The organism is Veillonella atypica, assembly GCF_041431435.1.
GTDB lineage: Bacteria > Bacillota > Negativicutes > Veillonellales > Veillonellaceae > Veillonella > Veillonella atypica.
On sequence record NZ_JAPVXV010000001.1, the window covers coordinates 230686 to 461371 of the forward strand.

Below are 230686 nucleotides of genomic sequence, written 5' to 3' on the forward strand. Positions count from 1 at the left end.
CATAGCGTTCTTCGTCATAACTAATAGAATCTCGGTATCGATCAAGAGATTGAGCAGCCTCTTCTAATTGAAAGTATGCGGAATTAACGAGTTCAGAGATTTCTTTAACCTCATCATCATATTTTACAAGATCATTTACTTCTACCTTGATAGCATTAACTGTATCTAATAATGGATGCCTGCCTCCATAAAAAGCATCATAACATGAACCAAGTACCTTATCGATATGATCGAAGCTATCTAAACGTTTCAGTTCTTCAGCAATAGATTCATCCTCGCCTATTTGTAATCCAGCCTCTTCTATTTCATCGATTTGAAAACGAAGCATATCAAGTTCACGGGCTCGTTCAGCCATGTGCTCAGATAAATTATCTAGCGCTTGCTTGGCCTCTTTATATTCTTTATAGGCTGCTTTATATTCTTTATAAGCCTTACTACCAGCCTGGTTATAACCATCTAAATACTCATGATGTGAATCAGGATTTAATAATTTTTGATTGCTGTATTGACCATGAATATCGGCTAATAATAGACCAATCTCTTTAAGCGCCTTTAGAGGAATGGGTTGATCATTAGCCAATATAATAGATTTACCAGATGTATTAAAGGACCTAGATAGAATTAGTTGATTGTCCTCTACCAATATATTTTTTGATTGTAATAAATCTAATAAACTTTGGTGATTGGCAATATCGAATATGCCATCTATAACAAAACTATCTTTACCATGACGAATAAACTCGCTGCTAGCGCGTTCTCCTAATAGAATACTGAAAGCATCCATTAATATGGATTTACCTGCCCCAGTTTCGCCGGTAAAGATAGTTATGCCATCTTTAAATGAAATATTCATTTGCTCAATCAACGCAAAATTTCGAATGCTCATTTGCGTCAACATATAATTACTAATCCTTCATTAAATCTTGAATTCTAGAAAGAATTGCAGGTACCTCAGCCTCGGAGCGCGCGATAAGTAAAATTGTATCATCTCCTGCGAGTGTACCAATTAATTCAGACCATTTTGCATGATCAATAGAAAATGCTACAGATTGAGCAGAGCCAGGAATCGTATGTAGCACGACCTGATTTAAGCTATGATCAACCTTGATCAAGGAATCTTGGAATAAACGGTTAATACGACTACGTGATAATACTACATTTTCTTCTGGAGATAATGCGTATCGATAATGTCCATCGCCAGTTGGTATTTTAATTAACATTAATTCTTTGATGTCACGAGAGACAGTAGCCTGTGTTACTTCTATGCCTTCTTGTAATAAAGCCGCTGCTAACTCCTCTTGTGTTTCAATCGCCTTAGACTGAACAATTTCCTTAATTTTGTTATAGCGATAGCGTTTCATTTTTTGCTCCCTTTTTAAACTTGCACATAAAAGAGAATAGTATCTTTCTTACATTATTATACCATATATTCAAAATTAATATATGGTATATTCCGTATATACCATACGTGTTATGCATATTGTACTAATAATTAATAATTAGTTAATTTATGGAGTTTTCAACTCTTATAAACACACATAATATATGGTTCATCTATTTATAGCGAATTTATGATTAACAATTTTTACAGGTGTGTTGCATAAATAAAAGGCCCTTTAATGGGTCTTTTATTTCGTATTATGCATTTTTAGTATAGTAAAAGTATAGATTATTTACTATAAGTATAAGATGGCTGTTATGGGAATTATCGTTTTTGAATTAAATATAATTCAGGTGGATTGTTAGCTTGATTTATAGGATGCCAATGGCATACATTATACTTTGCTTGATCTAACTGTGAGATATACTTATGCAATGCTTCTTTCTCTTCCATACCCTCAGGTGTGCCAGGATATGCTACGATAGTAATGATTCCATCCTTAGCGAGTTTAGGAAATGCATTGTTTAGAGCTTCAATCGTATTATGAGGGCGTGTTATGATGCTATGATCTCCACCGGGTAAATACCCTAAATTAAATATAATTAAATCAATGGTATTTTCTTTGATTTCTTGATGAAGTGCAATGTCGTGAGAATTGTGTAAAAATGTAATTGTTACATTTGACTGCAATTTCTTGGATGCTAGTAATTCCCTGCTAGCACTGACAGCCTGTTCTTGAATGTCTATGCCATATAAATGACACTCAGATTGAGCTCGTTCTGCTAAATACAGTAAATCGTGGCCATTGCCACATGTTGCATCCACTACAACAGAGGCAGATTTCATAATGCGATCCCAAGTAAGATGTTGAAATTGAACTGCATTGTTGATATTAATCATATGCGTTCACACTCCTTATAATAACTCGTCCCTACGAGATGCTAATTTTTTAAATAATGTGCCAAAGAAGCATTGATCTTTAAATCGAACAAATAAACAATACACAGGATTCGATGAAATATGTAAAGCTTCTTTATTAGTAAATGAATAGTCAAATGTACCATCTATGCATATATGCAGTTGAGGTTCACGATCAGGCATTGTAATTTGAATGGTATCATGTTCTTCTAAGACCATAGAGATACCTTGAATTAAATGTGGCGCAACTGGAGTTATAATAATAGAACGATTATCTGGCTTCATAATAGGACCACCAGCGGATAAATTATATCCTGTAGACCCTGTAGCTGATGAAATAATCAGTCCATCAGAAGGATACATCTGCGTATGTTGTCCATTTACAGCTAAATTGATACGCGCCATTTTAGCTGGTTCAGAACGTGTAATAACGACTTCATTAATAATTGGGACTAAGTCTTCTCTTGTTCCGTCTTCCCTATCTATATAGGCATGAAGATGTCCTCGTTTTTCAATTGTATAGTCACCTTGAGCAATGCGTTTAATATGACTTTGTAATTGATGGACTTCAATTTGATTTAAGAAACCAAGTTCTCCTAAGTTAATACCACATACAGGTATATTATAAGAGAAAATTTGACGTGCTAAATGGATAATGGTGCCATCGCCACCAAAACTAAATGCTACATCAATATGTTTAAAAATCTCTGGTCTAGGAAGTACATTTTCCTTTGGTATTTGTAATACCTTGTAAGTATCAGGTCTTTCAAGATCATCTGGTAAATATACTTCTATTTGCTCTTCTCTACAGATATGAGCTGCCATTTTAAGAACGGCCATGATTGTACTTTTACCCATATTAGGGAAAAAACCAATACGCATATATCTATCTCCTATAGCATGTGAGCCTCATCTACAACTGCTGTAATTAATTCATCAGTTATAGATAATGCACCTTCTTCAGATTTAGTAAAATATCCTAAAAACTCAATATTGCCTTCCGTCCCTTTAATTGGTGAGAAGGTTAATCCGTGTAAATATAATTTGCAATCGTAAGCAACCTGTAATATACGTGAAAGTACCTCTTCATGTACTGCTCTCTCTCGAACAATACCTCCCTTTCCGACCTTTTCTTTACCGGCTTCAAACTGAGGCTTGATGAGAGCTACTAATGAACCTGTATTTTTTAATAGTGTAGTAGCTACAGGTAATACCTTATCGAGAGATATAAAAGCTACATCAATAGATATGAAATCTACAAGTTCACCCAATTGTTCTGCAGTAACCGCACGTATATTTTGCTTCTCCATATTGATTACGCGTTCATCTTGGCGAAGTTTCCAAGCTAGTTGGTTATATCCTACATCTATTGCAAACACCCTGGATGCACCATTTTGCAATGCACAATCTGTAAATCCACCCGTGCTAGCTCCAATATCAATCATGACTGCATCGGTTAAATCAATGGGATATATTTGAATAGCTTTTTCTAATTTTAAGCCTCCACGACTTACATATGGTAAGGTATTACCTTTCACTGTGAGATTTGCATCTACAGGAACCTTTGTACCAGCTTTATCGATTCGTGTTGTATCCATAAAGATTTGACCAGCCATAATAGCGGCTTTTGCTTTTTCGCGACTTTCAAATAAACCTCGGTTAACAAGGAGAATATCTAAACGTTCTTTATTACTCATATGACACCATTATACACATAGAAATATTGAATATAAGCTATTAGAATACCTAATACTAAACCACCAAATACTTCAACTGGCGTATGACCTAGTAATTCTTTTAATGCAATTTCTCGGTCTTTTAAAATAACAGGAATATTTCGTTTACTAAAATACTCCACAATTTGGTTTAATATTTGTGCTTGTCGACCAGCTTGACGACGTACACCAGACGCATCATACATGACTACAATAGAAAATACTAATGCTACCACAAATATATCAGTAATACCATTATTTTTAAAGTACAAAGCGGCAGTAGTAGAAATTACAAAGGATGTATGTGAACTAGGAAATCCTCCGGAACCTACTAAACGTTCAAAACGCAATGTACGATAACGGACAAGTTGCCATAAGAATTTAATGGCTTGTGCTGAAAACCAGCCCCAAAATGCGGCTTGCGCTATATAATTATGACAAATTTCCTCTAAAATATGGTACATATAACTTTATCCTCTAATGTTTAATGTGTACGATCCAATAAATAATCAATAATAGCACTTAGTATATGTGTATCATCATCTATTGTTGCTAAAGCAGCATGTGCCTTTTGTGCGACTACATGTGCTTCATTACGTGCCTCGTCAAGCCCTAACAATGAAACATAAGTAGATTTATCTTGTCGTATATCACTACCAGGTGTTTTGCCTAACTCTTCAATGGTTCCCGTTACATCAAGAATATCATCTGTAATCTGGAATAGCAAACCAAGACAATTGGCATATGTCATATAGGCGGCATATTTTGCTTGGTCAGCATTAGATAAGATGAGCCCTAACTCAATGGCCGCATTAAATAAAGCACCTGTTTTTCCACTATGTAAAACTTTTAATTCCTCAAGAGGGATATGTTTTCCTTCGGATAGTAAATCAAAAGCTTGTCCGCCAACCATGCCTTCAGGACCAGCTGCGGTCGCTAAACATTGGATAGCCTTGATTTTTTGCTCAGCTGATGCGGTTGTATTTTTACTACAAAGTTGAAATGCATAGGTCAATAAACCATCTCCTGCAAGAATGGCCATACCGTCTCCATATACCTTATGGTTGGTTAAATTACCTCGGCGATAATCATCATTATCCATAGCTGGTAAATCATCATGAATCAGTGAGTATGTATGAATACATTCCAATGCACATAGGAACTCTTTATATAATGATGCATCAACCTTCATTGCATCTAAAACAGCTTTGGTTAAAATAGGACGAATTCGTTTTCCCCCTTGTAATAAACTATAGTTCATAGATTCATATAAACGTTTATATTCTGGTATAGGGGAATTTAATACGGCACTTAACCAGTGTTCAATCGATTGTTTGCTAGTTTCTAAATATGTCTTTAACATAGCTTATTACTCTCCGATGCGTACCTCTTCGATAATCTGTTGAATTTCACCTTCTACAGAATCCAGCATATCTGCACATTCCTTGACTAAGGTTAAGCCTTTTTTATATTGATTTAACAGCTCTGACATAGATAATTCACCATCGTCGAGTTGACGAACGATATCTTCAAGAGCTTTATATTTTTTTTCATAACTTTTCAGTGATGTTGCCATCCTGTAATACCTCCTCTACAACTGCTTTTATAGAACCATCATGCAATGTAATTTTAAATACATCTCCTTTGGCCATATTTTGAATTGAACTTATGGTATGACCCTCTTTTTCTATTTTGGAATAGCCTTTCACCATTAAATGGATTGGATTTTGTAGTGATAATTCCTGTGTTATAAGTGAAAGTTTATGCTTTTCATATTGCCATCGTTGTGACGCTAAAGTTTGTAATTTCTCCTTATAGGATTGTAAGAGGAAATTTTGTTTATGCAGTAATTGTAATGCAGGAAACCCGAGGCGACGATTAAAAATTGTACTTAATTCAATACGTTTTTGCTGTAATGTTTGATCCATTACATACTGTAAATAATCAAGTTTTTGTTGTAAATGCTGTTGTAGTGTAGTCAATGGAAGCACTGCAATTTCTGCGGCATGACTAGGTGTAGCACCACGCATATCAGCAGCGTAATCAGCTAATGTATAATCTGTTTCATGACCTACTGCAGAAATAATAGGTGTAGATGCATTGTAAATAGCTTCGATAACAACTCTATCATTAAAGCACCATAAATCCTCCATTGAACCGCCGCCGCGACCGACGATAATGACATCAACATCTGGATCTTTATCTGCAGCTTCAATTCCTTTAGCTATGATTGGACCCGCTGTTGTTCCCTGAACTGGTACAGAGAATAATTTAAATTGCATAAGCGGATTTCTATGTTCACTAATATGTAATATATCGTGTAAAACAGCACCTGTAGAGGATGTGACAATACCGATACAACTTGATAGAACTGGTATTGGTTGTTTATGAGCATCATCAAAATAGCCCAATGCGGATAATTCTCTTTGTAGCGCATCGAATTCAAGCTGTAATGGGCTTTTAGAACCAACCTGCATATCCGATGCGATAAGATTTAAACGGCCCATTTTGTTATAGAAATTAACGGATGCCTTGATTGTTACTAATAATCCATTTTGGAATGCATTAGCGAGTCCTTTACTTTGAACCGTACTAGACCACATCGTTACATCTATAGATGATTCCTCATCCTTTAAGGAAAAATACACATGACCACTACTATGACGCTTAGCATTTGTTATGGTACCACTAACATAGACATTTTTTAGGAGATACTCTCTATCTATTGTTCGTTTTATTAAGTTATTTAATTGGGTAATACTCAATACATTCACGATATACCTACTTTTGTGTTGCTAAAAATGCCCCATAAGCGTTTCCCGTAGCATTGTCGACGGAGAATTTAGGATTTGCAAAATGAACAGTTACGTTATTCTTATGACAAAAACCATTTAGACGATTGCGTAGTATAGAATTACTCATTACACCACCAACGGCAATTAATGTTGATACTGGTGTATGTTTGAGATGATAGGTTAATAATTTTTCCAGAGAATTTCCTATACAACTAAATAGTGCCTTACTCATAGATGCAGGTGACGCCCCTTTTTCGATATTACGCAGTGCAGCACTACAAGGACCAGCAAAGCTAATCCATCCTTCTTTAACAGAGGAAGGTAGCGGATCATACGTATCTGTTTGTGAAGCAAGTAGTTCTAATTCTTTGCCACAAGGAAATTGAATACCTAATGCAACACCTACACGATCGACAAATTGTCCGCCTTGTAGATCCTTAGAACCACCGATAATAGAGCTTTCAAAAATCCCCTTACCTTTATATTCTGTTAAAACGAGTTCTGTAGTACCACCAGAAAGATGTAAGCTATAGAATGGAAACGTAGGGACATGTCCAACTTCCCTTAGGGCTGCTAAAATATGATTTTCTTGATGAGCAAATTTATACATTGGTACTTGCATCATATGACTTAGTGATCTAGCAAAACCATGACCAACAAGAAAGGCCGGCATATAAGAATCATCAGAGCGTCTAGGAAAAGCACTAACACCAATACCCGATAATGGAACTTGAGGTAATTCTTCGATAAGACGAGGCAATACCTTTGTATGTTGAAACACCATGTTAGATTGTTGAAGTCCCTTCATTCCTGGCTTTACATCTAATATTTTTCGAGCTTCTCCTACTATATTTAGTTCATCATCAATAATGGCACAGCTCGTCGTATAACAGCTTGTGTCAATTCCTAGAAAATATTGTTTCATTATTTACTCTTATTATAAGCATCTAGAATCGCATTGATTAATTTATAGGATGCATCAGAACCAAAGGATTTTGCTAATTGTACAGCCTCATTGATAACAATAGATGGAGATACATCTTCACTATTGTAGTTGAGCTCCCAAATCGCAAGACGTAAAATGGCGCGGTCTACTTTATCCATAAGTACAAATTTCCGTTTTGTGCAATATGGTTCAAGTATTGTGTCGATTTCTTCAAGATGAGATAACACACCATCTATTATTTGGTTTGCATAAGCAATATCCATAGACAACGAGATTTCTCCGTCTGGGAAAATCACATCATCATTAGAGGTATGAAATTCATTAGCGTATAGAACTTGGAATGCATATTGACGTGCTTCACGTCTATTTCTTTTTTTAGACATATTGTCTCCTTATTCTTTGATAATTCCTTCAATATGTACATCAACCTTTACGTGATCAAGGTCAAGCGTATTCTTTAGTGTTTGTTTAATTTCAGACTGCAATTGTTTTGCTATATCTATTACATTGTATCCGTATAGACAACGGATATACACATTAATTTCGATAAAGCCTTTTCTATGCTTTACATTAATGCCTGGTAAATTTTTTTGTCCAAAAGCGTTCGTTATACCATCAACAATTTCATCATATAAGCGTGGACTTAAAGAATGAATACCAGGAATTGTACTTAAGGGCTTAATAGCAACATCAATGATGACGGAATCTGCAATATCTACTGTTGCTGTATCTAAGCCATAGTTTAATTTATCGTCTTGACTCATAGGCCCTCCTATTATTCATTACGCTGAATTGGTTCAGGTGTAAAATCATCAAAAATAATATCTTGGACTACGATGTCAATTGTTTCAACTTCTATTTCAGTGTAATTGACGAGTGCAGTTTTAATCCGCTCTTGTAAGCGCAGTGCAATATCAGGTATGCGATACCCATAGGAGATACTTACATATAATGTAACTGAAATTGCTCCGTCATCGTTAAAGGAAATCTTTACACCTTCATGGGCATTTTTACGTCCAAAAAAGGTATTAACCCCATCATTAAAGGTAGAACTCATATGATGGATTCCTTTAGTATCCAATGCGGTCATACTAATAATAGTAGCATATACATTGTCTGCGATTTTAATTTTACCAGTTTCTAACTCAGTATTTTTCTTAGTCATATAGGCCTCTTTCAAAAAAGAGCACCTGTCCCTATATAATGACATAGACGACAAGTGCTCAGCTTAACAAAGATATATGGGGGACTATATTACATTTAAAAGATCTGGCCCACTATATCAATGAAATAGTTTTAGGCACGTTCGATGTATTGACCAGTACGAGTATCAATACGAAGTACATCATCTACTTCGATAAAGAGAGGTACTTTTACAGTGTAGCCTGTTTCCAATACAGCTGGTTTATTACCACCTGTTGCAGTATCGCCACGGATACCAGGATCAGTTTCAACTACGCGAAGTTCTACAGCTACAGGTAAGTCAATACCGATTACAATACCTTGGAAGAACATGATGGATACTTCCATGTTTTCAAGAAGGAAGTTTTTAGCATCACCTAGTTGTTCAACATTCAATTCCACTTGATCATATGTTTCGTTGTCCATGAATGTGTATGCGCCATCAGCTTCGTATAAGTATTGCATACGACGACGGTCAACATGTGCTTTTGGCACTTTTTCACCAGCGTTGAAAGTACGTTCTACTACGGAACCAGTTTGCAAGTTTTTCATTTTTGTACGCACGAATGCAGCACCTTTACCTGGTTTAACGTGTTGGAAATCAACTACTTGCCATACATTACCGTCGATCTCAACGGTTACACCTGGGCGGAAATCATTACTGGAAATCATCTAACTCTTCTCCTTCTAAATACCTATTTCGATTAACTCTTTTGGACTATGTGTTAATAATTCACAGCCATCAGCTTTAACAATAACACTATCCTCTATTCTCAATCCGATTTCACCAGAAAGATAAATACCTGGTTCTACCGTAATGATCATATTTTCGGAAAATACCGTATCGGACTTTGCATTGGCTACTGGTTCTTCGTGGATTTCTAGACCCACACCATGTCCCGTACCATGATTAAACTCCTTGGTATATCCTCGTTCTCGTATATAGTCACGACATACTGCGTCAAGTTCTTTGCCTGTAATTCCTGCACGAACTGCTGCAACACCTCGTTTTTGAGCTTCTAAAACTATACTATACAAATTCTTTTGTTGCTCTGATGCGGGGCCCATAACGACAGTTCGAGTCATATCTGAATGAAACCCTTTATACACGGCGCCAAAATCAAAGGTGATAAAATCACCGGCATCTATAATCTTATCACTAGCCACACCATGAGGCATACTAGAGCGATTACCGGATGCTACAATTGTTGCAAAAGAAGGTTCCTCTGAACCTCGTTTTAACATTTCTGATTCGAGTATGATACGCGCGTCATTCTCCGTCATACCCACCTTTAATTGCGGTAATAATGCTGCAAATGCATCGTCTCCAATTTTAGCAGCTTTACGCATTAATTCTAATTCATCTTCTCGTTTTACAGCACGTAATTTTGCAAAATTGATAGATGTAAAATTAAAGCGTTCATCTAAAGTATCACATAAGGTTTCATATGTATCAACAGGCATATATTTTCCTTCGATACCAAAGAGACCATCGTGGATGTGATTGTCATTAAAAATATCTACAAGAGTATCCATAACTGATGTTTCATATTGAATAACCTCATAGCCTTCACATTGTTTTGTAGCTTGCTCTGTATATCTAAAATCGGTAATCATGAAAGCTTTATCTTGTGTGACAATAGCAAATCCTGTGGTACCTGTAAAACCAGCAAAATAATGTAAATTTATAGGGTCAATTAAAACGACACCAGTTAATTCTTGTTCTTTAATATACTTTTGTAGCTGATTTAATCCGTTCATAATCATGCTCCTAGTCTATAAAGTACACCTTATAATACCATAAAATGCCTATATTGAATAGATTTTCATGCTATTTTTTAAAGTCTACTACATCTTGGTCATCTATTTCTGAATATGTATTAATAGCCTCAATGCCATTTAATGTAATATGACCTATGGACAATCTTTTTAAATAAGTAACTTCGCCTCCAGCGGCCCCAATCATACGTTTAACTTGATGGTACTTGCCTTCTTCAATGGTTATATGTAGAGACTGTTCAGAAAGAACGTCTATATTAGCCGGTTTACATTGGGTTCCATCCCCTAATACTATTCCTGTTTCTATACGTTCAAGACCATCTTTTGTGAGTTTACCATTAAATTCCACATAGTATACCTTCGGTACATGTTTGTGTCCATTAATGATAGAATGCGCCCAAATACCATCGTTTGTGAGTAATAATAGACCTTCTGTATCTTTATCTAGGCGTCCCACAGGAAATACACCCATTTTCTTAAACTCAGGTGGTAATAAATCCATCACTACAGGATGCGTAGGATCTTCTACAGCCGTAATATATCCAGCAGGTTTATGAAATTTAATATAATACTGTTGTTTTGTTGATATTTGTACGCCATCAACTGCAATGATATCATCATCTATATGTATAGATTGGTCTTTTTTTAAGATAACAGCACCATTTACAGTAACACGTCCATCCCTTATAATTTGGTGAACCTCTTTGCGACTACCAAAGGCTTTATTGGCTAATAGTTTATCTAATCGCATCTTAATTCCTCTTTCATAGCATTTGAAAGAATCAATTATACATGCCCTCTTAAATTATCTACGTGAGCAGTATCATTTAATAAGTTTAAAATATTATGGTCAGATGGTCCCATACCATTGTAAAATATGCGATTAATTGCTGTATTACCTTGGCTGAAATTCCAACAGTGACCAATGGGAATATCAAGCATTTTACATAAAAGTGTACGAATCGTCCCACCATGACAAGTTATTAAAATTGTTTCGTCATCATCATTTTGGCTTATAAATTCTGAAAGGCCATTCCATGCACGATTTTGTACTTCTTGAAAGCTTTCTCCATTTGGCAGCTTGACAATATCAGGTTGTCGATACATTTGATCAATAAGGCCTGGCCATCGTTCTTCGATTTCTGAGAACAATAATTTTTCCCAGTCACCAAAATCAATCTCTCGCAACCGAGAATCTACTGTAATATCGATATTTCGATTACCACGAATCGTTTCTGCTGTTACGAGGGCTCTAGATAGGTCACTTGATAAAATACGATCAAAATGTACATTCTTCAATGCATGAGCGCAAGCTTTTGCCTGTGCTATTCCATTGTCATTCAAAGGAACATCGGTTATGCCTTGATAGCGACCTATCTTATTCCATTCTGTTTCGCCATGTCTAATAATATATAATGTTTTCATGTTGTGTTCCTATTTCTCAAATATGGTACTTAATAAATGAATAAGTTCCACGTTGTGTGCATGATCTTTTATAGCAATCCGCATCCATTTTGGACCTAACCCTTTATAATTAGCACAGCTACGAATTAATAGATTATGTTTTTCTAATCTAGTTTGTACATCTGTAACTGAAATATCAGGATCATTAATTTCCATTAAGATATAATTTGCAGATGGCTTATAGACTACTAAATCTTTAATAGCAGATAATGATTCATACATATACTTTGCTTCATTAGCCAATACCATCTTACTATCGTTAATATACTTAGTATCGGTTAGTGCGGATTCAGTATAAGCTTGTGCCAATGTATTTACAGACCATGCAGGAATATATTGACGCAATTCTTGTATTAATGTTGGATTGGCAAACACTGCACCAATACGAAGTCCTGGTACAGCATAAAATTTTGTAAAAGAATGTACGATAATTACATTGTCATATTGATTAATGAGCTCGCGCATAGAGTGGCTATTGTCTCGTAACGATTCATTACCAATAAAATCAATGAACGATTCATCGATAACAAGTAAGCTATTAGCATCTTTTAACATTTGTGCTAATACTTTGATTGATTGTTTATCCAACAATGTTCCATCTGGATTATTAGGGTTACCTAAAAATACGATAATGCGTCCATCTTGACCTTTTAATTCAGCAGCAAATGTTTGTAATGCTAAATAAGGTACTTCAAAATATGGGGTGCCATCATCATTTTGTCGCTGCCGATAAAAAATTTCCCTTACCGGTATGTTCGCAGCATCCATAGAGGCTTGGTATTCAGAGAAGCCAGGCGCAGGAACAAAAGCCCCTGTAAATCCAGATAATCGTCCAACTGCATAGAGGAGCTCTGCAGCTCCGTTACCAAGAAGTATAGAATCTTTTTCTATACCATATACATCGGCAATAGTATTCATAACATCATCATTTGTAACATCTGGATAATGAGATATATATCGCAATCGTTCGTTTAGTGCTTCTAAACCTTTTGGACTAGGTCCTAATAGATTAATATTGGCACTAAAATCAGTTACTTCAGATAGATTTATTTTGTGGTCATGAGAAAATTTAAAGATATTTCCGCCATGTGTATCTGGCATAGGAGATCCTCCTTTATCGTTTTATATATGTTAGTCCTTCATTTGTTGTTTCCACAATATCAATATATTGTAAGGTAGGTAATTTTTTTTCGATGTATCGCTTACATTCATCGATAGCCGTATAATCACTTGGAAATAATAGACCCATTATTGTACCACTGTGAGCAATGATTGTACCAACGCTATGAAAAGCATTACCAATGTCATGAAATTCATATAAATTTGGTTTATATAAAATACGTTGATTAGCAAAGGCACTCAATGTAGCGGCCTGTCCTATCAACGTAATATCATGTGTTTCTAGACCTTTTTTGAAGAGCTCTAGTGATTCTCTAATGATAGGCTCTTTCTCCTGTATTTTATGGAATAAATCTTTTTGCTGATTAAAAGAGATGGTATCAATAGTACCACCTTCATCAAAAATTAGTATTTTTAAAGGCGGACACGTTCCTAAAAAATTACAGATGGACCCATTTATATAATCAAATTGTGTAATACCAGGATAAAAAGCAGCATCCGTCGGCTCTACTGATAAACAGATGGTTTCTAGCTCTTTTGGTGTTAATGCTCTATTACATGATAAAGCAGTGGCCATTGCGGCTACTGCTATATCCGCAGAGCTAGATGCCATTCCTTTTCCTTGAAGAATATCTGATCTTATATAGATAGCAGTATTGTCACAGCTGGGAATATGTAAAATATCCTTTACTAAGTTGCGAGCTTGACTAGACTTAGGTTGTAAGGAGCAATAATAGTGTGGCAATGGATGTGTTACCTGGCTCAGTGCATAGGAATAGCGGTTGATTGGACATGTCACAAGAAATGATTGTCCATCAATGGCCCCTTGGATAAATTCCCCACAAGTGCCTGGCGCACGAACATAATAAGTCACTAAATCCTCCTTACACAATAAAACAATCTATGTATAATTAAATAATTAAAGAATAGGAGCTTTCACAACAGAAGATAATAATGTCAACGTAATTATATATACTAATATCAACAAGACCTCTGTTACTTCAACAACGAAGCCATATGTATCACCAGTAGTTCCACCAAGTTGTTTAACAATATAGTGATTGATAATACGATTAATGATATAGCTCACGATCATTGAGAAAATATTAATTTCCATTAATCCAACCAAAGCATATGCTAAACCAAAGAGAGCTATACTATATGGTATAAATGGAATCGAAAGCATACTTGTTATACCTAAAGCGATTGCATATAGTAATGATAAAAGTAAACAAATAATAATAGGCATACAGAAAGTAGAAATCGTGCTCCATGTAATGACATGTTTTGGTGCATATACTGCAAAGGCCTGCCCCATACCCGATTTTCGAGCATATGGATAAGAGCGAATACTTAAAATCAATGTGTATCTACTCATGAGAGGCATCATTACAAGTATAATAGGTATAAATTCAGGTATAGGAATTGCAGTTAACAGTTGCCATTTTAACAATGTGATAAATACAAAAGCTACAACCCCAAAGGAACCAACACGGCTATCCTTCATTATTTCTAGTTTTTTCTCTCTTTCACGGCCAGAAAAAAGTCCATCACTTGTATCCATTAATCCATCAGCATGTAAGCCACCGGTGAACAAAAATTCACTGATAACGATAATAAGCATTAAAGGCATAGGTGACAAAAATTGAGAGAATATAAAATAAATTAGGGTTAAAAATATACCGATGATCAATCCTACAAAAGGAAATGTAGCAACAGACTTACCAAAATCTTCCATGGACCATTCTGTTTGATTTACTATTTTTAGTCTAGTTAGAAATTGTAAAGCTATAAAGAAAGGTGTCATCTATGTATTACTCCATAAATTGATAAGCGACTATGGTGGTGATGATTATCATAAGTATTGTTGACAAATACATCATATATATACATCGAGTAATATGTAGTCGATTTAGTGTTTCTAATGCATCACCCATATATTCACGAAATGTCATCTTTTTAAAGTACTGGTTATAGCCGCCTAGGCGAATGTGCAATGCCCCTGCTACAGGCGCTTCTGCATAGCCACCATTAGGGCTAGGATGTTTATAGGCATCGCGAAGACCAATACGAAATGCGGATTTGCCATCAAATCGTAATATAAAGGCAGAAATAACTAATAATAGGAATGTTAGTCGTGCTGGAATCCAATTTAATATATCATCTAAACGCGCAGCTACACGGCCAAAGAACATATATTTTTGGTTCTTATATCCCAACATGGAATCCATAGTATTAGCTGTGCGATATAATATAGCTCCTATAGGACCACCTAGTATAAAGAAAAATAGTGGTGAAATTATGCCATCAATAGTATTTTCTGCTATCGTTTCTACTGTGGCCCGAGTGATTTCACTTTCATCAAGGTCTTCTGTATCGCGCCCTACAATCCATGAAACGCGATGTCTTGCATCATCGATACGACCTTGTTTAAGCAATCTATTAACTTCAAATCCAGCCGCACCTAATGAACGAGGTGAGATTGTAATGTACACGATGAGAACTTGAATAAAATATTCTACCCATTCATTAATGAGACTACCAATCCATAGAATCAATGAGGCTATGATATAAATGGTTAACAATATAAATCCAACTGCAATACCACCATACCAAAGTTTTTTTGTATCATTATCTGTATCTTTATAAAATACAGCCTCATAAAATGATATGACACGACCAATTAGGGCAACAGGATGAAACTTACTATTGGGATCCCCAATAATCGTATCAATAATAAATGCCAAAATTGGAATACACACATAGTTGTAGTGTTTAAACCACTCTAAGAGAATGTTTAAATCCATTAATATCACCCATTATCCTTTAATAGAGTCATAATGTAATCCATATCCAAATGTTCTTCTACAATGTCTGCTAAACGATTATATGCATTGTTTTTATGTTCGAAATAATGGAAAACAACAGGCGTTTCATCTAATCCTTTACGTAAACGCAATTGATTTATAATAAAACGACGGAATTCATCATTATCAAAGACACCATGAATGTAGGTACCCATAACTTGATGACGACCATCGATAAAGCCATCTACGACCGTTATAGGAATTTCACTACGTTTAGTAATGGTAAAACAACGTTTTACAGTATCATCATTTGGTGTTGTATCCCCCATATGAATTTCATAGCCTACGAGTTCACTACCAGAAAATGTACCGTTAAGGAAATGTAAATTCTCAACATCAAATGTGACTTGATGTGTCGTTTTTTGATCCTTCATGGTTGTAGTAGAGTTAACTAAACCGAGACCTTCACTCTCCTCAATATCCCCTTCCATGTGATGCGGATCATATATAGCAGTACCAAGCATTTGGTTACCACCGCAAATACCGATTACAGGAGTTCCTTTTTCCGCGAGCTTTTTAATCTCATTAGCTAAGCCGGAGTTTTTTAAATATGTTAAGTCAGCCAATGTATTTTTAGAACCTGGTAAAATAATCAAATCAGGTGTACCAATAACATCTCCAGAACCGACAAAACGAACGGATACATCTGGTTCATAGTTCAATGCATCAAAGTCTGTAAAATTAGAGATTTTAGGTGTTTGGATTACAGCAATTTGAATGTCTTTAGAACCTACATTCTTTTTATTTTCCAAAGCTACAGAATCTTCTTCATCAATATCAAGGTTTTCTATGGCAGGAATAACACCAACTACTTTTTTACCTGTTTTTTCTTCGATGAAAGTCAATGCTGGTTCTAATAACTTAATATCGCCACGGAATTTATTAATTACGATTCCCTTTATTAAATCGCGTTCTTCTGGTTCGAGTAATTCTAATGTGCCCACAATAGAAGCAATAGCACCACCTCTATCTATATCGGCAATGAGAAATACAGGCGCTTGTGTCATTTTAGCAATACGCATGTTTACGATATCATTAGCTTTTAAATTAACCTCAGCAGGACTACCAGCCCCTTCGATAACAATCATTTCAAAATTTTCATCGAGAAAGGCAAGAGATTCTTTGACCTTATCAAGAGCTGTTAAGGAGTAATGGGTATGATATTCTTTAGCACTATACACACCAACGGGTTTACCCATTAATACGACTTGAGATGACTGATTTCCTGTAGGTTTAAGCAATACAGGGTTCATTTGTACAATAGGATCAATACCAGCTGCTTCAGCTTGGGCTACTTGAGCACGGCCTATTTCATCACCCCATTTGGTTACATAGGAGTTTAAAGCCATATTTTGTGCTTTAAATGGCACAGTTTTATAGCCCATTCGATAAAGAATGCGGCATAATGCAGTACATAAAATACTTTTGCCTACATTAGAGCTCGTTCCTTGGAACATGATTTTTTTAGCCATTTATATGAACCTCCTGAGATTTTAATTCTATGGTTACCCCACTAATCGTTAAATACATTTTATTGGCAGCACTAGCAACCTCTCGATTTACACGACCAGTTATATCGCGGAAATATCTTGCCAATTTATTCTCCGGTACAATACCTAATCCAATTTCATTGGTCACAAAAATAACAGTTTTATCATTACTGTTATTAATTTCCTGTAATAATAGTCGCAGCTCTTCTAAAATAATAGATTCAATACGATTAGAATCTTCCTGCGTATTGATATCCCCATGAGCGAAGACGTGATTTGATGTAAACATTGTAAGACAATCAATCAAGATGACATCACTTACATTCTTAATTTGTTCCCAATTTTTGTGTAAGTATAGTGGAATTTCGAAGGTAATCCACTCTTTACCACGGCGCAACTGATGCTTTTTAATACGATCTTTCATTTCGTCATCAAAAGCTTGCCCTGTAGCAACATATGCCTTTCGCCCTTTTAAGGATAAGGCTAATTGTTCTGCAAATTCACTTTTTCCACTACGAGCTCCTCCGGAGCATAGAATAATTGTAGATTTCATAAACCACCTATACAAGTATATATAATTTCTGTATCATTATTAGTATAACAAAAGGAGATACACTATGGAAATTATGAATATGAAATTAAAAATGATGTCTACCCTTTGGGAAAATACCTATCGTGTAGCTATTGAAGATGGTCAAGGTGGATATATTGGTACATGTCGTGTAGTTGTTAATGTACCGCTAGACCCTTCTGAATTACCTCCTAATGCACCTATTGTGGAACCACAAATGTTTGTATTAGTAGAGGATTTTTCTTTTGATGCATCTAAAATTATAAATTTTGAGACAACATTAGCAGATTTATTGCGTGAAAAATTTAGATATCAAATTCCTCATATCTTCTTTTTCTATCCAAGTCCACATGATGTATTGAATCAAGAAATTACACAATCTTAATAAAGAAAAAAGCTATGTGAAGACATAGCTTTTTTTGTTTATTCTTCTCCGATTTCTTCTTCTACACGACTTAATATGAAGCATAAATCAGATAGTCGATTTAAGTATCGCAAATTAGATTCATGTACGCTTTCACCAGCGTCTAATACACGCCATAAATCACGTTCTGCACGACGAGCAACTGTTCTAGATACATGTAAGTAGGCAGAAGATTTATTCTCACCAGGTAGAATAAATTCTGCAAGAGGTTCTAATTTTGCATCAAAACGGTCGATAACCTTTTCCAAATGTTTTACTTGTTGATCTGTTATTTGTGGTGCTTGATTCAAGCTAGCAATATCAGCCATTAACGTCCATAAGGAACGTTCTATATCGAGTAATTCAGCTTGTACTCTTACGTTCTTTGCATAAGCTCGAGCTAATCCCAAGAAGGCTTGAAGCTCATCAATTGTACCATAGGCTTCAACGCGAAGAGAAGATTTCTTTACACGTTCACCTGTATAAAGACCTGTTGTACCTTGATCACCTGTTTTTGTATAAACACTACTACTCATGGCCGTACCTCCTAATTAGATGTTATTTATATTCTGGGAACCATAAATGAATTTCACGTGCTGCTGAATCAACTGAATCAGATGCATGTACAACATTAGAATCCATAGTTAAGGCATAGTCACCGCGAATACTACCAGGTGTGGCATCTACAGGATTAGTTGCACCATTGATAGTACGTACAGAAGTAACGGCATTTTTACCAGCTAGTACAAAAGCTAGTACAGGTCCAGAAGTGATAAAATCAACCAATTCACCAAAGAATGGTTTGTCCTTATGCTCTGCATAATGTTCTTGTGCTAATTCTTTTGGAGTTTGAAGTAATTTCATAGCTTTAATGATTAAGCCTTTACGTTCATAACGTGTAAGAATTTCACCACAGATTTGACGTTTTACACCATCTGGTTTAATAAGAACTAAAGTTTCTTCCATCTTTAAACCTCCCTTTTATTAAAATCTATAATGTGGATTTAGAGATAGTTTTTTCAATCTAGCAATACGATCCTTAGTACTAGGATGTGTGCTAAAAAGATTCGACAAACTAGCACCAATACCCATCATAGGATTAATTATAAACATATGCGCTGTAGCATTATTGGCATTAGGTAATGTTCCATATTTAGAATATTCTTCAATTTTAGCCAATGCTGATGCAAGTCCTAATGGATTTTTGCTTAACATAGCCCCACCCTCATCCGCTAAATATTCACGGGTACGAGAAATACTCATTTGGATAATAGCAGCTGCTAAAGGTGCCAAAATAACCATACCAATCAATGCAAGTGGATTGACATTATCATCGCGATCAGCAGAGCGGCCACCAAAGAACATACCAAAATGGGCAATAGTAGATATAGCGCCTCCAATAATGGCAGCAATAGTACTGATTAGGGTATCACGATTTTTAACATGTGTTAATTCATGACCTAAAACGCCAGCTAATTCATCATCTGTTAATAAACGTTGAATTCCGGCTGTTACAGCTACCGCAGCATGTTCTGGATTACGACCAGTTGCAAATGCATTTGGTACGTCCGTAGGGATGATATATACCTTTGGCATCGGTAGTTTACCGTTTTTAGCCAATTGTTCAACCATACCATATAATTTAGGATTTGATTGAGCGGTAACTTGTTGTGCATTGTATTGTGCTAACACAATCTTATCGCTATACCAATACGATGATATTGACATGCCTGCAGATATGATGAACATTAACATCATTCCACGAGCGCCGCCAAAAGCATCGCCTAATAATACTAGTATCACTATTAAAGTGGCTAGTAACATTGTTGTTTTAAAATTATTCATAGAATCCTCCAACATAAGTTTTTGGACTATGCCTTAACTAGATTTATTATACCACATTTTGAATAGTTGTGGCCCCTATTGTATCTGCCTCTAACACATATACCTTGTTTTCGATGCCATGGAACTCAAAGATTTGTCCCATTGCTTCAGCTACTGTTTGTACATGAGCTTTATCTGTATATGCAATTAAGGTAGAACCAGATCCACTGATAGTTGCACCATAAGCGCCTGCGGCTTTTGCTGCAGAGAATACCTTATCACAATGAGGAATCAACGTTTTCCGATACGGTACATGGAGATTATCCTCCAGTGCAACTGCAAGATTATCCAATTGGTTCGTAATTAAACTAGTTACGAATAACGATGCATGACTCACATTTTGAACGGCCTCTTTAAAAGGCACATGATTTGGCAATACGGATCGTGCATATTCTGTGGAAACCAATACCTCTGGCACAACAACGGCAAAATGTAGTGACTCTGGTACAGGGATAACTGTATTCAACACTTTATCTTTTAGGCCTGTAGCACAACAAAGATTACCAAAAATGGCTGGTGCCACATTATCTGGATGGCCTTCCATACGATTGGCAATGATGAGTAACTCTTCTTTTGAAAGTGGTTTATTTACGAGATTATTTGCTAGTAAAAGCCCACCTACAATAGCAGTACTACTACTACCAAGGCCACGTGATGGCGGAATTAATGTTTCCGAAGTAATATGACCATATTGTATTGGTTCTTGTGCTTTAGCAAATACTTGTTCAATAGCTATTCCGATGAGATTTTTTTTAGGATCTTCTTTTTCTAATAAATCAGCGCCATACCCATGAAATGTATAGCTAAAAGATGTAGCATTTGCATCAGGTGTAAATTCAAAAATATTATATAGATTTAATGCTAGTCCAAGGCAATCAAAACCTGGTCCGCAATTGGCACTTGTAGCAGGCACTTGTACACGAATTGTTGTCATAATATTACGCTTCCATAATTCTGATTACACTACATACATCTTTCACAGATCGCAAGCTGTTAAAAGAATCAATTAAATTTAAAATATAGGAATGTGGACATTTAGAAGTCACAATAGCAAGTACTGCTGTTTCAGGATCTTTATTTCGTTGAACGATTGAAAGAACAGAGATTTTTTGCTCTGCTAATTTTGTAGCAATCTTTGCAAGAACACCAGTTTTATTATCAACAGCTAACCGCATATAGTAACTGGATTGTATTTTACCTGGGGAATAAATATTCTTTTGGTCAAAGTAGAATGGTTTAAAACGTCCTGTAGATTCAAAAGCTACGTTTTTAGCTACTTCCATAATATCGCTAACAACGGAGCTGCCTGTTGGTAAACTACCGGCGCCACGTCCATAGAACATGGCATCATCAATGCCATTACCCTTGATATAAATTGCATTGTACGAGCCGCGTACAGATGCAAGTGGATGTGTTAATGGTACGAAAGCAGGGTATACATTGAGAGATAAACCCTTTGACGATTCTTTTGCAATGCCAATAAGTTTAATATTGTATCCGAATTCCTTACCAAAGGAAATATCTTCTGTATCAATTTTAGTAATACCTTCTACAGTTACATCCTCGAAGAATATACGACGGTTAAAGCTAATGGATGCTAAAATAGCAAGTTTACGAGCTGCATCTAAACCTTCTACATCGGCAGTTGGATCAGCTTCTGCATAGCCTAAATCTTGAGCCTCTTTTAATACATCCCCGTAGCTTAATCCTTCATCTGTCATTTTAGATAAAATAAAGTTTGTAGTACCATTCATGATACCAACAAGTTCAGTAATGCGATTACCGCCAAGGGAATCGTATAATGTTCTAATAATTGGAATGCCACCTAATACAGAGGCTTCAAAACGTAAATCTACGTGGTTTTTATACGCTAAGTCAAATAAATATGGGCCTGCTTCTGCTAATAAATCCTTATTGGCTGTAACAACACTTTTTCCATGTTTTAAAGCTGCTTCAACACAATCTTTCGCAAATGTTGTGCCCCCCATTAATTCAACGACAATAGCAATCGATTCATCATTAAGAACATCATCAATGTTAGTCACGTATTGTGCAGTGCTTGGTAGTGTAATATTTGTGTATTTATCTGGTCTGCGAACAAATATTTTTGAAATCTCGATAGTTACACCGCTTCTGTTAGTAATCAAATCGACATTATCTTGTAATAAATTAAAAGTTCCTTGGGAAACAGTACCAAATCCTAATAAGGCTATTTTAACGGTCTTCATAATGGTCCTACTCTCTTCTGACTGGTCAATATAATATTTATATTATGCTTGACCTAAAATTTCTACTTTAATAATTCCTTTCATATTGCGAATATCATGTAATAATTCCTCTAAGGAACCTTGCAAGTTTTTGGTTTCGAAAGAAATACTACTATTAGCAATACCCTGTAATGGAATATCTTGATTTATGGTCAAGATACTTCCGTTTTTATCGGCTATTGCTTTTAAAACACTTGATAACATACCTGATTCATTGGACATTGAAACGGTAATGCTAACAATTTTTCCTTGAGCAATCTCAAAAAATGGAAATACATAATCTTTATATTTATAATAAGCAGATCGACTTAAATCCATTTTCTCAACAGCTTCATTTATGGTTTTTACTTCACCTAGTTTCAAAATCTCTTTTACTTTAATCGTTTTCTTAATCGCTTCTGGTAAAATATCTTCTTGAACTAAATAAAATTTGTCCTTTTTCGGTTTTGTCATACTAATTCTCCTTACATTAATTAGATGTTTCCTGAGCAACAAACTGACGTCCATATAAAGTTAATACTGCATACATACCTATAAAAAATGGTACATATTCTGCCATCACACGCCACGCCACAGCTATAATACCTACAGTGCCACTCGGTACGAATGGTGCAAAAAGTAAAATGAATAATCCTTCAGCAATACCTGTTCCCCCTGGAGTGGGTGCAAAATAAAGTATTAAATTTAACAATATCATTCTATCTAATATCGTAATAATTGGTACATCATTAGTAAAAGCAAACATCAATGCCGGTGCTATACAGTATAAGCATAATAAACTTAATCCTGATTCGATAAATACAATAAAGGATTGAGTAGGTTTTTTATACAATAATGCAAGCCCTTGATTTAGTGTTTCTAATTTCGCCAACCAATCTTTAGTCTTATGGGCCTTAAAACGTTGTGCTAAATTATATACGAATTTCCTCATATATACCGTTTGTAAAAGATATGTTCCTAATAAGGTAGCCAATACGGCAAAAAAAGAAAATAGTAATAACATATCTCTTGAAATATATGGTATTTCTATGGAGTCATATAAAAACACAATCGGTAACATGACGACTAAAAACATGATTGAAAAAACCGTACGTATCAATACGATTGGAGTTCCCTTACTTATCGGGACATCATAGCTTCTTAATACGAGTACTTGAGCCACAGCTCCACCACTGGCACCTGGTGTGAGCATAGCCATAAAATAGTTGCTAAATATAACCCGAAGTACAGCTTTTATTGATAAATGATAACCGCCAATTTTAACAAGGCGCTGCAATCTTAATCCATCAAAATACATCCCTAAAGCAAGTGCAATAATGGCAAGCAACAAAGATTCACCATTAAAAGTTGTTATTGTTTTTAGGGCTTCTAAATCGATAGTATAATAAATGATTCCTAAAGATACGGCAAAAAGTAGGACAAACATAAATATGCCGCGTCTCATCATCTTACTCATAACAAATCCCCATAATTAATGAGTTCTATATTATGTTGTGAAATATATCTACGTACATTTTCGGATGTCATAGCAGATAATTCAAATTGCCAATGATAACCCCAATTATATTGATTTCTTAAAATTTCATCACTAATGCCTGGATGCGTCATAATTTCATGGGCCCCAGATAGAGAGCTAACTTGTTTTAAAATCGATAATAATTCTGTTTCTCCTAAAGCACCACCATTAATCATGCCCCAGAAGTATTGTGTAAAGTAAATCCCCTTGTCGCGAATGCTAGGCAATGCTTGAGCAGCCACGGTGCTCAAACCACATTTCCCCATAATACGAACAGGATTATGCACGCCATTTAAAAATGTTATTTTTTCATTTGGCACCCGTATAGCTTTAATTTTATATCGCATAGCCTGTTCTAAAACTATAGGTAGAATACTAGGTAATACATGCATATGTTGGTGTCCATCAATATGAGTTACGTTTACACCAGATTCCATAATTTTAGAAACTTGCTTTGTAATCTCTGTTCTCACTTCATCATAATTAATAGAGCCACTATATATGCGCTTCATAAACTCTATATAATTATCAACAAAAACACCTTCGTTTGTTACAAGACTAGGAATTTCACTAGGATCACTTACAGGAGCGATTCCTCCCACCAAAGCAATGTGAATACCTATACCCAACTTTGGATATTCCTTTGCCATATCTACTGCTTCATTAAAAGCAGCACCACTTGCCAATATAGATGTGCTTGTAATAGCACCTTTAGTATGCCCTACGATAATACCTTCATTTATAGCTGAATGAAGGCCAAAATCGTCAGCATTTATAATTAATTTTGACATATGCGTGCCTCTTTATTCGTAAAAACGGAAAAACAATGTTCACTCAGAAAAGATATATGTTATTTTAACAAATACAGGTATATAAAATCAATACAAAATAGTAATACTTGTATACTGGAAACGGACTTTTTATATCGTTTTCACATAATTTATATACCCTTCTATCATAGATAATCATATTTTATACTACTATAGAAAATTATATACCCTGTCATCAAAAATGATCGATGACAGGGTATCGTTATAATATATATTAAATTTGTTCTCTTACTTTATACATACATAGGGCGGCCGCAATTGATACGTTTAAAGATTCTATATCACCATACATGGGAATTGTAATAGCCTGATCACACATTTCAATAATTTCTCTAGACACTCCATTTCCTTCATTACCGAGTATAATCATGGTTCGTTTAGGATATGAAATGGTATGATAAGGTTTTGCATTTTCTAGTGAGGTAACATAGGTTTTTATCGTATTATCCTTTATGAAATCATAAAATTCAGATAATGTGACATCTTCAAAAATCGGAATATTACAAAGCGCACTCATCGTACTACGTACGCATTTTTCGTTATAAGGATCTACGGTTCCTTTTAACAAGAATATACCTTTTGCACCAGCAGCCACCGCTGTACGAATTATGGTACCTAAGTTTCCCGGATCCTGTACACCATCTAGTGCGACATATAATCCATCCTCTACTATCAATGAATGCAAATCATTAACACATTTTTTCGCTATACCTAGTATACCCTGTCCGTTTACAGAGTGCTCAATTTTATCAAATATTGGATCTTGTACTACATAGACGGAAGAAACAGTAAAACCTTTTTGCACTAGCGGTTCCAATTCACTTCGCTTTGATTCTCTAATTAAAATAGAGCGCAAAAAGTCTTTTTTTCCTATATCCGTTACAGCACGAATTCCTTCCACCGTATATTCACCAAATTTTTGCCGATATTTTCGCTGTTGTAAACTGATAATATGTTTTATAGTCTTATTGTCTTTCGATTGAATATAATCTATTTTTGGTGATTCCATAACTCGTAAAAATCCCCCTTATGTTGCATAAGCTCATCAAATGTTCCATCTTCCACAATCTTACCATAAGAAAGAACTAGAATTCTATTTGCTTTTTGTACAGTTGATAAACGATGTGCTACATTTATAATTGTTTTTTCACCACGTATAGTTTCAATACTTTCTTGAATTTGTGATTCCGTATGACTATCGATATTTGCCGTTGCTTCATCAAGCAATAAAATCGGTCTATTTAAAATCAACGTTCTTGCAAAGGCTAATAATTGCTTTTGGCCATCTGATAATAGCGATCCCAAATATCCTACTGATGTTTGATATCCATCTGGCAAAGATTCAATCATATCGTGTAATTTGACCTTTTTAGTAGCGTCTATAATAGTGTCCATAGAGATAGAGGAATCATATAAATTAAGATTATCTTGAATCGCACCTTTAAATAAGTATGCATTTTGAAATACATAGCCCATAATATTTCTAATCATTGAAGAATCATATTGGCTAATATCATGACCATTAATATAAATGTTGCCTTTTGTAGGGCGCAATATGCCCATCAATAATGAAAGTAATGTTGATTTTCCACTACCAGATAGTCCTACAATACCAAGATACTCCCCTTTTTTTACTGTAAAAGAAATGTTATTCAAAGCATATACATCACTGTTATCATAGGAGTAATACACATCTTTTAATTCAATGGTATCAATCGTTTTAAATTCATTGGGAACAGTTGTTATCAACTCACGCTTTGGTTCATCTAAAATAGGAATCAATCGTTCTGCACCGGCCAATGCACTTTGCAAGGAATTATATTTATCAGCAATTTCTTTCATAGGTTGAAAGAATCGATCCATATATTGTATAAATGCAAATACCGTGCCTGCATCTGCTACGGATTCTAATAGATTTGTCATTGTAAAAATAACAATAAGTGCTACAAAGAACAAACCATCTACGAGAGGTCTAAAAATAGAAAATGTTGTGACCTCAAATATACCGGCTTTTAAAAACTCACGATTAACAGAATCGTACCGTTGTTCAATACTTCTTTCACCTAAATAAGTTTTTACAATTAATATGTAATTCAACAATTCTTTGATGCTCGAATTAGATGCTGCTACAGAAGAGCGAACTTGTCTAAAAGCTTTTCTGGAAAATTTTTGATACACCCAGATAATAAACCCCATTATAGGAATCAACAAGGTCATAACAATTGCTAAGGGCACATTAATAGCATACATAAAAGCTAATATGCCCAAAATCATCAATGCACTGCTTATGAGTTTTAGCAATACATCTGTATATAATGTACGCAATGATTCTACGTCATTGGTAATACGGGTCACCCAATTACCTATAGGCAAAGACTGAAAATCTTCGGCGGATTTATGAAGAATTTTTTCAAATACCGTACTGCGTATATGAAAAATAATTTTCTGCCCAAATGTAGATAATAAATAGTTTTGTAAGAGAATAAAGACAACGCTGCCAACTATAGTTAATGCATATAGTCCAGCATAATGCTGAATAGTATTCAAATCTTTCATAGCAAAGCCTAAATCGATAGCTTGTTTAGAAAGATATGGACGTATAAGCGAGCATAATAGATTACTAATAAGGGCTATACTAGCCAAAATGAGTAGCCATAAATAAGGCCTAATATATTTTGTTAAATATGTAAATAGGCGCCAATCATTATACTTTAGTTTCATTATTGGGCCTCCTTATTTTGAGCTGTATACATCTGAAAATATAAACCGTTTTTACACATTAACTCATCATGTGTTCCAACTTCGCAAATTCTACCTTCATCAAATACAATGATACGATCCGCATGCTTGATTACCTCTAGTCGTTGAGATATACATAAAATGGTTTTATCCTTTGTAGATTGCAATACTTGTAACATTTTATCTACAGTTATGGCATCTAAAGCAGAGAAGCAATTATCTAATAATAAGTAAGGTGCATTTTTGTAAAATCCACGTGCAATATTGATGCGCTGTTTTTGACCACCTGATAAATCGCGCCCTTCCTCTGCTAATACGCTTAATGGATTCTCCAAATCCTTTCCTAAGTCACGATATAATTGAGCTTTTTTGGCTGCTTCAGCAACGGTAGTATGATTTTTATTTTCATAACCGAAGCTAATATTGTCAGCAATTGTTGAACTTAGTAGATATGACTGGGTTGGTACATAAGAAATCGAATTTCTAACAGTACCAATGGGCAATGTCGTAATATCTTGATTATTAATATAAATAGTCTTTGATGGTGCTTTTTGAAGCCCTAATAACAATTTGAAGAGTGTACTTTTACCAGAGCCAGGCTTACCCACTATACCTACAAACTCTCCTTTTTTGAAGGTAATATTAATTTGACGTAATGCAGGTGATTTAGATTCATCATAGGTAAAATTTAAATATTTTATATCAATATCGCCTAAACCAAGTTGTTTACCATCAGTGTCATTACATTCTGCAGGTAGACTCATAAAATCAATAATTCGATCAAGGGAGGCCATCCCCTTTTGAACTATGGCTACTAATGAACCTAAAGAAATCAATGGGCCTATAATAAGCATAATAAAAGCATTGATTGTAACGAATTCACCGACAGTCATAAGGCCTTCTACGGCTAAAGTACCACATATATACATACTAATACTGATACATATAAATGGCGCAATCATAGTTAGAGGCGATAAAATAGCATCAAGAACAGCTACACTCATATTATCGGAATAGTTTTTCTTGTTAATACGATTAAACAATCCTCCTATAATCGATTCTTTATTAAAAGCTCGAATAACATCCATGCCCTGGAATAGTTCTTGCCCAAATTCTGTCATGTCACTATATGTGGTTTGAGCCTGACGTTGTTTCTTTCGTAAACGCCGGCCTAGTGTAAAAATTGAACCTAAAATAAAAATAACCGGTGTCATAATCTGTAAGGCTAACATAAAATCTATTTTTTGAATTAATATGATAGAGCCCAATATAGAATATAAAATAATATCAACAACGATCATAACACCTAAACCTAGGGCAACGCGTAATGATGTAACATCATTTGTCATTAAAGCCATTACCTTACCAGGTCCGTTAACATCATAATATGTAGTAGGAATTTCTAAAGCACGAGCACATAATTTTTGGCGGAATAAATACTCCATGCGTCGGATAGATCCTAATAATGTTCTACGTGATATAACTTTCAATACAGTAATAATGATTAATAAACCAATGAAATAAAATATATAAAGAGTTAAGCCCTCTTTATTATGACTCAATGTATCGATGGCACTACCAATTAATTGTGGTACGATTAAAAAAGCTACATCGATTGCGATTAGCATAGTTAATCCGATGAGATAATATATACCTTCACGACGAAAAAATTCCTTGAAAATTGCATATGGATTCATCGACTACCTCCTGTTTTCTTTCTATCGTACCATTTACTACATAATTCTTCTACCTAAAACATTAAACTGAACTATATCCAAAATTAATAACAAACTATATCGAAAAAATTAGTTTACTAAAATGGATAGAAATGGTATACTAACCATAGAAACATTGTTTAATCTATTTAGTATACAAACTCTTAGGAGGAATAAAACATGGAAAAACGTACTGGTGTTGTAACATTTGCAGGTAACTCTATTACATTGGTAGGCCCAGAAATTAAAGTAGGTCAACAAGCACCTGATTTCACAGTATTATCTAATGATTTACAACCTAAAACTTTGAAAGATTATGAAGGTAAAGTAAAGGTAATTTCCGTAGTACCTTCTCTTGATACTGGCGTATGTGATGCACAAACTCGTTGGTTCAACCAAGATGCAACAGGTTTATCTGATGATGTTGTAGTATTGACAATTTCTATGGACCTTCCATTTGCTCAAAAACGTTGGTGCGGTGCTGCAGGCGTAGATAAAGTAGAAACATTGTCTGACCACAAAGATGCTTCTTTCGGTACAAACTATGGTTTCTTAATCGAAGAATTACGTCTATTATCCCGTGGTGTTGTAGTTATCAATAAAGATAACAAAGTAACATATGTTGAATATGTTCCGGAAGTAACTCAAGCTGTTAATTTTGACGCAGCATTAGAAGCAATTAAAGCTGATATCTAATATTGCCTACTTATTAAGGTCGTACATCGTACGGCCTTTTTCTATTCATGGGAGTTATGTATGTGGATTAAATTTTCAAAACTATTATTAACTATAAAAAATATCGCCCTCCTCGGCGTTGGTATAGCCTTGTGTATCGCTTTAGTTAATTCACTAATTAATTTAGGTGTTATTACATGGGCCAATATTAATGATGAAAGCACATATTACAATCTTATTGAAGAATTAATTACCTTCTTCCTCTATTTCGAGTTTATTGCGTTAATTGTAAAGTACTTTAAAAATAACTTTCACTTTCCTTTAGACTTTTTCCTATATATTGGTATTACCGCCATTGTTCGATCAGTAATTATTGCCCATGATACAGCCTTTGACATCCTCATATGGGCTATCTCTATTTTTGTGCTCGTATGTAGTTTAGTATTGGTAAAAAAATATATTGGTCACGATGAATAATATAATTATTTATGATTCTATAATACTCAAAAAGGTCCTACCGATTTTCGGTAGGACCTTTTTTCATATCCAAAGGATTAGAAAATGTTTTTGCTGTAATTGGCGTATTTAGCTTCTAATTCTTCCATTTTGTCATTCATTTCGATTTGTAATGCAGATGCAGTATCATAATCTTCAGATTGTAAAGCTTCTACAATACGTGTGAATAAGGATTTGCGATCATCGCTATCTTTTGCAAGATAGAAACGTAAGTCATTAACTTCTGCAAAGCGTTTGTCATCAATGCTATTGCGGCTATCTGTGTGAATGGAAACCATTTTACGTACTGTATCCATATTATCAGGAATGATACGATGAGCCAATACGAGTTTCCAACGTTTCAAAATGGATGCAATGAAGGAATCCATTAAGTCATGAGCAAATGCATCACCTTGTGCCAATGTATTTACAAGTTCAGGATTATTTTTATAACCTTTAATGTTTTCCCATACTGTTGCAGGCGCTACGCCGAACATTTGATTACGTTCTTCTTGAGTGTAGTCTTCGAATACATCTTTTTCAGAACGGAATGCACGTTCTTTAGGTAAGTAATCTGCATCTTGACCAGCTTCTTTGGAAAGTTCTGCTTCCAATTGTGCTTGCGTTTTACCACTTGTAATGGCATATTTCATGCCATCAAATGCAGAGATGAAAATCAATGCTAATGCAGTGTATGTATTTGTATAAGGGTTTGGAGAACGCAATTCATAACGTGTAGCCATAGGATTGTCGATATCGCGAATCAAACCGCAAAGGATTGTACGGTTACGGCTAGGTTCAGAAGGATCATTACCTAAGGAAGTTACGATACAAACTGGAGCTTCGAATCCAGGTTTCAAACGATTCAAGGAATCTGTTGTAGAGCTGATGAATGGGTTAATAGCTTCATAGTGTTTCAATAGACCCATGATTGCACCAATACCTAATGAGCTAGCAGATTCTTTTTTCATATCTTCTGGGCTGAACAAGTTAACAAGTTTGCCAGATTTTAATTTTGCCATTACGCCAAAGTGAGTATGTTCACCAGAACCAGCAACACCGATAATTGGTTTTGCATTGAATGTTACATCAAGACCATTTTCACGGAATACTTCACGAACGATAATACGAGCTTGTAATTCGTTATCTGCTGTTTGTAATGGGTTACCAGAGAATTTCCAGTCGATTTCCAATTGTTCCAATACAACGGATTCATGACCATCTTCATCAAGTTTAGCTTTTACACCACCAACTTCTTTATGGCCCATTTCAGCTACCATACCGTATTTATCAAGACGTTCTACGGCTTGTTCTAATGCAGTACGAACAGTGCCGTGTGTACGTTGCCAGTATTGTTCTTGCAAACGTTGAGAAACGGATAATTCTTTTTTAGTAACTGTTTTAGAAGGTGTTTTTACCCAGAATTCTAATTCAGTAGCAGATGTGAAAACAATATCTACTACATCATCAGCTTTCACATGAGGCATACCAGGTACACCTTTTTCTTTGATCAAGGATAACAATTCTGCACGAACATAGTCACAGCTGCGTTTCAAAATAGAACGAGAATCTACATAGCGGTAATTATGCATCAAGAATGCAGGAATACGAAGTGTACCAGTTGGCAAACCTGTTGCTTCATCAATGTTTTCGTAGTTATAATCAACAAACCAGTTTACACTTGGGTCGCCCCACATATCAACACGAGCATTGTTCAATGTAGCGATATTTGTCAATACTACAGAGGAACCATCAGTTTGAACAGCACGGCCTTCAAAGAATGCTTCATAATCATCAAAGAATGCAGCCATTGGGATTTTTTCATCTGTATCATTACCAGCTAAGTCGATACCTACTAAAGATACGAATTTAATTTCTGGATGTTGTTCTAATAGAGATAAAACACCTTCTTTACCATATTGACCTGCAGGAATGTAATACAATAATTCTTTTGTAGCCATATTTGTTCCTCCTAAACTATAAAAAAAGACTCCAACAATATAGATATACAAACTGCATACCTATCCAGTGGAGTCTTCATTGACTAATTATTTTCTTGAGTACATATTACCATAGTGAGAAAATTCTTGTCAATAAATTTCTATAGAATTTTACCAGAATATTAACCTAGTAATTCTTTTACGATGGTATTTACTAATTTACCATCTGCACGGCCTTTAGTATGTGGCATAACATGTTTCATAACGTTACCCATATTTACATTATCTCCGCACTCAGCAATGGCTTTTTTTACAACATCGCGAATTTCACCTTCTGTCATTTGCGCTGGCATATATTTTTGAAGAATAGCTATTTCTTCCTTAACATGACTAATTAGATCTTCACGACCTGCCTTTTCAAATTCTGTAAGAGAATCTTGGCGTGTTTTCATTTCTTTAGCTAAAATGCCTAATACACCATTATCATCAAGTTCAATTTTATCATTTATTTCTGTATTTTTAATGGCACTATTGACCATACGAATAACAGATAAAGCTATTTTGCCTTCTTCTCGAGCCTTCATAGCAGCTTTCATATCTTCTTTTAATTGATCTTTTAAACTCATGGGAACCTCCTATATGACTCAATCATTAAATACATATTAGCACCTTAAAAACTAATATATAAAGAAACCCTAATTCTGGATTTCATGAAGCCATGAAAAGGCAGAATTAGGGTAATCATCTTATGCTCTGAATTTGCGTTTTCTTGCTGCTTCAGATTTTTTCTTTCTTTTTACGCTTGGTTTTTCGTAGTGTTCGCGTTTTCTTACTTCAGACAAAACACCTGCTTTTTGGCAGGAGCGTTTGAATCGACGAAGAGCACTTTCAAGCGTTTCGTTTTTACCGACTTTAATTTCAGACATCTATATCCCTCCCTCCAAAATTAATCTCAGGGAAGTGCTGATAATTTTATTTACGCACATATACATATTATATGTAGAACACTAGGTTCTGTCAATATATACCGCTACATTTTATAGGAATTTTATTACAAATCAATATTTTTTGATGTCTTACTACTTCAAAATTAATAATTTCCTATTACAAGCTATTACGCTTCAGGCCAACCCATTTCTTCGCCACCTAATAGATGAGCATGCATATGGAATACACTTTGACCAGCTTTTGCGCCAGTATTAAAAATCAATCGATAGCCATCCTTAGAAATACCAAGTTCTTTTGCCACATCACGAACAAATGGTAATAAACCTTCAACATAGTCTTCATTCTTCTCTGTAATATGAGCAATATTAGCAACATGATTTTTAGGAACAATAAGTACATGAACTTTTTTTACAGGTTCAATATCATAAAAAGCATAGAATTTATCGTTTTCTAATACTTTTTTTGATGGAATTTCGCCATTAATAATTTTACAAAAAATGCAGTCGCTCATGGGGACCTCCTCTATCTTATTCAATGATTACAAAATCTTTTTCAACAGCCACCACAGTACCGCCTATGAGATCACCTATAGAGTGTTGACCATCTGATTTAACTCTACCATGAATATATTCATTTGTTAAGCCTGTATAATATCCATTTTCCTCTTTTTCAATGAGGATTTCACCAGATTTACCTATACGAGATGTTGCATACGCATGTAAACCTTTTTCGCTTAAATCATTTAAAAGTGCTACGCGAGCCTTCTTAACGGCTTCTGGTACTTGATTTGGCATTGTTGCAGCCGGTGTACCTTCACGAATAGAATATGGAAATGCATGAATATGAGTAAAGCCAATTTCTTTTACCGTATTCATTGTTTCATCAAAGTCTTCATCCGTTTCTTGTGGAAATCCTGCAATGATATCAGTAGTAATTGATAAATCTGGGATGCGATTTCTTAAATTCTTAATCAAATCTTTATATTCTTGAAGCGTATAATGACGTTTCATCAATGTTAGAACATGATCTGACCCCGCTTGTAGAGGTAAATGTAAATGTGGACATACGCGCTTATCCGTAGCCATTAATTCTATGAGTTCATCCGATACTTCAACAGACTCAATAGATCCAAAACGTATGCGATGTAAATTTGGAATTTCTAAGAGGGCTTTTACCACATCTGCTAGCGTAGGTCTTCCTGGTAATTCAACGCCATAGTTTCCAAGGTGAATCCCGGTTAAAACGATCTCATGAAATCCATGTTCTACTAAACGTTTCGCTTCATTTACAATATCATCCACTTTACGGGACTTTAGTTTCCCACGCGTATAAGGAATGATACAAAATGCACAATAATTATTACAACCTTCTTGAATTTTCATGAAGGCTCTCGATTTATCAGATTCATTACCAAATAATGGCATCTCTTCAAAATTAGACTCTTTCATGATATCGCGAACAGCATTAATTTGACGTTCTGTTGTTTCGAGTTGTTCAACAAGTTCAACAATTTTTGAGCGATTGTTTGTGCCAATAACTAGATTAACGCCATCAATGGCAGCAATTGCATCAGGATCAAGTTGTGCATAACAACCTGTAACGATAACATAAGCATCTTGATTTTGACGTTTAGCTTTACGAATTAATTGACGAGACTTTTTCTCCCCCATATTCGTAACAGAACATGTATTAATAACGTAAATATCAGCCTTAGAATCAAAATCAACAGCTTCATAATCATGTTGTAAAAATAACCCCTTCATAGCATCCGTATCATACTGATTGACACGACACCCTAGAGTTGTAAAGGCAACGGTTTTCATTGCACCTCCCATTTCTTTATATAGATATCATATAGCATATGTATATAGTATTTTATAATTCTAATTCATAGTGAACCATCGATAATGCAGCAATCGCAGCCGTTTCGGCACGTAATATAGTATGACCTAATGTAACTGATTGTCCACCACATTCTATAATATCATTGATTTCTTTCTCTTGAAAGCCCCCTTCAGGGCCAATACAAATTAAGATATCCCTATTAGTTGAATCACTATTAATAGCCTTTAAAGCATCTTTTATGGTATAGCCCGCTTCATTTTCATAAGCAACTAATTTTAAACATTCAGATTCGATGTCTAATACATTAGAAAGGGGCTCATCCACAACAAGCGTAGGTAGCTGTGTGCGCCCGCATTGTTGAGAAGCTTCCAACATAATCTTTTCCCAACGACTATATTTTGACTGTAATTTTTTTGCATCGTACTTAGCAACACAGTTCGAAGTAGGTACAAGATATACGGTATCAACATTAAGCTCTGTAGCTTTTTGTAAAACCCATTCTAATTTTTCACCTTTTAAATAAGATTGTACTAATATGGTTCTATGCATAGATGTAGGAGAATCAATGTATTCTATAAGACTAGCTTGTGCTAAGCCATTTATCTCATCATTAATCTGATAGATACCACAACGGTTATCGCTACCTGTGACAGTAATTGGTTTCTCTATATTATGGCGAAATACATGTAATATATGATGAGTCACATCTTTAGGTAATACAATAGATTCATCTAATGGTGTAGGAATAAATATCTTTTTCATCGTTTTTCCAGCGCAAATGTATGCCAAGGTCCAGCAATGCGCTCCTCAATAATATGCCACTCTTTATTAATATAAGGCATAATCTCATCATACCGATCATCAATAATACCACTAATGATGAGAATACCTTTATCATCAAGTTTTCTACCAATTTGTGGCAATAAAATTTTTAAAGGATCTACTGTTAAATTCGCTAAAATCAATTGAGCGGTTCCCTTAAAATCAGTATCCAAATTACCACAAATGATATCAGCTACGACATGATTATTATCACAATTAATTCTTGCCTGTTTAGCTGCATATTCTTCTATATCGATACCTACAAGATGTTTTATACCCAAATGAGCAGCTACTAACAACAGAATACCTGTCCCAGTCCCAATATCTAAACAAGTAACAGAATCTAAATTCATGGATTTACTATAGGCCTGTAAAAGTTCTGCACAAGTTCTCGTAGTTTCATGAGAACCAGTACCAAATGATATATCTGAATCGATTTCGATAATAGTTTTATTCTGTTCATTATCATATTTTTGCCATGCAGGTTTGATTATTAAATTAGGTAGTATTTCTGTAGGTTCTATATACTGTTGCCAAGAATTGAGCCACGTAGATTCATCTAATATATGTGCATCTATTGATGTGATTTCGATATTGCTTTCGTTAAGACGCCCCTTTATATCAGACACAATCGTGTTAGGATCTAATGATGCATCAGCATAAAGCGTTAATTGTACTAAATTCGGTTGATTATCTACATCTTCTTCTATAATTCCATTGTCTGCATAATCGCCAAAAAGAGTAGTCACCTCATCGGTGGCTACTCTTTCGCAGACAATAGATATTTCTATCCATTGCATAAATGCTCCTTTACTATTGATGCGCAGGAACAAACCATTCACGCATCAGAGCTGTTCATTTAGTTAAACGATCCTTGATTTTCTCGAATAAACTCTTACTAACTTGTAAGTTATTCACATCTTCATTGCCTTCTTTGGCAAACCGAAGTAATAATTCACGTTGTGTTTCAGTTAATTTTTTAGGTGTTTGAACTGTAACGACTACGTGTTGATCACCACGTTGTTTTGGATTGCGTAAATAAGGAATACCTTTGCCCTTAAGTCTGAATGCAGTTCCCGTTTGAGTGCCTTCTGGGATTTTCAATTCTACTTTACCATCTAAGGTATTCACTTGTATAGTTGCTCCTAATGCAGCTTGTGCAAAGCTAATAGTAACACGACTGATAACATCATTGCCATTTCGTTCAAATTCTTTGTGAGGGCGTACGTAAATATAAACGTATAAGTCGCCTTTTGGGCCACCTAATATACCCGGTTCACCTTCATTGGAAACGCGTAGACGAGATCCGTTATCTACACCAGCTGGAATCTTAATATCGATTTTTCGTTTTGCTAAGATTTCACCAGATCCACGACATTTGGAACATGGTTTTTCAATGACCTTACCAGAGCCATGGCAACGAGAACAAGTACGAGCAGATTGCATACGACCAAATGGTGTATTTTGAATAACAACCTCTTGACCAGAGCCATGACAATTAGGACATGTATCAACTTTAGATCCAGGTTCACCGCCGGTACCGTGACAATGATTACATTCTTCATGACGTTGAATATTGATTGCCATTGATTTACCAAAGGCAGCATCCTCAAAGGATATATCTATGTCTTCACGAAGATCATTGCCTTTTTGAGGACCATGTTGTTGGTGTCCACCACCAAACATGCCACCAAAGAAATCACCAAAGATATCACTGAAGCCACCAGCTTGACCACCGAAACCGCCAAAGCCACTTTGGAAACCACCGGCGCCAGCGCCGCCTCCTTGTTTGAAGGCGTCGTGGCCGAATTGGTCATATTGAGCTTTTTTAGTTTCATCAGACAATACTTCGTAAGCTTCGTTAGCTTCTTTAAACTTTGCTTCTGCTTCCTTTGGATTATCTTTATTTACATCTGGATGGTATTGGCGAGCCTTTTTACGGAAGGCTTTTTTAATTTCATCTTGGGTTGCATTTTTGCTGACCCCTAAGATGTCATAATAATCTCGTGCCATTAGTTACCAACCCTTCTTATTTCTTATCGTCATCAACTACAGTGTAATCAGCATCCACTACATTATCGTCAGCTTTTGTTTGTTCACCTTGTTTAGCATCACCAGCAGCTTGTTGTGCTTGTTGAGCAGCAGCATACATTTGTTCAGCTAATTTGTGCAAAGGTTGTTCCAAAGCTTCACTATCTTTTTTAATATCTTCAATGTTGCCAGCTTCGATGGATTTTTTCAATTTATCCTTAGCTTCTTCAACTTCTTTCAACAATGCAGCATCGCCATTACCTTCAAGATCTTTCAAAGCTTTTTCAGCTTGGTATACTAAGGAATCTGCATTATTTTTAACATCTAATTCTTCTTTTCTAGCTTTATCTTCTGCTGCATGAGCTTCTGCTTCTTTAACCATGCGTTCAATTTCGTCTTCTTTCAAGCCGCTAGAAGAAGTAATTGTAATTTTTTGTTCTTTTTGAGTACCCAAATCTTTAGCTTTTACATGTACGATACCATTAGCATCGATGTCGAAAGTTACTTCGATTTGAGGAACCCCACGAGGAGCTGCTGGGATGCCATCCAAGTTGAAACGACCCAATGTTTTATTATCTGCTGCGAATTCACGTTCACCTTGCAATACATGGATATCTACAGATGGTTGGTTATCAGCTGCAGTGGAGAATACTTGAGATTTAGATGTAGGAATTGTAGTGTTACGATCAATGATACGAGTAAATACACCGCCCATTGTTTCGATACCAAGAGACAATGGAGTTACGTCAAGTAACAATACATCTTTAACTTCACCTACTAATACACCACCTTGAATAGCAGCACCGATAGCTACACATTCATCTGGGTTAACGTTTTTAGTTGGTTCTTTACCCAATACTTTTTTAATAGCTTCTTGTACAGCTGGGATACGGCTAGAACCACCAACTAACAACACTTTATCGATATCAGATGCAGATAAGCCAGCATCGTTCATAGCTTTACGAGTAGGTTCAATAGTAGCTTGTACCAAATCAGCAGTTAACTCTTCAAATTTAGCACGAGTCAATGTTACATCCAAATGTTTAGGACCAGTAGCATCAGCTGTGATGAATGGCAAATTGATGTTGGTGCTAGCTACGCCAGACAATTCAATTTTAGCTTTTTCAGCAGCTTCTTTTAAACGTTGGTCAGCCAATTTATCATTGGATAAATCGATACCAGTTTCTTTTTTGAATTCTTCAATAAGGTAGTTCATGATACGTTGGTCGAAATCATCGCCGCCAAGGTGGTTATTACCAGATGTTGCCAATACTTCGAATACGCCATCACCAAGTTCAAGAATGGAAACGTCGAATGTACCACCGCCAAGGTCAAATACAAGAACTTTACCATCTTCGTCTTTATCTACACCATATGCAAGAGCAGCAGCTGTAGGTTCATTGATGATACGAAGTACTTCAAGACCTGCAATAGAACCAGCATCTTTAGTAGCTTGACGTTGAGCATCTGTAAAGTATGCTGGAACAGTAATAACAGCTTGTTTTACAGGTTCGCCCAAATAAGCTTCTGCGTCAGCTTTAATTTTTTGAAGAATCATTGCAGAAATTTCTTGAGGTGTATAAGATTTACCTTCTACAGTTACTTTGTAGTCAGAACCCATATGACGTTTAATAGAAATAATTGTGTTTTCTGGATTGGATACAGCTTGACGTTTAGCCAATTGACCAACTAAACGTTCGCCATTTTTCGCAAAACCAACTACGGAAGGAGTTGTACGTGCACCTTCTTGGTTTGTAATAACCGTAGGTTCGCCACCTTCCATAACAGCAACACAAGAGTTTGTAGTCCCTAAATCAATACCAATTACCTTTGCCATAATATATGACCTCCTAATACTTATAATCTATTCAACAACCTTAACCATTGCTGGTCGAATACAACGACCATCCACAGTATAGCCAGTTTGCAGTACTTCACATACCGTATCAGATTCGTATTCATCTGATGGTACGCGCATAATTGCTTGATGGAAATTTGGATCAAATGGTTTACCAACTGCATCGATAACAGCTAAACCATGCTTAGACAACATAGCCATCAAGTTTTGATGAATCATGATAAATCCATCAAGGAATACCTTTGTATCCCCTTCTGAAGGAGCTTGTACAGCTCGCTCAAAATTATCTAATACAGGTAGCAAATCTTTTAGGACATCGCCCTTAACAAAGCCTGCCAACTGTTCTTTTTCTTGATTAGTACGGCGTTTAAAATTTTCAAAATCCGCTTGTAAGCGTTTATAACGATTATCAAAATCGGCTTTTAATTCTTCTAACACCTCACTTGCATCAACTACAGACTCTTCAGCATTTTGCGCTTCCGATTGTTCCTTCGTTGCTTCTGTATGCTCAGAAATTTCTTCGTCTACCACATCTTGTTTAATTTTTTCTTCAGACATGCCTTATCCTTTCTATGTTTGATTTCTTGCCATCGTTTCCATTAAATGTTTCATATAGGAAAGCATATTAATAATTCGACTATATTCCATTCGCGTAGGGCCCAATATAGCCAATGTACCAAGTTGATTATTATCTTGAGAAAAATCAGTTTGAATAAGACTCATATCACTTAATGCTTCCATTTGATTTTCTGAACCAATCTTAATCTTAATTGGTTTGTTTGAATTATCTTGCAATATGTGACCTAATTCTTGTTGTTCTTCTAATAATGAAAGTACAGGCTGTACCTTTTCAACCGTTTTAAATTCCGGTTGTCGTAACAACTCAGTAGTACCAACGGAATAAAATAAACGTCGCTTTGTGATGGCCCTTAATAAGGTTTCTCCGATTTGTAATGATACGGATTTTGAACCGTCTATGTGTGCGATAATTGCACTTATTTGAGCCGATGTAATATCACGTAAAAGCTTATTTTGAACGGCATTGCTAAATTGTATAGCTAATCGTTGTAATTCATCAGCTTTCACTGGTGATGTAAAATACATCAATTCATTATCAAGTGCACCGGTTGCAGTTATTACAACCATAACAGCTTGGTGAGCATCAAGAGGTAAAATATGTATATATTTTAACATTGCTTGATCATGTCCAGGGGCTAATAATAAGCTCATACTATGACTGATTTGAGAAACTAATCGAGCCATATGTAATAACATTTCATTGCCAGAAAGCTGCGTATCATTCCATATAGAATGGATTTGTTTCACATCCTCATTCTCCACTGGACCTTGATGCATCATAGAATCAACGTATAAGCGATAGCCTTTTGACGATGGTATTCTACCAGCTGATGTATGAGGTTTTTCTAAATAGCCTAAGTCCTCAAGATCAGCCATTTCGTTTCGCACCGTGGCAGGACTAATACCTAAGTTATAATTTTTAGCAATCGTCCTAGAACCAACAGGCTCAGCAGATTTTACATAATCCTCTATAATCGCTCGTAAGATGCGTTGTTTTCTTTCATCCATAATGACACCTCACTTGTTAGCACTCAAAATATTCGAGTGCTAATCGCATGTATAATATTACCATACCAAAATAAAATGTCAAGTAAATTTATCCTTAAAAACCTAATAAAATCAAGTTTAGTCAAAAAGACAATGTTATTTCACAGAATAATAGGTCAAAAAGACAACTAAATAGATATGGAAAAATAGTCAAAAAGACAAGGCCTATCTATATTTATAAGGTTTTATAGAAATATAAATAGCTCCCAGTCAATTTTGATATGTACCCCCTTTACTGGACACTCAGTAAAGGGGGTATTTTCATGAGATATAGTTATGAATTTAAAAAGAAAGCAATAGAATTATTCTATCAAGGTGAATGGCCAGAAACACCAAATGGAGTATCGCCTCATTCTTTTCATGAACAAATAAGGTATTGGGCTAAACAAGAGGAGTTGCATGGTCCAGATATTAATAAGTTTTATGGAGTAAAAAAGAATTGGTCTACAGAGGATAAATATGAGTTAGTATGTCAAGTATTAGCTGGGGAATCTTTACGTTCCGTAGCTATTGTTGCTGGAATTAATAGTGGTCTACTATATCAATGGGTTCATAAATACAAGACTTTGGGATACAATGGTCTTATCAATAAGCCTAAAGGGCGACGACCAAAGGATTCTGACATGAAAGTAACAAAGAATATTTCACCTAGACAACTCAATGAGAGTGAATACGAGGAACTCATTCGCTTACGAGCTGAAAATGCTTATATTAAAGCTGAAAATGAAGTCATAAAAAAAGAGATTGCCTTGAGAGAAGAAAAGGAAGCTGCGCGTCTCAAGGCGAAAAAGCAGCGATTATCAAAATACTCCGAAAGCAAGGATATCAACTAAAATATCTTTTAAAAGCTATGGGAATGGCTAAATCCACCTATTATTTTGAGCTCTCTAAAGTAGATCTTGTAGATGAAAGAAATATACAACTTAAAGAGGAAATTCAAAAGATTTTTACAGAGCATAAGGGACGTTATGGTGTGCGTCGTGTATATCAAGAACTTCTTAATCGAGGTTTTATAGTCAATCATAAACGAGTACAAAGACTTATGAAAATCATGGGGCTCGCAGGAAAGAGACCAAAAGAAAAATATCACTCTTATAAAGGTCAAGTAGGCAAAATAGCCGATAATATTATCAATAGAGACTTTAGTACAACAGCTCCATTTCAAAAATGGACTACTGATGTATCTCAATTTAACTTTCCATGGGGAAAGTGTTACTTATCACCTATCTTAGATATGAACACGAATGAGGTTATTTCCTATGACTTGGCATTAAGGCCTAATTTAGAACAGATTTCTCGTATGTTAGATAGAGCTTTCAAAAAGTATCCTAATCTTTCAGGATTGATTTTTCACTCTGATCAAGGATGGCAGTACCAACATAAATATTTTAGGAACGCACTTAAAGAACATGGAATTATTCAGTCTATGTCTAGAAAAGGAAACTGTTATGATAATTCTGTAATGGAGACATTTTTCGGTAGGTTGAAAACGGAAATATATTATGGCTGTGAAATGGAATATCCATCATTCAATGCTTTTGCGGGGGCAATTGAAGAATACATCAACTATTACAATGATAAAAGGATTCAGAAAAAAACAAAATGGATGCCCCCTGTAAAATACAGGGAAGCATCCATGTGTTTAGGCTAGTAAATAATATGTGTCCAGGAAAATGGGTACATATCATTTATCACTAGGAGCTATTGTTAAATTATAAAGTTTTATTTTCTAATGGATTGCCAAGACGTTCTAACAATTTCCCCATCCGTTCCTTTGGTTCCCCATTTTCTGCATACCAATCGATCAGTATATCAGCAGCCTTCTTTGCTTGTTCAACAGATAATTTACGCATTAGTATTTTCCCTGCTTCAGGGCGCATACCAGTATTACCACCTACGGCGAGCATAAATCCTTGAGATGTACCAATAAAGGCAATATCTTTAACCATAGAATCAGGACAATTACGACCACAACCACTAATTCCTATTTTACATTTGTGACTTGTTTTACGACCATAATGTTTACGTTCTATATAATCTGCTAATTCAGCAGTCTCCATCTGACCGTTTTTACATTTTCCTTTACCTACACAGGCAATTAATGAATTGACACCTCTATGAATAACCGTAGTAACCCCATCAGGTAACTCAGCAATCAAAGCCTCTTTATCATCCTTATCAATACCTGTAATTTGTATACCAGTCACCACATGTCTAAAGGAACCACCGTATTTTTCAGCTAATGATATACATGCTTTCATTTGGTCCAAAGAAAATTCATTATGTAATCCATGTATTATAACAGATGTCTTCATCTTTCCTCCTAAATAAGCATGCATATTCATCATCATCCTATTTATCCTAACATGTTACTTATTGAGAAACTATGAGAAATCTTACTCTTTTATGAATTGACTAAACACATAATTTCCATGCTTAGCACCTTCTGGCGTAAGATAATATAAGTCGCCATCTTGTATTATTAAATTCTTTTCAATTAAATTATCTAAAATAGAGCCATATATATCTTCTAATCGTATATTAAATCTGTTAGCAAAATCGACTGTATTGATTCCCCACTTAGTTCGCAAGCTTAAAAAACAATAATCTTCTCTAGCTCTTTTGGAATCGATAACTTCCTCATCTACAACAGGAAATTCAAAGCAGTCTATTTTTCTAGCATAAGGCATGACATTACGATTATTAGCTCTTCTTACACTATCAAAAAATGAATGAGCACCAGCACCAAAACCTAAATAATCACAATATTGCCAATATTTTAGATTATGTTTACTATAGGCCTTATCTTTCGCAAAATTGGATATTTCATAACGCTCAAATCCCAAATCTTGAATCCCTTGCATCATCATGTCATACATCGTATCCTCTGTTGATTCATCAGGTAAAGAAATGACTCCTTTATCAACCAAATGATATAATCGTGTTCCTGGTTCTACTTGTAAACCATAGGTAGAAATATGATTAATAGGCAATGTACTAACAATATCTAAATTTTTATTAATTTCATCAGTTGTTTGATTCGGTAATCCATATATTAAATCGATATTAATATCTTGAAATCCTTCCTTAAAAGCCCATTGAACTGCATGTATAGCATCCTCACGATTGTGACTTCTATGTAAACTTACTAGAGATTTATCATTAAAAGTTTGAACCCCAAAACTGATACGAGAGAATCCTAACTTATGCAGCCCCTTTAAATAAGCCCGATCTACCTCTCCAGGATTTGATTCAATGGTAAACTGACAATCAGGAGATACATTATAGGTAGTTTTAATGGTATTCAAAATTTGTTCTAACTGTAATAAGGATAATTCCGTCGGTGTACCGCCTCCCAAATAAACAGTATCTACAAGTTTAGTACGAGATTTAGGATATGCATCACCGAACATAGTCATTTCTTGAACCAAGGCATACAGATATGTATCGTAATATTCCTCTAAATTTTGATACGCTGGAAAGTCACAATATATACATTTTTGTTTGCAAAACGGGATATGGATGTATATCCCCATATCCCGCTGTACAAACAAATCGTTACGATTTGTTACCATATTAATCTTCTACCTTTAAAATTGCCATAAATGCTTCTTGTGGAATCTCTACAGAACCAACGGCTTTCATGCGTTTCTTACCGGCCTTTTGTTTTTCTAAGAGTTTACGTTTACGAGAAATATCGCCACCATAACATTTTGCTAAAACGTCTTTACGCCAAGCTTTTACAGTTTCACGAGCTACAATTTTTGTGCCTACTGCTGCTTGAATAGGAATTTCAAACATTTGACGAGGAATTAATTCTTTTAATTTCTCAGCTAATGCACGACCACGTGTAGCAGCGCGATCCTTATGAACGATGATAGATAATGCATCTACAGGTTCTCCATTTAACAAGATATCCATCTTAACCATTGGAGATTGTTTATAACCAATCAATTCATAATCAAGAGATGCATACCCCTTTGTAGCAGATTTTAATTTATCAAAGTAATCATAAATGATTTCGCTTAATGGTAAGTGATATACAACGGATACACGCGTTTCATCCAAGTATTCCATGGATTGATATTCGCCACGTTTATCTTGAGACAATTCCATAATAGTACCAACAAAATCCTTAGGTACAATGGTCGTAGCCTTAACATATGGTTCTTCAATATAATCGATTTCCGTTGGAGGTGGTAATTTAGCAGGATTATCCACTTCTAGCATTTCCCCATTTGTTTTATATACCTTGTAGTTAACAGATGGAGCCGTAGTGATAAGTGTTAGATTATATTCACGCTCTAAGCGCTCTTGAATAACATCCATATGTAGTAAGCCTAAGAAACCACAACGGAAACCAAAGCCGAGAGCCAAGGATGTTTCTGCTTCATATTCTAAGGCAGCATCATTAAGCTGCAATTTTTCTAATGCATCACGAAGATTTTCGTAGTCTTTAGACTCTGTAGGGTAGAGACCACAATATACCATAGATACAGCCTTGCGGTAACCTGGTAATGGTTCAGGTGCAGGATTATTAGCTAATGTTACCGTATCACCTACGTGACAGTCAGCTACATTCTTAATACTTGCTGCAATGCAACCTACAGAACCACATGGTAATTCTTGGACAGGCACAAGATTTGGTGTAAAGATACCGAGCTCAGTTACATCAAAATCCTTATTATCATGCATCATACGGATTGTATCTTTTGTTTTAATAGTACCTTCTTTTACGCGCACATAAGCAATAGCACCTTTATAAGCATCAAAGCGGCTATCAAAAATCAATGCTCTTGTTGGTTCATCAGATTTATCTGGTGGTGCAGGCACCTTATTTACAATAGCTTCTAAAATATCTGGAATGCCAATGCCAGATTTAGCAGAACATAATACTGCTTCTGATGCGTCTAAACCAATGATATCTTCAATTTCATGTTTAACCCGATCAGGATCGGCAGAAGGCAAATCTATTTTGTTGATAACAGGAATAATTTCAAGATCATGTTCTAAAGCGAGATACACATTCGCCAACGTTTGAGCCTCTACACCTTGTGCAGCATCTACAACGAGTAATGCCCCTTCACAAGCTGCAAGAGAACGAGATACTTCATAGCTGAAATCCACATGGCCCGGCGTATCAATAAGGTTCAAAATGTATTCTTCACCATCTTGAGCCTTATACAAAATACGAACGGATTGCGCTTTAATAGTAATACCACGTTCACGTTCTAAATCCATGGAATCCAATACTTGAGCTTCCATTTCCCGTTTTTGTAATGTACCAGTATATTCAATTAATCTATCAGCGATGGTAGATTTACCATGGTCGATATGAGCTATAATACAGAAGTTTCTAATCTTTTTCGTTGACATACTATATGAACAAGTTCAAGGAACTTGTATTCTCCTTTCTAACATACGCGATCGATAACAGCACCTCCTAATAATTGAGTGCCATTATAAAAGGCTACGGACTGACCTGGTGTAATAGCCCGTTGTGGTTCATCAAAGATAACCTCCATCGTATCGTCGTCTAAGATACGTGCCGTACAAGGCGATGGGTTGGCTGCGTAACGAATTTTACCTTCCGCCTTTAACTCTTTATGGATTGTATCATCTAAGAAATTATAGAACTTACAAATCATACGATTCGTAAAAAGTCGATCATTAGGTCCTACAATAACTTCATTGCGTTCACCATTAAAGCCAATAACATATAAAGGGTGTTTATAAGCAATGCCTAGTCCTTTACGCTGACCAATCGTGTAATTGAATAAACCCGTATGCTTTCCTAATATTTCACCATCTTCAGTAACAATATTACCAGATTTTGGTTTAGTTTTCATTTCTTCTACTACGAGTTTTTGATAATTACCATGCGGTAAGAAACAAATATCTACACTGTCTGGTTTCTTAGCTACTGGCAAATCATATTCAGCAGCTAATTTACGCGTTTCTGTTTTACATTGGCCACCCAATGGGAACATGAGGTGACTCAAAATACGTTGATTCATATTATACATAACATAGCTTTGATCTTTAGTTGGGTCAACACCTTTATGCAATTCATATAAACCAGTGCCTTCATTATAATTAACCTGTGCATAATGACCGGTTACCATATGTGTTGCACCAAGTTCAAGGGCTCGATTGAGCATCAAATCAAATTTGATATTTTTATTACAGAATACACAAGGATTTGGTGTACGACCATAAGCATATTCTTTTACGAAATAATCTACTACATTCTCGTAGAATACATCGCGAGCATCAATAACATGATGCTCAATACCTAGAAAATCACACATTTTCTTAGCATCTGTTACGGCAAGAGGCACCTCATCATACGGTGTCCCACTCACCCATAGCCATAGGGTAATACCAAATACTTTATAGCCTTGTTTTAGTAGCATTGCAGCAGTCAAAGAACTGTCTACGCCGCCACTCATAGCTACAGCGATAACTTTTTCCATACTTTCTCCTTTTAATGATCTCTTGATCATAAAACTAATCAGGGTGAAAGCCTGACGTGTAAAACACTAGTTCGGTGTAAAAGTCCGAGTAGTATTGCTATGAAATTATAGCAACTTATATTATAGCCTAGAACGAGGTATATTGAAAAGATTTGAAACAAAAGAATCTCTTTCCATCAAAGAAAGAGATTCTAATTATTATCTATGTTTTAATAATTCCTCTGCCGCCCCTAAAATGCCGAGCATAGAATGTTCGAATACAAGACCACCTTGCATGAAGATTGTATATGGAGAGCGCACAGGGCCATCGGCACTAAGCTCAATAGATGACCCTTGTACAAAGGTACCGCCAGCCATGATAATTTTATCTTCATAACCAGGCATATCCCCAGGAATTGGATGCACATGCGCATCTACAGGAGAGTAAGCTTGCATACCTACACAGAAATGCTCCATTTCCTCGCCATTTTTTAAATTAATGGCTTGAATCAAATCATAACGCGCTGCATCTACCTTAGGAAATACTTCATATCCAAGTAATTCACCTACTGCAGCTGTATACACAGCCCCTTTAAGAGCTTGTAATACTACATGAGGAGCCATAAACAAGCCTTGGAAGAATAAACGGTAACCAGGCGCATAAGAGCCCATATGATCACCAAGCCCTGGAGCCGTCAATTGATATGATGCATCTTCAACTAAATCCTCACGGCCCACGATATAGCCACCGGTTGGTGCTAAACCACCGCCAGCATTTTTGATGAGAGAACCTGCCATGATATCAGCACCGGCCTCTAATGGCTCTTGAAGCTCTGTAAATTCACCGTAGCAATTATCTACAAAGCAAATGGTTTCCGGATTCTTAGCTTTCACAACATCAACGATCGCTTTAATATCCGCAATCGACAATGGCTCACGAGTACTATACCCACGAGAACGTTGGATAACCACAGCACGTGTATTGGAATTAACAGCCTGTCCTATAGCGTCCAAATCATAGGTATTATTGTTAAGGGGCACTTCTGTATAGGTAAAACCTTTTTCAATCAATGAACCCTTAACAGGACGAGTATAGCCTATAACGGATTGCATTGTATCATAAGGAGCTCCAACGGCATAGATAAATTCAGTTCCTTTAGAGCCATTTCCCATAATAGCCATCAGTGTGGTGGCTAATGCGTGAGTACCCGATACAAAATGTGGGCGCACGAGAGCCTTTTCGCCTTTGAATACATAGGCAAATACTTCATCTAATTTTTCACGGCCTACATCGTTATAACCATAACCGGTTGTGCCTGTAAAATGATAGTCAGATACTTGACACTCTTTAAATGCTTCTAATACCTTTTTCGTATTTGCTAATGCAATAGGTTCAAACTTTTTAAATTGTGGTTCAGCCATTTCAAGGGCTTTACTACGTATTTCTTCTAATGTCATTCTCTATCCTTTATCTATTAAAAACTTGAGTCAATTATATTACAAGCCATACCATAAATTTCGGCTTCTGTTGTTTGTGAGTCTATGGTAATCCATTCTATGTACGGCATACGTTTATACCATGTAATTTGTCGTTTTGCAAAGTGACGCGTATTTTTCTGAATTAAATCTACACATGCGTCATAACTGATTAATCCTTCTAAATACTGAACAACCTCTTTATAGCCAATACCTTTAAAAGCCTGACAATTTGGGTTTACTCCACTTTTTAGTAATTGTTTAACTTCATCCACTAGACCTTTTTCAAACATAATTTCTACGCGGCGATTGATTCGATTATATAAATCACTACGTTCTCGTTGTAATCCAATAACTGGGCCTTTATAGGATAAACCCTCTTTTGTTTGCTTTATTAACGATTTATAATCACCAGCAGTCATCAATTCAATAGCACGGTACAACCGATGTTTATCGGTATATTTAATTTCTATGCCACCTTTTTCTGCCAAATTCTGAGCATACTCACGTAATCCATTTACGCCATATTCAGTATATAACTCATCTAATTCGATTCTTAATTTTGTATTAGGCTTTATATCATTAAAATTATAGTTTTCTAACAAAGACTGAACATATAAACCAGTTCCACCAGATAAGATTGGTACAACATGATTGTCATTTAATTGATTTATTAATGATTTAGCTTGTTGTTGAAAGATAGAAACACTGTAATCATCGTCAGGTTCTAAAATGTTTATGAGATAATGAGGTATAGTAGCTAATTCATCTGTTGTCGGCTTTGCAGTACCAATATTTAAATGTTTATACACCTGATACGCATCACCAGAAATCACTTCGCCATTATAGCCTTTAGCCAATGCTAATGTTAAGTCAGTCTTACCTACAGCTGTAGGACCTACAATTGTTATTAATTTTTCCATTGTAACCCCTTATTACTGTAAACACCATATCCTATACGACTATACTTGCCGCCCACCCATGTGGATGGTGGGAAATCTTTAAATACAGCACTAAACGGCCGTTCTTTAATAATAAAACCTAATCGACAAACGCGCCTAGCTTCCTGAATCACAGAATCTGTGATTCTACCTTCCGAAGTATGCCCACGCAACGGTTTAAATTGAGGACTTTCTTCAATAGGAACTTCAAACATAGGGTCAAAATATAATATATCTACACTATCGTTAGGTAGCCCTTTTAAAAAGCTTTCAAAATTATCATGACGAGCATCAACACGACGTAGTGCATTTGTTACAGTCATATCCTCATGAGTATAATGTTTCAATCCAAACCATGTAGATAGCCATATAGGATATGACGCCTCTAATCCTATAATATGTGCACTAGGGAATGCATAGGACATGATAATACTATCACTGCCAAGGCCTAGTGTACAATCAACTATAGATATGGAATTAGATGATTCAGTTGTTAACAATTCTATAGCATTTACAAGATGGTCATTATCTCCGCGTTGTAAGCGTAAAATACGCAATTGAGCCATGGATAAATGAAATCTATGCTCCTGTTCTTCGTTAAAATGAATTGTCAATTGATTCTTAGAAACAACCGCAATAGGTGTATCCTCTAATAATAGTTCAGAAATAGGCCTCTTTTGACGATTTAGATATACTAAATCTAATGATTTAGCTAATTCTTTTGTTTCTTCTTTTATCGCTGAAGACGCTTTTTGTGAAGTAGTAATAATCATATTAAGACCTTAAGAATAACTTACCCAATTCATCAGGTGTAAATTTAATAATTGTTGGGCGACCATGAGGACACACATAAGGTTTATCTGTATGGAATAAATCTTCAATAAGTGTTGTCATTTGGTACATATTAAGATTGTGTCCAGATTTAATGGCTCCCCTACAAGATGCATAAGCTAGCATTTCATGACGCAATTGAGCTTTAGTAGGCTGTTCATGGTCATGCAAAAAAGTAAATACATAAGATAAAATTTCCTGAGCTTTACTTTCTACTAGATCTACAGGTGCACCAACTAATTTGATTTGATTAGGACCGCCAAGCTCTACTTCAAAGCCTAAATCCAACAAAGCGTCCTGTTCATTCTCAACAAGATTCATTTCATCCTCTGTGGCATTGCTATATGTCGGTACAAGCAGGCTTTGCATTGGTATAGCTTCCGAAGATTTACACAAACGATCATAACGGACACGTTCGTGTGCTGCATGCTGATCTATAATATATAAATCATCACCTTTTTTGGCTAATATATAACAGGATGCAACCTGTCCCATTGGTAAAAAGCCTGATTTTTGTATATCTCTAGACTCATCTTCTATATGCTGTTCTTGTATTTGATGGAATTTCTCTTTATCTTCCGTCGTATAGCTAGTATAAGCTGTAGGAACTGATGTAAATGAAGATTCCTCAAATGCTTCCTGTTCATACGTCGCTTTTGGAGCTGGTGGTGTAAACCCTTTTTCTTTTAAGGCATCTACAAAATCGCGTGTATCCTGACGTAATACCTCATATCCCTTAGTGCGCCGTCCGCCAAAAACCTTATCATAGTCAATGGCTGTAGCAATATGTTCAGCCGTATCATTATGATCACTCAAAACTTGTGGAGCTTGGTACGAGTTATAGCCACTACCTTGTGATTCAGTTTCTAAAGGTTGAGTAAACGATGATGATTCACGTTCATACCGTTCATGAAGAGGGTTATTTAAGGCATTTAGAATTGCATGATAAACAGCTTTAAATATGATTTTATCATCTTCGAATTTAACTTCACTCTTCCGAGGATGTACATTGATATCCACCATACTAGCCGGTACAGTTATATGTAGTAAAACCAATGGATATCCAGATTTTGGTAATAATGCATGGTAAGCATTATCTATGGCTTTCAAAATTGTTTTATCTGATATAACTCGATTATTGACAATAATCGTCTGCCAAATACGCGTGCTTTTTAACAATGTTGGTTTTGATACAACACCTTCAATATAGATATGTTCACTTTCATAAGCGATAGGAAATATATCATTCTTGGTCTTATAACCGTATAATGCAGCCACTGTATCTTGTATTGAGCCAGTTCCTGGTGTAATGATAGCTACACGATCATCAATAGTTAATTTAAAAGCAATATGCGGATTACTTAATGCCAATTTACCAACAAAGTCTTGAATTTTAGATGATTCAGTTCGTTCAGTTTTAAGAAATTTACGACGAGCTGGTGTATTAAAAAATAATTCCTTCACTTCAATTGTCGTACCAGGTGCTGCACCATAAGGAATACAATCAGTAAAGGTTCCTCCATCGATGAGGATACGTGTACCAAGTTCTTGGTCTACAGTTCTAGTAGTCAAAATAAAATGAGAAACAGAAGCGATACTCGCCAAAGCCTCTCCCCTAAACCCTAAGGATGCAATATCGAATAAATCCTCTACATTTTGAATCTTAGAGGTAGCATGGCGCAAAACTGCAAGGCGGGCATCTTCTTCTGTCATCCCCTTGCCATTATCAGTAATGCGCATATATGCACTACCACCTTCGCCAATTTCCACTTCAATCGATGTAGCACCAGCATCAATAGAGTTTTCAATCAGTTCTTTTACAACTGATGCGGGACGTTCTACAACCTCACCAGCTGCTATTTTATTGATTGTAGTTTCATCCAAAACATGTATGGTTGCCATTATTTACCGCCTCCATTACGCGCCTCTGCTTGTAACTGATGAATTGCATTTAGCGCCTCTATAGGTGTCATCGTATTCACATCTATAGCCAACAAGGAATCCACAACAGAATGGGTGAATAAATTGCCAAAATCATCTTGTTCGATAGATGGTTTAGTATACTTAACAACAGAATCTGATGTTATAACGCGATTATTTAAATCATCGGTGTCGGTATTTTGTTCCTCTAAGGATTCAAGAATCACTTCCGCTCGTTTCAATACTTGAGCTGGTAAACCTGCTAATTTTGCTACGTGAATACCATAGCTCCTATCGGCACCACCTCTAATAATACGGCGTAAAAAGGCAATATCTTTTCCTTTCTCCTTTACAGCTACCGTGTAATTCTTCAAACGAGGGTATACGTCCTCCAAAGGTATCAATTCATGGTAATGTGTAGCAAACAATGTTTTTGCATGAATATGTTTACAAATATGTTCTACCACGGCTTGTGCGATACTTAAACCATCAAAGGTACTGGTACCACGACCGATTTCATCAAGAATAATTAAACTCTTAGAGGTAGCATTTTCAAGAATATAAGCAACCTCTTTCATTTCTACCATAAATGTACTTTGACCTGTAGAAATATCATCACTAGCACCTACACGTGTAAATACGCGATCTACAGGAGAAATAGTGGCCTCTCTAGCAGGAATGAATGACCCAATTTGAGCCATAATCATAAGTATCGCAACTTGTCTCATATAGGTAGATTTACCAGCCATATTAGGTCCAGTTATAAGCATAAATTCTTCATCATCATGGTTGAGTACTACATCATTAGGAACAAAAACCTCTCTTTTTAAGAATTTTTCTATCACCGGATGACGACCATCACGAATATTAATTTGACCATTCATAACGATATTCGGGCAAATATAGTTAGACTCATAGGCAACAGTCGCTAATGATGCAAGTACATCCAGTTCTGCCAAAGCTCTAGCTGTTTCCTGAACCTTTTTAATAACGCCTTTGATTTGATCGCGTAAATCTTGATAGAGCTGTTGTTCTAAGGAAACAATTTTTTCCTTGGCACTTAGAATTTTAATTTCAAATTCTTTTAAATCAGGTGTAATATAACGCTCTGCATTGACTGTGGTTTGTTTCCGAATAAAATAGGCCGGTACCTTATCAATTTGAGATTTACTTACTTCAAAGAAATATCCAAAAACCTTATTATATTTTGTTTTTAGTTTGAGGCCTGTTTCTTCTCTGGCCTTATCCTCTAACTTTTGAAGCCAAACCTCACTATTGGTGGCTAAGGATCGTAGTTCATCTAATTCTTCGTTATAGCCATCCCGAATTACGCGTCCATCTTTCAATGTTAATGCTGGTTGTTCTGCGATAGCTCGATTCAATAAATCATATATATCAGCATGATGATCAATGCGAGTATTAATAGATGACAATGAAAGGCCAGAAAATTCTTTAAGAAGATTCTTAATTTGCGGTAATACTTGGAGGGATTCACGAAGCGATGTAAAATCGCGAGGCGATACAGAACCTGTTTCAATACGACCTACGATACGCTCAAAATCATAAATACAATCTAAATAACCTTGAATTTCGCATCTTTCACCATTGCGAGATATGAGTTCCGCAACAGCAGCTTGACGTCGTTGAATAGTAGATATATCCGTAAGAGGGCTTTCCAACCATTGTTTTAATAAACGGGCCCCCATAGGTGTTAATGTTCTGTCGAGCACATCTAATAAAGTCCCCTTTACACCGCCATCCCGCAAGTTGTGTGTAATCTCAAGATGACGCAATGAGGACGTATCTAGAATCAAACGATTGCCTACATCCATCTGATGAACATAATTAATATGGGCTATTTCTGTTTTAATTACATCTTGTAAATATAAGAGCATAAAGCCTAATGCAGCTAATACATCTTCCTCCATAAGGCCCATATCTTGAAAGTGATTATTTGCAAGTTTACATGCAAAATCTACACTTTCAAAGGAAGTAAATGGAGACAATACTACATTATTAAATTGATTATGAATGAAATCAACGATAGATTGTGGCAAAATAGTTCCTTCAGGAACAATGATTTCAGCAGGTCTATACATGCTAAGAGAATCATATATTTGACTTATATTGTCTTGAGGTACACGATCCCAAATGACCTCACCCGTAGATACATCGGAGAATACAAGAATCCAAGCCTCTTTAACTAAATAGAATAGAGCTAAAAAGTTATTACTCCGTGCATCATTACCATTTTCTGTCATTACGGTTCCCGGTGTAATGACTTGGATAACATCCCGCTTAACGATGCCTTTTACGGCCTTAGGGTCCTCTAATTGTTCACAAATAGCGACCTTATACCCTTTTTTAACCAAAGTTTCTATGTAACTTTCAGCAGCATGAAAAGGAACGCCACACATAGGTGTTCGTTCCTCATTGCCTGTTGGTCTACCTGTTAAGGTAATATTCAATTCTCGAGATGCAATTAATGCATCTTCATTAAATAATTCATAAAAATCACCAAGTCGGAAAAATAGAAGCTCATCGCTATGTCGCGATTTAATATCTAAATATTGTTCCATCATTGGTGTTACTTTTTTTGCCATTCTTACCCCTTTTGAATGGTACCGTAGCAGACCCATGTTTGTGCTTTATCAATATAGGCTGGTACAGTATCACCGATAGTTAACTCATCATCTTTTGGGAATAGTACCATTTTATTCCCGGACGTACGACCGAACCACATGGTTTCATCTTTAGCACTTGGACCTTCTACAATAATATCAAATACTTTGCCTTCCATAGTTTTATTGAGTTCTAAAGAAATTTCATTTTGAATATCCATCAATTGTTGTAGACGAACGCGTTTTACTTCTTCTGGAACTTGCTCATCCATGGTAGCAGCAGGCGTACCAGACCGTTTAGAGTAAATAAAAGTATAAGCCATATCGTAGCGAACATCTTTTAATAATTGAAGCGTCTGTTCAAAATCTTCCTCAGTCTCCCCAGGAAAACCTACGATTATATCGGTTGTTACAACTACATTTTTAATTTTCTCTCTACAGTAGGATAATAATTCTTTATAATGTTCCACCGTATAATGACGATTCATCTTCTTTAAAATTCTATCAGAACCGGATTGAATTGGTAAATGTAAATGCGTAACGATATTACTAGAGCGCCCCAATGCATCAATCATTGATTTGGTCATATCTTGAGGATGACTCGTCATATAACGAATACGTTCGATGCCTGGGATATGATCAAGGGCATCTACTAATGTGCCAAAATCGGTACCATCTTTAAAATCTAAGCCATAGGAATTTACATTTTGTCCTAACAACGTAATTTCCTTAAACCCTTTTGCACCCAACTCTGTTACTTCTTTTACAATTGCTTCTACGGGACGGCTAATTTCGCGACCGCGCACATGAGGAACGATGCAATAAGTACAAAATTTATTACAACCATTCATAATCGGTACCCAAGCAAAAAATGTACCATTAGGTTTTGCCTGTAATTCTGGAAGTACTGTATTATCCATGTCAACATTGATTTGATGCTTATGGGTACGTTGAACCTCAGCAATCATTTCATTAATATGTTGAATATTATGAGTACCTAGGACAATATCGATATGAGGTGCGCGTTTAAACATTTCAGCTTGATTTTTTTGTGCCATACAACCTGTAATAGCAATGATCAAATTTTTATTTTTTTGTTTTAAACGTTTTAATTCACCGATACGACCAAATACTTTCGTTTCTGCCGTTTCACGTACTGCACAGGTATTCAATAATATTAAATCTGCCGATTCTACATCATCGGTCGGTATATAGCCTACTGTTTCAAGTTGATGTGAAAGACGCTCAGAATCAGCGGTATTCATTTGACAACCATAGGTATATATATAATATGACTTCATTCTATCTCCTAAATATGTTTTATAATCTTACGTTTTGTTTCTACAATATTTTTTACTTTTATAGACATCCGCTCTACAGACATGCCCGTAATATATTCTAATTCGTTGCGTACAGATTTTTGTACCTGTTGCATCATTGGTTTAACTGGATGACCTTGTTCAATAACAACTGACATATCTAATATTAAACCATTCTGCCCTTTAGAGCTCTTTTTGAAAGCGATGTCTGATGAGGCATCAACACCAGGAACCTTTTTTAGGCCATTTCTAATTAATTTAATGATGACATCATCATCAAATGTTAGACGACCATAATAACTAAAGGCTGGTCTAACAACGGAACGTTCAAAGCCTTCAGATCCAATTTGACCAATTTTATCAGGATCTTGTTTACGCAATGTACGTCGTCTCCAAATCGTCTTAATTGGATCGATAAGATATCCTTTAAAGTGAGGCTTTAATTCCATGGTTGGCACAGGAATAATATGCTTACCTTCCTTTAAACGAGCATACTGTGCTTTTTCAATTTCTTTAGGGGTTGCCACATCTTCGATGCGAATATATCGATCTGGTTCTTGAATCCCCAATGCCTTTGTAATTTTTTTGACCATATTATCGGATGTACCGATAATCATCAATCGATTCGGCTTGATAACATCTAATTGACTACGAACCTCTTTAACTTGAACCGGATCTTGAAATATAGCACGACGAACAGCCTTTAATCGGCTAGATTCTTTTTTGGCAGAAAATCCAGCTACAATTTTATTATCATGAATTAAAATACCATCATCAATAATGCATTCCACACTATTTTCATGAGCTAGTACGAGAGCCCGATGACTTTTACCGGTCCCACTACCACCTACAAAAGCAATAACTTCCATAGTACACCTCACATCTATAATTACGCAGATATACAACGTATGCGTTCAATAAATTGATTTACTAGATTACTATCTACAACATATTCACCTAAATGATAAGGGTATCGATTAGGTATTCCATGATAATCAGATCCACCTGTAACAAATAAATTTCGTTCTTTTGCCATGGTTAAATATTTTATTTCATCATCATAATCATGTTTAGAATGATATACTTCTACACCATCAAAACTATAGTTTAATAGTTCCGCGACATACTCATCATTACGGACTAATTTGGGATGCGCTAATACAGCTAGTCCATTTGCATTATGAATAATATCTAATATTTCTGGTACTTCTAATTTTACTTTAGGTATATAACACGGGCTTTTTGAATTTAATATACCATCAAATACATCTTGTACATCTTTGGCATAGCCATGATCTATTAATAATCTAGCAACATGTGGTCTACCATAGGACTTAGTATTTGGATATAAATTTTGTAATTCAGAAAAAGAAATGTCATAGCCATGAGCAATACATCGACTAATAATTTCTTTTATTCTTGATTCACGTTTTTCTTTGAAAAATTCAATGAATTTCCGTAATCCTTCATCATGATGATTAAATCCATAACCTAAGATATGAATATCCTTACCTTTATAGTGACCACTGAACTCACAACCTGTAATAATTTGAATAGAACTATTATTTTGTAACATTACATCTATACCAGCAATTTCATCGTGATCAGTTAATGCAATCATTTTCAAATCAGCTTCAATAGCATGCTGTAATAGCTGTTCTGGTGTTTCTACACCATCAGAAAATGTAGAATGCATATGAAAATCTACACGCATAATTACCTCCAAATTATTACATTACCCTATCATTTTATTATGACTTATTCCGCTTGTTTATTCAAGTTTTTACAAGGTATTAACTAAAAGTTTTCAATATGAAATTGAATGAATTCACATATATATAAATATAAAAATTGCGATTCCAATGAGCTTTCACTAGAATCGCAATTTAATTATAATTGGCTCAATAATTCTTGTACCTTGCTAGATACTTCATCGATTGGACAATTAATAGCTTCACCTGTTTTACGAACGCGGATTTCAACCTCATTGCTTTCCAACGTATTTTTACTTACTGTAATACGCAATGGATAGCCAATAAGATCAGCATCTTTAAACTTAACACCAGCCCGATCTTTACGGTCATCTAATAATACATCTACTTTATTGTTTAACAATGTATCGTAAATAGATGTACTTGTGGACATTAGAGCTTCATCTTTTGCGTTAATAGGAACAATAACTACTTCAAATGGAGCTATAGCACGAGGCCAAACAATACCATTTTCATCATGATATTGTTCAATAGCTGCAGCTAATGTACGGCTAACGCCAATACCATAACAGCCCATAACCATTGCATTAGGACGACCATTTTGATCAAGGTATGTAGCTTGTAAACTTTCAGAATATTTAGTACCTAACTTAAATACTTGGCCTACTTCGATACCTTTACTGTATTCTAAAGGACTATGGCATTCAGGGCACACATCGTCTTTAGTAATCAAACGAATAGGTGCTACGATAATATCTTCTGTATTAAAATCGCGTTTAGGATTGATATTAATGTAATGAGCATCAGCTTTATTGGCACCACCACAAACATTGTAAGTTTCCATAACAGATTCATCTACAACAATAGCAAAATCATCAGTTTGTTTAAGACCTACTGGGCTGATAAAACCAGCTGTCAATCCAACCTTATCCAATTGTTCAGGTGTTGCCATTTCAGGCTCTACAGAACCATTAACAGCATGTTGAACAGCCACTTCGTTCACATCATGATCACCGCGAACCATAGCTAGAATTACTTTATCTTCAATAGCATATACTACTGCTTTAATAGTTTTTTCCAAAGGTAAATTGAGCATTTCTGCAACAGCTTCAATAGTAGATGCATGAGGTGTATCTACTACTTCTAATTCTTTTAAAGCTTCTTCTGCTTGCTTCATAATGCCAGGTTTACCGATTTCAATATTCGCTGCATAGTCACAAGCGGAACAGTGAATAATATCTGCTTCACCAGCTTCAGCAATAGCCATAAATTCATGGGTATTGCTACCACCAATAGCACCGCTATCTGCTTCTACAGGTCTAAAAGTAAGACCGCAACGAGTAAAAATACGACTATATGCATCATACATATTTTTGTAAGATACATCTGCCGCTGCATCATCAATGTCAAAGGAGTAACCATCCTTCATGATAAATTCGCGGCTACGCATTAAACCATATCGTGGACGACGTTCATCGCGGAATTTACTTTGGATTTGATAAAGATTAACTGGTAATTGACGATATGAATTAATTTCATTTTTTACCAATGTTGTAATCATTTCTTCATGAGTTGGTCCTAAGCAGTACTCCACATCATGGCGGTCATTGATACGCATCATTTCAGCACCATACGCATTCCAACGACCAGATTCTTTCCAAATCTCTGCTGGTTGCAAAATAGGCATCATAATCTCTTGTGCACCAGAACGGTCCATTTCTTCGCGAATGATAGCTTCAATTTTTTTGATGCTTCGCCAGCCCAAAGGTAAAAAACTATATAAACCATTAGCAACCTTACGCATAAAACCTGCGCGCAACATAAGCTGTTGACTTACCACATCTGCATCAGATGGAACTTCCCGCAATGTTGGGGCATATAATTTACTGGCTAACATACAATTACTCCTTATCAATTGTTTCTAAATATTGATCTATTTCTCTAAATAAAGTATCTACTAGTTCAGATTCGGGTACGGTTTTTAAAACTTCCCCTTTTCTGAATACGATACCTTGACCTTTGCCACCGGCAATACCAAAATCGGCTTCCCTAGCTTCACCAGGTCCATTAACGACACATCCCATTACGGCAACCTTAATAGGTGCAGAAATGGATGCTAGACGTTCTTCTACAATGCTTGCCATATCAAATAAATTAACTTGGCAACGACCGCATGTTGGGCATGAAATCATGGTAGCTCCAAAGTTTCTAAGACCTAAATTGCTTAAAATACTTTTACCCACCTCAATTTCATGAATAGGGTCACCTGTTAAGGATACGCGCAAGGTATCACCGATACCATCTAATAGCAATGCACCAATACCCATTGCCGATTTAATCGTACCTTGTTTAATGGTACCGGCCTCAGTTACACCTAAATGCAATGGATATGGTATTTTATCTGAAAGCTTTCTATAAGCTTCTACCATAAGTGGTACTTCGGTAGCTTTAATAGAAATCTTCATTTGTTTATAGTCCAATTTCTCTAAAATACGTACGTGTTCCAATGCGGTCTCAACCATACCATCAGCTGTTGGATGACCTCCATAAGCGTCTAATATATGTTGTGGTAAAGAACCAGCATTGACACCAATACGAATTGGAATTTGCTTAGGTTTAGCCTTTTCAATAACGGCCAACACCTTATCCTCTCCACCGATATTGCCTGGATTGATTCGAAGGCCATCTACATTATTATCAATGGCTTCTAATGCTAATTTATAATCAAAATGAATATCTGCTATAAGAGGAATAGTTATTCCTGCACGTACTGCTTTTAATGCTTTTGCAGATTCCATTGTAGGAACTGCAACTCGAACTAATTCACAACCAGCATCAGCTAATCGATTGATTTCAGCAATTGCCTTTTCCGTATGTACAGGATCAGTAGTAATCATTGACTGAATACTAACAGGTGCATAGTCGCCAATTTTTACATTGCCTACATAGATACCATTTGTTGGTTTTCTAGTAATCATATATAACTCCTAACTATGACTTATTTATAGTAATTGTAGTATATCTTTTGCAGTAGCATATACAAATATTGTAACTAATAGCGCAATACCAATCATTTGAATATACATCAAAGCTTTAGGCGGTAATTTACGTCTTGTAATGGCCTCTATTAAAATGATGATGAGATGCCCACCATCAAGAACTGGTAACGGCAAAAGATTGATAACACCTAAATTAATACTTAGCAATGCAGCAAAACTCAATAGAGGTGCAAAGCCTTGTTGAGCTATAGAACCTGCCATATGTGAAATGCCAACCGGTCCAGATACTTCAGCCTGCTCTGTACCTACAACCATTTCACGTAGTCCATCTACCATAGCTACAATAATATATCCTGTTTTCTGAACCGCTAGTATGAAAGAATCCCCTATACTATGAGGTATTGTTTCATACGCTTGATATATACCTAACTTTGGTGTATCCTTTTCCATCTTTGGAATTACAGTAGTTTCAACTGTTTCACCATTACGATTTACTACAACGGTAACACCATGATTAGCTGTGCCTTTCAAACGTTCAGAAATCTCTGACCACTTGGAAATAGGTTGGTTATCAATGGAAAGTATAATGTCTCCACCCTGTAATTTTCCTAAATCTGCAGCACCACCTGTAATAACACTGCCAATTATAGGCTTATCAGTAGAAACCATTGTCCCCACTGTAGCATTTAGGCCGAAATAAATGACTATAGCCAATAAGAAATTAAAAATAGCACCAGCAGAAATAACAATAAGTTTTTTATAAGCTGGTTTTGTATAGAATGAACCATCATCTAATGGCTCATCAGGTGTCATTCCAGCGATGCGATTGAAACCACCTAACGGAATACAACGAACAGAGTATAAGGTCTCGCCATACTGTTTTTTTAGCAAAACAGGACCAAAACCAATAGCAAATTCATCAACACGCATGCCCGATAATTTTGCAGTTATAAAATGACCTAGTTCATGAATAAACACGATTAGACCAAATACAAATATTGTGGCTAAAGCCGTAATCATACTATCTCCTATTTATAAATTCTGAAGCTTTTATGCGAGCCCATTGATCGATAGCTAGTAAGTTATCGAGAGTAAAATCATCTTCTCTTCCCATGGATTCCAAAACAGCGGTAACGATTTTATAGATATCGCTAAATATGATTTTTCCATCTAAAAATGCATATACGGCAGTTTCATTAGCTGCATTAAATACGGCTGGCTTAAAACCACCAATTTTACCAACTTCATATGCTAAATTTAAAGCAGGAAAATCATCCACTCTAGGAGGCATAAACTCAAGAGTGTGTAATTCTTTAAAGTCCAAATGTTTCATATCAAGGTGCATCCGTTTAGGATATGTTAAAGCATATTGAATTGGTTCACGCATATCAGGATTACCCATTTGTGCAAGGATAGCACCATCATTTAAACGAATCATAGAATGAATAATACTTTGAGGGTGAACCACCACATCGATATGATCAAAATCAAAGTCGAATAACCAATGGGCTTCAATGACCTCTAGCCCTTTATTAAATAAAGAAGCAGAATCAATAGTAATTTTGCTCCCCATATTCCATGTAGGATGTTTTAAACAATCCTCTGCCGTAGCAGAAGCAATACGTTCACTAGGCCAGGTTCGAAGTGGCCCACCTGAAGCAGTTAATATCAATGAATCTACATTCGATTTAGTTTGTCCTTCCAAACATTGGAAAATAGCACTATGTTCACTGTCTATAGGTAAAATAGCAACATTATATTCCTTAGCAAGTGCCGTAATTAAAGGTCCACCTGCTACCAATGTTTCTTTATTGGCAAGGCCGATAGTCTTGCGGGCCTTAATGGCCTCTACAGTTGGCTCAATACCAACAGCACCAACAATTGCCGTAACCACCATAGTAGCTTCTTGAATTGTGGCTGCACTAATCAAAGCTTCTTTACCACCTATAATTTTAGTGGAACCATGATAACGTTCTTTAAGAAGCATATATGCTTGTTCATCAACTACACCAGCTATTAATGGATTAAATTCATTAATTTGTTGTTCTAATAAATCAATATTACGGTGAGCAACTAATGCAACGGCTTTAAATTGGTCAGGATGTTGCTTAATAACATCTAATGTTTGTGTACCAATTGAGCCAGTGCTTCCCAATATACTTACATACTTCATAAAAGCCTTCTTTTCTGTTTATGTTTATTATGCAAAACATAAAATTAATAATAATGTAACCGGTGCAGTAAACATTAAACTATCAAAACGATCTAAAACCCCACCATGACCAGGTAATAGTGTACCTGAGTCTTTTACATTACATAATCGTTTTAATTTAGATTCAAATAAATCACCTAAAGGTGCTAATACACCACAAATGATGCCAACATAGGCACCTATATAAACTGGTATATGACTGATTACAGCATACACAATACCAGTTACAACACAGCCGATAAAACCGCCAATAAAACCTTCTAATGTTTTATTAGGACTTATGGACGGTACAATTTTACGTTTACCAAATGCACGACCGGCAAAGTACGCAAAGGTATCGCTAGCCCATGTTGAAAACAATAATAACCATAGCATAACTACGCCCCAACTTTCACCAACAATAGGCATTGTTAATGAACTGTAGAGCCAGTCATGACGTATCAATAATAATGAGCCTAGTCCCATTACTATATATAGCAAACCAAATAAGCTATAAGAAACGCTACTCATAGAATATGTATTTTCACCAAATGTACACATTAGATAATTGGAAATGATGGCGAATACAAAGCAAGCCATACTTACTGTATAACTGCCAAACCACAAGGATATCATGATAGCGATAATTGAAAGGTATCCCCACAATACCGGTACACGAACATGTTTAGCCTTACTTAACAGTATAAATTCTCGCCATCCAATAAGTGCTAATAATGTAATGAGTATATCATATGTTAAGCCACCTAGTGTAATGGCACCTAATGCAATGATAAACCCGATAACTGCAGTGATAACACGTGTTTTAAGCATCGATTATTCCTCTTGCAAGCCACCAAAACGACGTTCTCGTTTTTGATAGGCTGCTATAGCTTCTAATAATGTTTCTTTTGTAAAATCTGGCCAATGTAAATCAGTAAACCAAAATTCGGCATATGCTAACTGCCATAATAAAAAGTTACTAATACGATAATCTTTGCTAGGACGTATTAGTAAATCGACATCACTAAACTCTTGCGTATACAAATGACTGCTAACATATTGTTCAGTAATATCTTGAACTGCAAGTTGTCCCTCTAACACAGAGTGTGCTATTCCTTGTACAGTCCGTACTATCTCATCACGCCCACCATAATTAATAGCTAATTGTAAGGTTAGGCCTGTATTATTCTTAGTTAATGCTTCGGAATCAGAAATAATCGTTTGTAATTCTTCTGAAAGTCCTTGAATATATCCAATGAAACGTATACGAACATTATGTTCATGCATATATTGTACGTTTTTTTGTAAATATTCTTTAATCAAGGCCATCAAAAGAGAAACCTCTTGCTCAGGCCGTTTCCAGTTCTCCGTTGAGAATCCATATACTGTTAATGCTTTAATACCGATTTCATCAGCAGCAATAACAATTTCTTTTAATACATCAGCACCTGCTCGATGTCCCATTGACCGAGGCATGCCACGACGCTTTGCCCAACGTCCATTGCCATCCATAATAATAGCTACGTGACGAGGCACATTGTGTTCATCTATATTAACTGTAGATGAGGTATGGCGTTTAAATAGTTTCCTCAGCATACATTACCTCCAGAGTATGTCCAAAATCACTTGCAACCATAGGTCTATATAGAATGATATGAAGCATATCCTCAGATTCAGTGATTCTTGCGACATAATAGCCTTCAGAGGCTATCTCAAAAAAGCGATTAAAATTATCGCCTATTATTACCTTAAAAGGAATATGGGCAGCCTGCAATTGAGACTTTGCAAGCTGCCAAGGCATTCCAATAAGACTACTAGAATTAGTCATTATACTTCTAATACGTCCTTTTCTTTAACGGCTTTCAATTCATCGATTTGTTTAATCTTTTTATCCGTTAATTTCTGAATTTGATCTAAACCATCTTTAGCATCATCTTCAGTAATCGTTTTAGCTTTTTCTTCTTTTTTCAATGCATCATTAGCATCACGACGAATGTTACGAACTGCTACCTTTGCATCTTCAGCTTTCTTATGAACTACTTTAACAATTTCTTTACGACGTTCTTCTGTTAATTGAGGAATTGTCAAACGAATAGCCGTACCATCATTACCTGGGTTTAATCCCAAATCTGATTGTAAAATAGCTTTTTCAATAGCACCAATCATGGATTTATCCCATGGTGCAATTAAAATCATACGAGGTTCTGGTACAGAAATATTAGCTACTTGATTAATTGGCGTAGGAGATCCGTAGTAATCAACCATCACCTTATCAAGTAATGCAGTACTAGCACGACCGGTACGAATAGAAGCAAATTCATGCTTTAAAGACTCGATGGACTTATTCATACGTTCTTCTTGTTGTTGCATTAATTCTTTTAATTCCATAGTGGTTTATTCTCCGCGAACGATAGTCCCTACTTCTTCACCTTTTGCAGCTTTGGTAATATTACCAGGAATATCCATGCTGAAAACGATAATAGGGATATTATTGTCTTTACATAATGTAGTGGATGTAGAATCCATTACTTTTAATTCTTTTGTAATAATGTCATTATATGTTAATTCATCAAATTTAACGGCATTAGGATTTGTTTTTGGATCAGAATCATATACACCATCAGCAAACTTTTTAGCCATCAAAATTGCATCAGCTTCAATTTCTGCAGCGCGCAATGCAGCTGTTGTATCAGTGGAGAAATAAGGTTTCCCAAGGCCTGCGCCAAAGATAACGATACGTTTTTTCTCCAAATGACGAATTGCACGACGACGAATATAAGGCTCTGCAATTTCCTGCATTTCAATAGCTGTTTGTACGCGAGTATCCACGCCAGCTTGTTCTAATGCATCTTGCAATGCTAAGGAGTTCATCACTGTTGCCAACATGCCCATATAGTCAGCTGTAGCACGATCCATACCTTGATTGCTACCAGCTAACCCTCTCCATAGGTTACCGCCACCAACAACAATAGCGATTTCTAAATCAGTGGATTTTGCCAAAGCTGCGATTTCTTGTGCAAACTTTTCAACTACATCAGGGTTAATACCAAAACCTTGATCACCCGCTAATGCTTCACCACTCAACTTCAAAACAATACGTTTAAAGTGTCTCTTTGCCATTTGTATACTCCTCTATTGCAAAATAAGAGAACACGGTACGGTGTTCTCTTATTATGTATTAATTATTTACCAACAGATGCCATTACTTCTGCTACGAAGTCATCTTGGCGTTTTTCAATGCCTTCGCCCAAACCGTAGCGAACAAAACGACGTACGTTGATGTTTTCACCGATTTTTGCAATATTTTCATTAATGATATCAGTAACTGTTTTGTCACCATCTTTAATGAACGCTTGTTCTAATAGGCAATTTTCTTTATAGAATTTTTCAATACGGCCATTCACCATTTTTTCCAAAACAGCTTCAGGTTTTGGTTTACGGCCTGCTTTAACGTCTTCTTCAGCTTCTGCTTTAGCTTGTTCCAACAATACTTGTTTTTCATGTTCGATTACTTCAGCAGGAACCTCTTCACGGTTTAAGTATGTAGGGTTAACAGCTGCGATTTGCATTGCGATGTCGCGTGCTAAGCTTTGGAAATCATCAGTTTTAGCAACGAAGTCAGTTTCGCAGTTAACTTCAACTAAAACGCCGATACGACCACCAGCATGAATGTAGGATTGTACTACACCTTCAGCTGCAATACGACCAGCTTTTTTAGCTGCAGCAGCCAAACCTTTTTCACGAAGAAGGTCAACCGCTTTATCGATATTACCGTCAGTTTCAACTAATGCTTTTTTTGCATCCATCATACCTGCGCCAGTCATGTCGCGCAATTCTTTTACCATAGCAGCAGTAATTGCCATTATTTGTTCCTCCTAGTACTAATTAAGGTAAGGATATAGTCCTTACCCTAATTATATATGTTATAGATTTATCTTTCAAATGCTAATCAATTATGATTAAGTGCTAACAGAATTATTCTGCAGCTTCAGCATTGCCTTCTTCGAAGGATTCGCCTTGACGGCCTTCAAGAACAGCGTCAGCCATTTTACCAGCCAATAATTTTACTGCACGGATAGCATCATCATTTGCTGGGATTGGGAATTCAACTTCGTCTGGATCACAGTTAGTGTCAACTGTTGCAACTACTGGAATACCCAATTTTTTAGCTTCTGCAATAGCGATTTTTTCTTTTTTAGGATCAACTACGAAAAGAGCACCTGGCATTTTAGGCATATCTTTGATACCGCCAAGATATTTTTCCAATTTTTCCATTTCATGACGAAGACCGATAACTTCTTTTTTAGGCAATACTTCGAAAGTACCATCTTCTGCCATAGCTTCCAATTGTTTTAAACGTTTAATACGAGTTTCAATTGTTTTGAAGTTAGTCAACATACCGCCCAACCAACGTTCGTTAACGAAGAACATGTTAGCACGGATAGCTTCTTCTTTAATAGCTTCTTGAGCTTGTTTTTTAGTACCTACGAACAAGATTACTTCGCCTTGGGAAGCAACTTCACGTAAGAAATTGTAAGCTTCTTCTACTTTTTTAACTGTTTTAGACAAGTCAATGATATAAATACCATTGCGTTCAGTGAAGATGAATTTCGCCATTTTAGGGTTCCATCTTCTAGTCTGATGACCAAAGTGTACACCAGCCTCTAATAATTGTTTCATTGATACAACTGCCATTGTGGCACCTCCTGTTAATTAACCTCCGCCGCTTCATCCTTCGGGTCACCCAAAATTAGGCACAGTACCGAAGTCCACTGACGTGCATATTTTTCATACTTAGTAATTTTAACAAAAAAACATTCTAAAAGCAAGTAAAGAGTCAGTAATTACAAAAGAATTACTGACTCTTTATAGCATAGTATATATCTACAATAAAAGACTTATGATTTTTACTCGAATCTAGATATATTTTATATTAGTTATTACGTATTGCTTCGATCATCTTCGCTCTATCAGGTGCACCAAATACAGCAGATCCAGCAACTAACATGGTAGCACCTGCATCCTTAATTGGTATACAAGTAATATCGTTAATACCACCATCAACCTCTATAACAGCATCATTATTACCAGCTGAATCCAATAAAAGTTTCGCTTGTTTTACTTTTTCTATAGCCCGTGGAATAAAGGATTGTCCTCCAAATCCTGGATTGACGGACATGATTAAAATCATATCCAAGTCTCCGGCCACATCTTCTAACATCGAAACTGGTGTCCCTGGGTTGAGCGCAACCCCTGCTTTCATACCAGCGGATTTAATCTTTTGTATCAATCGGTGCATGTGAGGAACTGTTTCTTGATGAAAGGTAAAGTACTCAACACCAATTTTTACATATTCTTCAACATAATCAGCCGGATTAGTGACCATCAAATGTACATCAAAAGGCAATGCAGTATGTGGGCGGATAGCTTTTACAATAGGTCCGCCAAATGTAAGATTAGGCACGAAATGTCCATCCATAACATCGATATGAAGATAATCAGCACCAGCAAGTTCAACACTTTTAATTTCATCACGCAATATTGAAAAATCTGCGGATAACATAGATGGAGCTATTTTAATCATTTTAAAACCTCTTTCTTTGGTTTTGTATATCTTTTCGAATATTCGTGTACGCATCATAGCGACTTTCAAAAATTTTATGATTTGCCAAAGCCTCCTTGATACCACAAATCGGTTCATGCTCATGATAACAAGGATTAAATTTACAAGCTTCTACATAATCAGAAAATTCAGGGAATAGTGTAGGTAATCGTTCTAATGTAATATCAGTAAATTCAATAGAACTAAAGCCAGGTGTATCCATGATAAATGAATCAGCATTTAAACTAAACAATGAGGCATGACGTGTTGTATGCTTCCCACGTTTAATCTTATCGCTTATCTCACCCGTCTGGAATGCAAATTTTTCATCCACTGCATTTAAGAGGCTACTTTTACCAACACCGGAAGGTCCTGCAAAAGCAGTAATCTTGTGTTGCAAATGATTGCGTAATTCATCAATACCGATATGATTTATGGCAGATGTAGTGATAACATGATATCCAATCGATTTGTACTTATCGATTAATACATCTGTCGATGCATCACCGACATCGTACTTATTTATGCACAAAATGACCGGTATATCAGCATGTTCAATCATTACTAACATTTTATCGAGTAATAACTCATTAATGTCAGGATTATGAGAAGCAACAACAAGGATAACTTGGTCGATATTAGCGACAGCAGGACGTATCATTGAATTGTGACGTGGCAAGATAGTCTCAACGAATCCATCTTCTGAAAACTCTACACGATCACCTACAAGCAAACTATATTTCGACTTTTTAATACGTCCCCGCACCTTACATTCATGAATGGTTCCAAATTCATCTTGAATATAAAAGTAACCATTCATATTTTTAATTACAATACCTGTACTCATACGGCCTCTACAACGCAGTATCTTGAACTAATGCACCATTTAGGTACACCTGTATTCGAACATTGCCCACACCAGATACATTTTTTACGATACGGTCACCAGGTTTATTTGTATCATCGTATATAACGGAAGATCCATCATCATCCTTTACGACAATTTTGACTTCTTGATTTTTAGAACCAGACGGTACAGTTATATCTACAGTCCCTTTCGTTCTATTAGAAGAGCTTTGCTTAGAGTCGTCTTTTTTGGAAGAATCTCCCTTTAATTCAGTAGCTAAGTTCAAGCTACTACCTTCAGAAACCTCTTCACCAGCTTTTATACTTTGTTCTGTAACAATTGATTTATCATCTACTGAACCAGCAATCTGATTAACACCAATATTGTTAGAGCTCAATACTTGGCGAGCATCTTTCAAGGTCATACCAACGAGATCTGGCATTTTAACCTTCTTAGCTTGTGCTTTATTTACAACTAAATCAACAGTAGTGCCTTTGGATACCTTGGAATCACCAGAAGGACTTTGTGCAACTATAACATTATCAGGTTTTCCTTCAACAGATCCTTGTGTGATTTTACCCACAACTAAGCCTAAATCTTTAAGACGTTGACGTGCTTGATCTACAGTCAAACCAGAAAGATCAGGAACTGTAATATCACCAACACCTTTAGATACGACTAAATGTATAGTACGCTGTTCCTTAACTTTTTCCCCAGCACCAGGGCTTTGAGAAATAACTTGTCCTGCTGGAACATCTGTATTAGTTACCTCACTTGTCGATACTCGTAAGTGTTTATCTTCCAAAATATTTTTGGCCACAGAGACTTGTTTACCTACTACATTTGGTACATCAACAGTGGTATTACTCCAAAAATTACCATAACTCAAGAATGCACCTAAAAATGCAATCAAGAAAATAACGGCAGCACCAAGAACTATATATTTTTGTGGTATAGATGCAATCTTACTAAGCATAGATTTCTTTTTTTCCTCATTAGGCGTAGGATCATCGATATCACTGAAATCATCTAATGTATCTGGATCTACAGCCGGAATCATTTGTGTCGCAAAATCGTATGGTTCATGACGTTGTGTTTTTCCCATTGTAAAGCCTTGAGATAAACGTAAGTCCCCCATCATTTCAGATATGGAATCAAATCGATCAGTAGGATTTTTAGCTAATGCTTTCATCACAACCGCTTCTAACAATGGTGGTATAGAAGGATTATATCTTGTAGGTGGAATGACCTTTTCTCGTACATGTTTTAATGCTACTGCAATTGGTGTTTCCCCTTCAAAAGGAACCTTGCCAGTTAACATTTCATATAAAACGACACCTAAGGAATAAATATCTGTATTTCCATCGACAGGTTTTCCACTAGCTTGTTCTGGTGAAAGATAATGAGCAGACCCCATTATAGAATTTGTGTACATAACAGTGTTAGTGGTATTCATAGCACGTGCAATACCAAAATCAGTCACCTTTACACGACCTGTATTTGTAATAATTACATTATGTGGTTTGATATCGCAATGAACAATTCCCATTGCATGGGCATGTTCTAAGCCCTCACCGATAGCAATAGTAATCTTAACAGCTTCGTCAATGGATAATCGATGATGACGGGTAATATATTCTTTAAGTGTTTCTCCGTCTACATATTCCATAATGATATAATGCATGCCTTGATCATAGCCTACATCATACATATTCACGATATTAGGGTGATTTAACTTGCCTGCAGCCTGCGCTTCTCGTTTAAATCGACTTACAAATTCATCGTCACTAGCAAAGTTTGAATGTAAAATTTTTATGGCTACTGGACGGCCTAATAAAGTATCTTCACCTTTATATACGTCGGCCATTCCGCCAACACCAATCTTGGTCAGGATACGATAGCGATTATCCAGCAATGTATCTTTAATCTTCATAATATTTATAACTCTCCATATCTAGATTAGATAGTTCCTACTATAATGGTAACATTATCACCGGCACCAGCATCATATACATCAGCAATCAATGTATTTAATACCTCTGTATTATCATCAATATGATGTAATACTTCTCGTATTCTTTCATCGCTAATATACCCAGATAATCCATCTGTACATAATAGAATTCGATCACCGGATTTTACAGGTAGTGTACCACTATCGACATGTAAATCTTCTTCAACACCGACGGCTCTAGTTAATAAATTACGTTGCGGGTGTACAATCATCTCTTCTTTTGTAATTTCACCAGCATCTAATAACTGTTGAACCATAGAGTGATCCGTGGTAATTTGCGTCAATTCATCATTTCTATAAATATAGAGTCTACTGTCGCCGACACTAGCCCAAAGTAGATTATCATCTACCTTAGCAACCACAACAGCAGTAGTTCCCATTCCACTAAGCCGTTCCTCTCGTGCCACACGATTAACTATGCGTGTATTCGCATGTAATATAGCATCAACTAAGGACGTTTCATTAATGGTAGGAGTAGATTGTAAATATTCTTTTATTTCATCAACAGCATAGGTGCTGGCGATTTCTCCGCCTCTATAGCCTCCCATGCCGTCAGTAACAGCACAAATATTATCACTAATAAAAAAGCGATCTTCATTCTGTTTTCTGACTAATCCAATTTTACTTAAACCTACGATATTATTCATGAATCTCCTCTTTCCGACCGTGGGCTACTTTTAATTGTCCACATGCGGCTTGAATAGCATCGCCCATTTCTTTACGAATTGTAACAGAAACACCATAAGAAGCGACAATATCCTTAAATATGTTCATATGTTTACTAGAAGGTTTATACAAATTAATATGTTCATTCCCATTTACAGGAATAAGATTGACATGACAATTAGGAAATGCCTTGCCAATGTTTCCTAACTCATGAGCTTCCTCTAACGATACATTAATTGAATCTATTAAAATATATTCAAATGTTATACGTCGCTGTGTTTTTTCATAATAATATTTTACAGCATCTAAAACCTCGTCTAATTTGTATCGAGATCCAACAGGCATAATCTTACGACGTGTTTCATCTGTTGTAGCATGTAAAGATAACGCTAATGTAATCGGAAGATCCTCATCTGCCAAGTTATAAATATTAGGAACCCAACCACAGGTAGAAATAGTCATTTTTCTATAACTAATATCAAATGTCATAGGGTCGTGAATAAGTTTTAACGCCTGCAATACATTGTCATAATTTTGTAATGGTTCACCAGCACCCATGACAACTAAAGAGTGAATATCTTCTTGTTTTAAGGCACTAAAGAGAACAACTTGACCTACAATTTCAGAAACCGATAAGTCTCTAAATAATCCCCCTTGTGTAGATGCGCAAAAAACACAGCCCATAGCGCATCCAACTTGGGAGGAAACACATACAGAATTGCCATAATGTTGCTCCATTAGAACGGCTTCAATTCTGCTGTGATCAATAAGTTCCAATAATAATTTCTGTGTTTTTCCGTCAGGTGATACAGATTGAGTAATCACTTTAGGAATCGATATTATGCAATTAGAATCCAACCAATCTCTCAAGGTCTTAGGGAATTGTGTCATATCTTGAAATACAAAAATATGACGATGATATATGTAATCAATCAATTGTTTTGCACGAAATTTTTGAATTTTATGTTCCTCAAATAACGCTTGCAATTCAACCAACGATTTACCCAACAATTCAATCATGAGTGCTCCCATTCAAAGCTAACAACTTAGTTAAGAAATACGTTGCATTTTAACCATAAAGAAACCATCCATATCATCTGTTGGTGGATATGTTGTAATCATACCACTATTTGACTTAAGTGGGAAATCATCCGCCACAGGAATAATAGAAAACTCCTTATGTTTCTGTAAAAATGATTCAACTACCTCTTCGTTTTCCTTGTAGTTTAATGTACAAGTGGAATATATTAAATATCCTTTTTCCTTAACAGTCATAGCAGCGCGTTCTAAAATCGCTAACTGTAATGGTGGTAATTCTCTAAGTATCGATTCCTGTTTTCGCCAACGCATATCTAGTTTCTTTTGAAGTATGCCTAACCCAGAGCAAGGTGCATCTACGAGCACACGATCAAAATACGAATTCCATGAATCTGGTAATTTTGTAGCATCCTGTACTTTTGTATGCACAATAGAAGCACCCAATCGGTCAGCATTTGAATTCATAAGTTCAATCTTATGTTCATGTATATCACAACTCATTAATGAACCTACATTATTCATTAAAGTTGCCATGTACATAGATTTACCACCTGGAGCAGCACAGCAATCTAATATACGCTCACCAGGTTGCGGATTTACGAGACGTGCTACTAGCATAGATGCCTTATCCATAAATGTAATATAACCTTTTATAAATGCCTCAGATTTTTCAAGGCTACCACGATGGCTATTAATATAAATAATATCCTCGTAATTAGAATCCTGTGTAACAGCCCAGCCTTGATCATTTAACATAGTTAAACATTGTGGAATATCAATAAGAATCGTGTTAATACGTGCCGTCAATTTAGGCTGTTCATTAAACCATGCACATAAATCTTCTGTTTTGTCACGACCAAACTCACTTATCCATAAATTGATAAGCCAAAGAGGAATATTGTAAATGAAAGAAATAGCTTCTATATCATTAGCTGCTAAGTCTTCAATACCAATACTATCTTGTTCTCGTATAACGGATCTCAATATGGCATTTACGAAGCCAGATAGACCTCGTGTTAATTTCTTCGCTAATTTAACTGATTCATTAACTGCTGCACTTTCCGGTACCTTATCCATATAGATAATCTGATATATACCTAGTCGTAAAATTTCTACCACCATAGAGGACAATTTTTTTATAGGACGTTTGGCAAAATGTACGATAATAGCATCTAAATAATTGCGTCTACGCACCACACCGTATACAAGTTCTGTAAAGAAGCGTCTGTCTAAGTCAGTTAGATTATATTTTGAGATATAGTCCTGTAAAACAATATTAGCATAGGCGCCCTTACGATTGATATCAGATAATGCCTTTACAGCCAATAATCGTATATTCTGTTTTTGTCCGTTTTTAGCAATTTCGTTCATAGTTATCCTTATCAATCAGTAACTCTACAGCATCTCGTACCTTGTTAATATCAACAGTCGTATTACAACAAGGTCCATTAGGGCGTTCATTTAATACTCCGATAACAGGAATAGGAAATACATCAGCCATGCCACTTGCAAGATCTCGTTCACAAGCTATAGCAATAATCGCTTTAGGTTTCGCTTCTTTAACCTTCATACGAGCCAATGTACCACCAGTGACAACTATAAATTGACAACCATATTCCTTTGCGATTTTCAATAACCCTCCTACCTGACAGCGACCACATTGCTTACAGTTGTATACATCATGTGTCACCTTATGAATACAAGTGTTCTCTTGAAGACAATGAGGTGTTAATAGAAGAATGCGTTCAGGAGGTACTTTATATAAATTCATAACCACTAGATGATTAATTAAATCAATCATAGCTTGACGTAATTCATCTTTTTGTATGCCTATGAAAGCCTTTCCTAGCCCTAATGATAATGGGAAAAGTAAATAAATAAATCGATTAGCTATTCGTAAAACTATAGGATGAATATATCTAAAACCTAGAGAGGCAATAGCTAGAACAAACCAAAGTCCCCAAATACCTAATATTAAGAGTCCACCGATACTTTCACTAATAAAAGCTAAGTTGTATGATATTCTTTCTAATCCAGGCCAAACTATATACATTGAGAAGCCGATGATTATTGAAATGAATAAACAGGATAGAGCCGATAATTTTAAATATAATGGGTATCTTTTGTAAGATATATTACACTTCGTCAAATGCAATACCACCTTTAATTTGATGACCATTAATAAAATCTTGAGCACTAATACGCTTTTTATTTTCTGGTTGTACCTCTATAAGGAGAATAAAACCTTGATCACCAGTCGATACAACAAGTCCCTTTGCTGAATGCACTATAGTTCCAGGAGGTGCAAATTCTACAGGAATCTCATTGTTATTTACAAAAATTGTGGCCATCTTATTGTTTACAGATGTAATCTCAACCATTTGAGCAGACCAAATCTTTAACCGTTTCCCCTGTAAGAAAGAATAACATCCAGGTGCAGGATTTAAACCACGAATCAAGTTGACAATCTTATGTGCCGGTTGATGCCAATCAATAAGCCCCATTTCTTTTGTAATCTTAGAAGTATGGCTTGCTAAAGCGTCATCTTGAGGAGTGGCTGTAATTTCACCTTTCACCCATTTATCTAATACAGGAGAAATAGTGCGAGCCCCTAATTCAGCAATGCGCTCAAATAAAGCGCCTGTTGTTTCGTTTGGAAGTATATCAATTTCTGCAATATCGATAATATCTCCTGTATCTAAACCATCATCCATATGCATAATGGTAACCCCTGTTTTAGTATCACCATTTAAAATAGCATAATGGATAGGTGCTGCCCCCCTATATTTTGGCAATATAGATGCATGGATATTAATACATCCATATTTAGGCAAACGAATAAGCCATGGTGGTAAAATCTTACCGTAAGCAATTACGACGATAACGTCTGGTGCAAGATCAATCAATTCCTTTTGAACAGCATCATCACGTAATGTTATAGGTTGATACACGGGCAAATCCAAAGATAACGCAGCTTCTTTAACTGGTGGCATTTGAATCTGCTTGCCACGTCCCTTTTGTTTATCGGGTTGGCAATATACACCTACTATAGAGTGACCAGCCTCAACTAATGCGCGTAACGTAGGAACAGAAAAATCTGGCGTGCCCATAAATACTATGCGTAATGGATTATTGTTAGACAATTTCCTTTTCCTCCGGATGATCTGCAATACGGCGTAAGTTTGTAGCTTTTTCAATAAATAAATGACCTTCTAAATGATCTATTTCATGTTGAAAAATTCTAGCCAAAAAACCTTCAGCTTTAATCATAACTTTTTTATTATGTGGATCGATACCTTTTACGGTAACCTTTTCAAAACGTTCCACATCTCCGAAATAACCTGGTACACTTAAACAGCCTTCTAGCCCAATTTGGCTTCCTTCACCATGAATAATTTCAGGGTTGATAAGCGCTATTAATCCACTACCAGCATGATCATCAACAACTATAATACGTTTGGATACATTAACCTGCGGTGCTGCCAATCCAACACCTTCCGTTTTATACATTGTGTCGGCCATATCTTCTATTAAAGCACGCATTTTTTTATTTACATGTTCTACAGGTTCTGCAACCTCTTTTAATATGGGATGTCCCGCTTTTACTACTTCAAGTACTGCCATATACTCCTCTTATCAAATAGGGTCTACATCGATAAGTAGACCTTCTTGTGTAAAAATCCAAGAATTATATATATAATCTTTTACGGCATCTAAATTTTCTCCGCGAATCATAATCGATAAACGATACATATCGCGAATCTTTTTAATGCCTGCTTCATAAGGACCATTAACATCAATCGATGGTGATTTAAAATTTGTTTCCAAATCATCTACAATTTTTTGAGCAATCGATTCAGCCATTTCTTCCTTCCCATGTCTTATAACCATATAAATCATTTCGCGAAATGGTGGATACCCTAAGTCCTTACGATTTACTATTTCTTCATTGTAAAAGCCCAAATAATCATGAGCCTTACTCTTTATTATAGCATAATTTAAAGGATTATATGTTTGTATAACAACACTGCCAACCTTATCACCACGACCCGCTCTTCCTGATGTTTGCGTTAGTAGATCAAATGCACGTTCAGATGCTGAATAAACAGGTATATTTAAGACAGAATCAGCTGTCAATATACCTACAGCTGTTACATCCTTAAAATCATGCCCTTTAGAAACCATTTGGGTCCCTAATAAAATATCATATTTATGGTTACCAAAATCTTGAAGAATTTCTTCGCCCATATCTTTATGCTTAGTTACATCTTGATCTAAACGCGCAATACGAGCGCCTTTAAAATGTCGGCGTAATTCTTCTTCAACTTTTTGTGTGCCAGAACCAAAGAATTTAATTCTTTTACTATGACATTTAGGGCATACTGAAGGAATTGGTTCATGGTGCTCACAATAGTGACACCGCAACTCTTCACCGGCTTGATGGTACACCATAGCAACCTCACAATGAGGACACATAATCGTTTCACCACAATCACGACACATGACAAATGTGCTGTAGCCACGACGATTTAAAAGAATAATCATCTGATTTCCATCCGCTAATGTACGCTCAATAAGATGTGTCATAGCATCGGAGAACACCGAGTAGTTGCCACGAATCATTTCTTCTTTCATATCTACAATTTGAACATTTGGCATCGGTTGATCAAAGATACGGGTTGGCAACTCTAAAAGCTTATATTGTCCTTGTAAAGCCTTGTAATACGATGTGATAGCAGGTGTAGCAGAGCCTAAAATAACAGGACAATCATGAGCCATACCTCTCCATAATGCAACATTTTTTGCATTATAACGAATCATATCTTCCTGTTTATAGGACGTATCATGTTCTTCATCTAATACAATAAGCCCAATATCTTCAGCAGGCGCGAAAACGGCAGAACGAGCGCCAATAATGATATGGCTATCCTTCCTTCGTATACGTTCCCAGTTATTATTTCGCTCACTAATGGTTAGTTTACTATGGAAAACAACAACTTCATCACCAAAGGTAGAAACAAAACGACGAACAATCTGATCGGTTAATATAATTTCAGGAACCAGAATAATGGCGGTTTTACCTTTTCCTATACAACGAGCAGCAGCTTTTAAATAAATTTGTGTTTTACCACTACCAGTTACACCATGCAAAAGGAATGTATTATACGATTCAAGGTCCATCATCTGCTTAATCGGTTCATATACAATTTGTTGTGCTTCAGTTAACGGAATTGTTTCTTCACCACTCAGCAATTCGGTAAAAGAAGTTTTTGTATCTTTAAAGCGTTCTTCAATATGAATGCCATGCTCTTCACTGACCTGTTTAATAACCATATAAGAATAGCCTTTGGCTCTTAATAAAGATTTAGGAGCCCCACCTACGTCGATGAGATAGTTAGCCAACTCACGCTGCTTGCGCTTCTTAGGACTTAATTGATCAATCTTAAACTCTGGCGTTACAACGAGCCATTCTTCTTTTGGTGCATCGTAAGATTTTAATGTTTTATGCACAGTAAAAAGACGTAAAGCATCTCCAAAGGAACACAAAAAATAACGACTAATTTTCTGTGCCGTATCCATCATTTCCCGAGTAAACCAAGGATCACTATCAAGAATATCTATTATAGAACGCAAAGTAAATGTTGGTTTCTCTAATAGTTCTTCATACCCAATAACGATGCCCTCTTCACGACTACCACCTAAGGGAACTAATACACGAGTCCCGGCTTTCACATCACCAAATTTCTCTGGTAACAAATAGCTTAACGGTTTATGTAATTGTTTGGCAGGTCTATTAATAATAATACTTGCTACGCGCATTAGTTCACCTCCTCTAATCTAATTATTATAACATATCCTAGAGGAGATAAAAAAAGACTTAGTAGACAAGTCTACTAAGTCTTTACTATTATAAGCCAGCTTCGTGACGTAAAATATCAGCTTTATCAGTACGTTCCCATGGAAGATCAACATCAGTTCTACCAAAATGACCATACGCAGCCGTCTTACGATAATGAGGCTTTAATAAATCAAGCATTTCAATGATACCTGCTGGGCGCAAGTCGAAATGTTTGCTTACTAATTCTTGAATTTTTTCTTCTGCAATCTTAGCAGTACCAAATGTATCAACTAAAATGGATACAGGTTTTGCAACACCAATCGCATACGCTACTTGTACTTCGCATTTATCTGCGAGACCTGCAGCTACAACATTTTTAGCTACGTAACGAGCTGCATATGCTGCGGAACGGTCAACCTTGGAAGGATCCTTACCAGAGAAAGCACCGCCACCATGACGAGCCATACCACCATACGTATCAACGATGATTTTACGACCTGTTAAACCAGCATCACCATGAGGACCGCCGATAACGAAACGACCTGTAGGATTAATGAAGAATTTAGTGTTTTCATCGATGAATTCTGCAGGAAGTGCTGCATCGATAACATAGCGTTTCAAATCATTTTTAATTTGCTCTTGTGTTACTTCTGGGCTATGTTGCGTAGAAATAACGATTGTATCAATACGTTTAGGTTGATTGTCAACATATTCTACAGTAACTTGTGTTTTACCATCTGGACGAAGATATGTTAATGTGCCGTTCTTACGAACTTCTGCTAAACGACGGGATAAACGATGTGCTAAAGAAATTGGCATAGGCATATATTCAGGTGTTTCGTTTGTTGCGTAACCAAACATCATGCCTTGGTCACCAGCGCCAATTTTATCATTGATTTCGCTATTACCATCTTTAGATTCTAATGCTTCGTCTACACCCATAGCGATATCTGCAGATTGTTCATCAATAGATACTAACACACCACAAGTGTCACAATCGAAACCATATTTTGCACGAGTATAACCAATTTCTCGAATTGTATCACGTACTACACGAGGAATATCAACATATATACTTGTAGAGATTTCCCCTACGACATGGACTAAACCTGTAGTCACAAGTGTTTCACAAGCTACACGAGCCTTTGGATCTTTTTCAATAATCGCATCCAAAACAGCATCAGAAATTTGGTCAGCTATTTTATCTGGATGGCCTTCCGTAACGGATTCAGAAGTAAAAAACATATGTTTTTCTGCCATTTTTGCCTCCTATAATAAAAAAATCCCTCATGGTCTCTCATGAGGGAGACCCATCTATCAGTCCATGACTGTTGGAATTAGCACCTTCTTTTAAAAAGGGTTGCTGTAGCTTCAACGGGCCTTTCCCTCCACTACTCTTGATGAGTTAAATTATGATATAAATTGTATACCATTTTTGTAGAAAAATCAAGTTAATCCACTTTATGTAACGCTAAATCCTGTTCAGCCTTATGTAATGCGCTTTCAAATTTTCGATATAAATGCAGTATATATACCAGCTTGCGGTGTAACACCACTAGCTATAGCAAACGCCATAGCCAATGGTAATGCGACTACACCTACAAACTATAGACAACATTACATAAGCTATTTTACAGCTAACAATTCAATAACTTCTCCAATAATGTATCTAGCTAATTCTGATTTTTGCATATTTGGCATTATTTTAGGCTCTTTATTAGGATATAAAAAATAGCCTTCATTCGTATCTACATTAAACCCAGCATTTGATTTGCTTACATCATTAGCTACTAACATATCAAGGTTTTTGCGACGTACTTTATCCATGCCGTAATCTACAACATGTTCTGTTTCTGCAGCAAAACCAACCAGTAATTGATGGGTTTTATGCTCTCCCAGTTCTTTAAGTATATCTGGATTCTTTACGAGCTCTAAAGTCATAGATTCCATTTTTTTGATTTTTTGAGGCGCTTTATTAGCCACCCTAAAATCTGAAACAGCAGCAGCCATTATAACCACATCTGTTGATTCGTAATAGGAATTAACAGCCTCCTGCATAGATTCCGCAGAATCTACAGGCACATATTCAACACCTTTAGGAATTTCTAATGATGTAGGGGCACTCACTAGAATTACGCGAGCCTTTTCCTTAACAGCAGCAGCCGCAATGGCATATCCCATCTTCCCACTAGATCTGTTACCTATATATCTAACAGGGTCAATATTTTCTTGTGTCCCACCAGCTGTAACAAGAATAGTCTTACCAGCTAATTTACCAGTCCCATCTAGAGAATGTAATTCTTCTGTCAACCAATTAACAATCTCTTCTGGTGCTGGTAGTCTACCCACACCTGTTACGCCACAAGCTAGCCAACCAGCATCGGGTTGCATAATATGGTATCCCAAAGATGATAAATCCTTTAAATTTCTCTGTACAATAGGATTATTGAACATCTCTGTATTCATGGCAGGACATAAAAATTTAGGTGCTGGCGTTGCCATAATTGTTGTAGTGAGCATATCATCGGCAATACCAGCTCGTATTTTACCAATTACATTAGCTGTAGCTGGTACCACAATATAGGCATCAGCCCAGGTTGCAAGAGCAATATGTTCTACATTCCAATCGTGGATTTCTTCCCACATATCAACAGCTACAGGATGACCACTAATTTCACCAAATGTCATAGGTGTCGCAATATGAGTAGCATTTTTCGTCATTACTACTTTGACCTCTGCCCCAGCTTTTCGCAAACGACTTACCACTTCAATTGCTTTATATGCAGCAATACCTGCTGAAACACCTACGATAATATGTTTCCCTTTCATAATTCTCCTTTTAAAAATTCCTTGTACAAAATGTACAAGGAATTTTGAGTAAAATTATTTAATACCTTCTTTAGTGCGTTTATATGTTACTTCACCTTCAGCAATCTCATAGAATGCTAAAGATACAGGTTTATCTGTATTATGAATATCTGTAGCAAGACATTCTTCACCATCGGTCAACTCGCGAGCGCGTTTAGCTGCTAGCGTTACCAATGTATATTTACTATCTACACGTTTTTCCAATGCTTTCAATGGAGGTTTTACCATCATACTATCACTTCTCCTTAGACTCTTGATATTGCTTATAAATATATTGAATTTGCTCTTTATTACGACTGATTTTACAAGCTTCAGCACGCAATATAGAAGCAACCTTTAAAGACGCATCCTCTAAATCATCATTGACCACAATATAATCATAACGATGAGCTAATGCTAACTCAGAACATGCCAATGATAAACGCTTATCGATAACCTCTTTTGCATCAGTTCCTCGATTATGAAGACGTTCAGATAATTCGGTTAAAGACGGTGGCACAATATAAATAAATACGGCATCACTAAATCGCTCTTTAACTTGCATAGCACCTTGAATATCGATTTCAAGAAGTACACTCTTCCCTTCATCCAACAAATTCATCACATGTTGTTTTGGCGTGCCATAATAATTATCATATACCTTAGCATACTCTAAAAATGCATCTTCTGACAATAATGATTCAAATTCTTCTTTTGTGCGGAAGAAATAATTAATTCCTTCCTTTTCTCCAACCCGCGGTTCACGTGTGGTCATAGATACAGAATATACAAGATTAGGCATTTCACCTCGTATATTAGAACAAATCGTTCCCTTGCCTGCACCAGATGGGCCGGAGATAACAATTAATAAACCTCGATCTGCCATATTAACTCCTAAGCTTCTACAGTATCTTCATCGACTTCGTGTTGCACAATTCGATGTGCCACCGTTTCAGGTTGAATAGCTGACAAAACGATTTGCCCACTATCCATAACGAGCACAGCCCGAGTTTTACGTCCATAGGTTGCATCTATGAGGAGACTTTTATCTCTTGCATCTTGAACCATGCGTTTAATAGGTGCAGATTCAGGACTAATAATAGCTATAACGCGATTAGCAGAAACCATATTACCAAAACCAATGTTTAGTAATTGGATACTCATAAATAGACCTCCTTACTCAATATTCTGTACTTGTTCTCTAACTTTTTCTAATTCACATTTCAATTGTACCACATGGTCTGTCAGTGTTATATCCATCGCTTTTGAGCCAATCGTATTAACCTCACGATTCATCTCTTGAATGATAAAATCTAACTTACGACCAATCGGTTCATCCATCTTAAGTGTATTTGTTAATTGTACCACATGAGACCTAAATCGGACAATCTCTTCCGTAATATCAGTTTTGTCAGCCATAATAGCAACTTCTTGTAGTAAACGATCTTCATTGGCAGTAATATCAAGACCTTCCACATAGTCCATCATTTTAGTTCGCAAATTTTCTTTATAAGCAATAACAGCATCGGCTTTATGACTGTTAATGTCTTCTATAATATTTGTCATTTGTGAAAGCCGGTGTAACAAATCTTGTTGAATATGGATTCCCTCAGATTGTCGCATACTGACTAATGCATTAAGTGCATTAGTTGTAGTATCAGTAACTAAAGACTGAAGTACATCTTCTGTAACTTCAGAATCTTGGATTTGTACCCAATCATTGGATATGGCCATCACTGCTGATAAAGGTACCTCTTGAGGCTCCCTATAAAATCCTTCTGATACCAGTAAGTCTTGAATTTGATGTTTTAAAGAACTATTTATTATGAACTGTTTTTCTCTATCCGCTATATCCTGCAATGTTACAAACACATCAACTTTACCTCGATGTATGGTTTTTTGTATACATTTACGGATACTATGCTCTACAGAATTAACTTGTTTAGGACTTCGTATGTTGAGATCTAAAAATCTAGAATTAACAGATTTAATTTCTATGATACATTGTAAACCATCTACAATTTGAGTTGCTCGCCCAAATCCCGTCATGCTATTCATGGAAGAACCTCCTTTTTATATATTGTATCACGAATTTTAAAGATATCTATTAATTATCTATGTTATACTAAACTATACATTGTGAGTTACCAAATGAAAGGATCACCATGAATTTAGATGGATTAACCATGTCTGTATTGGCAAGAGAATTAAATGAAAGCCTACAGAGTGGACAAATACAAAAACTTTATCAAGTAGATAAACACTCATTACTTTTTAAAGTACGTAATGCTAATCAAGACGTAAATCTGATGATAACTGTAGGTGCCAATCCCGCAATATATATATGTAAACCTATCCAAGATTTACCCAAAGAACCTAGTTCATTATGTATGTTTCTTCGCAAACATATAGAGGGCAGTCGTATTACATCTGTAGAACAAATTAACGGAGATCGTATCCTCTGTATCCATATTGATAAACTTGAAATGGATGGTTCCATCACCTCAACATCGATATATATTGAACTTATGGGGAAATATTCTAACTGTATCTTTGTGCAAAATGATATAATTTTAGAATCTATTATTCATGTATCACCATTAATGAACAGAGAACGTTCAGTAGGTCCTAAGATGGCATATGAATTACCACCTAATTCTAATCGTGTATCTTTACTAGATTTTAATGAGGAAGAAATAAAAAATCTTCTTACATCCTTTGGATCTGGTACAGTCACTAATACTATACGCTCTCTCTTTAATGGATTTGGTAAATCACTATTAGATTATGTTCTAACATTATCTAATTTAGATGGCACCGAAGAACTAAAAGCCTTATCAGATGATGCAATTCAAAAATTATCAGGGGCTCTAGAAACTTTAAAAGAAAAAATATTAAACGCTAATCAATTATATGTCTATAAAAATGAAAATGGTAAAAAAATATATATGCCATTTCCAATGGAAACGGATTGTACATTAATAGAAACGTATCCAACCATCTCAAAAGCAATAGAACAGTCTATCGCTGACACTGGTTCAATTCATACGACTGACAAGGAATTGGAACGTATTATAGCTAATGCTATAAAAAAAGAAGAGTTACGTCACAAAAAGATTAAAGATGAACTAGATGATACTAAAAAGATGGAAACCTATAAATTATATGGTGATCTTTTGATGATTAATAGTCATATACAAGCTCACTATCAATCTTCTATTGACGTACAAAATTTACTTTCAGAATCAGCAGAAACTATAACAATTCCCTTAAAACCTGAATTGACCATTGTGGAAAATGGACAATGGTATTACAAACTATATACAAAATTAAAGAATCGAATTATTAGTGGCCAATACCAACTAGACCAAAGTACGATAAAATTAGAATATTATAGAACAATCTTATACAGTTTATCTTTAGCCACAACTAGAGAATCACTAGAAGAAATACGCCATGAATGTATGGATGCAGGCATTATTAAGAAATCTAAAAAACCTCTCTCCTATAAATTGGGAAAATCGAATTACATTCATCTTGAAATCCCAGAAGGCGAACTTTATATCGGACGAAATAACCAGCAAAATGAATACTTAACTCATCGTTTTGCAAAACCAAATGATCTGTGGTTTCATACACAGGATATTCAAGGTTCCCATCTTATTTTACGTACGAATCATGAACCTGATGATATGCTCATTTCACAAGTAGCAAAATATGCTGCCTATTTTAGCAAGGCCCGTCATTCATCAAAGGTTCCTGTAGACTATACATATATAAAAAATATCAAAAAAGCACCTAAATCACCTTTAGGATTTGTGATTTTTAACACTCATCAAACAATGATTGTTGAACCAGAAAAACCACCTATGTATGAGGAATAACAAAGGGGCTGTAACAAAACAGCCCCTTAAATCTAAAAAGTTATTAGTTGATTATATGAAATCAACTAATAACTTTTTTGTATTTCTAAGCAAAAAGGGTCCCGAGGGACCCTTTTCGTTGGTATAATTAAATTATGAACAAAAACCATACCAATGAATCTAATTATACCAAACTAGTAATGCCTCGCCAACTAGTTTTACCATTGGATTATGGCATTTTGATAAAAGAAACAGCGCCTGTGCGGTTACTCGATGCTGTATTGGAGGAATTAGACTATAAAGAGTTACAGCATTTGTATTCTCCTAAAGGGAGAAAATCTAAAGTTCCACCGCATATTCTGTTCAAAATTTTTGTCTATGCTATGTCCAACGGCGTGTATTCTACACGTATGATACAACAACAATGCGAAGAAAATATTAATTATATGTGGCTTCTTCAAGGCTATTCAGCCCCAAGTCATATGACATTCCAACGATTTTTTGCACGTTGTACACTAGATATCTTAATGAATCTGTTTTCACAGATGATGGAAGCTATTAACAGACGTGATACCTTAACATTCAATGAAGTCTTTATTGATGGTACTAAACTAGAGGCTAATGCCAACAAGTATACCTTTGTCTGGCGAAAAGCAGTACAAAAAAGACTAGATACATTACCCTCTAAATTAGCTATATTAAAGCAAGACATCTGGAATGAATTAGGGCTAGATACCCATTGTATGAATGATGAATGTATATATACCTTCCTCGCTAAAGAAATTGAAGTACAACATATGGAATTAGTACAAGGAAAAGGCAAGCATAAAACACCATTGCAACGGTTGTATGAGCGATCTGAAGTTCTATATGAGAAACGCAAAGAATACGAACAGCAGTTGTATATTATGGGTGAACGCAATAGTTATTCTAAAACAGATCATGATGCTACCTTTATGCGTATGAAGGAAGACCATATGCGTAATGGACAGCTTAAACCTGCCTACAATGTACAATTAGCTGTTCATTCTGAATATATTATGGGAGTTGGTGTATTCCCTAAGCCCAACGATACGAATACGTTAATTCCATTTGTACAGCAATTAGAACAGATCCATAGTCGCCGATTCACATATGTGGTAGCTGATGCTGGATATGATAGCCATGAGAACTTAACTTGGTTAAAAAACAACCAGTACCTATCTTGTATAAAACCACAATATTATGAAAAGGCAAAAACTAGAGCTTGGGCTAAAGATATTAGTAAGGCTCGTAATATGGAATATATACCAGAAGAAGATGCATTTATATGTGCAAAAGGCCGTAAATTAAAATATGCTTTAACTCGTAATGCTAAAAACAAAACCGGATTTATATCTGAGCGAAAGGTATATGTCTGCGAATCTTGTAACCGATGTGGATACAAGAAGGAATGCCAACGGTATATGAAACCAACAACAGTAAATCCAGTAAAACGAATTGAAATTACACCTGCATATGATGCTGTATTGGCAGAAAACCAAGACAGACTGCTTAGTAATACAGGCATTCAATTACGAATTAACCGTTCCATTCAAGTTGAAGGCGCATTTGGTGTATTAAAACAAGATCTTGGGTTTAGACGATTTTTACACCGTGGCAGTGGAAAAGTGCATAAGATGTTATATCTACTGGCTATGGGATTCAATATTGAAAAATTACATAACAGAATACAAGCAGAACGCGTTAACACAACATTATTTACTGCAAAAGAAACTGCTTAAACTAAGAATTTTTAAATAGGCCTAAAGGTCTATTTAGGTGCGCCTAAAAACAAAAAATACCAAGAAAACATAGGATTTTACAAACCTAAATTTCTTGGTATTTCTTATATTTTAAAGGGACTGCAACTAGAATGCGGTAAAACCGCATTCTGTTACAGCCCCTTTCTCTGCAATCATTAGCATTATCTGTACTGATTACAATATATTATTGATTATCAGTTTTTTGTTCACTTTGTTGCAAGCTTTCGCGGTTTTGACGAAGGCTTTCCAACGTTTTTTCTAAATTGTTTTCTACATATTTCAATACATCACCAGCATATTGAATAGAGCTAGATTTTAACTCTTCAGAAGATTGGTTTGCAGCATTGATAATTTGATTAGCTTGTTCTTGTGCTTGCTTAACAAGTTCACTTTCAGCAGTCAATTTAGCAATGTAATCTTTGGCTTGATCGATTAATGTTTCAGCTTGACGTTGAGCATCAGCCAAAACTTTATCTTTTTCAGCCACAATACGACGAGATTCATCGAGCTCAAGTGGTAAAGATTCTTGAATTGCATCGATAATACGCATAATTTCATCTTCTTCTACCATGCGTTTTGTAGTCATAGGAATACGGCTGCTAGATTCAATAAGAACCTCTAAATCTTCAAGTAATTTTTCTGTTTTCATACAATTCACTCCTATTATTTATTACCATCGATGTTAAAACGTTTTTCTAATTTTATCTTTACATCGTCAGGAACAAGTCCATCTAACTTACCACCAAATTTAGCTAACTCACGAATCCCTGTTGAGCTTACAAAAGAATATTTATTATTGGTCATAATAAACACTGTTTCAATATCATCATCCAAGTATTTTGCAAATAGAGCACGTTGAAATTCATATTCGAAATCACTAAGAGCCCTAAGTCCACGAATAATAATACTTGCGTTTTTGGATTTAACATAATCGATGAGCAATCCACCTGTACAGTCGATTTCTACATTAGGAATATGCTTAACCGCATTGCGAATCATCTCAACACGTTCTTCCATAGTAAACAATGAATTCTTATTAGGATTTGAACTTACAGCGATAATCAACTTGTCTACTAGACGACTACCGCGCTCAAAAATGTCAACATGACCATTTGTAACGGGGTCAAAACTTCCTGGGCAAACTCCTATCCGCAAGGGTCTAACTCCTTTCACTATGTTTCACAAAATATGAAACAAGGGTGTAACCAAATTTTTGTTCCTTTATACATTCCCATTCTGGTGGCATGGTGAAAGCCTCATCTTTATGATGTTCTAAAACTAAAACACCATCATCAGCTAATGCATCATGAGCCACAACAAAATCAATAGTCTCCTGTATAAAGCCATTTTCATATGGTGGATCTGAAAAAATATAATCGAACTGCTGGTCACCTATAAAATGTTTTAGTTGTGAAAGCTTCTTAGGTACAATTTGAATTCGATTATCAACGAGACAATGTGTAGCATTTTCTCGAATTAACTTCCCTGTCCTAAAGTCTACAGCAATCGCTAACTCGGCTCCACGACTTAGTGCTTCTATAGCAACAGCCCCGGTACCAGAAAATAAATCTAATACACGGGCACCATATATACCACGATGCGCTAAGACGTTGAAGATACTTTCACGAACACGATCCAAGGTGGGACGTGTATCCATCCCCTTCGGAGCTTTTATAGTATGGCCCTTTGCAGTGCCTCCAATAATTCGCATACAATCCTCACTAGATTATACTCATTAATTATAGTATATAAATACCTAAAATAAAAGTATCTTTTACAATTATGATACTTCGATTTTGCTATCTCGTCCCATCAATTCTTGCAATGCTAATTGAGGTGACTTTTCCTCATATAAAACCTCATATAGTGATTGTGTTATAGGCATTTCTACGTGATGTTTTATGGCCATATCCCGAATAATCGATGTTGCAAAAAAACCTTCTACAACCATATTCGTATGATTCATAATATAGTCCATCGTCTTGCCATCCGCTAATTGTTGCCCAGCAGCACGGTTCCGACTATGTTGGCTCATACAAGTGGCGATTAAATCACCCATTCCCGCTAAGCCAGCATACGTTTCTTTTCGTGCACCAAGGGCTAAACCAAATCGAGTCATCTCATGTAGACCACGAGTTAATAATAAAGCCTTACAATTATCCCCAAGAGACAAGCCATCAACGATACCGGCAGCCAAGGCTATTACATTTTTTGTAGCCCCTGCTAATTCGACACCGATATAATCATCACTAGTATATATACGAAATTCTTTGCTGTGTAATGCTTGCTGTACCTTTTTTCCTATATCCATAGAAGTTGTACCAACCACAGCAGCGGCAGGTAAATTCCTACCAATTTCTTCTGCGTGATTAGGACCAGATAAAACAGTTAAATGACAACCAACGGAAGATAATTCCTCCTTCATGACTGTAGTCAATAATTTGCCACTTTCCCGTTCAACACCTTTAGAGCACAACACATATATTTGATCCTTGTGAGCATATTTTTTTAAATTTTGTAAAGCTGTACGCACATGAATGGATGGTGTAACAATCAATACAATATCAGCATGCTCAATAGATGTTTGTAGATCAGAACTAATGATGAGTTCATCAGGCAATATAACACCAGCTAAATATGACTTATTCTCCCTGTACTTAATAAGTTCATCCTTAAACTCTGAACGTCTGCAATATAAGGTTGTATTATTTCCGGCCACTACAGATTTAATAGCGAGAGCTGTTCCCCAACTACCAGATCCGACGATGCAAACTTTCATACTACTCTCCTTTTTTAACGCGTTCTACTTTTAATTCTTTACCGGCTAGTAAACGAGAAATATTTTCTCGATGACGTATGATGACAAACAATGCAGCTAGTGCACCAAATCCTACAAACCACCAGGACTCGCCCATTACATACATCAATACAGGAACAAGCGCAGCAGCTACAATAGAACCTAAAGAGACTAATTTAGTGAAATATACAATGACGCCCCAAATAGCAAAGCAAATAACTGCAACAATTGGAGATAATGCAATGAGTACCCCCAAACCAGTTGCAACACCACGGCCACCTTTAAAGCCAAGAAATACGGACCAATTGTGTCCAACCATGGCTAAAATGCCACCTAGAATCATGTACATGGGATTTAAATGGGAAAACAAAAATACCCCAATAGCACCCTTTAATGCATCACAGAAAAATACAGGAAGCGCTGCCTTTAAACCAATAACACGATATGTATTCGTAGCACCTATATTTTTTGATCCATATAGGCGGACATCTGTATTAAAAAATAATTTACCAATGATGAGTCCGCTAGGAATCGAACCGATTACATAGGCTAATAACGCATACCCTATAATAGGTATAAAATCATTCACAACTTTCACCCTTACCCTTTGTAATTATTACTCTTCATCTTCACGTTTTTTCCCGCGAAGAATTAATCGAATTGGAGTACCTTCGAAACCAAAACTTTCACGTAAACGATTTTCCAAGAAACGCATATACGAGAAATGAATTAATTCGGGTTCATTTACAAATAGGATAAATGTTGGAGGTTTAACACTGGCTTGTGTCATATAGTAAATTTTTGGAATTCTACCATTACGAGATGGAACCGGATTTACAGTTTGAGCATCTTGTAATAATTGATTCAATGTACCAGTAGAAACACGACGATATTGTTGTTCTGATACGAATTTAAGCATATCTGCTAAACGATGAATACGTTGTTTTGTCAATGCAGAAGCAAATAGAATCGGTGCAAATTGCAAGAACCCTAATTCATCGTAAATATCTTCTGTATATCTCAATGTAGTTTTATCATCTTTTTCTACAAGATCCCACTTATTAACTACAATGATGACGCCCTTGCCGGCTTCATAAGCATAACCAGCAATTTTTTTATCTTGCTCTGTAACGCCATCAACACCATCTAATACAAGTACAACAATATCTGAACGATCAACGGAACGAAGAGAACGAACAATACTGTACCGTTCAACTGCTTCATCGATTTTGGACTTACGTCTCATCCCTGCTGTGTCGATAAGTACAAATTTTTGATCCCCATGTGTCCAGTGCGTATCAATGGAGTCCCGAGTAGTGCCAGCTACATCGGAAACGATAACGCGATCTTGGCCTAACAATGCATTGGTCAAAGATGATTTACCTACATTAGGTCTACCGATGATAGCCACATGAATAGTGTCTTCTTCATCTACATTAGTTCTTACCGGTGGGAAATGTTTAACCGTATCATCTAATAAATCACCTAGATTCATTAAATTCTTTGCAGAAATACCAATTGGATCACCAAGTCCCAAATTATAAAACTCATAAATATTAGGTTCTTGATTTACACTGTCAATTTTATTCACTACAAGGACTACTGGTTTTCCACTAGTACGTAAAATATTGGCCACTTCTTCATCAGCCGGTACAATACCTTGCTTGCCATCAACCACAAAGAGGATCACATCAGCTTCTTCAATAGCGAGTTCAGCTTGTAAACGCATCATTTTAGGAATGACATGACTATTCTCTGTTACGAACTCGATACCACCTGTATCAATCATTGTAAACTCACGATTAAGCCATTCTGCATCGAAGTAAATTCTATCTCGTGTAACGCCAGGTATATCCTCGACGATAGAAATTCGTTTATTAACAATGGCATTAAATAATGTAGATTTACCTACATTTGGACGACCAACTACGGCCACTAATGGTTTTGCCATACTTTCACCTCTTTTATTATCTATATACATCACTTCATTTTATCATATTAAAGGGAATGTACGCAAAAAGGCTAATCAAGGAAAACCTTGATTAGCCTCATTAAAAGATTCTGAATTATTCAGCGTCTTCTTCTGTTTCTTTTGCTTCCATCAACTCAGTCAAAGCCAAGCCCAATTTCTTTTCATCTTTGTTAAGAGAAATGATTTTAACTTCAACTTCTTGACCACGGTTCAAGTAATCTTCAACTTTCGCATTACGTTGTTTTGTAATTTGAGAAATGTGAAGTAAACCTTGAATATCATCGTTAACAGCTACAAATGCACCGTAAGCTACCAAACGAACAACTTTACCAGTGATTACATCACCAACGTGTAAAGTTTCTTCAGCAACATCCCATGGGCTCTTAGTTAAAGCTTTTAAGGACAAGGATAATTTGTTGCTTTCAGGATCGAAGGATTGCAATTTAACTTCGATTTCTTGGCCAACGGAAAGAACATCTTCCACTTTTTTAATTTTTTGCCAAGAAATGTCGGAAATATGAAGTAAACCTTCAATACCACCGATATCTACGAATGCACCATAAGGCATGATTTTACGAACGATACCTTTATAGTTTTCACCAACGTTGATATTTTTCAATGCTTCAGCTAATTTTGCTTGACGTTCCACTTCAAGTACTGCACGGCGAGAAAGAACCAAACGGTTTTTCTTTTCGTCGATTTCAAGAACTTTTGCTTCGAATTCAGTACCAACCAAGTTGTCCAAAGATTTTACGAAATGCACATCACCTTGGGACAATGGAATGAAACCACGAAGGGATTTTACTGTTACCACCAAGCCAGCTGGGATAGCATCGATACCTTTACATACGATAGGTTCGTCTTTTTCTTGAGCTTCGATAACATATTGCCAATCTTCATCTTTAGCCAAACGAGTCATGGAAAGATAAATAGGATTATCTTCTTTGATGTGGTTCATGATAACTGCTTTAATTTCATCACCATTTTTCAACACATCTTTGGCAGAGTTTGGTGCTGGATAAGAAATTTCAGTTCTATTCAAAATTGCTTCAGTTTTGTAGCCAAAAGATACCCATGCGCGTTCATCTTCAACTTGTACTACTTGACCTTCTACAACGTTTCCTTTCTTAAATTCTTCTTGACCTTCTGCTGCTAATAATTCTGCAAAATCTTTCATTGTCTCAATGACCTCCTTAATAATCCAGTCGGGAGTCGATGCTCCTGCTGTTACTCCTACCGTCTGTACTCGGTTAAACCATTCCAGTTGTAATTCAGTAGAAGTTTCAATGTGATATGTTGTACATCCAACGTCTCGACAAACCTCTGCCAATCGATTCGTATTGCCGCTGTTCTTACCACCTATCACAATCATAAGATCTACGTTACGAGCTAATTCAACGGCAGAATTCTGACGCTCCTGAGTTGCATTGCATATCGTTTTGAAAATCTTAAGATTCTTAGATTTTTTCTCTAATATCTCTATTATACTGTTAAATTTGAATTGTGAAAAGGTCGTTTGAACAACTACACCCATTTTTTCAACAACTTGTAGATTTTTGGCGGATTCTTCATCTTCGATGATTATTCCTTTGTTATTCGCCCATAAATTAATACTTTTAACCTCAGGATGGTTTTTTTCGCCCAATATAACCAGTGTCATACCATCTTCGATAACCGATTTTGCATCTTGTTGAGCTTTTTTCACATGTGGACAAGTGGCATCCAAAATGTTTAAGCCTTTCTCTTCTGCTTCTTCGTAAATTGCAGGGCCCACACCATGAGACCGAATAATCATCGTTCCTTCATCAATATCCGACACCTCTTGAATCGGGCTAACACCTTTACTCTCTAAACGACCAACTACTTGTGGGTTATGAATGATAGGACCCAATGTATAGCTTTTTCCATCGCTATCAGCAGCTTCATTGGCCATTTCAACAGCTCGTTTTACGCCATAACAAAAGCCATGATTTTCAGCTAAAATTATTTCCATAACGTCTCCTCTATGCGATTTTCATGATAGGAATCAATCATGCGTTGAATTTCACCCTTTACGCGATCATTAACCTCTTTAATAGCCTCAGGTGTCGGTTTAGCTTTACTAACAGGTACCTGTTTACCAATGATGCAAGCAACTTGGTTTCTCTTCATATTATGAGAACCGATAATGGCAACTGGGGTAATACCAATTCCTGTACGCAACGCAATGGATGCGGCCCCATCGTGAAAGCGTCCTAATTTTCCATTCTTTTGACGATTACCTTCTGCAAAAATTCCTAATACTTTATTATTCTTTAATAGTCCTAAAGCATGACGAATTGCTATTTTATCTATAGCTCCACGGTTTAAAGGGAATGCACCAAGCCATGTACAAAAAAATCTTGAAATTGGATTTACAAATAATTCCTGTTTTGCCATAAAGTGTACGTGCCTAGGCAATGCATAGCCGCAAATAGGTGGATCGTTATTACTTAAATGATTTGGCACCACAATAACCGGACCTTCCATAGGGAAATTATCGCGACCATAAACCTTTAATCCATAGCCGACTTTATAGCGTAACCAAAAGGCAGTTCGCCAAAGCCATGTAGAAAATTTGTTCATTTAGATTCGCTCCTGTACTAGATGTAATATATGTTCTACAGTTTCATCAAATGTCATTTCGCTAGAATCGACCAATACAGCATCCTCTACCTGAATCAATGGAGATTCCTTTCGATTCTTATCCATATCATCACGTTGCATAACACTGTCTTTAATATCCTCTAAAGTTTGTTCGTTAACTGTCCCCTTCACTTCTAAGTAACGGCGCATAGCACGAGCCTCTACAGAAGCGGTTAGATATATTTTTAATTCCGCATTAGGTAATACAACGGAACCGACATCACGTCCATCCAATATAACGCCACCAGCTTCTGCCATAAGTCGTTGTCGTTCAACCAAATATTGACGCACACCTTTATATGAAGCCACTATAGATACAGCATTGTTCACTTGTGGCGTTCTGATAAAATCAGTCACATCTTGACCAGAAATAAAAACCTTACATGAATCATCACTGGCCTCCATAGTAAGCTCTAATTCTGGTAATAATGCTTCCACTGCCTTTTGATTATTTACATCAATATGATTATGCAATACAGCCCATGTAACAGAACGGTACATAGCACCTGTATCGATATAAAGATACCCCAGTTTTTTTGCCACTATTTTAGAAATAGATGATTTTCCAGCGCCTGCTGGGCCGTCAACCGCAACGGCAATTTTATGTGTATTCATAAGTCCCTGTATCACTTTCACAAATTATATAAAATATACTATTCAATCATACAACGTAAAATGTCTCTATTAAAACGCTTCAGGGTGAGTTATATGCATAGCTGCTACATATCCTGTAGAAAAGGCAGCCTGTAGATTATATCCACCTGTAAAAGCATCAATATCCAATACTTCACCTACACCATATAAACCTTTAACCAACTTAGATTCCATAGTTTTAGGATTAAATTCTTTTAAAGAAATGCCACCAGCAGTAACAATTGCCTCTTCTACTGGACGTAATCCTTTCACGGTAAGAGGCATATGTTGCAACATATAACCGATTTGTTGTCGTTCTTCCTTTGAAATCTGATTAATCGGTTTTTGTGGATCAATACCGGCCAATTCAATAATTAATGGTATTAATCGACTTGGTAACAAATCTTTCATCCCATTAATTAATTGTTTCTTAGAATAGAGATCAAAATCTTTTTGTAATCGTTTATCTAATGTCTCTGGAGATAATGCGGGTTTTAAATTGATATCTAAACCTATAGTGCCGATATTTTTTTTGCGCATCAATTTTCCCACCGTATGACTAAGAGATAAAACGATAGGACCGGTAATGCCAAAATGGGTAAACATCATTTCCCCAAACATCTTGGCTTGAACCTTATTCTTAGCAACTACAGACAATTCAATATTCCGTAGGCTAAGCCCCATTAAATCTTTTACCCATGGCTCTTCCGTTACAATCGGTACTAAAGATGGACGGATATCGGTAATCTTATGGCCTACTTGAGCCGCTAAAATATATCCATCACCAGTAGAACCGGTAGCAGGATATGATTTACCTCCCGTAGCAATAACCACAGCATCAGCGTGATAGGTTTCTTTGTCTGTCACAACACCGGTGACAACACCATCATCAGTCAAAAGTTTCTTAACTGGTTCCTCAAGATGAACATCTACACCATAGTGTTTCATAAGCTTCATAAAGGTATTTCGCACATCCAGCGCGGAATCTGAAGCTGGAAATACGCGGCCGCCTCGCTCTACCTTGGTTTCTAAACCAGCATCGTGTAATAACTGCAACAAATCTTCATTGGTAAAGCGCTCGTAAGCACCATATAAAAACTTACCATTGCCCGGTGTATTTTTAATAAAATCAGACATATCACAAGCATTCGTAATATTGCAGCGTCCTTTTCCGGTAATGCCCATCTTTTTACCAACATAATTCATTTTTTCGAGAAGCGTTACCTTTGCCCCTTCTCGACCAGCAATGACAGCAGCCATTAGCCCTGCTGCACCACCTCCGATTACTACGACGCGCTTCATTTAGAAGCTCCTAGCGCTTTAAGTGCACTTACTTCACGTTGTGTCAATTGACGAACACCACCGCGCTTAACACCACTTAATGTTAATCCACCATAAGCAATACGTTTTAAATTATGAATTCGGTAACCAAAATGTTCAAACATACGACGTACTTGTCGATTACGACCTTCATGAATAGTAATTTCTACTTCGTGAACCCCATTGTGGTCATCAAATCCTAAATCTACAAGTGTAGCAGGTGCTGTCACACCATCTTCAAGAGGCACACCATCGGCGATAACCTGTAAATCTGTATCATTTACACGCCCCTTAATACGAACTTCATATGTCTTTTCAACGCCTTTAGATGGATGTGTAAGATTCTGCGCTAGTTCTCCATCATTTGTTAAAAGCAATAAACCTTCCGTATGTAAATCAAGTCGTCCAATTGGATAGATACGGCGTTTTTCATTTTTAATATAATCCATTACAGTTTCCCGTCCTTGTGGGTCTGTAACAGATGTAATAACACCCTTCGGTTTATTCATTAAATAATACACAGGTTTTTCCACGGCTAATAATTGTCCATCAACCATGACCTTATCTTTCATAGGATCAACCTTAACACCCAGTTCCGTCACTTTACGTCCATTGACACGTACCTTACCAGACACAATTAATTCTTCTGCCTTACGACGAGAAGCTACACCACAGCTGGCGATAAATTTTTGTAATCGTTCCATATTATATCCTTTTCTATATGTTCTCTGTTCCATCCTCATTAGGAGATTCTATTAAGCTTTCGTCTTTCACACTGTCTATTGATACACCTGACATATCAGACTCTGCAGTATCTAGCTCTTTGTGCAAATCATCAATTGAAGTAACACCTGTACTTCGCAGAAATTCATCAGTTGTGCCATACAGAATAGGGCGACCTACCGTATCCTTATGGCCCAACTCAGCAATTAATGAGCGAGACAATAATTGTTTAATTACCTTGTCGCTATTAACACCGCGCATCTCTTCTATTTCAGCTTTTGTAATTGGTTGTTTATATGCAATAACCGCTAGTGTTTCCATAGCTGCATTAGATAATTTATCCTCTTTTTTACGTATATGACCAATATACATAGCCGATTCTGGTGCACTTACCAGTTCCACACCAGCAGCAGAGATTCGCACGCGGATACCGCGTTTATGGGATTCTAAATCAGATGCTAAGTGATCTATCAATGTCAAGCTATCTTGTTTTGAAAGCTTAAATATATCTTGAATGACATCAATAGAAATAGGTTTAGCCGCAGAAAACAATACCGCTTCTAAATCTGATATGCCCATGCTACTCCTCCTCTACTTGTACATCCCGTTCACCAATGATAGGTGCGGTAAAAATAATATCATCATTTTCGTAAAACATGACTAATTCTTGTTGTTTTAAAAGTTCTAGCACAGCCATGAATATAGTTACCATACCACTTTTAGATTCTATAGCAACAAGTAGCTCACGAAACGCCAATCGTTCACCACGCCTTGCACGACTCGCTAAGGATACGATCATATCCTCTAAGCGATATGCATCTTTCTCAACAGTTACTTGACGAACCTGTTGTTCATCTTCAGATTCAACGGTCTTATGTAATACAGAATAGAATATATCATATAATTTAGATAGTTCTAAATTATAATAACTATCTAAACCTAATACACTCGTTTCCTCAGGGCGACTAAACACATTCGACTCAACCGATGCTTTTTCCATTAATAGCTGAGTAAAATCTTTTATCTTTTTAAACTCTACTAACTTAGCCACTAATTCATCTCGTGGATCTTCGCTTTCATCTGGTTCCGGTTCAACCTTAGGTAATAGCATACGGGACTTAATTTGTAATAATGTAGATGCCATTACAAGGAATTCACTACTATAATGGATATCAAAATGATTCCAATTATCTAGGTATTCTAAATACTGACTTGTGATTTCAACGATTGGGATATCCGTGATTTCAATTTTATGTTTTTCAATTAAATGTAAAAGTAAATCGAGAGGTCCCTCGAATACATCCAATTTATAATTATAGTCCCCCATGAATCCCCATTCCTTAACGATACTATTTCATAACTATATAATTATATCGTAAATCGAAAATTTCTTCTACGTTCACCATATATAATTGTATTTTTTAGTATTCTTTGTTATCTTATAATGTAAAGAAAATTATATATTTGTTGTAATCTCCTTTAGAAAGGATACATTATGTTGTCATCAATGAAATCATTGATTCAAAATCCTATTTTGCGTTTTGGCATTATAGGCATAGTGCTCTACATTGCACTATTTTTTATTTATGAACCAGTTACATTAGGTCTAGATGTTGAGGATATTACAATCCTTGCGGTACCGACCATGGTTGGTATGTTTTTATTCCAATACTTTATGAGTTGTACCGTATTTCATCGTGCGTTCTTAGGATATGGTTTAGTAGGCTTACTATGGGGACTCACATTTCCATTATTATTTCATTGGTCTTATGTAAAACCTCTATATTTCTATGAGTTTGCCAATGATTTTCTATTCGGCTTACTTCTATTTATGGGGCTTTCAGGTATCCAATATTTGGTAACCCAAACGGGACGTCTACAGAAATTAACATCAGCTATACTAGCTTTATTCTCTTCGTTCCTTAGTCTTATTCCATTATTACAAATTGGTTATTATATAACCACCTGGCACTGTTTAACACCAGCAAGCCTATTGGCTGTATACATGACAAATCCTGAAGAAGCCTTTGGATTCTTAAAAAATGCTGCTGGTATTCCTGGCCTTATCGCTATCGTCATAGGCCTTATTTTATGGACACTCTTTCTATATTGGTGCAACCTAGGTATGAAACGAGTTGTCGATTTTAATACAACACGTCCTTTGCGATTAGGTGTACTCATCGCATCCATGGTAGCATTTATCGTATATGTACCATTCTTCTTATTTCCTCAAACATGCATCGTAGCCAATTGGACGGCTGCTGGTAATTATGTTAAAGAAATGCAACAATACAACGATAATCACCATCTTGTATTTGATTCATTCAATTTGGATACAAAGGATACGACACCTACTAAAACGCCTGGAACTATCATTCTCGTTATCGGCGAATCCAGTTCCCGTGATTATATGAAGGTCTATAATCCAAAATTCCAATACGATGACACACCTTGGCAAGAGGATATGCGCGATCACAATAAAGATTTTATCTTCTTTAATCATGCGTACTCTTCCTACGTACAAACAGTACCAACATTAGAACGTGCCCTTTCAGAGCGCAATCAGTATAACGACCGACCATTCTTAGATTCTGCTAATATTTTGGATGTAGCTAAAAAAGCAGGTTACACCACATCGTGGTTCAGTAACCAAGGCGTATTTGGCGAATACGATACAGCTATTTCTTTGATGGCTAAAACGGCGGATACTACAAAGTGGGCTCACGAATCCTATGGCTTCTCTGATTTATATGATGAAGCATTATTGCCATTGTTAAAAACAGCTGATCCAAGTAAAAATAATTTTATCGTAATTCATATTATGGGCAGTCATATTTATTATAATGACCGCTATCCGCATGAATTCAGTAAATGGAAAAAAGGTCCCAATCCTGAAGGTATCGAGGCTTATGCTAATAGTCAGCTCTATACAGATTGGTTGTTACAACAAATCTACACCTATGGTAAAGATAATTTAAATCTTCAAGCTATGGTTTACTTCTCTGATCATGGTGAAAGCGTTGACAAGTCCCACAATCCAGACACCTTTGATTTTGTGATGACTCACATTCCATTCTGGATGTACTTATCGCCTCAATATCGTGCAGCATATCCTCAAACGGTATCAGCACTCGATAGTCATGAACATCAATATTTCACAAATGATTTATTATACGATACATTAGTTGGTCTCATGCATGCACCAAACAGTCGTTACGATAAAACAAGAGACTTTAGTAATAGTGCTTATCGATTTAATTTACACAATTTAACAACACTATTAGGTGAACAGCCATTAACAAATGACCCAGTTAATGCAGGTCAATAACATACACTAATACAACAATAGCGACGATTGATACATATCAATCGTCGCTATTGTACTTTATAAGGTCCTGTACATTCTTTTCTGTATAGATTTGTATATTATGTTGTAATAAAAGCTCAGACGTAACACCAACCCCATTTACGAGGGTTCTAGTAAATGTACCATCATATATTTCACCATATCCACAGCTTGGACTCTTAGCCTTTAGTAAAGCACACAAACAATTTTTATCTATAGCAATTGCTAAAGCTAATTCTGCACCCCGTTTAAATTGTTCTGTAACATCTATACTATTTCTCGTTTGGACTCGATCACCTATCCGCTCCGCTGGGGGTCTTGGTGTTAAAAGTCCACCCAGTACCTCAGGACATACTGGTATAAGATTATAGAGGCTCTTAAGTTCTTCCAAACAGTCTATTTTGTTATGGTTACCATCATAACGGCAACAAACACCACAAAGACATTCACTAATCAACAGATTCGGTTTACTCACGTTATATACCCACTCGTAAATACAGTTAAAATTATATACAAAAAAAGACTAACCGAAGTTAGTCTAATGGTGCCGAGGACCGGAATCGAACCGGTACGGTTATTTCTAACCGACGGATTTTAAGTCCGTTGCGTCTGCCTGTTCCGCCACCCCGGCATGGGTAACGATTTTGTGGAGGCGGCACCCAGAATCGAACTGGGGAATAAAGGTTTTGCAGACCTCTGCCTTACCGCTTGGCTATGCCGCCATATAAAATTAGTGGAGCGGGAAACGAGATTCGAACTCGCGACCCCCGCCTTGGCAAGGCGGTGCTCTACCGCTGAGCTATTCCCGCATGTACATGGTGCCTCAGGACAGAATCGAACTGTCGACACACGGATTTTCAGTCCGTTGCTCTACCGACTGAGCTACCGAGGCATGAATGGCGACCCCGATCAGATTTGAACTGACGATCTTCGCCGTGACAGGGCGACATGTTAACCGCTACACCACGGGGCCGTATCCAAAGTACTTGCTTAGTATATCTGTTATCAGAGTTTTTGTCAACACTATATGTGTAAATTCTTGATGAAGTTTTTTTCATCTCCCAAAATAGTGCTCTCCCTATGTCCAGGTTCTACTAATAATGCATCATCTAACTCCATTATTTTACATAAGCTTTTACGTAAAGCTTCAGCATTGCCATTATAGTTATCACTATTCCCCACATTTTGTTTAAAAATAGTGTCACCTGTAAATAGATGACCTTCTATTTCAAAACATACTGAACCCGCACTATGACCCGGTGTATGATACACCCGTATATGAAATGGTCCGATATTTAGTATACCTTCTTGCAAAGGAATACATTGAGTGAACATTTTTTTCTTGTATACACTTGGTCGACGACGAATCAATTGCAATAATTCATGATCTCCATCATGTAGATATGCAGGTATATTATAATGTCCACAAATATCATCAAGAGCCGACACATGGTCACAATGACCATGTGTTAATAAAACCGCAATTGGTTTAGAATCTCCTACCATCTCAATTATATGTTTACTATGAAATCCAGGGTCAATTATGAGAGATTGATTGTCTTTTTTTAATACATAACAATTTGCCTTATACAAGCCTAATGGGCGTTTTATTATTTCCATTATACAATCCCTCCCCCATAACTAATGCAGTATACAATATAAACTTCTATAAAATTCTATATCGTTTTGTAGTATCTTTTTTAATAAAATACCCTTCCCAGAATTGTGGATGAAGCATGACTAGAATCGTAAATAATTCCAAACGACCTAATAGCATATCTACAATAGCCACACCTTTTGCACCTAATGGCAATAATGCAAAAGAATCAGTTGGTCCATAACCACCAAAGGCTAAACCTACATTACTTTGGAATGCGGTGACTATTTGGAGTGCATCACCTGTAGATAAACCAAAACATGTCATAAGAAATACGGATATAACATAAATCATTAAATATAGAAATATAAATTGTTGCGTCATATGCACCCATTTATCTGGTAATGGCTTTCCATTGATTCGTACAACTTGAACCATATCTGGATGTATGGCTTTTCTCAAATAAATGATACTACTCTTAATTAATATAATGAGACGAATAATCTTAACGCCACCGGTCGTAGATCCACTACACCCTCCAAAAAAACTGGCTATAAATAACATCATTTGAGCCGCAGCAGGCCATAAATCGTAATCAGATACAGCAAAACCACTGCCCGTTTGTATTGATACTAAGGTAAAGGCTGCATCTTGAAAAACTTGTCCTATATCCATAGAATTAGATTGAAAATATAAGGATATAAAGGTGATAAGAATACCAATAACTAATACAAGCCAATACATACGCGTTTCAAAATCAGAGAATAACGCTGAGAATCCTTTTTGAATTACATTATAATATACGGCAAAATTTCCACCTGCAATGACCATAAACAGTATAAATACAACACATATATATGTATTTTGACTATATAAAAAAGTACCTGCAGTAGTTGGTGTCAATCCACCAGTAGCAATAATAGAAAATGCATAATTCAATGCATCAAAAGGATCTATACCACCTAAACAAAGCATGATAAAACAGATGATTGTAAATATTACGTACAATGTCCATAATTTCGATGCTATAGATTGAATCCGTGGTAACACTACACCTGGTTTTGGCACAGATGCCTCAGCATTGAAAAAATGCGCAGCATCAGCACCAAGATTACGTAAGAATGATAGAATCAACACAATGATTCCCATACCGCCAATCCAATGCATTAATCCACGCCACAGTATGAAAGACTTAGGTATGCTATCAACATCAGAAATAACTGTAGCACCAGTAGCGGTAATACCTGACATAGATTCAAACAGCGCGTCCATCGGGTTAACTAATACACCAGATATTATAAAGGGAAACGCCCCCAATAACATTGTTAAAATCCATGTTGAGCTAACCACTAAAAAGCCATCTCTCAAGCTAAAGGTTTTACTCTTATTTCCACCAAGTACTAGTAGACCACCGAGCAGTATGGATAATATAGCTGTAATACAAAAGGACCAATATGCAGTTTCAAATAGAATACTATATATAAATGGTATAACAAGAAAAGCTCCAAAAATATAGAGTAATTTGCCTACCAAGGACATGACAATCTGTATACGCATATAACCCCTACGTTAAATAATTCAATAATTTAGTAACAGATTCAGGCAATGAGAATAGTACAATATGATCCCCCACTAACAGCTCTGTATTCCCCCGTGGAACAATCGCTTCATCACCGCGGAGTATAACACCAACTAAGGCTTTACCAGGTAGCCGAATATCTTTTAGTTGTTTACCTGCTACGGGAGATTGTTCTGTAATAAGAATCTCTATAGATTCAGCCTTGCCACCTTCAAAAGTAGATATGGAGACAACGCCTTCTCCACTTCGAACAAATCGTAATATTTGTCCTGCAGTCATTAGACGTGGTGAAAATACAATATCTATACCGACTTGTTCCATGAGCATAATATATTCAGGACGTCCCACACGAACAACGGTTTTAGGTATGCCCATATGTTTCCCTACTAAAGCAACTAAAAGATTTAATTTATCATCATCTGTTAAAACGATAATAACATCATTATCGGCTACTTCTTCGGCTTCTAATAAATCAAAATCCGTACCATCCCCATTGATGACAATGGTTTTATCCACTTGTGCAGCCAAGGCTTCACAACGCTCAATATCCTTCTCAATAACCTTAACAGTAAATCCTGCTTTTTCCAATAAGATAGCTAGATTACGACCTAATAAACCAGCGCCTACAATAACAGCCCGTTTATGGAAGGTTGCATGATTAGAAAACCATTCTTGTTCTACTTCATTAATACCATCTTTTAAACCTAAAAAGAAAACACTGTCATTAGGTAATAGTATGCTTTCACCATGAGGTATAATCATTTCACCTAATCGTAAAATGCCAACCAATAACACACCTTCTGGAAAAGTCAACTCTTTTAAAGGTTTATTTACGAGCGGGAATGTACTATTAATTTTAAATTCCATTAAACGTACAGCGCCTTGACCAAATTCTTCTACGTCCAAAGCGGATGGTGTTTCAATAATATGAAGTAATTCTTGCGCCGTAACCATTTCTGGATTAATGAATAAATCAACACCTAATCGTTCTTTCATATGATCGTCCATATGATCAACGATATTTGTATCCCTCACACGTGCTACAGTAGATGGAACACCTGCTATTTTAGCTACCGCACAAGATAACATATTAACTTCATCTGAATCGGTAACTGAGATAAACATCCCCACATCAGATAAGTCAATTTCATTCAATAACTGAATGTCACTACCATTACCGCATACTAAACTAACATCCAATGTATTTTCAAGATTATGGATACGCTCCTGTGAACGGTCTATAAGATATACGTCATGATCATCTTGCACCAGTCTTTCACATAAGGAATAACCGACCTTACCAGCACCTACTACAATAATTTTCATAGCTTAGTCCTCTTGTGAATTTGGGGTCCATTGTTTACCAGTTTCTGTCAACAATGTCCAACCATCTTCTTGTACTACAAGTCGGGATTTCATTAAATGACCTATAGCTCGTTTAAATGCAGCCTTGCTGATGTTAAATTTATCCTTAATCAACATGGCTGATGATTCATCACTATAAGGCATTTTACCGCCTCGTTGTAATAGGTATTCCATAATAATCTGGCCATCAGAGATTAACGCTTTTTCTTTAATTGGACGCATAGACACATTAATACGACCATCTTCACGTTTGAACGTAACACGAGCCTCTACCATTTCTCCAACATTTAATTTGCGTGTCATTTCTGAACGATGCAAAAAAGCAATCCATCGCTCAGGGGTAATAAAAAAGGCTCCATCACTAGTCAAATTGTAAATAGCACCACTTACTTGTTGTCCTACAACAGCATCGGTAGCAGCTTTAGAGGCGCGTCTCATCTCATCATCAACGTCCATAGAAACGGCCATACGACCAGATTTATCGGTATATAATTTTACCCATACCTTTTCCCCTACTTGAGGTCTGCCACGCATTTCAGCGTGAGGCATAAAAATCCCCCGTTCAGTACCAACCTCAACGAAACAACCAAAATTGGTTACATTAATAACCTCAACATAACCAATTTGACCGACCTTCATAGCAGGCAATCGCATGGAGGCTGTCAAACGGCCCTTAGGGTCACGATATAGAAATACCTCTACATCATCACCGATAGCAACTGGCGAAGTTTGTTGATCCTTATGTAGCAAGATATCATCATTTGTATTTCCCGTTTGACCGTCAAGGAAAGCGCCATGATCACTAGTGCGTAGAACACGCAGTGTAGCAATGGTATTTTCCAATAATTCGCTAGCCATAGATTATTCTCCTTCAAAAGGAACACGTCCAGCATCGTTCCATAAGGCTTCTAGTCCATAAAATTCACGAATTTCATCGTTACCAAACACGTGACAAATAATATCGCCAAAGTCCAATAATACCCATTCACCTTCGCGATATCCTTCACGATGGAGGACCGTCATACCTTGTTCTGCTGCTATATCCTCAATTTCATCTGCAATGCTTTGAGATTGTTTAATATTATTGGCGCTTACAATCATAAAATAATCGCCTAACATAGAAACACCTTCCAAATCAAGTATTTCAATATCATGACCTTTCTTATCATAAGCCGCTTGTGCAAGCGCTAAAACATGTTGTTTAATTTCTTCTTTTTGTTTCATTGTATCTCCTATTATTCTTTCTTCTCTGGTTCTGAACCTGGTTCTGATGGTTTTACACGTGTGCTTTGTTCTGATTCTACTGCAACAGGTGCTTTTTTAGTTTCAGGTGTAGAAACAAATTGACTTAAATCTTCTGGTGCCAATGTCCCCATTGTAATTCCCACTAAGCGCTGAGCTTCAGTTGGATTTACATGCCAATACACGACGTCATTAATTTTTTCTTTTTCACCAGGCAAAATATAAAAATGAATATGGTCTTTATCCATTTGACCGATAGAACGCATTAATTTAATAGCATCCCATGTAGATATATTACTTTCATAATGACTCCATAAACGCCATATATGCCAAGCTTTTGTAATAAACCAAGTATCTTGTTCCCGATCAACCCATAATTTCAAGAACCGTTCTTGTCGTTGAACACGTCCAAAATTATCATTATTTTCGTCTGTGTAGCGTAAATATGCTAATGCATTATCACTATCTAAATTTTGATAGCCTCTGCGTAAATCTATATCTTTACTACCAGTTTCAGCATCAACATGTTCCATATTCTTTTCTACGTAAAACTGTTGACTGCCTAAAACATCACTTGTTTTTTTGAAAGCTGCCTCATCAACGACAACATAATAAGGTATGCTGATATGGAATATATCCTCTACAACGGCTTTCGTTAGTTCAATATTACCTTCTGCATACATTTGATTTAACATAGATGCAGATTTTTGGTCTCTACTTTCAATTTTACTATTGCTAGGAATACCAATTATATCCATCGTATTAGTATTCATATTAATAGACATGAGGAATAATGAGTCAGCTTGACTCGGATTATTTTTATCTCGCCCTACAATTAATACATATACTGGCTTGTCCAATGCTTTCTGTTCTACATTAACCGTATCAGTATGCTTAGGTTCACTGGATTCTTCAATCTCACTTGCAGTATCAGTTTGTGTTACTCGATGATATACATAACTGATTCCACTATACATACCCCAACCGATGCCACAAATAACAGTAAGTGCTAACACGAATGCGATGATTAGACGGCCCCATTGGAGCTTATTTTTTTTCATCTGACGTTCTCGACGTCTTCTACGACGACGAGCTCGCGCTTTTTCACGTTCATCCATTCTAGGCACCTCCTTTTTTCATATGCTGTATAAGATCATTACGGCTAATAATAGTAAGAGGATAAATAGTATCATTACTATCTATTAAATGTCGAATGGTCATATCAAATCCACACAATACTCCGGCATCAAGAGACTGTTCTGCAGCTGCACGAATATCGTTTACGCCAGGAAAATTACGATTAGGCTCAATATAATCAGCTAAAAATATAACTTTATCCAATTTTGACATGCCCACTTTTCCAGTTGTATGAACACGTATTGCTTCTAATACTTGTCGATTAGTAATACCATAATGAGTATTCGCTAACACCATACCTGCTAAACCATGTAATAAAGCACCGCTATGTAACATATCAACATCACAGGCCAAATCTGCAACTAAATCTTGCATTTCTAATAATGGTAATTCTTTAGCACAGTCATGTAACATCGCTGCTAACCGAGCGTCTTCTACATTAGCCCCATATTTTTTAGCTAAATAAATCGCTGACTCTACAACACCTAAGGTGTGTATAAAACGCTTTTTACTTAATTTATTAGACAAGTCGGTTTCAATTTGTTGTATATCCACCTTTAATTATTCCTTCCGATAAATATCATATTTTTCAATATATTGAACTACACATTTTGGTAACATATATCTGACCGTCAAACCATGTCGCAGTCGGTCCCGTAAATAAGTAGCAGATAATTTCATTTCTGGTACATTCATTAAATGGATTCTATCCTTAGCTTTGGGACCTAATAAATCTAAAGTTGTATCAACAACCTGAGATCCATCAGGCCTCATAGCACCAATAAAATGACAATGCTCTAATAATTCATCAATAAATTTCCAATTAGGTAAATCTCGTATTGTATCTGTACCAGCAATAAAGTAAAAAGAAACAGAATCTCCATATATTTTTTTGAAATGATGAATAGTATCAATTGTATAGGAAGGCCCTTCACGACGCATTTCCACATCGGATATTTCAAAATACGGGTTATCTGCTACCGCCGCAGACGTCATGGCATAACGATGCTTAGCATCAATAACATCATTATGTTTATGAGGAGGTATTCTGGCAGGAACAAATATAACCTTTTCTAATTGAAAGCTTTCCCTTGCTACTTCTGCAATCATTAGATGTCCTAAGTGGATAGGGTTAAAAGTTCCGCCTATAATACCAATCCGCCGTTTCTCTACCATATATAAGTCACACCCTTTATGACTATAATACAAATCAAGATAAATAATGCTAATGCTTTTACATACGATACCCACTCATAACGACCTTTTGGGGTCTTAATATAACGATAATAGGCTCGTATCAAATAATATAAACGCATCACGAACGAATTTGTCCTGTACCAAATACAAAATATTTATAGGATGTTAATGCTTGTAATCCCATTGGTCCACGAGCATGGAGTTTTTGTGTACTAATGCCAATTTCAGCACCAAATCCAAATTCAAAACCATCTGTGAAACGTGTAGACGCATTATGATATACAGTAGAACAATCGATAAGATTCATAAAATGCTGAGCGGTTTTCATATTATCTGTTACAATCGCTTCAGAATGATGTGTCGTATATTGATTAATATGTGAAATAGCCTCATCCACAGATGATACAATAGCCACATTTAAATCAAGATCATTATATTCTGTACTAAATGAGTGCTCATCAACAGCAATCCCCTTGACAATCTGTAATACATCTGGTGTACCGTGAATCATTACATGATGGAGCTCTAATTTAGAGTCTAATGCCAACAGAAATTTGGGAGCAATAGATTTATGAACCAATAGGGTCTCCATAGAATTACATACAGATGGACGTTGTACCTTTGCATTCACAGCAATATCAACAGCCATGTCAATATTAGCTTCAGCATCAACATAGGTATGACAGACACCGCTTCCCGTCTCTATAACGGGTATCATACTATCACGTACAACCCGTTGTATTAATCCTGCACCGCCACGTGGAATCACTACATCTATATAACGGCGTTGTTGTAGCAATACACTTACAGCTTCACGATCTAATACTTCTACTAACTGGATAGCTGCTCTTGGTAAATCATTGGCTTCTAATACATCTTGCATAATGGATACGATGACGCGATTTGTACGGTATGCTTCCTTACCACCGCGCAGAATAGTGGCATTAGCGGTTTTAAAGCATAAGGCGCCAGCATCAACAGTTACATTTGGACGCGCTTCAAAAATGATACCTATAACACCAAATGGTACGGCACGCTTTTCAATGTGAAGTCCGTTAGGCCTATTAATAGTTTCAAGTATGGTTCCTACCGGTGATGGTAATAGACTAACTTGACGAATACCTTCTGCCATTTGATTAATGCGCTCTTTAGATAGTAGTAATCTATCCAACATCGTATCAGGTACCACGCCTCGAGCCGACTCCATATCCATGTGATTGGCTGTTAAAATTTGTTCACTGTGTTGAACTAACGCATCGGCTATAGCACATAATACCTCATTGATGCGTTTCTCTGGTAATTGCTGTAAAACAATAGATGCTGCTCGTGCAGATTCACCCATTTCTTTAAATATACTTTCATATGAATTCATACTGTACCTCATCAATGAATAATTACTAGATTATTTCTGTGAACAACCTCATCATATGTTGTATCAATTTCTAATACACGAGCTATATCTTGCGTATTGTGACCTCTAATCTTAAGTAAATCTGTAGAACTATAATTCACTAATCCTCTAGCGATTTCTTTTCCCTTAGCAATAATTGATACTGTATCACCAGGTTCAAAAGACCCATCCACTTCAATAATACCAGCTGGTAAAATACTAGCTCCATGATTTAATACGGCTTTCGTACATCCTTCATCTATAGTAATGCTTCCACTTAAGCGTTTCCCATAAGCTACCCAATGATGCTTTTGAGAAACACCTTGATCATTAGCGACAAATAATGTACCTATATTCTCACCTTTACATACTTTACGTAAAGAATTATCCGATTCACCACTGGCAATAATCATATGTATACCTGAATTAGTCGCCATATGGGCAGCCTTAATTTTTGTATACATTCCACCAGTACCCATACTAGAACCTGCACCACCAGCGATTTCATAAGTTTCATCTGTAATTACAGAAACTTCGTGGATTAAAGTAGCTGTAGAATCCGTAGCTGGATTAGCCGTATATAAACCATCAATATCAGATAAAATAATAAGCACATCGGCTTCTACAATCCCTGCTACAGTAGCCGATAATGTATCATTATCGCCTATTTTGTATTCTTCAATAGCTACTACATCATTTTCATTAATGATTGGAATGACATGTAATTGTAATAACGCATGTAATGTATTTCGTAGGTTCAAATAGCTATGACGAGAAGTGCTATCCTCCTTCGTCAATAATATTTGAGCAACCGTTCTACCGTACTCTCGAAACATGCGTTCATACATATGAATGAGTACACCTTGTCCTACCGCTGCTGATGCTTGACGTAACACAAGATCTCTTGGTTTTTCTTTAAAGCCTAACGGCGCAAGGCCTGCACCCGTAGCCCCCGAGGAAACAAGAATAACCTCTTTCCCTTGGTTGGCAAGATCTGATAATTGACGGACTAAATGTTCTATCCGTTCTAAATTTAAATGACCATTTGGGTAACATAATGTACTGCTCCCCACTTTTACAACAATGCGTTTAGCATTCTTAATGGCATCTCTCATACAATCATCTCCTATAAGGGAAAAAGGTTATAACTATTATTTCGGTAATATAATTTTTGGTTCTTTTTTAGCTTTATAAAGAACACCATTGAATCCAATAACTTGTACTAACTCGGCACCAAGCATATCTGCTAATTCTTGAAATATCGCTTTATCTTCTGGGCTATTATTAAGCAATTTAACCTTGATTAATTCACGTGCCATCAGTGCTGCTCGTGCACTATCAATCACGCTATCCTCAAGACCATTTTTACCAATTTGCACAACAGCTGGCATAGTTGCAGCTAATGAGCGTAAATACCGTTTCTGTTTTCCTGTCATTATAACTCCTAGTCTCTGAATGTGAATCGTTGTTCACCAATAACAACTTCATCGCCTTCTTGACATCCTTTTTCACGTAATTTATTATCCAATTCCATAAAACGCCAAATACGTTGGAATCGACGTAAGGATTGATCATCGTCAAGATTGGTCATTGCCACAAGTCGTTCGATACGTTTACCCGTAATATAGAAAGCAGCATCATCACCACGTGTAATAACAAACTCCGTATCTGGCTTTGCTTCATACATAACGGTATCATCAGTGGCTTCAACCTCTGGCTCATAATTTTCTACATAATAATACGCTCGTTCCATTAGCTCAGGTAAACCTTCACCACTCAATGCATTAATTAAGAAAACTTCATAACCCTTGTCTTCAAAATAAGATTTTGTATTTGGAATTGTTTCATCATCAAAGACAAGATCTATTTTATTAAGTGCCACGATTTGTTTCTTATTAGCTAATTTCTCTGAGTATTTACGCAACTCATCATTAATAGCATCAAAATCTACTTTAGGGTCACGACCTTCCATGCCAGATACATCTAGAACGTGAATCAGAATATTCGTGCGTTCTACATGGCGCAAGAAATTATGACCAAGGCCTACACCTTCACTAGCCCCTTCAATAAGACCAGGAATATCAGCCAATACAAAGCTACGATCACCAGGGAGCGTTACAACACCCAATACAGGAGTTAATGTTGTAAAATGATAAGCCGCCACTTCTGGTTGTGCTTTAGATACTTTGCGTAGAATACTTGATTTACCAACGCTTGGATAGCCAAGCAAGCCAACATCAGCCAATACCTTTAGCTCTAGTTGTAACCAGCGTTCTTCCCCTGGTTCCCCCTTTTCAGCAAAGGTAGGTGCACGATTAGAGCTAGATAAAAATCTCGCATTACCGCGTCCACCGCGACCGCCTTTAGCGATGATAAAGGTATCACCATCGTGAACTAAGTCACAGAACACCTTACCTGATTCTTCGTCCTTAACAACGGTACCTAATGGAACAGGAATAATTAAATTTTCTGCACCGCGACCATGTTTATTGGCACTTTCACCATTACCACCCTTTGGCGCTTTAAATTGGCGTTTATAACGAAAATCTACAAGAGTATTAATATTTTTATCTGCTTTTAAAATAACATCTGCCCCTTGGCCACCATCGCCACCGCTTGGTCCGCCATTAGGAACATATTTCTCTCGACGAAAACTAGACATACCGTCTCCGCCATCACCCGCTTTTACAAATACACGAGCGCGATCTATAAACATAATTACATCCTTTTCTGCAAAACTATTTTAATAGTTCTATTGCCTTTTGAATTTGAATATCTGACATATCACTAGATGGGGTAGTTCCCTTTGGTAATTCTAGAACTACATCTGGTTGAATACCAGTTCCATCAATAACACGATCATTAGGAGTATGGTATTTAGCTATAGTCACTTTAATACCTTCATCCTCTAGATTTGGATATACACTTTGAACAGTGCCTTTACCATAACTATTAGTGCCAACAATTGTACCTAATTTTCTATCTTGAATAGCGCCAGCAATGATTTCAGATGCACTAGCAGAACCTTTATTAATGAGAACTACCATAGGTAATGCAGGATTTTTTCCATCAGATACATAATTTTTGGTTTTTCCATCTCGTGTTGTGAAAGATACTAATGTACCTTCTGGCATAATAATGCTAGCAATATCTTGCGCACTATTAAGTAATCCACCAGGATTATCGCGTAAGTCTAGAACTAATGAAGTCATTCCTTCGGATAGAAGCTGCTCATATTGTGTTTTAAAATCACCCGCTGTATGCTCAGCGAATTGACTGATGCGAATATATCCAATGTGTTCTGATAACATCTTACTTTTTACTGTAGGTAATACGATTTCTTCTCTTGTAACGTTAAACGTTAATAATTGATTATCCCGTTCAACCACAATCGTTACATCGCTACCAGCTTCACCACGTATTTTTGAAGCTGCATCTTCAATCGTCATAGAATTAGTATCTACGCCATCAATGGATACGATGTGATCACCGCTTTTGATGCCAGCTTTATAAGCCGGCATATCATCAATCACGGATACTGCTTCTAACCCCTTTGAACCATGTCCAAGAACCATGCCCACACCTGCATAGGTGCCAGAGGTATGCTCTTTCATAGATTCAAAGTCATCCTTGTCTAAATAGACACTATGAGGTTCTCCTAAGGAAGCCACTAAACCTTTCAACATACCATCAAACAATGTGGCTTTACTTACAGGTGTCATAAATTTCTGAGTCGCTATGTAATAGGTTACGACAAATCGTGGTAAACCCATAGCTGATCCAGAAATATACCAAAATACGAGCCACAACATAATGATGGACGCAAGTATATATTTAATTAAGGCTAAACCAATTCTTTTAAAATTATTATTCATTCTATAAATAACCCATAGGATCTACTGGATCCCCGTTTACACGAACTTCAAAGTGAACATGAGGTCCTGTACTATTGCCAGTACTGCCGGCATAAGAAATAACTTGGCCCTTCGCAACGGATTGACCTTCATCTACAGCGAGCTCAGAGTTATGACCATACAGTGTAGAAAGTCCATTACCATGATCGATAACAACAGCATAACCATAGCCGCCCATCCATCCAGACCAAACTACGACGCCACCATCAGCAGCATGAACAGGTGTACCTTCATCAACGCCAATATCAATACCGGAGTGATAAATTGTAGTCCCCCAAATTGGATGAACACGATAGCCATAAGGGGAAGTAATTTCACCACTAACAGGCCAGCCAAGTTGTCCTGTACCTTGTACCCAATTATCTGATGCCCCTTGCCCACCAGAGGATTGAGCCGCGGCCGCAGCCGCAGCAGCAGCTGCGGCACGTGCAGCTTGTCGTTCTTTCAACATAGCACTTACTTGCGCTGAGGAAGCATTAAGTTCTTCAATTGCTTGCATTGCAGTTGCTCTATCATTTTGCGCTTTTTGAAGAACCACATTGCGTTCTGCTTTTTTCTGTTCAATTTCAGCCTGTTTAGCAAGTGCAGCTTTTTCTAATTCAACCAACTTAGCACGATCTGCTTCGAGTTTTTGTTTATGAGCTTCAATGTCAGCACGCTCTTTTTTAATTTCGTTAATCAAGGTGATATCAGAATCGATAATTCGTTTTAAAACCTCTAATCGATTAGCGAAATCACTAAAATCTTTAGACCCAATAACTACATCAAGATAACTAAGTCGTCCATTGATATAAATATCACGAACTCGTTTATAAAATACGGATTCTCGACCTTCTAATCGTTTTTGAGCTTCCGTCAATTGACGTTCATTAAGTGTAATATCATTTTCTACAGCTACACGCTGCTCTTTAATCGTACCTAACTCAGCAGTCGCTTGACGAAGTTGTTCTTCAATTTGTCGCAACTGTTCAGAAACGCTTCCAATCACAGTTTCCGCATCTGCTTTTGCAGCATTTTGCTGGTTAACTTGCTGTTGAATCGAATCTAATTGATTTGTTAAATCTTCATCTTCAGCCATAATATAGGCTGGTGTCCCGCATAATACCACTCCCGAAAGAAGGGCTGCTACGAGACGAGTTTTAAATGTATACTGTCTCATAATCCCTCTACTATACTTTCATATATTGTTTCAATGAAATGGTACTGCCAATAATACCTACGATAATCCCACCGCCAATTAAGCATGCTACTAATTGATAGAAGAATGGGAACATAGGAACTAATGGGAAGAATGCAAGTGAATCGGATACTTCTATGGTAATAAAATGATAGAACTCACCCACGCATAATACGGCAATAATGGACCCAATAAAGCCTAACAACATGCCTTCGATAACAAATGGCCAACGAATAAAGCCATTAGTAGCACCTACATATTTCATAATCGCAATCTCTTTGCGACGAGCAAATACAGTTAAACGAATAGTGTTAGAAATAATAAACAATGTAGCTGCTGCTAAGAAACCGATGAGTACGATACCACCAATACGGATAATTTGTGTAATTCGGAACAATTCCTCAATGATGTCTTGACCATAATGTGTACTTTCTACGCCTTGGAATGTAGTTACTAATTTAGCTGTAGATTTAACATCTTCAGGATTTTCAAAGGTAAGAACATAAGAGTTTGGCAATGGATTTACACCACCTAAGGCATTCACCAATTGTTGTTGATCCCCCAAGCGCTCCTTAAATTCTTTCATAGCTTGTTCTTTATTAACAAATTCTAAGTGTTTTAGATTTGGAATTGCTTTCACTTGCTTACCAACAGCCATAATTTGCTCTGTAGTAAGACCATCTTTCAAATACACACTTAACTGCACTTGATTCTCTAAGCTCGATGCCATGTTATTAAGATTGATAACGCCACAGAGAAATACACCAAGCATAAATAAAGATAATGCTACAGTGGAAATAGACGCTAATGTCATAAGGCCATTGCGTTTCATGGACTTTAAGGCTTCCTTAAAGAAATATTTCATTGTTCTAGGCTTCATTAAATTCTGCACCCCTCATATTATCACTAAGAACACGACCATCTTTTAATTCGATAACTCGCTTATTTAAATAGGTAACAATATCCATATTATGGGTAACCATAATTACAGTAGTGCCAAAATTATTGATATGCTTGAACAAATCTACAATGTCTTTACTCGTATTCGGATCAAGATTGCCAGTTGGTTCATCTGCAATTAATACAGATGGACGATTGACGATAGCCCGTGCAATCGCTACACGTTGCTGTTCACCACCAGATAAATCCTCTGGTAAATCATTCGCCTTATCAGATAAGCCAACTAATTCAAGAACGTGAGCTACCTTCTCTTTAATTACCTTAGGTTTCTCCTCGATAACCTCTAAAGCAAAAGCGATATTTTCAGCTACGCTTTTGTTAGGTAATAGTCGGAAATCTTGAAATACTACGCCTAATTTACGACGCAATTTTGGTATTTTACTACGTTTCAATTTTGTAACATCAAATTCATCGACTATAACAAATCCAGAATCTGGTGTAACTTCATGAGTTAATAATTTAAACAACGTAGATTTACCAGCCCCACTATGACCACAAATCAATACAAACTCACCATCATTAATGGTAATGCACACATTATCAAGTGCAGTAGATCCGTTTTCATATACTTTACTAACATTCTTAAATTCTATCATTGGTTCCCCTTTTATTTACGTGTCACCACTTTTTTAACTGCTTTTACAATATCTTCAGCTGTTAACCCATATTTCGCCATCAATTCTTTTGGTGTACCACTCTCCCCAAATGTATCTTGAACACCAACGAATTCCATAGGAACAGGTTTATGTGCCACAACAACTTCAGATACAGCAGAACCTAAACCGCCTAAAATATTATGTTCTTCAGCAGTCACAATAGCACCTGTTTCTTCAGCGGCTTTAATGATGGCATTAGCATCGATAGGTTTAATGGATGCCATATTAATAACGCGAGCAGAAATTTGTTCACCTTCTAGTTGTTTAGCTGCTTCAACTGCAGGGCCTACTAAAGCACCACAAGCGATAATTGTCACATCAGAACCATCTTTTAATTGATTGGATTTACCAGGTGTGAAAGTATATCCTTCTGCTGTTACATCATCAACACCAGCACGACCGAGACGTACATAAACTGGACCATTATAATCAGCAGCCCATTGAATGACAGATTCTGTTTCTTTTTCATCTGCTGGCACAATAACAGTCATGTTTGGTAAAACACGCATACATGCGATATCTTCTAAACTTTGATGAGTTGCACCATCTTCACCTACAGTAATACCTGCATGTGTAGCACATACTTTCACATTAAGTTTTGGATAGCATACAGCATTACGGATTTGTTCAAATGCACGACCAGTTGCAAACATAGCAAAGGAAGATACAAATGGAATCTTACCTGCTGCAGCTAAACCGGCACCTACAGAGATTAGATTTTGTTCAGCAATACCTACATTAAAGAAACGTTCTGGACACTCCTTCTTAAATGTATCAGTCTTAGTGGATTTTGATAAATCAGCATCAAGAACAATAATATTAGAATTTTCTTTACCAATTTTTGCTAGCGCATTACCGTACGCTTCACGTGTTGCTTTACCCATTATTGTACCCCCATGATTTCATTTACGAATGCCACACCTTGTTCTTCACTAGGTGCCTTACCATGCCAACCAGCTTGACCTTCCATTTCTGCAACACCTTTACCTTTTACAGTATGCATTACGATACATGTAGGACCATCTGTGAAAGCTTTCGCCTCTTCAATGGCTTGATGTAATTCGTCAATATCGTGACCATTTACTTCTATAACATTCCATTTGAAAGCTTTAAATTTATCTGGAATTGGCAATGGGGACATAACTTTTTCAATATCACCATCAATTTGTAGGCCATTATAATCTACAAAGGCAGTCAAATTATTTAATTTATAGTGGCCTGCAAACATAGCAGCTTCCCATACTTGACCTTCTTCAAGTTCTCCATCACCGAGAATAGAATATACACGATAATCAGCATTATCGATTTTACCTGCTAAAGCCATACCACAAGCTGCAGAAATCCCTTGGCCCAAAGAACCTGTAGACATATCTACACCAGGTGTATGCTTCATGTCAGGATGACCTTGAAGTAAATGATTAATTTTACGCAAATTGATTAATTCGGATTTAGGAAAATATCCCTTTTCAGCAAGTGTCGCATACAATGCTGGCGCTGCATGACCTTTTGATAACACAAAACGGTCACGATCTTGCTTTTTAGGATTACTTGGGTCTACATTCATTTCTACAAAATATAACAGAGACATTACATCAGCAATGGATAAAGAGCCACCTGGATGTCCAGATTTAGCTGCTGTAACAGACTGTACGATGCTTACGCGAATCGCTTTTGCTTTCTCTTGTACTAATTGTTTTTGATCTTGACTCAATGTAGCCATAAAGACCTCACTTTCTGGATAATCTCCAATTTATATTTAATACTCTTCTAAAAGTGAAATAGCAAATTCTGCATTGCGTTTCGATACCTTACGCAATGTTTGAATGCGATTGAATGAATGTTGATAGGATTCTGTAGATTGTAAAAGTTCTACACATCGATCATATAGAACCTTAGAATCTAATTCTGTCATAGTACCAATTGGTTCTTGTTCAATCATATGTAAAAAACTTGTAATTTTAGGGTCATAGGAAATACCAATAACTGGTTTTCCCATTAAGGAACTAAATACAAGTGCATGTAGGCGTATGCCAATCATTAAATCTACATTGCCAGATAAGGAAAGTTGCTCTTCTGTGGTAAAAGGTCCTTCTAATACGATTGGTTTTACCTTCATTAATGAAGCTATAATCTTTGCTTCCTTCGTATCATCAGGATGAGACATAGGTATGAATACTATTTCAGCATCTTGCTCTAAACTTAACCGGCTCAATACATCTGCTAAACTCTGTCTATACGCGGTATCATCCTTCCAACTACGCACAGCAATGCCGATGCGTTTCCTACCACTTTCAATAGGAGCACAATTATATTTGGTTAAAATATTAGCACCGATACTAGGATTGGCCTTATGCATAGCTAATACAGCATCCGCCGTAACCTCAACATCGTAAATTCCTAGAGCATTCAACTCATCTTTTGAAATGGAATCACGAACTGTAATTCCATCTACATATTTCAACATAAATTTAACAGCTCGTTTTGTAGATTTACGATATAAAGGACCAATACCTTGAGAGTACAGCATAACAGGTTTTCCGAGTAATTTTGCAAATCCCATGATACTTAGATAATAATAGGTATTTCGAATACTTGTAGCATCCTGTAATAAACTACCTCCACCGCTAATCACTAAATCAGCATTACGTATGGCATTCAAAATACCAAAGGCAGCAAATGTTCCAACAGCCTTAATATTATGTTTTCTACTAGTCTCTTGAGGATTGCCGGAAATAACCGTAATATGTGCATCGTCTTCTACATCACGAATAGCGTCGATAATGGCGCAAAGCATAGCTTCATCACCAGCATTACCAAAGCCATAGTAACCGGAAATAACGATATTACTCATGACTGTCCTCCCGATGCATAGCCCATTGCGAGATATAAATGAGGAAACGGACTGCAAGAATAAGAACAATACCTATAGCACAACCGAGCAACAAACCATCATATCCACGCATAATAGACATGAAGACAGGTGTTCTAATATGACAGAATGTTTCAACCATAGATGCTACGCCGATAACGCCAGCTATAGTTAATACAAAGTGAATAACCATAGGCCATTTACGTAGGAATGCAAATGTTGCGAGCATCAACAATGGATGACCAATCATAAATTCCTTTTCTCTTGGTCTAGCATATAGTGTATTCTCTAGGAATCTACGCAATACGAGTTCAAATGTTGGAACAGGCACACCTGCCGTATGACCACTACGGCCTACAAATACCCAAGCCGCAGCACCTATAGCAGCAAACACAAAGAACACATACATTTTTACATCTGTAGTTAGAAATTCTTTAATGAATTGCTTAGCTTCTGTTCCAGAGTTGATCATGCGACCTTTCCATAATGGAAAGCGTTGTAGATATGCAATCATAACAAGGATGATTGGTAATACGAAGGTAAGTTTTACACCTCTAAAGATTTCAAATTCCATAAAGAATTTTGTATTACCTAATAATGCCGCAATATACATGCCACCAATAGCGGCAAATAATGTTGCTATTACGAGATAGAGTAATGCGAGTAGCGTAGATTTCCACGCACCTATAGGACGTGTAGCATCTGATCTACGCCATTCTTCCATAAGAATCACCAAGGCTCCAACAGGTGCCATAATAGCTGCAGATAAAGCCCAAATTTGAACTAATAATGTACCGCTAGTTACAATAAATCCAACAATGGATAGTAGTGATAGTGCAAAAAATAGAACTAATTGTTTGTGTTGTGACATAGCTATAAACATTTGTCCTACATACACAAATAACGCAATACTACCAATCATTGTTAGAACAACTAATAAAGGATTAGGTGTATAGGCAGGATAAATATCTGCTGGCCCAAATTCATAGCCCTTAGCACTCAATTTATCTGTTGCACTATGTACATAGTTAATCGTTGTTTGTAACACAGTTTCATTATTTTGCCCTACTTCATACATAGGGAATAAATTAAATCGAATGTTGCGCTCAATATCGCTAATATAGAATCGTTGAGCCGCTTCTTCCGGAGTAATCTTCTTTAACTCATCTTTAGAAATTGTGTAAACACGACCTACACTGTAATTCTTCTTAGCCGCCATATCTAAGAATCCTAACTGAGGCTCATATTGCAACTGATTAACAGCTTCAATACCAACCAATGGAATATGAAGATTATTCATAGCCTCTAAGGTTTCATCAATATGATCTGGTGCACCTAATGCCTCTTTACCAGCAAATATAATGCCTGTTACATGAGGTACCCCATCTAGACGATTAAATACATATTTAATATCATCAGATGTAACATTGCGATAATTAGTAGGTCGAATAATTACATTAAATCCGCGATTGGCCACTTCCATGGCTTGAATCTTAGAGATGCCTAAGTTCATCTTCGCATAGCTATCTGAAGTAGCACCTTGTAATTCTAAAACGGGTCCTATACTAGTATTAAGTTCTTTAACCTTTTCTTTACTAATACGATGATATAGGTCTTCGCGAATTTCTTTATAATAGCCTTCTTTACCAGGAATAAGTGCAACATAAGTAGCGCCTGGTTTAATAGAACCACCATTGATACGAACATCGGACATATCTTGTGATGAAAGTAATTTAATTTCACCAGCGTCATTTGCCTTTTCTAATGTTCTATCATAAATGGCAAATGCCGTTATTCCCGCCTCTTTCAGTGCATCAAAAGCATCTTTTTGACTACGTTTTTCAAAGGCATTAGCTCGAAGTACAGCATCATAATCTACTATATTCTCAATATGATTTTGTGCCTTTTCAATTGTATTGCGCTCCATTACTAAATAGAGTGCTGAAATAAGTCCTACTATGATACATAGTATAAGAACTAATGAGTGCTTAGTTTTCTTAACAGTATGCACGATATTTCCTTTCTAATTGAGTACAGGTTTAATCTTAATATGAATTTCTCCATTTTCAACATTAACAGACTCAGCTTTAACCGGAACTGGGAAATTATTAAAATCATAGATAGCAATAGGATGCAATTGTTGTGATGTAATACCTGCAATAGTCAATCCACTAACTGTAAATCGACTAGGAGCAAATGATAAAACATTATCTTTCAACTGCAAGGCGCCTTCCAAACTAGCTGTTCCTTTCAAAGACCCCATAATGTTAACAGTCCCAGTTAATGCTATACGGTCATTATTAATTACTACATTAGCATCCTGTAGACCTTCTGTATTCTGAATCAGGAATTTCTTTAGATCATCCTCTAACACAATACCTTCTACATAGGATGGACCAAGACTTAGGACCTCAACCTCATGAGATGCAATGAGAGAAATAGGATTAATAACAATATTATTTGCCTCATAATGAAGACTAGAAAAATTCAACTTTCCTAATTGAACATTTTCCAATGTTCCTGCCGCGTGATCTGCTTGTCCGTAAACCAGTTTAAAGGCGGGTGTAGATTCAATAACAACAGTTTGGCTGGAAGGTTTAAGTGATTGATTTAACTCATCTTCTACAATAGATTCCATATATTTGGGAACTACAAATTGAGCACCCACCACACATACAATGATAAGCAAGACGATGAATATTAAAAATTTTTTCATTATAGCACCTATACTGTTAAATTAGCTTCTTTCTTTAAATAGCCTTCTATGAATTGGTCGATATTGCCATCCATAACAGCCTGTACATTACCAGTTTCAACCGATGTACGATGATCCTTTACCATATTATAAGGATGGAATACATAGGATCTAATTTGGCTTCCCCATTCAATAGCTTGGTATGTCCCACCAATTTGTTCTTTTAATTCAGCCTGCTTTTCAAGTTCTAATTCAAATAATTTTGCACGTAATAAACGAAGAGCTTGTTCTCTATTTTGCATTTGGGAACGCTGAGATTGACATTGAACTACAATGCCTGTTGGTTTATGCGTCATACGAACAGCAGAATCCGTTTTATTAATATGCTGCCCACCGGCACCACTTGCACGATATGTATCAACTTGGACATCTTTCATATCGATATTGATTTCCACAGTATCATCAATTTCTGGCATTACGTCAACAGCTGCAAATGAAGTATGACGACGTGCTGCAGCATCAAATGGCGATATACGAACGAGACGGTGAACACCTTTTTCAGATTTTAAATAGCCAAAGGCATTTTCGCCTTTAATAAGAAATGTTGCACTTTTGATTCCCGCTTCATCGCCAGGTTGTTCATCCATAAGTTCCACGGAAAACCCTGTCTTTTCTGCCCAACGCAAATACATTCGAATCAGCATAGAACACCAATCTTGTGCTTCTGTACCACCTGCACCAGCATGGAATGTAAGAATAGCATTATTCTGATCATATTCTCCACCGAGCAAAAGCAATACCTCTTGTTTTTCAACAGCCTCTTGAATGCCATTTACAAATTGTTTGATTTCCCCCTCCATAGAGGTATCTTCTTCTTCAATTGCCATATCCAACATGACACTAGCATCTTCGATATCAGACACTAACTGCTTATACCCCTCTACAGAGTTTTTTAATTGTGTTGCCTCTTGAGAAATCTCACGAGCCTTATCAGGATTATCCCAAAATGTAGGATCACTCATCTGTACATCAAGTGTGAAGATTCGTTCTTCTTTCTGAGCTATGTTAAAGTGAATCCCTCATTCCATAAATTCGCTCTTCTAAACCAGAGATAATTGGTTTTAAATCCTCTAACAATTTATGTTCACCACCTTTATAGAATTACTACATGTACATAGTAACGATTTACTGTATTTTTAAAATGAAAAATGGCCGTTGCCCAGAAGGTGTTTTCCCATTGAGCAACGTGCCATTCACAAATGTTAATCTATGTTTTGTGGCTCCAACACATCTTCATGATGGGGTTGTGCACCTTCTAAGTGATCAACTGGTTCTTCAATTTCTTGAATCAATTGTGCACGAATTTTGTACAATGCCATGATTGTTTCATCTTGAATAGATTCAATCATGTGCTGGAACATATCATAGGCCTCAAATTTATATTCAACCAAAGGATTTTTTTGGCCATATGCACGAAGGCCAATACCTTCACGAAGCATATCCATATTATCCAAATGTTCCATCCATTTACTATCGACAACACGTAGCATAATCGCTTTTTCAAGTTGGCCAAACATCGCTTCACCTAAAAGATCAACACGATCTTGATATTCGCTATGTGCGATTTCGTGTAAACGTTCATCCAATTCTTGACGTGTATATTCTTCCATTTCTTCTGTAGACATAAGTTCAGAAGTCAAGAAGTATTGACTCAAGTGTTTATGTAAACCTTCGTAATCCCACTCTTCAGGATACAATTTTTCATCAGCATATGTATCAACAGCTTCAGTTACAAGCTTGTCAATCATTTCATTAATGGTATCTCTTAAAGATTCATTTCCTAATATACGACGGCGTTGCTCATATAACACTTCACGTTGTTGATTCATAACATCGTCATATTCCAAGATATATTTACGAATATTGTAGTTATGATCTTCAACTTTCTTTTGAGCACGTTCGATAGATTTTGTGATTAAGGAATGTTCAATTGGTTCATCTTCTTCCATTCCTAGTTTATCCATGATGCCAGAAATATTATCAGCACCAAAGATACGCATCAAGTCGTCTTCCAAAGATAGGAAGAATTGTGAAGAACCTGGATCACCTTGACGGCCTGCACGACCGCGTAATTGGTTATCAATACGACGGCTTTCATGACGTTCAGTACCTAAGATAGCTAAACCACCAAGTTCAGGCACACCTTCACCTAATGTAATATCAGTACCACGACCAGCCATGTTTGTGGCGATTGTAACCATACCCATTTGACCAGCATTGGCAACAATTTCCGCTTCTTGTTCATGATGTTTAGCGTTCAATACCTTATGTGGTACACCAGCGCGCAATAACATATCTGAAAGTTCTTCGGATTGAGTGATAGATGTAGTACCAATCAAAATAGGTTGCCCCGTTTGGTGACGTTCTACAGCATTGCGTACAACAGCACGATATTTTGCTGCTTTAGATTTAAAGATAAGGTCAGGTAAATCCACACGAATTAAAGGACGATTTGGAGGAATAGGAATTACTTCCAACCCATAAATATCATTGAATTCCTTTTCTTCCGTCTTAGCAGTACCAGTCATACCAGACAATTTTTCATACATACGGAAATAGTTTTGGAATGTAATAGATGCTAATGTTTGGCTTTCACGTTCGACCTTAAGACCTTCTTTTGCTTCAATAGCTTGGTGCAAACCATCAGAATAACGACGGCCAAACATCAAACGACCTGTAAACTCATCGACAATAACAACTTCACCATCTTTTACTACATAGTCTGTATCGCGATGCATCATAGCATAAGCGCGTAAAGAGGCACCTAGTAAATGGTTGAGTTCAATATTATCAGCATCATATAAATTTTCGATGCCTAACATTTTTTCAACTTTTGTAATACCAGAATCTGTCGGTGCAATTGTCTTTTGTTTTTCATCGATTGTATAGTCTTCATCTTTTACAAGATGTGGTACAACTTGCGCCAATTTATAATAGTTGTCAGTAGAGCGACTACCAGGGCCAGAAATGATGAGCGGAGTTCTCGCTTCATCGATCAAAATGGAGTCAACTTCATCGACGATGGCATAGTTTAATGGACGTTGTACCATTTGAGATACATCGGACACCATGTTATCACGAAGATAATCGAAACCAAATTCATTGTTAGTACCATATGTTACATCTGCAGCATATGCTTCTTTACGTTGATTATAATCGAGATTTGCAACAATTAAACCAGTAGAAAGGCCTAGAAAATTATACAAACGACCCATTTGCTCACTATCACGTGTAGCCAAGTAATCATTGACAGTAACAACATGAACACCTTTACCGGATAAAGCATTAAGATATACAGCTAAGGTAGCAACTAAGGTCTTACCTTCACCAGTACGCATTTCTGCAATATTACCTCTATGCAAGCAAATACCACCTAGCATTTGCACATCAAAATGACGCATACCAAGTACACGTTTAGATGCTTCACGACATACGGCAAAAGCTTCTGGTAAAATATCGTCTAACGTTTCTCCCTTTTGTAAGCGACGTTTAAACTCATCAGTTTTAGCAACGAGATTAGCATCACTTAATTTTACATAATTAGGTTCTAGTTCATTAATATGATCTACAATTTTGCGCATTTTTTTAACTTCTTTTGCGCTATTATTTCCTATAAGACTTTGTAAAAAGCCGAACAAACAAATCACTCCTCTTCGGGATATCTTACATTATTATATCTAATTCATTATAACGAAAAAGCCTTGAATAGTCAAAGAATTCAAGGCTTTTCTATAGATATACAACTAGAAATATAAAATGGATACCATTTCTGGTATCCATTCTATATTTCACTCGATTAAATCAACGTAGAAAGATAATTAATTGAATAATCGATCATATTATTTTAATTCTGGTTCAATCAAACCATAGAAACCATCATGTCTGCGGTATACTACATTCATCGTTTCTGTTTCCGCATTGAAGAACATAAAGAAATCATGTCCAATCAAGTTCATTTGCAAGATAGCTTCTTCTACATCCATAGGACGAACAGCAAAATGTTTACGTTTTACTACTTCAATTTTTTCTTCTTCTACAGGTGTATCAAGAGGTGCTACATCTGGATGGAAAGCTTCTTGACGTTTAAAACGTTTTGCCAAACGAGTTTTATGTTTATGAATTTGGCGAACGATTTTATCTACTACTAAATCGATTGCTGCATACATATCATCATTTGTTTCTACGCCACGAAGTACAATTTTATCAACGAAACATGTAATTTCAATGGTTGCTTTATCACGCACTACAGATAATACTGCTTGTGCATCTAACTCATCATCAAAGTAACGGGTTAACTTACCCAATCTTTTTTCTACATACTCACGAAGAGCCGCTGTTACTTCAATGTTTTTACCTCTGATTGCTACTTTCATATGTCAACACCCTTTCTAAAAATCAACGACCAGTTGTTAGAATGTTCTTATTACTCTATTTCTGGTGTCTTAATTAGTATTTCTACATCTACCTATAAAACTCCTCTTTTTTGATAAAAATTTTTATATTTTTTGTAGAAATATGTATTGCACACTATTAAATGTGCAAAAAATCCCAACAAATAAGATGTTGGGATTTTTTTAATTTAGTTTTTATGTAATATTTGGTATATGATTACGCTTTTACAACATTTGCTGCTTGTGGACCACGATTGCCATCAACAATGTCAAATGTTACATTTTGACCTTCAGATAAGGATTTAAAACCTTCGTCTTGAATAGCAGAGAAATGAACGAATACATCGCTACCATCTTCTCTTTCAATAAATCCATAACCTTTTTCTGCACTAAACCATTTTACTTTACCTAACATGGGTAATATCCTCCTATAAAATATATATTGTCTTACTGTCTTGCTCTATATCTGTATAATAACATAGCGTGTATAAAATATCAAATTACAACACTCGTATTTCATTTAAATTATTATGCAGATTCAACTCTAAGAAATAAATAACTTTTATTCTTAATTCCTTTTAATTATTGGTTTTACTCTATATATTCTATAGTATAAAGACTCATATTTATTTCATTATAACTAAAATATATGAGTATTATAAATATTTTTTGCGCGTATAGATGCATAAACTGTATGTTTATCACAAATATTTATATCTAATATCTATTTATTCGAATTAACAGATTTAGAAAAATCACTTAATTACAGTAGTTTCTAAAGTAAATATATATAATTTATCAAAATTTATTATAAGATAACGTGCAACAAAAAACACTCATAATTATAAACTACGTAATTATGAGTGTTGTTCCTAAGAATCTATAAAATTTTAGACAAGAATAATTTTGTTCTATCACTAGAAGGTGCATCAAATACTTGTGCTGGTGTGCCATCTTCTAGGATTTGACCACCATCAACAAATAAAACTCTATCCGCAACCTCTTTAGCGAAGCCCATTTCATGTGTAACGATAACCATCGTCATACCTTCATCAGCCAAAGATTTCATTACATCCAATACTTCACGTACCATTTCTGGATCAAGTGCCGATGTAGGTTCATCAAATAACATTACCTTCGGTTTCATAGCTAATGCACGTGCAATAGCAACACGTTGCTTTTGACCACCGGATAGTGAGTCCGGATACATTTGAGCTTTATCAGCTAATCCAACACGTTCCAATAGTTTTATAGCAATGTCTTGTGCTTCTTTCTTATCCGTTTTTCTTACATTTACGGGAGCCAATGTCAAATTATCCAATACGGTCATATGTGGGAATAGATTAAAGTTTTGGAATACCATGCCCACTTCTGTGCGTACAGCATTCAATTTATTTTTATCGGATAAATCCATACCATCCACAATTACATGACCACTGGTAGGTTCCTCTAGATAATTCATCGTCCGCAAAACTGTACTTTTACCAGATCCTGAAGGACCGATGATTACAACAACTTCACCTTTATCAATTTGTAGATTGATGCCCTTTAATACTTCATTTTTACCAAATGATTTTCGCACATCTTTTAATTCTATCATTTTACGTTATATTTCCTTTCAAGGTAAGCAACCAATCGAGAAATCGGTATTGTCATACATAGATAGATAATGGCAACCGTTCCCCAAATTTCAGTAGCCGCATAGGTTTTAGCGATAATTAATTGACCACGACGCATCAATTCTTCAAAACCAATAACAGAAACTAAAGAAGAATCTTTTAGCATGGCAATAAATTCATTACCCAAAGGAGGGATTGATGCTTTAAACGCTTGCGGAATAATAATAAAGCGCATAGTTTGCCACCAAGACAAACCTAGTGAACGACCGGCTTCCATTTGCCCTTTATTTACAGATTGAATACCCGCACGGAATATTTCGGATACATAAGCACCAGAGTTGATACTACATGCTGCACAGGCTGCTATATAAGGATCGATTCGAGTGCCAATGATTTGAGGTAATGCAAAATAAATCATAAAGATTTGTACCAACATAGGGGTACCACGAATCACATCTACATAGCATTTAGCAATCAATCGAACAATTACGAAATTCGACATTCTAGCCAAGGAAACAATTAAACCGATAATGAAACCAAAGCTTACAGCAACAGCTGTAATTTTTATGGTCATTAAAGCCCCATATAATAATAATGGTAAATTACTCGTTATGACATTCCAGTCCATTTACAACTCCCTAATTATTTAAAATCCAACACAACAGGCATATCTGCAGGTGCATCTACATTAAACCATTTTTTATATAATGTATTAAATTCACCATCTGCTTTCATATCAGCAATAGCTTTATTAATTTCCTCTTGTAAAGCTTTATTATCTTTATTCAAAGCCAAACCTAAGTACTCTTTTGTATTTGGATATGGCAAGATTTGGATATGCTCATCAGGATGTTTTGTGCTGTAATATTGAGCAACTGGTAAATCAATAACAGTAGCATCAACACCACCATTTTGCAACTCTAACAACGCTTCATTACTATGATCGAATTCTTTTACAGAAGTACCTTCAATCTTATGAGCTAAATCGGAACCAGTTGTCCCCATTTGAGCAGCAATTTTTTTATTCTTCAAATCGTCTAAGGAATGAATGCTATTAGAATCTTTATATACAATAGCTAATGCATTTTCATAGTATGGAGATGAGAATAATACCTTTTCACTACGTGCTTTGGTGATTGTCATACCAGAAGCTGCCACATCGATATCATGTGTATTTAATGCTGGAATCAACGCATCAAAGGCAACGTTTTTAAGTTCTACATCTTTGTTAATACGTTTGCCAATTGCACGAATCAAATCGATATCGAAACCTGCATAATCTTGGGTTTTATCATCTTTAAATTCAAAAGGTACGAATGTAGCATTTGTGCCAACAATTAACTTATTATTAGACGTTGTTGTAGAAGAAGATCCACAACCACCAACTAAAGATGCAGCCATAACAACCATCAAACTACCGAGAACTAATTTTTTTACTTTTTTATTAAACATCTTCTTAACCTCATATATAACTAAGTTTATTTATATAGTATATATACACGGAATAATTATGTCAATAATAATGTATATAACATTTTTAAAATTCCATATTTTAATGATTTCTCTATTAATTTTTATACACAATATGTATTAATATACATTCTCTGTATACAAAATATAGCTTAACAAACGCAATATCTACAATTTTCATTTATACATCTGTATAAATGAAAAAAGCACATGAGAAAAGCCTCATGTGCCCGTTATACGGCTGACCTGGTCTTTGCCCCCACACTCGCCTGCTGGAAGGTTCGCTCATAAGCCCATAGCTCCCCACTACTACTCCTCTCGGTTTCCCGGCAGGACTTACATCTAAGCCGCACCATGCTCACAGCCCTTTGGACTGCTTATGTGGATCGTTTTGCCTGCGACTGGCCTCGACTTACAACCACAGACCCGTATTTTAATATTATAGATTATAAATTATATCTATGTCTATATCTTTATTATTTGCAGATAATACAAACATATGTGTTTATCAATATCACTGTTATGAGAATAAAAAATGCAAGTCTTAAATTCAATGTATAGAAAATAGGAATAGGAATATAAAATAATTCTTCATTTTTCTATTATAATTCTTAAAACACGATTTTTACATCCCATTCTTAATGCATTCCTTTTTTGTCAACACTTTCTATTATGCTAAATATGAATACCTATTCAAAAACCAAACATTATACCGATACACAAAGCATAAAAATTGTTGTATAATACGAATACTGTTAAAGAAGAACGGACTATAAGTTGTACGATGTAAAATCCTTGGGGTTGGGACTTTACATATTTGTATAGTAGAGGGGTTTATTATGTTTATGTTATCATTGATGCAGCCGTCCGGGCTGTATGAACTGGAGAAAGATAGTTTAGAGGCCATTAGTGCTCAACTATTACAAATGATACAAATGAAAAGCTATCACTTGTATACACACTCTGTACAAGTCTCTAATTATGCAGTTAGTATTGCTGCAAAAATGGGATTGCCATTAAATGAAATTGAACAAATCCGTCATGCTGCACTATTACATGATGTAGGTCTTTTGATGATTCCTAATGCGATGATTCAAAAAGCACCATACTTGAACAAGCAAGAAATGTCAAAATATAAACAACATGCTGCTAGTGGTGCTAATATGATTGAAAACTATCCATGTTGTCAACAAATCCTATCATATATTCGTTACCATCATGAAAAATGGGACGGTTCCGGATATCCAAAACATTTACGTGGCGCCAACATTCCACTTGGGGCACGTATCATTGCTGTTGCGGATTACTATGATTCCACTGTGAATCCATCCACTGAATTTTGGGCAAAAACAAAAGCTAAAGCAAAAGAAGAATTGTTTAGCGCATCAGGTTCCCTCTTTGATCCAGATGTTGTAAAAGCATTTATCGATGTACTAGGTTAAACAACATAATTAAGGCTGTAATAGAACAAAATCTATTACAGCCTTTTATTTTTAAAAACTACCACTAGCTAATGTCAATGCTTCAATATATTGAGGATGATATGCTCTTAGTATTCGTGCAGCTGACTCTAAGGTAGCTCCTGTCGTAAATATATCATCAACTAATAAAATCCGCTTATCATATAACAACGAGGAATCGCAAGTTTCCTTCCACATAAATGCCTTATCGATTGTGCTATGACGTTCACTACCAGATAAGCTCCACATTTCTTTATGGGTATCCATTTTATATAAACAATCAAACCATTTATAACAGACCTCTTTTTCAGTATTATATTCCATAACTCCATTTACACTGTCATCGCTGCTTCTACCATCAATACGATTAGAATTTGAAAATGAGAACACCCAATCATAAAAAAATAGATCTACCTGATTATATCCTCTAACCTTCTTTTTTTCTGCACTTGATGGTATAGGAATCACATAATGAGGCCTATAATCGTGCATCCTCAAGTTGTACGATGCTAAAAAAGGAGCAGCCCCTTTGGACTGCTCCTTTTTTTCATTAAATTTAACGTCATATATCATGGATTTAATACCACCTCGATAGTCAGCTAGAATCCAAGCAGAATTTAGCGAGGACAGTAATTTAGATGGCACTTGTCTTACATGTAGAACTTCTTCAATACAAGCATCACACCAATCCCCTTGTTGTTGTACATGGGTACCACAATGAGGACAAACAGGAGGAAATAAAAAATCAAATAGATTCATTATCCATCACATCTTCCTTGTAAACGTTCTTTAAATAATGTATATCGTTCTTCACCATTAACCGTTTTAACAGCACGCTCTACAGAACTCTTTGTACCGATCATGATAACCTTTCGCTTGGCTCTTGTCACGGCAGTATAGAGTAAGTTCCGTTGTAACATACCACCGTACATAGGAACAAATGGAATGATAACAACACCATATTCACTGCCTTGACTTTTATGAACTGTTATAGCATAAGCAGGCATAATCATATGCGCTTCATCAATAGATAGGCGAACCTCTTTATGAATAAAGCGAATGCAGATATCAGATTTAGTAATGGCATAAATAATGCCAATTTCACCATTAAAAACTTCTAATTCATAATTGTTAAGAACTTGAATTACCTTATCACCAACGCGGAATGTAATTCCATTAACACGCACCTCTCCTTTATAACTATCTGGAGGGTTTACGGATTGCTGCACATATTGAGATATACTTGTACTGCCAGCCTTACCTCTACGCATAGGCGAAATGATTTGAATATCAAGTTCATCATCGACAAATTCTTTTTCCCGTTTATACACATCAACGATGGCTTTCATCATATCACCAAGAGAGTTAACGGAAATGAAAGTGAATTCATCACTAGTCGTATCAAGATTTGGCATTTCACCACGGTTAATAGCATACGCACTATCGACAATACTATTACCAGAACTTTGACGATAAATATGTTGTAATCGCGTATACGGAACCATATCACTATCAAGTAAATCTTTCAATACGAATCCAGCACCTATAGGAGGCAGCTGATCCACATCGCCTACAATAATAACATGGGCCTCACGAGGAATCGCTGACATTAGAGAATAAAACAATCGCACATTGAGCATGGATGCTTCATCGATGATAATAACATCTATATCAAGAGGATCATCCTCATTTTTAGTAAAATCATAGGAATCACTGCCAGCTACAGGCATGAGCAAGCGATGTATAGTTGTGGCTTCAAACTCAGTGGCCTCTGTTAAACGCTTTGCTGCACGTCCCGTTGGGGCACAAAGAATAATACGTCCTAATCCACCTAATTGAAAACCTTTAACTAAGGCTTTAATAATCGTAGTTTTACCAGTGCCAGGTCCACCGGTAATAAGCGAAAATTTTTCAAAAAATGATAATTCTATAGCTTCCTTCTGTTCAGGGCCAAAGGTAATATGATTATCTGCTTCAAATCGCTCAATAAAATCTGGAATATCTAGAGATATAGGATCAGCTTCAATTAAGAAATCACGCGTATAGTGTACACCTTCTACTTCAGATACATACATTTCAGGTGGATATACATAGAGTATATCATCATAATAGGTACTATACATGATAGCTTGAGAAATTAATGAGTCAATATAGTTAGCTATTAAATCTGCATCTACTTGCAATAAATCGTAGGTACGACCTATCAATTCATCGACAGGTAAACACGTATGACCTTGATTATCTAAATTCCCTAAAATCCAGTTTACACCAGCCTCTAATCGTCGCTCGTCATCAGCATCAAGCCCTAAATTCATAGCTAATGTATCAGCCGTATTGAATAACATATCTGGGGCGATACGCAATAAATTATAAGGATTATCCTGTATGACATCTATAGAGGATGCACCATAATAGGTGTACACAGTGCGAGACCATTTAGAAGAAATTTGATGAGACTCAAAGAAATGGTTTAAATCGGATAATATACCTTCACCGAGTAAGGTATTATATAACTCCTCTTTAACGCCTTTGCGTAAACCTGGCACATCTTTAATTTCTTCTGGCCGTTCTTCACGCAGTACATCTAATAACCGGAGGCCGAAATAATCACAGATTTTCTCTACAGATTTTTCGCCTAATCCCTTTATGCCTAAGTTCATCAAATACATTCTAGCAGCACCCATATTATCGGGTTTTAATTTTTCTATACTAGATGCATCAAACTGAATGCCATATTTTTGATGTTCTACATAACGGCCTTTAATCTCAATATCTTCCCCTTCTTTTGGGGCTTCAAAGCGACCAGTACAAGTAATGTATTCCTCATTATAATCTTTCACAAGAAATACACAATACGTGTTCTGTGTGTTCTGATATATAATTCGGTATACAAATCCTCGTAATACTTCCATTATTTCTCCGTATTAGGTAATGCTTCGATAATTTCTTGAACAGCGTCAGTAATGCTGCCTTCATTGCCAATCTTAATATGAGCTACACTTTCATATAAAGGATAACGTTCCTCGTAAACATTGAAAATATATTCAATACTTTCTTTCACAAGTGGACGAATTTCTAAATCCAAGTCATCGAGAATATGGTTAACGTCGCGATTAACAAAGACAACTAAACCATTATTTCTCATGAGATTTACAATTTTTTCAGATGTCACTGTGCCACCACCCGTAGCAATAACAGATGGTTTATTATGAATCAATTCTTTAATGGTTTCATATTCATACTTACTAAATGCATCTTTTCCATCATAGATAAAGATATTTTGTACGGTTTTCCCCACTTTATCTTGAATCGTTTGATCCAAATCATAGAAATCTCGTCCTAATTCTTTAGCTAACATTTTGCCAACCGTAGTTTTACCGGCACCAGGCATACCAATTAGGAAAATATGCTTATGCATGTGTTCTTTTAAGAACTCATTGCTAATCGAAATAACATCCTTCATATAGGATTCAATATATGTCAACATACGTGAATCGTCACATTCAGTTTTAAGACTAGAAATGATCTCATGATCCCGTTCTTCATCAATCAGTGGTAAATGATGTTCATCCTTATATTTACCAATTGATTTAATGATAGATAAACGTTGTTCAAATAAGTTTACTAACTGTGCATCAATAGTATCTATTTGTTTGCGTGCGTCTTTAATATCCATAGCTCCCCCTTATGGGTTATTACGTAAAATCTGAATTGCTGTTTCCTCATCGACCTTCATTTGGTCGATCAATTCTTGCAAATTATTAAATTTAACCTCACCGCGTATATATGATATAAATTGAACAGTTACTTCCTTACCATATACGTCTTGGTCAAAATCAAATACATGTACTTCACATCGATGATATTGGTTTTTGAAAGTTGGATTATCCCCTATATTTCCAACACCATCATACCAAATGCCATCTATACAAACTCGATTAGCATATACCCCATCAGGTGGGATTGCCATCTCATTGGGCAATAAAAAGTTAATTGTTGGAAATCCTAATGTACGGCCTCGTTGATCACCTTTTATGACGATACCTCTAAACTGGTATGGACGTCCGAGCCAAGCCGCCGCTTGTTCCATATGCCCTTCTTCTATAGCCTTACGTATATTCGTGCTACAAATAGGACCTTCTTCTGTAGATAGCAAAGGTTCAACAATGATATGAATCCCTTTTGCAGACAAACGTTCCCGCATTAACTGAGGATTGCCAGCCCCTTTGGCACCAAATGTAAAGTTAGTACCAATTGCGATACCTACAACATCTATATCACCACAAAGAGCGTCTAAAAAGTCATCAGGTGACATATTGAATATGTCCAAATTCATAGGCAATCGTAAGATATAATCTACCTTTAGAGATTCTAAGATTTCATCCATAATATCGGCAGATAATACCCGTTTAGGAACATCTCCAGGTCGCAATATAGTCATAGGATGCGCACTAAATGTGACGAGAACCGTAACGGCATCATGCGCCTTAGCCTCTGCTATTGCATTACCAATGACCCGTTGATGACCACGGTGTACACCATCAAATGTGCCTAATGCGTATACGATTTTACGATTAATTTGACGTAATTCATCAAACGAGTGTAAATGTTTCATACTTATCCTTCAATAAAAATATTTTTGTCCACTTTAAGTGAATGTTTCGTTCGTTTTAGAATGCCTACAAACCCATGAGGTCCATAAGCTCTATACTTGTTAGATGGAATCGTATGAGAAAAGGCCTCTACGATTGGTAATTCCTTACCTTGTACCATCATCTTTAATTGTACACTATCTACGTCCACTTTTGAAAGATGAGATACCGCAATATCCGTAGGCAACAACAATTTTTCACCGTGAATCGTTAATTCCTCCGCTATATAGGCAGATTGAATATCAAAAGGCCCCACACAAGTTCTTGCCAAGGAAGTCATAGTCCCAGGAATGCCTAATTGAATACATATATCACGTAACAACGAGCGAATATAGGTACCACCAGAACAGGTGACACGAATTGTAAAATAAGGAAAACCATAAGCTACCAATTCAATATTAGAAATCGTAATGGTTCGCATTGGTAACTCTACAGGTATTCCCTTACGTGCATATTCATAAGCCCGTATACCATTAATTTTTATAGCCGAGTACTTGGATGGGCGTTGCTCTTGTGTGCCAACAAATCTAGATAGCACTGATGATAATTCATCCCACGTTGGCGGTATCAATCGTTCATTAATTGCAGAGTGATCCGCCAGTAATGTAACGCCACTAGTGAGATTCATATCATCGTCAGGTAATACAGGCTGTCCCGTACTATCTTCAGTGTCAGTAAAGGTACCAAATTTACATTCTGCTACATAGGTCTTATTAAATCCATCTGTGTATTCAATGAGACGTGTGGCCTTACCCAAAAAGATAGGTAATACACCATAGGCCATGGGGTCCAATGTGCCACTATGACCAATTCGTTTTTCTTTTAAAATACGACGACATATACCTACAGCATCATGACTGGTAATACCAGGAGGTTTTAAAAATGGCAGCACTCCATCCATTATTTGATAACCCCCAATAGACGAGACTTAGCCTCATCGATAGACCCTTCTATGGTACAACCAGCAGCACGTATATGACCACCACCGCCAAAATGATTAGCAATAGCATTCACATCTGTCCCCTTAGATCGAAGGCTGATACGCGTGCGATTTGGGCTTTCACCTTTCAATAAAATGGCCACATCAACAGTATCTACATTACGAATAATGTCGACGAATCCATCTGTATCGTCGCCTAATATAGACATAACCGCTGGAGATAGCTCGATAGTAGCAACGCGATTATCCTTATAAAAAGCAATAGTTTGCATTACCTGTTTCGTTAATTCAAGACGTGCTGCACTTACGGCCTCAATCGTTTCGGAAATAACATTAGGGCGAGCACCAGCAGCGACACAACGGCTAGCCATTTTAAGTGTATTAGCTGTAGTATTGCTAAATTTAAAGAATCCACAGTCGGTGGCAATCGCCATATAAAGAGCATTGCCCATAGACTCTGTAATAGGCCAATTCCATTGTTCGCACAAGTCTGTAATAATTTCACCAGTAGCCGCAAAATCAGGTTTTAAATATAGATGATCTGCAAATTCTGAATTAGAAATATGATGATCTATATTAAAAATAGGTGCACTAAAGAGTGCACCTACGCGGCCAATCCGTTCATACGTGCTAGCATCTAATACCATTAGCATATCAACCTGTACAGGATGTGTTTCAAAATAGGCAACATCCTTAATTTGATCGATATACGATAAAAAGGAATATTTTTCAGGTATTACATCATCCACGACCATATACACAGTTTTGCCTTGCGCTACGAGAGCCTCATAAAAGGCAACCATAGAACCAATAGCATCGCCATCTGGTCGTACGTGGACAGTGAGCATTATAGAATTAGCTTCACACAGAGCCATGTGTAATTGATTAATTGTGATCTTACTCATGTTCTGTATCCTTTGTGTTAATTTGTTTCTTCATCCTTTTTGATTTCATTCAAAAGGGATTCAATATGCATGCTGTAATCCAAAGATGTATCCTTATCAAAGGTAATCGTTGGAATATGGCGCAATTTTAATACCTTGCCAAGCTCGGTACGCACATGGCCAGATGCATGTTTTAAAGCGATAAGAGTATCTTCTTTCTCTTTATCAGAACCAAACAAGGAAACATAAATCGTAGCTTCACGCAAATCACCTGTCACGTGGACATCGGTAACTGTAGTAAAGCCGATGCGAGGGTCTTTCAACCCACGCATCAACATTTGACTTACTTCTTGTTTGATGAATTCTTGTAATTTTCTTACACGAACATCACTCATAGTAACCTCCTAAATTTGAGGTGCAACTTCTTCCATCAAGTACGCTTCGATTACGTCGCCTTCCTTGATGTCGCGGTAACCTTCCAAGGAGATACCGCATTCGAAGGATGTTTTAACTTCTTTCACTTCGTCTTTGAAACGACGTAAGGAATCAACCTTACCTTCAAATACGACAATACCATCACGGATCAAACGTACTTCGGAATCGTTCGTAATACGACCTTCCGTTACATAAGAACCAGCAACGATGGCCTTAGGTGTGGAGATAACTTGACGCACCTCTGCACGACCAACGACAACCTCTTTAAATTGAGGTGCCAACATACCGCGCATAGCAGACTCAACGTCATTAATAGCATCATAGATGACACGATATGTACGTAAATCTACTTTTTCTTGTTCCGCAGCACGGCGAACATTTGCATCTGGACGTACATTAAAGCCCATTACGATTGCATTAGATGCAGATGCCAACATGATATCAGATTCGTTAATAGCACCTACGGCAGCATGAACGATAACGATACGAACTTCAGGGTTTTTAATACCTTCCAAGGATTGACGCAATGCTTCTACGGAACCTTGAACGTCCGCTTTGATGATGATATTAAGGTCTTTTAACTCACCTTGTTGAATTTGGTTGAAGATATCATCCAATGTAACCTTGTGAGTAGCTTGTAATTCTTGTACACGTTGTTTAGCAATACGTTTTTCAGCGATTGTACGTGCTTCATTATCATCCATACCATAAATGATTTCACCAGCTTGTGGAACTTCGGAGAAGCCCAAGATTTCGACTGGCATAGATGGACGAGCAACCTTAACCCTTTCTCCACGTTCATTTGTCATGGCACGAACTTTACCATATGCGGTACCAGCAAGAACTGTATCTCCTACGCGAAGAGAACCTTTTTGAACGAGCACTGTACATACAGCACCACGGCCCTTATCAAGTTGAGCTTCGATAACTACGCCATATGCTTTACGGTTAGGGTTCGCTTTTAATTCCATAACCTCTGCTACGAGCAAGATATTTTCGAGCAAATCATCGATACCTTGTTTTTGTTTAGCAGATACAGGAACCATGATAACATCGCCGCCCCACTCTTCTGGCAATAAACCATGTTCAGATAGTTGTTGTTTAACATGATCTGGGTTAGCACCTGGTTTGTCCATTTTGTTGATAGCTACGATAATAGGCACATCAGCAGATTTAGCATGGTTAATAGCTTCAATTGTTTGAGGCATTACACCGTCATCGGCAGCTACTACGAGAACTGCGATATCTGTAGATTTTGCACCGCGTAAACGCATCGCTGTAAAAGCTTCATGGCCTGGTGTATCAAGGAATGTAATCTTATTGTCATTGTAACGAACTTGGTACGCACCGATATGTTGTGTAATACCGCCCGCTTCGCCAGCTGTTACATTAGTTTGACGAATTACGTCCAACAAGGATGTTTTACCATGGTCAACGTGACCCATGATAGTTACAACAGGAGGACGAGGTTTCAATGTTTCTGGTGCATCTTCAATTTCGATGATATCTGTAGGATCTTCTTCTGGTTCTACTTCTATTACGGTTACACCAAAATCTTCTGCTACGATGGTAGCTGTATCAACATCTACCTCTTGGTTAATGCTAGCCATAACACCTAAAAGCATCAATTTTTTGATGATTTCAGATACTTCACGGCCCATTTTTTCAGCCAATTCTTTTACTGTTAAAGGACCGCTTAATTCGATTTCCGTAGCAATTGCTTCTTGTGCTTTACGCTCTTCTTCCGCTTTATGTTGCAAGTATTGCTCGTTACGATGTTTTACCTTATTTTTCTTCTTTTGCATGGAAGTGGACAATAAGGATTGTGGGCGATTGTTACCTTTTTTATTTTTCTTATTGCGGCGATCATTGCCATTTTGTTGATTACCGCCATTATTGTTGCGATTATCTACACGGCCATTGCGGTTGCGGTTATCTGCATTACCATTGTGACGGTTGTCATTCTTTTGACCTTGTTGACCATCATTCTTTTGGCCTTGTTGATTACCATTGGGACGATCTTGTTTTTGATGGTTACGACCATCTTGTTTTTGGCCATTATTTTGTTTTTTAGTAGGCTCATTAATTTGTACATGACGAACATTAGATTTCTTATCGTCATGTTTCTTATCATCATGTTTAGCCTCTTTTTTATGGCTCTGTTCTTTTGCTGGTTTATCTGTTTTTACAGCTTTATTAGGTGTTGCAGCTTTTTCATGTTTGCTTGGATTAGCAGGAGCAGCTGCTGCCTTTGTATCGGCCCCATTAGATTTACCACCTAACTGGTTTTTCACCACAGTATAACCTGCATCATCTACTGTATTAACGGCTTTTGTAACATTAAAATTATGTTGTTGCAAAATAGAAATAACCTGTTTACTTTCAACGCCAAATTCCTTAGCGATTTCATGTACGCGCTTTTTGGACATCTACATACCCCCTTCTTACTGATCAATCTCTTTTAGTAATGCTTTTGCAAATCCATCATCCTCTACGGCTACCACTACACGTACTTCTTTGCCTATAGCCGTACCTAATGTTTCTTTACTGCCGACTTTACGCAATGGGATATGATGTAATTCTGCTAATTGTATGTATTTCTTTTCATTATTGGCCGCACAATCACCTGCTAATAGAACAAGCTTAGGGGTTTTCTTTTTCATCGCTTTCTCTACGATGAAATCTCCGGAACTCAATTTTCCGGCCCGTTGTGCCAAGCCTAAGAGATTTAAAACTTTATCTTCATTCATATGCTGAAATTATTCATGACCTTCCAAATCGTGCTTCAATGCTTCATATACCTCTTTTGATACAGCATGCTTCAAAGAGCGTTCTAGTTTTTTACCCTTATACGCAGCCTCAAAACAGTCCATGGATGCACAGATATAAGCACCACGACCAGGGGCTTTACCAGTTCTGTCGATACTGATTGTCCCTTCTTGGCTTAGAGCAACACGCATTAACTCGCGCTTACTCTTTGGTTCACCACAGCCTACACAGGTGCGCATAGGTTGAGATTTGGTTTTCATTAGTCTTCGCTTTCCGCTGCTTCAGTACTTGTAAAACCTGTAAAAGGATTTTCTGCAGCTTGTGTTTCACTCTTAATGTCGATTTTCCAGTTTGTCAATTTAGCTGCTAAGCGAGCATTTTGACCAGCTTTACCGATAGCCAAGGATAATTGGTAATCAGGTACTACAACATAAGAAGATTTTTCTTCTTCGCTAACATCTACAGAGATTACCTTTGCAGGACTTAAAGAGTTCGCAATATAAATGGCAGGATCTTCATCCCATTTTACAATGTCGATTTTTTCATCGTGCAATTCATCTACAATGTGTTGAACGCGTTGACCTTTCGGACCTACGCAAGCACCAACTGGATCGATGGATTCATCGCGGCTATATACGGCGATTTTAGAACGCATACCAGGTTCACGAGCTACAGATTTAAGTTCTACTACGCCTTCATAGATTTCTGGCACTTCTAATTCAAACAAGCGTTTTAATAGGCCTGGATGAGTACGGGAAATCATAATTTGAGGGCCTTTTGTCGTTTTCTTAACCTCTACGATATAGCATTTAATGCGGTCCCCTTCATGATATGTTTCTGTACCGATTTGCTCAGTTGGAGGTAAAATAGCTTCTGTTTTACCTAAATTGATATATACGTTTTTACCTTCAACGCGTGTAATAACACCCGTAATGATATCGCCTTCACGGCTATAATATTCTTCGTATACAACACTGCGTTCCGCTTCTTTCAAACGTTGAATCAACATTTGTTTAGCTGTATGAGCTGCACTGCGACCAAAGTTAGCAGGTGTTACATCTGCTTCAACAATATCGCCAATTTCATAGCGTTTATCGATTTTACGAGCATCTAATAGGCTGATTTCTGTTTCTGGGAATTCTACAGTTTCTACAACTTGTTTCTTCGCCATTACCTTATAGGCACCAGTTTCACGATTCAATTCCACATACGCATCTGGATTAGAATGTGGTTCCTTACGATATGCTTGTAATAATGCAGCTTCTAGGGATTCAAAAATAACCTCAGGTGCAAAACCTTTTTGTTTTGTCAGCACCATAACTGCTTGAATTAATTCTTGACTCACTCGTATGCCTCCATATATTAAAAATCAAGATGTAATCGAATTTGTGCAATGGCAGAACGATCAAATGTTACGCTTTCACCATTGATTGAAAATTCTATCGTTGTATCTGTAAAGCCCTGTAGCACACCCGTATATTGTTTACTGCCATTAATAGGTTTGAACAATTGGATATCTACATCACGGCCATTATAGCGAATGAAATCTTTATCCTTTTTTAGAACTCGATCAAGACCAGGAGAAGACACTTCAAGCAAATAATTTTCTGCAATAGGGTCTTTCTCATCGAGAGCTGCGCTCAATTTTTCACTGACCATTTGACAGTCATCCAAATCGACACCACCTGGTTTATCAAGGTACACGCGCAAATACCAATCCCGTTCTCGAACATAGTCGACATCGACTAATTCCAGATTCGTGCCAGCTATAACGCCTTCAACTACAGAGGATACAAATTCCTCTACGGCCTCTCTTTTCATAGCCATCGCCTCCTTATAACATACTACATATCGATTATATACGCTGTTTTCATCATACAATTTGATACAATTATATGACTAATTTCACCCAATCATAAACGAAAGAGTGAGCAAAAAATAGCCCACTCTTAAAAAAGTTTATATAAAAGTCATGTATAGTATAGCATAATTCCGCTAAAATGTACAATTTAACCGCGTGAATTTAGTTCACACAGTATATTTTTTAAATGTTCAGATAGTACATGTTCCAAATCATGTAATGACTTAGCATCAAGATGATGGTCAATTTCTGGATAATTTTGATACCGTAATTCTGCAAAGAATTCATCGCGATATTCATTATAGTACAACAGTAATCCTGTGCATTCATCCATCTTTCGATATTCACCTATGATATAGGAACCATTAATCATGCGCACCGCATTTTTAGGTGTTATATCTCGTACAAATCCTTCTAACTCAGCGGGCATAACAGATTCATAATCCCAATTTTGTAGCCCCTTGCGCATATAGGTATAGGTAAAATTTTCTGCACTGTTGATTAGTAATTTTGAAAGCCCCTGAACACAACGTTCTTGTAGGCCCTGCCAATACGGTTCGAAATCTTGGCGCACAAAAGATATATCTACAAATGTGAACAAAGGCATCACTACGTGCACGGTATAATCCTCTACCTCTTTATCGTAAAGAGCACACCACTTCCAACCTAAATCATTTTCATAGTGAAATAAAGGTAAAGTCAACACGGCTTCACCTGCAGCTAATGTTTCTTGCGCTTTCACAATTTCATCGGGCCCTGTCACCTTGAGTTTAAAATTACCAATCTCCGGTGGCAACCAAGAATAGTCTAAAGACTTACAGGTTTCAATGATATTCTCCATATAATGCCTCATATCTTTCTTGATACATTAATACTGTCTTCACATACATACGTGTTTCAGGAAACGGAATCGTATCAATCATACCATTCCAATTTTTTTCCTTAACCCAGGACTCAACATGTCCATGCCCTGCATTATAGGCAGCCAGAGCTTGTACCTCATCACCGTTAAATTCTTTTAATAAATACCCTAAATACCACGTACCTAGCTGAATATTTATTTCTGGCTCTTTTAGCTGACGATCCGTGTAGTTACCATGCCCCATTTGTTGTGCTACCCAACGAGCTGTATCCGGCATGAGTTGCATCAATCCAAGAGCGCCTGTTTCGGATTCAGCAGTATTTTTATATTTACTTTCAGCCAAAATGACACTGGCCACCAAGGCCGGTGATACCTCTTCCTTTTCCGCAGCCGATACAACTACATCTCTATAATTAAAGGGGTATGCCGTATAGCGTGCCACAGGATTTTGTAAATGGTTAAAATAAAACCATCCTAACACAACAACAGCCAATGCTGTTGCGGTAGTTCGTTTCATACATCCTCCCCTTAGTTCAAACCATTACATATTTATATTGTATGAATTCAATCATACATTAATTGATAATTATTTATTATACAACGGCAATAGTTTCTCGTGCCACAATTTTTCCAACTGAATATATAATTCGTCAGGCGTACCATCATTATTAATGATGACATCTGCAAATAAGCGTTTATCATCTAATAACATTTGACTTTGAATACGCGCTAATGCGTCTTCTCTTGAATATCCATTGCGCTCCATTAATCGGCGAACCTGCACCTCTGGCGATACATAGACAAGCCAAACCGTATCGAGTCGCTCATACCACTTACCCTCAATGAGAAGAGGAATATCATAAATTACGATTGGTGCCTCTTCCTCTTCGTACATAGCACTCAATTCATCAATACGCTGACGAATGAAACCATGTAAGCAGCTATTTAACTGTAGGCGTTTTTCTTCATTATGAAAGACGATACTACCAAGTGCTTCACGATTTAATCTACCATCATCGAGAATCACTGTATCACCAAATAATTCACGGATAGCAGCGAGTCCAGGCGTACCAAGATTAACCACTTCACGTGCTACTACATCGGCATCAATATAAGGTACATCCTTCTTTTTAAAAAAGTCTAGTACTGTACTCTTGCCAGATGCAATTCCACCTGTTAAACCTATTTTTAACATATGTGCCTCCTGCATCTATCCTTCTACTCGAACGTTATATGTAAAATTTATTTTACAAGTGCCCAGTTTTCCGCATTATGTACATCAACGATAAGTGGAACATGTAATTCTACAATGGATTCCATAGTTTCCTTAAGTAACGTTTGAATAGCATCCAATTCTTCATTTACCACTTCTAGTACAAGTTCATCATGCACCTGTAATAATAAGCGAGATTTAAACGTCTTCTCTTCTAGAATGGACTCTACCTTGTTCATAGCCAGCTTAATAATATCAGCAGCAGTACCTTGTATCGGTGTATTCATAGCCGTACGCTCTGCAAAGGAACGACGGTTAAAATTGCGACTATTAATATCTGGTAACTCGCGCATGCGACCAAACATCGTACGCACCTTACCCGTCTCATGGGCTTCTGTTACCATGTTATCCATATATTCCTTAACCTTTGGATAGCGGCTAAAATAAAGCTCAATATAGTTTTTTGCTTCTTGACGTGTAATGCCTAAATCACGAGACAAACCAAAATCTGAAATGCCATAGATAATGCCAAAATTGACAGCCTTTGCGTGAGACCGCTCTTCGCTTGTCACTTCATCTTGAGACTTGCCAAGCACTTCGGCAGCGGTAAATCTATGAATATCCTTGCCCTCGTTGAAAGCCTTAATTAATGCTTCATCACCAGACAAATGCGCCAAGATACGGAGCTCGATTTGTGAATAATCGGCACTCACCAATGTATCAAAGCCTTCGCCAGGATAGAATAACGCTCTAATTTCACGACCCTTTTCTGTACGAACAGGAATATTTTGTAAGTTCGGATCTGAAGAGCTCAAGCGTCCAGTAGCTGTTACCATTTGGTTGAATGTGGTATGAATGCGATGCGTTTCAGGATTGATGAGGACCGATAAGCCTTCACAATAGGTAGAAACTAATTTAGCTACGGAACGATAGGCTAAAATCTTCTCTACAATAGGGCTTTCATGACGAAGCATATCCAATACTTCTGCATCTGTGGAGTAACCTGTTTTCGTCTTTTTAATGACAGGTAGATTCATCTTTTCAAACAAGATGATTCCCAATTGTTTGGGAGAATTAATATTAAACGTTTCCCCTGCTAATTCATAAATTTCTTGCTGAACAGCTTCGAGTTCCGCCTTGAATTTAACAGTTGTTTCTTCTAATTTTACAGGGTCAATATAAATACCATTTTTCTCCATAACTAATAATGTATGAATCAATGGCAATTCAATATTGTTATATAAATCCCATAAGGATTCTTCTTGCAATGCCTTAACAGCGGCATCGTCCATAGCAAGCAATGCTTTCACCATAGAGACGCACTCTACATCTACACTACCTGTAGCAATGGATGGCACACTAAAACGCTCTGTTAAATAGAGATAACCATAATTGGTACGCGTTGGGTCCAACAAATAGGCCATCAATGATACATCGTGAATACGGGCCACACCATTTTCATACAAACGGATTTGAGCCGGTTCATCGTGGCAAAGAACCTCCATCAATTCCTTGCTTTGCGTCGTTACAACCGTCTTTGCACCATTCAATGCATTCAATAATTTGTCATTATGAGAACCATCTAGCTTGATAATGCTTTCACCATTATTAATGAAAGCAGATGTAATCGTACGGAACGGCGCTTTGCCATCCGTAATAATATGAACACCAATGGTTTTATTTTTGTAAAAGTCCTCAGTAAGAGCAGATGCATCTAAGAGATCTTCGATTTTAATCTCTTCGGCCATACTAAATAGGCCACCAAAATCCTCTGCGTCGCCACCTTCTGAGCCCATCACACTAGCCAAGCGAGGTGTCAATTTTGTAAAACCTAATGTTTCAAACATCGGTTTCACTTCGCCAAGATGGAAATTCTGTACAAATTGATCGAGCGTATAAGACAAGTCCATGTCAGTCTTAATGGTAGCCAATTGACGAGATAAGAAGGCTAACTCTTTATTTTCAACAAGACGTTCTTTTAATTTCTTGCCAGAAATGTTATCGATATTCTCATATACAGACTCTAAATCACCATATTCATTAATCAATTTAAGAGCTGTTTTTTCACCAACCCCTGGAACGCCTGGAATATTATCGGAAGAATCGCCCATAAGTGCCTTCATTTCGATAACCTTATCTGGACCATAGCCATATAATTCAGCCATATTATCCAAGGTAACCTCCAGCATATCCGAGATACCTTTTTTAGTTAAGAATACATGACTGTAGTCGGTAACAAGCTGTAAATTATCACGATCACCAGTAATAATTTGCACTGCTAAATCAGAAGATCCAAATTTCTTAGACAAGGAACCAAGAATATCGTCCCCCTCATAACCTTCCTCTTCAATAACACAAATGCCAAGAGCCTTCAGCACATCTTGAATCAAACTAAATTGAGGACGTAAATCCTCTGGTGCATCAGGGCGATTACCTTTATATTCACTATACATTTCCGTACGGAACGTTTGACGACCTTTATCAAAGGCTACAGCAATATAATCAGGTTTAATCTCTTCATATAATTTAATGAGCATTGTCAAAAAACCATATACTGCATTGGTTGGCGTGCCAAGAGCAGACTTCAACGGAGGAAGCGCAAAAAAGGCACGAAATAACAGGCTGCTGCCATCTATAATCATTAATTTTTTCATAAGTACACCTCGCTTAATCATATGTTTCATTATAGCATATTGAGGCGTAATAAAATTGATTTTTACTACCTTTGCTTCTATCAAAAATATATGCATTCATCTTTCTAAGTTTTGCAGAATAGGACTGAGGGCAGCCCCAAAACCTCCACCGGCCGGGTCTGACTACGGCCTACGGCCTTCGCAGGGCCAAAGTCGGTTTTGGAGCTACCCTCAGTCCACTCCCATAAGGTATTCAAAATGTTATGCATATATTTTATGATTACAGCATTTAATACTAAAAATCAATTTTATTACTGCTGGGTACAAGGAAAAAGGACGCCTTTTGGCGTCCTTTGGGTATAAAAAAAGCCCATCGATGATGGGCTTTGGCTCTATAAAATTATAAAGCGTTTACTTTAGCTGCAAGGTTGGATTTTTTGCGAGCTGCAGTGTTTTTATGAAGTACACCTTTGGAGGCTGCTTTATCAATTACGCTAGTAGCTTGAACAAGTGCTTGTTTTGCTTCTTCTACTGCGCCTGCTTGAACAGCTTCAACGGTTTTACGAGCTGCTGTACGGATTTGAGATTTCACAGCGGCGTTTTTCGCACGACGTTCAGCATCCGTTTTTACGCTTCTAATACTGGATTTAATGTTTGGCAATTGAGTCACCTCCTTAAAAATCGTTTCTTATACCTGAATGATTATATCATACAAGATATTGTGACGCAAGGATTATATTACACAATACGACTATTTCATAATATCTTTTAAAAATGATGTGCCTACTGCATATGGTGAAAGTCCAAAGTTCGCCAATACGGTTTGTCCTATATCACCAAAACTATGGCGTAAACCTAAATCGATAGCCCCTTTCATACTTGGACTATAGGCAAGTAATGGAACATGTTCACGCGTATGGTCTGTGCCATGCCATGTAGGATCATTACCATGGTCAGCTGTGATGATAAGCAAATCATCATCTTTCAATAATGGCAATAATCCACTCAATTGATAATCGAAATCTTCGATAGCACGTTTATAGCCTTCTACGTTACGACGATGACCATATAAACTATCAAACTCTACAAGGTTTACCATCATGAGGCCACTTTCAAAGGAGGAACCTAATAAGTAAGGTACCACATTCATGCCGTGAGCATTTGATTTCGTTGGATAGCTTTCATCCCATCCGACATGAGCATAAATATCGCCAATTTTGCCGACGGCCACCGTCGGAATTTGTGCGGCTTGTAATTCCTGTTGCACCATGCGGTGTTCAGGCATACGGCTATAATCATGGCGATTCGAGGTACGTACAAAATGACCTGGTTTTCCTACAAACGGACGAGCAATGATACGTCCTACATAATAGTCACCCACGCATACTTTGTTACGCGTAATTTCGCACATACGATATAAATCCTCTAGAGGAATCACATCCTCGTGTGCTGCAATTTGAAATACCGAATCGGCAGAGGTGTACACAATAGGTTTCCCCGTTTTCATGTGTTCCACGCCAAGGCGCTCGATGATTTCAGTGCCAGATGCTACCTCATTACCAAGATACCCATAACCAGTTTCTTTGGTAAAAGTATCCATTAACTCCTTAGGAAAACCATCATAAAATGTTGGGAACGGAACCGTAACAGGATGGCCCATCATTTCCCAATGACCACTGGTTGTATCCTTTCCCGTACTGACTTCCTCCATTTTCCCATAAGCACCCATAACAGGTGTTTCATCGGTCTTAATATCCGCAATATTGGCCAATCCTAGAGAACGCAATGTAGGACAATGAATCAAACCTGCAGTTGCTTCAATATGTCCTAATGTATTAGACCCTTCATCATTAAATTTTTCCGCATCTGGGGCATGACCAATGCCAACAGAATCCATAACTAATATAATGATTCTTTTATACATAATAACTCCTCCCAAAGGAAGTCTATTTAAGATATGGCATAGCAAGCATAAGTGCTGCCAATGATTTACTATCCTTAATTTGCTCAGCCTTGATAGCCTCTAGCAGTTCAGGTAATGTATAGTATTCAAGTTCTACGTATTCATCTGGATCCCAATGAGTTTCACCCATGGTGAGGTCTTTTGCTAAGTATAGATGTAATACTTCATTACAAAATCCAGGACTTGTGGCAATTGTGCCTAATGAAATCCATTCTTTAGCGCGGTAACCAGTTTCCTCAGCTAATTCACGTTTAGCACAATTAATAGGTTCTTCGTTAGGATCTAGTTTACCAGCTGGAATTTCAAGCAAAGGTTGTTGTAAAGCATAACGGAATTGGCGTTCCATTACGATTTTATTATCTTCTGTAACAACAACGATAGCGGTTGCTCCGGGATGATGTACAACCTCACGCCATGCATCATTTCCGTTTACATCAGCTATATCGTAGGTAACTTTGATTAATTTACCATCAAACATCATTTCGCTAGATTTTTGTATTTCTTTGCTAATTGCCATACTTAATTCCTCGTATATATAAAATGATTGTTATATTATAAAACCTACAACTCATTATAGCACAAATTAATTACACAAAAAGAAGGTTCCTACTCGTCATATTGTGACTAATAGGAACCTATTTTAATGATATTATATAAATGTTACGCTACATTTACATAGCCTTGTAATACTGTATCTACAATACTACATTTAGCATCTAATTCGGCTTTAAGTGCCGTTTCAGGATTGACTTCTCTAGATACCACCATATCTACGATGGATTTAGAGAATCCAGATACGAGAATAACACCACTCGGATGCATTTGTACAGGAATTGTATTATGTGCATAGACAGATACATTCCAGAAAATGAGCCGTGGCATAGTATACCCAAGGGCTTCAAATTTCTGACGACATGATTCAATAACAGTCGTGTTATCCTCATGCTTTGTAGCCTGATCAAACTGCATATCAGAAATAATGAGGCATGCTGAAGGTAACTCCTCTTGACGCAGATGATGTTTTACAGCTGTGTCGAGAATTAAGTCAAATGTTGCCTCTATATCCGTATTGCTGTAATCGTCAAAGCGATGTAAGCGTCTAAGCTTATCTCGCAAAGTTTCACACATCGAAATGTCTACTATCTGAGGGCGATTGCTAAAAGTAATGAATCGATTTTTAAAGGATTCATTCTTATTATGCTGTGAACAATACAATGCAATAGAGTCTGCTACGCTAAGTGCGGTAACGGAACTATTACCAGATAGTTGTTGCCCCATAGATCCAGACCCGTCGCGTATAACTAAGATATCGTCATAATCCTTAGGCGATTCTTGAGCATGACATAATTGCTCTAGCGTTTCGTCATATGGATTTAGACTACTATCCCAGCAACTATCCGCCTTTACGTAGGCTTGCACAATATCATACAAGAACATAGAATTGGCATTAATCTTAACTGAGTCGTCTCCCTTTTCTAATGATGTAAGATACGCCTGGCGGCGTTCTTCATCATGTTTTAAGAAAGCATTACGATATTTAAGATTCGCCTTTGATGGTACATGATTATAATTAATATCGTTCCATTGGTTAAGAGAAGCCTTGCGATCTACCACCGCTAAATGTTCGCGCAATTTAGACAACATTTTACGATACTCTCGTGCATTTAGATGTAATAAGGATTGTAAAATAGCCGCCTCAGAACGTTTTTGCTTAGACGATGTATTATTGGATGGCATCCATTTTGCTAATAAGCTAATAGAATCGCCTAGTCCACACGCGATTACATCGCGTCTAAACTGATTAGCTATTAACGCCCCTAGTCCATCGTGTAAGATACCACTTGTAGTATCAAAAAAGATGCGTAACACATCATCCCAACGGCCATAGTTCCATAACTCGGTGCCGATGATGAACTGCAATGCCATCTCTGGATACAATTCACCAATTTTAGTGAGCATCATGCGAAATACATCACGCTCGCCAAGGCCTAGCTTAATATGGCGAGCATACATAAGCCATTTCATGGTATACAGAGGGTCTTCATCATAGGATGTAATAAATAAGCGCAATGCTTCCACAGCATCCATAGTGCGATGTGCACCATAGAAATAGCGGTCATGGTTACTTTTACCATAAAAATTAACTGCGACCTGACGCAATGTAGGCACAGAGAAATTAAGGTCCACAAGAGGACTACCACTCGTATGATACGCAGTACCATCATTAGCGGTATAGGATTTTTCATTGTTTGTTAAAGCGTCCATAAATGTATTCATAGTTCATATCTCCTTGGCATATAAAAAACCGCTGCGGATTATCACAACGTAAATTTTGAAAGCAAAATAAACAAGACAACCATGAGCGGTTACAATATAAAGTTCAAGACAATTACTAACCTCACTGAGGCTAAGGATAACTAGACACGATACTCTAGACCAAAGGGTCTCCATAACTACTTTTTCTGGTTATTTAATCAAATGATTGCTGCTAGTGTCTAACCTTATGAATCGTTTATGAACGATAACTATGAAATTATACTAGATTCTATACTCATCTCAATAAAGCTATGTATGTGACGGGATTGCTGTTAGAATCTAAGTCTTTCTGTTCTACATGTTGGTGATTTCTTTCACCTGATGATGTAATTATAATACACGTATCCGTGTGTGTCAATAATTATTTTTTAAATATTTTGCTTTTGTGAAAGTTAGAACTAGCAATACATATTTTACTGTATTGCTAGTCCATTATAGTTACTACTAATACTCTGCCTCAACGCGCCAAATTTCATCAACCAACCATTTCATTGGTCCCCACGAAGGTTTAAATACTCTTGCTGCCATACCTTCTATGCTGAGTTGAGTTGATTTATTAAGGTCTGTTTTACACCAAATAGCAAAGTGCTCGCAGTTATGATTAAATAAATTATAATCGCCTTTACCAATCATAGATCTAGCACGTTGTACAGTTTTACGTGGTTCATAAAAGGTAGATGTCACATCTGCATCTTGGAAAATAGATAATAAACTATCGTCCTCAGCAATATATAAGGTATCTCCATCACAAAACTCTTCAATGCTAGTCTCAGCAATGCGTCCGTCTAGGGGAGAATCCCCTTTTACGTAATGGATAATTTTATGATAACCCGCATATACGCCATAATGTTGATATAAGTTACGGCCTAATAATCCACTACGTCGTTCACAAAAAACAATATCACCTAATTTTAACTTTTTTGAAGCCATTATTACTCTCCCATACGATTCGTTATTTATGATTATTTATATACGTAATAATATCGTCTAAAGAAATATTTTGATTCTCACCTCGTAATAATCGCCATACCTTTCTAACTAATTTATAGAACAGATATAAACCTGCCAATGGCCAAAATACCCTAAATGGATTGTGTTCAAATGGATTCCGTGGATGAGGAAATGGTCCAGGCATAGGCCCTATGATATTAGGCCATCTATGTTCTTGATACACCCCATCAGGATGAATACCAGTTTTATTTCTATTAGAAGAAATATACTCTACTACATCCTCGTATAATTTAGGATCTTCTTTTTTTACACTTTCAAGAGCTTCTTTAATACTGTCTGTTTTCATACATTACACCTCTATACTACAAAACAACATTAGAATAACTAACTGATTACATGTATATTGTACAAAAGTGTATACGTAAAAAATAACACATTCCATTGATTCTAATATATGATAGAAATAAAGTAAAATAGAAATTATTAATTACATAGTCGGACTACAAATCATTAAAGTCTATTGGTAAAAGAGTCGATAAATCAGATTTAGATGGATTAGAATAAGTGGAGATACGCCTAGCATGTCTAATAATTAAATCTTCAAATAAATTTCGAGCTAATCGTCCATTAGCAAAGCTTGAATCCTTATTAGCTATTTTATTTTCAAAGTAATTATGTATTTTTTTCTTAAGATTACTATCTAATAAATAATCATTTTTATAACACATAGACTCTAAAATTCTATCTAACTCTTCAGTACTATAATCATCGAATTCAATAAAAGTATTAAATCGTGATTTCAATCCTAAATTAGAATCGAAAAATTTTCTCATAGGCTCTGTATAACCAGCTACTATTACGACCAAATCCTCCCTATAGTCTTCTAACGCTTTAGTCAGTTCAGTCAAACATTCTTTTCCATATGAATCAGATTGGTCATTTTCTGTAATACTATAAGCTTCATCAATAAATAATACTCCACCTTTAGCTTGTTGGATCACTTTTTGAACTTTTAATGCGGTTTGGCCTTGATATCCAGCTATTAAATCAGTTCTTGAAGCTTCGACAAAATGACCTTTTGATAAAAGGCCAATTTTTTTATATATATGTCCAACAATTCTTGCTACAGTAGTTTTCCCTGTACCTGGATTTCCAGTAAAGGCTAAATGCAATGTATTTTTTTCAGAAAAAAGATTATTATTTCTACGTAATTGCTGAACCTTTTGATAGGCCAATAAATCTTGTACTTTAGATTTAACACTTTGTAATCCTATAAGAGAATTCAACTCTTCTAACAACTCTTGAAGAGTTCTTGGATCATCAACACTATCGTTAGACTCCTTACACAATTCATGTATCGAAATATATCCAAAATACATAAGCAAATTTGAATGCACAACTTTTGCGATTTGTTTAATTTCAACTTGAATATTAGGATTTTCAATAATATTAGATAGTTTCTGCAACAAACCAATAGTAGACTGTCTGCTATGATCAACAATAATTGTATTTGCAAGTTTTATAATTGAGCCGGAAGAGTTTGTCACAGCATCAAGTTTTGACGCGTTATTGATAAGTACTTTGCTATATTTATCCATCAACTAAAATCAACTCCAAATAATGAAAAACTCAAGAATTGATATTACTAATGCAATCCCTCCGACTATATAAGAAGCCTTAAGGTTTTTATTAATCGTATCCATTCTATTTTGTATTTCGTATAAATTTTTCCACAATATATCTATCTCTTTTAGGTGATCTAGCTTTTCTAATGAACTTTTAAATGAATTCAATATCTCTATAGATGATTGAATTCCTTTAATGTCATTATTAAACTTAACTTGATAGTTATTTATAATATTATGAATACTATCTATATTTTCTTTTATTGAAGCATTATTTATTAATTCAGAATTTAATTTATTCTCAATACTCTTGATATTCTCTGCACTTAATTCTTTATAACTTTGAAGATTTTCTCTTTCATTAGATAAATCGTTCGATAAATTTTCAACTTTTTCTTGCAGTTGCTCATGATTAGACCACAATCTATCAATATCACTTAAATGTTTTAGACGATCTATTTCAGTTTTAAAAACTTTTAATATATTAACAGTCTTATTTATATTCTCAATTATACCTTCAATTTCACCTTGATGAGCTTCTAATTTATTATTTTGATCTACAAGTTTTTTATGATGTTTCTTTAATTCTTCTTGTTGGATTCTAACATCGTTATTAGTCTTCTCTAGACCTTTAATAGTAGTTAATATTCCCTTCACATATTCTGTATCAAGATAATTAAAGGCTTGATATATTTCATAAAATTCATTTACAGTCTCATTATTACGTTTATTAATATCAACCAAGTGACCTTGAATTACTTTTATTACCTCATTTAATTCATATCCTGTTACCTCATGATCAGTGTCAAAAAATATACCTTCATCAATAGTTTTAACTGATTTTATTTCAATATCTTTTTTCTTCTTTAAAGAATAATCTTTAACACGGTTTATAGCATTTTGAAAATTATGTTTTCTTATTATGTCAGTCCCCATAAATCTCTCCCTATAATAGTTTATCTAATTCATCATTTATATGATTTAATTGATTGGTTACTTTAATATCCTCTTCATCAATAATAATTGAGTCCTCTAAAGCTAATGGATGAATCGTATTATCCATTATAGAAGCCATAGACTTTTTCATAATTTCAGCTGCATCTTCATGTCGATTTATTATATTTTGATTCGCAGTTAATTTAATATTATCAAGCTTTACTGTATTAATAATTTGTTGTTGTGCCTGTAGCGATAAAACCTTGTTTGATTTATCAATAATATTTTTATTAGACTCACCTTTTTGTTTTTTTGCAATTTTTTTATCAATATAATTTAGTAATATAGCACCTATTATTCCAGCACCCACAGCACCAAAAAATAACCCTAAAATACTTGCTAAACTACCAATTAATGGTATTTCAATGGAAAAAACTGGGATTAATGAAAGTTTCTTTTCAATCAAATCACCTAATAAAAGAGCTCCACCAGCTGTTAATGTTACAATAACTATTTTACCTATCTCCATTAAACGTATATCAATAGGCTTACTCTTATTATCAGGATTTTTTAAATACTGATAAACATCTTTAAGCGCACGCCATCCTTGTTTCAAAATAGCCCAAAACTTTTTAATGGTATTAAGGATAGGATTACCAATCGAAGTAATTATTGTAGAAATAATTGAGTTACCTGCAATTTGTAAATTAGTTTTTAAATTAGTAACAAACGAAACTATAGCATCTTTTATACTAGTTTTTAGTGTTGATAGATTTTTATTAGCTGATTTAAACCAAGTTACTAATTTACCTATAATTGTCTTTACTAATTGCGCTAATAAAGCCATAACAGCGGCACGAAGTGATGAAGAACCAATACGTAAGGCCTCTTCTTTTTGAGTTTTACGACCTTCTTGTTTTAATCTTTCTTCCCCTTCTTTCTCTTTTTTATTGATAAATTCTTCAGCTCTTTTATTAGCTTTCTCATGATGCTTTGTTTTATCTTTATCATCCATTTCAGCAACAGATTTATTACTTTTACTTCTGTTTCTTTCCGCCGTGGTATATCCTTGTAAATTTTCAGGGTTATTAATTACACTAGCTAAAGCTTCATTATCATTTGCCATTTGTAAAGAAGGATTTCTATATAATTCATCTGAAGACTTCACATGCTCACGTTGTGCAGCCTTAGGATTATCTTTACCATCAACAGTCTTACGTGCTGTTGGAATTTGCTTTCCAGTATAAATATCCTGAACAGTATTAATACCTTCCTTCTCTAATGTTCCTGCTCTTTTTAACGTTGAATCCATTTGTTTATTTACGTATTTTTTTCGGAACTCCTTATGAGGCATATTCTTATAACGATCATAGTTTTGTTCTAAGGATTCTCTACTATAATGATTATGCTTTGAAATTTTTCCGTCTTTAAAATTTTCTGGAGTCTGTATATGAGCTTCATTACGTAAATCTAATGTCAATCCATGGTTTGCTTTAATAAAATCCTCACCAGCTATACTCCCCAATTGATTTATAAATTGCTCCCAAACGATATTTTGTACAACGTCCCCTAAATTATCCGGATTACCAATTTTTTCATGTTCAGACTCTAAGTAATCCAAATCTTTTAACTCTTCTTCAATATTATCATTAATTTTATTTTCCAAAGCCTCTAAATCAAAAGATTCAAGATCATTCTCATTGTTAAACTCACTTTTCATAACTGCATTCTTTTTATCCATAATACTACTCCCTTTACTTTATAATTGGTGCTCAGAATACAAATTCAATCCAATTTATTAATACTCCTTATAAATTTTTACCTTAATATCTCAATAAGTTATTATCACTTAAATCGATTCATCAAAATGCTTAAATAATTAGTTCAAACCAACACATATAACCTTATAAAGTTCTTATTTTAAATTTTCAATAATTAACTTTGTATAACGCATTAATATTTACTCTTGTCATTATATAGATCAAGGCCAAAAATCTCTAATAAAGCCTCTTTATTAGTTCCATTGATTTCATTTGCACCTAAATGATTTAGAATGGACTTATAATCTTCATTAGGTACATTATCATAGAATGCTAATTGTAAATATGTATTTGCACGCGATGAACCTACATAGACTAACCGTTTATGTAATTCATTAGTGAGGCGATTAACTAAAATATCAATTAATAAAACAGCTTTAGCTTCTAAGCCTTTAAATTTACGAACAGATGTGAACAATATATTATTTTTCTTTGGCTCAGTAGATATAGACACTCCGTTTATAGCAGAAATATTTTTTAACATACTGTTAGGAACACTACTTGTAGTAAGAATAACAATGTCTTCAGGTTTAACCTTATCTTGAATCATTTTTATAACAAACTTTGTAACGATAGTACGTAATTCATTTTCATTCTTGTAGAATGATCCAAGTGGTTTTATCCCTGATAGCTCATTTATGTAAGCATCTTTCTTTATATCACTTAATGTTGTTCCTACAGTTTTAGCTATTTCAGCGGTATTGCGACAATTTTTATACAATACAAGGCGACAATCCCCATATGTATCTAGCCAATGCGTAGATTTATGCATCATTATGTACTGATTTTTATCATAGAATACATAATAATGACCGCCTAACATGTCTACTAATATAGAAATATGTTCTAATATACGTTCATCAATATCTTGACCTTCATCAATGACTACATTTTCATAAGACCACTCTAAATCATCATATTCATTTTGAAAGTACTCAATAAATTTAGGGATAATTTCTGCAATTGAGTAATTACTATTAGGCATCAAATTTTCAGACAAGGATCTAACATTATGAAAGACTATATGCTCACATGTATAATGCTCTTTTACATAGGATAATAAGAACTCATTAAAGCATAAATATAAGACTTTCTTACCTTCAGCAGCTAGCATTTTAGCCTTTTCAATGGCAAGCATCGTCTTGCCTGTTCCTGCAGGGCCATGAATAACAGCCGTTGGTTGCTCACGTAAAAAATACAATATAGATGCTTGTTGTTTCGTCATCTGTATATAACTTTTCGTTGATTCAAGAGCCGTACTTGCAACAGATTCAACAATATTAAATGTAGGCATTAAAGTCTTGATCATATTCTGAAAATCATTAACTGATTGCTCAGAATCTCTAAATCCTAAATTAGATTTCCAATAGCTAAAAGCTTTATCCATAGATTCCTGTGGATTAATTAAACAATCTACATCAAAAACAATGTCTCTATTCACCTCTAATGGTAATGAAATCTTATTATGAATAGCTACAGATGGAAACCATACTGCACGACCAATAACAGGCATTTGCCCATTATAATGTTTACGTAAATAGTTCTGAATCCTATATTGACTTTCTGCAGCTTGTCCCAAAGGATCTATAATTTTTTCTTCTTTTGTATTGCGATTCGTTTGAATCCAGTTTCCATCACGATAGGAAATCCCGCCAGCTTTTACCTCTATGGATAAAATACCTTTTTTAGGATGTAAAATAACAAAATCTGCCTCACCTTCACTCCTACGTTGGTTTAATTCACCTAACCATCTATAGGAATGAAAAATTACATATTCATTATTTAATTTAGAGAGCGCCTCATATACGAGACGCTCTCCTTCACTACCATGGAAACTATTTATTATTGTTGGGTAGAATTTTGGCATGGTTATTTAATTCACAAAAAAGTATATCAAAATTTAATTTTATACTAAACATCACACAAATAATAATTTTTAATTTAATCATATTATATTCACATTTAGATAATAACGATAAGAAAAACTAAAGTCTAGAATTTAAAATTAGATTTTTTCATGCTTTCTATCACATAGAATAGATATAAACAATATTTTTTATATTAATTTAAGTGAATAAATTTTACGAGGCTTATAATTATTTGTTTTAAAGTCTTCTAATAAAGCCACTGTATATTCTATTGTATCAGGTGATATTTTACGAATAAAAAAATATCCGTCTTCATTGACATATTCATCATCAACAAATAAAATATCAAACTTAACTTGTGCTATTGGAAGTGTTCGCGTATGTGCACGAGATTCTTTTGTATAATAAATTTCCATCTCATTGCCTATACATTTTGTAAACTGAGCCCATTCATTATAATTAATATTTTCACCAATATAACACTCAAAATATCCATTTCTATCCTCGCCTCCTAAAAGAAAAGGAAAAGAAATCTCATCATTTTTGAGAGTTGAGTTTAAAATATGCACATCACGACCACCTTCTCGGCTTCTTACTAAACCGAAAGCCACACCAGTTTTACCGGTTTTTTGCCTATCAATATAATTCATTAAGCTATAACTACCTTTCAAAACAACTATACGATTTATTAATAATATTAAAGCTAAATAGTTATTCATAGTATAAATTATTTTTCTTTATCTTCAATATATAATAAATCACGAATATCGATATTCAGTCTTTTAAAATTATCTATTTCTTCGATATTTTCAATATTAAATTGACTTCCTAATGGCGGATATAACCTAAATATCTCACTAATATCTTTTTCATCACCCAATTTATCTTTCATATTATTTAATTCTTTTATAATACGTGTAATAAATACTTTTTGTAATATCGTAGATTTACATGAGTTTCCTGCCAATAATATATGTAACGGTCTAGTAAGCTTTTCATTATATTCATTATAAATTTTATAATAACAACTCATAAAGTTTTCTACACCATCATTGATTTGAGTTTCAATCACTGATTTTAAAGCTTTAATATCTATCTTAATTTTTAATATAACATCATCACCATTTGCAGTATATAATGTTAAGGCTTTTTGTCCTTCAGTATAATATGACTCATAATTAGGAACTTCTTCCCAAAGAGCCCGAAGTGTATGTGCGATTAGCTTCAAATTTAAATAAGAGATTTGATTTCCATCCTTTTCGTCTTGCACTAACACTTCCGACCCAGGGAACCTTTGACACTTAGGAGGCATAACAATGGAGATTTCGTTATCTCTCATTAATTTTATATTACTTTTATATACTTCAAAAGCAAGCATATTTAATAAGTTTTCACCACCAAGATATGCATCCCCTCCGTTACCTAGCTGTTCAATTTCAAATTTATAACTCTTATTATTAGGGATATATTCTATACCAAAATCAAAGTCTGTAGTTCCTCCACCAAAATCAAAAACACCATACGATACTATAGACTTAAGTTCTTCCTCCTTTGGTTCAAGCCCGTATTCTTTTAGTGCACTAATAGCATAAGCTGCAGGTTCACTGGCCCCAGATGTTATTTTAAATCGTTTCATAGTTTCTATATTGTTGAGTACTGATGTTGGTAATGACTTTTTAATTCCTCGTTCAAAACTTTGCAAAATTTTATCCCGAATTGCCTTCTTATAATTTACAGGAAAAGAAAGCATATACTTCATATAAATTCCTCTATGCATATTATTAATATATAACCCCAAATAATAAGCATATATTTCTATAGGATCAAAATCATTTTCTTTCAACAATAAATATGGTTTTAACTCAATATTATAGCTTTTAGTGTCTTGAAGAAGTTGCTTTCTGTCCTTTGAATTTGCCCACTGCTTTAATTCGCTAAATACAGAATAATATTTTTGTTTATCGAAGCTTTCTTGATAAATTTTTTTAGATGCATCGTGAGATACCATTAAATCTTTATATTTTGTAAAAGGTCTACCTAAATTCCTTTGATAATCTTGAATAAAACTTTTATAATCTTCTAAACTAATAGTGGTAGGATTTTCATAATCTTTAACGTTTGGATTCCTAAGTAAATCCCCACCTCCAATTCGTAATAATATTTCACTTGGATCCCGACAAACAACTACAGTACTCTTAGTACCAAAATCTATTCCACATACAGCCGTATTATTTACATCACATAGAGGATCTCTTGCAACTAAAATTTCATTATCAGGAACGTTAATAATCCAAGCATTTGAATCTAATTCATTATAAAACGATTCAAATACCTCCCAATGACCTTTATTAACATCCTCAAATAATTCAGTCTTATAAGGGTAAATATTAGCTCTTATTTCATCACATTTTTTTAAATATTCTTTATAATATTTGTATAAAACTTTATTGAAATCAGCACCCAAATAATTACAAAAATCATCATAACTTTTTAAAGCATCGAATTCTTCAATAATAAAATTATATGTAGAATCGAATAAGTCATATATAGTCACAACCCTCTCAATCTGATTGTGTTGCTTTAAAATGTTAGCTAGCTTTGAATAAAAATCAATTGAAAACCCCTCTAAAGTAGGATGTTTAGGTTCAGAAAAATTTGTAAGAATATATTTTATAAAATTAGTACTTTCTGATGTTTCTGTAATTTTTTTAGAAAATATAACTGCGAATGGGGTTGAGGATGTAATTGTTGAATACTTACCAGGATAACACTTAAAAACTTCATCATAATAAGAAGTATGATACATATCACTATAACTTAATACCTTTGAATTTTTTAAATTGATAATTGATAATGGTATTTTTAGGTTGTATTTATTATAAAAATTAAGCGCAGCTTGAATGTTAATTTTTCTAAAAATTGTATTATAACTTCCATCTACTAAATTAATATCTTTTGATTTAAGATAGTCACAAACAGATTTAGAGATATCAGTTTTACTTTCCCCAGAATATGTGATTGTATAATTACCTTCTAAATCTGTTGATAAATTACAATCAGATCCAAAGTATAAAATTTCATCACTATCTTTTTTCAAAGGAACTAATCTCTGTTCCTTTTTAAAGAAGGCATAACCATCCTTAGGAAACACAATGTAATCTTCAGTTGCTAGTTCCATAAGATTATCCATATATCGTTTTAAGTCACTCTCTATATTTGATTTAATTAGAGGTATTAATACATCTGGATGTACTGTAAAGTATTTTACAATTGTTGATCCCTTTTTCTCTAATTGTTTATGAACTTTATCCCACAATGACTTAAATCTACTATTATCAATATTCTTTGCTTTATATTTATTTTTATCTTCAACTAACTTAGCAACCATATAAACTCCTTTTATGAATAAATCATCTTGGCTCTTTAACTGTATAATTAAATTCCTTTGTGATATCTTCTAAATACTCACGTTCCTCATTTTTACTTATTAGACTATTTAAAGTGTCTATTGATTTATTATGATTTATATCTATTTTGTCTTCTTCATATAATAGTTGTCTTTTTAAATTATTAACATTATCATTATTAGCAAAAATTACATTATCATTGATTTTCATTTTTTTTTGCGGTGTAACAACATTTTCTATAATCTTATCTTCTATTAAAAACTTATCACCAAAAGATAATTCGATAGTAAATTCAATATTATTAGAAATAAGAATATCCTGATTAAAGGAAATTTCTGATAACATTATATTTTTTACATTCATAAAAATAGAATGTAATTCACTAGATGTCCAACTATTGTAAGTATCTGATGATTTTGATATAAGTTTATTATGAGTATAAACTAAATCATTTAAAATATAAGATACAAACTCTTGTAATTGCTTATCTTGTTTATTTACAATAATTAATGCTGAAATAAGCTGATTCTTTTGAACTCCTATTTGACTTATAAAATTACACCAAATATCATCTTTAAATTGATTATATCCATTTACTAGATATTCCTTAATATCGATCTCATTATTACCATTAATTTGTTGAACTTTATATCCCAATCGAGCATTGTTTTCTAAAAATTGAATTTTGCTATCATTGAGTATACATAAAATCTTTTTAGTCACAAAAACATCCTCTTATAATTACTCCCACTGAATTGAAATATTATTTAATATATCGATAATTTTTTTGTTATCAATAGGTTTATTATAGTTTTTTAGAACATCCTCTTTTGATAATCCTTCCTCTAACAAGGATGTCTGCTCTATTAGCTTAATTAGCTCATTTAAGCTCTCATTATATAATTGTTCTGTTTCTAAGTCAGTTCTTATAGAAATATCTTTATTCAACTTTTCTATCGTATCTTTCACTTTATAATTCTCATCATACTCTATTGAAAATAGTTTGTGAAAAGAGACAATATCTATTTCATCAATTTCTTTTAAAAATTCAAATTCACCCATCTTTAAAAGATTCTGTTCTTTTAATCCTACTCTACTTTTATCAAGTGAGCTATTAAGGTGTCTAATAACTTTAACTACACTATCTATTTGACTTAATAGTGTGGCTTCACTTATATATTGTAAATCAGTGGGATTAAAAGATTCATAATCCTTTTGTAAAGATTTTATCTTATCCTCACTACTAGCTAGATTAACCCATCTACTTAATAACTTTTTTTTCATTTTCCCTACCAAAAAAATTTTTATAGATCATTATATTTACTAATTTCCTTAACTAATGATTCTTCATTAAACAACTCTTTATTAGATAATTGTGAGTAGTGTTTTAATTCTTTTGCCATTGAATCAACAAACTCTTTTGATTCAGGTACAGATTTTTTCATATTAACTAAAGTCTGATATGCTTCATCTTCACTTATATAAATATTTTTTTCTCTATTGAAATTTTGGAGAGCTTTTATAATCCCCTCATTAAATTTAGTGGTAATTTCAGGAGTCAACTTACCATTTTTTAAATCTAAAAACTTAACAGAATCAAATCCTAACTCTTTAGATACTTGAATAACTGCTTTTAATTGATCTTCAGTAAATAATTTTAATGCCGCAAATACTAAAAAGTCACTTCCAATTTTAATACTATCAGCCTCTTCAAGTCGCTCCCAAAAATCTACGATTGCTACTGATCTACGTTTCATTGACTCTGCTGATAATTTAGATACTGGTAATATTTGAACAGATTCTTCTTTTGCTTTATTTTTTAAATATTCATAATATTCCTGTGCATTAGAAAATGCACTGCTGGAGTTCCAATCAGGGTGATTTCTAGATTCTTCAATAAGTGCACCATATTCTTCTGTGTCTTCTATTGTCATTTTATTGCCAGGTATTAAGGTATTAACTAACATATTAGATAGTAAATCTACACCTATGCTTGATAATATAGGTGCTAATGGCCCAAAAACAGGAGTTAATACTTTTGTTAATACACTTGATAATTCACCTAATAACCCACCACCTTTCGGACAAATTGTATTAATAGCCTTAATTGCGGTCGGAACTAACTTTCCCAAACTTTTAATTCCACTACCTATAACACCACTTATAGAGGTAATAGCAGTTTTTGCCAAACTCTCTAATTTCGATAATCCACTTCCAATCATACCAGTCAAACTGCTTATTCCACTACTAATAGCACTTCCTATGGTACCTAATATGCCCCAACCCATAATTTCCTCCTATTATATTAATGATTATTATAGTTAAATATTAGATTTTTAATTTTATCCTCAATATCATTCTGAATTTTATTATCTAAATTCAAATTAATATTAATATCTAAGCTTATAACATTATGAACAATCACTTTTATTATTTCTACTAAAAGCCTTTCATTATCATAAGTTCCTAATACAGAAGCTCGTCCTAATAAATAATCAACATATCTATTAATTTTCTTTGTTTCTATTAACTTAGCATAAAATGTCTTATATTTAATGACCTGACAAATTAGATATATAATGTTATCTTCAAGATCTCTATTACTCTCAAACTCACCATTTAAGGACTTAGAAAAGTGTAAATTATAAAAGAACTTTGTTATTATTCTAAAATCTTCAAAAATATCTTTTTCTAAATACGCCAAATACTCATTAATGATATCTTTATTAATTGATTTATCAAAACTTTTTATATTAGGAAGAACACCATTATCATAATTTAATAAATAATAATCTATTATTCTGTTTCTAATATCTACATCATTAATTTCTAACTTATTTGTTATATTACTCAATTTATTAATCTGTACTAATGCTGGTTTCTTCCATCCTTCTGTAATGATAATAGCTCTTCCTCTATCTAAATATGACATAAAACTTTTTTGTTCATCATTCAATGCCATTGTATTTCCAATAGCTTCCTTATCATCTTGAGCAAAAATCTTATGAACAATTTTTGTGCTTGTATTTTTCAGTACTTCAGGAGTCATTTTATTAGGAATTTGATCAACAATAATTAATGACTCCCCATATTTACGAACCTCTGCTAACATATCCGAAAAAACTTCTACACCATGTTTCTTATTAGTGCTATCACCTAATTCGTATTTACTTAGCAATCGGTGTGCTTCTTCTACAAGCGTTATATGTTGAAACTCATTATTCATATTAAATTGATATTTTACTGCTTCTAGTAAATTGGTAAGTATAAAACCCATAATAAGTGATTTTTCACTACCATCTTTTATCTCTTCTAATTCAATAACAACTTTTTGATTTACAAGTTTCTTAAAATCAATACTACGTGGTGTATTTAACATCATCCCTTTAGCACCAATAGTAAGAGCTTGTAATCTTGCTTTTAATGAGCCTAAATATTCAGCTTCTAACCTTTCTCCAAAGTCTTGTTCCTTCGTAATATACTCTATGGCATCAATAAAATCACTCAATGTTGGAAAAGCAAAGCTATCTGTAGAGAATGGATTTTCTTCCTGATTAGTAATTGGATTAATCCATTTATTGTTTTTTAAATTCCATCCTTTACGTTTATATACTTCATATGCAGCTGCCTCTATAATTTGTGGCATTGCAGCCTCCATATCAAATGATGACTGCATTGTAGCTTTAATCATATCAACACGACTACTAATTGATTCATTTTCAAACAATTCAAAGGGATTTAAAAAAAAAGGAGCGACTGTCTGTTTACCTAAAGTAAAATAAAACAAATCATTTATCGAATTTGATAATGCTCTATATTCTGTTTTAGCTGGCTCTATAACTAAAAAAGGCAGATTTGAGTTCATCAATATATTTTGACAAGTTGTTGTTTTTCCGGTTCCAGTCACACCACAAATAAATGTATGTGTTTTAAGAACTTCTTTATTTAAAAATATGGGATTTCCAGATTTAACTTTCCCTTGATGAACAAGATGGCCCAAAAAAATATTATCCTCTAAATTACTATTATTATCATAAATATTTACACCATACTCAACAGCATCCCGAATAGATACTCCAATTATTTCTTTTCTTGGTAGCCCCATCAAGAGTCCCAACTCACTAGAATTTAACCATGTGCCTATACTTTCTTTTGTTTCATCAAATAAATTAATCTTAGAAAATATTGAAGCCCATTGCTCACTAGGCTTATTTAATATTGGTATTTGTAAATTCTGAAGACAAAATTGTATATCTAATAAACCAGGATTATCATGCGTTATTTCAAAAAATCTTAATGGCGAAATATTACCTTTTTCTCCTCCATATAAACCAATTATAGTATTAGCTAAACTATATAAATCAGCTCTATTTTTATCTGCAAATAAATAAGCACATACTGTATATCCGGCTTTTCCTTTTGATAAATCAATCCTATTCAATAAAACATCATCAATATATTTTAACCAATCAACTACAGCTTTTTTTTCTACCTCTAAGGAATAAATTACTTGTGAAGAATTGCTACTATTTTTACTCGTTCGTTCTGAATAAGCATGAGAATTACTTACATTCGTATTTTTAGTATTTGATTCTTGTGTGCTATTAGTTGTATTTGTACTATTAGAATCATTTGTACTTACTACGACAGTTTTTGTTTTACTCCATTGTTCTGTATTTATTTCATTTGTTGAATCTCCATACTGTACGGAATTACTATCATCTTTATTCACACTTTCTGATATGCTTGTTTGGCTAGTTTTATTTAAATCAGATTTTGCATAATTCCTTGGATTTGAATACGATTCACTTTTGGTTAAATATTCTGATTCCAATTGACTAGTTGACTTCTGTTTATTAGTATTCTCTTGATGACTTACATCAGTCCGCTCATCCTTTCCTTTTATAGTACTAGATGTCTCTGATGTTACTCTATCAAAGTTTGTTCCCACCAAAACATTTTTTGTAGTAGAATGTGTATCTTCTTTTATCTTATCCGTTTGTGTATTAGTATTTTCTTGAACTGTATATTTGGTTAATGGAGATAACTTATCATATAACTTTTGTATTGAAGTATTAAATTTAATGATATCTGAATCTTTACAAGGATTTGCAACTACAACAAAACCAAATTCTCTGCCAATCATTGTATCTACTAATCGTTCAACACCTTGAAAATCAATTTTTTCTCCAGATTGTCCACTTTTAAATCCAGGAATGCCATTTAAAATACCTGAATAAGCATTATTTTTAATTCGATTTAGTATCAATTTTTTATCATTATTAGAAAGTAATTCTATTTTGCTTCCACCATAATTACCATCAATACTTGGTTTTAAAATACTATTAGCATATGATCTAAAATCTAATAGAGGTTCATTTTCTATTAAATGTAAATTCGGTACTATACCCAAATAAAATGAAATTTTGTTTGAATCACCTAATATAATATATACTAAATTTATATCTTGAAGATTTCTAAAAGAAGAAAGAATATTTTCCATTGATTCACGTCGTGGTCCTTCTTTTTTAGAGAAAATTAATTCATCTACTTTATATAAATAAAGGTTATTAATCTCTAAAGGTATTTCACTCAACTCATAAATCAATTGTTTATCAATATCAAATGATATATTACTTTCTGAATACTTCAATTCATATTCCTTGATATTATGTAAACAATATCTAGCATTTTTTAGTATTTTACTTATTTTTTCTTCCATTTTAAATCCTGTCTACCGTGATATAAAAACATCCTACTACAAAGTATTATTCTTTAATCTAAAATCATTTAACACTAACAATTGCATTGCCTTTACGTTCATTTAAATAAGCATTAACAAATCCCTGTAAATAAACTTTTGTAATATAACCATTTTTAACTAGACCATCAATATCTTCATGTTCATATACATTATAACGATCATTTTTACACACTTTATCAATTCGAATTACTTCTTCATTTTTAGTATAATTAAATAATTTAACCATATATAAAAAGTAACTCCATAGTATTTCTGCATCACTGAAATCCCTATTCTTAATAGCCTCTCTAGATACTAACCATATTTTTTCCAATGACTCTGTATTCATTGAGCTACTAAGAATAAAAGATTCAAAGTTTTTATATCCCAAATAAGCTTGTAATTTATCAATATATTTTTTATCAATAGAATTTAGTTGGTCATAGATTTTTTTTCCTTCAGTAAATCTTTCAGCTAACTCACTTTGTAACTCACCTATTTGTTTATTTAGGTTTTCAATTATACTGCTATTTTTATTTGCTATTAAATCAAGCTTTTCTCTCCCTTTTTTTTCTATTTCTAATATTTTTTCATTTAATTTTTCAATTTCAACTTTCAACCGTTTATTTTCTTCTTTAAGTTCTTGATTATGGGATATAATATCATCATTATCTAAATCAAAATTTTTTTTATAATTAATATTTATACCTTTTCTATTATTTACTTTCAAATCTTTATAGCTATTTATTTGATTATGGTTTTGGTTTGAGTAAATGACTTCTTTTAAAGTTTCTGAAAGACAGTCCTTAACCAGTTCTTTTATAATTTTTTTATCACAAACTAAATTAAAAGAAATTTTATCTATGTCCATCTTTTACTCCCTATAACAATATATACGTATTTTTATAGACATATTTTACCAATAAAATATTATTATATATTTAATATTTCATAAATTCTTCATAAAAGAATTCATCTTGTCCTCATAAACTAAAATCATAAAAGGCTACATAAAGTCATATGTAGCCTTTCTCCTCCTTATTGCAAACAACTAACTAATTTTTTGTAGCAAATCATAATAAGTCTTATAAATTGCTTGTTTAACTTTTCCTTCTTGTAATTCTGCCCAGGTTTCATTGATATAATTTGGACAGTAAGATATATAACAATCTAATGAATTATTAGGTATAAAAGATAACAGTTTTTGAATTGGTAAGTAATCATCATAATAGATTTCTTCTAAGTCTGATTTAATATGCCAATAGTATGTCAATGGTTTGGCATTACAATACCATTCTGGTTCTTGTAGATTTTCCTCAAGTGTTACATAGGCTTTCATAAAGATTGTTCTTAATTCATTTGTTAATGAACTAGGTTTATAAGTTTTCTCTTTTAGATAAGCTAGTATCTCAAATAATTCTTCGCTCCATACAAGATCAGGTACGATAAACTTGTCAAAGAGATATGGAAGTTCATTATCATGACTATTAAGTCTTGTATGTAACAAATCTTTTACTTGTTTTTTACTTTCATTATGGGGGCCACTTTTAATACATGGAATTATCATAGGCCGTCCTACACCATGAAAACCTTCTAGCAATTCCTCCATACGAATTTTAATTTCTTTGATGACGATAAGTTCAAAATTTTCTTTAGATTCATAGTTTGATTCAATGTATGTATCAAATGAGTCCAAATGCTTAAATGCCTCTATAATTTCATCTTTTTTAGGTTTTAAACCTTTTGTATCCCACTCAACCTGTTTGAGTTCTGCTTCTTTCATTTTTATATTCAATATTTTTTCAAATAGATTTAAAACAGATTCTTTTGATTCTTCATTAACTAACATATTTCTCATATACAAACACTCCTTAACATCTATAGATTAGTTACTATACTATTATTGATTCAAAGAATTATATAACTCTTTGCATTTTTCTTTGAAAGTATTTACATGCTTATTTTTGATACTCCAATTGATTGAGTTCGCATAATACATCACATCACATTCATATGGACTACCAGGCAATATAGCTAATAGTTCTTCTACAGGATTTAAATCATCTAAGTACAAATACTCCCACTCGTCCTCTAAATCCACATAATATTCAAAGGAATGAGCATCACTGTATTCAACTTTTTCTGGCAAGTTTCTATCTAGCAATGTAAACACATTTGTATATATTTCTTTTAATCTGTCTGAAAATGATCCTTTCATATAGAAATCATTAGTTAAAAAGGCTTTCATCACAAGTAATTCTTCACACCATGTTAAAAGTGGTACTACTTCTACATCATAGATATTAAGAATTCTTTGGTCATGTTCTTCTAAAGCTTCTTCTAGATTACGTTTTACCTTTTCTTCAGCTTCATCTCTTGAACCACTTTCAGAGGGAATAAAAATTTTCATCAATGCAGCGCATTCGGATGCTTCTCGAATTGATTCAATAGAACGTAAGCGTAGTTCTTCGTTTATTACAGCTATAAAAGTATTTACATCTCCCCATAAGTCTATTACCCAATCCTTAAAATGTTCTTTGTCAGCAAAGGTTTCCTTTAATTCATCTCTATACTTCTTTAATCCTTTTACAGCCCATTCTGCATGTAATCGATCATAGCGCTCACCAAAATCCTCATCTTCTCTTGGAACATCAAATTCTGCTTTTTCAATTTCTGCTTTAATGTCTTCTACTGTGATGATGGTTTCTTTTAAAGTTTTCATAGCTAATCTCCTCATAACACAACTAAAAACAATAAGTCTTATGGATTAACTTTAGTATACCGAAGCCTATACGTAATTTTTTACACACCAAAAAGCCGCCCAACCTAAGTTGAGCGGCTTTCACCATTCTGTTCAGAATTGTATGTAGTTTACATAGTCCCAGTGCTACCAATACCACCTGTACGTACGCCTGTTGCATCGTCATCATTAGTGATAAGGTATTTAGAGAAAATGCCTTGTGCAACGCGTTCGCCTTTTTCAAGGGTAACAGGTTCGTTGCCAAAGTTTAGGAGAGCAATCATGATATGACCTTCGTTCTCCTCATTGTTATAGTAATCGCTATCGATGATACCTGTGCTGTTCACAAGTGCTAGTTTGCGTTTAATGGCCATGCTAGAACGGATGTGGATAGCAAGGTATTCGTCGTATGCCATGAAGGCCTTAAGGCCTGTCGGCACGAGAACCACTTGATTTGGTTCTAAAGTAACAGCTTCAGCGCATTCAATATCATAGCCTGCGCTTTCTGTGGTTTTACGTGTTGGTAAATTGATATTTTGTTCTTCAAAAGCAGAAACTACTTCAAAGCCACGAATATCCATGTAACACCTCTTATTTCAAACAATCTTTACGGGACAAGTTAATACGGCCTTGTTTATCGATTTCGATAACCTTAACCATAATTTCGTCGCCTACATTTACAACGTCTTCTACATTTTCAACGCGTTCTTTCGCTAATTTAGAAATGTGTACAAGACCTTCTTTACCTGGTAATACCTCAACGAATGCACCGAATGCCATCAAGCGAGTTACTTTACCAAGGTATACTTCACCTACTTCAACTTCTTTAGTAAGGTTTTCGATGATTTGTTGCGCTTTTGCAGCACCTTCTTGGTCTACAGAAGCGATGAATACCGTACCATCATCTTCAATATCGATTTTTGCACCTGTTTCGTCAATGATGCTACGGATTACTTTACCGCCAGAACCAATTACGTCACGGATTTTGTCTGGATCAATTTTCATTGTAATGATGCGTGGAGCGTATTGGGACATTTGTTGACGAGGTTCAGCAATGGTATCTAACATAATGCCCATGATGTGCATGCGACCTTTATGAGCTTGTTCCAATGCTTCGTGAAGGATTTCACGAGACAAACCAGAAATTTTAATATCCATTTGGATGGCAGTTACACCCTTAGCTGTACCAGCCACCTTGAAGTCCATATCGCCAAGAGCATCTTCCATACCTTGGATATCTGTTAAGATTGTGTAGTGTTCGCCTTGTGTAACAAGACCCATTGCAATACCAGCTACAGGAGCTTTAATAGGTACACCAGCATCCATCAAGGACAATGTAGAGCCACATACGGAAGCCATGGAGCTAGAACCATTGGATTCTAATACTTCAGATACTAGACGCAATGCATATGGGAATTCTTCTTCGCTAGGAATGACAGGTACCAATGCGCGTTCAGCTAAAGCACCATGACCGATTTCACGGCGTCCAGGACCACGGGAGGAACGAGTTTCCCCTACGGAGAAGGATGGGAAATTGTAGTGGTGAATATAGCGTTTTTCTGTTTCTAAACCGATGCCATCAATTGTTTGTTTTTCAGACAATGGTGCTACAGTAGCTACGTTCAATACTTGAGTTTGACCACGTGTGAATAGACCGGAACCATGTGTACGAGGCAATACGCCTGTACGACAAGAGATTGGACGAACTTCATCAAGTTTACGGCCATCTGGACGGATTTTTTCAACAGTGATCATATGACGAACAATTTCCTTCGTCATAGCATCGAATGCTTTATTTACATCAGCTAAGTTATCTGGGTAGATTTCCGCGAAATGTGCCAATACGTCTTCACGTACTTCAGTTTCTTGTGCATCGCGTTGTTGTTTATCTGCACAACGAACGGCTGCGTCAAGTTTATCGTGACCATATGCGCGAACTGCATCAGCGATTTCAGCAGGTACGTCTTTGCTTTCAAATACGCGTTTTTCCTTACCTACTTTAGCTTTTACATCTTCTTGGAATGCAACGATTTTCTTAATTTCTTCGTGAGCAGCCATGATAACTTCAAGAATGGTTTCTTCTGGAACCTCTTGAGCGCCACCTTCAACCATAAGAATAGCGTCTTTTGTACCAGCTACTACGATATTAAGATCAGTTTCTTCTAATTGTACTTTTGTTGGGTTAACAACAAATTCACCATTTACACGACCCATGCGAACGCCAGCAATTGGGCCAGCCCATGGGATATCGGAAATAGATAATGCTGCAGATGCACCAATCATACCACAGATAGCAGGATCACAATCTTGATCTACGGACATAACTGTAGCTACAACGTGTACTTCGTTACGTACACCTTTATCAAATAGTGGACGAATAGGACGATCAATCAAACGGCTATTCAAGATAGCAGATTCAGGTGGACGTGCTTCACGTTTAATAAAACCACCTGGCAAACGACCAATAGCATACATTTTTTCTTCATAATCTACTGTGAGTGGGAAGAAATCGATATCCTTCGCCTCTTTAGAACCTGTAGCGGTAACGAGTACGCGTGTATCGCCATAACCAACCATTACGGCACCGCCAGCTTGTTTTGCAAGTTCCCCAGTCTCGATCGTAAGCGTACGACCAGCTAGGTCCATTTGGAATTGTTCCATTCCTATTCCTCCTAAAAATCTTCTTATACGTATACCTTATTATTATATATCATCTGTTAAAATTAAGCTATTTTTTCACTTTATTAAAAGCAACTAGCACAATAAAAAGGACAGAGTCGCCGCTCTGTCCTTTTTTCTGTGTTTCCACAATAGATTATCGGCAGTTGTTTCCCTTTGCCTAAATTCATTATAACACAAGGAAATAAAATAAAAAAGCCGTCCAAATGGACGGCTAATTGTATTATTTACGAAGACCAAGACGTTCGATAAGGGAACGGTAACGTTCGATATCTTTACGACGAAGGTAGTCAAGCATGTTACGGCGTTGACCAACCAATTTCAACAAACCACGACGGGAATGATGATCTTTTTTATGTTCTTTCAAGTGTTCAGTTAAGTATGTGATGCGGCTTGTCAAAATCGCAACTTGTACTTCTGGAGAACCAGTGTCACCTTCATGAGTAGCGTATTCTTTAATTACTGCTAATTTAGCTTCTGTAGTTAACATTAATGTTACCTCCTAAAAAAATAATAATCCCGATAAGCTTAAGTAACCGTTGGAGATTCGAATACTTCGCTTACGATATGTCTTATGACTTAGTTAAGTATACAGTATAATCCCCATAGTGTAAAGGTTTTCATGAAAAAAGAGAGGATAATATCCCCTCTTTTTTAAACTATATTATTTAGGTACTTATTTTGAACCGAGCATCATACGGTCACTTAACGCACCTTCGCCAGCTACTTCAAATTTTTGTAACAAATCAGCAACTGTTAATTTTTTCTTTTCTTCCCCTTTTACATCATAGATGATACGACCAGCGTCCATCATGATAAGACGATTACCAAAGCGCAATGCATCACGCATGTTGTGCGTAATCATAAGGGTTGTTAGATTATGTTCTGAAACAAGTTTATCTGTTAATTGCAATACATTTTCAGCTGTCTTAGGATCAAGTGCTGCTGTATGTTCGTCCAAGAGTAATAAATCAGGACGAAGCATAGTAGCCATAAGCAATGTAATAGATTGACGTTGACCACCAGATAATAGGCCCATCCGTGCAGATAGGCGATCTTCAAGGCCTAGACCTAATAGTGCAAGGCGTTCTTTAAAGAATGCTTGTTCGCTATCTTTGAAAGCCCATTTAAGACCTAAGTTTTTGCCACGGCGCATCGCAAGGATCAAGTTTTCTTCGATTTGCATATTGCCTGCTGTACCAACCATAGGATCTTGGAATACACGGCCGATATATTTAGCACGTTTGTATTCTGGCATTTTTGTTACATCAATATTGTTGATGGTAATACTGCCTTCATCGACAGGAAATACACCAGCGATGGAGTTTAGCAATGTACTTTTACCAGCACCATTACCACCGATTACGGTACAGAAATCGCCTTCTTCTAAGCGAAGGTCGATACCTTGTAGTGCAGTTTTTTCATTAATTGTGCCCTTAAAGAAGGTCTTTACCATATTTTTTACTTCTAACATAGTGTCCTCCTTAACGAGCTAACCATTTAGCTTTCAATGTAGGCAAAGAAAGCGCGATGGCAACAAGAATAGCAGTGAATAATTTTAAATCGTTTGGTGGCATACCCATGTAAAGTACGGCAGCGATAACGATACGATATACGATGGAACCAAGTACTACAGCAATGAGGCTACGAACAAAGGATTTTGTACCGAATACAACCTCACCGATAATAACGGATGCCAAGCCGATTACGATGGTACCAATACCCATGCCTACGTCGGCAAAGCCTTGGAATTGACCGATAAGCGCACCGGACATACCAACGAAACCGTTGGAAATTAATAGACCAAGAACGATCATATTATCTGTGTTCACGCCTTGGGCGCGAATCATTTGAGGGTTAACGCCTGTTGCACGTAATGCGGTACCAATTTCAGTACCGAAGAACCAGAATAGTAATAAACATACAACAACAGCTACGATAACACCAACAATAGCAGCAGACCACATATTTGGTGTATGAAGCACGCTACCAATAATTGTATAAATTGTATCCATGCGAAGTAAGGATACGTTGGCTTTCCCCATAATATGAAGGTTAATGGAATATAAAGCAATCATCGTTAAGATACCAGCTAACAATGCAGGAATCTTTAATTTTGTATGGATCCAACCTGTTACAGCACCGGCAGCCATGCCACCTACGCCAGCAATCAAGATAGAAAGAATTGGGTTCATACCAGTTGTAATCAAGATGGCGGAAATGGCCGCCCCCATTGGGAATGTCCCTTCAACAGTCAAGTCGGCCACATCAAGAACGCGGAATGTAATGAATACACCGACCGCCAACAAGGACCACAAAAGGCCTGTTGTTATGGTGCCTACCACTAAATCTAACATCAAAATCTCCTCTTTTATTTCATATCTTTACGAAGTGCATCAGGAATTGTAATACCCAATTTTTTAGCACGTTCTTCGTTGACAGTCAATTTAATATCCTTTTGTGTTTCGATAGCCATATCGCTAACTTTTGCTTCGCCAGAAAGAACTTTAGCTGCCATCAAACCTGTTTGGTAACCCAATTTATAGTAATCTACAGAATATGTTGCTACACCACCAGTCATTGTCATGCCTTCATCAGCTGCAAATACTGGAATTTTAGCAGCATCTGTAATTTGTGCTAAGTTAGCCATAGCAGATGCTAATACATTATCTGTTGGTGTATAAATAGCTTGTACATCTTGATTTACAAGATTTGTTGCTGCTTGTTGAATATCGTTTACATTGGAAACTGTAGCTTCTACAACTGTAATACCTTTTGTAGCAGCATAGGCTTTCATTTTTTCAACTTGTAATTGGGAATTAATTTCAGAGGATGTGTAAATCGCACCAATACGTTTAACATTTGGAACTAAAGCGATGATAAGATCTACCTCTTTTTCAACAGGTGTCATATCAGAAGTACCAGTTACGTTGCCACCTGGGTGTTCGTTAGATTGAACAAGTTTAGCTGTCACATAGTCTGTAATAGCTGTACCTAAGATTGGCATATCATGAGATGCATTTGCCATCGTTTGAGCCGCTGGTGTTGCGATTGCTAGTACTAAATCCTTTTTATCGGATACAAAACGTTGTGCAATACTATTCAAATTAGATTGGTCAGCTTGTGCATTTTGTTGGTCTATTTTAATGTTTTCCCCATCTTTAAAACCTTTAGATGCAAGACCATCTACAAAGCCTTTATTAGCAGCATCAAGGGATGGATGTTCTACTAATTGAATAACGCCAATTTTCTTTTGGTCACTAGTAGTAGTATTGGAACCACAACCAGCTACCATTGCCATAACAGTGATGGCACTAAGTGCCACTGCAATACCTTTTTTCCAGTTCATGTGTAACTCCTTACCAGTTAAGTACTAAATCATAGTTGCTTTGTTCATCAAATCCTCTGGTAAGGTGATGCCCAATTTTTGTAATTTATCTTTATTTACAACTAATTTGAATTCTTTTTGCATTTCAATCGGCATATCTTCGACTTTAGATTCACCAGTTAGCACCTTAGCCGCCATCAAGCCAGTTTGGTAACCAAGTTTGTAGTAGTCTACAGATAAGGACATAACCGCACCGCCTTTTACGTGGTTATCTTCACCGCCGAATACAGGAATTTTTGCAGGGTCGGTAATCGCTACAAGATTGCTCATAGCAGATGCTACCACATTATCTGTTGGTACATAAATGGCATCAACACGTTGAGATACAAGGTTTTGTGCCGCTTGTTGAATATCGTTTACATTAGAAACAGTAACCTCTTCAACCTTAATGCCCTTTGTAGCTGCGTAAGCTTTCATCTTTTCAACTTGAATTTGAGAATTTACTTCGCTAGAGCTATAAATCGTACCGATTGTTTTAGCATTTGGCAATACTTTTAAAATCAAATCTACTTGTTGTTCTACAGGGTTCATATCAGATGTACCAGATACATTACCACCTGGATGTTCATTAGATTTAACAAGTTTAGCAGCTTCGTAATCAGTAATAGCTGTACCCAAGATTGGAATATCATGAGTTGCATTCGCCATGGATTGAGCCGCTGGCGTAGCAATTGCTAAAATCAAATTTTTACGATCAGATACAAAACGCTGTGCAATACTATTCAAATTAGATTGGTCAGCTTGTGCGTTTTGTTGATCAAAGGTAATTTTATCAGATAAGCCCTTTTCCTTAAGAGCATCAACAAAACCTTTATTTGCCGCATCTAGTGCTGGATGTTCTACGAGTTGTACAACACCAACCTTATATTCTCCATTAGATGTAGTTTCATTTGTGCCACAGCCTGTGAAAGCCATCAATGCTGCCGCCGTGAGCGCGAGGGCAATGCCTTTTTTCAAGTTCATTGGGTCTTCCTTCCTATATTCGAAATAATAATACTTCTATTATAAACAACTTTGAGCACTACATCAATGTATCAGACTAAAGTATTTTACATTTGTCCTTATGTAGAGCACATATTGTATTCTAACAGATTTATTATTTATCTAGAGAAGCTAGCATATCCTCTGTCAATTCATTGGCTGCTAGAATGTATTCTTTTAGTGTCCCCTTATCGAGGGCCACCTTCATTACGGGCACTTCAAATGGGTCAAGGATGACACACATTAAAATTTCTCCCGTTACATAATAGCCCACAACGGCTTCCCCTTCATCTTCATCTAAGGTTTCCCGTTTAACAGTCACACAATATGGTTTCATGACCTCCATAGCAGCTTTAGCCACCTCTTCGCGGGTAGCGATATATTCTCTTGCCTTTGTTTCAGGAATATCAAAAATATCGACCTTTACGGTCTTAACCTCTGTTGCCTCTCCCTTCGCCGCCTCGATAGCAGCGCCTAATTCCGTTTGTTTCATCCTATACCTCACATAACATGGACTTTCACCAATGGTGAAAGCCCCATCATACTAGATTGTTTCATCATCTGCATTCAAAAATGCTACGTAACAACGTTTTGCTTCATAAATATCGGCCTTAGATGTAACCTCCCATGGTGCATGCATGCTAAGAACAGCAACGCCGCAGTCGATTACATTCATACCATATAAGGCCATGATATACGCAATGGTGCCACCACCGCCAAGGTCAACCTTGCCGAGTTCAGCCGTTTGGTATGTTACGTTATTAGATTCCATTACACGGCGGATAAAGCCCATATATTCTGCATTGGCATCATTGGAACCGGATTTACCACGAGAACCGGTAAATTTATTAAATACGACACCCATACCGAGGTAAGAAGCATTTTTCTTTTCAAAAGCAGATGCATACAATGGATCATATCCAGCGCTAACATCAGAGGATAGCATACGAGAATTTTCCAATGTACGACGCACATTTACCGAATTAGGTTTCCCCATCAATGTTAAGATTTCTGCTACCGCATTTTCAAAGAAGCGAGATTGCATGCCTGTAGCACCAACGGAACCAATTTCTTCTTTATCTACCAATAAACAGCAAGTCGTACGTTTTACCTTATCAACTTCGAGCATAGCCACCAAGGATGTGTAAGCACAGACACGGTCATCTTGGCCGTACGCTAATACCATGGAGCGATCAAAGCCCATATCGCGCGCCTTACCAGCTGGTACAATTTCAAGTTCAGCAGATAATAAATCGCGTTCTACAAATCCATATTCTTTTTCAAGGAGGTTATTAATAAATTTAGTAACCCCTTCTTTTTCTTCATCTTTAATAGGACGACTGCCGATGAGAAGATCAAGAGCCTCACCTTCAATCACCTTGGCTGCATTCTTTTGCATTTGTTCTTGTCCTAAGTGAGGCAATAAATCTGTAATGCAGAATACAGGATCAGATTCTTTATCACCAATATTAATGTTGATGCGTGTACCATCTGTTTTTACTACAACCCCATGAATGGCAAGCGGCATAGCTACCCAGTGGTATTTTTTTATACCGCCATAGTAGTGTGTATCCCAAAACACCAAATTGCTATCTTCATATTGAGGGTTTTGTTTTACGTCAATGCGCGGAGAATCGATATGAGCACCAAGGATATTCATACCGAGGTCTAAATCATCGGTACCGATATTAAATAGCGCAATAGATTTATCCATATGAGTATAGTAAATCTTATCGCCCGCTTTAATTGGCGTGTTAGATTTAATCAAGTCTTTTAAATCAACATAGCCAGCTTTTTTGGCAGCTTCTACAGATTGAATGACACATTCGCGTTCTGTTTTACCATTATCCAAAAATTGACGATACGAGTCACCTAATGACATCACGTCTTGTAATGTTTGTTCGTCATAATTATGCCAAGCATATTTACGTTCCATAATTTCATCCCTTTCTATATAAGCATACAGCACAGTATATCGAGTGTTATGCTTTTGATTTTTCTAATAATTCTTTTTGACGGCGCTCATAGTAGAGCCGCTCTTTCTCTCGGTTAATTTCCGATTTTTCTCTATATAGTTTATCGATTTCATCAGTACTATGACTCAATACCTTTGTTACATAAAACTTGGTAATTCCCGACTTAATCGTATATTTTCCTACCTTTAACTGAATGGCAAATTCTCCGTGTTTCGGACAAATGCCTATAGATAAATGCTTATCTCCTTGTATCCGCTCAGGACGTGTCGTTTCCAACCGACTTTGGCAATAGGGACAAAAGGATAGTCGCACTCGTCTATCATAAACGATACGTTTCTTTTCTTGAAAGTTATCGTACATAAAGAAGGTCAAACCCGGTGGATATAAAAATGGATTTGGCGCCTCTTTCCGTATGGAATCATAATGCAATAATGCTGTTGGCAAATCTAGCTTTTGGCAGATATGTGCCGTAAATATAGCATCGTGAAGTGCATTATGAGCAGATAATGCTTCAGATGATATATGTAAATCCTCCATAGCATGAGCTACAGAGTACTGTTGTGTCGTGCCATATCGTTGATAGCTGTATAGCATCTGTGCATCCGCCCAAGAATCATAGTCGATACTCTTTAATTTATGGAGCAATAAATTTTCTCGCAATATAAGAATATCGTCAGCGCCCCAAGATAGGAGCATATAATCCTTGCCACACCATTGTTGAAAATGACTGTAGGCCGCCCTAAATGGGACACCTCGATTTAAATCTTGATTGGTGATGCCTGTAAGGGCCTTTACATGCTTATGCATATGTGGTAAATATTTAGGTTTTACATACATTGTGAACGAATCCACAATCTCTAAATTCTCATTGAGCTTAATAGCTCCGATTTGAATGATTTCACCGGTCAACGGCATCCGTGCTCGCTTCATAAAGCTAATGTCGTTGCTATATGGTTGATTCCACTCTAAATCAAAAATAATATAATCCATAACTTACGATTCCTGCAGTAATATTTCAGCTGCCTTAATCACTTGTTCTTCGGTAATAACAGAAATACCTTTGTACTTGCCTTCTTTAATAACCTGTTTCATGCTTTTACCAATTTCATAATGGTCCATCGACTCAAGTACAATAGATTTTGCTTGGTACGGACCATAGAAAAATGGATTAGACGGTCCATAAAGGGCTACGATAGGAACACCCTGACTAATGGCTACGTGCATAGGTCCAGAATCATTCGTAATCAGCAAGTCACACCATTTCATGGCCGCAGCTAAAGGGCCCAATTTAAAAGCACCTGTAGCCACGATTGGCGACGTCTTCATCTGTTCTACAACAGGTTTTACCATGTCCAAATCCATGGGGCCCCCAAAGAATACAGTTTTATACCCTTTATTGCCAAAATAATCGGCTACATCTGCAAAGCGCTCTGCGGGCCATCGTTTTTCAGGCACTGCACTGCCAATATTAAAACCAATAATCTTATCACGAGGCATAACGCCTTGGCTTTTATAAAAACGGAATACCTCGTCATTCCATTCCTTACTAGTCTCGATATGTAATCCGTGATTAGCTACGTCGGTGACGCCTAATTGCTCTAATACGTTAATGTACATATCAGCGGCATGACGTGTCTTGCGATCAAGACGGGTATATTTCGTCATAAATGGTCTAAATAGGAAATGACTCATCCCTGTCGTTACCTTACCGTGAATTTTCCATGCCAAATATGATGTACGTTCATTAGGATGCAGGTTGATAACGATATCTGGACGACCTTGGTCGTTAATGCGACGAGCGATCTCATTTAACCCTTTAATGCTATTATGACGTCCTTTTTTATCGACCGTAATCAAATCATCGATATAAGGATTGTATTTCATCACATCTTGTAACTTTTCATCAATCACATAGGTGATATGACTATGAGGTGCTGCTTTACGCAACACCTCTAGAAATGGAGTCGTTAATACTACATCACCTAAATGCATGAGAAAGGTTACGACAATACGTTTATAATCAAGTTCCATCATAAATCCTTTCTCAACATTTCAGAATACACATCCCATACCGCATCTACTGGAATTTGTGCCATACAGTCGGGATCATCTACTAGCGGCTGTTCAGGTGTAGCCTTAGATGTAGGGGAAATAATAAGATGCACATGACTGCCCCCATACGGACCCGTTCTATGCGGTGATGTCGTACCAAACAACGCGATTAATGGTTTCTTTAACGCGTTTGCGATATGTAAAGGCCCCGTATCAGCGCTGATAAAAATATGGCAGTGACGAATCAACTCAATTAACTCAGCCATGGTCGTTTGACCAACTAAATTAATGAGATTATCGCTCTTCACATAGTTTTCTATAAATTGACCTTTTTCACTATCATCAGACGAACCTGCAATGACCACCTTTTTACCACTTTCACAAAGGCGAATACATAATTCACCAAAATTTAATAACGGCCATTCCTTAACAATCCATCGAGCACCAGGTACAACGACAACGTAATCATCGGTTACACCTAGTTCGGATAGCCGGTTGCGAATCTTCCCTTCTGCTGCATGGTCATGAGGCATGGGAAATTCCACACCGTCCACTTCGCCACCTAAGGCACGTACCGTATCGAGATAACGCTCAATAACGTGATCATATTTATGAGCTCCTACTAGAGCTTTATTAACTAATTGACTGCCCTCGCGAAGTTCCCAATAGCCATATTTCTCAGGAGAACCCGATAGTAGAGATACAATGGCACTTTTGGCGATACATTGTAAATCTAAGGTCATATCGAAATGACGACTATGTAGTTCTTTACGAAGATTCCATAAATAAGACGGCGATTTTAATTGTTTCTTATCGATGATAATTACTTCGTCCACCCAAGGGGTACCTGGCAAGAGGCTCGCAAATTGTTCATGTATGGCCCAGGTAATTTTTGCGTGCGGCAAATTTTGGCGCAATGCATATAATGTTGGCAATGCGTGAATGACATCACCTAAGGAACTCATTTTTATAATGAGTATATTGGAATAGTCCTTCATAATAACCCCTCTATGAACGAAGAATACACACAAATGTGGTTCATTCAAAAATTAATGATTTAAAATCTTTTTCATGAAATGTAATAGATTGGATTCTGTAAACAGATATCCCTTTACCCCTGCAGCCTCAGCAGCATCTACATCACGTTGGCTATCACCGATGAGAAAGCTATGTTCAACATCAACATCAAAATCCTTGATAGCTTGCAAAATCATACCAGGCTTTGGTTTACGACAATTACAATCGACAGCATAGCGTTCTACAGTGCCATCCTTGTGATGTGGGCAATAATAGAAATGTAAAATAGGTGCACCCGCTTTAAACAGTTCATTCCCCATATAATCATGTAGGATTTGTACATCGGTTTCCTTATAATAACCTCGTGCCACACCACTTTGGTTTGTTACGACTATAAGTTCATAACCAGAATCATGGGCTAATTTCAATGCTTCTTTTGCACCATCAACCCACTGTAGATCCGCTATCTTATAGAGATAGGAAACATCCTTGTTGATAACCCCATCTCTATCGAGGAATAACACCTTTCTCATACTGCATCCTTTACAATTATCAAAGAATTGACATTAATCTGTCACAACAAATTAACGCAAGTAACCTTCGTTATTATCTAATAATTCACAATATTCTTTTACGGCATCAGCTAATGGCGTGAATCCCTTATCATAACCAGCCGCCAATAATTTTGTTGTGTCAGCTTCGGTAAAGCTTTGGTATTTACCAATCAACACTTCTGGGAACGGAATGTATTCAATGCGACCTTTACCATTATAGTCAATAACAGCTTGCATGAATTCATTGAAGCTATGTGCGTGACCTGTACCGCAGTTGAATGTACCAGAAATTTCAGGATGTTCCCAGAAATAGAAGTTTACATTTACCACGTCTTTGACATAGATGAAATCACGTGTTTGACCACCATTTTCATAGCCATCTGTGCCTTCAAACAAATTGATAACGCCTGTTTCTTGGTTCTTATAGAACATTTGGCGTACAAGAGATGCCATTTTATCCTTATGTGCTTCATTAGGACCAAATACATTGAAATAACGCAAACCTACCACTTGTGCTGTATATTCGCCTTCAAATTTACGTACATATCGGTCAAATAATAGCTTAGAATATGCATACGGATTTAAAGCTTCTTCTGCTTCTGGCTTTTCTACAAAGCCATTTGTACCATTGCCATACGTAGATGCAGAGGATGCATAGATAAATGGAATAGCACGATCTTGGCAATAGTGGAATAGATTTTTGGAACCTTCGTAGTTGTTCTTCATCATATATTTGCCATTGTATTCCATCGTATCTGCACATGCACCTTCATGGAAAATGACTTCAATAGGACCTACATTGAATGTGCCGTCTGCAATGGCAGCATCAAAATCATCACAGTCAATGTAATCTAAATAATCTAAATTTTGGAGATTGCGAATTTTACGACCATCTGTTAAATCATCAACGATTAAAATATCATTGCGACCGCGTTCGTTTAAGGCTTTCACAATATTACTACCAATAAAACCGGCACCACCAGTTACAATAATCATAATTTCCCCTCCTTAGCCATCATAGCTATTTTCTTTACGATATCCGATGTGGAGTATCCTTCTTTAAATGAAAGTACCTCTACTTCATCTACAGATTCTCTACCAACGATCTCCTCTTTTTTATAATCGCCGCCCTTAACAAGAATATTAGGGCGTAAGTATGCTAATAATTCGGCAGGTGTATCCTCCTCAAAAAGGACAACACCATCTACACATTGTAAGGCGCTTAATAAGGCTGCTCTATCCTCTTCGGATACGATAGGTCTTGTTTCACCCTTTAAACGTCTAACAGATGCATCAGAGTTTAGTCCAATAATGAGGTGAGCCCCAAGTTGTGCCGCCTCTTGTAGATACGTAATGTGACCTCGATGCAAGATATCAAAGCAACCATTTGTAAATACGACGGTTTCGTCCATGCTTTGCCATTTATCGATTAACGCCTTCATTTCTTCTTTCGTATATAATGGGCTAGATGTTGTCAATTGTCGTACAGAGCGCCATAACTCAATCAACTCTTGGCGATGGATTGGATATGTTCCCACCTTAGATACGACGATGCCAGCAGCGCCATTAGCAATATGTAGGGCTAAACGCATGGATAAACCACTGGCTAAGCATGAAATCATCATAGCTACGACCGTATCACCAGCGCCACTCACATCGAATACATCCTGTTGTGTTGCTGGATTATGCCAAGTTCTACCATCCTTAGCCACAACGGTAATACCCTTAGCGGAACGAGTACCGATAATATATTTAATATTAACCTTATTAAGTACTTCCTTAGCCGCCTCAATAACTGAGGCATCATCATTCGAAATCACACGACCTAAGGATTCACCCAATTCTTTTACATTCGGTGTAATACATGTAGCACCATTATATTTGGACCAATCAGCACCCTTAGGATCTACGATGGTCTGTACTTGGTAAGTGTTCGCCAACTTGAATACATGTTGCAACAATGTCGGTGTACATACGCCTTTTCCATAATCGGATATGACGATGCCTTGTAATCCACGTTGACAAAGCTCTTCTAGCCAACTGATTAATTGTTCTTCTTCAGCAGCTGTAATAGGTGTAATCGTTTCAAAATCGAGGCGCATCATTTGTTGACGGTCACCTAAAATACGCATTTTAGTAATCGTAGACCGACTTTCATCATGGATGAGACCGGATGTATCAATATGATCAGCGGCCAATAAGTTATCGAGCACTCTACCATGGTCATCGACACCAGCTACGGCCCCTAAATAGACATGGCAATCGAGATTGGCTAAGTTAGACGCTACGTTACCTGCCCCGCCAAGCACTTCTTTCACAGAGGATACGCGATTGACCGGCACAGGAGCCTCTGGTGAAATACGGCTCACATCGCCAAATACATAACGATCCACCATAACATCACCGATAACTGCAATGTTTAGGTTCGGTAATGAATTTGTCAAAAACTCATTTACTGTTTTTGTAATCATAGGTCCCCTTTCAAGAAATCTGTGATTTCTTCCCTATCTCGATTAATAATCTTCTTCAATAAGTTCGCAAATGATATGACCAGCTAAAATGTGCATTTCTTGAATACGCGCTGTAACAGTACTTGGAATAGCTAGTGTAAGATCGCATAATTCTGCCAATTTACCGCCACCTTCACCGGTGAAAGCAATCGTGTGCATACCTGTATTTCGTGCCATTTCCACGGCTTTCACAACATTTTTTGAATTACCAGATGTGGAAATACCGATAAGTACATCCCCAGAACGGCCTAAGCCTTCAACTTGACGCGCAAACACTGCATCATAGTCATAATCATTGGCAACAGCTGTCAAAATAGATGTATCTGTGGTAAGCGCAATGGATGCAAGAGAGCGGCGTTCTTTTTTAAAACGTCCAATAAGTTCTGCTGCAAGATGTTGAGAATCCGCAGCGGAACCACCATTACCACAGAATAAAATTTTATTGCCACTATTCAAAGCCACAATACAGCGGTTAGCAATTTCTTGAATAACATCCATCTGATCCATTGTTTTACTAAACACATCAAGATGGTCTGTAAATCGATCCGCAATGATTGGATTTATATCTGTCATTATAAAATCTCCTTTAGTAGGCGATCCGCGTTTTTCCAAAATAGTTTTTCCGTTTGTTCTTCTGAAAGCCCGGCGCCTCTAAATGCATCATACAAACGATGCATATCTGAAATATCCTCAATTTCTGTATTTGGCTTGATACCATCAAAATCAGTGCCTAGAGCGATTACATCTTCACCGCCCTTATTGATGATATACAATCCGTGCTTCACAATATCATCGATGCGACTGATGGGTGAAGTCCCTAAGAAGGATTGAGCAAAGTTCAAACCAATAACGCCACCCTTTTCGCCAATTAGACGAATCAAGTGGTCCGGCAAATTACGACGATGAGCTGTCACTTCTCGCGCATTAGAATGAGATGCAATAAAAGGCACATCAAGAATATCACCTAATTGTTCTGTTCCCCCATCATTAAGATGAGAACAATCAACAATCATGCCTAATTCTTGCATCCGTTCTACAAATGCAATGCCTGTTTTAGTCAATTTCTTATGAGAATCTCCAGTATTAGGTTCCCCCAATTCATTAGGGTAATTCCAGGTCAATGTAATAAGTCGAACACCATCAGCGTAAGCCTTGTCTAACTTAGCTAAATCGCCTCCAAGAACTCCCCCCTCTTCAATGGATAATAAAGCAGCTACTTTATGATTTTCATAACACGCTGTAATATCATCATAAGAACGCACATGACTGATATAGTCGCTATATTTTTGTATCTGACTATCGAACAATTGGCGCATAGATTCATATCTACCATACGAATCGTCTTGTTCTTCTAAGTCTACAAATAATGCAAAATCCTGCAATCGACTATGCCCTTTGATAAGGCGCTCAATATCAATTTTCCAGTTATTAGAAAATAAATCACCATCATGAGGGTGGTCGATTAATTGCATTATCGTATCACAATGTAAATCAATCATATATTCACGCTATTTCTTTGCTTTTTTAGCATCTAATTTTTTTAATGCTTTAAGTTCAGCCATAAAGCTGTCAATATTATCAAACTTACGATATACTGAAGCAAAACGTACATAGGCAACTTGGTCAATATCTTTTAATTGTTGTAGTACAAGTTCACCAATACGATCTGTAGAAATCTCTTGATTTACTTCATTGCGAATGTCTCGCTCTACATTATTGACCACTTCTTCCATAACGGACATAGGCACTGTTCGTTTGTCACAGGAACGCAACAAGCCATTTAACAATTTACCACGGTCAAATAATTCACGGCGACCATTCTTCTTTGCTACCATGAGTGGTACTTCTTCGATGATTTCATAAGTAGTAAAGCGGCGTCCACAATTAATACACTCCCGACGACGACGGATACTATTTCCTTCATCTGTCGTTCTTGAGTCTGTTACCTTCGTGTCTGTATGTTGGCAATAAGGACATCTCATTAGCTAATACTCCTTTTCTAATCAGTCAGTAATCATGAAAAAGGCACAATACGCCTATTTTCTTATACCTTATATAGTACCATATTTAGTAGGAAAAGTCCCCCATATAATACAAAAGAGTATTATATGGGGGACTTTTTTATGCACTTACGCGCTACATCGTATGAAATTAACGTTTAATAGCATCTTCAATGTGTAACAAGCAATCACCGGATTCGATACGGCTGCCTTCACGAACAAGAATTTCTTCAACGATACCACCGATAGGAGCTGTAATTGTTGTTTCCATCTTCATCGCTTCTGTTACGATCAATGGTTCACCTTTAGTTACGGATTGACCTTTCTTAACTAGAATCTTAACAACAGAACCAGACAACGTAGCACCAATTTCACCAGGGTTGGATTCATTTACTTTACGACGAACAACGCCAGTTGTTTTAGCATGTTTATCATGAACTTTAATAGAACGTGGTTGGCCATTGAATTCAAAGAGAACGATGCGATTACCATCTTCATCAGGATCGGATACACCATTCATCTTGATAATTAATGTTTTACCTTTTTCAATAGTAACTTGAATTTCTTCACCACGTTTCATACCAAAGAAGAATGTTGGTGTATCTAGTACAGATACATTACCAAAGTCTTTAGTAAATTTAGTGTAGTCTTTAAATACTTTAGGATACAAGCAGTATGCACTTACATCTTCATCAGTAGTATTAGCACCCATTTCGTTTAATTCATTACGAACATGTTCGAAATCAGTTGGAGGTAATACAGCACCAGGACGAACAGTAATAGGGCGAGCACCTTTCAAGATAATTTTTTGAAGTTCTTCAGGGAACCCTTGATATGGTGTACCTAGACGACCTTCGAAGAATTCTACTACTGATTGAGGGAAATCAAGAGTATCACCTTTTTCATAGATATCTTTTTCAGTCAAATTATTTTGTACCATGTACAATGTCATATCACCAACGACTTTAGAAGAAGGTGTTACCTTGATGATATCACCAAACATCATATTAACTTGGTGATATACTTTTTTAATGTCTGTCCAACGATCACCAAGTCCAACCATTTTAGCTTGTTGTTGCAAGTTGGAATATTGACCGCCTGGCATTTCATGTTGGTATACTTCTGTATTTGGATATTTTTCAGCTTTATCAACGCCTCTGTAGTAAGGACGAATACTACCGAAGTAATGAGACATTTCTTCCATGTAGTCGATGTTCATTTGTGGTTGACGTTCTGTACCTGCCAATGCATAGTACATGGAGTTCATACTAGGTTGGCTTGTACCATTTGCAAATGCAGAGTAAGCTAAGTCGATTACGTCTACACCAGCATCTACAGCGCGGCCATAGGAGTAAATCGTATTGCCAGAACCTTCATGAGAATGCAAATGAATTGGTACTGTTACAGCGTCTTTCAAAGCGGATACTAAGTTGTATGCAGCTTGAGGTTTCAACAAACCAGCCATATCTTTAATAGCAATGATATTGGCACCAGCATTTTGCAATTCTTTTGCCATTTTTACATAGTAATCAAGATTGTATTTAGGACGATTGCTGTCAAGGATATCGCCTGTGTAGCACAATGCAACTTCAGCAATCTTATTTTGATTGCGAACTTCATCAATAGCAACCTTCATATTGTCAAGGCTATTCAAGCTATCAAATACGCGGAATACGTCGATACCATTTTTAGCGGACAATTGAATGAAATTACGAACTACATTATCAGGATAGGATGTATAACCAACGGCATTAGCACCGCGAATCAACATTTGAAGCAATGTATTAGGCACTTCTTTACGGAACATACGCAAACGTTCCCATGGATCTTCGTGCAAGAAGCGATAAGATACGTCAAATGTTGCACCGCCCCAACATTCTAAGGAGAATAGATTTGGTACACCTTTAGCGGCATCGCCAGCTACACGAGCCATATCGATGGTACGCAAACGTGTAGCAAATAAGGATTGGTGAGCATCACGCCATGTTGTATCTGTAAAGAATACTTGTTTTTGGTCAGCCAACCATTTACTGAAGCCTTCTGGACCTAATTCGTCGAATTTTTGTTTTGTACCAGGTGCAGGAGATACATCTAATTTAGATGGCAATTGCATTGGTTCAAAATCAGGCACTTCTTGAGGGCCTGCACCGGAGTAACCATTGATTGTAGTATCCGCAATGTAGCGAAGCAATTTAGTACCACGGTCGCGATCTGGTTTTAATTCGAATAATTCAGGATGGTCTTCAATGAAGTTAACTGTGTAGTTACCGCTTTGGAATTCAGGATTTTCAAGAACGTTAATCAAGAAATGAATGTTTGTTTTAACTCCACGAATACGGAATTCTTTCAAGCAACGAAGCATTTTACGAATAGTTTCTTCGTTGTTAGGACCAAATGCAGTTGCTTTTACAAGCAAGGAATCATAATAAGGTGTTACTACAGCGCCTGTGAAAGCATTACCAGAGTCAAGGCGAATACCAAAGCCGCCGGAACTACGATATGCTAAGATTTTACCAGTATCTGGCATAAAGTTGTTCTTAGGATCTTCTGTAGTGATACGACATTGAATTGCAGTACCTTTACAAGGAATTTCATCTTGTTCAGGAATGCCTATTTCTGGGCTGTGCAAATCATAGCCTTCAGCGATACGAATTTGAGAATGAACAATATCGATGTCCGTAATCATTTCTGTTACGGTATGTTCTACTTGGATACGAGGATTAACTTCGATGAAATAGAAGGAACCATCAGAAGTTACCAAGAATTCAACAGTACCAGCATTAACGTAGCCAACATTTTTCATGATTTTTACGGCTGCATCACATACGGCTTTACGAGTTTCTAATGGCAATGCAAAAGCTGGTGCCATTTCAACAACCTTTTGGTGACGACGTTGTACAGAGCAATCACGTTCATGTAAATGAACTACATTGCCATGTTCATCACCCAAGATTTGAACTTCGATATGTTTAGGTTCAACGATGAGTTTTTCTACGTAAACATCGTCATCACCAAATGCTGCTTTAGCTTCGGATTTAGCGCGGTCATAAGCATCGCGTAAATCTTCTTTGCGGTGAACTTCGCGCATACCACGACCGCCACCACCGTTTACGGCTTTAATCATCAATGGATAGCCGTGAGTTTCAGCAAATTCTTCTAATTGTGCAAAATCACGCAATGCCCCATCAGAACCTGGAATCATTGGAATATCTGCCAATTTAGCTTGTGTACGAGCATTAACCTTGTCGCCGAACATATTCAAATGTTCTACGTGAGGTCCAATGAAAATGATACCTTCTTCACCGCAACGACGAGCGAACTCTTCGTTTTCGGATAAGAAACCATAGCCAGGATGGATAGCATCAATGTCATGCTCTTTAGCAATGCGGATGATATCTTCAATATCCAAATAGGCATCAACTGGTTTTTTACCTTCCCCAACCAAATATGCTTCATCAGCTTGGTTACGGTGCAAGGACAATGTGTCTTCTTTAGAATAGATAGCTACTGTTTTAATACCCATTTCGTTACATGCACGAAATACGCGGATTGCGATTTCGCCACGATTGGCTACCAAAACGGATTTAATTTTCTTCATAATTGCCTCCTACCGAGTCCTATCGAATGATAGATTTGTGTGCATTGATATACATTGTATATAAGTATATCGAAATACATGTTTTACTTAAACATTTATCACTTTTTTTGATATCCGATTATGAATCAAATATACTTATATTATACAATAATTTTCAGATATTAAAAGCATTAATCATCAATATGGTTATATTTATAAATTATTTAACCTAATATAGAAATTATTCTATTCATTAATTTTTCATATGTATTTTTCCATACACCGGATGTGGAATAAGATTATATTTATGTAATTTATTCATCACCCAAGAAATGTTGCATTAAATGATTCAATTGTTCTTGGTCACGAGCCCCCATCGTTTCAACAGCGGAATGCATAGCCAATAATGGTAAGCCAATGTCCATCGTCCGCATTGGTAACATAGCTGATGAAATAGAACCTACAGTTGAGCCGCCCGGAATATCAGAACGATTAACATAAATCTGGTAGGCTACATTAGCTTCCTCACAAAGGCCTTTCACAATGGCAATAGCCTTTGCATCGCCTGCATAAGATTGGCTACAGGCCTGTTTTAATGTAACGCCTCCATTGAGTACCGGGAAATTGGTAATATCATTTTTCTCTGGATAATTTGGATGCAATCCATGGGCTACATCAGATGAAATCATGAATCCACGAGCCACATCTAGATCCATATCATCACGGCTTAATCCTAAACTGCGATACACACGTTCTAATAAGTTTGGCAATAACATTCCTGCTCCGCCTTGTTTAGTACGGCTACCCACCTCTTCATTGTCGAATAGGATTGCACAGCGAATACCGTCAACTTTATTTTTCTTTGCCTCTACAATACCCGCAAGAACACCGAAGCAAGACGTTAAATTATCAAGTCTTGGAGAACTAATGAAATCGAAATCTGTACCAACTAATGCTCCTTCTGTTACAGGATAGAGTGTAATTTCATAGGATAGAATTTCAGATGAATCACAATTAATCTCGTCTGCTAAAAATTGATTCCATACCTCATCCTCAGATTTTGTCGTATCCCCATCTGGTTTCATCATGATGATAGGTAACATTTCTTTTTGTCGATTCAATGCTACCCCATCATTCACATTACGATTCATATGAATTGCTAAATTAGGAATAATAGCGATTGGCCGTTTCGTATCAAATAGAACAGAATCAACATCATATGGGGTCTCACCTTTTAAAACAACGGTCCCCGCCGCACCTAAAGGTCGATCTAACCAAGTATTTTGAATTAATCCACCATACATTTCAACATTGAGCTTTGTGTACCCTTTTACATCTGTAATAGGATTTGGCTTGACCCGTATAGCAGGAAAATCTGTGTGAGCCGATGCAATGCGTAAGGAATGACGATAGTCCTCGCCTATGTGAAAGGCAAATAATGTCGTACCAAATACATTAACCACATAATTTCCAGATGTTAAATTCCAAGGTTCTTCTAATGATAACTCTGTAAATCCTGCATCTAATAATAGTTGCAAACTAGTATCTACCGTATGATACGGAGATGTACATCCTTTGATATATTTTATTAATTGAGGATTATCAAATTTCATATGACCTCCTACTTAATTATTACATGCAAATTGTTATGTAATATACATAATCTATTGCCATTGTATCACAAAAACGCCGTCCCACAAGGGACGGCGTCATGTATACATAATCGTATACGTTTATGTAATTGTATGTTACCACATACCGATTGCTTTCATCCAGATAGAACCTAATCCTACAAAGATAATTAAGTTGATAACAGATGAGAAGAAACCGAGTTTCCACCATGCATTTTGAGGAACATATCCAGTGTTGAAGATTACTGGAGAAGGACCTGCTGCATAGTGAGTCAAGGACATACACAAGTTAGATGTGAATGCAATCATCAACAATGTCAACATTGGTGGTGCACCTGCGGAAATCGCAATGGCGGAGAATGCTACGAACATGGCAGAAATATGAGCTGTTAAGGATGCGAATACATAGTGGGAATATGTATTAATAAGTACAGCAATAACGAAGGCAATAATCCAAGAACCTTCTGGAATATAAGCGCCTACAAGTACTGTAGCCCATTTGATGAAACCTAATTTGGACAAGAAACCAGCAAAGCCCATCAATGTGCCCATCCAAACCAATGTATCCCAAGCACCTTTTTCACTTTTAACATCGTCCCAAACAAGAACGCTAGTAGCAAGCAAAATAGAAATACCTAAGAATGCAACAGTGGTAGCATCAATTTTTGTGAATTGAGAAGTAGCCCATAACACTAAAGCTAAAACGAATACGCCTAGCATAACCCATTCTTGGAACGACATTTTACCAAGGCCTTTTAACTCTTCTTTAATCATTTGTTGCGCTTCACGAGCATCTTTAATTTCAGGTGGATATACTTTGTAAATGAAATACGGCATAATGATTAATGCAATGATACCAGGAACAATGGCTGCCATAGCCCAATCCCCCCAAGTAATGCCAATTCCAAAGGATTGAAGTGCCAATGCTGCAACCAATGTATTACCCGCCATGGATGTTTGGAACATAGCAGATGTAATCGTATTCACTTGATAAATAGATTGCATCAAGAAGGAACCAATCTTACGAGGTCCATCTTGAGGTTCAGAACCGAAAGCTTTTGCCAAGCTTGTAGTAATCGGCATGATAACACCACCTACACGGGCTGTATTAGATGGAGTTGCTGGAGCTAAAATTAAATCAGATAATGCTAATGCATAAGCCAAACGCAAGGAACTACTACCAAAAGCAGCAATCAAATTATACGCAATACGTTTACCTAAACCAGTTTTAATAAAGCCACGAGAGAATAAGAACGCACCTACGATTAGCCAAATAGCAGAGTTAGCAAAACCAGATATAGCTTCGCCGATTTTCAAAGTACCTGTGAGTGCAGCCACAGTGATAACAACGATAGATACACCGCCAATTGGTAATGGCTGCGTAATAAAGCCTACGATAGTAGCAACAAAGATGGCGAATAAGTGCCAAGACTGAGGTGTTAAACCCTCTGGTGTTGGAATAAACCACAGGCCTATACCAAAGACCGCTGGAATAATCCAATTTAACAGTTTTTTCATACACATACCTCCTACATAGGAAAAAAAATTAAACTTTGTATGAAAAAAGCTGTACATCTAAAACTATGCACAGCTTTCATCGTCATATATATCCTACTCAGGCAAAGATACATCCTCTAAATTTGTTTTGTCGATAGACTCAATATCACCTTTATCGCAAAGGTTTGCGATGTTTGGATCAATTGGCAAACGATTCAACAATAAAAGACCGTATTTTTGGAGGATTTCTTCAATGTGGCTTTCACCAAAGATTTGGTAATCCTTACCGTTATCTGGACAATGGAAGTAAGAGTAGTTTTCCACTACACCAATAATAGGCACTTGCATTAAATCAGCCATCTTAACTGCTTTTTCAACAATCATGGATACCAAGTCTTGAGGAGATGTAACAATGATGATACCATCCAGTTTCAAGGATTGGTAAACTGTAATCGCTACGTCACCTGTTCCTGGTGGCATATCAACGAATAAATAATCGATGTCTTTCCAAATAACATCACTATAGAATTGTTTTACTACATTGCCCAAAATAGGACCTCGCCATAAAACAGGATCTGTATCGTTTTCAAGCAATAAATTAACGGACATTACATCAATCCCATATTGCTTAGTTTTAACAGGATACATACCAACTTCGTCAGCGTAAGCCTTTTCTTTGATACCAAACATCTTAGGAATGGATGGACCAGTTATATCAGCATCAAGAATACCTACTTTATAACCTTTACGAGCCATCGTTAAGGCCATCAAGCTTGTAACGGAGGATTTACCTACACCACCCTTACCGGATACAACACCGATAACATGTTTAACGGAACTCAATTCATGCAATGGCGCCGTCATATCTTGAGGCTGTTGTGCACCACCGCAACCTGCGGATTTGGATGGACAACTATTGCAATCACTACTGCTGCTACCGCAACCCATAGTAAACACCTACTTTCTTCGAGGACTTCCCTCAACAATATATAGTTAGAAAATTATTATCTCATTGTAAATATCGTTCATTGTGAAAGCTCTTTCTACAACTAACACATCATATATTTACAGTGTTATTGTATCATGGTAGTTTAATAATTTTCAATATACCTATACACTTTAAATGACTAAATTATTCACCACAATAGTCCTTTGTAAGAGCACAGAGGATTTCCATCCCCTTCTCAATTTCTGGAATGGTTGGCACCGTATAGCTCAAACGGAATGCATGACCATTTTGTACACCATCCGCTGCAAAAGCACCACATTTAATAATGCCTACATTTTTATTCATGCACGCTTCAAAGAATTCATCACAATCAACAGTATCCGGCATTGTCATCCATGCGAACATACCACCTGTAGGTTGAGTCAAATGAACCTTGGAACTACCTTTTTCTTTAAAGACACGCATCATAGCATCACATTTAGATTTATATACCTTCCGTACATTTTCTAAATGTGCATCGTAATCGATATGGTCTAGTACGTGTGCTACCACCTTTTGTGTAACTAGTGGCATTTGTCCCGCCGTATTATTTTTTAACGCTTGGATAGTGCCGATAACATCTTCTGGGCCCAACAAGAAACCAACACGCAAGCCTGCCGATAATGTTTTAGAATAGGAACCTGCATAGAGAACACGATTTTCTGAATCAAAGGATTTAAATGTTGGGATATGTTCACCAGCAAAACGAATTTCACCATATGGGTCATCTTCATAGATAAACAAATCATATTTTGATGCAATAGCGTAAATCTCTTTGCGACGTTCTAGTGGCATGGTAATGCCTGTTGGGTTTTGGAAATTTGGAATTAAATAGATATATTTTCCCTTGCCTGATTGAGCCGCTTTTTCCAACTCACTTGGAATCATACCGAACTCATCAGTTTTGATACCGACTGCCTTAGCCCCCATATTGCGTACAGAATTAATAGCACTTGTGAAAGTATAATCATCCATGTACACTTCATCGCCAGGTTCACACACAGTAATTGGCACCAAGCCCAATAATTGACCAGCCCCATTAGAAATAATCAAACCTTGACCCTCTAAATTCATATGGTGAACTTTCGATAAACGTTGTAAGGTCAATTCTGCTAATCGCGCATCCCCTTGCATCGGACCATATTGTAATAAGCTCATAGGATTATCATGAACGATGAAATCAAAGGCATCTTCGATGACTTTCACAGGAATTGCCTCTGGTGCTGGATTACCAATGCCAAAACTGATAAATCCAGGTACACCCACACCACGTTCAAATACTTCACGGATGAAATTAGGCCCTTTTAATATTACGCGTTCAGGAAGTGAAAAACTCATAGTATCGCCTCTTTTATTTTAATTACATAGAAATACATGTTTATTAAGCATTAGGATCATGTTCTCGTTCTGCATTACGTTTATTAATATATCGTTTATATACCTTCCATAGAATAAAATATACAATGGCTGCTACGACGACAATAATACCTAGACGCCCCATATTCTCTTGGAAGTTGACAATATCTGTGCCAATAGCAACTTCAAGGGCTGTAGACGGAAATTTACCAATTAAATTTGCTAAAATATAGTCACGCGGTTTAATCTTACTGATAGCCCCTAGCGCAGTGATGACACCAGATGGAAAATAAGGTAATGATCTAGCAAATAACATGACCACAAAACCATTATTACCGGAAAAATCATCAACCTTCATCAATGTGGTACTCTTAGAAATTAGCTTATCCGCCGCATCTCGTAAGAAATAACGCATAATATAAAAGCTAATGACTACCCCAATGGTTTCAGCGAGCCATGAAATAATAATGCCAGGCCACATGCCAAACACGAGACCATTCGCTGTGGAAATAAAGATGGATGGCAAAAACCCTACAGCATTGACAAAAATATCAAGGAGCATGCTCACCACCATGGCCATAGGACCATAGCCTTGAATATACTCGGCAATTTCCTCCATAGAACCACTCGTTGCTAGATGCCACATAGTTGGGTAAAATGTAGGATCTACAATATTAATGATGATCAGTAGTACGACAAATAATACGCCTGCTATTACCTGCACCAAGCCTTCACCAGAAGGCGAAAATTTTCGTTCTTTCATAGTTACCTCGTTTAATAAAACTAGTACTATTATAGCACGGATTCTATAGAGTCTGTATAATTAAGTCTATTTTAGGAAATAATAAATTTTATCATTACAAAATTAGCATATATACTCATAAGAGTTGTATAATACAAATATATTCTAGTTCATTACGAAAGAAGGTTTACTATGATACAAGTTGGTCAATCTGCAACAGCAACAGTTACAGTTACAGAATCTAATATTGCAAAAACAATGAAGTCTGGTTCTCTTGAGGTATTCGCTACTCCTGCTATGTGTGCACTTATGGAAGAAGCTGCACAAGCAGCAGTACAACCAGAATTGAATGATGGTGAAGGCACGGTAGGCATCTCCCTATCCATTAGCCATGATGCTCCCTCCCCTATGGGTGCTACAATTACAGCCACTGCTACAGTAACAGCTGTGGAAGGGCGAAAAATCTCCTTTAACATCGAAGCATCCGATGGTGTTGGAATTATTGGTAAAGGCACACATAAACGATTTGTCATTAACAATGAGAAATTTATGACTAAGGTCGGTGCCCGAAAAGCATCAAACTAAATCGATAGATCCAATCAAATAAATTCTATAAGCGCAAACATCCTCCACAATCTTCTGATTATGGAGGATGTTTTAATATTATATTATTGTATATTACTTAAAGATTAGCAAATCTTAACTACCCAACCTTCTGGAGCTTCGATTTCACCATGTTGGATACCAAGTAATGTATCATATAATTTTTTAGTGATAGGCCCCATATCATCCATGCCAGCTGGTACATTGATAGTGCCTTCTGGAGTATCGATTTGACCTACTGGAGAAATAACCGCTGCTGTACCGCATAGACCCATTTCAGCAAAGTCTTTTAATTCATCTTTATAAACAGTGCGATGTTCTACTTTCATACCAAGATAATGTTCTGCTACATACATCAAGGAGCGACGTGTAATAGATGGCAAGATACTATCAGATTTAGGTGTTACCAATGCGCCATCTTTAGTGATAAAGATAAAGTTTGCACCACCAGTTTCTTCTACATGTGTACGAGTAGCCGCATCAAGGTACATGTTTTCTGCATAACCTTTGTTATGAGCATCAGTGATAGCATATAAACTCATCGCATAGTTTAGACCAGCTTTGATGTGACCAGTACCATGAGGTGCTGCACGGTCAAAATCAGTAATGCGGATTTTAATTGGTTTTGCGCCACCTTTAAAGTAAGGGCCTACTGGTGTAGTAAATACGCGGAATTGATATTCGTCAGCCGGTTTTACACCGATAACGGAGTTAGTCCCCATCATATATGGACGAATATAAAGGCTTGCACCATGACCATAAGGAGGAACAAAGTCTTTGTTTGCTTTTACAACTTCTTTTACAGCTTCAAGGAAGCGTCCTTCAGGTAATGTAGGCATTACAAGGCGTTCACAAGATTGATTCAAACGAACTGCATTAAGATCTGGACGGAAACATACAATGTGACCATCTTTAGTGTAGTATGCTTTTAAACCTTCGAATACAGTTTGTGCATATTGGAATACACCAGCACATTCATTAAGAACAACGTTAGCATCAGTAATTAATCCGCCTTCGTCCCATTTACCATCTTTATATGTAGTCAAATAACGGTAGTCGGTTTCTACATAACCAAAACCGAGATTATCCCAATCGATATTCTTGCTCATAACAATAACCTCCATGCTTATTAATATACTTATAATCTTAACACTATGAGCAAGTTATTTCAACATATTCTATAGAGCCTATTAAGGAGATTTATATTATAATTAACTTACAATATATGTATCTCATCTCGTAAGGAGGTATTTCTCATGAAAGAATCTACTAACCGTACCCTAATTACTAATCCCAAAAACATTATCTGTATCGGTTTAAACTATGCAGACCATATAGAGGAAACTAGTCTTGCTACACATGATTTTCCAGAAATCTTTATGAAAACATCTAATGCATTGGCGTCACATCAAGATATAGTTCCCATTCAAGATGAAAACCTTCATTATGATTACGAAGGAGAACTAGTTATCGTCGTTGGTAAGGCTGGTAAAAATATATCTCGCGACCAAGCTAAAGAACATATCTTAGGCTATACCATTGGTAATGATGTATCAGCTCGAACCTTACAATTTAGAGGTACACAATGGATTCTAGGTAAATCACTAGATAACTTTGCCCCTATCGGTCCTGTTATCGTATCACCTGACGATTTTGATTTTGAAAATGCTACCATTACCACAACAGTAAATGGTGAGGTGCGTCAACAAGCTAAATTAGAACAAATGTTATTTAAACCAGATGCAATCATAGAGTTTGTATCTCAGTATATTACACTACAAGAGGGTGATATTATCTTTACCGGTACACCTAGTGGTGTTGTACTCGGTAAAAATGAAAAACGATATGGTTGGTTAAAATCAGGAGATACCGTATCTATATCGATTAGTGGCATTGGTACCTTAGTAAATCAATTTAAATAGTCCCCCTATATATACCAAAAGAGATTACCTATGATGTGTCTATCCATCATGAGTAATCTCTTTCTTCTTTTTCTATAAGTCTATTTAAATATGATTTTACAATCTAATATGTACTATTTATGTTTCACTTCAAGATCTAGCAAATATTTCTTACGTTCAATACCACCTGCATATCCGGTCAATTTACCATTACTGCCAATTACACGATGACATGGAATGATAATAGATATAGGATTATGTCCTACGGCACCGCCCACAGCTTGAGCAGACATTTTATCTTTACCTTGCTTTTCAGCTATTTGTTTGCCAATAGCTCCATAGGTTGTAGTTTCCCCATAAGGTATAGTTTGTAATATAGACCATACAGATTTACGGAACTCTGTTCCTTCTAATTGTATTGGTGGAGTAATAAATGGTTTTTGACCTTTAAAATATTGGTCTAGCCACATAATGGTTACTTCAAAGGGACCTGTTAGTTGTTCAATATATTCCGCATCATCATAAGTAGGAGCATGGCTTTCATCTACCAAAAATAAATCTGTTAAATACGTTAATGTACCAAGCATAATCATTGTTCCTAACGGACTTTCATAGGTGTATTTATAATTCATAGTACATTAACTCCTTATTAAACCAATAAATCTTGTGATACTTGTTGTATATCATTATTAAATGATACAGTATTTTCATGAATTTCAAAAGGAGTATATTATTTATCCCAATAATTTGTTGTAGATGTCATAATCTATATCCTTAAACACATTAAATACCACTTGTATTTTACTACTTGTTTCTTTTAAATATGTTCGTACCGTATCTATGGCAATCTGTGCTGCTTCTTCATTAGGGAATCTAAACTCACCAGTAGAAATACAACAGAATGCAATGGAGTGTAAGTTATAAGCATTAGCTAACTTTAAACAGGATTCATAGCAAGAAGCTAATTCAATTCTTTCCTTATCTGTTACACTTTCATAAATAATAGGCCCTACCGTATGAAGTACATGCTTTGCTGGTAAATTATACCCATAGGTCATACGAGCTACACCTGTTTTCTCTGGCATTTCCATATACTCAGTCATTCTAGCACATTCCATACGAAGTTCAATACCTGCAAAGGTGTGAATGGCATTATCGATACATTTATGATTTGGAGCAAAACATCCTAATAATTGATTATTGGCTGCATTTACAATAGCGTCTACAGATAATCGAGTAATGTCTCCTTGCCATAGATAAATCTGAGTCTCTCGCTCTTCCATATCATTAATGGTTACAATGCCCTTTTCATGGGCCAATATATGTAAATATTCAGCCTCTATCTTCATCCATTCAAGAGGCATTCCACCAGCAGGGCGAATATTACATAAAGATCTAAAGAGAGTAAATTGCTCTTCTTCATTCATAGGGATATCTATATGTTCGTTATGCTTCTCTTTGTATTCTGCTACTAAGCCTTCCACCAAATAGCGTAACCGTTCTTGCTGTGTCATATGTAACTCCTTTTAGTATAGAATATACGTTCACCTATTATATAACAAAAAACTGCTAGCACATACATATGCATATGCTAGCAGTAACTTTACTGTTTATAATATATCACAAAAGTTATAGTCTTACAAAATCTTGACCACCATGATTGACCAAGATATCCCCATCTAAAACCTTTGTGGTAACGTTTTGTAGGCTACCTTGAATTTGGCTCATCATGAAACGATATCCCGGACTATTTACATGTTTATTGAAAGCTGATTCATCGCTATAAATTTGAATTACATACCAGTGAGTTTTATTATTTCTTTCACGTAATACATAGCCTGCCTTATAACCCGCATCATCACGAACGGCACGTTCAATATCTAGTTGATATTGTTTTTGTACTGTATCAACTTCATTACCGTCTACTGTAAAATCTGTTAAGGTCACAACAGATTGACCATCATTAATCAAAGATAACGCATTTGTTTTTTCAATCAATAACAAAGGCTGTACATCATACAATTTACGATTTATCAGTTTAGAACCAACCTCGTTAATATAGTTTTGGAAATGCTCGGATTTGCGGTGTGTTTCTAAGGCAGCTGTATCTTTATATACCTCCACTACGTATGATTCAGATGGATTACCTTTTACATGAGCCACATTCATAGATAGTGTATTAGGCTCGTTAGCCATAGAGGCTGTTAAATTCTGAACACCTGCAGTATTATACGCACCTTGTAATTCGTTCGGTACTTGGAAACGATACAAACCTACAATAGGGGCTGTATCTACTTGTTCTTGTTTATCAAATGTGAATGCAGCAAATGATGTACTCACACCCAATATGGCAATAGCAGAAGTTAGCAAAATTCGTTTTATATATCGCTTACTCATTAGTGACTCCTTTACATATATCTTGATAATTTTTCAGCCCATAATCCAATACGTTTATAAGTTAAAAGCTCACATACTTTTGATGTAAAATGGCCAAATCTACGATAAAAGAAATTAAAGGTTAAATAGGCTGGTATCGTTCCGATAGTCTTAGGCATACGACGGAATATATTTCTTATGGAATATAACTCTTGATATATCCAAAGATATCCTTCTTCTAATTCCTCTTTAGACATACCAAGCGGCGTCACAACCACATGAGACGTATTGTATTTAGATAAATCATGATCAAAAATTCTATTTTGAGCTTCCATTCTCTTGTAGAATTCAGTCCCCGGATATGGAGTTACAATATGAGAGGTAATGGTATCAATTTTCTGGCTAATAATCCAATCTAATGTATTTTTAAATGTCTCTGGCGTGTCTCCATCTAGACCAAATACAAAGCTAGCATTGACCATAATGCCACGCTTATGTAATTCACTAATAAGTCTTTCAAACTCTTCACGATTATTTTGCATCTTATGAACACTAGATAAAGACTGAGGACTGATACTTTCAAAACCAATAAATAAACTCTGACAACCAGTTTCTTTCATCAAATCCATTAATTCAGGGTATTGTCCTATTTTCATAGTAACCGCTGCATTCCAGTTTAATTTTAAAGGTTTAATACGCTCTAAAAACTGTTTAGTCCAAGAAATATTACCAATAAAATTATCATCAATAAACATAATATGCTTTGTGCCTAAACTTTTAATATCTGCTAATACATCATCTATATTACGATTTATATATTGATGAGTTCCAGAACTATTATAGCAAAAATCGCATGTATGAGGGCAACCGCGACTTGTAGAAACAACGTTATACCATAAATAATCAGTCTTATCTATCATGTCATATGCAGGCGCTACAATATCATTCCCAGAAGTTAAAGGCTTAGATACATATGCAGATTGTAATCTATTATGTTTCATGTCCTCTATAATTTGAGGCCATGTATTTTCTGCAAAACCAATACATAAGCTATCAAATGCATCCTTTGGCACAGAACTAGATGCAGTGGTAATATGTATACCACCAGCAATAACCTTAACACCTTTTTGTCTATATATAGATGCAATTTCAATAGCTCTAGGTAAAACATCTACAGTAACTGCTATGCCTACTAAGTCAGGCACATCATCAAAATCAATGGGTCTAATATTTTCATTTTCAATTGTAACTTCACAATCATGCCGAATAATATTAGCCACAGTCAATAATCCTAAATGAGGGGACATGCGTATTTTTAAATCTGTATCCATAGGACGTTTTAACATACGCGGTTGAATCAATTTAACTTTCATGTAAAACCTCTTATGTTACATCTATATTGTTATATATTCAATTATTGTACCATGCTCCTCTATAAGCTTAACAAGTTCTTTTCCTTGTAACCACACGGTCGCATCATTTTGATTTGGATGGATACCAATGAGATTATCCTTATAATCCGCATCAATGTAGTAATGCACCTTACGCTCCTCATCGTGGAGTAAGCAGAATGGTGATACATGACCTGGTTTAATCTTCAAAATCTCCCATAACTCTTCTTCAGAACCAAAGGAAATCTTTTTAAGATTGTGGTCCTTACGGAATTGTTTTAAATCTACACGCTTTGAACCGCGTACAGTAATTAAATAGTAATGCTCCCGCTTATGGTCTCGGATAAATAAATTCTTCGCATCCCATTCTGGATATGGCAGTTCTACATCTGGTTTATCGTCCATACTAAATAGCGGTGCGTGATCCGTAACTTCAAAATCGATATGATGGTCACGCAAACAATCATATACGCCTTGTTTATCTAACATGTAATACCTCTAATACATAGTATATTCTTAGTGAAAGTAGCCCTTATACACTACATTGCTACGCTTATTCTGGAACCTTATAGGTCCCATCAAATACAAATAACTCTGGATGTTCATGTACGAATGTATCTTCATAGATTCCATCATATTCATATACTACATCATCTTTTTTATCAAGGAAATCGAACAGTTCATCCTCATTTTCCCAATCTTTTAAAATGTTCCATCGTTCTTCCCTATCAAATGGAACTGAGCCACCAAAATAATCGATGACAGTTTGTAAGTTATCTGCTAGTTCATCCATCTTAAATAGTCGTAAACCTTCTAGAGCATCTTCCCATACAATACCGGTAGAGTTATAGAAGAATTGATGATGACCACCATTATTAACCTCTGCGAAGTACCAAGATATAGCATTAAGATAGCGTTGCTCTAAGGTGAAAGGTTTTGCGGATTCTATATAATCATCATAAGATCCATATATATTGATGGTCCAATACATAGGCTCATTAATGGTCCATACATCATCGGTAGCTTGTATCTCTTCGACAGTGATAGTCCGATGACGAGGTACACCTTTTCGTTTCTTCTTTTTCTCTGCTACGTACTCATTATAGGCTGCACATAAATCAGGATAGTCAACTTCACATTTTTCAAAATCCATTTGCAAATAGCACATATCAATAACTTCAAAACAATACGATTTTATATCATCTAGTTTCGCTTCCGTAGCTAAACGTACACCCTTATCTACTAATCTTAGCATCTGTTGCATAGTATTCGATGTGTACCCGTCACTATTATCCAAAACAATAGCTCCATACGCATAGGCACAGCGATAATACCACACCGCATCACGATACTCTTCATCAATAGATTCTAATACCTTAATAGCCTCTTTTTCATTGCTATTATTGTTATAAGCTCTACCAAGCTCACCTAATAGAGGTACGGATAAATTTTCCACGCCCACATCAGTTAACACATCAATAATAGTCTCTACATTTCCAGAATCATTAAGCTCTTTAATGGTTTGTAATTGCTCCGCCTCAGAAAATGCTTTAAATTGTTCAACCGTTAATCCCATTATGTCACATCCTATCATATTTCATATATAGTCTTAAAATAAACATTATCTAGAAGCTAGCTACCACAAACAATATAGAATACAGGTATACCGTCTTCATTATCTATTAGCCCATATCCTTCACATTCATGTCCTTCGTATTCGATGCCTTCAAAGAATACGTGATCACCAAGTTCTTTATTAGCCATTAAATTATGCAATTTAAAGAGTAATTCTTCTCTAGTAAAATATGTGCCATTATCCGCCACAAGATGAGCCATAATTTCTACCTGCCACATGCCATCTTCTTTATCTTCTTCCAGCAATTCTTCATCGGTAACACGTTCATTATCAAAGAGTTGGTCTTCACTTTCAATCCAAGCTTCATAGGTTACTAAAATTTCAGGTTCTTCTAATCTATCGTCGTCATCTGCCTCATCATCATCTACATATTTCTTTACATTTTCATTATATTCTTTTGAAAACTCATCTCTACTATACGTATGTTTGTTAAATATCCAATGCACTATATCATATGTAGGATAGTTATCTTCATCGCATTCATTAACGTCTTCGACATCTTTACCTTCTGTAGCATCTTGACTGTTTTTCTTATCAAATACATTCTTAATAGTTTCAAATATCACAGGATAATCCTCCTTGTACTCTTTTGGCTTGATTTGAGTTAATAGGTATTTTACAACTTCACAGCACCAACCAAGTTGTTTATCTAAATTGGCTGCTTTCGTCATTTTTATGCCCGTCTCTATTAACTGTAATGCTTTTTGTACATGTTCAGAATCATAGCTTTCACCACACCCTAAAGATGCATGAGCATAGCCACAACGATAATACCAAGACCAATCGCGATGTGCCTCATCTATACGATTAAATAACTCGATAGCCTCTGCTGCACGGCCATTATTGTTATACATACGTCCTAAGGCGCTTAACAATATAGGCGACAAATTATCAATGCCTATGTTAGTTAATAACTCCATCGCACGCTTGATATCGAGGCCCTCTTGTTCATTAAGGAGCTTAACCTTTTCTGTATCACTTAATTCTTGAAACTCTTCATCCGTAATTTCTTCTATACTGAAATATAAGTTCTTAATAAAGTCACCAAAATTATCTGCTAACGGCGTAATTGAGTAATCCCCTTCTTGGTCTACACGGACTACCTTAGGTTCACCGGTTGGACCGCACTCACGATAATCAAGGAAAATCATATCATGACCACCGGAAATCGTATCGGCTACAACGATACCGATAGGGGGATATTTTACTTTTGAAATCCAAAACTCATTACCCATCTCACCTAAAAGAGAGTATTTCTTATCTCTATCGATGCCATATATTCCTATTATATATACACAATCGTCATCATCGTTAATAAAACAATTTTTCTTTACTACACCACCATTATGGTTTTTAAGTAGTTCAATATACGCTTTAGGCAATGTATAGCCTAGTTCAGCTTCAGCATTCTTAATATCCTCATCGGTAATCTCTCTACCTATATAGGACTCAAATGCATAATCGGTGTCTTTCCAAAATCCAGTCCAATTGAAATCTTTTAGATGACTCATAATACTCTCTCCTAAACAAATAGATATAATCTAACCACATTTTATTTGATTAATGGAATATTTTTTTATTAAAGCTTTCATCTCGCGTCGTATCAAAATGGTATCTATAATATAGGAAAAAATGATATAAGGAGATACGTTAATAATCCCGACAGGGGCCAATATAAGGGCTGCCCACAATAAATTCAGCGAATACGCATACCACTTAAAATCAATGGTATTTAAAAATGGTATAACATAGTCAATAACTCTTACTTCCCATTGCATTAATGGGTTCAATTTCTCACTTGTGCCTAATAGCCAAGCGAAAGTAAGGGCAAATATTAATGCATATACTATGCCAACTGGAATTAATATCTTCGCTCTCTGTTTTAACAGATTACGGCAAATCTCATCTTCGTCCTCTGGTGCTATATCATATACCATATTACATTGAATCTGAATCCGTCTAAATCGATAGCGAATATACTTATACAAAAGGTTATTCGGTGTATATAACATAATAGACTCCGCATGCTATTGGTAGTAACTAAATCATTAGAGAATATATTATCCATCTATGGCAAAGTAATGTAAATCTTTGAATTCATTATCCCAAAATGTAAAGGAAAAGATGTGCGTATCATCAAAGGTTTGCTCACAATAGGTCACAGCATCTCGCTCTGGTTCAATAATAGGCATACCTATCCGTGTTTTCACTTCATCAATGTTTACATCGCCATACCAATCTTGGATTTCGTTATGAATGAAAGTAACAATAGAATCTATATTCTTATGATAATTAGTAGCTAATAATTTAGCAGTATCTACATTAGCATCCGTTGGCTTCTCATCCCAACAAAATTGTATTTCTTCATAGGACCAGGTATATTGCTTTAACAGTTCATCATATTTTACATCATTAGTCATTTTCGGAACCCTTTACATAACTTTCCATCTTAGGTCTTAAATCTAACACGATGTCCCAATCATCTAATGTTGGAACCTTATGATGTGCAATAAAGTCTTCTAGGATCTGTAACACCTCTTGGTGGCCTAGTTCATTTTTACCATATATGATGGCGCCTCGGTCACCATCATTAGTTACACTAAGCTCTATATGTAATAAATCGGTATCTCGATCACTACAAACCTGTACAAAGCTATATAGTTTATTATCTATGGAGATTGCCTTTGATGGAGAAATAACTACAAAGTCTTGCTCTTGGTCCTCAATAGCATACAGATTTTGTTCAACTTCATTCAGTGTAATACCTTCATATTTGTACTCACCCACATCGATCGACCAATCTGTATATGTTTTCTCAAATGTATCTGTCATATGTATCGCCTCTCCTTTATGATATCCATTAAAACAAAGTTTCTAATTGCCCTGCCATATCCGCTATAAACTCATCAAATTTACAGAGCTCTCGTAGTTCTTGATGTTCCATATCATAGCAAGCAATCTTTTTAGACTTAGGGTCCCAAACAATTTGATAATCGTTGTACTCACCTAGCTCTTTAGATAAACGTAATAGTTTACGACGACCCCATTTAAATGGAACTGTATCAAGTAAAGGTAAGAACTCTATAGAGATAAAATCTGAGTCTGGTAATTCAAAGTAAAGATTATCTCCCTCTAAAAAGGATATTACCGCTTTTGGAAGTTTAAATGGTTTTAATTGATCCATTTTATTCTGTCTATCATGATACTCAGTAGGCTCTAAATTTTTAAAATACTCTGCCATTTCCATATCGCCTTTTTCAATAGCAATACTATAGGGACGCATCCCATCCTTTTCTGTGATGGTTACATCTGCACCATGTTCTACTAGATATTTACACATCTGTAAATCCACATACCGAGCTGCTACACATAGTGGAGTTGGCTTAAATGGATATACAGAATCAGGCTTGTTGTAATTAATATCCACACTATTATTAATGAAGAAATCTAGGACCTCATAGTCTTGGTCTGTAATGACATTTCTGAAAGCTCGTCCACCATATTTCTGTACTGTATGTCCTAAATCATGAATGAGTTGTAAGTTCTCATATTTCTTGCCATATAAGGCAGCTTGAAAGGCATCTACATCCACAGAGTTCAAGGCGTTAATATTGGCCCCTTGAGCTACAACATAGTCTATAATCTCTTGATTACCATACCGTACTGCTAATAAGAAGCTTGGATTTTCTTTATCATTTAGATCTGCTCCATGTTCGACCAACCATTTTACACTTGGCAAACAGTTCATCACTAACGCTAATTGTAGAGGTGAATACTCACTATATTTACCAATTTGTATAAGTTTATGAATATCCAAACCATTTTTTAATGCGCTTTCAAGAGCGGTAATATTTCCATTTATAATATCTGTCACTAAATCTGGTACAGATTCAAAAGTGCCTAAATCCTTAAGATATATCATATCCCTCTCTCCTATATAATATTTACTTATACCACAACTGGTATAAACTTCTCTTCAAAGGCAGTCAATATACCTAACAGTTTAGTATCTAAAAACGATAGAGCCTGTTTTCTAATATCCGTTGGAATACCATAATATGCCTGTGCTACACCACCACAAATAGCAGCAACAGTATCACTATCACCACCTATTGAGATGGCATTGCGAATGGCATCTTCAAAATCAGTGGATTCAAAAAAAGCTTGCAATGCTTGTGGGACTGTTCCTTGACAACTTTCATTAAACCTATAGGTATCTCTGATTTCATCCAATGTGAAATCCATGGTGTAATAATGCTGATTAATATAATCTCTGATTTCTTGTATATCTTTACCAGTTTTAGCTAAGTATACGGCAACTGCTGTTGCCTCTGCACCTTTCATGCCTTCTGGATGGTTATGAGTGACCTCAGTAACTAATTTAGAAAGAAGCTTTGCTTCGTCCAAACTATGTGCTGCAAATCCAGCAGCACTAACTCTCATAGCAGAACCATTACCATAACTATTATATGGCTTTGGATTCTCTGCAAAAATCCATCTATAGAACCGATCGCCATATCCATAACCTGGATAGCATCTCCCAATCGTCTGCATACATTCCACTGCATTTTTTGAAAGATTTCTGTAATTTGGTTGGCTCATAAGAATTGCCTTTGCTACAGCAAGTGTCATGATACTATCATCAGTTAACACACATTGATCTGTAAAAAAATCAAAGTCCTTCCGTCTAATATTATTAAATTCGAATCGTGAACCAACTATATCACCAATGATTGCTCCTAACATGTTAATCCCTCCCTGAATTTGTTGAATTTATTATTTAGCTAATTTTTATCGTATTAACTATATACATAAATGTTCCGCCAATACTATCCATTTAGTTTAATTATATTACATTTATAAGTATGAGTGTATAGTAAAAGCCCTTTGCACAAGCAAAGGGCTCTATTTATATAATTCTTATTTAATCTTTAATGTATATAGAATTATTTCTTTGAACGCTCTAATTCTTGAATACGTTTTTCTAATTGAGCGATTCTTTCATCAGTGGATGTTGTATTTGATTTAGATTCAGGGCCTACCTTAAAGCTAAGTCCACCATTAAAACCTTGGTTACCATTGCCTACTACAGTACCTACATTAAATTGTACATTTCGGCTTGGACGATAATAAGCACCTAATGCAGTAGCTGTTTTGCCATGATAATGACCAAATCCTACGGCTACACCTAATCCAGTTTCTCCTTCAGAGAAATTCGGTTGTAATGCAGCTAATGCATAGCTAGATGCAGTTGCTTTATTAACTGTAGATTCAAAATTTGTACCTACCGATTGTACTTGGCTAATAGCATTTTCCAATTGACCTACTGTAGCTGCATCATGTGCATCAACACCATCGGCTACTTTCACCAAGCGATTATATTTAGCATCTGAATATGTAGTAGGTGTTACTGTAGGCTCTTTATCATAATCTGGCACAGTCTTTTTATAACCTAAGTGTGTGGTAATTTCTTTATCTGGATATTTTACTGTGTAACCAGAAACATCACCAGCATCATGACCAAATGCAATAGTACCTTCTTCGGTAGCTACGCTTTCATAACCAATGGCAGTGCCATATTTGACAGTAGCACCTGCCTTATGACCTAATGCCAAACTGTTCTCGGCCTTAGTTCCTGTAAAACCACCACCCACAGAAGTAGAAGCAAGACCAAGTGTTAGACCATTAGATCCACCCACAACGGCACTACCATTTCCTACGGTCATAGCATCTCGAGATCCAACAATAGTGCTATACTCACCATTGGCAATATTTTTATGGGTCACAAATTTACGACCTGTAAATTCACGGCCTCCACCGCCAAGTATGGATGCACCAGTGCCTACAGCTTCATTTTTACTGCCCCCAAATACGGAGGACCACATGCCAACACCAGTGTTTCCTAAACCGCCCGCAAGTGTACTTCCTTTTCCATCTGCATTGTTTTGAGAACCGCCAATAACAGAACCAATTTCACCAGCTGCATTATTGCCACGACCACCGGCAATGGAACTATGTAATCCATATGTACCATTAGAATTACCACCTGAAATAGATGAGGACTCACCATACGCAATATTATCCTCCCCGCCGCTGATTGTGGCATAATTTCCTACTAATGTTCCTACTGCTTCAATCTGATTTTTTGTACCACCAAGAATGACCCCATTTTTAATTTCTTCGTGAACAATATTTTGAAAGCCCCCTACAATAGCGGTATAAGGGCCTTCGGTCATATTTTTTGTTCCCCCAAGGACTGCACTATTTTCCCCTTCTGCTAAGTTATTTGCCTTATCCTTACCACCACTGACAACGACACTACCATCGCCTAACGCTTGGTTACCAGCCGTATAACCACCAATTACTTGACCGGCTGCATTTGCACTAGGTGTGCTTAATACCATAACCGAGCCTAATGTTAATGCAAATGCACAAGCAGTTACTGCGGTACTAAGGCTCTTTACGTTCTTAGGATTACATTTATGGGAATTTATCTTACCAGTTAACATCATTTGTACTTTATTCATTTCTCTCTTCTCTCTCTATGAATATACAAAACTACTTACCAAAAATACTTACAAAATTGACTCCTTTCTTGATATACACAATACACAGATCATTTTCTGAATAATTTTTATTCAAAAAAATTCATAATATAAATTAATTATAAATTATTTTTGTTTTTTATATAATTAGCATTACTTATAATCATATAACTACTATTCATAATAATTTATTCGTCCCAATGCTATACTAAAAATGATGTATTTTAATTATTTTAGTGTAGAGGGTCATACGTATGAAAGAAGGTAAAAGAAAGAAAACATTAACTGGTTGTAAGAAAACCAGTACATCAAAAATCATGTTATTTTCAATGATTTTAACGGCTATGAGCGCATCCATTGTATATGCAGCAGATACCAACGTGGCCGATGAACCTAAAGTATCACATACCATCACGGTAACTGCTACTAGAACTATGGAGGATATCATAAAAACACCAAGTGCTGTATCTGTTGTAACAGACAAAGATATTGAAACACGAAGAGTTGATACCGTAACAGATGCTCTACAAATGTTACCTGGCGTGTATAAAAGCCAAAAAGCAAACGGTGGATTACAAATTCGCGGTTTTGATTCTACTGACATCTTAGTATTACTCAATGGTGTACCAATGAATAACACCTTTAATAATGGTGTTGATTGGGAAGCTATACCAGTACATTCTATTGAAAGAATCGAATTAGTACGTGGTCCTAGCTCCTCTTTATATGGTGGCAGAGGTGTTGCTGGTGTTATCAACATTCAAACAAAACAACAACAACCAAAACAATCTGTAAAAGATATCCATTGGCATGGACAAATTGGATATGGATCTCATGGGACACTAAATAATGAGTTAGGGTTTGATGCACAAGTATCTAATCGTATTACTGTCGGTATGTCCGGAGAGCAAAGAAAAACAGATGGTTATCCAGGTTTCTTTATTACCGGCAGAGCTGCCAACATAAGGCCGTCTACTGTAACAGTTACACCAGATAATCCAGTTCCACAAACCAAAGATGGTTCCTATCTATTAGGTAGTCGAGGAGATAAGTCATTTAATAATAAGAATCTATCTGCGTATGTAACGATGAAACTCCGTGATAGAGAATCATTAACCTACTCTTATCTATATACGAAAAATAGATATGCTTATGAGAATCCAATGAGTACCATAACCGTAAATGGTGCACCTATCTTCTCTGGAAATGTCAAAATTAACAATCAAAAATATGTAGCACTTAGAACAAGTAGATACTTAGGCTATGATGGATTAAAAGAATATCATGCTCATAACCTACAATATAAAAATGACAAAAATAAGCTACAAGTTACTTTCAATATATTAGATCGAAAAAAAGATGGATTCTCTAGCCCTAGCAATCCAAATACACCTAACTACAGCGGCCCTGGTGATGATTCATTCTATCCTGGAAAAACAATTAATTTTGATGCACAAAAAGTATGGGATCGTATGGGGAAACATAGCGTTGTTGCGGGCATTAACTGGAAAAAGGAAAGCTTTGAGCAAAAACGAAGAGAATTAACTAATTGGAGAAATCATTCTTCCTTTGATTCAACCACATATCCTGGTGGATTGTATGAAATCAATAAAGGTGCTACAAATAATTTAGCCCTATTCGTCCAAGACACATACCGTCCTAATTTCAATTGGGCTATTTATACCGGACTTCGTATAGACCGATTCAAAAAATTCGATGGTCAACATGTTACCTATGATACGACCAATAATAGATACGACACCGTAAATCATGGTGAAGGTAGCTATACTGAATGGAGTCCAAGATTAGCAATTGAACATTATGTAACCGATTCGCTAAATGTATATGCTTCCTATGGTCACTCTTTTAATCCACCACCACTTAGTCAAGTATATCGTTACACAGATGTAGTACGAGCGAATCCAAATCTTAATCCAGAACGTTCAGATACATTTGAAGTTGGTATGAAAAAAGAATGGGGCACAAAAACTGCTTTAAATCTATCTGCATTCTATGTAAAAACGAAGGATAAGGTTAAATATGTAACACATTATGATAATAATGGTGATGTAGATTATAAAATGTATGAAAATGTAGACCAAGAAACTCGTCGCGGCATAGAATTAGAACTTCGCCACCAACTATCCTCAAAATGGTCTGTATTTGGAAACTATACATGGCAAATGGGTCGTATAAAACATAAAGATCTTCCTAACACAAATGCAAGCGGATATGAGGAAATCAATTATGATATACCTAAACATATCTTCCATGCAGGTCTTGAATATACTAATGGTAAATGGAATGCCCTTTGGGATGCTCAATATGTAAGTCGTCGACAATCAGTAGATGATATTACAGGTCAATACGGTTCCTCAGATAGCTACTTTATCTCTAATGTAGCAATGAATTACAAATTCTCCAAAGAAGCGACATTACAATTAGGTATTCAAAATGTATTTAATCGTATTTTCTACGATGATGAAGCTACCGCAGGCCGTACATATTCTGCAAGTATGAAGTTTAAATTTTAGTAATCATTCATCAAACTTTACTATATAACTTCTATTTGATTTAACCACAACCATATAAAATCTATCTAAATTTAATATATAAAAGCAAAAAAAGGTCCATCGCATATCGTTTCTATGCGATGGACTTATTTATTCTTCTTCAATTATTATTCCATTTATATATGCAAATTCAATCATAGTGGATCCATAAAATTCACTCACGCCTAATGAAATATTTTCTTTAGGAATTTCTTTCAACTGATTATAAAAGTCAATATACATACTTCTTAACTCAGAATTTTTGATTATTTTATTAAAATATTGTTGAGCTTTATCTTTTCCACCATAATGATAAATATAATACGGTAGATTATAATCGTTTATATCTCCCTCTATAAGTTTTTCAATATTACGTTCTGTATCTTCAAAACCTTCAAATAGCGGTATTATATATTCCTCACATAACTTACTAACTTCATCTACAGTATATTGATAGTTAGCACCTGCTAATTGATACCAATGCCATTCCGTTCTATTTAACAAACGACCTAATTCTCCGCCATATACAAACCCGTTATGAATATTAGCTTTTTTCATAGATTTAGAATAAATGGCAATATGTGGAACAAACTCTACGCTATCTGCATAGTTATTTCTATTAGCTTGAAAGTAGATTTCAAAGATAAGGTCTTTATTCTTAGAGGTTTTCTTTAACTTCTGACCTTTACTAACTACCTTAAAATCAGGAAATTTACTTGCTATCTCCTGCCAAGCTTTTTCACATAACTCTCTAGGTTTCAAAATTGTAAAAGTCCTCCTAAATAATACTGTATTTCTTTTAAAGATTACTTTCAATAACTATATCAGATGTATATTAAAGTATTTCCTTTTCCCAAGCAATACATGAGTTTAAAACTCTAATGCATCTTTACTAAAGTTTATAAGATCAACTTCAATATTTTGAATTATTTTAGTCCAGTAATCTTTCTTAATCCAATTATCAAAGCATACATCAAATCTATCTCTTTCAGTATTATCTGATGCATCCATAATAGGATACACTTGATTAAAGTAAGAAACTAAGATATCAAAATCTGGACTATAAACCCGTAATGGATCTCTATAATAATGCCAATCCTTCATACTGGCTTGCTCTACGTGTAAATGTCAATATAAGAATATACAAAAATGATGATATAAGAATGTACAATTATTTTAATACACTATTCAATTACCAGCTCTACATAATCCCCATCTTCCTTATTGTATACATGCTTATTTACGATTCCAAGTAGTTTCTGTATATCTTCCATATCTGAAGCCGAAAATTCCAAATAACAAGTCTCATCACTGGTATAATTCAAATCTTCATAAAAATCCTGAATCGCCACATAAAATTTTTCTAAAACATCTTCCAATGGATATTGGGAAATACTCCTCGGACTATCTCCTTCTCCTAATTCTGGTTCTTGAACAAATTTTAATGAAGTAACAAAGCAATCACTTTTCATAAAATCGTCATACGTTTTATAGATATGTTCTGCTACCTTTTCGTAATCAGCTTTGTTATATTTTTCATGTACAAAAATATCTATATTTTTCATCTCAACCGCCTTAATGTGTTGTGAAAATTATCATTAGTCCCCTACAACTTCAAATTTACGTATCCACATAAATTTATATTTTGTACCATTTCAATATTATACAATTATTACTTATTCGTTTTCCTTATAGTAACTGGGATAAAGAGGGTGTTCAAATACACCATCATCAATCATTTTCTCAATCTTCGATGGCAAATCAACTTTATATACTTTTTTATAAATAGCTGTGCTTAAACATTCAAATCCTCCTCCCGAAGAAATATCACCTAAAAAATTTTGAATTGCTTCTATATCGGGATAATGATCAGGATTATGTAGATAACGCATATATTCCTCTAAAACTCGTCTAATGTATAGAAAGTCTTTCAGGCTCATTGTTATTTTTTCCCTATCAGAAATATTATTTAACCCATATTCAATTATGTCTTTTATATCTGCATATTTTCTCATATCTGAATTCAATACATCTTTTCTCCAAATAAACCGAGAGTTTCATTAAATTTCTAATGAAATTATCTCCATAAATTTTGATTTCTCTTTGCTTAAAAATAAATACCATTATATAATTCCATAAACTCTTTAGCAAACTTTGCGATAAGTTCATGATCAAGTGTAGTAGCTAAGATTTCTTCACTATCATTAGCTGTTGATGTCCAAGATTCGCTGTTACAGAAACGCTATCGCATAAAGCATTCGTAATTAAGGACTTCGGTCTATTCCCTTGTCATTAATACAACCGTCTCCTCAACAAATTCAAGTTAGCAAGTACACATTATATCAATAAGAACTTCACGAATGTCCATTATTGGCTATTTAATTTGGTTGTCAAGCTCAATACCCTGTTCCGCTAAACCAAAAACTAACTCCTTAAAACTTTCTGCAATAATTTCTAAATCATCAACCGATGTCACATATACATCATGTGGCAAAACAACAATTTTGTCTGTTTCCTTTAAAATACAAACTAAACTTCCATCACCTAAACCGCCAATAGGAAAAACAGTATTATTTGATATGTTGCTTTCTTCGTCGTCGATATAGTTTGCAATAAAAGCAGGGTATTCATAACCTAATTCCTCTAAAGTGAAAATCCATGGATCAACAAAATGGCAGCCACCAAATTCCTTGAGCAAATATCGATATTCTGACGGAATTGGTTCGAATTTGTTTTCAAACTCAGATATGTCTTTTTCGGACTCCGGGTGATATTTGCTGTGCGTGTCAGCCATAACGCTATAAGCTTTTCTTAGTAATTTAATCTCTGCTTTTGTTAATTCCATATGCTTTCTCCAATCAATACGATGAATTATCTTTTGTTCACCTTATCCACCTTTGAAAATCAGCCCAAACAAACGGGAATTGGTTATCCTTTTCCAATATTGCCCTCAACATTATGATAAAATATCCGGCACTTTTCCTGCGTAAATGCTTGCACAATTCCATTCAACTACTGAAAATCCATATTCTTTAATAAAATCTTCAAATTCCTTTTTATCCCATTCTTGATACATCTTAAATCCTAAAATAGACATCAAACTTTTTATCATTTTTCTTTGCTTTCCCTCTTTCCATAGAAAAGTGGGGGCGAACAAAGTCCCATTAGGTTTTAACACCCTATATATTTCTTTCATCGCCTCATCCGGTTTAGGCATAATATGAAGTGCATTAGCAATTAACACACAATCAAATTTTTCATGCGAATAGGATAATGCTACTGCATCGGCTGTTTCAAATGAGGACGAATGTATTCGCAAACTTTATCATATACTCCTTTGTCTTTTTTCATGAAAGGAGCATATAGCTTAGCAAATTTATCCCAAAATTTTTTATTGCTTTTATCAATCATTTCAACGCTCCTTTAAATATAAAAATGATCCTATCAATCTATATATTGAGCCTATTTTCTCATTGATACCTTGCAAGAAAGGAATAATAGCTGTTCCTATACCAAGTAGGAATGTCATAAATGCAGAAAGTCATATGCTGTCATTCTTTTCTATTCAATCATTTTGAAGTGTCTCAAGGCCTTACTTTCAGCACTGGTCAAATCAAGCTCATCCAGCTCAATTTCAACTTCTATATGCTTATCGACATCGAGTTTGGACAAAAGTGCTACCGTCTCAACATGCGCTGTCATTGGAAACATATCCACTGGTTGTACTTCTTTTAGTTCATAGTCGTAGTGTGTAAGGATTTCAATATCTCGTGCCATAGTTGCTGGGTTACAGGATACGTAAACAATTCGTTTCGGTTCCATGCCAGCTGCAGAGGTTAGTACTTCTTCTTTACAGCCTGCTCGGATTGGATCGAATACGATCACGTCTGGTCGTACGCCGGCTTTATAGAGTTTTGGCATTTCAACAGCCGCATCAGCGACGATGAATTCAGTATTGTCATAGCCATTACGTCGTGCATTTTCACGAGCATTAATAATGGCTGGTTCTACGATTTCTATACCGATAACATGTTTTGCCTTATGAGCCAAAAACAATGAAATAGTACCCGTACCACAGTACGCATCGATAACGATTTCATTACCTTTAAGATCCGCATAGGCTAATGCCTGATCATAAAGCACCGTTGTTTGTTCTGGATTCACTTGGAAGAATGAATGTGGTGACAAGGTAAAACGTAGGTCCTTAATATGATCAGTGATTGTACCATCTCCATAGATAACATGATTAGTAGGACCTAAAATGACATTGGTTCGTTTACCATTCACATTATGAACGATGGTTTCCACTTGTGGTATACGATTGGTTATGTTTTTAACCCATGCTTCTTGATGCGGTAAATAATCAGTAGCGGTTACGAGAATAACCATCCATCCAGATTGCCCAATGCGACCGATAACATGACGCAATACGCCCTTTCTCGTATGTTCATCATATGGCTCAACATCAAGCTCTTTGGCTATGTCATAACAGATTTGGGCTATACGATTATTTCCTTCATCTTGAATAGGACAATTCGTCCCCTGTACGATATCGTGAGATCCCATTGCATAGAATCCCATTTGAATGTCGCCTCTAGCACCACCGACAGGCATTTGCATCTTGTTTCGATATGCCCAAGGTTCTTTTGGTCCTAGTGCAGGTTTTACAAGATCAGGATTTTGGTGACCAATTCGTTCAATAACATCCTTCACCTTTTGTGTTTTTAGTGAAAGCTGCCCTTCGTAGGTAATGTGTTGTAATTGACAACCACCGCATATACCATATAGATCACATGTTGGTTCTATACGATTATCAGCAGGTGTAACAATATCTATTAATTTACCTGTAGCATAGGTCTTTTTCACCATGTTAATGGATACTTTTACCGTTTCTCCAGGCAAGGCAAAGGGAACAAAGACGGTAAAATCATCTACGCGACCTACACCTTCTCCACTACTGCCAATACCGTGAATGGTTACCAACACCTCCTCACCAAGTTTAACAGGCGCATTTAGAATGGCCTGTTGTTTTTTAGAAAGTTTTCCACCTGTATGTTGTTGTCTACCTTTAGATTTATATTTACGAGATGTACGACCTGTACCGTTCATTACGCGTCTCTTTTCTTCCAAATTTTAATGATACCTGTCACAATAAGAACAAAGAATACCGCACCAAATTTAACGAGTAATTCTTCCCCTTGAATATATGGTAAAAGAAGTGGATCTTCTACGATCATTTCACCGGCAACCCATCCAAGTAGTGCACCACCAGCCCAAAGAATGGCTGGGAATTTGTTAATAATACGAGCGAATAGTGTAGAACAAAATACGATGATAGGTACCGTAATTAGCATACCAACGATAACAAGCTCTAAATGACCTTTTGCAGCGCCCACAACACCGATGACATTGTCGATACTCATCATAGCGTCGGCAACGATAATCGTCCAAATAGCACCCATTAAGGAGTTTTTAGCTTCAATGTGTGCCTCTTCATCATCGCCTTTTAAAAGCTGAACGGCAATCCATATGAGCACAAGTCCACCGCCTAAATGAACGAGAGGAATCAAGGTTAACGCTTCTACCAAAACGGTGGCAAACAGAAGGCGCATTAAAATGGCACCTGCCGTCCCCCATATAACGGCTTTCTTTTGAAGTTCTGGTGCTAATTTACCGGCTGCCATACCGATAACTACAGCATTATCTCCGGCTAATAAAATATCTATCAATATAATTTTGCCAATCGTAACCCACGTGGCCGCTTCTAAAAATTCCATTATACGCACCTCAACTATAATTAATTCTATAACTATCCCTTAACTATACCATATTTTATGTATTTTCTCATCTAAAACAAATGCTTTAATATCTTTCATAATCTACTGCAAAAAAATATCTCTCCTCCTGTAAAAAAGAGAAGAGATATTATACATTCCAATTATTTTTTAAGTTGTTTTACTACTAACGATGCGCCTACTACAAGGATAACGGCAGCTATTTTAATATACAGCGCATACGGTTCAACTGTATGAGCAATCAATGTATCTTCCACACTCATGCCAGCGCCGACCCATCCTAGGATACCACCACCAACGTAGAGAATAATTGGGAAACGCTCGATGACTTTCACAAATAATGTACTACCATACACGATGATAGGCACCGTAATAAGCATACCAATAGCAACCATTGTCATGTGGCCACCTGCAGCGCCTACTACACCGATTACATTATCGATACCCATGATACCGTCAGCAATGACAATCGTCATGATTGCAGCTCGCAAACTATCCTTGGCCTCGATATTATGCTCACTGTCATCATCAGCAACGAGCTTGTATCCAATCCATAATAAAAGGATACCACCTACCAAACGAAGCGCTGGAATTGTATTTAAAGCCTCAACGAAGAGGAATGCCATAACGAGACGTAAAATGATAGCACCTGCTGTGCCCCAGAAAATTGCTTTCTTTTGTAAATGAGCTGGCAAATTTCGTGCAGCCATGCCAATCACAATGGCATTATCGCCGGCCAACAGAATATCGATGACAATGATTTGTAACATTGCCAACAAACCTTGAACAGATACAATGTCCAATTCGTACCTCCTATAACGAAAATATTTAATATACTTATTATACTAAAGAGCATCTACCTTGTACAATACTGTAATGTATCCATCTATTCGTAATACGAATACCTGTATATAACTATATTCTATAGTTTTTAATACACCTAGCCATAATAGATAGACTATGTTAAAATATATCATCAATTTAGGAGGTCATTATGTATCAAACATATTCTATACTACAAAAATTATGGTTGTTCATTAAATTATTTACTCCTATGTGCATCACCCAATTTTCTCTTGTAGGGGGCACATTTATCGCCATCTTCTTAACAGGACAATATAGTACAATTGATTTAGCTGGGGTTGCTACAGGGTACAATCTATGGTTATTATTCTATATCTTTGCACAAGGGACCCTAATGGGTATCACCCCGATCATTGCACAGCTATTAGGAGCCAAGAAAACAGATAGTATACCTACCATCGTCTACCAAGGGTTTTATATTGCAACAACCCTAGCACTTATTATATTATTAATCGGTGTTTTCGGATTAGTACCATTACTAAATTTCCTTAACTTAGAACCTGCTGCTACGGCTGTTTGTATCAATTATTTGAAAGCTTTCGCACTTGGCCTATTCCCTCTGTTATGGGTTAATACATTGCGTAACACCGTTGATTCCCACGGGTTAACTCACTATTCTATGGCCATTGTAGTAACGAGTTTTGTAGTGAATGTATTCTTAAACTACTCACTGATATTTGGGCACTTCGGATTGCCTGAAATTGGTGGTGTCGGTGCTGGTTATGGTATTGCCGGAGCATGTTGGACAAACTTTATTTTATTTAGTGCGATGGTGCTCTTCCATCCTAAATTAAAGGGATATCGTATCTATAAAGATTGGGTACGCCCCAAATGGCAATACATACGTGAGCAATTACAAATCGGCTTGCCAATCGGTTCTTCCATCTTTTTTGAAGCCAGCATTTTCAGTATTGCCGGCCTATTGATGGTACACTTTGGATCCGCTGTCGTAGCGGCTCACCAATCGGTCATTGCCTTTACCAACGTGTTCTATTGCTTACCACTTAGCATTGCCATGGCTTCCACCATTGCTGTAGGCTATGAAGTCGGTGCTGAGCGACATAAAGAAGCTATTCAGTACTCCTACATTTCTCGCGTGTTAGCCATTGTCATTGCAATTTTGATTTGTGCTTTCACATTTACCCATATGGAAAGCATATCCGCATTATTTACAAATGATGAAGAGGTATATAATCTAATTTATAGATTCCTCGGGTATGGCGTTTTCTTCTCCGCCTTCGATGCCATTGGTACACCGTTACAAGGTATTCTACGGGGCTACAAGGATGTGAAAATTGTATTCTATATTTCTCTCATTTCCTATTGGGGCGTTTGCTTCCCTATTGCATACATTCTTGCCAACAACCCAAATTACGGCCCATTTGGTGTATGGATAGGCCTATTAGCTAGCGTAATTGTAGCAGGCATACTATTCACCATTCGAACATGGTATATTCAACACAAACAAGTACATATAAAAGCATAACGCACAAAAGCAGCACTGCAAGTCATACTCAGCAGTGCTGCTTTTCTACTATAAGGTATTAACTATTTTTGTATTACATTGTATTGCCTTGTAATACATCTTGTTTTTCAACATTCGACATGCGGAAAAAATTGTATAATGTTTCCGCCGTCTTATAGTTCATAGAATCGACCTTAGCTAATTCATCTATACTGGCTTTTTTCATGGCCTCTAAGCTATTGAAATGAGCCCATAAAGCCTTACGTCGTTTAGGACCAATACCATCAATGTGATCGAGTACGGATTCTAAGTTACGTTTGCCCCGCAATTTACGATGATAGGTAATAGCAAATCGATGGGCTTCATCACGAATTTGTTGTAATAATTGCAACTCTGGTGAATGATGACTCAAAATGATGCTATCCGATTGCCCCTCTACAAAGACCTCTTCTATCCGTTTTGCCAAGGATATGACTGGCACATCTATAACACCTACGGCGCGTATGAGCGGTATAGATGCATTGAGCTGCCCCTTACCACCATCGATAATAATGAGGTCTGGCATAGGCCAATCCGTTTCATTACCATAGCGGCGTTCCATGATTTCTGCCATCGATTTAAAGTCATCTGGCTTTCCCTGTGTAGTCTTTAATTTAAAGCGTCTATATTCCTTCTTAGCTGGCTTGCCGCCTTCAAATACAACCATGGAGGCTACGGTTTCAGAGCCTTGTGTATGGGAAATATCAAAACACTCCATACGCTCTGGTAATCGAGGTAAATCGAGGACCTCCGCCAATTTCTTAACGGCACCGCCACTCTTATCGATTTGGTATTGCCATTGGCGGCGACGTTCTTCAAGGAATGTTTCAGCATTTTCATGAGCCATTTTAATCATGTCCATCTTATAACCACGTTGAGGCACAAGGACATCGACCTGTTGGCCCTTCATGTCACTGAACCAATCCTTAAATAGATGTTGCTCAGAACTTTCCATAGGCAATAATAGCTCTTTAGGAATAAAGGTAGTATCCCCATAGTACTGCTTAATAAAATCAGTCATAATGGTTTCTTCCGAGTCACCTTCATTTTGCACGAAGTAATTTTCTCGGCCTAATAGACGGCCACCTCGAATAAAGAGTAGTTGTACACATGCCAATTGACCATCTACAGCTATCCCCAGTACATCTAGATCACCACGTTGCGTTACCATCCGCTGTTTTTCTTGAATTTTCTCAATGCTCGTCAATTGGTCTCGATAACGTGCTGCATCTTCAAATCGAAGCTCTTCCGCAGCTTCTTCCATCTTTTCCTTAATTTCTTTAAGCAATGGGATTGGTTTTCCCTCAAAGAGCGCTATAATTTCATCGATATATTTGCGGTAATCCGGTACTGATATCTTATGAAAGCATGGCGCTTCACAATAGTGCATATGATATTGCAAACAAGGGCGTTCTACCTTCATCGATTTACAGGTACGCAATGGAAAATACTGACGAATCAACTTGAGGACTACATGAACGGCTGTTACATCAGTAAAGGGCCCAAAATATTTAGCCCCATCACGCTCAAGGCGACGTGTCATATATACGCGAGGATAGTCTTCTTGAACAGAGATTTTAACATAAGGATACGTCTTATCGTCCTTAAGGGAAATATTGTATTTCGGCTTATGTTCTTTGATAAGCGTATTTTCTAATATGAGGGCTTCCATTTCCGTCTTTGTTTGAATAATCTCTACATCGACGGCACGCTTCATCATCGCCGTTACCTTAGGCGCCCGATTCGCATCATTACGCACATAGGATCGCACGCGATTACGTAAATTAATCGCTTTACCCACATAGATGATGCGGTTATATTGATCACGCCATAAATAAACCCCTGGTGTGGTCGGTAAATGGCTAACCTTTTCTAATAACTCTTCAGACGGCATATATCCTCCTTTCTTCGTCAATTCTCCATACCATTATAATTAATACTTCATTGTCGCAACCATGCAAGGCAGTGCCATACAAATTATTTCTTTTTCTTTGCAGCATTCATAAATGTATTAGTCTGTTCTAATACAGGACCTAAGAATTTTCCTGTATAACTTTCTTTCACCTTTGCAATCTGTTCCGGTGTACCGGTAGCCACGATGGTACCACCGCGGTTACCACCTTCAGGACCTAGATCAATAATATAATCAGCCGTTTTGATAACATCTAGATTATGCTCAATTACGATAACTGTATCGCCACCATCTACCAGTTTCTGCAATACATCTAAAAGCTTTCTAATATCTTCTGCATGAAGGCCTGTTGTAGGTTCATCAAGGATATATAATGTTTTACCTGTACTACGACGTGCTAGTTCTGTGGCCAATTTAACCCGTTGTGCTTCACCACCAGATAATGTGGTTGCCGCTTGGCCTAAACGAATATAGCCAAGACCAACCTCTTGCAACGTTACCATTTTCTTATAAATTTTAGGGATAGCACTAAAGAATTCTACTGCATCATCTACGGTCATATCTAACACATCGGCAATAGATTTGCCCTTATATTTAACCTCTAGTGTTTCCCGGTTGTAGCGAGCCCCTTTGCAGACCTCACAAGGCACGTACACATCTGGTAAGAAATGCATTTCAATTTTGATGATACCATCACCACGACAAGCTTCGCAGCGGCCACCTTTTACATTGAAACTAAAACGCCCTTGTTTATACCCGCGCATCTTAGCCTCTGGTGTTTGGCTATATAATTCACGAATTGCATCGAATACGCCTGTATACGTAGCAGGGTTAGAGCGAGGTGTACGGCCTATAGGGCTTTGATCAATATTGATGATTTTATCGATATGCTCAAGACCGCGAATTTCTTTATGGGCCCCCACCTTGTGATACGAACGATACAACTGATTAGCTAGCCCTTTATATAAGATTTCATTGATTAAGGTAGACTTACCAGAACCGCTAACACCTGTAACAACTGTAAATAGTCCAATTGGGAATTTCACATTAATATTTTGTAGATTATTTTCTTTGGCACCTCGAATTTCGATGCAGTTTTTACCAGGTTTACGTCGTTCGTCAGGAAGAGCTATAAACTTGCGGCCGCTCAAATATTGACCGGTAATGGAGTCTTTCACCTGCATAACCTCATCTACAGTCCCTGCTGCAATGACTTGACCACCATGCTCGCCCGCACCTGGTCCAATGTCTACAAGGTAATCTGCAGCGCGCATCGTATCCTCATCATGTTCTACAACGAGCAGTGTATTACCAAGATCACGCAACCCTTTTAAGGTATCGATAAGTCGATCATTATCCCGTTGGTGTAGACCGATGGATGGCTCGTCAAGAATATACAACACACCAACAAGACCAGAACCAATTTGCGTTGCTAACCGAATACGCTGTGCTTCACCACCGGATAAGGTGCCTGCACTCCGATTCATAGTAAGGTAATCAAGGCCTACATTATTGAGGAAGCCTAGTCGTGCATTAATCTCCTTCAAAATTTGAGCCCCAATCACTTGTTCTCTGTCAGTTAACTGCAAATGACTAAAGAAATCTAACGCCTCTTTAATCGTCAACTGGGTTACTTCATTAATGTTCTTATCCCCTACGGTAATCGCTAATACCTCGGGTTTAAGACGGGCGCCATGGCATGTAGTACATGGTTTAATGGACATGAATTTTTCAAATTCTTCGCGCATAGAATCGGTAGATGCTTCGCTATGGCGGCGTTTCACCATCGGCAAAATACCTTCGTATTCGGTGAAAAATTCCTTTTCTTCACCGCGCATATTTTCATAGGTGAAAGCCACTTTGTCCGTAGTACCGTACATGACCTTTTTCTGTAATGCCTTAGGCAATTCATCATAGGAAGAGTCTAAGGAATGTCCATTAGCTTTCAATAGACCTTCTAGCTGACGCATAAACCATGCATTAGGATTAGAGCTCAACGCCTGTACACAACCATCGGCAAAACTAATAGAGCCATCTGGAATGACGCGTTCTTCATCAACCTCCATGGTAGAGCCAATACCCAAACAAGCGGGGCATGCCCCAAAGGGACTATTGAAAGAGAACATACGGGGCTCAATTTTTGGCAATGAAATATGACAATCAGGGCATGCAAAGTTCTGACTATACATATGCTCTGGGCCATCGACCTCTTGAACAATAACGATACCTTCTGCCCATTTAGAAGCCGTTTCCATAGAGTCTGCTAAACGGGATTCAATGCCTTCTTTGACAACGAGACGGTCTACAACAATATCGATGGAATGTTTTTTATTTTTCTCTAATACAATATCCTCATCCATCGTGTGTACCACACCATCAACGCGAGCACGGACAAAACCCTCTTTTCGAAGTTGTTCAAAGACGGATTTATGTTCCCCTTTTTTTCCTTGAATCATAGGTGCTAAGATTAAAATCTTTGTCCCTTCAGGAAAGCTCATTACATCATCTGTCATTTGTTGAATGGTTTGTTGCGTAATGGGTTTACCACACTCTGGACAATGAGCATGTCCAACACGGGCAAATAATAGACGTAAATAGTCGTAAATCTCCGTTACCGTACCAACTGTAGAACGAGGATTTCGGCTTGTAGTCTTTTGGTCGATAGAAATGGCTGGAGATAAACCTTCAATATAATCTACATCAGGCTTATCCATTTGTCCCAAAAATTGACGAGCATAGGCCGACAGTGATTCTACATACCGTCGTTGACCTTCTGCGTAAATCGTATCGAAAGCAAGAGACGATTTACCGGATCCACTTAAACCAGTTAAGACAATGAACTTGTCTCGCGGTAGTGAAATATCTATATTTTTAAGGTTATGCTGACGTGCACCTTTTACAATCAATTGATCTTTCATATATGTACCTTTTTACTTTTCGGTGATTGTTTCTTAGAATTTTTTCGTGGTTTTTTTAACTTACTTTCACCGACACTATGCATATCGGACCATTGTTGACGAAGTTCGCCCAATTGGTCACGTAATTTAGCAGCCTTTTCAAATTCCAACTGTTTAGCAGCCGCCTTCATTTGACGGTCAAGCTCTTCAATCTTGTTATATAGTTCTTCCGCCGTAATCTCTGCTACCTTAGTAGCATCTGCATCTTGAGCATATGGTTCGTGGCCATGGTCCATTCCAGCTGCAGAGGACTTCTTTTTCCCCTTCTTTGGTGAAAGCCCTTTGCCATCGGTGACCATATCTTCTTCAATTTTAGTGAGCTCAATAAGCTCTTTCACATCTTTAGATACAGATTTTGGCGTAATATGATGTTCAATATTATATGCCTCTTGTACTGCACGACGACGATCTGTTTCGTCCATAGCGCGTTGCATAGAACCTGTTACACGGTCAGCATACATAATAACATGACCATTCACATTACGCGCTGCACGACCGATAGTTTGAATCATAGCTGTATCAGAGCGTAAGAAACCTTCCTTATCCGCATCTAAAATAGCCACCAAGGAAACCTCTGGCATATCGAGGCCTTCGCGGAGCAAGTTGATACCGACTAATACATCGAATACACCGGCCCGCAAATCACGAATGATTTCAGCCCGCTCGATGGTAACGATATCCGAGTGAAGGTAACGAACACGAACACCCATTTCCTTCAAGAATTCCGTTAAATCTTCAGCCATCTTCTTCGTCAATGTCGTGACGAGAACCCGTTCATTCTTAGTGGCGCGCTTATGAATCTCACCGAGTAAATCATCCATTTGCCCCTTAATAGGACGAATTTCAATGGATGGATCGAGTAGCCCTGTAGGACGAATGATTTGCTCTGCCACATTCGTTTCTACTTCCATTTCATACGGTCCTGGCGTTGCTGATACATACACGATTTGATTGATTCGTTCTACAAACTCATCAAATTTCAATGGTCGATTGTCGAGAGCTGACGGCAAACGGAAACCATATTCGATAAGAGATTCTTTACGCGCTCTATCCCCATTGTACATG

At 36.2% G+C, this 230686-nt stretch carries 225 protein-coding genes, 5 tRNA genes, 1 pseudogene and 1 riboswitch (2 of these 232 running past the window's edge); of the genes and pseudogenes, 13 read left to right on the plus strand and 218 right to left on the minus strand.

Features of this window, described 5'->3' with window-relative positions; translation table 11 throughout:
* From recN to cobU, 23 genes are all read right to left on the minus strand, one after another.
* On the minus strand, window positions 1-898 hold the 5' portion of the coding sequence (gene recN, locus O3598_RS01035) for a DNA repair protein RecN (protein ID WP_227041101.1). The gene continues 767 nt to the left of window position 1, outside the view; only the first 898 of its 1665 coding nucleotides appear in the window; the start codon lies at window positions 896-898; its stop codon lies off the left edge, out of view.
* 7 nt (window positions 899-905) lie between these two features.
* Window positions 906-1361: an arginine repressor gene (gene argR, locus O3598_RS01040; RefSeq protein WP_005378897.1), complete on the minus strand. Its 456-nt coding sequence runs from the start codon at window positions 1359-1361 to the stop codon at window positions 906-908.
* A gap of 344 nt (window positions 1362-1705) precedes the next feature.
* On the minus strand, window positions 1706-2281 hold the full coding sequence (gene mnmM, locus O3598_RS01045; RefSeq protein ID WP_371451461.1) for a tRNA 5-(aminomethyl)-2-thiouridylate-methyltransferase MnmM: 576 nt from the start codon (window positions 2279-2281) through the stop codon (window positions 1706-1708).
* A gap of 15 nt (window positions 2282-2296) precedes the next feature.
* Window positions 2297-3181 carry an NAD(+)/NADH kinase gene (locus O3598_RS01050; protein ID WP_005378909.1) on the minus strand — a complete coding sequence of 295 codons (885 nt, stop codon included), beginning with the start codon at window positions 3179-3181 and terminating at the stop codon, window positions 2297-2299.
* 11 nt (window positions 3182-3192) lie between these two features.
* Complete coding sequence (locus O3598_RS01055; protein WP_316584690.1) at window positions 3193-3996, minus strand: TlyA family RNA methyltransferase; 804 nt, start codon at window positions 3994-3996, stop codon at window positions 3193-3195.
* Window positions 3993-4478: a divergent PAP2 family protein gene (locus O3598_RS01060; RefSeq protein WP_005378985.1), complete on the minus strand. Its 486-nt coding sequence runs from the start codon at window positions 4476-4478 to the stop codon at window positions 3993-3995. The genes O3598_RS01055 and O3598_RS01060 overlap by 4 nt, the downstream gene beginning before the upstream one ends.
* Before the next feature lie 20 nt (window positions 4479-4498).
* Entirely contained in the window at window positions 4499-5377 is an 879-nt protein-coding gene (locus O3598_RS01065; protein ID WP_156718667.1) for a polyprenyl synthetase family protein, read from the minus strand.
* Window positions 5378-5383: 6 nt separating this feature from the next.
* On the minus strand, window positions 5384-5590 hold the full coding sequence (gene xseB / locus O3598_RS01070) for an exodeoxyribonuclease VII small subunit (protein WP_005378912.1): 207 nt from the start codon (window positions 5588-5590) through the stop codon (window positions 5384-5386).
* Window positions 5565-6788, minus strand: a complete 1224-nt coding sequence (xseA, locus tag O3598_RS01075) for an exodeoxyribonuclease VII large subunit (protein ID WP_156718666.1) — start codon at window positions 6786-6788, stop codon at window positions 5565-5567. The genes xseB and xseA overlap by 26 nt, the downstream gene beginning before the upstream one ends.
* Window positions 6789-6795: 7 nt before the next feature.
* Complete coding sequence (locus tag O3598_RS01080; protein ID WP_156718665.1) at window positions 6796-7734, minus strand: Kae1-like domain-containing protein; 939 nt, start codon at window positions 7732-7734, stop codon at window positions 6796-6798.
* Window positions 7734-8138, minus strand: a complete 405-nt coding sequence (nusB, locus tag O3598_RS01085; protein WP_005383335.1) for a transcription antitermination factor NusB — start codon at window positions 8136-8138, stop codon at window positions 7734-7736. The genes O3598_RS01080 and nusB overlap by 1 nt, the downstream gene beginning before the upstream one ends.
* A gap of 9 nt (window positions 8139-8147) precedes the next feature.
* A complete protein-coding gene (locus O3598_RS01090) occupies window positions 8148-8519 on the minus strand; it encodes an Asp23/Gls24 family envelope stress response protein (RefSeq protein ID WP_005383334.1) in 372 nt (123 codons plus the stop codon).
* An 11-nt stretch (window positions 8520-8530) separates the two neighbouring features.
* A complete protein-coding gene (locus O3598_RS01095) occupies window positions 8531-8920 on the minus strand; it encodes an Asp23/Gls24 family envelope stress response protein (RefSeq protein WP_005379016.1) in 390 nt (129 codons plus the stop codon).
* A gap of 131 nt (window positions 8921-9051) precedes the next feature.
* On the minus strand, window positions 9052-9609 hold the full coding sequence (gene efp, locus O3598_RS01100) for an elongation factor P (RefSeq protein WP_005378924.1): 558 nt from the start codon (window positions 9607-9609) through the stop codon (window positions 9052-9054).
* A gap of 15 nt (window positions 9610-9624) precedes the next feature.
* On the minus strand, window positions 9625-10698 hold the full coding sequence (locus tag O3598_RS01105) for a M24 family metallopeptidase (RefSeq protein WP_005379775.1): 1074 nt from the start codon (window positions 10696-10698) through the stop codon (window positions 9625-9627).
* A 70-nt stretch (window positions 10699-10768) separates the two neighbouring features.
* A complete protein-coding gene (locus O3598_RS01110; RefSeq protein WP_005378945.1) occupies window positions 10769-11467 on the minus strand; it encodes a pseudouridine synthase in 699 nt (232 codons plus the stop codon).
* A 35-nt stretch (window positions 11468-11502) separates the two neighbouring features.
* Entirely contained in the window at window positions 11503-12141 is a 639-nt protein-coding gene (cobC, locus tag O3598_RS01115; protein ID WP_005379793.1) for an alpha-ribazole phosphatase, read from the minus strand.
* 9 nt (window positions 12142-12150) lie between these two features.
* Window positions 12151-13281 (minus strand): pyridoxal phosphate-dependent aminotransferase, encoded by a 1131-nt coding sequence (locus tag O3598_RS01120; RefSeq protein WP_005379789.1) that lies wholly within the window; start codon window positions 13279-13281, stop codon window positions 12151-12153.
* 13 nt (window positions 13282-13294) lie between these two features.
* Window positions 13295-14173, minus strand: coding sequence for a GHMP family kinase ATP-binding protein (locus O3598_RS01125; protein ID WP_005379778.1), 879 nt, complete (start codon window positions 14171-14173; stop codon window positions 13295-13297).
* A 45-nt stretch (window positions 14174-14218) separates the two neighbouring features.
* Window positions 14219-15106: an adenosylcobinamide-GDP ribazoletransferase gene (gene cobS, locus O3598_RS01130; protein WP_005379770.1), complete on the minus strand. Its 888-nt coding sequence runs from the start codon at window positions 15104-15106 to the stop codon at window positions 14219-14221.
* A 7-nt stretch (window positions 15107-15113) separates the two neighbouring features.
* Window positions 15114-16106: an adenosylcobinamide-phosphate synthase CbiB gene (gene cbiB, locus O3598_RS01135; RefSeq protein WP_005383332.1), complete on the minus strand. Its 993-nt coding sequence runs from the start codon at window positions 16104-16106 to the stop codon at window positions 15114-15116.
* Window positions 16107-16111: 5 nt separating this feature from the next.
* The gene (locus O3598_RS01140) at window positions 16112-17638 is read right to left on the minus strand and encodes a cobyric acid synthase (RefSeq protein ID WP_005383331.1); all 1527 of its coding nucleotides are present in this window, start codon (window positions 17636-17638) and stop codon (window positions 16112-16114) included.
* Window positions 17631-18209, minus strand: a complete 579-nt coding sequence (gene cobU / locus O3598_RS01145; protein WP_005379783.1) for a bifunctional adenosylcobinamide kinase/adenosylcobinamide-phosphate guanylyltransferase — start codon at window positions 18207-18209, stop codon at window positions 17631-17633. Before cobU ends, O3598_RS01140 begins: the two co-directional genes overlap by 8 nt.
* Window positions 18210-18273: 64 nt before the next feature.
* Here cobU and O3598_RS01150 point away from each other — a divergent pair, with 64 nt between their 5' ends.
* Window positions 18274-18612 carry a hypothetical protein gene (locus tag O3598_RS01150; RefSeq protein WP_005379051.1) on the plus strand — a complete coding sequence of 113 codons (339 nt, stop codon included), beginning with the start codon at window positions 18274-18276 and terminating at the stop codon, window positions 18610-18612.
* A gap of 38 nt (window positions 18613-18650) precedes the next feature.
* Here O3598_RS01150 and O3598_RS01155 read toward each other — a convergent pair whose 3' ends face one another.
* The 11 genes from O3598_RS01155 to O3598_RS01205 all read right to left on the minus strand — a co-directional run bounded on the left by O3598_RS01155 (window position 18651) and on the right by O3598_RS01205 (window position 29563).
* Window positions 18651-19166, minus strand: coding sequence for a cob(I)yrinic acid a,c-diamide adenosyltransferase (locus O3598_RS01155; protein ID WP_005383317.1), 516 nt, complete (start codon window positions 19164-19166; stop codon window positions 18651-18653).
* Between the two features lie 22 nt (window positions 19167-19188).
* Complete coding sequence (ndk, locus tag O3598_RS01160) at window positions 19189-19596, minus strand: nucleoside-diphosphate kinase (protein ID WP_005378852.1); 408 nt, start codon at window positions 19594-19596, stop codon at window positions 19189-19191.
* A gap of 18 nt (window positions 19597-19614) precedes the next feature.
* Entirely contained in the window at window positions 19615-20475 is an 861-nt protein-coding gene (htpX, locus tag O3598_RS01165) for a zinc metalloprotease HtpX (RefSeq protein WP_038148776.1), read from the minus strand.
* 46 nt (window positions 20476-20521) lie between these two features.
* The gene (gene thrB, locus O3598_RS01170; RefSeq protein WP_005383315.1) at window positions 20522-21448 is read right to left on the minus strand and encodes a homoserine kinase; all 927 of its coding nucleotides are present in this window, start codon (window positions 21446-21448) and stop codon (window positions 20522-20524) included.
* 4 nt (window positions 21449-21452) lie between these two features.
* Complete coding sequence (locus O3598_RS01175) at window positions 21453-22742, minus strand: homoserine dehydrogenase (RefSeq protein WP_371451465.1); 1290 nt, start codon at window positions 22740-22742, stop codon at window positions 21453-21455.
* A 42-nt stretch (window positions 22743-22784) separates the two neighbouring features.
* Window positions 22785-23234, minus strand: a complete 450-nt coding sequence (locus O3598_RS01180) for an ACT domain-containing protein (RefSeq protein ID WP_005379031.1) — start codon at window positions 23232-23234, stop codon at window positions 22785-22787.
* A gap of 16 nt (window positions 23235-23250) precedes the next feature.
* A complete protein-coding gene (locus O3598_RS01185) occupies window positions 23251-24237 on the minus strand; it encodes a lysylphosphatidylglycerol synthase transmembrane domain-containing protein (protein ID WP_287529957.1) in 987 nt (328 codons plus the stop codon).
* Window positions 24234-25088 carry a ChbG/HpnK family deacetylase gene (locus O3598_RS01190; RefSeq protein ID WP_371451467.1) on the minus strand — a complete coding sequence of 285 codons (855 nt, stop codon included), beginning with the start codon at window positions 25086-25088 and terminating at the stop codon, window positions 24234-24236. Before O3598_RS01190 ends, O3598_RS01185 begins: the two co-directional genes overlap by 4 nt.
* Window positions 25089-25341: 253 nt before the next feature.
* Entirely contained in the window at window positions 25342-26136 is a 795-nt protein-coding gene (locus O3598_RS01195) for a TrmH family RNA methyltransferase (protein ID WP_005379781.1), read from the minus strand.
* A complete protein-coding gene (locus O3598_RS01200) occupies window positions 26118-27848 on the minus strand; it encodes an ABC transporter ATP-binding protein (protein WP_060807139.1) in 1731 nt (576 codons plus the stop codon). The genes O3598_RS01195 and O3598_RS01200 overlap by 19 nt, the downstream gene beginning before the upstream one ends.
* Window positions 27848-29563: an ABC transporter ATP-binding protein gene (locus O3598_RS01205; RefSeq protein ID WP_371451470.1), complete on the minus strand. Its 1716-nt coding sequence runs from the start codon at window positions 29561-29563 to the stop codon at window positions 27848-27850. The genes O3598_RS01200 and O3598_RS01205 overlap by 1 nt, the downstream gene beginning before the upstream one ends.
* Window positions 29564-29761: 198 nt before the next feature.
* Here O3598_RS01205 and tpx point away from each other — a divergent pair, with 198 nt between their 5' ends.
* Window positions 29762-30277, plus strand: a complete 516-nt coding sequence (tpx, locus tag O3598_RS01210) for a thiol peroxidase (protein WP_287509294.1) — start codon at window positions 29762-29764, stop codon at window positions 30275-30277.
* Between the two features lie 60 nt (window positions 30278-30337).
* A complete protein-coding gene (locus O3598_RS01215; RefSeq protein WP_005378783.1) occupies window positions 30338-30733 on the plus strand; it encodes a phosphate-starvation-inducible protein PsiE in 396 nt (131 codons plus the stop codon).
* Between the two features lie 77 nt (window positions 30734-30810).
* Here O3598_RS01215 and O3598_RS01220 read toward each other — a convergent pair whose 3' ends face one another.
* The 11 genes from O3598_RS01220 to hrcA form a co-directional block, all read right to left on the minus strand.
* Window positions 30811-32712 carry a type I glutamate--ammonia ligase gene (locus O3598_RS01220; RefSeq protein WP_016475559.1) on the minus strand — a complete coding sequence of 634 codons (1902 nt, stop codon included), beginning with the start codon at window positions 32710-32712 and terminating at the stop codon, window positions 30811-30813.
* A 161-nt stretch (window positions 32713-32873) separates the two neighbouring features.
* Window positions 32874-33317: a GatB/YqeY domain-containing protein gene (locus O3598_RS01225; protein ID WP_016475558.1), complete on the minus strand. Its 444-nt coding sequence runs from the start codon at window positions 33315-33317 to the stop codon at window positions 32874-32876.
* Between the two features lie 120 nt (window positions 33318-33437).
* Window positions 33438-33617, minus strand: coding sequence for a 30S ribosomal protein S21 (rpsU, locus tag O3598_RS01230; protein ID WP_004695751.1), 180 nt, complete (start codon window positions 33615-33617; stop codon window positions 33438-33440).
* Between the two features lie 188 nt (window positions 33618-33805).
* Window positions 33806-34150, minus strand: coding sequence for a histidine triad nucleotide-binding protein (locus O3598_RS01235; RefSeq protein ID WP_005378992.1), 345 nt, complete (start codon window positions 34148-34150; stop codon window positions 33806-33808).
* Window positions 34151-34166: 16 nt separating this feature from the next.
* Complete coding sequence (mtaB, locus tag O3598_RS01240; RefSeq protein ID WP_016475557.1) at window positions 34167-35462, minus strand: tRNA (N(6)-L-threonylcarbamoyladenosine(37)-C(2))-methylthiotransferase MtaB; 1296 nt, start codon at window positions 35460-35462, stop codon at window positions 34167-34169.
* A gap of 52 nt (window positions 35463-35514) precedes the next feature.
* Complete coding sequence (locus tag O3598_RS01245; protein WP_016475556.1) at window positions 35515-36246, minus strand: RsmE family RNA methyltransferase; 732 nt, start codon at window positions 36244-36246, stop codon at window positions 35515-35517.
* The gene (locus O3598_RS01250; protein ID WP_287524317.1) at window positions 36243-37106 is read right to left on the minus strand and encodes a 50S ribosomal protein L11 methyltransferase; all 864 of its coding nucleotides are present in this window, start codon (window positions 37104-37106) and stop codon (window positions 36243-36245) included. Before O3598_RS01250 ends, O3598_RS01245 begins: the two co-directional genes overlap by 4 nt.
* Window positions 37107-37161: 55 nt before the next feature.
* Window positions 37162-38319 carry a molecular chaperone DnaJ gene (gene dnaJ / locus O3598_RS01255; RefSeq protein WP_005378790.1) on the minus strand — a complete coding sequence of 386 codons (1158 nt, stop codon included), beginning with the start codon at window positions 38317-38319 and terminating at the stop codon, window positions 37162-37164.
* 16 nt (window positions 38320-38335) lie between these two features.
* On the minus strand, window positions 38336-40174 hold the full coding sequence (dnaK, locus tag O3598_RS01260) for a molecular chaperone DnaK (protein ID WP_005380149.1): 1839 nt from the start codon (window positions 40172-40174) through the stop codon (window positions 38336-38338).
* A 27-nt stretch (window positions 40175-40201) separates the two neighbouring features.
* Window positions 40202-40753: a nucleotide exchange factor GrpE gene (gene grpE, locus O3598_RS01265; RefSeq protein ID WP_371451472.1), complete on the minus strand. Its 552-nt coding sequence runs from the start codon at window positions 40751-40753 to the stop codon at window positions 40202-40204.
* A 12-nt stretch (window positions 40754-40765) separates the two neighbouring features.
* Window positions 40766-41782, minus strand: a complete 1017-nt coding sequence (hrcA, locus tag O3598_RS01270; RefSeq protein ID WP_016475555.1) for a heat-inducible transcriptional repressor HrcA — start codon at window positions 41780-41782, stop codon at window positions 40766-40768.
* A 302-nt stretch (window positions 41783-42084) separates the two neighbouring features.
* Here hrcA and O3598_RS01275 point away from each other — a divergent pair, with 302 nt between their 5' ends.
* Together O3598_RS01275 and O3598_RS01280 are read left to right on the plus strand one after the other, a co-directional pair.
* Entirely contained in the window at window positions 42085-42654 is a 570-nt protein-coding gene (locus O3598_RS01275) for a helix-turn-helix domain-containing protein (RefSeq protein ID WP_005377809.1), read from the plus strand.
* A complete protein-coding gene (locus O3598_RS01280; RefSeq protein ID WP_232503433.1) occupies window positions 42618-43472 on the plus strand; it encodes an IS3 family transposase in 855 nt (284 codons plus the stop codon). The genes O3598_RS01275 and O3598_RS01280 overlap by 37 nt, the downstream gene beginning before the upstream one ends.
* Window positions 43473-43533: 61 nt before the next feature.
* Here O3598_RS01280 and O3598_RS01285 read toward each other — a convergent pair whose 3' ends face one another.
* The 40 genes and pseudogenes from O3598_RS01285 to O3598_RS01480 form a co-directional block, all read right to left on the minus strand.
* A complete protein-coding gene (locus O3598_RS01285) occupies window positions 43534-44136 on the minus strand; it encodes a nitrite/sulfite reductase domain-containing protein (protein WP_005379020.1) in 603 nt (200 codons plus the stop codon).
* A gap of 81 nt (window positions 44137-44217) precedes the next feature.
* A complete protein-coding gene (gene hemW, locus O3598_RS01290) occupies window positions 44218-45396 on the minus strand; it encodes a radical SAM family heme chaperone HemW (RefSeq protein ID WP_005378870.1) in 1179 nt (392 codons plus the stop codon).
* 1 nt (window position 45397) lies between these two features.
* Window positions 45398-47197, minus strand: coding sequence for a translation elongation factor 4 (gene lepA / locus O3598_RS01295; protein ID WP_016475553.1), 1800 nt, complete (start codon window positions 47195-47197; stop codon window positions 45398-45400).
* 38 nt (window positions 47198-47235) lie between these two features.
* Window positions 47236-48297 (minus strand): tRNA 2-thiouridine(34) synthase MnmA, encoded by a 1062-nt coding sequence (mnmA, locus tag O3598_RS01300; protein ID WP_016475552.1) that lies wholly within the window; start codon window positions 48295-48297, stop codon window positions 47236-47238.
* 198 nt (window positions 48298-48495) lie between these two features.
* The gene (locus O3598_RS01305; protein ID WP_016475551.1) at window positions 48496-49734 is read right to left on the minus strand and encodes a methionine gamma-lyase family protein; all 1239 of its coding nucleotides are present in this window, start codon (window positions 49732-49734) and stop codon (window positions 48496-48498) included.
* A 17-nt stretch (window positions 49735-49751) separates the two neighbouring features.
* The gene (miaA, locus tag O3598_RS01310) at window positions 49752-50675 is read right to left on the minus strand and encodes a tRNA (adenosine(37)-N6)-dimethylallyltransferase MiaA (RefSeq protein WP_281741515.1); all 924 of its coding nucleotides are present in this window, start codon (window positions 50673-50675) and stop codon (window positions 49752-49754) included.
* Entirely contained in the window at window positions 50663-51466 is an 804-nt protein-coding gene (locus O3598_RS01315; protein WP_281741517.1) for a Brix domain-containing protein, read from the minus strand. The genes miaA and O3598_RS01315 overlap by 13 nt, the downstream gene beginning before the upstream one ends.
* A gap of 1 nt (window position 51467) precedes the next feature.
* Window positions 51468-53426 carry a DNA mismatch repair endonuclease MutL gene (mutL, locus tag O3598_RS01320; protein WP_281741519.1) on the minus strand — a complete coding sequence of 653 codons (1959 nt, stop codon included), beginning with the start codon at window positions 53424-53426 and terminating at the stop codon, window positions 51468-51470.
* Window positions 53426-56047: a DNA mismatch repair protein MutS gene (mutS, locus tag O3598_RS01325; RefSeq protein WP_005383263.1), complete on the minus strand. Its 2622-nt coding sequence runs from the start codon at window positions 56045-56047 to the stop codon at window positions 53426-53428. The genes mutL and mutS overlap by 1 nt, the downstream gene beginning before the upstream one ends.
* A gap of 2 nt (window positions 56048-56049) precedes the next feature.
* The gene (gene miaB / locus O3598_RS01330; RefSeq protein ID WP_156718499.1) at window positions 56050-57366 is read right to left on the minus strand and encodes a tRNA (N6-isopentenyl adenosine(37)-C2)-methylthiotransferase MiaB; all 1317 of its coding nucleotides are present in this window, start codon (window positions 57364-57366) and stop codon (window positions 56050-56052) included.
* Window positions 57367-57374: 8 nt separating this feature from the next.
* The gene (locus O3598_RS01335; protein WP_016475545.1) at window positions 57375-58253 is read right to left on the minus strand and encodes an Asp23/Gls24 family envelope stress response protein; all 879 of its coding nucleotides are present in this window, start codon (window positions 58251-58253) and stop codon (window positions 57375-57377) included.
* A gap of 20 nt (window positions 58254-58273) precedes the next feature.
* Window positions 58274-59098 (minus strand): PHP domain-containing protein, encoded by an 825-nt coding sequence (locus O3598_RS01340; RefSeq protein WP_005378892.1) that lies wholly within the window; start codon window positions 59096-59098, stop codon window positions 58274-58276.
* A gap of 176 nt (window positions 59099-59274) precedes the next feature.
* Window positions 59275-60993: a proline--tRNA ligase gene (locus O3598_RS01345; protein ID WP_005378809.1), complete on the minus strand. Its 1719-nt coding sequence runs from the start codon at window positions 60991-60993 to the stop codon at window positions 59275-59277.
* Between the two features lie 4 nt (window positions 60994-60997).
* Window positions 60998-62074 carry a flavodoxin-dependent (E)-4-hydroxy-3-methylbut-2-enyl-diphosphate synthase gene (ispG, locus tag O3598_RS01350; RefSeq protein ID WP_005379002.1) on the minus strand — a complete coding sequence of 359 codons (1077 nt, stop codon included), beginning with the start codon at window positions 62072-62074 and terminating at the stop codon, window positions 60998-61000.
* Window positions 62075-62098: 24 nt separating this feature from the next.
* Window positions 62099-63115 (minus strand): RIP metalloprotease RseP, encoded by a 1017-nt coding sequence (gene rseP, locus O3598_RS01355; RefSeq protein WP_005378844.1) that lies wholly within the window; start codon window positions 63113-63115, stop codon window positions 62099-62101.
* A gap of 1 nt (window position 63116) precedes the next feature.
* On the minus strand, window positions 63117-64268 hold the full coding sequence (locus O3598_RS01360; protein ID WP_005379009.1) for a 1-deoxy-D-xylulose-5-phosphate reductoisomerase: 1152 nt from the start codon (window positions 64266-64268) through the stop codon (window positions 63117-63119).
* A 27-nt stretch (window positions 64269-64295) separates the two neighbouring features.
* Window positions 64296-65117 carry a phosphatidate cytidylyltransferase gene (locus O3598_RS01365; RefSeq protein WP_005378915.1) on the minus strand — a complete coding sequence of 274 codons (822 nt, stop codon included), beginning with the start codon at window positions 65115-65117 and terminating at the stop codon, window positions 64296-64298.
* A 3-nt stretch (window positions 65118-65120) separates the two neighbouring features.
* Window positions 65121-65882 carry an undecaprenyl pyrophosphate synthase gene (gene uppS, locus O3598_RS01370; RefSeq protein ID WP_105084309.1) on the minus strand — a complete coding sequence of 254 codons (762 nt, stop codon included), beginning with the start codon at window positions 65880-65882 and terminating at the stop codon, window positions 65121-65123.
* The gene (locus tag O3598_RS01375; protein ID WP_005383252.1) at window positions 65863-66114 is read right to left on the minus strand and encodes a hypothetical protein; all 252 of its coding nucleotides are present in this window, start codon (window positions 66112-66114) and stop codon (window positions 65863-65865) included. Before O3598_RS01375 ends, uppS begins: the two co-directional genes overlap by 20 nt.
* Complete coding sequence (gene frr / locus O3598_RS01380) at window positions 66114-66674, minus strand: ribosome recycling factor (protein ID WP_005378949.1); 561 nt, start codon at window positions 66672-66674, stop codon at window positions 66114-66116. Before frr ends, O3598_RS01375 begins: the two co-directional genes overlap by 1 nt.
* 6 nt (window positions 66675-66680) lie before the next feature.
* Complete coding sequence (gene pyrH, locus O3598_RS01385; RefSeq protein ID WP_005378934.1) at window positions 66681-67406, minus strand: UMP kinase; 726 nt, start codon at window positions 67404-67406, stop codon at window positions 66681-66683.
* A gap of 62 nt (window positions 67407-67468) precedes the next feature.
* Window positions 67469-68149 (minus strand): translation elongation factor Ts, encoded by a 681-nt coding sequence (gene tsf, locus O3598_RS01390; RefSeq protein WP_005379419.1) that lies wholly within the window; start codon window positions 68147-68149, stop codon window positions 67469-67471.
* A 112-nt stretch (window positions 68150-68261) separates the two neighbouring features.
* Complete coding sequence (gene rpsB / locus O3598_RS01395) at window positions 68262-68981, minus strand: 30S ribosomal protein S2 (RefSeq protein WP_005379396.1); 720 nt, start codon at window positions 68979-68981, stop codon at window positions 68262-68264.
* 238 nt (window positions 68982-69219) lie between these two features.
* Window positions 69220-69870 (minus strand): ribulose-phosphate 3-epimerase, encoded by a 651-nt coding sequence (gene rpe, locus O3598_RS01400; RefSeq protein WP_371451476.1) that lies wholly within the window; start codon window positions 69868-69870, stop codon window positions 69220-69222.
* A 1-nt stretch (window position 69871) separates the two neighbouring features.
* Window positions 69872-70735 carry a ribosome small subunit-dependent GTPase A gene (gene rsgA / locus O3598_RS01405; protein WP_105084306.1) on the minus strand — a complete coding sequence of 288 codons (864 nt, stop codon included), beginning with the start codon at window positions 70733-70735 and terminating at the stop codon, window positions 69872-69874.
* A gap of 7 nt (window positions 70736-70742) precedes the next feature.
* The gene (pknB, locus tag O3598_RS01410; RefSeq protein ID WP_156931202.1) at window positions 70743-72668 is read right to left on the minus strand and encodes a Stk1 family PASTA domain-containing Ser/Thr kinase; all 1926 of its coding nucleotides are present in this window, start codon (window positions 72666-72668) and stop codon (window positions 70743-70745) included.
* A 26-nt stretch (window positions 72669-72694) separates the two neighbouring features.
* Window positions 72695-73396 carry a Stp1/IreP family PP2C-type Ser/Thr phosphatase gene (locus O3598_RS01415; protein ID WP_005378761.1) on the minus strand — a complete coding sequence of 234 codons (702 nt, stop codon included), beginning with the start codon at window positions 73394-73396 and terminating at the stop codon, window positions 72695-72697.
* Window positions 73389-74435: a dual-specificity RNA methyltransferase RlmN gene (rlmN, locus tag O3598_RS01420; RefSeq protein ID WP_156931201.1), complete on the minus strand. Its 1047-nt coding sequence runs from the start codon at window positions 74433-74435 to the stop codon at window positions 73389-73391. The genes O3598_RS01415 and rlmN overlap by 8 nt, the downstream gene beginning before the upstream one ends.
* 30 nt (window positions 74436-74465) lie before the next feature.
* Window positions 74466-75824 carry a 16S rRNA (cytosine(967)-C(5))-methyltransferase RsmB gene (gene rsmB, locus O3598_RS01425; protein ID WP_156931200.1) on the minus strand — a complete coding sequence of 453 codons (1359 nt, stop codon included), beginning with the start codon at window positions 75822-75824 and terminating at the stop codon, window positions 74466-74468.
* Window positions 75808-76632, minus strand: coding sequence for a DUF116 domain-containing protein (locus O3598_RS01430; RefSeq protein ID WP_038148018.1), 825 nt, complete (start codon window positions 76630-76632; stop codon window positions 75808-75810). The genes rsmB and O3598_RS01430 overlap by 17 nt, the downstream gene beginning before the upstream one ends.
* A complete protein-coding gene (gene fmt / locus O3598_RS01435) occupies window positions 76589-77596 on the minus strand; it encodes a methionyl-tRNA formyltransferase (protein WP_156931199.1) in 1008 nt (335 codons plus the stop codon). Before fmt ends, O3598_RS01430 begins: the two co-directional genes overlap by 44 nt.
* Entirely contained in the window at window positions 77589-78077 is a 489-nt protein-coding gene (gene def, locus O3598_RS01440; RefSeq protein WP_005378942.1) for a peptide deformylase, read from the minus strand. Before def ends, fmt begins: the two co-directional genes overlap by 8 nt.
* 12 nt (window positions 78078-78089) lie before the next feature.
* A complete protein-coding gene (priA, locus tag O3598_RS01445; protein WP_156931198.1) occupies window positions 78090-80273 on the minus strand; it encodes a replication restart helicase PriA in 2184 nt (727 codons plus the stop codon).
* 88 nt (window positions 80274-80361) lie between these two features.
* A complete protein-coding gene (metK, locus tag O3598_RS01450; RefSeq protein ID WP_227041141.1) occupies window positions 80362-81552 on the minus strand; it encodes a methionine adenosyltransferase in 1191 nt (396 codons plus the stop codon).
* Window positions 81553-81599: 47 nt separating this feature from the next.
* A riboswitch (SAM riboswitch) is annotated at window positions 81600-81699 on the minus strand.
* 96 nt (window positions 81700-81795) lie between these two features.
* Window positions 81796-81882 (minus strand): annotated as a pseudogene (locus O3598_RS01455) (SulP family inorganic anion transporter); the annotation flags it as partial.
* 36 nt (window positions 81883-81918) lie between these two features.
* Window positions 81919-83121 (minus strand): bifunctional phosphopantothenoylcysteine decarboxylase/phosphopantothenate--cysteine ligase CoaBC, encoded by a 1203-nt coding sequence (gene coaBC, locus O3598_RS01460; protein ID WP_038123555.1) that lies wholly within the window; start codon window positions 83119-83121, stop codon window positions 81919-81921.
* Between the two features lie 54 nt (window positions 83122-83175).
* A complete protein-coding gene (gene rpoZ, locus O3598_RS01465) occupies window positions 83176-83391 on the minus strand; it encodes a DNA-directed RNA polymerase subunit omega (protein WP_005378818.1) in 216 nt (71 codons plus the stop codon).
* A gap of 4 nt (window positions 83392-83395) precedes the next feature.
* A complete protein-coding gene (gmk, locus tag O3598_RS01470) occupies window positions 83396-84025 on the minus strand; it encodes a guanylate kinase (RefSeq protein ID WP_005378959.1) in 630 nt (209 codons plus the stop codon).
* A gap of 8 nt (window positions 84026-84033) precedes the next feature.
* Entirely contained in the window at window positions 84034-84303 is a 270-nt protein-coding gene (gene remA, locus O3598_RS01475) for an extracellular matrix/biofilm regulator RemA (RefSeq protein ID WP_005379012.1), read from the minus strand.
* 12 nt (window positions 84304-84315) lie between these two features.
* A complete protein-coding gene (locus tag O3598_RS01480; protein WP_156931196.1) occupies window positions 84316-85197 on the minus strand; it encodes a YicC/YloC family endoribonuclease in 882 nt (293 codons plus the stop codon).
* Between the two features lie 107 nt (window positions 85198-85304).
* On the opposite strand from O3598_RS01480, the gene O3598_RS01485 reads away from it, so the two are divergent.
* Both O3598_RS01485 and O3598_RS01490 read left to right on the plus strand, forming a co-directional pair.
* Window positions 85305-87023: an Rqc2 family fibronectin-binding protein gene (locus O3598_RS01485; protein WP_371451480.1), complete on the plus strand. Its 1719-nt coding sequence runs from the start codon at window positions 85305-85307 to the stop codon at window positions 87021-87023.
* A 134-nt stretch (window positions 87024-87157) separates the two neighbouring features.
* On the plus strand, window positions 87158-88765 hold the full coding sequence (locus tag O3598_RS01490) for an IS1182 family transposase (protein ID WP_156931194.1): 1608 nt from the start codon (window positions 87158-87160) through the stop codon (window positions 88763-88765).
* 205 nt (window positions 88766-88970) lie between these two features.
* On the opposite strand, the gene O3598_RS01495 is transcribed toward O3598_RS01490, so the two are convergent.
* The 13 genes from O3598_RS01495 to O3598_RS01555 form a co-directional block, all read right to left on the minus strand.
* A complete protein-coding gene (locus tag O3598_RS01495; protein ID WP_005381306.1) occupies window positions 88971-89435 on the minus strand; it encodes a hypothetical protein in 465 nt (154 codons plus the stop codon).
* 14 nt (window positions 89436-89449) lie between these two features.
* A complete protein-coding gene (coaD, locus tag O3598_RS01500; protein ID WP_005378904.1) occupies window positions 89450-89941 on the minus strand; it encodes a pantetheine-phosphate adenylyltransferase in 492 nt (163 codons plus the stop codon).
* A gap of 4 nt (window positions 89942-89945) precedes the next feature.
* Window positions 89946-90497, minus strand: a complete 552-nt coding sequence (gene rsmD, locus O3598_RS01505) for a 16S rRNA (guanine(966)-N(2))-methyltransferase RsmD (protein WP_371451482.1) — start codon at window positions 90495-90497, stop codon at window positions 89946-89948.
* A gap of 69 nt (window positions 90498-90566) precedes the next feature.
* Window positions 90567-91565 (minus strand): NAD(P)H-dependent glycerol-3-phosphate dehydrogenase, encoded by a 999-nt coding sequence (locus O3598_RS01510; RefSeq protein ID WP_105084295.1) that lies wholly within the window; start codon window positions 91563-91565, stop codon window positions 90567-90569.
* 1 nt (window position 91566) lies between these two features.
* The gene (gene plsY, locus O3598_RS01515; RefSeq protein WP_105084331.1) at window positions 91567-92172 is read right to left on the minus strand and encodes a glycerol-3-phosphate 1-O-acyltransferase PlsY; all 606 of its coding nucleotides are present in this window, start codon (window positions 92170-92172) and stop codon (window positions 91567-91569) included.
* A 27-nt stretch (window positions 92173-92199) separates the two neighbouring features.
* Window positions 92200-93534 (minus strand): ribosome biogenesis GTPase Der, encoded by a 1335-nt coding sequence (gene der, locus O3598_RS01520; RefSeq protein ID WP_371451485.1) that lies wholly within the window; start codon window positions 93532-93534, stop codon window positions 92200-92202.
* A 115-nt stretch (window positions 93535-93649) separates the two neighbouring features.
* Window positions 93650-95548, minus strand: coding sequence for a bifunctional 4-hydroxy-3-methylbut-2-enyl diphosphate reductase/30S ribosomal protein S1 (locus tag O3598_RS01525; protein ID WP_005378840.1), 1899 nt, complete (start codon window positions 95546-95548; stop codon window positions 93650-93652).
* A complete protein-coding gene (locus O3598_RS01530; RefSeq protein WP_005378899.1) occupies window positions 95539-96159 on the minus strand; it encodes a lysophospholipid acyltransferase family protein in 621 nt (206 codons plus the stop codon). Before O3598_RS01530 ends, O3598_RS01525 begins: the two co-directional genes overlap by 10 nt.
* Complete coding sequence (gene cmk, locus O3598_RS01535) at window positions 96160-96834, minus strand: (d)CMP kinase (RefSeq protein WP_371451486.1); 675 nt, start codon at window positions 96832-96834, stop codon at window positions 96160-96162.
* Between the two features lie 69 nt (window positions 96835-96903).
* The gene (locus O3598_RS01540; protein WP_156931192.1) at window positions 96904-98154 is read right to left on the minus strand and encodes a BaiN/RdsA family NAD(P)/FAD-dependent oxidoreductase; all 1251 of its coding nucleotides are present in this window, start codon (window positions 98152-98154) and stop codon (window positions 96904-96906) included.
* On the minus strand, window positions 98151-98876 hold the full coding sequence (locus tag O3598_RS01545) for a pseudouridine synthase (protein WP_156931191.1): 726 nt from the start codon (window positions 98874-98876) through the stop codon (window positions 98151-98153). Before O3598_RS01545 ends, O3598_RS01540 begins: the two co-directional genes overlap by 4 nt.
* Before the next feature lie 13 nt (window positions 98877-98889).
* Window positions 98890-99474, minus strand: coding sequence for an SMC-Scp complex subunit ScpB (gene scpB, locus O3598_RS01550; protein WP_156931190.1), 585 nt, complete (start codon window positions 99472-99474; stop codon window positions 98890-98892).
* Window position 99475: 1 nt separating this feature from the next.
* Window positions 99476-100222 (minus strand): segregation and condensation protein A, encoded by a 747-nt coding sequence (locus tag O3598_RS01555; RefSeq protein ID WP_016475521.1) that lies wholly within the window; start codon window positions 100220-100222, stop codon window positions 99476-99478.
* Window positions 100223-100390: 168 nt separating this feature from the next.
* Here O3598_RS01555 and O3598_RS01560 point away from each other — a divergent pair, with 168 nt between their 5' ends.
* Window positions 100391-102223 (plus strand): phosphoethanolamine transferase, encoded by a 1833-nt coding sequence (locus O3598_RS01560; protein ID WP_156931189.1) that lies wholly within the window; start codon window positions 100391-100393, stop codon window positions 102221-102223.
* 37 nt (window positions 102224-102260) lie between these two features.
* Here the strand turns inward: O3598_RS01560 and O3598_RS01565 are convergent, their stop codons facing one another.
* The 34 genes from O3598_RS01565 to O3598_RS01730 form a co-directional block, all read right to left on the minus strand.
* Window positions 102261-102716 carry a 2-thiouracil desulfurase family protein gene (locus O3598_RS01565; protein WP_156931188.1) on the minus strand — a complete coding sequence of 152 codons (456 nt, stop codon included), beginning with the start codon at window positions 102714-102716 and terminating at the stop codon, window positions 102261-102263.
* 67 nt (window positions 102717-102783) lie between these two features.
* Window positions 102784-102872, minus strand: a tRNA-Leu gene (locus O3598_RS01570).
* Window positions 102873-102888: 16 nt separating this feature from the next.
* A tRNA-Cys gene (locus O3598_RS01575) sits at window positions 102889-102963 on the minus strand.
* A 12-nt stretch (window positions 102964-102975) separates the two neighbouring features.
* Window positions 102976-103050, minus strand: a tRNA-Gly gene (locus tag O3598_RS01580).
* A gap of 7 nt (window positions 103051-103057) precedes the next feature.
* Window positions 103058-103133: transfer RNA gene (locus O3598_RS01585), tRNA-Phe, on the minus strand.
* 5 nt (window positions 103134-103138) lie between these two features.
* Window positions 103139-103214 (minus strand) — tRNA-Asp (locus O3598_RS01590).
* A 50-nt stretch (window positions 103215-103264) separates the two neighbouring features.
* Window positions 103265-103861, minus strand: coding sequence for an MBL fold metallo-hydrolase (locus O3598_RS01595; RefSeq protein ID WP_156931187.1), 597 nt, complete (start codon window positions 103859-103861; stop codon window positions 103265-103267).
* Window positions 103862-103907: 46 nt separating this feature from the next.
* Entirely contained in the window at window positions 103908-105395 is a 1488-nt protein-coding gene (locus O3598_RS01600; RefSeq protein ID WP_005381312.1) for a TrkH family potassium uptake protein, read from the minus strand.
* Window positions 105396-105402: 7 nt separating this feature from the next.
* Window positions 105403-106743, minus strand: coding sequence for a Trk system potassium transporter TrkA (trkA, locus tag O3598_RS01605; RefSeq protein WP_205096575.1), 1341 nt, complete (start codon window positions 106741-106743; stop codon window positions 105403-105405).
* 3 nt (window positions 106744-106746) lie between these two features.
* Complete coding sequence (locus tag O3598_RS01610; protein ID WP_205096577.1) at window positions 106747-107640, minus strand: CvfB family protein; 894 nt, start codon at window positions 107638-107640, stop codon at window positions 106747-106749.
* A gap of 3 nt (window positions 107641-107643) precedes the next feature.
* Window positions 107644-108006, minus strand: coding sequence for a ribosome silencing factor (gene rsfS / locus O3598_RS01615; RefSeq protein ID WP_005378863.1), 363 nt, complete (start codon window positions 108004-108006; stop codon window positions 107644-107646).
* 11 nt (window positions 108007-108017) lie between these two features.
* Window positions 108018-109142: an LCP family protein gene (locus tag O3598_RS01620; protein ID WP_009661276.1), complete on the minus strand. Its 1125-nt coding sequence runs from the start codon at window positions 109140-109142 to the stop codon at window positions 108018-108020.
* Window position 109143: 1 nt separating this feature from the next.
* Entirely contained in the window at window positions 109144-109716 is a 573-nt protein-coding gene (yqeK, locus tag O3598_RS01625) for a bis(5'-nucleosyl)-tetraphosphatase (symmetrical) YqeK (RefSeq protein ID WP_038123587.1), read from the minus strand.
* A 6-nt stretch (window positions 109717-109722) separates the two neighbouring features.
* Window positions 109723-110337: a nicotinate-nucleotide adenylyltransferase gene (nadD, locus tag O3598_RS01630; RefSeq protein ID WP_371451490.1), complete on the minus strand. Its 615-nt coding sequence runs from the start codon at window positions 110335-110337 to the stop codon at window positions 109723-109725.
* Window positions 110338-110476: 139 nt separating this feature from the next.
* A complete protein-coding gene (locus tag O3598_RS01635; RefSeq protein ID WP_371451492.1) occupies window positions 110477-111730 on the minus strand; it encodes a glutamate-5-semialdehyde dehydrogenase in 1254 nt (417 codons plus the stop codon).
* Between the two features lie 11 nt (window positions 111731-111741).
* Window positions 111742-112863: a glutamate 5-kinase gene (proB, locus tag O3598_RS01640; protein ID WP_005378824.1), complete on the minus strand. Its 1122-nt coding sequence runs from the start codon at window positions 112861-112863 to the stop codon at window positions 111742-111744.
* 36 nt (window positions 112864-112899) lie between these two features.
* Entirely contained in the window at window positions 112900-113184 is a 285-nt protein-coding gene (yhbY, locus tag O3598_RS01645; RefSeq protein ID WP_005381303.1) for a ribosome assembly RNA-binding protein YhbY, read from the minus strand.
* A gap of 8 nt (window positions 113185-113192) precedes the next feature.
* Window positions 113193-114464: a GTPase ObgE gene (gene obgE / locus O3598_RS01650; protein ID WP_302064326.1), complete on the minus strand. Its 1272-nt coding sequence runs from the start codon at window positions 114462-114464 to the stop codon at window positions 113193-113195.
* 22 nt (window positions 114465-114486) lie between these two features.
* Window positions 114487-115623, minus strand: a complete 1137-nt coding sequence (locus O3598_RS01655) for a S41 family peptidase (RefSeq protein ID WP_371451494.1) — start codon at window positions 115621-115623, stop codon at window positions 114487-114489.
* Between the two features lies 1 nt (window position 115624).
* Window positions 115625-116821, minus strand: coding sequence for a murein hydrolase activator EnvC family protein (locus tag O3598_RS01660; RefSeq protein WP_371451496.1), 1197 nt, complete (start codon window positions 116819-116821; stop codon window positions 115625-115627).
* 10 nt (window positions 116822-116831) lie between these two features.
* The gene (ftsX, locus tag O3598_RS01665; RefSeq protein WP_016475509.1) at window positions 116832-117719 is read right to left on the minus strand and encodes a permease-like cell division protein FtsX; all 888 of its coding nucleotides are present in this window, start codon (window positions 117717-117719) and stop codon (window positions 116832-116834) included.
* Window positions 117709-118395: a cell division ATP-binding protein FtsE gene (ftsE, locus tag O3598_RS01670; RefSeq protein ID WP_005378987.1), complete on the minus strand. Its 687-nt coding sequence runs from the start codon at window positions 118393-118395 to the stop codon at window positions 117709-117711. The genes ftsX and ftsE overlap by 11 nt, the downstream gene beginning before the upstream one ends.
* An 11-nt stretch (window positions 118396-118406) precedes the next feature.
* Window positions 118407-119339 (minus strand): transketolase family protein, encoded by a 933-nt coding sequence (locus O3598_RS01675; RefSeq protein WP_038123597.1) that lies wholly within the window; start codon window positions 119337-119339, stop codon window positions 118407-118409.
* Complete coding sequence (locus O3598_RS01680; protein WP_156718526.1) at window positions 119339-120175, minus strand: transketolase; 837 nt, start codon at window positions 120173-120175, stop codon at window positions 119339-119341. The genes O3598_RS01675 and O3598_RS01680 overlap by 1 nt, the downstream gene beginning before the upstream one ends.
* A 36-nt stretch (window positions 120176-120211) precedes the next feature.
* Window positions 120212-121306: a polysaccharide pyruvyl transferase CsaB gene (gene csaB / locus O3598_RS01685; RefSeq protein ID WP_371451498.1), complete on the minus strand. Its 1095-nt coding sequence runs from the start codon at window positions 121304-121306 to the stop codon at window positions 120212-120214.
* The gene (locus tag O3598_RS01690; RefSeq protein ID WP_371451500.1) at window positions 121299-123335 is read right to left on the minus strand and encodes a DUF5693 family protein; all 2037 of its coding nucleotides are present in this window, start codon (window positions 123333-123335) and stop codon (window positions 121299-121301) included. The genes csaB and O3598_RS01690 overlap by 8 nt, the downstream gene beginning before the upstream one ends.
* A 12-nt stretch (window positions 123336-123347) precedes the next feature.
* Entirely contained in the window at window positions 123348-124040 is a 693-nt protein-coding gene (locus O3598_RS01695; RefSeq protein WP_005383804.1) for an LmeA family phospholipid-binding protein, read from the minus strand.
* Between the two features lie 8 nt (window positions 124041-124048).
* A protein-coding gene (gene prfB, locus O3598_RS01700; protein WP_227041155.1) for a peptide chain release factor 2 occupies window positions 124049-125156 on the minus strand; the annotation gives its coding sequence in 2 pieces (ribosomal slippage) (window positions 124049-125098 and window positions 125100-125156; 1107 coding nt in all).
* A 125-nt stretch (window positions 125157-125281) separates the two neighbouring features.
* Entirely contained in the window at window positions 125282-127717 is a 2436-nt protein-coding gene (gene secA / locus O3598_RS01705; RefSeq protein WP_005378795.1) for a preprotein translocase subunit SecA, read from the minus strand.
* Between the two features lie 201 nt (window positions 127718-127918).
* Window positions 127919-128452 (minus strand): ribosome hibernation-promoting factor, HPF/YfiA family, encoded by a 534-nt coding sequence (gene hpf / locus O3598_RS01710; protein ID WP_005378989.1) that lies wholly within the window; start codon window positions 128450-128452, stop codon window positions 127919-127921.
* A gap of 235 nt (window positions 128453-128687) precedes the next feature.
* Window positions 128688-128885 (minus strand): cold shock domain-containing protein, encoded by a 198-nt coding sequence (locus tag O3598_RS01715; protein ID WP_005379075.1) that lies wholly within the window; start codon window positions 128883-128885, stop codon window positions 128688-128690.
* 465 nt (window positions 128886-129350) lie between these two features.
* A complete protein-coding gene (locus O3598_RS01720) occupies window positions 129351-130070 on the minus strand; it encodes an amino acid ABC transporter ATP-binding protein (RefSeq protein ID WP_005379059.1) in 720 nt (239 codons plus the stop codon).
* The gene (locus tag O3598_RS01725) at window positions 130067-130717 is read right to left on the minus strand and encodes an amino acid ABC transporter permease (protein WP_005378986.1); all 651 of its coding nucleotides are present in this window, start codon (window positions 130715-130717) and stop codon (window positions 130067-130069) included. Before O3598_RS01725 ends, O3598_RS01720 begins: the two co-directional genes overlap by 4 nt.
* Window positions 130718-130731: 14 nt before the next feature.
* Window positions 130732-131541 carry a basic amino acid ABC transporter substrate-binding protein gene (locus O3598_RS01730; protein WP_009661307.1) on the minus strand — a complete coding sequence of 270 codons (810 nt, stop codon included), beginning with the start codon at window positions 131539-131541 and terminating at the stop codon, window positions 130732-130734.
* Window positions 131542-132398: 857 nt separating this feature from the next.
* Between O3598_RS01730 and O3598_RS01735 the strand changes: the two genes are divergently transcribed.
* On the plus strand, window positions 132399-133001 hold the full coding sequence (locus O3598_RS01735) for an HD-GYP domain-containing protein (protein WP_005378919.1): 603 nt from the start codon (window positions 132399-132401) through the stop codon (window positions 132999-133001).
* A 51-nt stretch (window positions 133002-133052) separates the two neighbouring features.
* Here the strand turns inward: O3598_RS01735 and O3598_RS01740 are convergent, their stop codons facing one another.
* From O3598_RS01740 to O3598_RS02030, 59 genes are all read right to left on the minus strand, one after another.
* A complete protein-coding gene (locus O3598_RS01740) occupies window positions 133053-133778 on the minus strand; it encodes a ComF family protein (RefSeq protein WP_038123615.1) in 726 nt (241 codons plus the stop codon).
* Window positions 133778-135931, minus strand: a complete 2154-nt coding sequence (gene recD2 / locus O3598_RS01745; RefSeq protein WP_287530014.1) for an SF1B family DNA helicase RecD2 — start codon at window positions 135929-135931, stop codon at window positions 133778-133780. The genes O3598_RS01740 and recD2 overlap by 1 nt, the downstream gene beginning before the upstream one ends.
* On the minus strand, window positions 135931-136695 hold the full coding sequence (locus O3598_RS01750; RefSeq protein WP_005380867.1) for a shikimate kinase: 765 nt from the start codon (window positions 136693-136695) through the stop codon (window positions 135931-135933). Before O3598_RS01750 ends, recD2 begins: the two co-directional genes overlap by 1 nt.
* A gap of 9 nt (window positions 136696-136704) precedes the next feature.
* The gene (locus O3598_RS01755; protein WP_371451504.1) at window positions 136705-137634 is read right to left on the minus strand and encodes a bifunctional riboflavin kinase/FAD synthetase; all 930 of its coding nucleotides are present in this window, start codon (window positions 137632-137634) and stop codon (window positions 136705-136707) included.
* A gap of 2 nt (window positions 137635-137636) precedes the next feature.
* Complete coding sequence (locus O3598_RS01760; RefSeq protein ID WP_038123621.1) at window positions 137637-138572, minus strand: tRNA pseudouridine synthase B; 936 nt, start codon at window positions 138570-138572, stop codon at window positions 137637-137639.
* Window positions 138572-139516: a DHH family phosphoesterase gene (locus O3598_RS01765; RefSeq protein WP_371451506.1), complete on the minus strand. Its 945-nt coding sequence runs from the start codon at window positions 139514-139516 to the stop codon at window positions 138572-138574. The genes O3598_RS01760 and O3598_RS01765 overlap by 1 nt, the downstream gene beginning before the upstream one ends.
* 17 nt (window positions 139517-139533) lie before the next feature.
* Window positions 139534-139890 carry a 30S ribosome-binding factor RbfA gene (gene rbfA, locus O3598_RS01770; RefSeq protein WP_005380901.1) on the minus strand — a complete coding sequence of 119 codons (357 nt, stop codon included), beginning with the start codon at window positions 139888-139890 and terminating at the stop codon, window positions 139534-139536.
* 9 nt (window positions 139891-139899) lie between these two features.
* Window positions 139900-142359, minus strand: a complete 2460-nt coding sequence (infB, locus tag O3598_RS01775; RefSeq protein ID WP_371451508.1) for a translation initiation factor IF-2 — start codon at window positions 142357-142359, stop codon at window positions 139900-139902.
* 15 nt (window positions 142360-142374) lie between these two features.
* Window positions 142375-142680 (minus strand): L7Ae/L30e/S12e/Gadd45 family ribosomal protein, encoded by a 306-nt coding sequence (locus O3598_RS01780; protein WP_005378872.1) that lies wholly within the window; start codon window positions 142678-142680, stop codon window positions 142375-142377.
* 9 nt (window positions 142681-142689) lie between these two features.
* Entirely contained in the window at window positions 142690-142959 is a 270-nt protein-coding gene (gene rnpM, locus O3598_RS01785; protein ID WP_287500410.1) for an RNase P modulator RnpM, read from the minus strand.
* Window positions 142959-144044 carry a transcription termination factor NusA gene (nusA, locus tag O3598_RS01790; protein ID WP_005379049.1) on the minus strand — a complete coding sequence of 362 codons (1086 nt, stop codon included), beginning with the start codon at window positions 144042-144044 and terminating at the stop codon, window positions 142959-142961. Before nusA ends, rnpM begins: the two co-directional genes overlap by 1 nt.
* A 17-nt stretch (window positions 144045-144061) precedes the next feature.
* Window positions 144062-144520, minus strand: coding sequence for a ribosome maturation factor RimP (rimP, locus tag O3598_RS01795; RefSeq protein WP_371451665.1), 459 nt, complete (start codon window positions 144518-144520; stop codon window positions 144062-144064).
* Window positions 144521-144708: 188 nt separating this feature from the next.
* Window positions 144709-145401, minus strand: coding sequence for a hypothetical protein (locus tag O3598_RS01800; RefSeq protein WP_371451510.1), 693 nt, complete (start codon window positions 145399-145401; stop codon window positions 144709-144711).
* Window positions 145385-145939, minus strand: coding sequence for a lytic transglycosylase domain-containing protein (locus tag O3598_RS01805; protein WP_371451512.1), 555 nt, complete (start codon window positions 145937-145939; stop codon window positions 145385-145387). The genes O3598_RS01800 and O3598_RS01805 overlap by 17 nt, the downstream gene beginning before the upstream one ends.
* Before the next feature lie 69 nt (window positions 145940-146008).
* Window positions 146009-146617, minus strand: a complete 609-nt coding sequence (coaE, locus tag O3598_RS01810) for a dephospho-CoA kinase (protein ID WP_371451513.1) — start codon at window positions 146615-146617, stop codon at window positions 146009-146011.
* 47 nt (window positions 146618-146664) lie between these two features.
* Window positions 146665-149289: a DNA polymerase I gene (gene polA / locus O3598_RS01815; protein ID WP_371451515.1), complete on the minus strand. Its 2625-nt coding sequence runs from the start codon at window positions 149287-149289 to the stop codon at window positions 146665-146667.
* A gap of 379 nt (window positions 149290-149668) precedes the next feature.
* Window positions 149669-149929 (minus strand): 30S ribosomal protein S20, encoded by a 261-nt coding sequence (gene rpsT, locus O3598_RS01820; RefSeq protein ID WP_005378787.1) that lies wholly within the window; start codon window positions 149927-149929, stop codon window positions 149669-149671.
* Window positions 149930-150019: 90 nt separating this feature from the next.
* Complete coding sequence (locus tag O3598_RS01825; RefSeq protein ID WP_371451517.1) at window positions 150020-151192, minus strand: phosphopentomutase; 1173 nt, start codon at window positions 151190-151192, stop codon at window positions 150020-150022.
* 22 nt (window positions 151193-151214) lie between these two features.
* Window positions 151215-151748 carry an NUDIX hydrolase gene (locus tag O3598_RS01830; protein ID WP_287516855.1) on the minus strand — a complete coding sequence of 178 codons (534 nt, stop codon included), beginning with the start codon at window positions 151746-151748 and terminating at the stop codon, window positions 151215-151217.
* A gap of 143 nt (window positions 151749-151891) precedes the next feature.
* The gene (locus tag O3598_RS01835; RefSeq protein WP_371451519.1) at window positions 151892-153508 is read right to left on the minus strand and encodes a DUF2828 family protein; all 1617 of its coding nucleotides are present in this window, start codon (window positions 153506-153508) and stop codon (window positions 151892-151894) included.
* A 483-nt stretch (window positions 153509-153991) separates the two neighbouring features.
* Window positions 153992-154477 (minus strand): lecithin retinol acyltransferase family protein, encoded by a 486-nt coding sequence (locus O3598_RS01840; RefSeq protein WP_371451521.1) that lies wholly within the window; start codon window positions 154475-154477, stop codon window positions 153992-153994.
* Window positions 154478-154499: 22 nt separating this feature from the next.
* Complete coding sequence (locus O3598_RS01845; protein WP_371451523.1) at window positions 154500-154844, minus strand: hypothetical protein; 345 nt, start codon at window positions 154842-154844, stop codon at window positions 154500-154502.
* 154 nt (window positions 154845-154998) lie between these two features.
* Window positions 154999-156096 carry an AAA family ATPase gene (locus tag O3598_RS01850; protein WP_371451525.1) on the minus strand — a complete coding sequence of 366 codons (1098 nt, stop codon included), beginning with the start codon at window positions 156094-156096 and terminating at the stop codon, window positions 154999-155001.
* Between the two features lie 9 nt (window positions 156097-156105).
* Window positions 156106-157059: a hypothetical protein gene (locus O3598_RS01855; RefSeq protein WP_371451527.1), complete on the minus strand. Its 954-nt coding sequence runs from the start codon at window positions 157057-157059 to the stop codon at window positions 156106-156108.
* Between the two features lie 10 nt (window positions 157060-157069).
* Entirely contained in the window at window positions 157070-158800 is a 1731-nt protein-coding gene (locus tag O3598_RS01860; protein ID WP_371451529.1) for a hypothetical protein, read from the minus strand.
* A 212-nt stretch (window positions 158801-159012) separates the two neighbouring features.
* Window positions 159013-160746, minus strand: coding sequence for a nuclease-related domain-containing DEAD/DEAH box helicase (locus tag O3598_RS01865; RefSeq protein ID WP_371451531.1), 1734 nt, complete (start codon window positions 160744-160746; stop codon window positions 159013-159015).
* A gap of 189 nt (window positions 160747-160935) precedes the next feature.
* Window positions 160936-161397, minus strand: coding sequence for a hypothetical protein (locus O3598_RS01870; protein WP_371451533.1), 462 nt, complete (start codon window positions 161395-161397; stop codon window positions 160936-160938).
* A 77-nt stretch (window positions 161398-161474) separates the two neighbouring features.
* On the minus strand, window positions 161475-164135 hold the full coding sequence (locus O3598_RS01875; RefSeq protein ID WP_371451535.1) for a hypothetical protein: 2661 nt from the start codon (window positions 164133-164135) through the stop codon (window positions 161475-161477).
* 22 nt (window positions 164136-164157) lie between these two features.
* Window positions 164158-164877, minus strand: coding sequence for a hypothetical protein (locus tag O3598_RS01880; protein WP_371451537.1), 720 nt, complete (start codon window positions 164875-164877; stop codon window positions 164158-164160).
* 18 nt (window positions 164878-164895) lie between these two features.
* On the minus strand, window positions 164896-165438 hold the full coding sequence (locus O3598_RS01885; protein ID WP_371451539.1) for a hypothetical protein: 543 nt from the start codon (window positions 165436-165438) through the stop codon (window positions 164896-164898).
* A 20-nt stretch (window positions 165439-165458) separates the two neighbouring features.
* Complete coding sequence (locus O3598_RS01890; protein WP_371451541.1) at window positions 165459-166442, minus strand: hypothetical protein; 984 nt, start codon at window positions 166440-166442, stop codon at window positions 165459-165461.
* 17 nt (window positions 166443-166459) lie between these two features.
* Window positions 166460-169876, minus strand: a complete 3417-nt coding sequence (locus O3598_RS01895; protein WP_371451543.1) for a hypothetical protein — start codon at window positions 169874-169876, stop codon at window positions 166460-166462.
* 64 nt (window positions 169877-169940) lie between these two features.
* The gene (locus O3598_RS01900) at window positions 169941-170768 is read right to left on the minus strand and encodes a hypothetical protein (RefSeq protein ID WP_371451545.1); all 828 of its coding nucleotides are present in this window, start codon (window positions 170766-170768) and stop codon (window positions 169941-169943) included.
* A gap of 180 nt (window positions 170769-170948) precedes the next feature.
* The gene (locus O3598_RS01905; protein WP_371451547.1) at window positions 170949-171755 is read right to left on the minus strand and encodes a hypothetical protein; all 807 of its coding nucleotides are present in this window, start codon (window positions 171753-171755) and stop codon (window positions 170949-170951) included.
* Between the two features lie 42 nt (window positions 171756-171797).
* On the minus strand, window positions 171798-172619 hold the full coding sequence (locus O3598_RS01910) for a hypothetical protein (RefSeq protein WP_371451549.1): 822 nt from the start codon (window positions 172617-172619) through the stop codon (window positions 171798-171800).
* Between the two features lie 149 nt (window positions 172620-172768).
* Window positions 172769-173218, minus strand: a complete 450-nt coding sequence (gene dut, locus O3598_RS01915; RefSeq protein ID WP_005379026.1) for a dUTP diphosphatase — start codon at window positions 173216-173218, stop codon at window positions 172769-172771.
* Between the two features lie 10 nt (window positions 173219-173228).
* On the minus strand, window positions 173229-175298 hold the full coding sequence (locus tag O3598_RS01920) for a polyribonucleotide nucleotidyltransferase (protein WP_371451551.1): 2070 nt from the start codon (window positions 175296-175298) through the stop codon (window positions 173229-173231).
* Between the two features lie 241 nt (window positions 175299-175539).
* Window positions 175540-175806, minus strand: a complete 267-nt coding sequence (gene rpsO, locus O3598_RS01925; protein WP_005379030.1) for a 30S ribosomal protein S15 — start codon at window positions 175804-175806, stop codon at window positions 175540-175542.
* 186 nt (window positions 175807-175992) lie between these two features.
* Window positions 175993-176790, minus strand: a complete 798-nt coding sequence (locus O3598_RS01930; RefSeq protein ID WP_005379071.1) for an ABC transporter ATP-binding protein — start codon at window positions 176788-176790, stop codon at window positions 175993-175995.
* A gap of 10 nt (window positions 176791-176800) precedes the next feature.
* Window positions 176801-177673, minus strand: coding sequence for an ABC transporter permease (locus O3598_RS01935; RefSeq protein ID WP_005378866.1), 873 nt, complete (start codon window positions 177671-177673; stop codon window positions 176801-176803).
* Between the two features lie 14 nt (window positions 177674-177687).
* Window positions 177688-178665, minus strand: a complete 978-nt coding sequence (locus tag O3598_RS01940) for an ABC transporter substrate-binding protein (RefSeq protein WP_119982672.1) — start codon at window positions 178663-178665, stop codon at window positions 177688-177690.
* A gap of 24 nt (window positions 178666-178689) precedes the next feature.
* Window positions 178690-179667, minus strand: coding sequence for an ABC transporter substrate-binding protein (locus O3598_RS01945; protein ID WP_316579207.1), 978 nt, complete (start codon window positions 179665-179667; stop codon window positions 178690-178692).
* 133 nt (window positions 179668-179800) lie between these two features.
* The gene (locus O3598_RS01950) at window positions 179801-180178 is read right to left on the minus strand and encodes a hypothetical protein (RefSeq protein WP_371451553.1); all 378 of its coding nucleotides are present in this window, start codon (window positions 180176-180178) and stop codon (window positions 179801-179803) included.
* A 51-nt stretch (window positions 180179-180229) separates the two neighbouring features.
* Window positions 180230-181621 (minus strand): aminopeptidase, encoded by a 1392-nt coding sequence (locus O3598_RS01955; protein ID WP_371451555.1) that lies wholly within the window; start codon window positions 181619-181621, stop codon window positions 180230-180232.
* Between the two features lie 46 nt (window positions 181622-181667).
* Window positions 181668-182651, minus strand: a complete 984-nt coding sequence (locus tag O3598_RS01960) for a 3'-5' exonuclease (protein ID WP_371451557.1) — start codon at window positions 182649-182651, stop codon at window positions 181668-181670.
* A 3-nt stretch (window positions 182652-182654) separates the two neighbouring features.
* Complete coding sequence (locus O3598_RS01965) at window positions 182655-183692, minus strand: glycosyltransferase family 9 protein (protein WP_371451667.1); 1038 nt, start codon at window positions 183690-183692, stop codon at window positions 182655-182657.
* On the minus strand, window positions 183692-184711 hold the full coding sequence (locus tag O3598_RS01970; protein ID WP_371451559.1) for a glycosyltransferase family 9 protein: 1020 nt from the start codon (window positions 184709-184711) through the stop codon (window positions 183692-183694). The genes O3598_RS01965 and O3598_RS01970 overlap by 1 nt, the downstream gene beginning before the upstream one ends.
* A 51-nt stretch (window positions 184712-184762) precedes the next feature.
* A complete protein-coding gene (locus O3598_RS01975; RefSeq protein WP_316584961.1) occupies window positions 184763-185263 on the minus strand; it encodes a D-glycero-alpha-D-manno-heptose-1,7-bisphosphate 7-phosphatase in 501 nt (166 codons plus the stop codon).
* 51 nt (window positions 185264-185314) lie between these two features.
* Window positions 185315-186280 carry an ADP-glyceromanno-heptose 6-epimerase gene (rfaD, locus tag O3598_RS01980; RefSeq protein ID WP_060807074.1) on the minus strand — a complete coding sequence of 322 codons (966 nt, stop codon included), beginning with the start codon at window positions 186278-186280 and terminating at the stop codon, window positions 185315-185317.
* Window positions 186277-187755: a D-glycero-beta-D-manno-heptose-7-phosphate kinase gene (rfaE1, locus tag O3598_RS01985; RefSeq protein ID WP_371451561.1), complete on the minus strand. Its 1479-nt coding sequence runs from the start codon at window positions 187753-187755 to the stop codon at window positions 186277-186279. Before rfaE1 ends, rfaD begins: the two co-directional genes overlap by 4 nt.
* 42 nt (window positions 187756-187797) lie before the next feature.
* Window positions 187798-188367 (minus strand): D-sedoheptulose 7-phosphate isomerase, encoded by a 570-nt coding sequence (gene gmhA, locus O3598_RS01990; RefSeq protein WP_005381034.1) that lies wholly within the window; start codon window positions 188365-188367, stop codon window positions 187798-187800.
* A complete protein-coding gene (locus O3598_RS01995; protein ID WP_005383878.1) occupies window positions 188367-189293 on the minus strand; it encodes a dipeptidase in 927 nt (308 codons plus the stop codon). The genes gmhA and O3598_RS01995 overlap by 1 nt, the downstream gene beginning before the upstream one ends.
* A 9-nt stretch (window positions 189294-189302) precedes the next feature.
* Window positions 189303-189776 carry a transcriptional regulator NrdR gene (nrdR, locus tag O3598_RS02000; protein WP_005379058.1) on the minus strand — a complete coding sequence of 158 codons (474 nt, stop codon included), beginning with the start codon at window positions 189774-189776 and terminating at the stop codon, window positions 189303-189305.
* A gap of 169 nt (window positions 189777-189945) precedes the next feature.
* Window positions 189946-193392: a pyruvate carboxylase gene (locus O3598_RS02005; RefSeq protein ID WP_005383880.1), complete on the minus strand. Its 3447-nt coding sequence runs from the start codon at window positions 193390-193392 to the stop codon at window positions 189946-189948.
* A 293-nt stretch (window positions 193393-193685) separates the two neighbouring features.
* Window positions 193686-194984, minus strand: coding sequence for a M18 family aminopeptidase (locus O3598_RS02010; RefSeq protein ID WP_371451563.1), 1299 nt, complete (start codon window positions 194982-194984; stop codon window positions 193686-193688).
* Window positions 194985-195119: 135 nt separating this feature from the next.
* Window positions 195120-196520 (minus strand): anion permease, encoded by a 1401-nt coding sequence (locus tag O3598_RS02015; RefSeq protein WP_227068099.1) that lies wholly within the window; start codon window positions 196518-196520, stop codon window positions 195120-195122.
* Between the two features lie 93 nt (window positions 196521-196613).
* Window positions 196614-197447 carry an Mrp/NBP35 family ATP-binding protein gene (locus O3598_RS02020; protein WP_005383883.1) on the minus strand — a complete coding sequence of 278 codons (834 nt, stop codon included), beginning with the start codon at window positions 197445-197447 and terminating at the stop codon, window positions 196614-196616.
* Between the two features lie 184 nt (window positions 197448-197631).
* Window positions 197632-198825: an aminotransferase-like domain-containing protein gene (locus O3598_RS02025; RefSeq protein ID WP_009660930.1), complete on the minus strand. Its 1194-nt coding sequence runs from the start codon at window positions 198823-198825 to the stop codon at window positions 197632-197634.
* Window positions 198826-198868: 43 nt separating this feature from the next.
* The gene (locus tag O3598_RS02030) at window positions 198869-199606 is read right to left on the minus strand and encodes a TVP38/TMEM64 family protein (protein WP_005380858.1); all 738 of its coding nucleotides are present in this window, start codon (window positions 199604-199606) and stop codon (window positions 198869-198871) included.
* A 171-nt stretch (window positions 199607-199777) separates the two neighbouring features.
* Between O3598_RS02030 and O3598_RS02035 the strand changes: the two genes are divergently transcribed.
* Window positions 199778-200170: a thioesterase family protein gene (locus O3598_RS02035; protein ID WP_371451566.1), complete on the plus strand. Its 393-nt coding sequence runs from the start codon at window positions 199778-199780 to the stop codon at window positions 200168-200170.
* A gap of 104 nt (window positions 200171-200274) precedes the next feature.
* Here the strand turns inward: O3598_RS02035 and O3598_RS02040 are convergent, their stop codons facing one another.
* On the minus strand, window positions 200275-201297 hold the full coding sequence (locus tag O3598_RS02040) for a branched-chain amino acid aminotransferase (RefSeq protein WP_371451568.1): 1023 nt from the start codon (window positions 201295-201297) through the stop codon (window positions 200275-200277).
* A gap of 147 nt (window positions 201298-201444) precedes the next feature.
* On the opposite strand from O3598_RS02040, the gene O3598_RS02045 reads away from it, so the two are divergent.
* Entirely contained in the window at window positions 201445-202110 is a 666-nt protein-coding gene (locus O3598_RS02045; RefSeq protein WP_287500429.1) for a fumarylacetoacetate hydrolase family protein, read from the plus strand.
* Between the two features lie 113 nt (window positions 202111-202223).
* Here O3598_RS02045 and O3598_RS02050 read toward each other — a convergent pair whose 3' ends face one another.
* From O3598_RS02050 to O3598_RS02110, 13 genes are all read right to left on the minus strand, one after another.
* Window positions 202224-202721 carry a methylated-DNA--[protein]-cysteine S-methyltransferase gene (locus O3598_RS02050; protein WP_005381018.1) on the minus strand — a complete coding sequence of 166 codons (498 nt, stop codon included), beginning with the start codon at window positions 202719-202721 and terminating at the stop codon, window positions 202224-202226.
* Window positions 202722-202823: 102 nt separating this feature from the next.
* The gene (locus O3598_RS02055) at window positions 202824-203603 is read right to left on the minus strand and encodes a protein-ADP-ribose hydrolase (RefSeq protein WP_371451571.1); all 780 of its coding nucleotides are present in this window, start codon (window positions 203601-203603) and stop codon (window positions 202824-202826) included.
* 115 nt (window positions 203604-203718) lie between these two features.
* Window positions 203719-204486: a putative quinol monooxygenase gene (locus O3598_RS02060; RefSeq protein ID WP_371451573.1), complete on the minus strand. Its 768-nt coding sequence runs from the start codon at window positions 204484-204486 to the stop codon at window positions 203719-203721.
* A gap of 11 nt (window positions 204487-204497) precedes the next feature.
* Window positions 204498-205838 (minus strand): B12-binding domain-containing radical SAM protein, encoded by a 1341-nt coding sequence (locus O3598_RS02065; protein WP_371451575.1) that lies wholly within the window; start codon window positions 205836-205838, stop codon window positions 204498-204500.
* Window positions 205839-205859: 21 nt separating this feature from the next.
* The gene (locus O3598_RS02070; protein WP_371451577.1) at window positions 205860-206345 is read right to left on the minus strand and encodes a prolyl-tRNA synthetase associated domain-containing protein; all 486 of its coding nucleotides are present in this window, start codon (window positions 206343-206345) and stop codon (window positions 205860-205862) included.
* Window positions 206346-206409: 64 nt separating this feature from the next.
* Window positions 206410-207432: a DMP19 family protein gene (locus O3598_RS02075; protein ID WP_371451579.1), complete on the minus strand. Its 1023-nt coding sequence runs from the start codon at window positions 207430-207432 to the stop codon at window positions 206410-206412.
* Window positions 207433-207488: 56 nt separating this feature from the next.
* Window positions 207489-209003 (minus strand): SMI1/KNR4 family protein, encoded by a 1515-nt coding sequence (locus tag O3598_RS02080; RefSeq protein WP_371451581.1) that lies wholly within the window; start codon window positions 209001-209003, stop codon window positions 207489-207491.
* A gap of 30 nt (window positions 209004-209033) precedes the next feature.
* Window positions 209034-209504, minus strand: a complete 471-nt coding sequence (locus O3598_RS02085; protein WP_371451582.1) for a glycosyl transferase family 4 — start codon at window positions 209502-209504, stop codon at window positions 209034-209036.
* 48 nt (window positions 209505-209552) lie between these two features.
* Window positions 209553-209912: a hypothetical protein gene (locus tag O3598_RS02090; protein ID WP_371451584.1), complete on the minus strand. Its 360-nt coding sequence runs from the start codon at window positions 209910-209912 to the stop codon at window positions 209553-209555.
* Window positions 209905-210324, minus strand: coding sequence for a bacteriocin (locus O3598_RS02095; protein ID WP_371451586.1), 420 nt, complete (start codon window positions 210322-210324; stop codon window positions 209905-209907). The genes O3598_RS02090 and O3598_RS02095 overlap by 8 nt, the downstream gene beginning before the upstream one ends.
* A gap of 28 nt (window positions 210325-210352) precedes the next feature.
* Window positions 210353-211414, minus strand: a complete 1062-nt coding sequence (locus O3598_RS02100; RefSeq protein ID WP_371451588.1) for an ankyrin repeat domain-containing protein — start codon at window positions 211412-211414, stop codon at window positions 210353-210355.
* 26 nt (window positions 211415-211440) lie between these two features.
* Complete coding sequence (locus tag O3598_RS02105; RefSeq protein WP_371451590.1) at window positions 211441-212238, minus strand: ADP-ribosylglycohydrolase family protein; 798 nt, start codon at window positions 212236-212238, stop codon at window positions 211441-211443.
* 200 nt (window positions 212239-212438) lie between these two features.
* Window positions 212439-214019, minus strand: a complete 1581-nt coding sequence (locus O3598_RS02110; RefSeq protein WP_371451592.1) for a YadA-like family protein — start codon at window positions 214017-214019, stop codon at window positions 212439-212441.
* Between the two features lie 272 nt (window positions 214020-214291).
* Here O3598_RS02110 and O3598_RS02115 point away from each other — a divergent pair, with 272 nt between their 5' ends.
* Window positions 214292-216571, plus strand: a complete 2280-nt coding sequence (locus tag O3598_RS02115; RefSeq protein ID WP_371451593.1) for a TonB-dependent receptor — start codon at window positions 214292-214294, stop codon at window positions 216569-216571.
* A 129-nt stretch (window positions 216572-216700) separates the two neighbouring features.
* On the opposite strand, the gene O3598_RS02120 is transcribed toward O3598_RS02115, so the two are convergent.
* From O3598_RS02120 to O3598_RS02165, 10 genes are all read right to left on the minus strand, one after another.
* On the minus strand, window positions 216701-217351 hold the full coding sequence (locus tag O3598_RS02120; RefSeq protein WP_005380795.1) for a DUF4304 domain-containing protein: 651 nt from the start codon (window positions 217349-217351) through the stop codon (window positions 216701-216703).
* A gap of 108 nt (window positions 217352-217459) precedes the next feature.
* Window positions 217460-217693 carry a hypothetical protein gene (locus tag O3598_RS02125; protein WP_287500442.1) on the minus strand — a complete coding sequence of 78 codons (234 nt, stop codon included), beginning with the start codon at window positions 217691-217693 and terminating at the stop codon, window positions 217460-217462.
* An 80-nt stretch (window positions 217694-217773) separates the two neighbouring features.
* Window positions 217774-218154 carry a hypothetical protein gene (locus O3598_RS02130; protein WP_287500443.1) on the minus strand — a complete coding sequence of 127 codons (381 nt, stop codon included), beginning with the start codon at window positions 218152-218154 and terminating at the stop codon, window positions 217774-217776.
* A gap of 111 nt (window positions 218155-218265) precedes the next feature.
* A complete protein-coding gene (locus tag O3598_RS02135; RefSeq protein ID WP_287500444.1) occupies window positions 218266-218616 on the minus strand; it encodes a hypothetical protein in 351 nt (116 codons plus the stop codon).
* Window positions 218617-218963: 347 nt separating this feature from the next.
* Complete coding sequence (locus tag O3598_RS02140; protein ID WP_287500445.1) at window positions 218964-219434, minus strand: SMI1/KNR4 family protein; 471 nt, start codon at window positions 219432-219434, stop codon at window positions 218964-218966.
* Window positions 219435-219545: 111 nt separating this feature from the next.
* Window positions 219546-219908 (minus strand): class I SAM-dependent methyltransferase, encoded by a 363-nt coding sequence (locus tag O3598_RS02145; protein ID WP_371451596.1) that lies wholly within the window; start codon window positions 219906-219908, stop codon window positions 219546-219548.
* Complete coding sequence (locus tag O3598_RS02150) at window positions 219866-220000, minus strand: hypothetical protein (RefSeq protein WP_005380928.1); 135 nt, start codon at window positions 219998-220000, stop codon at window positions 219866-219868. Before O3598_RS02150 ends, O3598_RS02145 begins: the two co-directional genes overlap by 43 nt.
* Window positions 220001-220150: 150 nt before the next feature.
* A complete protein-coding gene (gene rlmD / locus O3598_RS02155) occupies window positions 220151-221698 on the minus strand; it encodes a 23S rRNA (uracil(1939)-C(5))-methyltransferase RlmD (protein ID WP_287500446.1) in 1548 nt (515 codons plus the stop codon).
* Window positions 221698-222366, minus strand: a complete 669-nt coding sequence (locus O3598_RS02160; protein ID WP_016475441.1) for a TerC family protein — start codon at window positions 222364-222366, stop codon at window positions 221698-221700. Before O3598_RS02160 ends, rlmD begins: the two co-directional genes overlap by 1 nt.
* A gap of 161 nt (window positions 222367-222527) precedes the next feature.
* Window positions 222528-223187, minus strand: coding sequence for a TerC family protein (locus O3598_RS02165; protein WP_005380893.1), 660 nt, complete (start codon window positions 223185-223187; stop codon window positions 222528-222530).
* A 191-nt stretch (window positions 223188-223378) separates the two neighbouring features.
* Between O3598_RS02165 and O3598_RS02170 the strand changes: the two genes are divergently transcribed.
* Window positions 223379-224734, plus strand: coding sequence for an MATE family efflux transporter (locus tag O3598_RS02170; RefSeq protein WP_227068124.1), 1356 nt, complete (start codon window positions 223379-223381; stop codon window positions 224732-224734).
* Window positions 224735-224807: 73 nt separating this feature from the next.
* Here the strand turns inward: O3598_RS02170 and uvrC are convergent, their stop codons facing one another.
* The 3 genes from uvrC to uvrB form a co-directional block, all read right to left on the minus strand.
* Window positions 224808-226646, minus strand: a complete 1839-nt coding sequence (gene uvrC, locus O3598_RS02175) for an excinuclease ABC subunit UvrC (protein ID WP_371451599.1) — start codon at window positions 226644-226646, stop codon at window positions 224808-224810.
* Window positions 226647-226729: 83 nt separating this feature from the next.
* On the minus strand, window positions 226730-229582 hold the full coding sequence (uvrA, locus tag O3598_RS02180; RefSeq protein WP_371451600.1) for an excinuclease ABC subunit UvrA: 2853 nt from the start codon (window positions 229580-229582) through the stop codon (window positions 226730-226732).
* Window positions 229579-230686: the 3' portion of an excinuclease ABC subunit UvrB gene (gene uvrB / locus O3598_RS02185; RefSeq protein WP_371451601.1), read on the minus strand. The gene runs 1073 nt beyond the window's last position; 1108 of the gene's 2181 nt are visible here — the last part of the coding sequence; the start codon falls outside the window, past its right edge — the gene reads right to left on this strand; its stop codon occupies window positions 229579-229581. Before uvrB ends, uvrA begins: the two co-directional genes overlap by 4 nt.

Coding starts and splice junctions, on each gene's coding strand:
- argR (WP_005378897.1), bottom strand. CDS start 1,361: ATGAAACGCTATCGCTATAACAAAATTAAGGAAATTGTTCAGTCTAAG.
- mnmM (WP_371451461.1), bottom strand. CDS start 2,281: ATGATTAATATCAACAATGCAGTTCAATTTCAACATCTTACTTGGGAT.
- O3598_RS01050 (WP_005378909.1), bottom strand. CDS start 3,181: ATGCGTATTGGTTTTTTCCCTAATATGGGTAAAAGTACAATCATGGCC.
- O3598_RS01055 (WP_316584690.1), bottom strand. CDS start 3,996: ATGAGTAATAAAGAACGTTTAGATATTCTCCTTGTTAACCGAGGTTTA.
- O3598_RS01060 (WP_005378985.1), bottom strand. CDS start 4,478: ATGTACCATATTTTAGAGGAAATTTGTCATAATTATATAGCGCAAGCC.
- O3598_RS01065 (WP_156718667.1), bottom strand. CDS start 5,377: ATGTTAAAGACATATTTAGAAACTAGCAAACAATCGATTGAACACTGG.
- xseB (WP_005378912.1), bottom strand. CDS start 5,590: ATGGCAACATCACTGAAAAGTTATGAAAAAAAATATAAAGCTCTTGAA.
- O3598_RS01080 (WP_156718665.1), bottom strand. CDS start 7,734: ATGAAACAATATTTTCTAGGAATTGACACAAGCTGTTATACGACGAGC.
- nusB (WP_005383335.1), bottom strand. CDS start 8,138: ATGTCTAAAAAAAGAAATAGACGTGAAGCACGTCAATATGCATTCCAA.
- O3598_RS01090 (WP_005383334.1), bottom strand. CDS start 8,519: ATGAGTCAAGACGATAAATTAAACTATGGCTTAGATACAGCAACAGTA.
- O3598_RS01095 (WP_005379016.1), bottom strand. CDS start 8,920: ATGACTAAGAAAAATACTGAGTTAGAAACTGGTAAAATTAAAATCGCA.
- efp (WP_005378924.1), bottom strand. CDS start 9,609: ATGATTTCCAGTAATGATTTCCGCCCAGGTGTAACCGTTGAGATCGAC.
- O3598_RS01105 (WP_005379775.1), bottom strand. CDS start 10,698: ATGAACGGATTAAATCAGCTACAAAAGTATATTAAAGAACAAGAATTA.
- O3598_RS01110 (WP_005378945.1), bottom strand. CDS start 11,467: ATGCGATTAGATAAACTATTAGCCAATAAAGCCTTTGGTAGTCGCAAA.
- cobC (WP_005379793.1), bottom strand. CDS start 12,141: ATGAAAACATTATATATTATTAGACATGGCGAAACAGAATGGAATAAG.
- O3598_RS01120 (WP_005379789.1), bottom strand. CDS start 13,281: ATGCCAGATACACATGGCGGAAATATCTTTAAATTTTCTCATGACCAC.
- cobS (WP_005379770.1), bottom strand. CDS start 15,106: ATGACACCTTTCTTTATAGCTTTACAATTTCTAACTAGACTAAAAATA.
- cbiB (WP_005383332.1), bottom strand. CDS start 16,106: ATGGATTTAAACATTCTCTTAGAGTGGTTTAAACACTACAACTATGTG.
- O3598_RS01140 (WP_005383331.1), bottom strand. CDS start 17,638: ATGGCTAAAAAAATCATGTTCCAAGGAACGAGCTCTAATGTAGGCAAA.
- cobU (WP_005379783.1), bottom strand. CDS start 18,209: ATGAAATCTACAATTATTCTATGCTCCGGAGGAGCTCGTAGTGGAAAA.
- O3598_RS01150 (WP_005379051.1), top strand. CDS start 18,274: ATGGAAATTATGAATATGAAATTAAAAATGATGTCTACCCTTTGGGAA.
- O3598_RS01155 (WP_005383317.1), bottom strand. CDS start 19,166: ATGAGTAGTAGTGTTTATACAAAAACAGGTGATCAAGGTACAACAGGT.
- ndk (WP_005378852.1), bottom strand. CDS start 19,596: ATGGAAGAAACTTTAGTTCTTATTAAACCAGATGGTGTAAAACGTCAA.
- htpX (WP_038148776.1), bottom strand. CDS start 20,475: ATGAATAATTTTAAAACAACAATGTTACTAGCCACTTTAATAGTGATA.
- thrB (WP_005383315.1), bottom strand. CDS start 21,448: ATGACAACAATTCGTGTACAAGTGCCTGCTACAAGTGCCAATTGCGGA.
- O3598_RS01175 (WP_371451465.1), bottom strand. CDS start 22,742: ATGAAGACCGTTAAAATAGCCTTATTAGGATTTGGTACTGTTTCCCAA.
- O3598_RS01180 (WP_005379031.1), bottom strand. CDS start 23,234: ATGACAAAACCGAAAAAGGACAAATTTTATTTAGTTCAAGAAGATATT.
- O3598_RS01185 (WP_287529957.1), bottom strand. CDS start 24,237: ATGAGTAAGATGATGAGACGCGGCATATTTATGTTTGTCCTACTTTTT.
- O3598_RS01190 (WP_371451467.1), bottom strand. CDS start 25,088: ATGTCAAAATTAATTATAAATGCTGACGATTTTGGCCTTCATTCAGCT.
- O3598_RS01195 (WP_005379781.1), bottom strand. CDS start 26,136: ATGGAATCACCAAAAATAGATTATATTCAATCGAAAGACAATAAGACT.
- O3598_RS01200 (WP_060807139.1), bottom strand. CDS start 27,848: ATGAAACTAAAGTATAATGATTGGCGCCTATTTACATATTTAACAAAA.
- O3598_RS01205 (WP_371451470.1), bottom strand. CDS start 29,563: ATGAATCCATATGCAATTTTCAAGGAATTTTTTCGTCGTGAAGGTATA.
- tpx (WP_287509294.1), top strand. CDS start 29,762: ATGGAAAAACGTACTGGTGTTGTAACATTTGCAGGTAACTCTATTACA.
- O3598_RS01215 (WP_005378783.1), top strand. CDS start 30,338: ATGTGGATTAAATTTTCAAAACTATTATTAACTATAAAAAATATCGCC.
- O3598_RS01220 (WP_016475559.1), bottom strand. CDS start 32,712: ATGGCTACAAAAGAATTATTGTATTACATTCCTGCAGGTCAATATGGT.
- O3598_RS01225 (WP_016475558.1), bottom strand. CDS start 33,317: ATGAGTTTAAAAGATCAATTAAAAGAAGATATGAAAGCTGCTATGAAG.
- rpsU (WP_004695751.1), bottom strand. CDS start 33,617: ATGTCTGAAATTAAAGTCGGTAAAAACGAAACGCTTGAAAGTGCTCTT.
- O3598_RS01235 (WP_005378992.1), bottom strand. CDS start 34,150: ATGAGCGACTGCATTTTTTGTAAAATTATTAATGGCGAAATTCCATCA.
- mtaB (WP_016475557.1), bottom strand. CDS start 35,462: ATGAAAACCGTTGCCTTTACAACTCTAGGGTGTCGTGTCAATCAGTAT.
- O3598_RS01245 (WP_016475556.1), bottom strand. CDS start 36,246: ATGAAAAAGATATTTATTCCTACACCATTAGATGAATCTATTGTATTA.
- O3598_RS01250 (WP_287524317.1), bottom strand. CDS start 37,106: ATGCAATGGATAGAAATATCTATTGTCTGCGAAAGAGTAGCCACCGAT.
- dnaJ (WP_005378790.1), bottom strand. CDS start 38,319: ATGGCACGAGATTATTATGACATCTTAGGGGTCAGCAAAAATGCAACC.
- dnaK (WP_005380149.1), bottom strand. CDS start 40,174: ATGGCAAAGGTAATTGGTATTGATTTAGGGACTACAAACTCTTGTGTT.
- grpE (WP_371451472.1), bottom strand. CDS start 40,753: ATGTCTGAAGAAAAAATTAAACAAGATGTGGTAGACGAAGAAATTTCT.
- hrcA (WP_016475555.1), bottom strand. CDS start 41,782: ATGGATGAAAGAAAACAACGCATCTTACGAGCGATTATAGAGGATTAT.
- O3598_RS01275 (WP_005377809.1), top strand. CDS start 42,085: ATGAGATATAGTTATGAATTTAAAAAGAAAGCAATAGAATTATTCTAT.
- O3598_RS01285 (WP_005379020.1), bottom strand. CDS start 44,136: ATGAAGACATCTGTTATAATACATGGATTACATAATGAATTTTCTTTG.
- hemW (WP_005378870.1), bottom strand. CDS start 45,396: ATGGTAACAAATCGTAACGATTTGTTTGTACAGCGGGATATGGGGATA.
- lepA (WP_016475553.1), bottom strand. CDS start 47,197: ATGTCAACGAAAAAGATTAGAAACTTCTGTATTATAGCTCATATCGAC.
- mnmA (WP_016475552.1), bottom strand. CDS start 48,297: ATGGAAAAAGTTATCGCTGTAGCTATGAGTGGCGGCGTAGACAGTTCT.
- O3598_RS01305 (WP_016475551.1), bottom strand. CDS start 49,734: ATGACATTAGAAGAAATACGTAGTAAAGCCCTTGAAATGGCTGAACCA.
- miaA (WP_281741515.1), bottom strand. CDS start 50,675: ATGGAAAAATTAATAACAATTGTAGGTCCTACAGCTGTAGGTAAGACT.
- O3598_RS01315 (WP_281741517.1), bottom strand. CDS start 51,466: ATGATTATTACTACTTCACAAAAAGCGTCTTCAGCGATAAAAGAAGAA.
- mutL (WP_281741519.1), bottom strand. CDS start 53,426: ATGGCAACCATACATGTTTTGGATGAAACTACAATCAATAAAATAGCA.
- mutS (WP_005383263.1), bottom strand. CDS start 56,047: ATGGCAAAAAAAGTAACACCAATGATGGAACAATATTTAGATATTAAA.
- miaB (WP_156718499.1), bottom strand. CDS start 57,366: ATGAAGTCATATTATATATATACCTATGGTTGTCAAATGAATACCGCT.
- O3598_RS01335 (WP_016475545.1), bottom strand. CDS start 58,253: ATGGAAGTTATTGCTTTTGTAGGTGGTAGTGGGACCGGTAAAAGTCAT.
- O3598_RS01340 (WP_005378892.1), bottom strand. CDS start 59,098: ATGCGTGTAGATTTTCATATGCATTCTACATTTTCTGATGGTGTAGAA.
- O3598_RS01345 (WP_005378809.1), bottom strand. CDS start 60,993: ATGTTAGCCAGTAAATTATATGCCCCAACATTGCGGGAAGTTCCATCT.
- ispG (WP_005379002.1), bottom strand. CDS start 62,074: ATGATTACTAGAAAACCAACAAATGGTATCTATGTAGGCAATGTAAAA.
- rseP (WP_005378844.1), bottom strand. CDS start 63,115: ATGATTACGGCTTTAGCCACAATATTTGTATTTGGTCTAATCGTGTTT.
- O3598_RS01360 (WP_005379009.1), bottom strand. CDS start 64,268: ATGAAGTATGTAAGTATATTGGGAAGCACTGGCTCAATTGGTACACAA.
- O3598_RS01365 (WP_005378915.1), bottom strand. CDS start 65,117: ATGCTTAAAACACGTGTTATCACTGCAGTTATCGGGTTTATCATTGCA.
- uppS (WP_105084309.1), bottom strand. CDS start 65,882: ATGCTGAGGAAACTATTTAAACGCCATACCTCATCTACAGTTAATATA.
- O3598_RS01375 (WP_005383252.1), bottom strand. CDS start 66,114: ATGACTAATTCTAGTAGTCTTATTGGAATGCCTTGGCAGCTTGCAAAG.
- frr (WP_005378949.1), bottom strand. CDS start 66,674: ATGGAATTAAAAGAATTAATGCAACAACAAGAAGAACGTATGAATAAG.
- pyrH (WP_005378934.1), bottom strand. CDS start 67,406: ATGGCAAAGAGACACTTTAAACGTATTGTTTTGAAGTTGAGTGGTGAA.
- tsf (WP_005379419.1), bottom strand. CDS start 68,149: ATGGCAATTACTGCTGCTATGGTAAAAGAATTGCGCGACATGACTGGC.
- rpsB (WP_005379396.1), bottom strand. CDS start 68,981: ATGGCAGTTGTATCAATGAAACAATTATTAGAGGCTGGTGTACACTTT.
- rpe (WP_371451476.1), bottom strand. CDS start 69,870: ATGATTAAAATAGCTCCATCTATGTTATCCGCAGATTTTTCAATATTG.
- rsgA (WP_105084306.1), bottom strand. CDS start 70,735: ATGAGTACAGGTATTGTAATTAAAAATATGAATGGTTACTTTTATATT.
- pknB (WP_156931202.1), bottom strand. CDS start 72,668: ATGAAGATTAAAGATACATTGCTGGATAATCGCTATCGTATCCTGACC.
- O3598_RS01415 (WP_005378761.1), bottom strand. CDS start 73,396: ATGAATAATATCGTAGGTTTAAGTAAAATTGGATTAGTCAGAAAACAG.
- rlmN (WP_156931201.1), bottom strand. CDS start 74,435: ATGATTGAATTGTTGGGTAAATCGTTGGTTGAATTGCAAGCGTTATTT.
- rsmB (WP_156931200.1), bottom strand. CDS start 75,824: ATGAACGAAATTGCTAAAAACGGACAAAAACAGAATATACGATTATTG.
- O3598_RS01430 (WP_038148018.1), bottom strand. CDS start 76,632: ATGGTCATCAAATTAAAGGTGGTATTGCATTTGACGAAGTGTAATATA.
- def (WP_005378942.1), bottom strand. CDS start 78,077: ATGGCAGTACTTGAAGTAGTAAAAGCGGGACATCCCATATTAAAAGAG.
- priA (WP_156931198.1), bottom strand. CDS start 80,273: ATGCGCGTAGCAAGTATTATTATTAATAGACCTGCCAAACAATTACAT.
- metK (WP_227041141.1), bottom strand. CDS start 81,552: ATGGCAGAAAAACATATGTTTTTTACTTCTGAATCCGTTACGGAAGGC.
- coaBC (WP_038123555.1), bottom strand. CDS start 83,121: ATGAAAGGGAAACATATTATCGTAGGTGTTTCAGCAGGTATTGCTGCA.
- rpoZ (WP_005378818.1), bottom strand. CDS start 83,391: ATGATGGTAAAACCTCCATTGAAAGCATTGGAAAAACGTGTAGATAGT.
- gmk (WP_005378959.1), bottom strand. CDS start 84,025: ATGGCAGATCGAGGTTTATTAATTGTTATCTCCGGCCCATCTGGTGCA.
- remA (WP_005379012.1), bottom strand. CDS start 84,303: ATGAGTATCCAATTACTAAACATTGGTTTTGGTAATATGGTTTCTGCT.
- O3598_RS01480 (WP_156931196.1), bottom strand. CDS start 85,197: ATGAATAGCATGACGGGATTTGGGCGAGCAACTCAAATTGTAGATGGT.
- O3598_RS01485 (WP_371451480.1), top strand. CDS start 85,305: ATGAATTTAGATGGATTAACCATGTCTGTATTGGCAAGAGAATTAAAT.
- O3598_RS01490 (WP_156931194.1), top strand. CDS start 87,158: ATGAACAAAAACCATACCAATGAATCTAATTATACCAAACTAGTAATG.
- O3598_RS01495 (WP_005381306.1), bottom strand. CDS start 89,435: ATGAAAACAGAAAAATTACTTGAAGATTTAGAGGTTCTTATTGAATCT.
- rsmD (WP_371451482.1), bottom strand. CDS start 90,497: ATGCGAATTATTGGAGGCACTGCAAAGGGCCATACTATAAAAGCTCCG.
- O3598_RS01510 (WP_105084295.1), bottom strand. CDS start 91,565: ATGAAAGTTTGCATCGTCGGATCTGGTAGTTGGGGAACAGCTCTCGCT.
- der (WP_371451485.1), bottom strand. CDS start 93,534: ATGGCAAAACCATTAGTGGCCGTAGTTGGTCGTCCAAATGTAGGTAAA.
- O3598_RS01525 (WP_005378840.1), bottom strand. CDS start 95,548: ATGGAAATAATTTTAGCTGAAAATCATGGCTTTTGTTATGGCGTAAAA.
- O3598_RS01530 (WP_005378899.1), bottom strand. CDS start 96,159: ATGAACAAATTTTCTACATGGCTTTGGCGAACTGCCTTTTGGTTACGC.
- cmk (WP_371451486.1), bottom strand. CDS start 96,834: ATGAATACACATAAAATTGCCGTTGCGGTTGACGGCCCAGCAGGCGCT.
- O3598_RS01540 (WP_156931192.1), bottom strand. CDS start 98,154: ATGAAGCGCGTCGTAGTAATCGGAGGTGGTGCAGCAGGGCTAATGGCT.
- O3598_RS01545 (WP_156931191.1), bottom strand. CDS start 98,876: ATGGAACGATTACAAAAATTTATCGCCAGCTGTGGTGTAGCTTCTCGT.
- scpB (WP_156931190.1), bottom strand. CDS start 99,474: ATGGGCATATCAGATTTAGAAGCGGTATTGTTTTCTGCGGCTAAACCT.
- O3598_RS01555 (WP_016475521.1), bottom strand. CDS start 100,222: ATGGGGGACTATAATTATAAATTGGATGTATTCGAGGGACCTCTCGAT.
- O3598_RS01560 (WP_156931189.1), top strand. CDS start 100,391: ATGTTGTCATCAATGAAATCATTGATTCAAAATCCTATTTTGCGTTTT.
- O3598_RS01595 (WP_156931187.1), bottom strand. CDS start 103,861: ATGGAAATAATAAAACGCCCATTAGGCTTGTATAAGGCAAATTGTTAT.
- O3598_RS01600 (WP_005381312.1), bottom strand. CDS start 105,395: ATGCGTATACAGATTGTCATGTCCTTGGTAGGCAAATTACTCTATATT.
- trkA (WP_205096575.1), bottom strand. CDS start 106,743: ATGAAAATTATTGTAGTAGGTGCTGGTAAGGTCGGTTATTCCTTATGT.
- O3598_RS01610 (WP_205096577.1), bottom strand. CDS start 107,640: ATGGCTAGCGAATTATTGGAAAATACCATTGCTACACTGCGTGTTCTA.
- rsfS (WP_005378863.1), bottom strand. CDS start 108,006: ATGAAACAAAAAGAAGAAATTAAACAACATGTTTTAGCGCTTGCACAA.
- O3598_RS01620 (WP_009661276.1), bottom strand. CDS start 109,142: ATGGATGAACGTGAAAAAGCGCGAGCTCGTCGTCGTAGAAGACGTCGA.
- nadD (WP_371451490.1), bottom strand. CDS start 110,337: ATGGTAGAGAAACGGCGGATTGGTATTATAGGCGGAACTTTTAACCCT.
- O3598_RS01635 (WP_371451492.1), bottom strand. CDS start 111,730: ATGAATTCATATGAAAGTATATTTAAAGAAATGGGTGAATCTGCACGA.
- proB (WP_005378824.1), bottom strand. CDS start 112,863: ATGAGAGATGCCATTAAGAATGCTAAACGCATTGTTGTAAAAGTGGGG.
- yhbY (WP_005381303.1), bottom strand. CDS start 113,184: ATGACAGGAAAACAGAAACGGTATTTACGCTCATTAGCTGCAACTATG.
- obgE (WP_302064326.1), bottom strand. CDS start 114,464: ATGTTTATAGATCGCGCTCGTGTATTTGTAAAAGCGGGTGATGGCGGA.
- O3598_RS01655 (WP_371451494.1), bottom strand. CDS start 115,623: ATGAATAATAATTTTAAAAGAATTGGTTTAGCCTTAATTAAATATATA.
- O3598_RS01660 (WP_371451496.1), bottom strand. CDS start 116,821: ATGAGACAGTATACATTTAAAACTCGTCTCGTAGCAGCCCTTCTTTCG.
- ftsX (WP_016475509.1), bottom strand. CDS start 117,719: ATGAAGCCTAGAACAATGAAATATTTCTTTAAGGAAGCCTTAAAGTCC.
- ftsE (WP_005378987.1), bottom strand. CDS start 118,395: ATGATAGAATTTAAGAATGTTAGTAAAGTATATGAAAACGGATCTACT.
- O3598_RS01675 (WP_038123597.1), bottom strand. CDS start 119,339: ATGGGTAAAGCAACACGTGAAGCGTACGGTAATGCGCTAGCAAAAATT.
- O3598_RS01680 (WP_156718526.1), bottom strand. CDS start 120,175: ATGGCTACATTGAGTCAAGATCAAAAACAATTAGTACAAGAGAAAGCA.
- csaB (WP_371451498.1), bottom strand. CDS start 121,306: ATGAGTAATATCGTTATTTCCGGTTACTATGGCTTTGGTAATGCTGGT.
- O3598_RS01695 (WP_005383804.1), bottom strand. CDS start 124,040: ATGAAAAAATTTTTAATATTCATCGTCTTGCTTATCATTGTATGTGTG.
- hpf (WP_005378989.1), bottom strand. CDS start 128,452: ATGAAAGTAGCAATCAGAGGTAAAAACATTGAAGTAACAGCGGCTCTT.
- O3598_RS01715 (WP_005379075.1), bottom strand. CDS start 128,885: ATGTTAGGTAAAGTAAAATGGTTTAGTGCAGAAAAAGGTTATGGATTT.
- O3598_RS01720 (WP_005379059.1), bottom strand. CDS start 130,070: ATGATAGAATTAAAAGATGTGCGAAAATCATTTGGTAAAAATGAAGTA.
- O3598_RS01725 (WP_005378986.1), bottom strand. CDS start 130,717: ATGGACTGGAATGTCATAACGAGTAATTTACCATTATTATTATATGGG.
- O3598_RS01730 (WP_009661307.1), bottom strand. CDS start 131,541: ATGTTTAATAAAAAAGTAAAAAAATTAGTTCTCGGTAGTTTGATGGTT.
- O3598_RS01735 (WP_005378919.1), top strand. CDS start 132,399: ATGTTTATGTTATCATTGATGCAGCCGTCCGGGCTGTATGAACTGGAG.
- O3598_RS01740 (WP_038123615.1), bottom strand. CDS start 133,778: ATGAATCTATTTGATTTTTTATTTCCTCCTGTTTGTCCTCATTGTGGT.
- recD2 (WP_287530014.1), bottom strand. CDS start 135,931: ATGGAAGTATTACGAGGATTTGTATACCGAATTATATATCAGAACACA.
- O3598_RS01750 (WP_005380867.1), bottom strand. CDS start 136,695: ATGGATATTAAAGACGCACGCAAACAAATAGATACTATTGATGCACAG.
- O3598_RS01755 (WP_371451504.1), bottom strand. CDS start 137,634: ATGAAACATTTACACTCGTTTGATGAATTACGTCAAATTAATCGTAAA.
- O3598_RS01760 (WP_038123621.1), bottom strand. CDS start 138,572: ATGGATGGAGTGCTGCCATTTTTAAAACCTCCTGGTATTACCAGTCAT.
- O3598_RS01765 (WP_371451506.1), bottom strand. CDS start 139,516: ATGAGTAAGATCACAATTAATCAATTACACATGGCTCTGTGTGAAGCT.
- rbfA (WP_005380901.1), bottom strand. CDS start 139,890: ATGAGTGATGTTCGTGTAAGAAAATTACAAGAATTCATCAAACAAGAA.
- infB (WP_371451508.1), bottom strand. CDS start 142,359: ATGTCCAAAAAGCGCGTACATGAAATCGCTAAGGAATTTGGCGTTGAA.
- O3598_RS01780 (WP_005378872.1), bottom strand. CDS start 142,680: ATGAATGAAGATAAAGTTTTAAATCTCTTAGGCTTGGCACAACGGGCC.
- rnpM (WP_287500410.1), bottom strand. CDS start 142,959: ATGAAAACCAAATCTCAACCTATGCGCACCTGTGTAGGCTGTGGTGAA.
- rimP (WP_371451665.1), bottom strand. CDS start 144,520: ATGAAAAGAGAGGCCGTAGAGGAATTTGTATCCTCTGTAGTTGAAGGC.
- O3598_RS01800 (WP_371451510.1), bottom strand. CDS start 145,401: ATGGAGAATATCATTGAAACCTGTAAGTCTTTAGACTATTCTTGGTTG.
- O3598_RS01805 (WP_371451512.1), bottom strand. CDS start 145,939: ATGAAACGAACTACCGCAACAGCATTGGCTGTTGTTGTGTTAGGATGG.
- coaE (WP_371451513.1), bottom strand. CDS start 146,617: ATGTTAAAAATAGGTTTAACAGGTGGAATTGCATCTGGCAAGAGTACA.
- polA (WP_371451515.1), bottom strand. CDS start 149,289: ATGAAAAAATTAATGATTATAGATGGCAGCAGCCTGTTATTTCGTGCC.
- O3598_RS01825 (WP_371451517.1), bottom strand. CDS start 151,192: ATGTATAAAAGAATCATTATATTAGTTATGGATTCTGTTGGCATTGGT.
- O3598_RS01830 (WP_287516855.1), bottom strand. CDS start 151,748: ATGGCAATTAGCAAAGAAATACAAAAATCTAGCGAAATGATGTTTGAT.
- O3598_RS01835 (WP_371451519.1), bottom strand. CDS start 153,508: ATGAATACATTTATGGACGCTTTAACAAACAATGAAAAATCCTATACC.
- O3598_RS01840 (WP_371451521.1), bottom strand. CDS start 154,477: ATGGCTTCAAAAAAGTTAAAATTAGGTGATATTGTTTTTTGTGAACGA.
- O3598_RS01845 (WP_371451523.1), bottom strand. CDS start 154,844: ATGAAAACAGACAGTATTAAAGAAGCTCTTGAAAGTGTAAAAAAAGAA.
- O3598_RS01850 (WP_371451525.1), bottom strand. CDS start 156,096: ATGGATAAATATAGCAAAGTACTTATCAATAACGCGTCAAAACTTGAT.
- O3598_RS01855 (WP_371451527.1), bottom strand. CDS start 157,059: ATGGGGACTGACATAATAAGAAAACATAATTTTCAAAATGCTATAAAC.
- O3598_RS01860 (WP_371451529.1), bottom strand. CDS start 158,800: ATGGATAAAAAGAATGCAGTTATGAAAAGTGAGTTTAACAATGAGAAT.
- O3598_RS01865 (WP_371451531.1), bottom strand. CDS start 160,746: ATGCCAAAATTCTACCCAACAATAATAAATAGTTTCCATGGTAGTGAA.
- O3598_RS01870 (WP_371451533.1), bottom strand. CDS start 161,397: ATGAATTATATTGATAGGCAAAAAACCGGTAAAACTGGTGTGGCTTTC.
- O3598_RS01875 (WP_371451535.1), bottom strand. CDS start 164,135: ATGGTTGCTAAGTTAGTTGAAGATAAAAATAAATATAAAGCAAAGAAT.
- O3598_RS01885 (WP_371451539.1), bottom strand. CDS start 165,438: ATGAAAAAAAAGTTATTAAGTAGATGGGTTAATCTAGCTAGTAGTGAG.
- O3598_RS01890 (WP_371451541.1), bottom strand. CDS start 166,442: ATGGGTTGGGGCATATTAGGTACCATAGGAAGTGCTATTAGTAGTGGA.
- O3598_RS01895 (WP_371451543.1), bottom strand. CDS start 169,876: ATGGAAGAAAAAATAAGTAAAATACTAAAAAATGCTAGATATTGTTTA.
- O3598_RS01900 (WP_371451545.1), bottom strand. CDS start 170,768: ATGGACATAGATAAAATTTCTTTTAATTTAGTTTGTGATAAAAAAATT.
- O3598_RS01905 (WP_371451547.1), bottom strand. CDS start 171,755: ATGAGAAATATGTTAGTTAATGAAGAATCAAAAGAATCTGTTTTAAAT.
- O3598_RS01910 (WP_371451549.1), bottom strand. CDS start 172,619: ATGAAAACTTTAAAAGAAACCATCATCACAGTAGAAGACATTAAAGCA.
- dut (WP_005379026.1), bottom strand. CDS start 173,218: ATGGATATTCGTGGCTTTGAAGTAGTTTCTGCTTTTGAAGAACAAAAT.
- O3598_RS01920 (WP_371451551.1), bottom strand. CDS start 175,298: ATGGAACAATTCCAAATGGACCTAGCTGGTCGTACGCTTACGATCGAG.
- rpsO (WP_005379030.1), bottom strand. CDS start 175,806: ATGTTAACTACAGAAGCTAAATTAGCAGTAATTAAAGAATACGCTACT.
- O3598_RS01930 (WP_005379071.1), bottom strand. CDS start 176,790: ATGTTAGAAGTAAAAAATATGGTAAAGACCTTCTTTAAGGGCACAATT.
- O3598_RS01935 (WP_005378866.1), bottom strand. CDS start 177,673: ATGTTAGATTTAGTGGTAGGCACCATAACAACAGGCCTTTTGTGGTCC.
- O3598_RS01940 (WP_119982672.1), bottom strand. CDS start 178,665: ATGAACTGGAAAAAAGGTATTGCAGTGGCACTTAGTGCCATCACTGTT.
- O3598_RS01945 (WP_316579207.1), bottom strand. CDS start 179,667: ATGAACTTGAAAAAAGGCATTGCCCTCGCGCTCACGGCGGCAGCATTG.
- O3598_RS01950 (WP_371451553.1), bottom strand. CDS start 180,178: ATGAAACAAACGGAATTAGGCGCTGCTATCGAGGCGGCGAAGGGAGAG.
- O3598_RS01955 (WP_371451555.1), bottom strand. CDS start 181,621: ATGGAACGTAAATATGCTTGGCATAATTATGACGAACAAACATTACAA.
- O3598_RS01960 (WP_371451557.1), bottom strand. CDS start 182,651: ATGGATTATATTATTTTTGATTTAGAGTGGAATCAACCATATAGCAAC.
- O3598_RS01965 (WP_371451667.1), bottom strand. CDS start 183,692: ATGGAACTTGATTATAAACGTATTGTCGTAACCTTTCTCATGCATTTA.
- O3598_RS01970 (WP_371451559.1), bottom strand. CDS start 184,711: ATGAAGGACTATTCCAATATACTCATTATAAAAATGAGTTCCTTAGGT.
- O3598_RS01975 (WP_316584961.1), bottom strand. CDS start 185,263: ATGAGAAAGGTGTTATTCCTCGATAGAGATGGGGTTATCAACAAGGAT.
- rfaD (WP_060807074.1), bottom strand. CDS start 186,280: ATGATTATTGTAACTGGTGGTGCCGGTTTTATTGGTAGTAATATTGTG.
- rfaE1 (WP_371451561.1), bottom strand. CDS start 187,755: ATGATTACAAAAACAGTAAATGAGTTTTTGACAAATTCATTACCGAAC.
- gmhA (WP_005381034.1), bottom strand. CDS start 188,367: ATGACAGATATAAATCCAATCATTGCGGATCGATTTACAGACCATCTT.
- O3598_RS01995 (WP_005383878.1), bottom strand. CDS start 189,293: ATGATTGATTTACATTGTGATACGATAATGCAATTAATCGACCACCCT.
- nrdR (WP_005379058.1), bottom strand. CDS start 189,776: ATGAGATGTCCTTATTGCCAACATACAGACACGAAGGTAACAGACTCA.
- O3598_RS02005 (WP_005383880.1), bottom strand. CDS start 193,392: ATGAAGAAAATTAAATCCGTTTTGGTAGCCAATCGTGGCGAAATCGCA.
- O3598_RS02010 (WP_371451563.1), bottom strand. CDS start 194,984: ATGAAATTTGATAATCCTCAATTAATAAAATATATCAAAGGATGTACA.
- O3598_RS02015 (WP_227068099.1), bottom strand. CDS start 196,520: ATGAAAAAACTGTTAAATTGGATTATTCCAGCGGTCTTTGGTATAGGC.
- O3598_RS02020 (WP_005383883.1), bottom strand. CDS start 197,447: ATGGGTTGCGGTAGCAGCAGTAGTGATTGCAATAGTTGTCCATCCAAA.
- O3598_RS02025 (WP_009660930.1), bottom strand. CDS start 198,825: ATGAGTTTTTCACTTCCTGAACGCGTAATATTAAAAGGGCCTAATTTC.
- O3598_RS02030 (WP_005380858.1), bottom strand. CDS start 199,606: ATGAAAGAACGAAAATTTTCGCCTTCTGGTGAAGGCTTGGTGCAGGTA.
- O3598_RS02035 (WP_371451566.1), top strand. CDS start 199,778: ATGATACAAGTTGGTCAATCTGCAACAGCAACAGTTACAGTTACAGAA.
- O3598_RS02040 (WP_371451568.1), bottom strand. CDS start 201,297: ATGAGCAAGAATATCGATTGGGATAATCTCGGTTTTGGTTATGTAGAA.
- O3598_RS02045 (WP_287500429.1), top strand. CDS start 201,445: ATGAAAGAATCTACTAACCGTACCCTAATTACTAATCCCAAAAACATT.
- O3598_RS02050 (WP_005381018.1), bottom strand. CDS start 202,721: ATGAATTATAAATACACCTATGAAAGTCCGTTAGGAACAATGATTATG.
- O3598_RS02055 (WP_371451571.1), bottom strand. CDS start 203,603: ATGACACAGCAAGAACGGTTACGCTATTTGGTGGAAGGCTTAGTAGCA.
- O3598_RS02060 (WP_371451573.1), bottom strand. CDS start 204,486: ATGAGTAAGCGATATATAAAACGAATTTTGCTAACTTCTGCTATTGCC.
- O3598_RS02065 (WP_371451575.1), bottom strand. CDS start 205,838: ATGAAAGTTAAATTGATTCAACCGCGTATGTTAAAACGTCCTATGGAT.
- O3598_RS02070 (WP_371451577.1), bottom strand. CDS start 206,345: ATGTTAGATAAACAAGGCGTATATGATTGTTTGCGTGACCATCATATC.
- O3598_RS02075 (WP_371451579.1), bottom strand. CDS start 207,432: ATGGGATTAACGGTTGAACAATTTAAAGCATTTTCTGAGGCGGAGCAA.
- O3598_RS02080 (WP_371451581.1), bottom strand. CDS start 209,003: ATGAGTCATCTAAAAGATTTCAATTGGACTGGATTTTGGAAAGACACC.
- O3598_RS02085 (WP_371451582.1), bottom strand. CDS start 209,504: ATGTTATATACACCGAATAACCTTTTGTATAAGTATATTCGCTATCGA.
- O3598_RS02090 (WP_371451584.1), bottom strand. CDS start 209,912: ATGACTAATGATGTAAAATATGATGAACTGTTAAAGCAATATACCTGG.
- O3598_RS02095 (WP_371451586.1), bottom strand. CDS start 210,324: ATGACAGATACATTTGAGAAAACATATACAGATTGGTCGATCGATGTG.
- O3598_RS02100 (WP_371451588.1), bottom strand. CDS start 211,414: ATGATATATCTTAAGGATTTAGGCACTTTTGAATCTGTACCAGATTTA.
- O3598_RS02105 (WP_371451590.1), bottom strand. CDS start 212,238: ATGTTAGGAGCAATCATTGGTGATATAGTTGGTTCACGATTCGAATTT.
- O3598_RS02110 (WP_371451592.1), bottom strand. CDS start 214,019: ATGAATAAAGTACAAATGATGTTAACTGGTAAGATAAATTCCCATAAA.
- O3598_RS02115 (WP_371451593.1), top strand. CDS start 214,292: ATGAAAGAAGGTAAAAGAAAGAAAACATTAACTGGTTGTAAGAAAACC.
- O3598_RS02125 (WP_287500442.1), bottom strand. CDS start 217,693: ATGAAGGATTGGCATTATTATAGAGATCCATTACGGGTTTATAGTCCA.
- O3598_RS02130 (WP_287500443.1), bottom strand. CDS start 218,154: ATGAAAAATATAGATATTTTTGTACATGAAAAATATAACAAAGCTGAT.
- O3598_RS02140 (WP_287500445.1), bottom strand. CDS start 219,434: ATGGAATTAACAAAAGCAGAGATTAAATTACTAAGAAAAGCTTATAGC.
- O3598_RS02150 (WP_005380928.1), bottom strand. CDS start 220,000: ATGATTGATAAAAGCAATAAAAAATTTTGGGATAAATTTGCTAAGCTA.
- rlmD (WP_287500446.1), bottom strand. CDS start 221,698: ATGAACGGTACAGGTCGTACATCTCGTAAATATAAATCTAAAGGTAGA.
- O3598_RS02160 (WP_016475441.1), bottom strand. CDS start 222,366: ATGGAATTTTTAGAAGCGGCCACGTGGGTTACGATTGGCAAAATTATA.
- O3598_RS02170 (WP_227068124.1), top strand. CDS start 223,379: ATGTATCAAACATATTCTATACTACAAAAATTATGGTTGTTCATTAAA.
- uvrC (WP_371451599.1), bottom strand. CDS start 226,646: ATGCCGTCTGAAGAGTTATTAGAAAAGGTTAGCCATTTACCGACCACA.
- uvrA (WP_371451600.1), bottom strand. CDS start 229,582: ATGAAAGATCAATTGATTGTAAAAGGTGCACGTCAGCATAACCTTAAA.